This is a genomic window from Lentzea tibetensis (assembly GCF_007845675.1).
Taxonomy (GTDB): Bacteria; Actinomycetota; Actinomycetes; order Mycobacteriales; family Pseudonocardiaceae; genus Lentzea; species Lentzea tibetensis.
Genome location: NZ_VOBR01000006.1, coordinates 1 through 227,278 on the forward strand (window position 1 = coordinate 1; position 227,278 = coordinate 227,278).

The 227,278-nt window shown below is 69.8% G+C and carries 218 protein-coding genes and 2 pseudogenes (1 of these 220 cut by a window edge); 108 read left to right on the forward strand and 112 right to left on the reverse strand.

Annotation, left to right across the window (positions count from 1 at the left end):
- Positions 1-137: 137 nt before the first annotated feature.
- The 7 genes from FKR81_RS10490 (at position 138) to FKR81_RS10520 (ending at position 8,658) form a co-directional block, all read left to right on the forward strand.
- Complete coding sequence (locus FKR81_RS10490) at positions 138-491, forward strand: VOC family protein (RefSeq protein WP_146350806.1); 354 nt, start codon at positions 138-140, stop codon at positions 489-491.
- A 69-nt stretch (positions 492-560) separates the two neighbouring features.
- Positions 561-938, forward strand: a complete 378-nt coding sequence (locus FKR81_RS10495; RefSeq protein WP_146350807.1) for a DoxX family protein — start codon at positions 561-563, stop codon at positions 936-938.
- A gap of 49 nt (positions 939-987) precedes the next feature.
- On the forward strand, positions 988-3,909 hold the full coding sequence (locus FKR81_RS10500; protein WP_146350808.1) for an NACHT domain-containing protein: 2,922 nt from the start codon (positions 988-990) through the stop codon (positions 3,907-3,909).
- Positions 3,910-3,963: 54 nt separating this feature from the next.
- A complete protein-coding gene (locus tag FKR81_RS10505) occupies positions 3,964-4,365 on the forward strand; it encodes an SsgA family sporulation/cell division regulator (protein WP_146350809.1) in 402 nt (133 codons plus the stop codon).
- A 38-nt stretch (positions 4,366-4,403) separates the two neighbouring features.
- A complete protein-coding gene (locus tag FKR81_RS10510; RefSeq protein WP_146350810.1) occupies positions 4,404-5,915 on the forward strand; it encodes an alkaline phosphatase D family protein in 1,512 nt (503 codons plus the stop codon).
- Positions 5,912-7,030 carry a hypothetical protein gene (locus tag FKR81_RS10515; protein ID WP_235921441.1) on the forward strand — a complete coding sequence of 373 codons (1,119 nt, stop codon included), beginning with the start codon at positions 5,912-5,914 and terminating at the stop codon, positions 7,028-7,030. The genes FKR81_RS10510 and FKR81_RS10515 overlap by 4 nt, the downstream gene beginning before the upstream one ends.
- Positions 7,031-7,104: 74 nt before the next feature.
- Positions 7,105-8,658 carry a serine/threonine-protein kinase gene (locus FKR81_RS10520; protein ID WP_235921442.1) on the forward strand — a complete coding sequence of 518 codons (1,554 nt, stop codon included), beginning with the start codon at positions 7,105-7,107 and terminating at the stop codon, positions 8,656-8,658.
- On the opposite strand, the gene FKR81_RS10525 is transcribed toward FKR81_RS10520, so the two are convergent.
- The 3 genes from FKR81_RS10525 to FKR81_RS10535 form a co-directional block, all read right to left on the reverse strand.
- Entirely contained in the window at positions 8,655-10,211 is a 1,557-nt protein-coding gene (locus tag FKR81_RS10525) for a PHP domain-containing protein (protein ID WP_146350813.1), read from the reverse strand. The genes FKR81_RS10520 and FKR81_RS10525 overlap by 4 nt on opposite strands.
- 66 nt (positions 10,212-10,277) lie before the next feature.
- Positions 10,278-10,880 carry an SRPBCC family protein gene (locus FKR81_RS10530; protein WP_146350814.1) on the reverse strand — a complete coding sequence of 201 codons (603 nt, stop codon included), beginning with the start codon at positions 10,878-10,880 and terminating at the stop codon, positions 10,278-10,280.
- Positions 10,877-11,431, reverse strand: a complete 555-nt coding sequence (locus FKR81_RS10535) for an ArsR/SmtB family transcription factor (protein ID WP_235921443.1) — start codon at positions 11,429-11,431, stop codon at positions 10,877-10,879. The genes FKR81_RS10530 and FKR81_RS10535 overlap by 4 nt, the downstream gene beginning before the upstream one ends.
- Positions 11,432-11,534: 103 nt before the next feature.
- Here FKR81_RS10535 and FKR81_RS10540 point away from each other — a divergent pair, with 103 nt between their 5' ends.
- Positions 11,535-13,655: an RICIN domain-containing protein gene (locus FKR81_RS10540; protein WP_456319413.1), complete on the forward strand. Its 2,121-nt coding sequence runs from the start codon at positions 11,535-11,537 to the stop codon at positions 13,653-13,655.
- Positions 13,656-13,727: 72 nt separating this feature from the next.
- Here the strand turns inward: FKR81_RS10540 and FKR81_RS10545 are convergent, their stop codons facing one another.
- Positions 13,728-14,318 carry a TetR/AcrR family transcriptional regulator gene (locus FKR81_RS10545; RefSeq protein WP_235921444.1) on the reverse strand — a complete coding sequence of 197 codons (591 nt, stop codon included), beginning with the start codon at positions 14,316-14,318 and terminating at the stop codon, positions 13,728-13,730.
- 119 nt (positions 14,319-14,437) lie between these two features.
- Between FKR81_RS10545 and FKR81_RS10550 the strand changes: the two genes are divergently transcribed.
- Positions 14,438-15,079: a thiaminase II/PqqC family protein gene (locus FKR81_RS10550; RefSeq protein ID WP_146350816.1), complete on the forward strand. Its 642-nt coding sequence runs from the start codon at positions 14,438-14,440 to the stop codon at positions 15,077-15,079.
- An 89-nt stretch (positions 15,080-15,168) separates the two neighbouring features.
- Here FKR81_RS10550 and FKR81_RS10555 read toward each other — a convergent pair whose 3' ends face one another.
- Positions 15,169-15,573, reverse strand: a complete 405-nt coding sequence (locus FKR81_RS10555) for a MarR family winged helix-turn-helix transcriptional regulator (protein WP_146350817.1) — start codon at positions 15,571-15,573, stop codon at positions 15,169-15,171.
- 39 nt (positions 15,574-15,612) lie between these two features.
- Here FKR81_RS10555 and FKR81_RS10560 point away from each other — a divergent pair, with 39 nt between their 5' ends.
- On the forward strand, positions 15,613-16,449 hold the full coding sequence (locus FKR81_RS10560) for an SAM-dependent methyltransferase (RefSeq protein ID WP_146350818.1): 837 nt from the start codon (positions 15,613-15,615) through the stop codon (positions 16,447-16,449).
- A gap of 8 nt (positions 16,450-16,457) precedes the next feature.
- Here FKR81_RS10560 and FKR81_RS10565 read toward each other — a convergent pair whose 3' ends face one another.
- The 4 genes from FKR81_RS10565 to FKR81_RS10580 form a co-directional block, all read right to left on the reverse strand.
- Positions 16,458-16,820, reverse strand: a complete 363-nt coding sequence (locus tag FKR81_RS10565; RefSeq protein ID WP_146350819.1) for a hypothetical protein — start codon at positions 16,818-16,820, stop codon at positions 16,458-16,460.
- 81 nt (positions 16,821-16,901) lie between these two features.
- Entirely contained in the window at positions 16,902-17,981 is a 1,080-nt protein-coding gene (locus FKR81_RS10570; protein WP_146350820.1) for a cytochrome P450, read from the reverse strand.
- A 114-nt stretch (positions 17,982-18,095) separates the two neighbouring features.
- Positions 18,096-19,577: a chitinase gene (locus tag FKR81_RS10575; protein WP_146350821.1), complete on the reverse strand. Its 1,482-nt coding sequence runs from the start codon at positions 19,575-19,577 to the stop codon at positions 18,096-18,098.
- Between the two features lie 64 nt (positions 19,578-19,641).
- The gene (locus FKR81_RS10580; protein WP_146350822.1) at positions 19,642-19,920 is read right to left on the reverse strand and encodes a sigma factor; all 279 of its coding nucleotides are present in this window, start codon (positions 19,918-19,920) and stop codon (positions 19,642-19,644) included.
- Positions 19,921-20,120: 200 nt separating this feature from the next.
- On the opposite strand from FKR81_RS10580, the gene FKR81_RS10585 reads away from it, so the two are divergent.
- The 6 genes from FKR81_RS10585 to FKR81_RS10610 all read left to right on the forward strand — a co-directional run bounded on the left by FKR81_RS10585 (position 20,121) and on the right by FKR81_RS10610 (position 26,585).
- A complete protein-coding gene (locus tag FKR81_RS10585) occupies positions 20,121-20,897 on the forward strand; it encodes a VOC family protein (protein WP_146350823.1) in 777 nt (258 codons plus the stop codon).
- Between the two features lie 115 nt (positions 20,898-21,012).
- A complete protein-coding gene (locus FKR81_RS10590; protein WP_146350824.1) occupies positions 21,013-21,759 on the forward strand; it encodes a VOC family protein in 747 nt (248 codons plus the stop codon).
- Positions 21,760-21,805: 46 nt separating this feature from the next.
- Positions 21,806-24,295 (forward strand): ABC transporter permease, encoded by a 2,490-nt coding sequence (locus tag FKR81_RS10595; protein WP_146350825.1) that lies wholly within the window; start codon positions 21,806-21,808, stop codon positions 24,293-24,295.
- Entirely contained in the window at positions 24,288-24,929 is a 642-nt protein-coding gene (locus tag FKR81_RS10600) for an ABC transporter ATP-binding protein (RefSeq protein ID WP_146350826.1), read from the forward strand. The genes FKR81_RS10595 and FKR81_RS10600 overlap by 8 nt, the downstream gene beginning before the upstream one ends.
- Positions 24,926-25,564, forward strand: a complete 639-nt coding sequence (locus FKR81_RS10605) for an ABC transporter ATP-binding protein (protein WP_146350827.1) — start codon at positions 24,926-24,928, stop codon at positions 25,562-25,564. Before FKR81_RS10600 ends, FKR81_RS10605 begins: the two co-directional genes overlap by 4 nt.
- Before the next feature lie 19 nt (positions 25,565-25,583).
- A complete protein-coding gene (locus FKR81_RS10610) occupies positions 25,584-26,585 on the forward strand; it encodes a GDSL-type esterase/lipase family protein (RefSeq protein ID WP_146350828.1) in 1,002 nt (333 codons plus the stop codon).
- On the opposite strand, the gene FKR81_RS10615 is transcribed toward FKR81_RS10610, so the two are convergent.
- The 5 genes from FKR81_RS10615 to FKR81_RS10635 form a co-directional block, all read right to left on the reverse strand.
- Positions 26,552-27,085, reverse strand: a complete 534-nt coding sequence (locus tag FKR81_RS10615) for a GNAT family N-acetyltransferase (RefSeq protein ID WP_235921445.1) — start codon at positions 27,083-27,085, stop codon at positions 26,552-26,554. The two genes, FKR81_RS10610 and FKR81_RS10615, sit on opposite strands and share 34 nt — an antisense overlap.
- Positions 27,052-28,134: a carboxylesterase family protein gene (locus FKR81_RS10620; protein ID WP_146351176.1), complete on the reverse strand. Its 1,083-nt coding sequence runs from the start codon at positions 28,132-28,134 to the stop codon at positions 27,052-27,054. Before FKR81_RS10620 ends, FKR81_RS10615 begins: the two co-directional genes overlap by 34 nt.
- A complete protein-coding gene (locus tag FKR81_RS44945; protein WP_146350830.1) occupies positions 28,131-30,221 on the reverse strand; it encodes a hypothetical protein in 2,091 nt (696 codons plus the stop codon). The genes FKR81_RS10620 and FKR81_RS44945 overlap by 4 nt, the downstream gene beginning before the upstream one ends.
- A 232-nt stretch (positions 30,222-30,453) precedes the next feature.
- Positions 30,454-31,143 (reverse strand): hypothetical protein, encoded by a 690-nt coding sequence (locus FKR81_RS10630; RefSeq protein WP_146350831.1) that lies wholly within the window; start codon positions 31,141-31,143, stop codon positions 30,454-30,456.
- On the reverse strand, positions 31,140-31,559 hold the full coding sequence (locus FKR81_RS10635) for a YchJ family protein (RefSeq protein ID WP_146350832.1): 420 nt from the start codon (positions 31,557-31,559) through the stop codon (positions 31,140-31,142). The genes FKR81_RS10630 and FKR81_RS10635 overlap by 4 nt, the downstream gene beginning before the upstream one ends.
- Before the next feature lie 56 nt (positions 31,560-31,615).
- Between FKR81_RS10635 and FKR81_RS10640 the strand changes: the two genes are divergently transcribed.
- A complete protein-coding gene (locus tag FKR81_RS10640; RefSeq protein WP_146350833.1) occupies positions 31,616-32,170 on the forward strand; it encodes a DivIVA domain-containing protein in 555 nt (184 codons plus the stop codon).
- A 63-nt stretch (positions 32,171-32,233) separates the two neighbouring features.
- Here the strand turns inward: FKR81_RS10640 and FKR81_RS10645 are convergent, their stop codons facing one another.
- Entirely contained in the window at positions 32,234-32,845 is a 612-nt protein-coding gene (locus FKR81_RS10645; protein WP_235921447.1) for a TetR/AcrR family transcriptional regulator, read from the reverse strand.
- 124 nt (positions 32,846-32,969) lie between these two features.
- Here FKR81_RS10645 and FKR81_RS10650 point away from each other — a divergent pair, with 124 nt between their 5' ends.
- Entirely contained in the window at positions 32,970-33,923 is a 954-nt protein-coding gene (locus FKR81_RS10650) for an alpha/beta hydrolase family protein (RefSeq protein WP_146350835.1), read from the forward strand.
- Positions 33,924-33,927: 4 nt separating this feature from the next.
- Here FKR81_RS10650 and FKR81_RS45965 read toward each other — a convergent pair whose 3' ends face one another.
- From FKR81_RS45965 to FKR81_RS10670, 4 genes are all read right to left on the reverse strand, one after another.
- A complete protein-coding gene (locus tag FKR81_RS45965) occupies positions 33,928-37,695 on the reverse strand; it encodes a DNA gyrase subunit A (RefSeq protein WP_146350836.1) in 3,768 nt (1,255 codons plus the stop codon).
- An 18-nt stretch (positions 37,696-37,713) separates the two neighbouring features.
- Positions 37,714-39,765 carry a DNA gyrase/topoisomerase IV subunit B gene (locus tag FKR81_RS10660; protein ID WP_146350837.1) on the reverse strand — a complete coding sequence of 684 codons (2,052 nt, stop codon included), beginning with the start codon at positions 39,763-39,765 and terminating at the stop codon, positions 37,714-37,716.
- Between the two features lie 79 nt (positions 39,766-39,844).
- Positions 39,845-40,132: a hypothetical protein gene (locus FKR81_RS10665; RefSeq protein WP_146350838.1), complete on the reverse strand. Its 288-nt coding sequence runs from the start codon at positions 40,130-40,132 to the stop codon at positions 39,845-39,847.
- A gap of 15 nt (positions 40,133-40,147) precedes the next feature.
- Complete coding sequence (locus FKR81_RS10670; RefSeq protein WP_146350839.1) at positions 40,148-40,384, reverse strand: hypothetical protein; 237 nt, start codon at positions 40,382-40,384, stop codon at positions 40,148-40,150.
- A 588-nt stretch (positions 40,385-40,972) separates the two neighbouring features.
- On the opposite strand from FKR81_RS10670, the gene FKR81_RS10675 reads away from it, so the two are divergent.
- From FKR81_RS10675 to FKR81_RS10690, 4 genes are read left to right on the forward strand one after another with little or no spacing between them, the layout of a single operon-like run.
- On the forward strand, positions 40,973-42,142 hold the full coding sequence (locus FKR81_RS10675; RefSeq protein WP_222598219.1) for a pyridoxal phosphate-dependent aminotransferase: 1,170 nt from the start codon (positions 40,973-40,975) through the stop codon (positions 42,140-42,142).
- A gap of 17 nt (positions 42,143-42,159) precedes the next feature.
- Positions 42,160-43,767 (forward strand): DUF4331 domain-containing protein, encoded by a 1,608-nt coding sequence (locus tag FKR81_RS10680; RefSeq protein ID WP_146350840.1) that lies wholly within the window; start codon positions 42,160-42,162, stop codon positions 43,765-43,767.
- Positions 43,768-43,782: 15 nt separating this feature from the next.
- The gene (locus FKR81_RS10685) at positions 43,783-45,078 is read left to right on the forward strand and encodes a tetratricopeptide repeat protein (RefSeq protein ID WP_146350841.1); all 1,296 of its coding nucleotides are present in this window, start codon (positions 43,783-43,785) and stop codon (positions 45,076-45,078) included.
- Entirely contained in the window at positions 45,075-46,448 is a 1,374-nt protein-coding gene (locus tag FKR81_RS10690) for a nickel/cobalt transporter (RefSeq protein ID WP_235921448.1), read from the forward strand. The genes FKR81_RS10685 and FKR81_RS10690 overlap by 4 nt, the downstream gene beginning before the upstream one ends.
- A 25-nt stretch (positions 46,449-46,473) precedes the next feature.
- On the opposite strand, the gene FKR81_RS10695 is transcribed toward FKR81_RS10690, so the two are convergent.
- Positions 46,474-47,271, reverse strand: a complete 798-nt coding sequence (locus tag FKR81_RS10695) for an anti-sigma factor family protein (protein WP_146350842.1) — start codon at positions 47,269-47,271, stop codon at positions 46,474-46,476.
- A gap of 369 nt (positions 47,272-47,640) precedes the next feature.
- Here FKR81_RS10695 and FKR81_RS10700 point away from each other — a divergent pair, with 369 nt between their 5' ends.
- Entirely contained in the window at positions 47,641-49,827 is a 2,187-nt protein-coding gene (locus FKR81_RS10700; protein WP_146350843.1) for a hypothetical protein, read from the forward strand.
- On the opposite strand, the gene FKR81_RS10705 is transcribed toward FKR81_RS10700, so the two are convergent.
- The 5 genes from FKR81_RS10705 to FKR81_RS10725 are packed head-to-tail and all read right to left on the reverse strand — an operon-like array spanning position 49,802 to position 55,414.
- Positions 49,802-51,487: a cytochrome P450 gene (locus tag FKR81_RS10705; RefSeq protein ID WP_146350844.1), complete on the reverse strand. Its 1,686-nt coding sequence runs from the start codon at positions 51,485-51,487 to the stop codon at positions 49,802-49,804. The two genes, FKR81_RS10700 and FKR81_RS10705, sit on opposite strands and share 26 nt — an antisense overlap.
- 8 nt (positions 51,488-51,495) lie before the next feature.
- Positions 51,496-51,693, reverse strand: coding sequence for a hypothetical protein (locus FKR81_RS10710; RefSeq protein WP_222598220.1), 198 nt, complete (start codon positions 51,691-51,693; stop codon positions 51,496-51,498).
- A complete protein-coding gene (locus FKR81_RS10715; protein WP_146350846.1) occupies positions 51,690-53,042 on the reverse strand; it encodes a pyridoxal phosphate-dependent decarboxylase family protein in 1,353 nt (450 codons plus the stop codon). The genes FKR81_RS10710 and FKR81_RS10715 overlap by 4 nt, the downstream gene beginning before the upstream one ends.
- 10 nt (positions 53,043-53,052) lie before the next feature.
- Complete coding sequence (locus FKR81_RS10720) at positions 53,053-53,871, reverse strand: AraC family transcriptional regulator (protein WP_222598221.1); 819 nt, start codon at positions 53,869-53,871, stop codon at positions 53,053-53,055.
- A 16-nt stretch (positions 53,872-53,887) separates the two neighbouring features.
- Positions 53,888-55,414 (reverse strand): alpha/beta hydrolase, encoded by a 1,527-nt coding sequence (locus FKR81_RS10725; RefSeq protein ID WP_222598222.1) that lies wholly within the window; start codon positions 55,412-55,414, stop codon positions 53,888-53,890.
- 188 nt (positions 55,415-55,602) lie between these two features.
- Here FKR81_RS10725 and FKR81_RS10730 point away from each other — a divergent pair, with 188 nt between their 5' ends.
- The 4 genes from FKR81_RS10730 to FKR81_RS10745 all read left to right on the forward strand — a co-directional run bounded on the left by FKR81_RS10730 (position 55,603) and on the right by FKR81_RS10745 (position 59,050).
- Positions 55,603-56,847 carry a sensor histidine kinase gene (locus FKR81_RS10730; protein ID WP_146350847.1) on the forward strand — a complete coding sequence of 415 codons (1,245 nt, stop codon included), beginning with the start codon at positions 55,603-55,605 and terminating at the stop codon, positions 56,845-56,847.
- Positions 56,838-57,479: a response regulator gene (locus FKR81_RS10735; RefSeq protein WP_146350848.1), complete on the forward strand. Its 642-nt coding sequence runs from the start codon at positions 56,838-56,840 to the stop codon at positions 57,477-57,479. The genes FKR81_RS10730 and FKR81_RS10735 overlap by 10 nt, the downstream gene beginning before the upstream one ends.
- A 70-nt stretch (positions 57,480-57,549) precedes the next feature.
- A complete protein-coding gene (locus tag FKR81_RS10740) occupies positions 57,550-58,620 on the forward strand; it encodes a CE1758 family FMN-dependent luciferase-like monooxygenase (protein WP_146350849.1) in 1,071 nt (356 codons plus the stop codon).
- Positions 58,613-59,050: a MarR family winged helix-turn-helix transcriptional regulator gene (locus FKR81_RS10745; protein WP_146350850.1), complete on the forward strand. Its 438-nt coding sequence runs from the start codon at positions 58,613-58,615 to the stop codon at positions 59,048-59,050. Before FKR81_RS10740 ends, FKR81_RS10745 begins: the two co-directional genes overlap by 8 nt.
- Here FKR81_RS10745 and FKR81_RS10750 read toward each other — a convergent pair.
- Entirely contained in the window at positions 59,047-59,775 is a 729-nt protein-coding gene (locus tag FKR81_RS10750) for a hypothetical protein (protein ID WP_146350851.1), read from the reverse strand. The two genes, FKR81_RS10745 and FKR81_RS10750, sit on opposite strands and share 4 nt — an antisense overlap.
- An 87-nt stretch (positions 59,776-59,862) precedes the next feature.
- Here FKR81_RS10750 and FKR81_RS10755 point away from each other — a divergent pair, with 87 nt between their 5' ends.
- Positions 59,863-60,066 (forward strand): hypothetical protein, encoded by a 204-nt coding sequence (locus tag FKR81_RS10755; RefSeq protein WP_146350852.1) that lies wholly within the window; start codon positions 59,863-59,865, stop codon positions 60,064-60,066.
- A 113-nt stretch (positions 60,067-60,179) separates the two neighbouring features.
- Here FKR81_RS10755 and FKR81_RS10760 read toward each other — a convergent pair whose 3' ends face one another.
- The 3 genes from FKR81_RS10760 to FKR81_RS10770 form a co-directional block, all read right to left on the reverse strand.
- Positions 60,180-61,232: an MFS transporter gene (locus FKR81_RS10760; RefSeq protein ID WP_146350853.1), complete on the reverse strand. Its 1,053-nt coding sequence runs from the start codon at positions 61,230-61,232 to the stop codon at positions 60,180-60,182.
- Between the two features lie 139 nt (positions 61,233-61,371).
- Positions 61,372-62,730, reverse strand: a complete 1,359-nt coding sequence (locus FKR81_RS10765) for a cellulose binding domain-containing protein (RefSeq protein WP_146350854.1) — start codon at positions 62,728-62,730, stop codon at positions 61,372-61,374.
- A 370-nt stretch (positions 62,731-63,100) separates the two neighbouring features.
- On the reverse strand, positions 63,101-63,847 hold the full coding sequence (locus tag FKR81_RS10770; RefSeq protein WP_146350855.1) for an SGNH/GDSL hydrolase family protein: 747 nt from the start codon (positions 63,845-63,847) through the stop codon (positions 63,101-63,103).
- A 239-nt stretch (positions 63,848-64,086) separates the two neighbouring features.
- Here FKR81_RS10770 and FKR81_RS10775 point away from each other — a divergent pair, with 239 nt between their 5' ends.
- From FKR81_RS10775 to FKR81_RS10790, 4 genes are all read left to right on the forward strand, one after another.
- A complete protein-coding gene (locus FKR81_RS10775; protein WP_186762898.1) occupies positions 64,087-64,989 on the forward strand; it encodes a DUF4142 domain-containing protein in 903 nt (300 codons plus the stop codon).
- A gap of 85 nt (positions 64,990-65,074) precedes the next feature.
- Positions 65,075-66,580 carry a DUF1996 domain-containing protein gene (locus tag FKR81_RS10780; RefSeq protein ID WP_146350857.1) on the forward strand — a complete coding sequence of 502 codons (1,506 nt, stop codon included), beginning with the start codon at positions 65,075-65,077 and terminating at the stop codon, positions 66,578-66,580.
- Between the two features lie 195 nt (positions 66,581-66,775).
- A complete protein-coding gene (locus FKR81_RS10785) occupies positions 66,776-67,954 on the forward strand; it encodes an alginate lyase family protein (protein WP_146350858.1) in 1,179 nt (392 codons plus the stop codon).
- Between the two features lie 59 nt (positions 67,955-68,013).
- Entirely contained in the window at positions 68,014-68,619 is a 606-nt protein-coding gene (locus FKR81_RS10790; RefSeq protein WP_146350859.1) for an alpha-ketoglutarate-dependent dioxygenase AlkB, read from the forward strand.
- Here the strand turns inward: FKR81_RS10790 and FKR81_RS10795 are convergent.
- Positions 68,616-70,007, reverse strand: a complete 1,392-nt coding sequence (locus FKR81_RS10795; RefSeq protein ID WP_146350860.1) for a PP2C family protein-serine/threonine phosphatase — start codon at positions 70,005-70,007, stop codon at positions 68,616-68,618. The two genes, FKR81_RS10790 and FKR81_RS10795, sit on opposite strands and share 4 nt — an antisense overlap.
- A 95-nt stretch (positions 70,008-70,102) precedes the next feature.
- Between FKR81_RS10795 and FKR81_RS10800 the strand changes: the two genes are divergently transcribed.
- Positions 70,103-74,251: a hybrid sensor histidine kinase/response regulator gene (locus FKR81_RS10800; RefSeq protein WP_407936513.1), complete on the forward strand. Its 4,149-nt coding sequence runs from the start codon at positions 70,103-70,105 to the stop codon at positions 74,249-74,251.
- Here FKR81_RS10800 and FKR81_RS10805 read toward each other — a convergent pair.
- Positions 74,248-74,589, reverse strand: a complete 342-nt coding sequence (locus FKR81_RS10805; protein WP_146350861.1) for an STAS domain-containing protein — start codon at positions 74,587-74,589, stop codon at positions 74,248-74,250. The two genes, FKR81_RS10800 and FKR81_RS10805, sit on opposite strands and share 4 nt — an antisense overlap.
- Positions 74,590-74,749: 160 nt before the next feature.
- On the opposite strand from FKR81_RS10805, the gene FKR81_RS10810 reads away from it, so the two are divergent.
- Complete coding sequence (locus FKR81_RS10810) at positions 74,750-75,142, forward strand: ATP-binding protein (protein ID WP_146350862.1); 393 nt, start codon at positions 74,750-74,752, stop codon at positions 75,140-75,142.
- Between the two features lie 947 nt (positions 75,143-76,089).
- On the opposite strand, the gene FKR81_RS10815 is transcribed toward FKR81_RS10810, so the two are convergent.
- Positions 76,090-76,854, reverse strand: a complete 765-nt coding sequence (locus FKR81_RS10815; RefSeq protein ID WP_146350863.1) for an enoyl-CoA hydratase/isomerase family protein — start codon at positions 76,852-76,854, stop codon at positions 76,090-76,092.
- Between the two features lie 88 nt (positions 76,855-76,942).
- Here FKR81_RS10815 and FKR81_RS10820 point away from each other — a divergent pair, with 88 nt between their 5' ends.
- On the forward strand, positions 76,943-77,911 hold the full coding sequence (locus FKR81_RS10820) for a DUF2332 family protein (protein ID WP_186762899.1): 969 nt from the start codon (positions 76,943-76,945) through the stop codon (positions 77,909-77,911).
- On the opposite strand, the gene FKR81_RS10825 is transcribed toward FKR81_RS10820, so the two are convergent.
- The 3 genes from FKR81_RS10825 to FKR81_RS10835 form a co-directional block, all read right to left on the reverse strand.
- Positions 77,912-79,294, reverse strand: a complete 1,383-nt coding sequence (locus tag FKR81_RS10825) for a glycoside hydrolase family 28 protein (RefSeq protein ID WP_146350865.1) — start codon at positions 79,292-79,294, stop codon at positions 77,912-77,914.
- Between the two features lie 100 nt (positions 79,295-79,394).
- The gene (locus FKR81_RS10830; RefSeq protein WP_146350866.1) at positions 79,395-80,312 is read right to left on the reverse strand and encodes a hypothetical protein; all 918 of its coding nucleotides are present in this window, start codon (positions 80,310-80,312) and stop codon (positions 79,395-79,397) included.
- A gap of 56 nt (positions 80,313-80,368) precedes the next feature.
- Complete coding sequence (locus FKR81_RS10835; protein ID WP_235921450.1) at positions 80,369-81,130, reverse strand: alpha/beta fold hydrolase; 762 nt, start codon at positions 81,128-81,130, stop codon at positions 80,369-80,371.
- Between the two features lie 275 nt (positions 81,131-81,405).
- Between FKR81_RS10835 and FKR81_RS10840 the strand changes: the two genes are divergently transcribed.
- Together FKR81_RS10840 and FKR81_RS10845 are read left to right on the forward strand one after the other, a co-directional pair.
- On the forward strand, positions 81,406-82,797 hold the full coding sequence (locus FKR81_RS10840) for a WS/DGAT/MGAT family O-acyltransferase (protein WP_235921451.1): 1,392 nt from the start codon (positions 81,406-81,408) through the stop codon (positions 82,795-82,797).
- A 50-nt stretch (positions 82,798-82,847) separates the two neighbouring features.
- Positions 82,848-83,375 (forward strand): hypothetical protein, encoded by a 528-nt coding sequence (locus FKR81_RS10845; protein ID WP_146350869.1) that lies wholly within the window; start codon positions 82,848-82,850, stop codon positions 83,373-83,375.
- On the opposite strand, the gene FKR81_RS10850 is transcribed toward FKR81_RS10845, so the two are convergent.
- The 3 genes from FKR81_RS10850 to FKR81_RS10860 all read right to left on the reverse strand — a co-directional run bounded on the left by FKR81_RS10850 (position 83,285) and on the right by FKR81_RS10860 (position 88,227).
- Positions 83,285-84,199 carry an alpha/beta fold hydrolase gene (locus FKR81_RS10850; RefSeq protein WP_146350870.1) on the reverse strand — a complete coding sequence of 305 codons (915 nt, stop codon included), beginning with the start codon at positions 84,197-84,199 and terminating at the stop codon, positions 83,285-83,287. The genes FKR81_RS10845 and FKR81_RS10850 overlap by 91 nt on opposite strands.
- Positions 84,200-84,257: 58 nt before the next feature.
- Complete coding sequence (locus tag FKR81_RS10855) at positions 84,258-86,402, reverse strand: discoidin domain-containing protein (protein WP_235921452.1); 2,145 nt, start codon at positions 86,400-86,402, stop codon at positions 84,258-84,260.
- 976 nt (positions 86,403-87,378) lie between these two features.
- On the reverse strand, positions 87,379-88,227 hold the full coding sequence (locus tag FKR81_RS10860) for a patatin-like phospholipase family protein (RefSeq protein WP_235921453.1): 849 nt from the start codon (positions 88,225-88,227) through the stop codon (positions 87,379-87,381).
- Between the two features lie 95 nt (positions 88,228-88,322).
- Here FKR81_RS10860 and FKR81_RS45970 point away from each other — a divergent pair, with 95 nt between their 5' ends.
- The 9 genes from FKR81_RS45970 (at position 88,323) to FKR81_RS43475 (ending at position 95,082) form a co-directional block, all read left to right on the forward strand.
- Positions 88,323-88,400, forward strand: a complete 78-nt coding sequence (locus FKR81_RS45970) for a putative leader peptide (RefSeq protein ID WP_407936518.1) — start codon at positions 88,323-88,325, stop codon at positions 88,398-88,400.
- A gap of 48 nt (positions 88,401-88,448) precedes the next feature.
- Entirely contained in the window at positions 88,449-89,567 is a 1,119-nt protein-coding gene (locus tag FKR81_RS10865) for an ROK family transcriptional regulator (RefSeq protein ID WP_146350872.1), read from the forward strand.
- Positions 89,568-89,633: 66 nt separating this feature from the next.
- Positions 89,634-90,593, forward strand: a complete 960-nt coding sequence (locus tag FKR81_RS10870) for a TauD/TfdA dioxygenase family protein (protein ID WP_146350873.1) — start codon at positions 89,634-89,636, stop codon at positions 90,591-90,593.
- The gene (locus FKR81_RS10875) at positions 90,593-91,081 is read left to right on the forward strand and encodes a flavin reductase family protein (protein ID WP_146350874.1); all 489 of its coding nucleotides are present in this window, start codon (positions 90,593-90,595) and stop codon (positions 91,079-91,081) included. The genes FKR81_RS10870 and FKR81_RS10875 overlap by 1 nt, the downstream gene beginning before the upstream one ends.
- 8 nt (positions 91,082-91,089) lie before the next feature.
- Positions 91,090-92,109 (forward strand): ABC transporter substrate-binding protein, encoded by a 1,020-nt coding sequence (locus tag FKR81_RS10880; protein WP_146350875.1) that lies wholly within the window; start codon positions 91,090-91,092, stop codon positions 92,107-92,109.
- On the forward strand, positions 92,106-92,939 hold the full coding sequence (locus tag FKR81_RS10885; protein WP_146350876.1) for an ABC transporter permease: 834 nt from the start codon (positions 92,106-92,108) through the stop codon (positions 92,937-92,939). The genes FKR81_RS10880 and FKR81_RS10885 overlap by 4 nt, the downstream gene beginning before the upstream one ends.
- Positions 92,915-93,577 (forward strand): ABC transporter ATP-binding protein, encoded by a 663-nt coding sequence (locus tag FKR81_RS10890; protein ID WP_146350877.1) that lies wholly within the window; start codon positions 92,915-92,917, stop codon positions 93,575-93,577. The genes FKR81_RS10885 and FKR81_RS10890 overlap by 25 nt, the downstream gene beginning before the upstream one ends.
- The gene (locus FKR81_RS10895; RefSeq protein ID WP_146350878.1) at positions 93,574-94,896 is read left to right on the forward strand and encodes an LLM class flavin-dependent oxidoreductase; all 1,323 of its coding nucleotides are present in this window, start codon (positions 93,574-93,576) and stop codon (positions 94,894-94,896) included. The genes FKR81_RS10890 and FKR81_RS10895 overlap by 4 nt, the downstream gene beginning before the upstream one ends.
- A gap of 18 nt (positions 94,897-94,914) precedes the next feature.
- Positions 94,915-95,082: a hypothetical protein gene (locus FKR81_RS43475; RefSeq protein WP_186762900.1), complete on the forward strand. Its 168-nt coding sequence runs from the start codon at positions 94,915-94,917 to the stop codon at positions 95,080-95,082.
- Here the strand turns inward: FKR81_RS43475 and FKR81_RS10900 are convergent.
- Positions 95,079-95,879, reverse strand: a complete 801-nt coding sequence (locus tag FKR81_RS10900; protein ID WP_146350879.1) for an SDR family oxidoreductase — start codon at positions 95,877-95,879, stop codon at positions 95,079-95,081. The two genes, FKR81_RS43475 and FKR81_RS10900, sit on opposite strands and share 4 nt — an antisense overlap.
- 2 nt (positions 95,880-95,881) lie before the next feature.
- A complete protein-coding gene (locus FKR81_RS10905; RefSeq protein ID WP_146350880.1) occupies positions 95,882-98,992 on the reverse strand; it encodes an AfsR/SARP family transcriptional regulator in 3,111 nt (1,036 codons plus the stop codon).
- Positions 98,993-99,084: 92 nt separating this feature from the next.
- Between FKR81_RS10905 and FKR81_RS10910 the strand changes: the two genes are divergently transcribed.
- Positions 99,085-101,400: a Tex family protein gene (locus tag FKR81_RS10910; protein WP_146350881.1), complete on the forward strand. Its 2,316-nt coding sequence runs from the start codon at positions 99,085-99,087 to the stop codon at positions 101,398-101,400.
- Positions 101,401-101,462: 62 nt separating this feature from the next.
- Here the strand turns inward: FKR81_RS10910 and FKR81_RS10915 are convergent, their stop codons facing one another.
- Positions 101,463-102,650, reverse strand: a complete 1,188-nt coding sequence (locus FKR81_RS10915; protein WP_186762901.1) for an ABC transporter substrate-binding protein — start codon at positions 102,648-102,650, stop codon at positions 101,463-101,465.
- 259 nt (positions 102,651-102,909) lie between these two features.
- Here FKR81_RS10915 and FKR81_RS10920 point away from each other — a divergent pair, with 259 nt between their 5' ends.
- Positions 102,910-104,496 carry a phytoene desaturase family protein gene (locus tag FKR81_RS10920; protein ID WP_146350883.1) on the forward strand — a complete coding sequence of 529 codons (1,587 nt, stop codon included), beginning with the start codon at positions 102,910-102,912 and terminating at the stop codon, positions 104,494-104,496.
- Here FKR81_RS10920 and FKR81_RS10925 read toward each other — a convergent pair.
- The 4 genes from FKR81_RS10925 to FKR81_RS10940 form a co-directional block, all read right to left on the reverse strand.
- Positions 104,493-104,936 (reverse strand): SRPBCC family protein, encoded by a 444-nt coding sequence (locus FKR81_RS10925; protein WP_146350884.1) that lies wholly within the window; start codon positions 104,934-104,936, stop codon positions 104,493-104,495. The genes FKR81_RS10920 and FKR81_RS10925 overlap by 4 nt on opposite strands.
- 37 nt (positions 104,937-104,973) lie before the next feature.
- Positions 104,974-105,597 (reverse strand): DUF4041 domain-containing protein, encoded by a 624-nt coding sequence (locus FKR81_RS10930; protein ID WP_146350885.1) that lies wholly within the window; start codon positions 105,595-105,597, stop codon positions 104,974-104,976.
- Between the two features lie 108 nt (positions 105,598-105,705).
- The gene (locus tag FKR81_RS10935; protein ID WP_146350886.1) at positions 105,706-106,542 is read right to left on the reverse strand and encodes an LLM class flavin-dependent oxidoreductase; all 837 of its coding nucleotides are present in this window, start codon (positions 106,540-106,542) and stop codon (positions 105,706-105,708) included.
- Between the two features lie 41 nt (positions 106,543-106,583).
- Positions 106,584-107,057, reverse strand: coding sequence for a hypothetical protein (locus FKR81_RS10940; protein ID WP_146350887.1), 474 nt, complete (start codon positions 107,055-107,057; stop codon positions 106,584-106,586).
- A gap of 138 nt (positions 107,058-107,195) precedes the next feature.
- On the opposite strand from FKR81_RS10940, the gene FKR81_RS10945 reads away from it, so the two are divergent.
- Positions 107,196-107,744, forward strand: coding sequence for an NlpC/P60 family protein (locus tag FKR81_RS10945; protein WP_146350888.1), 549 nt, complete (start codon positions 107,196-107,198; stop codon positions 107,742-107,744).
- On the opposite strand, the gene FKR81_RS10950 is transcribed toward FKR81_RS10945, so the two are convergent.
- From FKR81_RS10950 to FKR81_RS10985, 8 genes are all read right to left on the reverse strand, one after another.
- Positions 107,737-110,568, reverse strand: a complete 2,832-nt coding sequence (locus FKR81_RS10950) for an AfsR/SARP family transcriptional regulator (RefSeq protein ID WP_186762902.1) — start codon at positions 110,566-110,568, stop codon at positions 107,737-107,739. The two genes, FKR81_RS10945 and FKR81_RS10950, sit on opposite strands and share 8 nt — an antisense overlap.
- 119 nt (positions 110,569-110,687) lie before the next feature.
- Entirely contained in the window at positions 110,688-111,197 is a 510-nt protein-coding gene (gene mug / locus FKR81_RS10955) for a G/U mismatch-specific DNA glycosylase (protein WP_222598223.1), read from the reverse strand.
- Complete coding sequence (locus tag FKR81_RS10960) at positions 111,185-112,408, reverse strand: SMI1/KNR4 family protein (protein ID WP_146350890.1); 1,224 nt, start codon at positions 112,406-112,408, stop codon at positions 111,185-111,187. Before FKR81_RS10960 ends, mug begins: the two co-directional genes overlap by 13 nt.
- A 23-nt stretch (positions 112,409-112,431) precedes the next feature.
- Entirely contained in the window at positions 112,432-113,463 is a 1,032-nt protein-coding gene (locus tag FKR81_RS10965) for an SMI1/KNR4 family protein (RefSeq protein WP_146350891.1), read from the reverse strand.
- A 9-nt stretch (positions 113,464-113,472) separates the two neighbouring features.
- Complete coding sequence (locus FKR81_RS10970; RefSeq protein ID WP_146350892.1) at positions 113,473-113,775, reverse strand: sunset domain-containing protein; 303 nt, start codon at positions 113,773-113,775, stop codon at positions 113,473-113,475.
- Between the two features lie 8 nt (positions 113,776-113,783).
- Positions 113,784-114,563 carry a hypothetical protein gene (locus FKR81_RS10975; protein WP_146350893.1) on the reverse strand — a complete coding sequence of 260 codons (780 nt, stop codon included), beginning with the start codon at positions 114,561-114,563 and terminating at the stop codon, positions 113,784-113,786.
- A gap of 42 nt (positions 114,564-114,605) precedes the next feature.
- Positions 114,606-116,375: a bifunctional metallophosphatase/5'-nucleotidase gene (locus tag FKR81_RS10980; protein ID WP_146350894.1), complete on the reverse strand. Its 1,770-nt coding sequence runs from the start codon at positions 116,373-116,375 to the stop codon at positions 114,606-114,608.
- A 165-nt stretch (positions 116,376-116,540) separates the two neighbouring features.
- Positions 116,541-117,041 carry a DUF4249 domain-containing protein gene (locus FKR81_RS10985; RefSeq protein ID WP_146350895.1) on the reverse strand — a complete coding sequence of 167 codons (501 nt, stop codon included), beginning with the start codon at positions 117,039-117,041 and terminating at the stop codon, positions 116,541-116,543.
- Positions 117,042-117,150: 109 nt separating this feature from the next.
- Here FKR81_RS10985 and FKR81_RS10990 point away from each other — a divergent pair, with 109 nt between their 5' ends.
- Positions 117,151-117,876: a response regulator transcription factor gene (locus FKR81_RS10990; protein ID WP_186762903.1), complete on the forward strand. Its 726-nt coding sequence runs from the start codon at positions 117,151-117,153 to the stop codon at positions 117,874-117,876.
- The gene (locus FKR81_RS10995) at positions 117,854-119,230 is read left to right on the forward strand and encodes a sensor histidine kinase (RefSeq protein WP_146350897.1); all 1,377 of its coding nucleotides are present in this window, start codon (positions 117,854-117,856) and stop codon (positions 119,228-119,230) included. The genes FKR81_RS10990 and FKR81_RS10995 overlap by 23 nt, the downstream gene beginning before the upstream one ends.
- Here FKR81_RS10995 and FKR81_RS11000 read toward each other — a convergent pair.
- Positions 119,220-120,623, reverse strand: coding sequence for an alpha/beta hydrolase (locus tag FKR81_RS11000; protein ID WP_186762904.1), 1,404 nt, complete (start codon positions 120,621-120,623; stop codon positions 119,220-119,222). The two genes, FKR81_RS10995 and FKR81_RS11000, sit on opposite strands and share 11 nt — an antisense overlap.
- Positions 120,624-120,916: 293 nt before the next feature.
- Here FKR81_RS11000 and FKR81_RS11005 point away from each other — a divergent pair, with 293 nt between their 5' ends.
- The 4 genes and pseudogenes from FKR81_RS11005 (at position 120,917) to FKR81_RS11020 (ending at position 126,197) form a co-directional block, all read left to right on the forward strand.
- On the forward strand, positions 120,917-122,650 hold the full coding sequence (locus tag FKR81_RS11005; protein ID WP_146350899.1) for a glycosyltransferase family 39 protein: 1,734 nt from the start codon (positions 120,917-120,919) through the stop codon (positions 122,648-122,650).
- A pseudogene (locus FKR81_RS11010) lies at positions 122,650-123,393 on the forward strand (dolichyl-phosphate beta-glucosyltransferase); the annotation flags it as partial. The gene FKR81_RS11005 and the pseudogene FKR81_RS11010, both read left to right, overlap by 1 nt.
- A gap of 8 nt (positions 123,394-123,401) precedes the next feature.
- Positions 123,402-125,189: an ArnT family glycosyltransferase gene (locus FKR81_RS11015; protein ID WP_407936514.1), complete on the forward strand. Its 1,788-nt coding sequence runs from the start codon at positions 123,402-123,404 to the stop codon at positions 125,187-125,189.
- A 30-nt stretch (positions 125,190-125,219) separates the two neighbouring features.
- The gene (locus tag FKR81_RS11020; protein ID WP_235921455.1) at positions 125,220-126,197 is read left to right on the forward strand and encodes a PQQ-dependent sugar dehydrogenase; all 978 of its coding nucleotides are present in this window, start codon (positions 125,220-125,222) and stop codon (positions 126,195-126,197) included.
- A gap of 730 nt (positions 126,198-126,927) precedes the next feature.
- Here FKR81_RS11020 and FKR81_RS11025 read toward each other — a convergent pair.
- The 5 genes from FKR81_RS11025 to aspS all read right to left on the reverse strand — a co-directional run bounded on the left by FKR81_RS11025 (position 126,928) and on the right by aspS (position 132,172).
- Positions 126,928-127,326 carry a hypothetical protein gene (locus FKR81_RS11025; protein ID WP_186762905.1) on the reverse strand — a complete coding sequence of 133 codons (399 nt, stop codon included), beginning with the start codon at positions 127,324-127,326 and terminating at the stop codon, positions 126,928-126,930.
- Positions 127,295-128,089: an SGNH/GDSL hydrolase family protein gene (locus tag FKR81_RS11030; protein ID WP_235921456.1), complete on the reverse strand. Its 795-nt coding sequence runs from the start codon at positions 128,087-128,089 to the stop codon at positions 127,295-127,297. Before FKR81_RS11030 ends, FKR81_RS11025 begins: the two co-directional genes overlap by 32 nt.
- Before the next feature lie 53 nt (positions 128,090-128,142).
- Positions 128,143-129,330, reverse strand: a complete 1,188-nt coding sequence (locus FKR81_RS11035) for a hypothetical protein (protein WP_146350904.1) — start codon at positions 129,328-129,330, stop codon at positions 128,143-128,145.
- A 128-nt stretch (positions 129,331-129,458) separates the two neighbouring features.
- Positions 129,459-130,403: a DUF389 domain-containing protein gene (locus FKR81_RS11040; protein ID WP_146350905.1), complete on the reverse strand. Its 945-nt coding sequence runs from the start codon at positions 130,401-130,403 to the stop codon at positions 129,459-129,461.
- Positions 130,403-132,172 (reverse strand): aspartate--tRNA ligase, encoded by a 1,770-nt coding sequence (gene aspS, locus FKR81_RS11045; protein ID WP_146350906.1) that lies wholly within the window; start codon positions 132,170-132,172, stop codon positions 130,403-130,405. The genes FKR81_RS11040 and aspS overlap by 1 nt, the downstream gene beginning before the upstream one ends.
- A 177-nt stretch (positions 132,173-132,349) precedes the next feature.
- On the opposite strand from aspS, the gene FKR81_RS11050 reads away from it, so the two are divergent.
- The 5 genes from FKR81_RS11050 (at position 132,350) to FKR81_RS11070 (ending at position 136,588) form a co-directional block, all read left to right on the forward strand.
- Entirely contained in the window at positions 132,350-133,471 is a 1,122-nt protein-coding gene (locus tag FKR81_RS11050) for a nucleoside 2-deoxyribosyltransferase domain-containing protein (protein ID WP_146350907.1), read from the forward strand.
- A complete protein-coding gene (locus tag FKR81_RS11055; protein ID WP_146350908.1) occupies positions 133,471-133,971 on the forward strand; it encodes a GNAT family N-acetyltransferase in 501 nt (166 codons plus the stop codon). Before FKR81_RS11050 ends, FKR81_RS11055 begins: the two co-directional genes overlap by 1 nt.
- 169 nt (positions 133,972-134,140) lie before the next feature.
- The gene (locus FKR81_RS11060; protein ID WP_146350909.1) at positions 134,141-134,812 is read left to right on the forward strand and encodes a response regulator transcription factor; all 672 of its coding nucleotides are present in this window, start codon (positions 134,141-134,143) and stop codon (positions 134,810-134,812) included.
- On the forward strand, positions 134,809-136,239 hold the full coding sequence (locus FKR81_RS11065) for a sensor histidine kinase (RefSeq protein ID WP_146350910.1): 1,431 nt from the start codon (positions 134,809-134,811) through the stop codon (positions 136,237-136,239). The genes FKR81_RS11060 and FKR81_RS11065 overlap by 4 nt, the downstream gene beginning before the upstream one ends.
- A 46-nt stretch (positions 136,240-136,285) precedes the next feature.
- Entirely contained in the window at positions 136,286-136,588 is a 303-nt protein-coding gene (locus tag FKR81_RS11070; RefSeq protein WP_146350911.1) for a hypothetical protein, read from the forward strand.
- On the opposite strand, the gene FKR81_RS11075 is transcribed toward FKR81_RS11070, so the two are convergent.
- From FKR81_RS11075 to FKR81_RS11090, 4 genes are all read right to left on the reverse strand, one after another.
- Positions 136,560-137,351, reverse strand: a complete 792-nt coding sequence (locus FKR81_RS11075; protein ID WP_146350912.1) for a class I SAM-dependent methyltransferase — start codon at positions 137,349-137,351, stop codon at positions 136,560-136,562. The genes FKR81_RS11070 and FKR81_RS11075 overlap by 29 nt on opposite strands.
- A gap of 60 nt (positions 137,352-137,411) precedes the next feature.
- Positions 137,412-138,581, reverse strand: coding sequence for a S8 family peptidase (locus FKR81_RS11080; protein WP_146350913.1), 1,170 nt, complete (start codon positions 138,579-138,581; stop codon positions 137,412-137,414).
- Between the two features lie 106 nt (positions 138,582-138,687).
- Positions 138,688-139,767 carry a S8 family peptidase gene (locus FKR81_RS11085; RefSeq protein ID WP_146350914.1) on the reverse strand — a complete coding sequence of 360 codons (1,080 nt, stop codon included), beginning with the start codon at positions 139,765-139,767 and terminating at the stop codon, positions 138,688-138,690.
- Positions 139,768-139,834: 67 nt separating this feature from the next.
- Positions 139,835-141,007, reverse strand: coding sequence for a S8 family peptidase (locus FKR81_RS11090; protein ID WP_146350915.1), 1,173 nt, complete (start codon positions 141,005-141,007; stop codon positions 139,835-139,837).
- Positions 141,008-141,188: 181 nt separating this feature from the next.
- Here FKR81_RS11090 and FKR81_RS11095 point away from each other — a divergent pair, with 181 nt between their 5' ends.
- On the forward strand, positions 141,189-142,049 hold the full coding sequence (locus FKR81_RS11095; protein ID WP_146350916.1) for a helix-turn-helix domain-containing protein: 861 nt from the start codon (positions 141,189-141,191) through the stop codon (positions 142,047-142,049).
- Between the two features lie 41 nt (positions 142,050-142,090).
- On the opposite strand, the gene trxA is transcribed toward FKR81_RS11095, so the two are convergent.
- Together trxA and FKR81_RS11105 are read right to left on the reverse strand one after the other, a co-directional pair.
- On the reverse strand, positions 142,091-142,417 hold the full coding sequence (gene trxA / locus FKR81_RS11100) for a thioredoxin (RefSeq protein WP_146350917.1): 327 nt from the start codon (positions 142,415-142,417) through the stop codon (positions 142,091-142,093).
- Positions 142,417-142,794, reverse strand: a complete 378-nt coding sequence (locus FKR81_RS11105) for a MerR family transcriptional regulator (RefSeq protein WP_146350918.1) — start codon at positions 142,792-142,794, stop codon at positions 142,417-142,419. The genes trxA and FKR81_RS11105 overlap by 1 nt, the downstream gene beginning before the upstream one ends.
- A 92-nt stretch (positions 142,795-142,886) precedes the next feature.
- Between FKR81_RS11105 and asnB the strand changes: the two genes are divergently transcribed.
- Entirely contained in the window at positions 142,887-144,812 is a 1,926-nt protein-coding gene (gene asnB / locus FKR81_RS11110) for an asparagine synthase (glutamine-hydrolyzing) (RefSeq protein WP_146350919.1), read from the forward strand.
- Here the strand turns inward: asnB and FKR81_RS11115 are convergent.
- Positions 144,802-145,191 (reverse strand): helix-turn-helix domain-containing protein, encoded by a 390-nt coding sequence (locus FKR81_RS11115; protein ID WP_146350920.1) that lies wholly within the window; start codon positions 145,189-145,191, stop codon positions 144,802-144,804. The genes asnB and FKR81_RS11115 overlap by 11 nt on opposite strands.
- A gap of 67 nt (positions 145,192-145,258) precedes the next feature.
- Between FKR81_RS11115 and FKR81_RS45620 the strand changes: the two genes are divergently transcribed.
- A complete protein-coding gene (locus FKR81_RS45620; RefSeq protein WP_268891549.1) occupies positions 145,259-145,387 on the forward strand; it encodes a hypothetical protein in 129 nt (42 codons plus the stop codon).
- Here FKR81_RS45620 and FKR81_RS11120 read toward each other — a convergent pair.
- The 7 genes and pseudogenes from FKR81_RS11120 to FKR81_RS11150 form a co-directional block, all read right to left on the reverse strand.
- Entirely contained in the window at positions 145,365-146,507 is a 1,143-nt protein-coding gene (locus FKR81_RS11120; protein ID WP_146350921.1) for an acyl-CoA dehydrogenase family protein, read from the reverse strand. The genes FKR81_RS45620 and FKR81_RS11120 overlap by 23 nt on opposite strands.
- A complete protein-coding gene (locus FKR81_RS11125; RefSeq protein WP_146350922.1) occupies positions 146,504-148,333 on the reverse strand; it encodes an acetyl/propionyl/methylcrotonyl-CoA carboxylase subunit alpha in 1,830 nt (609 codons plus the stop codon). Before FKR81_RS11125 ends, FKR81_RS11120 begins: the two co-directional genes overlap by 4 nt.
- A 4-nt stretch (positions 148,334-148,337) precedes the next feature.
- Positions 148,338-149,888, reverse strand: coding sequence for an acyl-CoA carboxylase subunit beta (locus FKR81_RS11130; RefSeq protein ID WP_146350923.1), 1,551 nt, complete (start codon positions 149,886-149,888; stop codon positions 148,338-148,340).
- A complete protein-coding gene (locus tag FKR81_RS11135; RefSeq protein WP_146350924.1) occupies positions 149,885-151,030 on the reverse strand; it encodes an acyl-CoA dehydrogenase family protein in 1,146 nt (381 codons plus the stop codon). Before FKR81_RS11135 ends, FKR81_RS11130 begins: the two co-directional genes overlap by 4 nt.
- A pseudogene (locus tag FKR81_RS11140) lies at positions 151,027-152,564 on the reverse strand (acyclic terpene utilization AtuA family protein). The gene FKR81_RS11135 and the pseudogene FKR81_RS11140 overlap by 4 nt, the downstream one beginning before the upstream one ends.
- Positions 152,561-153,295, reverse strand: coding sequence for a TIGR03084 family metal-binding protein (locus FKR81_RS11145; RefSeq protein WP_146350925.1), 735 nt, complete (start codon positions 153,293-153,295; stop codon positions 152,561-152,563). Before FKR81_RS11145 ends, FKR81_RS11140 begins: the two are co-directional and overlap by 4 nt.
- Positions 153,292-153,816: a TetR/AcrR family transcriptional regulator gene (locus tag FKR81_RS11150; RefSeq protein WP_235921486.1), complete on the reverse strand. Its 525-nt coding sequence runs from the start codon at positions 153,814-153,816 to the stop codon at positions 153,292-153,294. Before FKR81_RS11150 ends, FKR81_RS11145 begins: the two co-directional genes overlap by 4 nt.
- Positions 153,817-153,951: 135 nt before the next feature.
- On the opposite strand from FKR81_RS11150, the gene FKR81_RS11155 reads away from it, so the two are divergent.
- Both FKR81_RS11155 and FKR81_RS11160 read left to right on the forward strand, forming a co-directional pair.
- Positions 153,952-154,635, forward strand: a complete 684-nt coding sequence (locus tag FKR81_RS11155; protein ID WP_146350927.1) for a hypothetical protein — start codon at positions 153,952-153,954, stop codon at positions 154,633-154,635.
- On the forward strand, positions 154,635-155,114 hold the full coding sequence (locus tag FKR81_RS11160) for a DinB family protein (RefSeq protein WP_146350928.1): 480 nt from the start codon (positions 154,635-154,637) through the stop codon (positions 155,112-155,114). Before FKR81_RS11155 ends, FKR81_RS11160 begins: the two co-directional genes overlap by 1 nt.
- A gap of 28 nt (positions 155,115-155,142) precedes the next feature.
- On the opposite strand, the gene FKR81_RS11165 is transcribed toward FKR81_RS11160, so the two are convergent.
- The 5 genes from FKR81_RS11165 to FKR81_RS11185 are packed head-to-tail and all read right to left on the reverse strand — an operon-like array spanning position 155,143 to position 158,648.
- Positions 155,143-155,874, reverse strand: a complete 732-nt coding sequence (locus FKR81_RS11165) for a hypothetical protein (RefSeq protein WP_146350929.1) — start codon at positions 155,872-155,874, stop codon at positions 155,143-155,145.
- Positions 155,871-156,365, reverse strand: coding sequence for a YbaB/EbfC family nucleoid-associated protein (locus FKR81_RS11170; protein ID WP_146350930.1), 495 nt, complete (start codon positions 156,363-156,365; stop codon positions 155,871-155,873). The genes FKR81_RS11165 and FKR81_RS11170 overlap by 4 nt, the downstream gene beginning before the upstream one ends.
- A complete protein-coding gene (locus FKR81_RS11175; RefSeq protein ID WP_146350931.1) occupies positions 156,365-156,859 on the reverse strand; it encodes a hypothetical protein in 495 nt (164 codons plus the stop codon). Before FKR81_RS11175 ends, FKR81_RS11170 begins: the two co-directional genes overlap by 1 nt.
- Before the next feature lie 8 nt (positions 156,860-156,867).
- Positions 156,868-158,250 carry a putative T7SS-secreted protein gene (locus FKR81_RS11180; RefSeq protein ID WP_146350932.1) on the reverse strand — a complete coding sequence of 461 codons (1,383 nt, stop codon included), beginning with the start codon at positions 158,248-158,250 and terminating at the stop codon, positions 156,868-156,870.
- On the reverse strand, positions 158,250-158,648 hold the full coding sequence (locus FKR81_RS11185; RefSeq protein WP_146350933.1) for a WXG100 family type VII secretion target: 399 nt from the start codon (positions 158,646-158,648) through the stop codon (positions 158,250-158,252). The genes FKR81_RS11180 and FKR81_RS11185 overlap by 1 nt, the downstream gene beginning before the upstream one ends.
- Positions 158,649-158,739: 91 nt before the next feature.
- On the opposite strand from FKR81_RS11185, the gene FKR81_RS11190 reads away from it, so the two are divergent.
- Positions 158,740-159,081, forward strand: coding sequence for a nuclear transport factor 2 family protein (locus tag FKR81_RS11190; RefSeq protein WP_146350934.1), 342 nt, complete (start codon positions 158,740-158,742; stop codon positions 159,079-159,081).
- Positions 159,082-159,135: 54 nt separating this feature from the next.
- On the opposite strand, the gene FKR81_RS11195 is transcribed toward FKR81_RS11190, so the two are convergent.
- Positions 159,136-160,104 carry a trypsin-like serine peptidase gene (locus FKR81_RS11195; RefSeq protein WP_146350935.1) on the reverse strand — a complete coding sequence of 323 codons (969 nt, stop codon included), beginning with the start codon at positions 160,102-160,104 and terminating at the stop codon, positions 159,136-159,138.
- 208 nt (positions 160,105-160,312) lie between these two features.
- Complete coding sequence (locus FKR81_RS11200; protein ID WP_146350936.1) at positions 160,313-160,906, reverse strand: HAD family hydrolase; 594 nt, start codon at positions 160,904-160,906, stop codon at positions 160,313-160,315.
- Between the two features lie 35 nt (positions 160,907-160,941).
- On the opposite strand from FKR81_RS11200, the gene FKR81_RS11205 reads away from it, so the two are divergent.
- Positions 160,942-161,463, forward strand: coding sequence for a DUF4865 family protein (locus FKR81_RS11205; protein WP_146350937.1), 522 nt, complete (start codon positions 160,942-160,944; stop codon positions 161,461-161,463).
- Here the strand turns inward: FKR81_RS11205 and FKR81_RS11210 are convergent.
- The gene (locus tag FKR81_RS11210; protein ID WP_146350938.1) at positions 161,460-163,427 is read right to left on the reverse strand and encodes an intein-containing Rv2578c family radical SAM protein; all 1,968 of its coding nucleotides are present in this window, start codon (positions 163,425-163,427) and stop codon (positions 161,460-161,462) included. The genes FKR81_RS11205 and FKR81_RS11210 overlap by 4 nt on opposite strands.
- Before the next feature lie 45 nt (positions 163,428-163,472).
- Between FKR81_RS11210 and pnuC the strand changes: the two genes are divergently transcribed.
- The 3 genes from pnuC to FKR81_RS11225 are packed head-to-tail and all read left to right on the forward strand — an operon-like array spanning position 163,473 to position 166,558.
- Positions 163,473-164,114: a nicotinamide riboside transporter PnuC gene (pnuC, locus tag FKR81_RS11215; RefSeq protein ID WP_222598225.1), complete on the forward strand. Its 642-nt coding sequence runs from the start codon at positions 163,473-163,475 to the stop codon at positions 164,112-164,114.
- Positions 164,072-165,181 carry an AAA family ATPase gene (locus tag FKR81_RS11220; protein ID WP_222598226.1) on the forward strand — a complete coding sequence of 370 codons (1,110 nt, stop codon included), beginning with the start codon at positions 164,072-164,074 and terminating at the stop codon, positions 165,179-165,181. The genes pnuC and FKR81_RS11220 overlap by 43 nt, the downstream gene beginning before the upstream one ends.
- A gap of 15 nt (positions 165,182-165,196) precedes the next feature.
- Positions 165,197-166,558 carry a YibE/F family protein gene (locus FKR81_RS11225; RefSeq protein ID WP_186762906.1) on the forward strand — a complete coding sequence of 454 codons (1,362 nt, stop codon included), beginning with the start codon at positions 165,197-165,199 and terminating at the stop codon, positions 166,556-166,558.
- Here FKR81_RS11225 and FKR81_RS11230 read toward each other — a convergent pair.
- On the reverse strand, positions 166,479-166,832 hold the full coding sequence (locus FKR81_RS11230) for a DUF1304 domain-containing protein (RefSeq protein WP_146350940.1): 354 nt from the start codon (positions 166,830-166,832) through the stop codon (positions 166,479-166,481). The two genes, FKR81_RS11225 and FKR81_RS11230, sit on opposite strands and share 80 nt — an antisense overlap.
- A gap of 17 nt (positions 166,833-166,849) precedes the next feature.
- Here FKR81_RS11230 and FKR81_RS11235 point away from each other — a divergent pair, with 17 nt between their 5' ends.
- Positions 166,850-167,686 (forward strand): spermidine synthase, encoded by an 837-nt coding sequence (locus FKR81_RS11235; protein ID WP_146350941.1) that lies wholly within the window; start codon positions 166,850-166,852, stop codon positions 167,684-167,686.
- On the opposite strand, the gene FKR81_RS11240 is transcribed toward FKR81_RS11235, so the two are convergent.
- From FKR81_RS11240 to FKR81_RS11255, 4 genes are all read right to left on the reverse strand, one after another.
- Positions 167,666-167,932, reverse strand: a complete 267-nt coding sequence (locus FKR81_RS11240; protein WP_146350942.1) for a hypothetical protein — start codon at positions 167,930-167,932, stop codon at positions 167,666-167,668. The genes FKR81_RS11235 and FKR81_RS11240 overlap by 21 nt on opposite strands.
- 94 nt (positions 167,933-168,026) lie before the next feature.
- Positions 168,027-168,659, reverse strand: a complete 633-nt coding sequence (locus FKR81_RS11245; protein WP_146350943.1) for a hypothetical protein — start codon at positions 168,657-168,659, stop codon at positions 168,027-168,029.
- Positions 168,656-169,906: a histidine--tRNA ligase gene (gene hisS, locus FKR81_RS11250; RefSeq protein WP_146350944.1), complete on the reverse strand. Its 1,251-nt coding sequence runs from the start codon at positions 169,904-169,906 to the stop codon at positions 168,656-168,658. The genes FKR81_RS11245 and hisS overlap by 4 nt, the downstream gene beginning before the upstream one ends.
- Positions 169,907-169,911: 5 nt before the next feature.
- The gene (locus tag FKR81_RS11255) at positions 169,912-170,604 is read right to left on the reverse strand and encodes an MBL fold metallo-hydrolase (RefSeq protein WP_146350945.1); all 693 of its coding nucleotides are present in this window, start codon (positions 170,602-170,604) and stop codon (positions 169,912-169,914) included.
- A gap of 119 nt (positions 170,605-170,723) precedes the next feature.
- Between FKR81_RS11255 and FKR81_RS11260 the strand changes: the two genes are divergently transcribed.
- The 6 genes from FKR81_RS11260 (at position 170,724) to FKR81_RS11285 (ending at position 175,371) form a co-directional block, all read left to right on the forward strand.
- The gene (locus tag FKR81_RS11260; protein ID WP_146350946.1) at positions 170,724-171,584 is read left to right on the forward strand and encodes a peptidylprolyl isomerase; all 861 of its coding nucleotides are present in this window, start codon (positions 170,724-170,726) and stop codon (positions 171,582-171,584) included.
- 277 nt (positions 171,585-171,861) lie between these two features.
- Positions 171,862-172,098, forward strand: coding sequence for a hypothetical protein (locus FKR81_RS11265; RefSeq protein ID WP_146350947.1), 237 nt, complete (start codon positions 171,862-171,864; stop codon positions 172,096-172,098).
- A gap of 52 nt (positions 172,099-172,150) precedes the next feature.
- Positions 172,151-172,678 (forward strand): MauE/DoxX family redox-associated membrane protein, encoded by a 528-nt coding sequence (locus FKR81_RS11270; protein WP_146350948.1) that lies wholly within the window; start codon positions 172,151-172,153, stop codon positions 172,676-172,678.
- Between the two features lie 16 nt (positions 172,679-172,694).
- Complete coding sequence (locus tag FKR81_RS11275) at positions 172,695-173,225, forward strand: hypothetical protein (RefSeq protein WP_146350949.1); 531 nt, start codon at positions 172,695-172,697, stop codon at positions 173,223-173,225.
- Positions 173,225-175,024, forward strand: a complete 1,800-nt coding sequence (locus FKR81_RS11280; RefSeq protein WP_146350950.1) for an ABC transporter ATP-binding protein — start codon at positions 173,225-173,227, stop codon at positions 175,022-175,024. Before FKR81_RS11275 ends, FKR81_RS11280 begins: the two co-directional genes overlap by 1 nt.
- Complete coding sequence (locus FKR81_RS11285) at positions 175,021-175,371, forward strand: S24/S26 family peptidase (RefSeq protein WP_146350951.1); 351 nt, start codon at positions 175,021-175,023, stop codon at positions 175,369-175,371. Before FKR81_RS11280 ends, FKR81_RS11285 begins: the two co-directional genes overlap by 4 nt.
- Here FKR81_RS11285 and FKR81_RS11290 read toward each other — a convergent pair.
- Entirely contained in the window at positions 175,355-177,655 is a 2,301-nt protein-coding gene (locus tag FKR81_RS11290; protein WP_146350952.1) for a RelA/SpoT family protein, read from the reverse strand. The two genes, FKR81_RS11285 and FKR81_RS11290, sit on opposite strands and share 17 nt — an antisense overlap.
- A gap of 231 nt (positions 177,656-177,886) precedes the next feature.
- On the opposite strand from FKR81_RS11290, the gene FKR81_RS11295 reads away from it, so the two are divergent.
- Together FKR81_RS11295 and FKR81_RS43480 are read left to right on the forward strand one after the other, a co-directional pair.
- Positions 177,887-178,192, forward strand: a complete 306-nt coding sequence (locus tag FKR81_RS11295; protein ID WP_146350953.1) for a hypothetical protein — start codon at positions 177,887-177,889, stop codon at positions 178,190-178,192.
- 408 nt (positions 178,193-178,600) lie between these two features.
- On the forward strand, positions 178,601-178,852 hold the full coding sequence (locus FKR81_RS43480; protein WP_186762908.1) for a hypothetical protein: 252 nt from the start codon (positions 178,601-178,603) through the stop codon (positions 178,850-178,852).
- Here FKR81_RS43480 and FKR81_RS11305 read toward each other — a convergent pair.
- The 7 genes from FKR81_RS11305 to ruvC all read right to left on the reverse strand — a co-directional run bounded on the left by FKR81_RS11305 (position 178,841) and on the right by ruvC (position 185,028).
- The gene (locus FKR81_RS11305) at positions 178,841-179,359 is read right to left on the reverse strand and encodes an adenine phosphoribosyltransferase (protein ID WP_235921458.1); all 519 of its coding nucleotides are present in this window, start codon (positions 179,357-179,359) and stop codon (positions 178,841-178,843) included. The genes FKR81_RS43480 and FKR81_RS11305 overlap by 12 nt on opposite strands.
- Complete coding sequence (gene secF, locus FKR81_RS11310) at positions 179,356-180,516, reverse strand: protein translocase subunit SecF (protein WP_146350954.1); 1,161 nt, start codon at positions 180,514-180,516, stop codon at positions 179,356-179,358. The genes FKR81_RS11305 and secF overlap by 4 nt, the downstream gene beginning before the upstream one ends.
- Positions 180,517-180,521: 5 nt before the next feature.
- Positions 180,522-182,294, reverse strand: coding sequence for a protein translocase subunit SecD (secD, locus tag FKR81_RS11315; protein ID WP_146350955.1), 1,773 nt, complete (start codon positions 182,292-182,294; stop codon positions 180,522-180,524).
- Positions 182,295-182,422: 128 nt separating this feature from the next.
- Positions 182,423-182,788, reverse strand: coding sequence for a preprotein translocase subunit YajC (gene yajC / locus FKR81_RS11320; protein ID WP_235921459.1), 366 nt, complete (start codon positions 182,786-182,788; stop codon positions 182,423-182,425).
- Between the two features lie 73 nt (positions 182,789-182,861).
- A complete protein-coding gene (gene ruvB / locus FKR81_RS11325; RefSeq protein ID WP_146350956.1) occupies positions 182,862-183,875 on the reverse strand; it encodes a Holliday junction branch migration DNA helicase RuvB in 1,014 nt (337 codons plus the stop codon).
- Positions 183,872-184,456 carry a Holliday junction branch migration protein RuvA gene (ruvA, locus tag FKR81_RS11330; RefSeq protein ID WP_146350957.1) on the reverse strand — a complete coding sequence of 195 codons (585 nt, stop codon included), beginning with the start codon at positions 184,454-184,456 and terminating at the stop codon, positions 183,872-183,874. Before ruvA ends, ruvB begins: the two co-directional genes overlap by 4 nt.
- The gene (gene ruvC, locus FKR81_RS11335; protein ID WP_146350958.1) at positions 184,453-185,028 is read right to left on the reverse strand and encodes a crossover junction endodeoxyribonuclease RuvC; all 576 of its coding nucleotides are present in this window, start codon (positions 185,026-185,028) and stop codon (positions 184,453-184,455) included. The genes ruvA and ruvC overlap by 4 nt, the downstream gene beginning before the upstream one ends.
- A 141-nt stretch (positions 185,029-185,169) precedes the next feature.
- Here ruvC and FKR81_RS11340 point away from each other — a divergent pair, with 141 nt between their 5' ends.
- From FKR81_RS11340 to FKR81_RS11350, 3 genes are read left to right on the forward strand one after another with little or no spacing between them, the layout of a single operon-like run.
- Positions 185,170-186,678, forward strand: coding sequence for a GGDEF domain-containing protein (locus tag FKR81_RS11340; protein WP_146350959.1), 1,509 nt, complete (start codon positions 185,170-185,172; stop codon positions 186,676-186,678).
- Entirely contained in the window at positions 186,675-187,106 is a 432-nt protein-coding gene (locus FKR81_RS11345; RefSeq protein ID WP_146350960.1) for a cupin domain-containing protein, read from the forward strand. Before FKR81_RS11340 ends, FKR81_RS11345 begins: the two co-directional genes overlap by 4 nt.
- A gap of 14 nt (positions 187,107-187,120) precedes the next feature.
- Complete coding sequence (locus tag FKR81_RS11350; protein ID WP_146350961.1) at positions 187,121-187,930, forward strand: alpha/beta fold hydrolase; 810 nt, start codon at positions 187,121-187,123, stop codon at positions 187,928-187,930.
- On the opposite strand, the gene FKR81_RS11355 is transcribed toward FKR81_RS11350, so the two are convergent.
- Positions 187,923-188,570 carry an ABC transporter substrate-binding protein gene (locus tag FKR81_RS11355; RefSeq protein WP_186762909.1) on the reverse strand — a complete coding sequence of 216 codons (648 nt, stop codon included), beginning with the start codon at positions 188,568-188,570 and terminating at the stop codon, positions 187,923-187,925. The genes FKR81_RS11350 and FKR81_RS11355 overlap by 8 nt on opposite strands.
- Positions 188,571-188,725: 155 nt before the next feature.
- Complete coding sequence (locus FKR81_RS11360) at positions 188,726-189,634, reverse strand: SMP-30/gluconolactonase/LRE family protein (RefSeq protein ID WP_146350963.1); 909 nt, start codon at positions 189,632-189,634, stop codon at positions 188,726-188,728.
- Between the two features lie 88 nt (positions 189,635-189,722).
- Between FKR81_RS11360 and FKR81_RS11365 the strand changes: the two genes are divergently transcribed.
- Positions 189,723-190,160, forward strand: a complete 438-nt coding sequence (locus tag FKR81_RS11365; RefSeq protein WP_186762910.1) for a MarR family winged helix-turn-helix transcriptional regulator — start codon at positions 189,723-189,725, stop codon at positions 190,158-190,160.
- Positions 190,161-190,280: 120 nt separating this feature from the next.
- Positions 190,281-190,442, forward strand: a complete 162-nt coding sequence (locus FKR81_RS43485) for a hypothetical protein (protein ID WP_186762911.1) — start codon at positions 190,281-190,283, stop codon at positions 190,440-190,442.
- Here FKR81_RS43485 and FKR81_RS11370 read toward each other — a convergent pair.
- The gene (locus tag FKR81_RS11370; protein ID WP_146350964.1) at positions 190,423-191,094 is read right to left on the reverse strand and encodes an SDR family oxidoreductase; all 672 of its coding nucleotides are present in this window, start codon (positions 191,092-191,094) and stop codon (positions 190,423-190,425) included. The two genes, FKR81_RS43485 and FKR81_RS11370, sit on opposite strands and share 20 nt — an antisense overlap.
- Before the next feature lie 64 nt (positions 191,095-191,158).
- On the opposite strand from FKR81_RS11370, the gene FKR81_RS11375 reads away from it, so the two are divergent.
- Positions 191,159-192,190, forward strand: a complete 1,032-nt coding sequence (locus FKR81_RS11375) for a serine hydrolase (protein WP_186762912.1) — start codon at positions 191,159-191,161, stop codon at positions 192,188-192,190.
- Between the two features lie 98 nt (positions 192,191-192,288).
- Positions 192,289-193,317: a serine hydrolase gene (locus FKR81_RS11380; RefSeq protein WP_146350966.1), complete on the forward strand. Its 1,029-nt coding sequence runs from the start codon at positions 192,289-192,291 to the stop codon at positions 193,315-193,317.
- On the opposite strand, the gene FKR81_RS11385 is transcribed toward FKR81_RS11380, so the two are convergent.
- From FKR81_RS11385 to FKR81_RS11410, 6 genes are all read right to left on the reverse strand, one after another.
- On the reverse strand, positions 193,314-194,825 hold the full coding sequence (locus FKR81_RS11385; protein WP_146350967.1) for a tripartite tricarboxylate transporter permease: 1,512 nt from the start codon (positions 194,823-194,825) through the stop codon (positions 193,314-193,316). The genes FKR81_RS11380 and FKR81_RS11385 overlap by 4 nt on opposite strands.
- A 3-nt stretch (positions 194,826-194,828) precedes the next feature.
- Positions 194,829-195,245 (reverse strand): tripartite tricarboxylate transporter TctB family protein, encoded by a 417-nt coding sequence (locus FKR81_RS11390; protein WP_146350968.1) that lies wholly within the window; start codon positions 195,243-195,245, stop codon positions 194,829-194,831.
- Entirely contained in the window at positions 195,242-196,108 is an 867-nt protein-coding gene (locus FKR81_RS11395) for a tripartite tricarboxylate transporter substrate binding protein (RefSeq protein ID WP_186762913.1), read from the reverse strand. The genes FKR81_RS11390 and FKR81_RS11395 overlap by 4 nt, the downstream gene beginning before the upstream one ends.
- 251 nt (positions 196,109-196,359) lie before the next feature.
- Positions 196,360-197,178 (reverse strand): sugar phosphate isomerase/epimerase family protein, encoded by an 819-nt coding sequence (locus FKR81_RS11400; protein ID WP_146350970.1) that lies wholly within the window; start codon positions 197,176-197,178, stop codon positions 196,360-196,362.
- Positions 197,157-198,176, reverse strand: a complete 1,020-nt coding sequence (locus FKR81_RS11405; protein ID WP_146350971.1) for a dihydrodipicolinate synthase family protein — start codon at positions 198,174-198,176, stop codon at positions 197,157-197,159. The genes FKR81_RS11400 and FKR81_RS11405 overlap by 22 nt, the downstream gene beginning before the upstream one ends.
- A 170-nt stretch (positions 198,177-198,346) precedes the next feature.
- On the reverse strand, positions 198,347-199,489 hold the full coding sequence (locus tag FKR81_RS11410) for a Gfo/Idh/MocA family protein (RefSeq protein WP_146350972.1): 1,143 nt from the start codon (positions 199,487-199,489) through the stop codon (positions 198,347-198,349).
- Between the two features lie 125 nt (positions 199,490-199,614).
- Between FKR81_RS11410 and FKR81_RS11415 the strand changes: the two genes are divergently transcribed.
- The 3 genes from FKR81_RS11415 to FKR81_RS11425 all read left to right on the forward strand — a co-directional run bounded on the left by FKR81_RS11415 (position 199,615) and on the right by FKR81_RS11425 (position 203,095).
- Positions 199,615-200,631 carry a LacI family DNA-binding transcriptional regulator gene (locus tag FKR81_RS11415; RefSeq protein WP_146350973.1) on the forward strand — a complete coding sequence of 339 codons (1,017 nt, stop codon included), beginning with the start codon at positions 199,615-199,617 and terminating at the stop codon, positions 200,629-200,631.
- 107 nt (positions 200,632-200,738) lie between these two features.
- On the forward strand, positions 200,739-202,064 hold the full coding sequence (locus tag FKR81_RS11420; RefSeq protein WP_146350974.1) for a hemolysin family protein: 1,326 nt from the start codon (positions 200,739-200,741) through the stop codon (positions 202,062-202,064).
- The gene (locus FKR81_RS11425) at positions 202,061-203,095 is read left to right on the forward strand and encodes a hemolysin family protein (RefSeq protein WP_146350975.1); all 1,035 of its coding nucleotides are present in this window, start codon (positions 202,061-202,063) and stop codon (positions 203,093-203,095) included. The genes FKR81_RS11420 and FKR81_RS11425 overlap by 4 nt, the downstream gene beginning before the upstream one ends.
- Here FKR81_RS11425 and FKR81_RS11430 read toward each other — a convergent pair.
- Both FKR81_RS11430 and FKR81_RS11435 read right to left on the reverse strand, forming a co-directional pair.
- On the reverse strand, positions 203,092-203,526 hold the full coding sequence (locus FKR81_RS11430) for an SRPBCC family protein (protein WP_146350976.1): 435 nt from the start codon (positions 203,524-203,526) through the stop codon (positions 203,092-203,094). The genes FKR81_RS11425 and FKR81_RS11430 overlap by 4 nt on opposite strands.
- A complete protein-coding gene (locus tag FKR81_RS11435) occupies positions 203,523-203,843 on the reverse strand; it encodes an ArsR/SmtB family transcription factor (RefSeq protein WP_186762915.1) in 321 nt (106 codons plus the stop codon). The genes FKR81_RS11430 and FKR81_RS11435 overlap by 4 nt, the downstream gene beginning before the upstream one ends.
- Before the next feature lie 55 nt (positions 203,844-203,898).
- Here FKR81_RS11435 and FKR81_RS11440 point away from each other — a divergent pair, with 55 nt between their 5' ends.
- The 6 genes from FKR81_RS11440 (at position 203,899) to FKR81_RS11465 (ending at position 208,929) form a co-directional block, all read left to right on the forward strand.
- Positions 203,899-204,498, forward strand: a complete 600-nt coding sequence (locus FKR81_RS11440) for a dihydrofolate reductase family protein (RefSeq protein WP_146350978.1) — start codon at positions 203,899-203,901, stop codon at positions 204,496-204,498.
- Between the two features lie 14 nt (positions 204,499-204,512).
- On the forward strand, positions 204,513-205,964 hold the full coding sequence (locus tag FKR81_RS11445) for a pentapeptide repeat-containing protein (protein ID WP_146350979.1): 1,452 nt from the start codon (positions 204,513-204,515) through the stop codon (positions 205,962-205,964).
- A complete protein-coding gene (locus FKR81_RS11450; protein ID WP_146350980.1) occupies positions 205,961-206,788 on the forward strand; it encodes an alpha/beta fold hydrolase in 828 nt (275 codons plus the stop codon). Before FKR81_RS11445 ends, FKR81_RS11450 begins: the two co-directional genes overlap by 4 nt.
- 52 nt (positions 206,789-206,840) lie before the next feature.
- Positions 206,841-207,263, forward strand: coding sequence for a hypothetical protein (locus FKR81_RS11455; RefSeq protein WP_146350981.1), 423 nt, complete (start codon positions 206,841-206,843; stop codon positions 207,261-207,263).
- Positions 207,264-207,350: 87 nt separating this feature from the next.
- Entirely contained in the window at positions 207,351-207,704 is a 354-nt protein-coding gene (locus FKR81_RS11460; protein ID WP_146350982.1) for an SH3 domain-containing protein, read from the forward strand.
- 37 nt (positions 207,705-207,741) lie between these two features.
- Complete coding sequence (locus FKR81_RS11465) at positions 207,742-208,929, forward strand: MFS transporter (RefSeq protein WP_407936515.1); 1,188 nt, start codon at positions 207,742-207,744, stop codon at positions 208,927-208,929.
- On the opposite strand, the gene FKR81_RS11470 is transcribed toward FKR81_RS11465, so the two are convergent.
- A complete protein-coding gene (locus tag FKR81_RS11470; protein ID WP_146350984.1) occupies positions 208,926-209,570 on the reverse strand; it encodes an SDR family oxidoreductase in 645 nt (214 codons plus the stop codon). The genes FKR81_RS11465 and FKR81_RS11470 overlap by 4 nt on opposite strands.
- Complete coding sequence (locus FKR81_RS11475) at positions 209,567-210,292, reverse strand: acyl-CoA thioesterase (RefSeq protein ID WP_146350985.1); 726 nt, start codon at positions 210,290-210,292, stop codon at positions 209,567-209,569. Before FKR81_RS11475 ends, FKR81_RS11470 begins: the two co-directional genes overlap by 4 nt.
- An 80-nt stretch (positions 210,293-210,372) precedes the next feature.
- On the opposite strand from FKR81_RS11475, the gene FKR81_RS11480 reads away from it, so the two are divergent.
- Together FKR81_RS11480 and FKR81_RS43490 are read left to right on the forward strand one after the other, a co-directional pair.
- Positions 210,373-210,789 carry a winged helix-turn-helix transcriptional regulator gene (locus FKR81_RS11480; RefSeq protein WP_146350986.1) on the forward strand — a complete coding sequence of 139 codons (417 nt, stop codon included), beginning with the start codon at positions 210,373-210,375 and terminating at the stop codon, positions 210,787-210,789.
- A 4-nt stretch (positions 210,790-210,793) separates the two neighbouring features.
- Positions 210,794-212,809 (forward strand): hypothetical protein, encoded by a 2,016-nt coding sequence (locus FKR81_RS43490; protein ID WP_186762917.1) that lies wholly within the window; start codon positions 210,794-210,796, stop codon positions 212,807-212,809.
- Here FKR81_RS43490 and FKR81_RS11490 read toward each other — a convergent pair.
- Positions 212,787-213,440, reverse strand: coding sequence for a DUF899 domain-containing protein (locus tag FKR81_RS11490; RefSeq protein WP_146350987.1), 654 nt, complete (start codon positions 213,438-213,440; stop codon positions 212,787-212,789). The two genes, FKR81_RS43490 and FKR81_RS11490, sit on opposite strands and share 23 nt — an antisense overlap.
- Before the next feature lie 53 nt (positions 213,441-213,493).
- Between FKR81_RS11490 and FKR81_RS11495 the strand changes: the two genes are divergently transcribed.
- Positions 213,494-213,790 carry a winged helix-turn-helix transcriptional regulator gene (locus FKR81_RS11495; protein WP_146350988.1) on the forward strand — a complete coding sequence of 99 codons (297 nt, stop codon included), beginning with the start codon at positions 213,494-213,496 and terminating at the stop codon, positions 213,788-213,790.
- Here FKR81_RS11495 and FKR81_RS11500 read toward each other — a convergent pair.
- The gene (locus FKR81_RS11500; protein WP_146350989.1) at positions 213,782-215,128 is read right to left on the reverse strand and encodes a tetratricopeptide repeat protein; all 1,347 of its coding nucleotides are present in this window, start codon (positions 215,126-215,128) and stop codon (positions 213,782-213,784) included. The genes FKR81_RS11495 and FKR81_RS11500 overlap by 9 nt on opposite strands.
- A gap of 258 nt (positions 215,129-215,386) precedes the next feature.
- Between FKR81_RS11500 and FKR81_RS11505 the strand changes: the two genes are divergently transcribed.
- The 4 genes from FKR81_RS11505 to FKR81_RS11520 are packed head-to-tail and all read left to right on the forward strand — an operon-like array spanning position 215,387 to position 217,713.
- Entirely contained in the window at positions 215,387-215,773 is a 387-nt protein-coding gene (locus FKR81_RS11505; protein ID WP_146350990.1) for a glycine-rich domain-containing protein, read from the forward strand.
- A complete protein-coding gene (locus FKR81_RS11510; protein WP_146350991.1) occupies positions 215,773-216,546 on the forward strand; it encodes a protein kinase family protein in 774 nt (257 codons plus the stop codon). Before FKR81_RS11505 ends, FKR81_RS11510 begins: the two co-directional genes overlap by 1 nt.
- Positions 216,547-216,550: 4 nt before the next feature.
- Positions 216,551-216,793, forward strand: coding sequence for a hypothetical protein (locus tag FKR81_RS11515; RefSeq protein WP_146350992.1), 243 nt, complete (start codon positions 216,551-216,553; stop codon positions 216,791-216,793).
- A gap of 11 nt (positions 216,794-216,804) precedes the next feature.
- Positions 216,805-217,713, forward strand: a complete 909-nt coding sequence (locus FKR81_RS11520; RefSeq protein WP_146350993.1) for a 3-methyladenine DNA glycosylase — start codon at positions 216,805-216,807, stop codon at positions 217,711-217,713.
- Here the strand turns inward: FKR81_RS11520 and FKR81_RS11525 are convergent.
- Entirely contained in the window at positions 217,648-218,226 is a 579-nt protein-coding gene (locus FKR81_RS11525; protein ID WP_146350994.1) for a hypothetical protein, read from the reverse strand. The genes FKR81_RS11520 and FKR81_RS11525 overlap by 66 nt on opposite strands.
- A gap of 423 nt (positions 218,227-218,649) precedes the next feature.
- On the opposite strand from FKR81_RS11525, the gene FKR81_RS11530 reads away from it, so the two are divergent.
- From FKR81_RS11530 to FKR81_RS11550, 5 genes are all read left to right on the forward strand, one after another.
- Complete coding sequence (locus FKR81_RS11530) at positions 218,650-220,713, forward strand: cache domain-containing protein (protein WP_235921488.1); 2,064 nt, start codon at positions 218,650-218,652, stop codon at positions 220,711-220,713.
- 3 nt (positions 220,714-220,716) lie between these two features.
- Positions 220,717-221,925, forward strand: a complete 1,209-nt coding sequence (pgsB, locus tag FKR81_RS11535; protein WP_146350996.1) for a poly-gamma-glutamate synthase PgsB — start codon at positions 220,717-220,719, stop codon at positions 221,923-221,925.
- Positions 221,922-222,410 (forward strand): poly-gamma-glutamate biosynthesis protein PgsC/CapC, encoded by a 489-nt coding sequence (locus tag FKR81_RS11540; RefSeq protein WP_235921460.1) that lies wholly within the window; start codon positions 221,922-221,924, stop codon positions 222,408-222,410. Before pgsB ends, FKR81_RS11540 begins: the two co-directional genes overlap by 4 nt.
- Positions 222,407-223,468: an NlpC/P60 family protein gene (locus tag FKR81_RS11545; RefSeq protein WP_235921461.1), complete on the forward strand. Its 1,062-nt coding sequence runs from the start codon at positions 222,407-222,409 to the stop codon at positions 223,466-223,468. The genes FKR81_RS11540 and FKR81_RS11545 overlap by 4 nt, the downstream gene beginning before the upstream one ends.
- A 76-nt stretch (positions 223,469-223,544) precedes the next feature.
- A complete protein-coding gene (locus FKR81_RS11550; protein ID WP_146350997.1) occupies positions 223,545-225,311 on the forward strand; it encodes a substrate-binding domain-containing protein in 1,767 nt (588 codons plus the stop codon).
- Here FKR81_RS11550 and FKR81_RS11555 read toward each other — a convergent pair.
- Together FKR81_RS11555 and FKR81_RS11560 are read right to left on the reverse strand one after the other, a co-directional pair.
- Positions 225,308-226,141, reverse strand: coding sequence for an aldo/keto reductase (locus FKR81_RS11555; protein ID WP_146350998.1), 834 nt, complete (start codon positions 226,139-226,141; stop codon positions 225,308-225,310). The genes FKR81_RS11550 and FKR81_RS11555 overlap by 4 nt on opposite strands.
- Positions 226,132-227,112 (reverse strand): helix-turn-helix transcriptional regulator, encoded by a 981-nt coding sequence (locus FKR81_RS11560; RefSeq protein WP_146350999.1) that lies wholly within the window; start codon positions 227,110-227,112, stop codon positions 226,132-226,134. The genes FKR81_RS11555 and FKR81_RS11560 overlap by 10 nt, the downstream gene beginning before the upstream one ends.
- A 49-nt stretch (positions 227,113-227,161) precedes the next feature.
- Here FKR81_RS11560 and FKR81_RS11565 point away from each other — a divergent pair, with 49 nt between their 5' ends.
- Positions 227,162-227,278 carry the start of a DUF3224 domain-containing protein gene (locus FKR81_RS11565; RefSeq protein WP_146351000.1) on the forward strand. It continues 279 nt past the right edge of the window, so only the first 117 of its 396 coding nucleotides appear in the window; it begins with the start codon at positions 227,162-227,164; its stop codon lies beyond the right edge, outside the window.

The following is a 227,278-nucleotide window of genomic DNA, read 5'->3' on the forward strand; positions in this document are numbered from 1 at the left end:
ACTCTCCCGGCCCACCAGCAGGGGCACGATCTTTCGTCAGGACTCAGACGTCCAGGAGGAACGAGTGCTCACCTGCCAGCGGCTACCAGACCCGAGTCTGCCCGACGGGCGACTCACGACTCATTAGGAGTACGGACATGCCCGCACAGCTCAGCGCGATCGTGATCGACTGCGCCGACCCCGCCAAGCTCTCCGCGTTCTACCGCGAGGTGACCGGCTGGAAGGTCGGCTACGCGGACGACGACTTCGTCTACCTCGGCGAGGGCCCGGTGCAGCTGGCGTTCCAGCGCGTGCCCGGCTACGTCGGGCCGGGCTGGCCGGACGACGCCAAGCACGCTCACCTCGACCTCCAGGTGCCGGACGTCGAGAAGGCCGCCGGCGAGCTGGTCGCGCTCGGTGCGACCAGGCCGGACTTCCAGCCGGGCGACGGCAAGTGGGTCGTGCTCGCGGATCCCGAGGGCCACGTCTTCTGCCTGACCCCGGCCGAGTAGGGCGCTCCAGCCGCATTGGAGTCAGTGCCTCTACGGTCGGCTCACCTCTCCGAGTCACTTGGGGGCACGATGAACATCGTCCTGTGGATCATCGCCGGCCTGCTCGCCGCCGCGTTCGCGGTCTCCGGGGTGACGAAGCTGGTGCAGCCGAAGGAGAAGCTCGCGACGAACATGACGTGGGTCGAGGACTTCAGCGACAGCATGATCAAGGTCATCGGCGCGCTGGAGCTGCTCGCCGCCATCGGCCTGGTGCTGCCCGCCGTGGTCGGCATCGCACCGGTGCTGGTGCCGCTCGCCGCGCTCGGCCTGGTGCTGGTCATGGTCGGCGCGGCGATCACCCACGGTCGCCGCGGCGAGTACTCGGCGATCGCCATCAACGCGGTGTTCCTCGTGCTGGCGGCCGTGGTCGCGTGGGGTCGCTTCGGTCCGTACTCGTTCGCCGCCTAGGAACCGTTGCGGCGAACGGTATCTTTTGGGCTCAACCGAAGGTGAGCCCATGGACGTCGCCGTCACCCCAGCCATCGCCAAGACCGCTGGTGCCGCTGTCACGAAGGTGCTCGGAGGGTTCGTTCCCGGCGCGATCCGCGAGGCGCGCCGGAAACGAGCGGTCCGGCGGTCGGTCGAGGAGCTCGCGCAGCGGTCACGAGGTGAGCCGGTACTCGAAGGGTTGAGCCCGGTCGAGGTGAGCCGGCTCGTCAGGTACGCCCGATTACCCGACTTCGAACAGGTCGCCATCCAGTTGACCGGCCTCGTGCTGCAGGGCAGGCAGTCCGGTGAGGAGCTGACCGACCTGCGCGGCGGGCTCGCCCGGTCGCTGTGGTTGCACGGTGTCGCAACGGATTCCACCGCCGACGCCATCGCCCAGGCGCTGTTCGACGAGCTGTGGACGGCTGTCGTGCAGGCGGTCGGCGCTCTCGGACCGTCGACTCCGAACACCGCTCCCGGTGTGACGGCGGCCGTCAGCCTGCGTGCGGCCGCGGCGACCCGGAACTGCCGCCTGCTGGAACGGTTGCGGTCACTGGACGACGTCCACGCCTTCACCATCGCGATCCGGTCGCAGATCAGCAAGGTGGAAGGCATGGTGCGGCCGCCGCACGTGGAGTCCGGTCGCCGGGTTCCGCTGGCGCACCTGTACGTCGAGCCGCACCTCGTGAGGCACACCAACGACATGGCAGCCGAGTCGGCCGAGCACCTGCTCCCGACGGACGTGCTGGCCGGATACCTGCGGACGGTGATCCTCGGTGATCCGGGCGGTGGCAAGTCGACACTGGCGGCCAGGTTGGCCTGTCACGTCGCGGGCAGCCGTCACCGCGACGGCGACGCGAAAGTGCCGTTCCTGGTCGTGATGCGGGAGTTCGCGCAACGGTTCGAACGCGAGCAGCTCTCGATCGCGCGCTACCTGCACGTCATGGTCGGAGCCCGCTACCAGATCGAGCCGACCGACGACTGCGTCGAGTTCCTGCTCCTCAACGGGCGCGCCGTGGTGATCTTCGACGGCTTGGACGAGTTGCTCGACACCTCACTGCGACGCCGGGTCACCGAGGCCGTGGAGGCGTTCGCCCACGCCTGTCCGACCGCGACTCTGCTGGTGACCTCACGTCGAGTCGGATACGAGCAGGCACCGCTCGACCCAGCGCTCTTCACCGCGCTTCGGCTCATCGACTTCGACGACGACCAGGTCTCGGCGTACGCCACCAAGTGGTTCGGTCTCGACCGCGAGCTGTCGCCGGACGACCGCGTCCAGCTGACCCGGTCGTTCCTGGATGAAGGTCAGTACGTCGCCGATCTGCGGCGCAACCCGTTGATGCTGGCGCTGATGTGCGCGCTGTACCGGGGTGAGCGGTACATCCCCCGCAACCGGCTGGACGTGTACGAGCGGTGTGCGGTGTTGCTCTTCGAGCGCTGGGACCGGCAGCGGGGCATCCGGGTTCCGCTGCCGTTCGAACAACACGTCCGGCCAGCACTGTGGGCGCTCGCGTTGTGGATGTTCACCAACAACGACACCGCGACCGAACGGGAGCTGGTGACCGCGGTCCGGCGGTTCCTCCTGCAGAAGCGGTTCGAGGACCTGGACGAGGCGGACGCCGCCGCGAGGGCGTTCGTCGACTACTGCCGCGGCCGGGCGTGGGTGCTCACCGACGTGGGCACGACCGGCGACGGCGAACCGCTGTTCGCCTTCACCCACCGGACTTTCCTGGAGTTCTTCGCCGCGAACCAGCTGGCGCGCACCAACCCCAGCGCCGCAGCACTGTGGGAGGTGCTCGCACCGCGGATTCGAGCCGAGGAGTGGGATGTCGTCTCCCAGCTCGCGGTGCTGCTGCTGGATCGCAACGTCGACGGTGGAGCGGACGACTTCCTCGAGCTGCTGGTGCAGGGCAGCGAAACGGCGCCGCTGGACGCGGTAACACCCCTCCTCACCTTCGCCGCGCGGCTGTTCCAGTACTTCGTGCCGACACCACAGGTGCTGCGACGTGTCTTCGACGCGTGCTGGACCGCGGCGAGTTCTGTCGACGACGACGCCCCGTACGAATACAACCGTCCCGACAGGCGACTGAGCTCAACCGCCTGGTTGCTCGTCGCAACGGACGAGCTCCGTGCACCGATCGCATCGCTGATCCGGGCAGAAGCCTCAGCAGAAACCCGCATCGGCATCGGGCCACTTCTGACGGTGAGACTCGACCAGCTTGTGCTCCGCACGTTCGCCGCCAACCACTCACCGTCTCGGCAATGCCGGGAGTTCTGGCACCAGGAATCGGTCAGCAATCTCGCCCTCATCCGCTCCTACTTGCACAACGCGGCGAAAGACCACGTCTGGGCCGCTGTCGAAGCCACGTTCTCCGGTGACTGGACGATCACGGATCTGGTCGGTTTCCACGGCGCTCGCACGGTCTGCGAGGCTGGCCCCACGTGGCACAACTATCGTCGCGCGCCGATCCTCCAGCAGGAGATTCTCGCCAGTCACACGATTCCAGGGCTCACCGGCATGTGGATCGGCGAAGGCGCCGGAACCAGAGCCGGTGAGCTCGCGGCCGCTTTGCCGCGGTCCGCCACACCGTGGGCGCGGCTGTCCAGGGTGCCTTGGTGGGACATGGACGTAGAAGACCCGGTCAACAGCGTCGAGCCGGGCACCTCCGCATTCGAAGTCATGGTGATGGGCGCCTGCCTGCTGTGGGAGGCCAGGGCTCTCATGCGCGCGGTCTCGGAGGACGACGTGAGCCCCGGACCACTACCGAGCTGGCTGACCCTTCCTCCCGAACACCCGGTCCAGGTGGTTGCCAACCGAGCGGCCGGGAAGCGGTACCACGGCGTCGAGCCTCTCGAGCCGATCCCGGCGCACTGGCTCTCCGCACCTGTCCGTCACCTGGTCGAACGCTGGGCGTCCGGCGAAGTTGATCTCGTGATCAACGATCTTTCATGAAATTTCAAGACAAGAGCATCCTCGGCGCGGGTCGCGCGTCTTAGGTACATGGACATGACCAACGTGACCCGCGCCGGCGCCCAGCTGGTCTTCGCGTTCATCACCCCCCAGGGCCGCCCGGTGCCGGTCGACGTCGAGCTCGCCTACCGCGCGGACGACCCGCACGCGGTGGCCGTGACGTTCCGCATGGGCGAGCGGGAGACGACCTGGCTGATGAGCCGCGACGTCCTCGCGGACGGTCTGATCACGACGAGCGGCTCGGGTGACGTCCGGCTGCGTCCGCACAACAGCACGACCGCGGTGCTGGAGCTGTCGTCGGACAACGGGCACGCGGTGTTCCACGTCCGGTCGAGCGAGCTGCAGGAGTTCCTCAACTCGACCTACGACGTCGTGGCGCCCGGTCGCGAGTCCGACCACTTCGACTTCGACGCGGAGCTGCGTCAGCTACTCGGCTAGTTAGGCCCGTCTTTACCGGCGGGGTGTAGGCATCAGCCATGACCCCGTTACGGAGACGGACCTTCATACTCGGGACACTCACCAGCGCAGGCGTCACCGCTGTCATGTCCAGCAGCGCCAACGCCATCAGCTACCCGTTCACGCTCGGCGTCGCCTCCGGTGACCCGGCGCAGGACGGGTTCGTCATCTGGACCCGGCTCGCTCCCAGCCCGCTGAACGCCGACGGGCTCGGCGGGATGCCGAACACTCCCGTGAACGTCGAGTGGCAGGTCGCGACCGACCAGCACTTCACGCAGATCACGCGCTCCGGAACGGCCACCGCCGTGCAGGCGAGCGCGCACACCGTCCACGTCGAGGTCACCGGCCTGCTGCCGGGACGCGAGTACTGGTACCGGTTCCGCGCCTCGGGGCACATCTCGCAGACCGGCCGGGGGTTCACCGCTCCGGCGATCGGCTCGAGTCCCGCGCTCTCCATGCTCTTCACCAGCTGCTCGCACTTCGAGGCCGGGTACTTCACCGCGTACCGGCGGATGGCGGAGGAGCACCCGCACCTGATCCTGCACCTCGGCGACTACATCTACGAGGGCGCCGCCTCCACCACCGCCGTCCGCAAGCACGCGCCGGTCACCGAGATCAGCACGCTGGCGAACTACCGGGTGCGGCACGCGCAGTACAAGACGGACCCGGACCTGCAGGCCGCGCACGCCGTCGCGCCGTGGCTCGTCGTGTGGGACGACCACGAGGTGGAGAACAACTACGCCAACCTGGTCCGCAACGACCAGAACCCGGCCGGTGACTTCCGCAAGCGCCGCGAGGACGCCTACAAGGCCTACTTCGAGCACATGCCGCTGCGAGCGGCGCAGGCCCCGAACCGCGAGAACATGCTGTTGCACCGCAGGATCCGGTGGGGCGGCCTCGCCACGTTCCACATGCTGGACACCCGCCAGTACCGCGACGACCAGGCGTGCGGCGACGGCACGAAGGTCTGCCCGGCCGCGGACGACCCGCGTCGCACGCTCACCGGTGCGAGCCAGGAGACGTGGCTGCTGGACGGGATGCGGCAGAAGCTCGGCACCTGGGACCTCCTCGGTCAGCAGGTGTTCTTCGCGCAACGGCTGGCGGGCGCCGACGGTGCCAAGAGCATGGACGCGTGGGACGGTTACTCCGCCAACCGCGACCGGCTGCAGAAGGGCTGGGACGCGGCGGGGATCAAGAACACCGTGGTGCTCACCGGCGACGTGCACCGCAGCTGGGCGAGCAACCTGATGCTGAACTACCAGGCGCAGGACAAGATCGTCGGCACCGAGCTGGTCACCACCTCGGTCACGTCCAGCGGTGACGGCAACGCGGCCGAGACGTCGCCGCAACCGCTCAACCCGCACGTCAAGTTCTACAAGAACCTGCGCGGCTACGTCCGCACGAACATCACGCCCGCCCAGATGCGCGTGGACTTCCGCGCGGTGGACAAGGTCACGGTCAGGGACTACCCGGTGAAGACGGTGCAGAGCTACGTCGTCGAAGCGGGCAACCCCGGATTGCAGGCGCCGTGAAGACGCTCCTGATCGCAGCCCTGCTGGCTGCCCCGACGTGGACCACCGCCAACAGCGACTCGACCGGCGACCAGGACAACGCGGCCGTCTCCGCCACCCGCAACGGCTTCACGGTCGTCGTGTGGGAGGACGACCGCGACACCGCCACGCCGAACGACCCGGTGCACAGCGACGTCTGGATCCGGTTGTTCTCCGACGGTGTCTCCAGGTACGAGAAGAAGATCTCGGCGGGCGGCACCGGCAACTGGCGGCACGTCCAGCCGGACGTCGCGCTGCACGAGGACGGCACCGCGGTCGTCGTGTGGGCGGAGGACCCGGACGGCAACGGCTTCTACAACATCGCGGTCCGCTCCGTGTCCCCCGCGGGCGCGGTCACCGGCACCGGGACGGCCAACGCGAGCTCCGACGGCCAGCAGCTCAACCCGGCCGTCGCGGCCGACCCGGACACCGCCGGGTTCGCCGTCGTGTGGGAGGACAAGCAGGCCACCACCGACCCGACGGTCCGCGTCGCGGGCTTCTCGTCGCTCTCCGCGAAGACGTACGAGACCCAGGTGCACGCCGCCGGTGGCACGCACCAGGACCCGGACGTGGCGATGGGTGCGGCGGGCAACGCGATCGTCGTGTGGGAGGCGGACGGCGACGTCGGGCGCAAGATCCTCACCCCGTCGGGCGGGGTGAAGCTCGCGCAGGGCGTCGCCAACACGGTCACCGCGGGCGCGCAGCGCAAGCCTGCCGTGGCGGCCAACTTCAACGGCGACTTCGTGGTCGCCTGGGAAGGCGGGGCGCGGTCGTTCAGCGCCGCGGGCGTCGCGGGGTCCGCGGACGTGGCGATTCCGGGCGCTGATCCGCAGGCCGGGATCGACGACCAGCGCAACGCGGTCGTGTCGTGGACCCAGGCGACCGACGTCTACGCGCAGGGGTTGAACGTCGACGGCACGGTCACCGGCAGGCTGCCCCGGCAGCTCACGGTGCAGACCGCGGCCGGCCGTCAGGACGAGCCCGCGCTGGGCGTCGACCCGTGGGGCCAGATCACCGTGGCCTACACCGACGACCGCGACGGCAACGGGTTCGACCAGGTCTATCTCGGCACAGGCATGGTCAACACCGAATGGTGAGACCGGCCTGATCGGCTCCAGGGCCCGTCCGTCACACTATGGGTGATCACGGACGGGCGGGCCGGGGAGTCATTGTGAGCGACACGGAACGGCAGGTGGCCGGGCGGTACCGGCTGCGCGAACGGCTCGGTCGCGGCGCGATGGGCATCGTCTGGCACGGCTACGACGAACAGCTGCACCGCGTGGTCGCGATCAAGGAGCTGATCGTCCCGGACAACTCGGACGACGCCAAGGCGGACAAGGCGAAGAGCCGCGCCATGCGCGAGGCCCGCCTGGCCGCCCGGCTCGAGCACCCGCACGCCATCCGCGTGTACGACGTCGTCGAGGACGACGGCCAGCCGTGGCTCGTCATGGAGTACCTGCCGTCGCGCAGCCTCGCCGGGCTGATCACCGAGAACGGCGCGGTGCCGCCGAAGGACGTGGCGATGATCGGCGCGCAGATCGCGTCCGCGCTGGCCGCCGCGCACAAGCACGGCATCCTGCACCGCGACGTGAAGCCCGCCAACATCCTGGTCGGCGACCAGGACGTGAAGATCACCGACTTCGGCATCTCGCGCGCGGCGGACGACGTCACGGCCACCGCGACCGGCACGGTCGGCACGCCCGCGTACTTCTCGCCAGAGGTGGCGCGCGGCGAGGAGGCGGGCTTCCCGTCGGACGTGTTCTCGCTGGGTGCGACGCTCTACACGGCGGTCGAGGGCACGCCGCCGTTCGGCACGATGGACAACGCGCTCGCGATGCTGCACAAGGTCGCCACCGGCGAATACCGCACGCCGGAGAAGGCGGGTCCGCTCCTGCCCGTGCTCGAGCGCATGCTGCACCGCGACCCGGCCGAGCGGCCGACCATGGACGAGTCGGTCAAGCTGCTCGCCGCGGTCGCTCAAGAAGAGGACGACGAGACCGTCGTCGCGACGGCGGTGCTGCCGGAGCCCGAGGAACCCGAGCCGACCGAGGTGGTGGAGCCGGTCGAGGTGGCCGTGCCGCCGATCCCGGCACGTCCCGAGGTCGACCCCGCGCGCCCCGCCGCGTTCATCCCCACCGAGCCCGCCGAGGACGAGGGCAGGAAGAAGGCGGGCCCGCTGATCACCGCGGCCGTGCTGATCCTGCTGCTGATCGTCGCGCTCGGCGCGTACTTCCTCTGGCCGAAGAAGAACACCCCGCAGGACGCCAGCCCGAGCAACCCCGCGTCCGCGTCCAGCCAGGCACCGACGAGCGCGGGTGGGCAACCGCCCGCGTCGGCGCCGCAGACGCAGTCCCAGCCGCCGAGCTCACCGCCCGCGAGCGCTACGCAGCCACCCGCCTCGTCGGCGGTCACCCCGCCGCCCGCGGCGACGAACGCCGCGCAGGCGTTGACCGACTACTACAACCTGCTCCCCGGCGACCTGAACGCCGGGTGGGCCCGCCTGACCGACAACTTCAAGGCGGGCCGCGGCCTGGACTTCGGGCAGTACCAGTCGTTCTGGAACAGGTTCAGCGACGTCAACGCCGTGAACGTGACGCAGCAGGGTGACGCGGTCGTGTCGGCCACGATCAACTACACCAACAAGGACGGCAGCACGTTCTCCGAGCAGCACACCTACACCCTGGTGCAGGTCAACGGCTCCTGGATGGTCGACAACCAGAGCTAGACGACGTCGACGAACACCGGGTTGGCGTAGAACCACAGATCCGACCACGGGTCAGCGGCCGCGATCACGTCCACAACCGGGCCGCCGTCCGAGGTGAGCCGGTTGCCGTCGCTGCCCCGCACCCGCAGGTAGAACGACCGCTCGACGCCGCGGAACGTGTGCGACACCCGGCCACCGCGCATCTCGAACGTCTTCACGACGGACGTCTCGGGCGCGATGAAGGCGTCGCGGTTCGAGACGGGACCGGTGATCGGGCCGGCGATCAGGTCGACCTTCGCCAGCCGGGGCACGGCGCCGGAGAAGTTGGGGCCGGCCGCCCGCTGGACGTCGATGGTGACCTCGACATCACCGCCGCGCCGCACGAACGTCCGGCCGCCCAGCGTCACGCCGCGTGCGTCGACCGAGGAGCGCACGCGCAGGTTGAGACCGTCGATCAGCCTCCCGTGCACTGCGATCACCTTGCCCGCCTGCAACCCGCGCATCACGTCCACATAGGACTTGGACCGCGCGCCGACGACGGTGCTGCTGTACCAACCGGGGAAGAAGTCGCCGTACTCCTTGTGTGCGACACCGGAGTCGACGGCCGGGCCGCGCGTCCCGGTCCTGCCGTGGTCGCCGGGACCGGGCGTGAGCGTGTCGCCGTAGACCTGGTGCGAGTCGGACGTCGCGGTGACCCACCACGGCTTGCCCTCGGCGAGCATCGAGTCCCACAGGCCGCCGACGCGCGCGGTCATCCAGTCGAAGCCGCCGTACGTGCGGTACGGGTTCTCCGCAGCCGCTGGCGCGTAACCGGGAAAGCTGTCCGGACCGGGTGATCCGTCGTAGTAACCGCGGGCACCACCGCGACCGCCGGGGATGCCCGCCGCCTGGTGACCGGGCGCGCCCTCCATGCCGACGGCCACGTCCGGCGCCGCGTCGCGCCACCCGCGCAGCTCGTGCGGGCTGTCGACACCGCGCCGCGCCGGATGGTTCGCGAACATCAGCGCGATGTCGGTCTGCCCGGACCGCACCTGCGCGTCCAGGTACCGCAACGCGGCCAGCGCGTAGGGCTCGCCGTCCGGTGACGTCGCCCGCGCGATCAGCCCCTTGCCGCCGTCCGCGACCGGCGTCGAAAGCACTCCCCCGTCGTACGCCGCCTCGAACGCACGCAGGATGTCGACGCTGTTGCGACCGGGCGGGAGGAAGAGCGTCGCGTGCTCGGCGCCGGGGATGTTCCACTCGAGTCCCTGGTACACCAGCACGTCCCGGTGCGCCCTGCGGGTGCGTTCGACGTCCGGCGTGACGAGGTCGAGCGAGAGCTTCTGGTGCGCGACGCCGCCGTGGTCGGTGATCACCACCCAGTCCAGACCGTACTCGCGGGCCTTCGCGACCTGCTGCGCGACCGAGTACTGGCCGTCGCTGGAGTAGTGCGTGTGGATGTGGTGGTCGCCGGCGAACCAGCGGTCGCCGCCCGCCCACGGGTTGGTGGGACGGGCGTGCGCGACTCCCGTCCCCACCGTGGCGAGGCCCAGTCCGGTCAAGAAGCTGCGGCGTGCGACGTGATCGTGCGACATGTCCCGGAGTATGTCGGCGCGAGCCGAGACGCCATCATGAACTGATGATGAACTGTGGGAGCGTGATCATCCAGGCACGACGGTGAGCCCGTACTTGCCGGCCAGCGCTTCCAGCTCGGCGTCGGAGAAGCCGTAGATGGTGAGCACGGCCATCGACTGGTCCTTCTCCGCGTTGTACCCGGTGATCAGCAGACCGTCGCCCCACTCGGGCACGACGACGCCGTGCTGGTTCGCGGACTTGAAGAACGTCTCGCCGGGCACGGTGAACGGCACCAGCCCCTGCCCCATGTGGAACAGCGTGCGCCGCTTCTCGCCGGGGTGGCGCTCCAGCGCGAACTTCAGCTGGTGCAGGAAGGTCGTCCAGCCCTCGGTGATGTCGTCGTAGTAGGCGTCCCACTCAGGGGAGACGCCCCGCGGAGCGCGGGTCATCGTGAGCCGGGTGCCGTCGCCGTCCGGGGTGAGCTCGAACGTGCCGCCGCCACCGCCGTTCAGGGTGAGCGTGTGACCGTCCTCGGAGAAGTCCGAGAAGTAGATCACGTCGATCTCCTGCTCCAGGGTCGGATCCTCCCAGCCGTGCCAGTGCCGGATCTTCTCCTTGTTCCTCATGGCGTCCCACACGTCCTCGACGGGTGCGGCCACGGTGACCTCGATGCGGGGTGTCTCACTCATCGTGCTGCTCCTGGGTGACCGAAGGCGACCATCCGGTACGGCCGGCCCTTCTCGCTGTCGTACTTGGCGACGACCTGGCGCACGGCTTCCGCCAGCTCGTCGGTGAAGTCGTGGACGTCGCCGGGCGCGGCGAACCGCACCTCGGCCTCGACGGTGAACGTCAGCAGCCGCTTGCCCGCCTCGTCGGCCTTGACCTGCATGCGGCCCACGTCGCGGACGGTCTGCGCGGCCACGCCGACCAGGTGGTCGGCCGCGTACTGGTCGTGGATCTGGGTGAACTCGCCGCCCATGACGGTCGGGTCGACCACGAAACCGGGACGGGCGCGGAAGATCCGCTCCACGCAGCCGCGCCGCTGGCGTTCCTCGACGAGCTCGACCAGCCCGGCCGTCTCCAGCGCGCGCAGGTGGTAGTTGACCTTCTGCCTCGGCTCCCCCAGCACGGCGGCCAGCTGGGACGCCGACGCGGGCTCGCGCAGGTGCCCGAGCATCGCGCGCCGCAACGGCGACAACGCCGCGCGGAGCCGGTCCGGTTCGTCCAGGTACGTGACCACGCCACCAGACTCCATTTGACAAAAGAATTTGTCAATACCGGGTTCGTACCGGAAACCTCCCGCTCTATTGACCCCGCGTAGCCGGAAGTCCACCTTCGGTCCCGTGAGAGCACTCCTGGTGGTGGCAGTGATGACAGCGGCGTCGATCACTCCATTGTGGACAGCTGCCGCGGACGTCGTACCCGGACAGGCCTACTCGGTCGTCAACGCGGGTAGCGGCAAGTGCGTCGAGACGCGCGGCACGGCGAACGGCTCGGCGGTCGCGCAGCAGCCGTGCACCGGGCAGAGCTGGCGGTTCACGACCACCAGCGACGGGCACCTCCAGGTCGGCGACGGCCAGGTGTGGGACGTGACGGGCGTGTCCACAGCGGACGCGGCGAAGGTCCAGCTGTGGACCTACGGCGGTGGCCTGAACCAGCAGTGGCGCGCGGTCGAGGAGTCGAGCGGTGGGTACCACTTCGTGAACCGCAACAGCGGCAAGTGCCTCGACGTGCCCGGTGCCTCCACGGCGGACGGCGTGCAGCTGCAGCAGTACGCGTGCAACGGGACGCCCGCGCAGTCGTTCCGGTTGAACCCGGTCGACGCGAGCACGCCCGACCTCGGCCCGAACGTGATCGTGTTCGACCCGTCGATGCCCGCATCGTCGATCCAGGCGCGGCTCAACGACATCTTCCGCCAGCAGGAGACCAACCAGTTCGGCGCGAACCGGTACGCCGTGCTGTTCAAGCCGGGCACCTACGACGTCGACGTCAACGTCGGCTACTACACACAGGTCCTCGGACTCGGCGCGCGCCCGGACGACGTGACGATCAACGGTCAGGTGCACGTCGAGGCGGACTGGTTCGGAGGCAACGCGACCCACAACTTCTGGCGCGCGGCGGAGAACCTGGCGATCCGGCCGCCGGGCGGCACCAACACGTGGGCCGTCTCGCAGGCGGCGCCGATGCGCCGCACGCACGTCTACGGCACCATGCAGCTCGACGACAACGGCTGGTCCAGCGGCGGTTTCCTCGCCGACTCGGTGGTGTCCGGCCAGGTGCGTTCCGGCTCGCAGCAGCAGTGGTTGTCCCGCAACACCGAGTGGGGCAGCTGGACCGGCTCGAACTGGAACATGGTCTTCGTCGGCGCGCGCAACGCCCCGTCGACGTCGTTCCCCACCCCGCCCTACACGACCGTCGCGACAACCCCGCTGGTTCGGGAGAAGCCGTTCCTGCAGATCGGATCCGACGGCCAGTACAGCGTGTTCGTGCCCTCCTTGCGCGCCAACACGAGTGGCACGTCGTGGAGTTCGGGCGCGGCGGCTGGGTCGTCGATCCCGCTGAGCCAGTTCTACGTCGCGAAGCCGGGCACGTCCGCGGCGACGATCAACGCCCAGCTCGCCCAGGGCAAGCACCTGCTGCTCACGCCGGGCGTCCACCGCGTCTCCGAGCCGATCCGCGTCACCCGCCCCGACACGGTCGTGCTGGGCCTCGGTCTCGCCACGGTCATGCCCACCAACGGGAACATGGCGCTGGACGTGTCCGACGTCGACGGCGTGAAGGTCGCCGGCGTCCTGATCGACGCGGCGCCCACGAACTCGCCGCTGCTCATGCAGGTCGGCGCACCGGGCTCGTCCCAGCGGCACACCGCGAACCCGACGTCGCTGCACGACGTGTTCTTCCGCATCGGCGGCGCGGACGTCGGGCGGGCCACGACGTCGCTGGTGGTCAACAGCTCCGACGTGATCGGCGACCACATGTGGCTGTGGCGCGGCGACCACTCGCACGGGGTCGGCTGGGATCTCAACACCGCCGACACCGGGCTGGTCGTCAACGGCACGGCGGTGACGATGTACGGGTTGTTCGTCGAGCACTACCAGAAGTACCAGACCATCTGGAACGGCAACGGCGGGCGGACGTACTTCTACCAGAACGAGATGCCGTACGAGGTGCCCAACCAGCAGGCGTGGATGAACGGGTCCACGCGCGGGTACGCGGCCTACAAGGTCGCCAACTCCGTGACCTCGCACGAGGCGTGGGGGCTCGGGAGCTACTGCTTCTTCAACGCCAACCGCGGTGTGGTGGCCGATCGGGCGTTCGAGGTGCCCACCGCCGCCGGGGTCCGGTTCCACAGCATGGTCACCGTGTCGCTCGGCGGGGCCGGGACGATCGCCCGTGTCATCAACAACACGGGCGGTCCGTCCAACTCGGCCACCAACGTCGCGAACGTGGCGAACTACCCGTAGCGCAGCCGGGCGGTGGATGCACTCGCTGCCTCGTGCTCCGGTCGGCAAGACTGAAGCACGGGGCAGCTGCGTTCACTTCGTCCTGTCCCCCAACGCGATCCAGCTGCGGCACAACAGCTCGACGGCGTCCACGACGACCTCGTCGCGGACCTCGTCGGGCGTGATGGCGCGCTGGATCAGCAGTCCGTCCTCCAGTGCGTGCGCGATGAGCCCCAGGAACTCGATGTCCGCGGGCGGCTTCACGCCCGCGCGCCGGAACACCTCGGCGAGCCCTTGCGCGTGGGCGCTGCGCGAAAGCCGTTCGCGTTCGGCCAACTGGCGGCGCACCCGCCCGTCGCGCAACGAGTACAGCCACAGCTCGGTCCGCAGCGCGAGCCACTCGGTGACGTTGCGGGCGCGTGAGCGGTTCCACGCGCGCACCCGTTCCCACGACAGTCCTTTGACCTCGTTGTGCTCGCGCCTCGTCCGTTCTTGCAACAAAGCGACAACGAGTTCCGCTTTGTCCTCGAAGTTGGAGTAGAAAGCCCCTCGGCTGTACCCCGCGCGTTCCGCGATCTGCTCGACCGACGCTCCGTTGACACCTCGTTCGGCGAACAGCTCACCAGCAGCTTCCAACAGGCGCCCTCTTGTCTGGGCCTGCTTCTCCACCCGGCTCAACCGCACCGGGATACAGTACTGCACTCAGATACAGGTCTGTATGTGATTTTTCCGGTTGTCGATGATCCACCGAGGTGCGGAAGAATCGGCGGGGTTCTCGTTCCCGTTCGAGGAGTGCCCCACGCATGAACGCCCTGGAGCTCGTCACCCGGATCCGCACCGAGCTGCACCCCGGCGACCACGACAACTTCGTCGTGCAGCTGATCGAAGACGGTGAAGCGCCGCGCGGCGTGATCCAGACGTTCGCCGCCGAGGAGAACCACATCGTCAGCAGCGACTGGCGCACGTTCCTCGCGCTGGCGTCGAAGGCGACCGAGCCGAAGGCGCGCGGCTTCTTCACGCTGCTCGCGACCGGCGAGGAGCTGGTGCTGCCGATGCTCGAGCCGCTGGCGCTCGCGGCAGGCATGACCGCGAAGGACTTCCACAACTACGAGCCGTTCCCCGGCTGCGCGGCCTACCCCGCCTACCAGGCGTGGCTGGCGCTGAACGGCGAGCCGACCGACGTGATCCTCGCGCTGCTCGCGAACTTCACCGCGTGGGGCGGCTACTGCGCCCGCATGGCCAAGGGCCTGCGCGAGCACTACGGCTTCGGCGACGAGGCGTGCGCGTTCGTCGACTTCTTCGCGACACCCGCGCCGCAGCTCGAGGAACAGGCGCTCGCCGCGGTGCAGGCGGCACTCGACACGGGCTGGCAGCCCAAGCACGCGTGGCGCTACGGCAGGCTGCTCCAGGCCTACGAGCTCCAGTTCTGGTCGACGCTCGCCTAGCGGTTCCGCTGCCACGAGGGGAGCTTTCACGGCGGTCTGCGCCGGCAAAGCTCCCCTCATAGCGCGCCGCGCGTGTGTCGACGGTGCCGCTAGAGCAGCAGGTCGCCCAGCTCGTCGAGCAGTGCGAGCACGCGCCGGGCGTCGGCGGGGTTGGGGAACGCCGCCAGCACGGCCTCGTCCACCTGCCTGCGCGCCCGGCGGGCGATCGCGGCCATCGCCCGGTCGGTGATCTTCAGCAACGACCGGCGCCCGTCGGCGGGGTCGGGGCGCGACGTCAGCACGCCCCGCTCCGCCAGCCGTGCGACCGACGCGGACACGTGGCTCTGCACGAACCCGGTGCGCCGCGCGATCTCGCCGACCGCGCTGTCCGGGTGTCTGACCACGTCCTCGACGACGGCCAGCTCGCCCGCTGTCAGGTCACCCGCCGGCCCGGTCGCCTGCCGTGACAGCTCGATGAGCCGCCTGCCCAACCGGTGAAGTCGCCCGCCGTCCATCCTCGCACAATACATCGTTGCAGATGTATCGTTGGCGATGTGTTGACCGGGGTGAGCAAGACGGCGCTGGGCGTCGCCACCGTGCGGGCGCGCGAGAGCGAGCGTCCGGACAGGCTGTTCGACGACCCGCTGGCGCAGCGGTTCCTCGACGCCGCGCCGGGCGCGTTCCCCGCGCAGGGGCCCGCATCCGGGCTCGGCGCGATCTTCCACCACCACGCGGTGCTCCGCACGCGCTTCTTCGACGAGTACCTGCGCGCGACGAGCAACCCCCAGGTGGTGCTGCTCGCGGCCGGTCTGGACACCCGCGCGTTCCGCCTGGACTGGCGTGGGGTCACCCTGTACGAACTGGACCTGCCGGAGCTGCACGCGTTCAAGAACGCCGTGCTCGCAACCGAAACCCCGCGCTGCGACCGCAGACCCGTGCCGACCGACCTGCGCACGGACTGGGCGCGAGACCTCGAGGCAGCGGGGTTCGACCGCACCGCGCCGACGGCGTGGCTCGCCGAAGGCCTGCTCGTCTACCTGGACGCCACCGAGGCGACGAATCTCCTCTCCACTGTGCACGAACTGTCCGCCGCAGAAAGCACCATCGCGTTCGAACGCGGCATCGCCAGTGAGGACCTGCTGCGCACAACCCGGGACATGCCGCGGCTGCGCGAGTACACGGCGCTGTGGAAGGGCGGCACGGACACCCGGCAATGGCTCACCGAGCACGGCTGGACGACGCGTGCGCACGACGGCCGGGAGCTGGCCGAGCGGTGGGGACGCGCCGTTCCGGACGGCGCGGCGGGCGGGTTCGTGACGGCCACCAACGGCGAGGGCGCCGCCTCAGCGAGACGACGCCCTCCAGGTCCGAAAACCCCCAGTCCCCAGTAGTCAGAAGATCAGCAGTGCTTGAGTCCGGGGCCGGGGTCGACCCTGCTGTTCACGGCCGATGCGGGCACGTAGCCCGTGCGCCCGTTCACGTCACCCCTGGTCTGGTACCAGATGTTGTTGTTGCCGCTGTGCCACTGGCCCTGCCGGTAGCAGCTGAACCAGCTGCGCGGGCTCGCGTACAACGTGTCGACGATGGGCACGGGCCGGTCGTCGATGTCGAACGCAGCCTGCGCCCACACCGGGGTGGTGGCGTTGCCGCACCACATCAGGCCGTCGGGCCCACCTCCGCACTCCTCCGCATGAGCGGGCGACGCGAACACCACCGTTCCCAGCACAGCGAGCGCGGACGCGACCATTGCGGTCTTGCGCATGCTCGACTCCCTTCACGGTCGATTGATCATGACCATCAATCGATACCAGGCGGGACGCGGAGTGCGCAGCCGATTGAGCGACTACCAGGTGACGAGCAGCTCCTCCAGCCCACCGGCCAGGTTCTGCCTGATCCGCAGCTTGTCCTGCTCCAGCCGCAGGTCGGGGAACCGCCGCAGCAACTCGGGCAGCGCGATCCTCAGCTGCGTCCGCGCCAACGCGGCACCGACGCAGAAGTGCGCGCCGTGCCCGAACGACAGGTGCGGCGCGCCGTCGCGGGTCACGTCGAACCGCAGCGGGTCGGGGAAGTGCGCCGGGTCGAACGCCGCGGCCGGGCCACCGACGATCACCGTGCTGCCCGCAGGGACGACCACTCCCCCGACCGCGACGTCCTCCGACGCCAGGCGCGGCACGCCGTCGGCGTTGATCGGGAAGTACCGCATGATCTCCTCGACCGCGGTGGTGGCGACCTCATCCGACGCGCGCACCAGGTCCGCCTGGTCCGGTGCCTGCAGGAGCGCCACGATCCCGTAGCCCAGCTGGCTCGTCGTGGTCTCGTGGCCGGCGACGAACAACGAGATCGCGAGCCCGACCCGCACCTCGTCGGACGTCCCCAGCTCGCGAGCGAAGTAGGAGAAGATCGCCTCCCACGAAGCCTCGGCGACCTCCGGCGCGATGAGGAACGGCGGCGTGACGATGTCCGCCGACCAGCGGGCGAGTGAGACGAGGTCGTCCGTCCGCAGCCCGAGCAGGGCGCAGATCACCCTGGCGGGCAGGGGAAACGTGTACGCCGCGCACAGGTCGGCCGGGCCGCCGGACGACGCGATGTCGTCCAGCAGCTCGGAGACGATGCCGCGCACCGGCACGTCCGCGATCCTGGCGGGCGTGAACCGCGGCGCGATCAGCTTCCGCAGCTCAGGACCGGACGGTCCGCCCGGCCAGCCGGGGCTGCGGAACAGCAGCGGCCGCAGGTCCGGTGCGCCGGGAACCGGCGCCGCCCCGGTGCCGAGGAAGCGGCGGTCGGCGAGCACGGCCTTGCAGTCGGAGTAGCGCGTGACGAGCCACGCCTCGGGGCCGGCCTCGGTGAGCAGGACGCGGTGCGGCGGCGTGCCGACGACGTCGAGCATGTGGGGAGACGGGGCGATGCCGTCGCGGATGAACACCCACCCGACACGGAAGCGCTCTCACCTCAGGTCGTCAGAAGGCGAACATGTGGCCGAAAGTTTAGTTCGCGAGCGGCCGGGGTCACCGAGACGACCCCGGCCGCTCACAACCGGTCACCTTGGCAGGTACGCCCGGTGCTGCTTCGAGAACTCGAAGTTGTTGTACTTGTCCCAGTTGACCGACCACGTCATCAGCCCGCGCAGGTTCGGGTAGACCCCGCGCGGCTTGTAGGTGCCGCAGTTGCTGCCCTTCATGAGGCAGTCGAGCGACTTGTGCACCTCGGCGACGGACGTGAACCCGTTGCCCGCGTTGATCGACGCGGGCAGCCCGATCGCGACCTGGTCCTGGCGCAACGCCGGGAACATCATGGAGGTGTTGCCGCGCACCGGGAACCCGGCGAGCACCATGTCCGCCATGGACACGTGGAAGTCGTGCCCGCCCATGAAGTGGTACTGGTTGTCGAGGCCCATGATCGGGCCGGAGTTGTAGTGCTGGACGTGCAGCAACGTCAGGTCGTTGCGCAACGCGTGGATCACCGGCAGGTAGGCGCCCGCGCGGCTGTCCGCACCGCTCGATCCGCCGTAGTGCTGGTAGCCGATCTGCACGAAGAACGTCTCGGGCGCCATCGTCAGCACGAAGTTCGCGCCGTAGCGGGACTTCAGCGTCTTCAACGCGGAGATCAGGTTCGTGATCACCGGCGTGGTCGGGCTGCGGAAGTCCGTGTCACCGGCGTTCAGCGACAGCGAGTGGCCCTCGAAGTCGATGTCGAGACCGTTCAGGCCGTACCGGTCGATGATCGCGGACGCCGAGCGCACGAACGCGTCGCGCGCGGCGGTCGTCGACAGCTGCACCTGGCCGTTCGCGCCGCCGATCGAGATCAGCACCTTCTTGCCCTGCTGCTGCTTCGCGCGGATGCCCGCGATGAAGTCGGCCTCGGACTCGACGTTCGGGCATTCCGCCACCGGGCACTGGGTGAACCGCAGCTCACCCGAGGTCGCCGAGGTCGGCTCGGCGAACGACAGGTTGATGACGTCCCACTCGTCCGGGACGTCCTTCATGCGGATGTAGCCGGAGCCGTTCGCGAACGACGCGTGCAGGTAGCCCACGAGCACGCGCTTCGGCAGCGACCCTCCGGGTGGCGGGCCGGTCGAGGTGGTGGTCGTCGTCGTGGTGGTCGACGTGGTCGTGGTGGTCGACGTCGGCGGAGTGCCGCCACCGGCGCACGCGCCACCGTTGACCTTGCAGTTGACCGGGTCGGACGTACCGCTGGCGTTGTACCCGAACGACACGCTCGCACCCGGCTGGATCGTGCCGTTGTACTCGCGGTGGGTGAACGCGTAGTGGTGGCCGCTCTTGGTGTGCAGCGAGTCCCAGTAAGCGCCGACGGTGGTGTCGGCCGGGTAGTCGAACTCGACCTTCCAGCCGGTCACGACGGTGCTGGTCTCGTTCTTGATGGTGACGGTCGCGGTGTAGCCGGTGGACCAGGTCTGCTTGCTGAAGGTCGCCGTGACCGACGCGGCCTGCGCGGGCGCGAAGCTGATCAGCACGGCCCCCAGCACCAGCGAGACCACCGCGGCTATTCGAGCGAACAACATGAGGGTGTTCCTCCTCCACGCCTTCGGCGGCCGGCAGGGAATCACCCAGATTGGACTAGACCATCTATCGAGCCGTCAAGGCTCTGGCCCTCAACAGCGAGAAACCGGATGTTCGCGGGGCGGGTCGCGACTCCTTGACGACCGACAGCAGCCACGTGCGCTGGGCGAGCTTGCCTTCGGGCAGGCGGTCGGCGCCGCGCCACGCGCGCACCAGTGCGTCGTGCACCGCCTCCTCGGCCGCGCTCCGGTCACCGGTCAGCCGCAGGGCGTACGAGAGCAGTGCCGCTCCGTGCGTCTCCCACAGCGAGGTGACCAGTGCCTCGTCGCGAAGGGCGGTGCTCATCGCGTGGTGCCTCCAGCGTAGGGGGGTCGTAGGGGGCTCAGGTAAACCGTAAAGCTTGTTACCGGAAACCCGACAGCCCGTACGCGCCCAGTGACAGCTCGTCTGCGATGAGCGGATGAGTGGTCGTCCGTGTCACACCGGCGAAGAATGCGGCGATAGGACGTGAGCCCCCATCACATCCCCGTCTGCAAGGAGAACGAATGCTCTCCACCGACTTCGTACCCGGCTCACCCAACTGGATCGATCTGGGCAGCCCCGACGTCGACCGGACGGCTGCCTTCTACCGCGACGTGCTCGGCTGGACGCTCGTGTCACTCGGCCCCGAGGCAGGTGGCTACGGCTTCTTCCAGCTGCACGGCAGGACGGTCGCCGCGGTCGGGCCGCTCGACGCGGGCCAGACGTCCGCGTGGACGATCTACTTCAGCGTCCCCGACGCGGACGCCACGACCAAGGCCGTCGAACAGGCGGGCGGCGCGATCCGGCTCGAGCCGATGGACGTCTTCACCAACGGGCGGATGGCGCAGTTCACCGATCCCGGCGGCGCCGAGTTCGCGGTGTGGCAGCCCGGCGAGACGAAGGGCGTCGACGTGCTCAACGAGCCCGGCTCCGTCAGCTGGGTCGAGCTGCTCTCCGCCGATCCGAAGGCCGCCCAGGAGTTCTACGGCGCCGCGCTCGGCTGGACGGCCGTGGACATGCCGATGGCCGAGGGCAGCTACACCCTGTTCTCACCGGAGAGCGGTGGCGCGGACACGGAGTTCGCCGGCGTCGCGCCCACCCAGGAAGGGCACTCACCGCACTGGCTGCCGTACTTCGAGACCGAGGACGTCGACGCCGCGGTCGCGCGGGCGACGGAGGCGGGCGGGTCGGTCGTGATGCCCGCGACGGACTACCCGGACGTCGGGCGCATGGCGTGGCTGACGGACCCCTTCGGCGCCCGCTTCGCACTCATGAGGAGCGCCCAGCAACAAGCCCAATAGAGACGAGCAACCGGGAAAGTGTTGGCATGCGGCCATGTTCGCCTACCGAACGTGGCCGCAACCGCACACATCCGGTGGTGTCACGCGGATCGAGGTCCGCACCAAGATCAGTTGCATGCTGTCAACGAACTTCGTTCCCGGTTCGCCTGCGTGGCTCGATCTGAACGCCCCCGACCTCGACGAAGCCGCCGCCTTCTACGGCGCGGTCTTCGGCTGGACATGCACATTCATCGCCGAGACCGACAGCAAGTACGGGCTGCTCAAGCAGAACGGCAAGACGGTGGCGGCACTCGGGCGGTTCACGCAGAGCAAGACGACCGGGTGGTGCGTCTACTTCTCCACTCCGGACGCGCACGCGCAGAAACTCGCCGTCCACGACGCGGGCGGCGACATGGGCACGGTCATCGAGGTCTTCGACAACGGGTTCCTGTGCGTGGGCGAGGACGCCACCGAGATCGAGTTCGGCCTGTGGCAACCGGGTCAGCGGACGAAGGGGCTCGAGCTGGTGAACGCCACCGGGTCGCTGGTCTGGGTCGAGCTGCGCGCGGCGGGCCCGGCGAAGGCGCTGGACTTCTACCGCGCGGCGATGGGCTGGACCACGAAGGTGGCGGCGGACCGCACCGTGCGACTCATTCCTCCCGGCGCGAGCTACGGCGAGCCACTCGGCGGTGCCGGCCACGTGCGCCAGGGACACCCGCCGCACTGGTTGCCCTACTTCCAGGTCCACGACATCGACGCCACCGTGTCCGCGGTGCACGACAACGGCGGCACCTCGCTGCACCCGGCCACCGGCACCACCGCGTGGATGCGCGACCCGTTCGCCGGGTACTTCGGGCTCATGCGGAGTGCTCCGGCACAGTAGTGCTGAAACTCCCCCGCCAGGCGATCTGCGCGGATACCGTGCGAAGGTGCAGATCCCCTGGCGAGCCGCCCCCCGAGCCGCGCTGTCGAGTCCGCTGACGCTCGTGGTGAGCATCGCGACGACACTGCTGCTGAGCTTCGTGGTGGCCGCCGCCGTGCTGCACGGGTCGTCGGCCGGCAGTGCCGCGATGACCTACCAGGAAGGCAGGCTGTGCGAGCAGTCCGTGCACCCGGTGCTCGACGGCAACACCGGTTTCGACGCGGCACGCGGGGCCGCTGAGAAAGCCGTGCGGGAGGCGGGTGACCAGCCGGTGCTGGCCGGTTTCTACACCGGCGTCGGACGCCCGGACTTCGGCGGGCTCGCCACCTACGGGCGCTTCGGCTTCCGCGAGGGCGCGACCGACCACCTGACCGTGCTGCAAGGCGGGTCGAAGGACGGCGTCTGGGTGCCGGAGAGCATCGCGAAGGCCGCGAAGGTCGAGCTCGGCGACCGCGGCGAGAACGGCGCTCTCCCACCGGTCACCGCGATTTACGCCGACCTCAGCCATCCGGTCGACGAGTGGTGGTGCAGCGAGGCCAGGCAGGTCGTGCCCAACCCGATCGGCGGCGACGGTGAGAGCGCCTCGGTGATCTGGATGCCGTCGCTGGACTCCATGAAAGCGGTTCTCGCGGGCCACGAGCGGGTTGCGCTGACGGTGCGCTTCCCGCAGGCCGAGCTGCCGCGCACGATCGCCGAGGCGGACGCCTTGCGCGTCAAGGGAAACGCACTGCTCGCCCGGATCGGCGCGCCGGTGACCCGCAGCGACTACCTCAAGAAGCCGGTCGAGGTCGCGGGCATGGCGGGCGGCAACGTCGGGTCGGCGATCCTGCCGCTCACCGCGATCAGCCTGCTCATCGGGCTCGCCGGGGTCGGAACCGTGACGCTGCAGTGGGTGCAGCGCAGGCACGGCGAGCTGCGGATGCTCTGGTGCCGCGGCTCAGGACCGCTCGCGCTGGGTGGTCGCGCGGTGCTGGAGCTCGGCCTGCCCCTCGTGCTCGGCGGTGCGCTCGGCCTCGTCGCGGCCCGGCTGCTGCTGCCCGTGTACGCGCCGTCCACGGCGTTGGCGGCGGGTGCCGTGCTGGACGCCTCGATCTGGGTGCTCGGTGTCGCCGTCGCGAGCCTGCTGGTCGTCGTGGCGGTGGCGACCTGGAAGACGCACCGCACGTTCCAGGGCAGGCCGGTCGTGCTCCGCCGCCGCTGGGTGAGTGCGGTGCCGTGGGAGCTGCTGACCGCGGGACTGGCGGTGTTCTCCTGGAACCAGTTGGTCCGCAACGGACTCGGCACCTCCGAGAAGGGGTCCTCGCTGCCCACGATCGACACGGCCGCGCTGGCGTTCCCGTTGCTCGTCGTGCTGACGACCGCGCTGGTCGCGGCCCGCGTGCTGCGGCTGTCGCTGGGATGGTCGCACCACGCGAACATGTGGAGCAGGCCCGCCGCGCAGCTCGCGGTGCGCAGGCTCGCCGCGGCCGCGGGGCCGGTGACCGGCGTGCTGCTGGTCGGCGTGCTGGCCATCGGCACGATCGCGGTCGGCAGCAGCGTCGCGGCCGCGCAGAAGTCCTCGCTGGCCGAGAAGTCCGGCCGGTTCGTCGGCGCGAACAGCACGGTGCAGGTGAGCCAGGACCTCGCGCTCGGCCGGATCGCGATCCCGGAACCGTTGCGCGGCAACACCACCCTGGTCGGCGTGAGCGACAAGACGCTCGTCGTGGACCCGGCGACGTTCACCGACGGCGCCTACCTCGGCGACACCTCGCCGGACGAGGTGCGATCGGCGCTGAACGGCCTGAAGAAGACGGGCGACTTCGCCCCCGCGCTGCGGATCGGACGGTCCTCGACGACCGAGATCAGGGTTCCGGGGTTGCCGTTGCTGCGGCCGGGACCGCAGCTGCCGACGTTCCCGAAGCTCGGCACCCGCGGGTACGTGATCCAGCGCGACTCGGTGCCCGGACTGGAACAGGTCGGCTCGTGGCACCTGTGGTCCACGCTGCCGATGACCGAGCTGACCGCCGCGTTGCGCACGGCGGGCGTGCACTACACGAACGTGCAGGACCGGGCGACCGTCCTGGACGGACTGCCGTTCCTGATCGTGCAGTGGACGTTCGGCTTCGTCGCGGCGGTCGGCGCGGTGCTCGCGGTCGTCGCGGCGATCGCGCTGCTGCTCGCGATCGAGGTGCGGCGGCGGCAGAACGCCGTGTCCGGAGCGCTGTCCACGAGGATGGGGCTGCGCCCGGCGATGCTGTTGTCCAGTCACCTCATGGAGCTCGGCGCGCTGGCCGCGTTCGCCGTCGTCGTCGGCAGCACCGCGTCGGCGGTGTCGACAGGGTTCGCGGTGCCGGAGCTCGATCCGGCGCCGTGGCTCAACCCGGCCCCCGTCCTGCCGAACCTGGCACCGTTGCTGTTGACGACCGTCGCGGGCAGCATGCTCGTCGTGTTCGCGGCGGCCTGGCTCGCGCTGCGCAGCGCCCGCGTCGCGCGCATTGGAGAGCTGATCCGTGGCTGATCTCTTGCAGGCACAGGACGTGCACGTCACCTACCGGACGCCGGCGGGGTCGGTGACCGCGCTGGCCGACGTCTCCGTGAGCGTGCCCGATCAGGGCATGACCGTGCTCGCCGGGCCTTCGGGGTCGGGCAAGTCGACGCTGCTGCGAGTGCTGTCGCTGGTGGAGAAGCCGACGTCCGGCGAGGTGCTGCTGAACGGGTCACCGACCGTGCCGTTGTCGGCGGCGCGGCGCAGGGCGTTGCGGCGCAAGGACATCGCGCTGGTGTTCCAGAACCCCGCCGACAACCTGATCACGCATCTGACCGTCGCGGACAACCTGCGCGCGGCGGCGCAGGCGGCCGGTCGGCCGGAGGACGTCGAGGCCGTGCTGGAGCAGCTGGGCCTGCCGGGCACGGAGAACTGGCGGGTGCCCGCGTTGTCCGGTGGTCAGCAGCAACGGCTGGCATTCGGCTGCGCGCTGGCGCGCGGTGCGTCCGTGGTGCTGGCCGACGAGCCGACGTCGCAGCTCGACGCGGTGTCCGCGGACCTCGTGCTGCAGACCTTGGCCACGCTGCCGGTGCCGGTGGTCGTGGCGTCGCACGATCCGCGGCTGATCTCGTTGGCGGACAAGACCTTCTCGATGGTGGCGGCATGAGTCTCTCGGTGTCCGGCCTGTGCCGGACGTTCTCGCACTCGAGCGGTCCGGTCGAGGTGCTGCGCGGTGTCGACCTGTCGGTGGCCTCGGGCGAGCTGGTGACGTTGTCCGGGCCGTCGGGGTCGGGCAAGAGCGCGCTGATCACGCTGCTGTGCGGGTTCGACCAGCCGGACAGCGGCACCGTGCTGCTCGACGGCTCGCCGTTGACCGGCCCACCGGCGTGGTCGCGGTGCGCGGTGCTGCCGCAGTCGCTGGGGCTCGCGGGCGAGCTCACGCTGGCGGAGAACGCGGCACTGCCGCTGCGGCTCTCCGGGCGCGCCGACGAGGTGCACCTGGTGAAGGAGCTGCTGGTGGAGCTCGGGATCGACGAGCTGGCCGACCGGTACCCGGCGGAGGTGTCGTTCGGTCAGCAGCAGCGCGCGGCGCTGGCGCGGGCCGTGATCGCCGGTCCGTCGGTGCTGCTGGCCGACGAGCCGACCGCGCACCTGGACCAGCGCAGCGCCCCGGCCGCCGTGGCGGTGCTGCGCAGGGCCGCCGACCGCGGGGCCGCGGTGCTGATCGCGACGCACCACGACGACGTGCACGCGGCCGCCGACCGGACGCTCACCCTCCGCGACGGCCGGATCGCGCACTGACCTCGTACCATGGTCCGCGATGCGACGCGTTCTCACGGTACTGGTCGGGGTTCCCCTGCTCGCGATCCTGCTGATCGTGAGCGATCACCCGTTTCCGCCGCCCGCCGGGCCGGGTGGCAGCGCGGACACCGTGCTGGTGGGGCTGGGTGACAGCACGATGTCCGGCGAGGGCGCCGGTGACTACGAGCCGGGCACGAACGGCGAGAACAACAACTGGTGCCACCGCTCGCGCAACGCCTCGGTGCTGAAGACGGCCGCGGACACGGATCGCGCGGTGAACCTGGCGTGCTCGGGGGCGAACTCGGAGAAGCTGCGCGCGGATCAGATCCCCGCGCTGCGCCAGCTGGCCGCGCGATCGCGGGTGACCACGATCGTCGTCGCGATCGGCGCGAACGACGACCCGCGGTTCTCCGAGGTGCTGAACAAGTGCGTCGAGGCGTGGGTGCGGCGCGCGGACTGCGCGACGGCGTGGGCGCGCGAGTGGCAGACGCGCGTGCAGAGGATGGTGCCGAAGGTGCAGAACGCGCTGAACACCGTCCGCCAGACCATGCGCGACGCCGGCTACCTGGACTCGTCGTACACGCTGGTGGTCCAGTCGTACGCGGCGCCGGTCGGTCCGGGCCTGCCCGCTCGCCTGCAGAACCTCTCCGGCTGCCCGCTGCGCTCCAACGACGTGAAGTGGGTGCGCGACAACGCGGTGTACGACCTGTCACTCGGCCTGCGCACGGCGGCCGAGAAGACGCACGCGCGTTTCCTCGACCTGGCCCGCGCGGGCGAGCAGCACGAGGCGTGCGTCGGTGGCTCCGACGCGTCGTCGGAGTGGTTCAACCGCCTGGCCGTCGACTGGGACGGCATCCGCGACGACAACCGCAAGTCGCACGTGCTGCAGGAGTCGTTCCACCCCAATGCGCGCGGTCATGCCGAGATCGGCCGCTGCCTCACCGAGTTCCTGGCGACCTCGTCGGCCGCGGCGTCGTGCGTGCCCCGTCAGGACGGGACCTTGGGCCTCTCCACGGAGTGAGCCCACTCCTCGTCGAGCATCGCGAAGACCATCTCGTCGGTCCACTCGCCCTTGACGAGCTCGTTGCGCACGAAGTGCGCCTCACGCCGGAAGTTCAACCGCTCCAACAACTTCCGCGACGCGTCGTTGCGTCCGTCGATCCGCGCGACGAGTCGGCGATAGCCGCGTTCGGAGAAGCCGAACCGCACCAGCTCCCTGACCGCCTCCGTCGCGAACCCGTGGCCTTGGTGGGCCGGGTGCAACACGTAGCCGAACTCGGCGTTGCCGTGTTCACCCGGCCAGATACCGATGTCACCGATGAGCTCGCCGGTGTCCCTGCGGATGAGGACGAAGCTGTCCCGGTCACCCGTGGTCGCGCGGGCGATCCACTGCTCGGTCTCCTCGAGGCTGCGCGGATCCTCGTACAGGTAGGTCGTGACCTCGAGCAGGGACTGGTAGGAGTGGCACGCCTTCGCGTCGTCCGGGGTCAGGGCGCGGATGTCGAGCCGTTCAGTCTGCACACCTCGGACGGTACCCATCCCGGGTTCCCGGTTCGCGCGAATTTCACCCACGCGCGGCTGACGTCGCTGTCGGCGAACATGGACGGCAGATCGGCGCCGTGGCCGCCGGGAAACGTCGCCTGGTGGGCGTTGCCGTGGTTCTCGGCGAGCCTGCGGGTGGGTTCCCGGAACAGCGCTTCGTCCTCTTCGGACGTGTGGCACGCCAGGAGCGGGATGGTGCGGTCGAGCCGGCCCTCGTGCGGCTTCGTCTCGACGACCGGCTGGTAGAGGGGTTCGGCCAGCACGTCCTCGGTGATCGCGTCGCCGGTGCGCACGGCGGACTCGGGCGTGCTGGCGTCGATGCGCGCCGCGATCGCCTTCGCGGTCTCCTCGTCGAAGTAGCGGCCGGGCATGCTGTGCGCGATCGCCTTGTGGAACAGGCCTTTCGGGTGCTGGAGCAGGCAGGCCACGAGCTGGGCGCCCGCGGACTGGCCTGCGACCGTGACGTTGCCGGGGTCGCCGCCGAACTCGTGGACGCGGTGCCGGATCCAGCGCAACACGGCCTCGACGTCGAGGAGCGCGCGGTTGTGCGGGGCGCCCGGCACGTGGCCGAAGCCCTCGAAGCCGATGCGGAAGTTGCACGTGACGACGACCAGGCCCATGTCCGCCAGCGCGGTGCCGTCGTACTCGGGCTGCGCGGAGGAGCCGAACGTGTTCGCGCCGCCGTGCAGCCACAGCAGCACCGGCCGCCCGCCGGCGGGCAACGCGTCGCTGGTGGGCAACGCGTCGCGGGGGTCCCCGCCAAGGGGATCCCTTGATTTGATCATCCCAGGCGACACCGACAATTCCGGGCCACCAACCGACGGTTCCAGGGCAGTTGTCCACAGGTTGAGGGTGAGGACGTCGGTGTCCCCCGGCCGCCACACCGGCGCTCCGTCGAGTTCCGCCGACTGCGGCGAGATGGGCCCGAACGCACCACGGGCAACGCCGTCGAGCACCAGCTCGGGCGCGCGGAACCGCCGTTCACCGAAAGGCGGTTCCGCGTAGCGGATGCCGAGGTGCGCGGTCAGGCCTCCACCGCCGCGGTCCGCGGAATCGCGCGCAGCGCCGACCCCGCCCGCTCCAGCTGCGACAGCACGCTGGGCCGCATCGCGGCGATCTCCTGGTCGGCCTGCGGACCGGCCAGCTCCTGCAGCACGACCTGCATCGGCTGGTCGTCCTCCTGCTCGATCACGGCGAGCACGCGGAACGCCGTGCCGGGCGGGAAGATGACCCGCTCCTGCGTGGCGATCGCGACCCGGTCGGTCACCTCGACGCGCCGGCCGCTGACCGACCACACCAGGTACTCGGTGCGGCCGTCGACGCGCTGCGCCGGGTGCGCGCTGGTGTCGAGCAGGCCGTGCTCCACGAGCACGTCACCGGTGCGGTAGCGCTTCGGGCCCGTCGGGCCGGACGCACCCCAGCACACCGTGACGCCGTTGTGCAGCGGCAGCCGCGACAGCGCGGACACGATGCACGCCACGTACGGGCGCAGCCTGCCGAGCCGTCCGATGCGCAGCGTCTCGGTGACCATCTCCTCGTCCTGCGACAGGCACGACACGAGCGCGGTCAGGTCAGTGACCATCGCCTCGAACGCCTGCGGGTCCTCCTCGCCCTCCTCGCGCTGCGCGAGCAGCCGGCACACGGTCGCCGCGTGCGGGGCGTACCGCTCCCCCAGCGCGCGCCGGACGGCGTCGCGCTCGGTCTCCGTGCTGCGGTGGTCCGGCAGGACCATCTCGCGGTCGCTCGGGGTCTGCGGCGGCACCTCCCACGACGCCAGCGGCACCGGCGCGAGCGGGCCGTCGAGGCGGAAGCGCCACTCCGGCCACTCGATGACCTCCTCCTCAGGCTCGGACACCGCGGCATGCGCGGGAGCCGAGTGCTGAGGCAGGGGTGCCGGCTGCTCCTGGCGGGGCACCGGCGGAGGAGGCGGAGGAGCGGGCGCGAACACCGGCATCTCCGGCGCGCGAACCGTCGAGTCGCAGAACACGACCCGCAGCAGCTTGCGCACCTCGGGCTCCAGCCGTTCGACCAGAGCCGCACCGGACACGGCCACCGCGCCGGGCGTGGTCCGGCCGGGCGTGCCGACGGTCAGGCGCGCCCACTCCGGGTCGACGGGCTGCGAGCGGACCTCGGCCGCGTTGAACGGCTCGGCGGACTCGCGCACCCACAGACCGGACGGCACGACCTCCAGCACCACGCCGTCGCCGAGCCCGAACACACCGGGTGCGACCTCGTTCAGTCCCTGCACCGGCGGGCGGTAGCCGGAGACGACCGGCACCTCCTCGAACGGCGAGCAGCGCACCTCGGTGACGAACGGGCGCCACGTCTGCTGGCCGCGCGGGTCGACGGCCACGACCGCGGCACCGGGGCCGTTGCGCAGGTTGCCCACCGGCAGGCCGGTGTACATGAAGATCGACTCACCGAGCTGGTCCGCGACCAGCCTGCCGACCGCCGTGTCCGTGCCGTACGGGACGAGCCGCACCCGCGACCGCGCCGCGAACGGCAGCGCGGTCAGCAGACGGCACACCTCGTCGGTCGGGATGGGCGCCTGGCCCGGCCCGCCGACGACGACGGTCAGCACGTTGTCACGGCACGGCAGCGCGACGATCGGACGCGCGTCCGGCGCACCGGGGTCGAACGCGGGCTGCTGAGCGCGCAGCCACAGCCCGGCCGGGATCGGCTCCGAGATGCCCACCTCGCCCGTCGGCCACGGCGAGTTCGGGTCCATCGCCTCCCACTGCGGCACCGGGAAGCGCCTGCCGAACGGCATCGGCGACGCGCCGGGCAGGAACTTCAGCCAGCTGCCGTAGCCCTGCGTCCCCACGACGAACGCGGCACCCGGCACGGTCGTCAGCACGCCGTCCGGCGCGACGACCTCGGTCTGCAGCTGGTCGGCGAGCCACTGGCCGGGCGCGGTCGGCCGCATGCTGCCCGCGTGCGACACCGCCACCCGGACCGGTCCGCGACCGCCGAGCGCGGTGGCGACCGACGGCCAGAACGCGTTCTGGTCCGCGGACGGGAAGTCCACGACCACGACCGTCCGGCCCCGGTCGACGGGCATGGCTCTGGCCAGCGCGCTAGCCGCCTGGGACGGTCCCTCGGGAGGACCGATCACCAAAGTCGCACCCACGAAGTTCGCCGAGTACGTAGCCCTCACTGGCTGGGGCTCCGGCGGCTGCTGTTCGGCGGGTTGAGACTGCTGCTGCGCTGCTTGGCTGCCGTGGGCGGCACGTCGGCCCATCAAGCGCCCGATCACCTCCAGGCCATCCCGTCCACTCGCCCTTTCGGATCAGTCGAGTAACGGCCTGCGATGCTACCGAGCCGTCACCCGGTCGTGTTATTTGGCGTCATCCGATCGAGATCCACACCGCTTTCGCGACACCGCACACCTGGCCGTCCGAGTTTACGATCGCCGATGCTGACCAGGCCTTTCGCCCCTCGCGGCCGAGTGCCCACGCGAGCAGCAGGTGATCGGCGTCCAGCGCCACAGGGTGCTCCAACCGAGCTGTCAGCGTCCCCAGAACGTGTGCGGGTCCCCCGTCCGGAGCAACGGGCTGCGCGGAGGGACAGTCGAGCGCCGCCCAGACGACCTCCGGCGCGACGCGGCCGCCCTCGTGCGGCAGCAGCGGGCCCGGCCGCCACACGCCGGCCCACAGCACGTCGTCGACCTGCCCCAGCAGCGCGCCGACGGCCTCGCCGGGCGGGCGGTCCGGACCGCAGCCGAAGCACGTCGGGAACGGGTGCTCGGTGCGCGGCGGCACCGCGGCCGCGGCGGCTCGCGCCTCGTCCAGCGACGGGAGCTTCGGCAGCTCGAACTCCAGGTCAGCGGGCTCGGCCCTGGCCACGACGACGTCGCCTTCGCGCAGCTCGGCCGCGGCACCGTCGAAGTGCACGTGCAGCGGTGTCTCCAGCGGCGGCGGCACGCGCAGGCGCACGGACACCGCGTCCCCGGCGTCGACCTCCTGGGCGAGCAGACCGGCGACGTAGCCGCCGTTGCCGGAGCCCGGCGGACCGTTGAACCGTGCCGCGATCTTCACCGGTGCGTCCCCTCGAGGTAGACCCATTGACCGCCGTCGCGCACGAACCTGCTCACCTCGTGCACCACACCGTCCGTCGACTGTGCACGGAACTCCACCGTGCCCTCGTTCTGCAAGAGCCCACCGCCCGACGTGCCCAGAATTTCCAGCCCGGTCCACCGCTGACCTGGGTCGAGGTCGAGGTCCGACGGCCGCTTCGAAGGGTGCCACGTGCGCAGCAGGTAGGCCTCGTCCGCGACGGCGAACGCGCTGTAGCGCGACCGCATCAACTGCTCCGCGGTGGCGGCGGTGCGCTCGCCGGAATGCAGCGCTCCACAACAGTCCGCATAGGACTGATTGCTGCCGCAAGGACATTTCTCGTCTCGATTTCGCACAACGTCAATTGTCGCCCATCGCTTTTTCCCGAACCGATCCATCCACCAGTACGTACTCCCCACCAAGACGACACGTGGGAGGCAGAGGAGGCAGACCGGTGACCGTCGAGAGCAGGACAGAGCTCGTACCGCTGCGAACGTGGTTCGGGTTGCGATGGCGCGGGTACGACCGCACGGAAGTCGACGACTACGTCGCGGAGCTCGAAACCGACCTGCGGCTGGTGACGGCCGACCGGGACGCCGCCGAGGCGCGGGTGGAGGTGCTGGCCAACAGGCTCAAGGCGCTGCAGGAGGAGAACTCCGTGCTGCAGGAGGGACTCCACCGCATCTGCCTGACCCCGATCGACCCCAAGGGACTGCCCGAACGACTCGCCCGCATGGTCCAGCTGGCCGAGGAGGAACGCCGCGAGGTCGTGCGGGACGCGCAGATCAAGGCGCTGATGATCGTCGCGGAGGCCGAGGCGCGGCAGCACGACCTGGAAGACGAGGCCGCGGCCAAGCGCGAGGAGGCCAAGGAGGACTTCCGGCTCGCCATGTCGCTGCGCCGGGCCGAGGCTCTGCGCGCGCTGGCCGAACTGCGGGACATCGCCATGGACGAGGCCGCCCGGATTGTGGCCGAGGCCAAGCTGGAGGCGTCGGTCATCGTCAGCTGACGCGCATTTTCTCCGAAAGCCACCTTCACCACGTCGAGTGCGGTGAAGGTGGCTTTCAGCGTCTTACCGCTTTCCAGCGTCGACATCAGGTCGCCGCAGGCCCTGGAGGAGCAGTTCGACCAACCGGCGCGGGTCGTAGCGCGGGTCGCTGTCACGTCCGACGCAGAGGTTTCCGATACCGCGCATCAGTTCGTAGGCCTGCGTACAGGGCCGGATCTCGCCTGCCTCGACCGCGGCGTCGAGCAGCCGCGTGCAGACGGGCACCAAGCGGTCGAGGAAGTAGGTGTGCAGCGCTTCGAAGCCGCTGCTGTCCGACTGCAGCGCGTTGGCGAGGCCGTGTTTCGTGACCAGGAAGTCGACGAAGAGACCGACCCACTGGCGGAGTGCCGCGAACGGGGAGTCCGTGCCGGCGAGCAGGGCAGGACCGGCCTCGGCGCAGGCCTCGACCTGGTGGCGGTAGACGGCGACGACGAGATCCGCCCGTGTCGGGAAGTGGCGGTAGATCGTCCCCATCCCGACACCGGCCTTGGCCGCGATCTCACGGATCGGCGCGTCGACGCCGGAGGTGACGAACACCGCGGCGGCCGCGGCGAGCAGCGTCTGCTGGTTGCGCACGGCGTCGGCCCGCTTGCTCCTGACCGGCACCTCCCCCGACGACTGGCTCGGCGTGGACACCCGCGCTCTCCTTCCGGACGGCGTTGACAAAGCGGAACACTGCTCCGTATCGTTCCGGAACACCGCTCCGTTTAGAGCGTAACCGAAGCGCGACGCCCCGGCCCAGCAAAGGGAACCGCACATCATGACCGAATCGACTCACGACCCCCTCAGCCCGCCCACCCCTGTCCTCTCCGTGAGTCCGGTGGTGCTGCCGGCTCCGGGCCGCAGCGTGGACCTGCAGGTGCGGGTCTCCGCGCCCGTGACCGGGAGCGGGCTGCCGATCATCCTGCTCTCCCACGGACAGGGCTACTCGAACCACCTCTCCTCGCTGAACGGCTACGCCCCGCTCGTCAACTTCTGGGCGGCGCACGGCTTCGTCGTGATCCAGCCGACCCACCTGAGCTCGACGACGCTGAGCCTGAGTCCCGACGACCCCGAGGCTCCGCTCTACTGGCGCTCGCGAGCCCAGGACATGACGCGCATCCTCGACCGGCTCGACGACATCGAGGCCGCCGTCCCGCAGCTGCTCGGCCGCCTGGACCGGAGCAGGGTCGCCGTGGCCGGGCACTCGATGGGCGGGCACACCGCGAGCCTGCTGCTGGGCGCGCGACTCACCGATCCCCACGACGGAACAGTGGTGAACCTGGCCGAGCCCCGGATCAAGGCGGGCGTGCTGCTCGCTGCGCCCGGCAGAGGAGGCGACGCCGTCACCGACTTCGTGGCCGAGAACTACGCCTTCTTCGTGTCGACGGACTTCTCCGCGATGTCGACGCCCGCGCTCGTGGTCGCCGGCGACAAGGACACCTCCACCCACCTGACGGTGCGGGGCGCGGAATGGCACACCGACCCGTACTTCCTCTCCCCCGGACCCAAGACCCTGCTCACCCTGTTCGACGCGGAGCACGGGCTGGGCGGGGTCTCCGGGTACGACGTCGCCGAGACCACGGACGAGAACCCCGAGCGAGTCGCCGCGGTCCAGCGACTCACCTGGGCCTACCTCCGCACGGAGCTCTACCCCGGTGACTCCGCCTGGCCGTCAACGCGTGACGCGCTGACGGCCGGACCCCACCCGCTCGGACACGTCGAGTCCAAGTAGGCGGCTAGTTGCGTTCGATCAGGTGGCCCACCACGTCCGGACCCGGATGCGCGTGACCGGAACCGTCACGCCGGGGATCGACCTCGGGCAGCTCGACCGGCGTGCCGTTCTCCGACGCGCCGGCCGGGCGCGAGCCGATCCACGCCAGCACCAGGTGCGACTCGCCCTTGAGGAAGCGCTGCGAGCGGACACCGCCCGTGGCGCGTCCCTTGGCCGGGTACTCGGCGAACGGCGTGACCTTCACGCTCTGGCCGGACGAGGTGACGACCATCGGCGAGCCGTGTTCCTCGTCGTCCGTGCGGATCGCGGCGAAGAACACCGCGTGCGCGTCACCGGACAGGTTGATGCCCGCCATGCCGCCGCCCTTGAGGCCCTGCGGACGCACGAGCTTCGCGTCGTAGCGGAGCAGCGACGAGTCGGACGAGACGAACGCCATGGTCTCCGAGCCGTCGGTGAGCCAGGTGGCGCCGATGACCTCGTCGCCCTCCTTCAGGCTGATGACCTCGAACTCGTCGGAGCGCACCGGCCACTCGGGGGCGCACACCTTCACGACGCCCTGCCGCGTGCCCAGCGCCAGGCCCGGTGAGTCCGTGTCGGTCAGCGGCGCGATGCCGAGGACCTTCTCGCCCTTCTCCAGCGGCACCAGCTCGGACGCCGCCATGCCGCCGCGCAGCGACACCGTGCCGCTCTGCTCCGGCAGCACCGGCAGCGGCAGCACGTCGGTCTTGAAGCCGCGGCCGAGGTTCGTCACCAGCAGCACCTGGCCGCGGGCGGTCGAGTGCACGACCGCGGAGACCGCGTCGTGCTTCACCCGGCCCGCGCGGCGTTTGCCCTCGGAGACCTCCTCCGACTCCGCCGCGGTGCGGGCCACGAGCCCCGTCGCCGACAGGATCACCTGGCACGGATCGTCCGCGACCTCCAGCGGCCCGGCCGGCTTGGACGCCGCCAGCACCTCCTTGAGGTCGCCGTCGATGAGCGACGTGCGGCGCTCGCCGCCGAGCTCCTTCGCGACGGCCGCGAGCTCCGAGGACACCAGCTTCCGCAGCACCGACTCGTCGTCGAGGATCGCGGACAGCTCGGCGATCTCCTGGCGGAGCCTGTCCTGCTCCGCCTCCAGCTCGAGCTTGTCGTACTTGGTGAGGCGGCGCAGCGGCGTGTCGAGGATGTAGGTCGCCTGGATCTCGGACAGCTTGAACTGCTTCATCAGGCCGTCCTTGGCGGCCTGCGCGTTCTCGCTGCCGCGGATCAGCCTGATGACCTTGTCGATGTCCAGCAGCGCCAGCAGCAGGCCCTCGACCAGGTGCAGCCGGTCCTCGCGCTTGCGGCGGCGGAACTTCGTGCGCCGCGTGACGACCTCGTAGCGGTGCCTGAGGAAGACCTCGAGCAGCTCCTTGAGCCCCAGCGTCTGCGGCTGGCCGTCGACGAGCACCAGGTTGTTGATGCCGAACGACTGCTCCATCGGCGTCAGCCGGTACAGGTCGGCGAGCAGCGCCTGCGGGTTCACACCCACCTTGCACTCGATGACCAGCCGCGTGCCGTTCTCGCGGTCGGTGAGGTCCTTGACGTCCGCGATGCCGGTGAGCCGCTTGGACTTGTTGACCTCGTCGGTGATCTTCTCGATGATCCGCTCCGGCCCGACGCCGTACGGGATCTCGACGACGGTGATCGCCTGACGGCCTCGACTGCCCTCCAGCGGGCCGATCTCGACCTTGGCGCGCATGCGGACCACGCCGCGCCCGGTCTCGTACGCCTTGCGCACCTCGTCCAGGCCCAGCAGCTGGCCGCCGGTCGGCAGGTCCGGCCCCGGGATGAACTCCATCAGCTTGTCGAGGCTCGCGTCCGGGTGCGTGATCAGCCACCGCGCGGCCGCGACCACCTCGCCCAGGTTGTGCGGGATCATGTTCGTCGCCATGCCGACCGCGATGCCCGACGTGCCGTTGACCAGCAGGTTCGGGAACGCCGCCGGCAGCACCGTCGGTTCGAGCAACGAGCCGTCGTAGGTCGGGCGGAAGTCGACTGTGTCCTCGTTCAGCTCACCGGTGAGCTGCATCGCGGCGTGCGACATCCGGGCTTCGGTGTTGTGGTTGACGAACCCGCCGGCGAGGAACGAGTGGTCCTCCGTGACGACCCGCACCGAGTACACCTCGGCGGGTTCACCCGACTCGATCCCGGTCACCGCTTCGAAGCGGTAGCCCGAGTCCATGATGGGCAGGATCGTGGCAAGGATTTCAGGATCCTTGATTCGATCGATGATCCGCAACCGCTCGGTCTCCCACCGTTCGATCCGGTCGAAGTTGTGCTGCGTCAACCACTTGCGACCGCTTCCTCGGCGATCGAAGTCGAGAGAGTTGCGCACGAAATCGGCCACGAACGGAACAGCGTCCTGACTCAACCGGTGTGGACGCAGCGGCGAGCGGCTGAGCAGCTTCTTGAGCTTCGCCTGCTTCGTCTTGAGGAATCCGACCCGTTCGGCGAACGCGGTGACGTTGCGCAGACCCGACACCACGAGCCGGTGCTCGGTCGACCCGCTCGGCCGGACGTAACGCCGGTGCACAGCGATCACACCGAACTCCGCCAGCAGCTCCTGGATCTCACCGGCAAGCCGCTCGCTGTACGACGTGTACTGAATGGTGAACCCGTCAGGAGCGACACGACAGCCACCGTCACCCTCGAAGACCGCCATCAGGAACGCCCGCTTGACTCCCCAGCCGCCGTTCCACACGAACTCGGGCACGAACTTGTCACGAGCCTGGTGGCCTACGAACTCCGCCAACGGGCTGGCCCTGAACGCGTCCATGCCACCGGCGCATTCCTGGACGTCGATCTCCTGGATCCTCTTGCGATCGCGACGGGTCTCGCGCTCGGAGACATACCGACGACCACCCACGATCTGGTCGTACGCGTGGAGCACCTCACCGAAGAAGTGCTCGTCGGTGTTGTTGAATCCAGCTCGGGTCTCGCTGGCCCAGCCCTCGGACGCCCAAGCTCCACCCAGCACTCCGAGCATGTACTCGCGTGCTGTCGGGATGATCTGCGACCACGCATTGCGCGCGATGCAGACGACAGCACCAGGCTGGAGCTCGTCGAGCCGCCGCCACTGGAACAGCGGCACACCCATCGGGGCTTCCAGGCACAGCACGAGGTGGTTCTCACTGCCGCGCAAAGAGAAACCCGACTTGGTGGTCATGCGCAACGTGGGGTGCACGCCGGAGTTGAAGACTTTGTCAACCCGGACGGCCTTGCCGTCCTTGTCGAGGACCTCGAAGTCCGCGTCGGCCTCCGAATCAGCGGGCAGGTTCACCAGGTCGCCGATTCGTGCGCTGGACCCGTCAGCGAGCCGAACTCGGGTGTCACCCACCACGCAGTACCGCGAGGCGGCCGGACCGTCGTCTGGGCTACCGAAGTTACCGTGCCCATCGATCAACGGCTCGTTGAGCGAAAAGTCCTGTGCCATGCGGACAAGCGCGTCGTAGATCGCTGTGTCGCCGTGTGGATGGTACTTGCCCATCGCATCACCGACGACGCGCGAACACTTCACGTAAGGGCTGGTCGGCCTCTGCCCGTTCTCGTGCATCGAGTACAGGATGCGGCGGTGCACCGGCTTCAGGCCGTCCCGCGCGTCCGGCAGGGCGCGCGAGTGGATGACCGAGTAGGCGTACTCGAGGTACGAGTCCTCGATCTCGGTCTTCAGCGAGTTGTCCATGACCTGGGCGCCCGCGCGATCGAAGGCGGACGGGTCGACCTTGGTCGTCGTTCCCTTGCGGCGTGCCATTGCTCAGTGACTCTTTCTCTACAGGTCGATCGCGGACTGGTCGACGCGGGACGCGGACTCGACGAGCCAGTTGCGGCGCGGCTCGACCTTCTCGCCCATCAGCAGCTCCAGCGCTTCCTCGGCGGCTTCGGCGTCATCCATCGTGATGCGCCGGACCGACCTGGTCGCCGGGTTCATCGTGGTCTCCCACAGCTCGTCCGCGTCCATCTCGCCGAGGCCCTTGAACCGCGGCACGGGCTTGACGATCTGCTTGCCCGTCTTCTCCAGCTGGGCGACCTTCAGCTCCATCTCGCGCTGGGTGAAGGTGAAGATCGTCTCCGCGTTGCGGCCCTTGGTCATCACCTTGTGCAGCGGGGGCATCGCGGCGAACAGCCTGCCGTCCTCGATGACGGGGCGCATGTACTTCGCGAACAGCGTGATCAGCAGCGTGCGGATGTGCGAGCCGTCGACGTCCGCGTCCGCCATCAGGATCACCCGGCCGTAGCGCATCGTCGTCAGGTCGAACGTGCGGCCGGTGCCCGCGCCGAGCACCTGCACGATCGACGCGATCTCCGCGTTGCGCAACGTGTCCGCGAGGCTGGCCTTCTGCACGTTCAGGATCTTGCCGCGCAACGGGAGCAGCGCCTGGTACTCGGACACCCGAGCCATGCGCGCCGAACCCAACGCGCTGTCGCCCTCGACGAGGAACAGCTCTGACCTGGAGATACCCGTCGTGCGGCAGTCGACGAGCTTCGGCGGCATCGCGGCGCCCTCGAGTGCCGTCTTGCGGCGCGCGGCGTCCTTCTGCTGCTTCTGGGTCAGCCGGACGCGTGAAGCGTCGACGACCTTCTGCAGCACGGTCTTGGCCTCGACCTTGGTCTTGCGGTCCTCGGTCCACGCGCGGACGTGCTGGTCGACGACGCCCTGCAGCACCTTGGTGATGCCGGTGGTGGACAGCTCGTCCTTGGTCTGCGACGTGAACTGCGGCTCCGGGATGCGGACGTGCACGACGGCCGTCATGCCCTCCAGCACGTCGTCGAGCGTCGGTGGGTCTTCCTTCGGCTTCAGCAGGCCGCGGGTTTTGGAGATCGCGTCCTGCACGGCCTTCAGCACGGCGCGGTCGAAGCCGCGGCGGTGCGTGCCGCCGTGCGTGTTGCGGATGGTGTTGGTGAAGCACTCGACGGTGCGGTCGTAGCCGGTGCCCCAGCGCAGCGCCACCTCGACCTCGGCGTGACGCTCCACTTTGGACCGCATGACGCCGTTCTCGTCGGCCGCGTTCTCCTGGTACGTACCGGACCCGGTGATCAGCAGCGTGCCGGACACCGGGCGGTCGCCGGACGGGGCGAGGAAGTCCACCATGTCGGACAGGCCGTTCGGGTAGTGGAACACCTCCTCGTTGATCGCGTCGTCCAGCGCGGTCTTCAGCACGTACGTGACGCCGGGCACGAGGAACGCGGTGTTGCGCAGCTTCGCGCGCACGCCCTCGACGTCGAGCGCGGCGCCGTTCTCGAAGTAGCGGGCGTCGTACCAGTAGCGGATCGAGGTGCCGGACTTCTCGCCGCGCTTCATCTTGCCGGTCACCTGGAGACCGGACTGGCGGGTGAACTTCGCCTTCGGGCCGGGTGCGTCGAACACGCCGGGAAGCCCGTGCGCGAACGACATCTGGTACACCTTGCCGAGCTGCTTCACGGTGACGTCGAACCGGTGCGACAGCGCGTTTACCGCCGACGCGCCGACGCCGTGCAGGCCGCCGGACGTCTTGTAGCCGGAACCACCGAACTTGCCACCCGCGTGCAGCCGCGTCAGCACCAGCTCCACACCGGACAGACCGGACTTGGCGTGCACACCGGTCGGGATGCCGCGACCGTCGTCGTCGACCTGGACGCTGCCGTCCGCGTGCAGGGTGACGACGACTCGCGTGGCGTGACCGGCGATGCCCTCGTCGGTCGAGTTGTCCACGACCTCGGTGAAGAGGTGGTTGATTCCCCGGCTGTCGGTGGAGCCGATGTACATGCCGGGCCGCTTGCGGACCGCTTCCAGACCTTCGAGGTGCGTGAGGTCGTCGGCCCCGTACAGGGTCTCAGCAGTCACAGGGGTCCTTCTCCCAGGTGGTGGTGTGGATGCCGCCAGGGTATCCGGCAGCACCGACAGTTCCCGGCATTGAGGTGCATCACCTTAGGAATTGACCTGGTGTGCACTTCACAAACGCCGGGGCGGACGGGCCCGTGTGGTCCACTGTCCAGTCGTAGAGCGAGTGGAACGACTCTCCGTGACCGGCTGCTTCCCTGTTCAGGGCACGCGGGTCGGTCGACGGCCAGCGCCCGGTGGAGATGCGGTCCTCCAGCACGCGCAACGCGGTCAGCTCCTCGGCCGCGGTGTGCGTGCAGTGCCCCGCGCGGCCGACGAAGAGTTGACGAACGTCACGTGCGCGGCTGATGTTCGGGCCCAATCGTGTCACCGACCGGGTGCAGCGTCACCACCGGGCCCCACGACCGATCAACGTGCCGTGGGACGACAGCCACGAGACCGCTGACGCGTCCGCGGGCACGCGTGCGGCCGCACCCAGGCGGTCCAGGTCGGCGCCGAGGTCCAGGCCCGCCTCCCGGTAGGCCGCCAGCACCAGCGGACGCTCGGTGGCCAGCATCAGCTGACGCCGGTAGTCCACGCCGGTGTTCCAGCCGGGGTTGCACGGCGACCTGGCCCGCGACATCAACGGGACGCGGCTCGTGGGCCCGTGACCAGCCCGGCACGCTGCCCACCGCGCCCGCGAGCGCGAGCCGGGCCCTGCCGGAGGGCGTCTTCACCGCCTCCGCGACAGCCGCAACCGACCCGCACATCGACAGGGTCCCGTCGATCCGCCGCGGGTTTCGCGCGCCGATCACGGCCGAGGCGAGCGCCAGCAGCTCCGGCTTGGCGGCCGGCTGCGCCACCAGCGCGGGTTCGGCGGGTGTGCAGCCGTCCGGACAGGAACCGTGGCTGTACAAGAGAACGGTGCCGTTCCAGCGCGCCCGTGTCGCAGCGGAACTGCGCACCCTCGATCTGTCCGGTGTGGACGGTGACGGGGGCGGTGACCGGAACGGGCGCCTCCAGAGCCACCGCGAGCATCAGCTGAGTGATCATGGGAACCAGGCTCGCGGACCCCACACCTGGGCACATCCGACGTCAAGCGGCATCGGTGTGCGCAAGGTTGCGCAGCGAGACCGCTTCGAGACCTGGCCGCAACCCCGCCGTGAACCGACCTGATCGACCGCACGTATGCCCGAGTGAGTTCGGACCCCGACCAGGACGGAGTGATCGCGTGCGGCACGGTGTGGACACAGGTCTCTTCCAGCAGACCGCGCACAGCCCGTCCTACTTCGAGCTGACCAGGCACATGGGCGAGGGCACGCGAGAGCTGGTGGACTTCTGCATCCCGTGCAACCCGTACTTCCCCACGCCGGACATGTTCAACACGCTGGCGAAGAACCTGGAGTCCGTTCTCAAGTTCTACCCCAGCGACGCGACGAAGATCGCTAACCAGCTCTCGCACGTGCTGCGGCTCAACCCCGCCACGATCGCGATGTCGAACGGGTCGACCGAGCTGATCACGTGGATGGACCACCTCTGGATCCACGACAGCGTCGCCATCCCGATCCCCACCTTCGGGCGGTGGACCGACCAGCCGATGGAGAACTCCAAGCGGGTGGACATGTTCCTCCTGCAGGAGAGCGACAACTTCGAGCTGGACATCGACGCGTACATCAAGTTCATCCGCACTCGCGGGTCGCGCGTCGCGGTGCTGTGCAACCCGAACAACCCCGACGGCGGCTACCTGCCCCGCCGGGAGATCGTCCGCTTCATGGACGAGCTCGCCGACCTCGACCTGGTGGTGATCGACGAGTCGTTCATCGACTTCGTCGAGGTGGAGCGAAACCCATCCGTGGCGGCGGAGGCGTCGATCAGGCCGAACGTCGTGGTGCTCAAGAGCCTCGGCAAGAACTTCGGTCTGCACGGCATCCGCTTCGGTTACCTGGTCGCGAACCCCGGTCTCGCCGGGAAGATGCGCCGGACCCTGCCGAAGTGGAACCTCAACTCGCTCGCCGAATCCGTTGTCTTCATGCTCAAGGAGCACGCCGAGGAATACCACGAGAGCCTTCAGCTGTTGTCCCGTGACCGCTACCGGATGGGCATGGAGCTTTCCCGGCTGCCTGAGATGACGGTCTTCTCGTCGCAGGCGAACTTCCTGCTGGCCAAGCTCGCTCCCGGCATCGACGGTGGCGAACTGCGCGACTTCCTGGTGCAACGGCACCAGGTCCTCATCCGCGAATGCGGCAACAAACTAGGCATGAGCAGCCAGTTCGTCCGTCTGGTCGTCCGACCGGAACAGGACGTGGCCCGGCTCGTCGAGGGCATCCGGGACTTCAGCAAGTCCCGGTGGTCCGACCACACCGACCACCAGGTCCCCTCGCTGATCATGCACAGCGCCTGAAACTCGGAAGGAAAACCATGTCAACACCGCACGTACTGGCCGGTCGGCGCGGCCAGTTCGCGGCGACCGCGCTGGTGGCCGCCACACTGCTGAACGGAGTCCTGTTCGGCGGCGGCCCGTTCTCGGCGGTGGCGTCGAGCCACCGCGAGGCCCCGCTGATCGCCAACGACCCCGCGGTGGACAACACGGACCTCTACGCGTTCGTGAGCCCTGACCACCAGGACACCGTCACGATCGTCGCGAACTTCTCGCCGTTCCAGGAACCCAACGGCGGCCCCAACTTCTTCCCGTGGGCCACCGACGCGCAGTACGACGTCAACATCGACAACGACGGCGACGCGCGGCCGGACCTGACGTTCCGCTGGACGTTCGAGACCGATGACCGTCGCAAGAACAAGACGTTCTTGTACAACGACGGCCAGGTCACGTCGCTCGACGACGAGAATCTGCTGTTCAGGCAGAAGTACAAGCTCGAAGTCATCGACATGCGCAACAACAAGGCGAAGCTGGTCTACAACGGCAAGGTCGCGCCCTCCAACACCGGTGCGGCGTCCATGCCGGACTACAAGGCGTTGCGCGACCAGGCGATCACGCACCTGCAGGGCGGCGCGAAGGTCTACGCCGGCCCGGCCGAGGACGCGTTCTTCGCGGACCTGCGCGTCTTCGACCTGCTCTACGGCGGCAACCTGAGCGAGGTCGGCCAGGACACCCTGCGCGGCTACAACGTCAACACGCTGGCGATCCAGCTGCCCAAGCAGCTGCTCGCGCTGAACGGCAAGGCCGACAAGAACCCGAACATCGGCATCTGGAGCACCACGCAGCGCCGCTCGATCAAGCTGGAGCCGGGCAAGCAGAAGGCCGAAGGCAACTTCGTGCAGGTCTCCCGCCTGGGCAACCCGCTGGTCAACGAGGTCGTCGCACCCGCAGGTCTGAAGGACGCGTTCAACGGCCTCGAGCCGAAGGACGACGCGAACGTCAAGGAGCTCGTCGACCGGGTCACCGACCCGGAGCTGCCGAAGCTGATCGAGGCGATCTACAAGATCCCGGCGCCGAAGGGTCCGCGCAACGACCTGTCGGAGATCTTCCTGACCGGCGTGACGAAGAAGGTCGGCGCCGAGGTGCTGGACGTCGACCTGAACTCGCAGCTGAACAACCAGGACGTCGACGAGAAGAAGTTCCGGGCGTCGGAGATGCTGCGGCTCAACATGGGCGTGCCCGTGACGGCTCAGCCGAACCGGCTCGGCGTGATCGGCGGCGACCTGCAGGGCTTCCCCAACGGCCGCAGGCTCGGCGACGACGTGATCGACATCGCGGTCCAGGCCGTTGAGGGCGCCGCGGCGTCCGGCAAGATCGTCGACGCGCTCGCCACCGGTGACAAGGTCGACCAGAACGACGTGGCCTTCGAGGGCGCCTTCCCGTACGTGGCCCTGCCGCGCAACGGTGCGGTCAACGCGTCGGGCAACGCCTCGGACGTCCAGGTCGCGCCGGTCGGCATCTCCAGCGCGCTGGACAAGATGGCCATGCCGACCGCGGTCGCGACGGCCGTGCTGTTCGGTGCCGGCTTCTGGTTGTGGCGCAAGCGCCAGAGCCAGATCCGCAAGTACGGTTCGCACTCCGCCCAGTAACGCGTCCGGGAAAAAATGACACACCGAGTCAAGCTGGCCCTCGCGGCGATGCTCGTCATCGCCGCGGGGCTGGCGCTCCTGACCGGCCACCGCGACTCCGACTCTCCCCCAAGCGGAGTCGCGGTGGCCGTCAAGCAGGAGAACCAGATGCACCGCTCGGTCCACGCGCTGCAGGAACGCCTGCACCGGGTGCCGAACGACGAGAACGGCTGGGCGGAGCTGGGGGCCGTGTACGTGGAGCTCTCCCGCGTCACCGCCGATCCGTCCTACTACAACAAGGCACAGGGCGCGCTGCAGAAGTCCGCCTCCATCCGCCCCAACGGCATGGCGCTCATCGGACAGGGCCAGCTCGCCAACGCGCGGCACGACTTCGGCGCCGCCCGCGACTTCGCCAACCAGGCGTTGCAGGCACTGCCCAGCAACTCCGAGGCGCTCGGTGTCCTGGCGGACGCGCTGACGCAGCTCGGTGACGACGCGGGTGCCCAGCAGGCCGTGCAGCGGATGCTCGACGTGAAGCCCAACACCGCGTCGTTCGCCCGCGCCTCCTACCACTTCGAACTGCACGGTGACGTTCCCGCCGCCGAGGACGCCATGCGCCGCGCGCTCACCGCCGCCGCGAACCCGGACGACGTCGCCTTCTGCCGCTACCGGCTCGGCGAGCTCGCCTTCGACAACGGACGACTGGACGAGGCGAGCGATCACTACGACCAGGGCCTCGCGGCCAGGGAGGACGACATGGCGCTCACCCAGGGAAAGGCGAAGGTCGCGGCGGCACGAGGTGACGTGGACGGAGCGCTGGCGGGATACCAGCGGCTCGTCCAGCGCGCGCCGGTGCCGCAGTACGTCGTCGAGTACGCCGAGCTGCTGGAGTCCGCCGGTCGCAAGGACGAGGCCGAGCAGCAGTACACCGTGCTCTCCGAGCAGCAGCGGCTGATGGAGTCCGAGGGTGCCTCGGACGACCTCTCCGCGGCCATGGTCGCCGCGGACCGCGGTGACGGCATGCAGGCGTTGCGCCGCGCGGAGGCCGAGTGGGGCCGCAGGCAGGCCGTGTTCGTCGCGGACGCGATGGCGTGGGCGCTGCACCGCAACGGCCGGGACGCGGAAGCGCTGACGTTCGCGGACAAGGCGGCTTCGCTCGGGTGGCGCAACGCCACGTTCGCCTACCACCGCGGCATGATCCTCGCCGCCCTGGGGCGCAACGACGAGGCCGAGAAGTCGCTCGCCGAGGCGTTGCGGCTCAACCCGCACTTCTCGCCGCTGTACCAGCTCACCGCGGGCCGCAAGCTCGCCGAGCTGCGGGGGCAGCGTTGAGGATCCTCATCGCGAGCGCCTTGGTCCTGGTGGCGTTCTTCTTCCTCACCTCCAAGGCCGAGGCGCACCCGCTGGGGAACTTCAGCGTCAACCACTACCACGGTCTGCACCTGCACCCGGACCGGGTCGACGTGCTGTCCGTCGTGGACGTCGCGGAGATCCCCACGCTGCAGCAGAACCTGAAGTCCCGGTCCGCCGACGAGTGGTGCGGTTCCGTGGTCGGCGGCCTGCGCTCCACCGTGGACGGTTCCGCGCTGCGTTTCACCGTGCGGCGCGCCGAGAAGACCCAGCCGGTCGGCCAGGCCGACCTGCTGACGACCAGGCTGGTGTGCGAGCTGACCGCGCCCGCCGACATCACCAAGCCGGTGCGGCTGGACTTCGCCGACTCCGGTGACGCCGACCGGGTCGGCTGGCGTGAGATCACCGCCGTCGGCACGGACGTCGCGTTCACCGACCCGCCGGTCCCCACCACGAGCGTCACCAACGAGCTGCGCGACTACCCCGAGGACCTGCTCTCCTCACCGATGGACGTGCGGTCGGTGCAACTGCGGGCCGCACCCGGCGAGGGCAGCGCACCGCTGAAGGTGGAGTCCGGTGGCGTGACCACGCTGAACTCGGCCGCCGCGGCGCTGAACGGCATCGTCGGCTCGCGCGACCTCACGCCGTGGCTGGGTTTCCTGGCCGTGCTGCTGTCGCTGGTGCTCGGCGCGTCGCACGCGGCGTTGCCGGGACACGGCAAGACCTTGATCGCCGCCTACCTGGCCGGCCGCGAGGGCAGGCCGCGCGACGCGTTCGTCGTGGGTGCCTCGGTGACCGTGACTCACACCGGCGGTGTGCTGGTGCTGGGGCTGGTCATCAGTGCGTCCAGCTCGCTCGCCGGCGAGAACGTGCTGCGGTGGCTGGGAATCGCGAGTGGCCTGCTGATCACCGTCATCGGTGTTCTGCTGCTGCGGAGCGCTCTGCAGCGCACACCGTCCCTCGTCGGACATGGGCACGGGCACGGACACGGCCATGGGCACGGTCATGGACACGGCCACGGTCACGGTCATGGGCACGGGTACAGCCGGAGCAGCCTGATCGGGATGGGCGCCGCGAACGGGCTGGTGCCGTCACCGTCGGCGCTGGTGGTGCTGCTGGGAGCGGCGGCACTCGGCAGGACCTGGTTCGGTGTGCTGCTGGTGCTCGGCTACGGCCTGGGGATGGCGGCGACGCTCACCGCGGTCGGCCTGCTGCTCGTGAAGGTGCGGTCTCGCGTGGAACACCTGCTGGAGGGTCGCGTGAGCCGGCTGTTGTCGCGGTGGGCCCCGATCGGCACCGCGTCGATGGTCGTGGTGGTCGGTTTCTGGCTGATGGTGCAACCGCTCTGGTGAACGGCGGGTGACCCGCGCAGACGCCTCACGACGTCTGCGCGGTCACGAACCTCTTGCCGTCTTCGTTCTCGATCGACACGGCGGTGACGTCCGCGGGCGGGATCGACGCCGACCCGCTCCCGGTCCAGCCTTCGATCCTGGCCTTCTCGGTGCTGACCCAGCCCTTCACGACCTCGCGCCTGCCGTCCTTGCCGACGACGATGAGCTGGCAGCTCTGGCCCGCGGGCAGCCCCGCGACCTGCACCTGGATCTTCACCCAGCCCTGCATGTTCGTGACGTCCGCGACGAGGTCGACACCGGTCTTGGAGTCCTTGTTGACGAGCCGTCTGGTCGCACCGTCCTGGAGCACGTTGGACGGCGGCTGCGCCGTGGGCGTCTTCTCCGTGCCGGTCTGCCCCATCACGACCGCGCCCGCACCGAACGCCATCGCCGCCACCACGGCGGCGACAGCGATGTACGCGGACTTGCGGCTGCGCCGGTGCTGACCGGGCGCGGCGTCGTCCTCGACGACCTCCGACTGCGGACTGGCGCGCGGCGCGGGGATCTCCCCCCGCGTGGCGCCCTCGCTGCGGATCTGCCGCAGCGCACGCTGCAGCACGAGCTCGGACGGCATGGGCAGGGGCTGCGCCGGGCGCAGCTCCTCGACCAGCGCCTCACGAGGTATCCCGTCGAGCACGCTGCGCACGCGGCTGAAGTCAGCTACCTGCGCGCGGCACTGCCCGCACCAGCTGAGATGCTGTTCGACCCCACGTCTTTCGTGGGCGTCCAGCACGCCGAGCGCGTAGCAGCCCAACGTGACGGAATCGTGTGCGCCTGCTGTCATACGACCTCCCCGCGGCGAAACGGTGACACAAGGAAAACGTGCAGCTGGGAGGGGATGGTTCAGGTTGCGAACGAGTTCATTCCCAAAGCCGCTCTGTATGGCGTTGTGTGACCGTTCAGACCGTCTCGGTAGGCCGCCGGTGACCCCGATTTCACCCCATCGGCGGCCTCAAGTCGCGAAGTCGGTATGACCTGGAATGGCAATACCGCTGGTCGACGCACAGCATCCCGCGAAACCCACGCCGAGTGACCTGTCGATTGCGACAGGTGAGCTGTCGATAACGATAGGATCACTGTCCCAACCAGTGGACAGATCCGGTCACCAACTGCGCCGACTAACGTTCGAAGCCGGGGTACCGATCGGTTCGACGTGTCGTCCAAATACGGCCAGGAGCTGACCGCGCTCGAGCAGTCGCTCGTCGACCACGTCGAACGCGGCACTCCGCTCGACCTGCTCGGCGACCGCTCCGGTCCTCCTGGCGAAGCCGCGATGCGGTCCTGGGGCGACGACCGGACCATCCGGTCGTGGGTGATCCGCGACATCCTGCTCGGCCGCCTGGCGGCCGATCCCGACCCGCACGGCATCGACCTCCACGGCTGCCGCATCACCGGCCGGCTCGACCTGATGCACGTCCGCACCGAGGTCGCGGTGCGGTTCACGCACTGCCTGCTGCCCGAAGGCGTCGATGTTCGATACGCCCGGCTCGGCCCGGTCGGCCTGACCCACTGCCGGATCGAGCACCGGACGCTCACCGCGTTCAACGCACTGCAGCTCAGCGCACCGATGCTCGATCTCTCCGACACGACGATCGTCAACTCGAGCCCCGTCGCCGCTCTCCACCTGCTCGAGGCGCAGATCGGCGGCGTCCTGGAGCTCGACCGCTCGAAGCTCCGCAACGACAGCGGGCCCGCCATCTGCGCCGACGCGATCCAGGTCGGCGGCGCGTTGCTGATGCGCCAAGCCGTGGCCGTGGGCACCAGCGAACGCGGTGCGGTCTGCCTGTTCAACGCCAGAGTCGACGGTTCGGCGGAGCTCGACGGCACGGAACTGCGCAACAGCGCGGGCCCCGCCTTGTACGCCGAACTGGCGCACGTCCAGGGGCCGCTGTACCTGCGGCTCGGGTTCACCGCGACCGGATCGGGCACGGCGAGCGCGGTGAACCTGCGCAGCACCAGGCTGTGTGCGTTCGCCTGTTCCGGGGCGACGATGCGGAGCGCGTCCGGCCCCGCGCTCCTGCTGTCCGGAGCTCGGATCGACGGGCCGCTCGACTGCTCAGGAGCAACGTTCGACAGCGCGTCCGGACCGGGCCTCGTCGCGTCGCACGCGCGGATCGAAGGGTCGATGATCTGCAACAGGGGGTTCACGGCCACGGGCTCGGGCCGCTCGGGCGCGGTGTCCATCGTCGACGCGCGGATCGGCAACGCACTGGAATGCGACGGCGCCGTCCTCCGCAACAAGACGGGTCCCGCCCTGGACGCCGAGGGTGTCGACATCAAGGGTGTCCTCCTGCTGCGGAACGGGTTCACCGCCGAGGGCACCGGCGTCCGCGGTGCCGTCTCGATGATCGCGGCGAGCATCGGTGACACCACGGAGATCAGCGGGGCGAGGATCGTCAACGACCAGGGCCCCGCACTGGTCGCGAACCTGGTGAAGATCGGCGGGGTGCTGGTGCTGGACCGCGGGACCCGCATCGCGGGCACGGGACAGGAGGGCGCGCTGCAGCTCATCGACTCCCGCATCGAGGACGCCGTCGAGCTGCTCGACGCGGAGGTGCGCGACAACGGTGGCCCGGCGGTGCAGATGCGACAGGCCCGAGTCGGCCAGTCCATGACCTTCGGCGCCAGGTTCAGGGCCGTGGCGAGCAACACCCGCCTGACGGTCGGCCTGTCGCAGGTCCAGATCGGCACCACCCTGCACATCACCCCCGCCTGCGCGGAGCATCTGCGGAGTTCGGGCGCCTCCCTGGACGTGGACGGGCTGACCTACGTCGGCCTGCCCCGTGGCATCTCCTCGGCCGAGTGGCTGGAGATGCTGGGCAGCTCGACACCCTGGTACGCCGCTCAGCCCTACCAGCAACTCGCTGCCGCCGAACGCGCCGCAGGACACGACAGCGGGGTCAGACGCGTGTTGATGGCACAACGCAGGGACCAGATCGAGTCCGGCGCCTTGACCGGCAGGGGCGAGCGGTCGTGGGCCAAGGTCAGCGGCGTCACCCTCGGCTACGGCTACCAGCCGTGGCGCGCGCTGATCGCGCTCTTCCTGGTCCTGCTGATGTCCGCACTGGCCGCCGGGTTCATGGGCGGCTTGGGCGGCCTGCAGAAGGTCCGCACGCAGGCCAACGCGCCGGTCGAGTCCTGCCACCTGGTCGACCGGATCGGGTTCGGCCTCGACGCGGGTGCCCCGCTCATCACGAGCGGCACGCGCCCGAAGTGCGAGACGACGAGCGCCGCATGGGGTTCGGCGCTCACCATCAGCGGCTGGGTGCTGAAGGTGCTGGCGTGGGCGTTCGCGACGTTGTTCATCGCCGGCTTCACGGGCGCGGTGCGGAAAACGTGACCGGGAGTGCGTGCAGGCCGTAGATGGGCGCGTTGAAGCGGAACGACACGGACGAGAACGGCACCGCGATCCGCAACGAAGGCGCCCGCTCCACCAGCGCCTGCAACGCGACACGCATCTCCATCCGCGCCAGCGTCTGGCCGATGCACTGGTGCACGCCGTCGCCGAACGCCAGGTGCCCGCGGGCACGACGGCGGATGTCCAGCGAGTCCGGTGACGGGTACACCGAGGGATCGCGGTTGGCGGCGAAGAGGGACGCGACCACGCCATCACCGGGTGCCAAGGACTCCCCCGACACGACGGCGTCACCGGTCACCGCGCGCACCACGCCCTGGTGCACCGGGCTCAGGTACCGCAGCAGCTCCTCCACCGCCGAGTCCACAAGGGATGGATCGGCGACGAGCGCGTCCCACTCGCCGGACTCCTGCAGCGCCAGCACGGACAGCGCGATCGAGTTGGCCGTGGTCTCGTGCCCGCCCACCAGCAGCAGCACCGTCATGCCGACGACCTCGTCGACGGTCAGCTCCGCGGCGAGCCTGCTGATCAGGTCGTCACCGGGTGAACGAACCCGGCTGCGGACCAGCTCCTCGATGTAGGAGTGCAGCTCGTCCAGCGCCGCCTGGACGGCGTCGGCGGACAGCGTGCGGTCGTGGTGCGCCCGGCTGCGCGACGAGAAGAACGCCCGGTCCGACACGGGAACGCCGAGCAGCAGGCAGATCACGTCCGACGGGATCGGCAACGCGAAGTCCGCGACGAGGTCGGGGGACGCGCTGCCCAGGAGCGAGTCGAGGTGGGTGCGGGTGATGCGTTCGATCGACGGGCGCAGCTTCTCCATGCGGCGCACGGTGAACTCGCCGGTGAGCAGGCGGCGGTAGCGGGTGTGCTCGGGCGGGTCGGTCACCAGGAAACTGCCCGGCGCGGGCTTGCGGTCCACCACCGGACGCAGCTGCGGGTAGCCGGGACTGCTCGGGTCGGAGCTGAACCGGCCGTGGTCGCGCAGCACGGCGCGCACGTCGCCGTACGAGGTCAGCAGGGACGCGCGCTGGCCGTGCCGCAGGGACACCGTGGTCACCGGGCACCGCGAGCGCAACGACGCGGGCGGGTCGAAGCCGGGGACGCGGCTCATCGGGTACCCGCGACGCGACATCACCAGCACCGGCGCGCCGGACTCGTCGGCGTACTCCCCCACACCCACCCAGCCCGCCGACTCGTACAGGCGCCGCGCGGCGGAGTCCGGGTGCGTGCACAGCCACGCCAGGTCGTGGCCTTCGACGAACCGGGCGAGCAACCGCCGCCCCAGCCCCTGACCGCGCGCCGACGGATCGACCATCAGCTCGACGACCTGCCAGGACGGCGGGCCGAGCAACGAGTGGTCAGCCGGGGCGACGGCGTCGTAGACGCCGGCGTAGAAGGGGGTGTCCGGCACCTCGTCCGGCGACGGCCAGCCGTACACCACACCGGCCAGCCCGTCGCCTTGCGGCACCACGATCCCGCGGACGTCGGAACGGGCGGTGTGCGCGGCGAACTTGTCCGCGAACGCGGCGAAGTCCGCCTCGTCCTCGTGCCACGGCGGCTCGGCGAAGCAACGGCGGTAGAGCCGCTCCAGCGGTGCGGACCACGAAGCGAGCCCCGCCCCGTCGACGGTGATCGGTTCCCCCAAGGTTCAGCTCACTCCCCGCGCATCGAGCGGCGGATCTCCTCGAGCCGGTCGATGCCGGCCTTCTCGCGTTCCTCGAACTTGTCCTCCGGCGCGGCCTCGTCGGCGAGCTCGGTCGACGCCTCCGCGGTGGTGAACTTGTTCTCGATGCGGTCCCGCACGTAGTCGAATGTCGGCACACCGTCGGCGGTGTAGTCCGGTTCAGTCATGAAGCCCATTCTGCCCGCGCCGCGTCGTGGACGACCCGCAGCAGCTCGTCGACGTGTCGCGCGTGCTGGCGGTGGCTCAGCACGCACAGCCGCAGCGTGTGCGCGCCGTCGAGGCGGGTGCTCGACAGGAACACCCGGCGCGTGCCGTTGATCCGCTCCAGCATCCGCCCGGTGGCGCGTTCGCCGCGCGCCGAGCGGAACACGACCACGGTCAGGTCGGGTGACAGCGGCACGTCCAGCGCGGGGTCCGCCGACAGCGAGCGGTGCACGTGCGCGGCCAGGTCGAGCTTCTCGTCCAGCTCGTCGCGGAACGCGGCGACGCCGTGCAGGTGCAGCGGCAGCCAGAGCCGCATGCCGCGGAACTCCCTGGTGAGCTCCGGCCCGAGGTCGGCGTAGTCGGGCAGCCCGGTGCCGTGGTCGAGGTCCTGGAGGTAGTCGCCGTCCGCGACGTGCGCGGCCCGCAGCGCGGCCTCGTCGCGGACCAGCAGGACACCGGTGCCGTACGGCAGGAACAGGCTCTTGTGCGGGTCGAAGGTGATCGAGTCCGCGCGCGAGATGCCGTCCAGCAACGCCCTCCCGCGCGACGTCAGCTGAAAGGCGCCGCCGTACGCGCCGTCGACGTGGAACCAGACGCCGCAGCGCTCGGCCAGGTCGGCGATGTCCGCGAGCGGGTCGATCGTGCCCGTGCTGGTCGACCCGGCCGTGCCGACCACCATGAACGGCCGCAGCCCGGCAGCGCGGTCGGCCTCGATCATCGACGCCGCGGCGGAGGTGTCCATGCGCAGCGAGGAGTCGACAGGGACGACCCGCACCTGCGCCGCGGTGAGCCCGGCGATCCGCGCCGCCTTGGCCACGCAGTGGTGCGTGTGCGCGGTGACGTAGACCGTCCCGCCGGGCTGACGCGCGGCGCACAACGCGGACAGCGTCGCCATCGACGCGCCGGACGTGACGAGCCCACCGGAGCCCGCGGGCAGCCCGAAGAGGTCGCACATCCAGCGCAGCACGCTCTGCTCCATCGCCACCAGCGCGGGCGCCGTGCTCGCGACACCGGTGTAGCGGTTCACGACCTGCGCCAGCGTCTCGCCGAGCACCGAGCTGAACAGCCCACCGGCCGGGAAGTACGCGAAGTAGCCGGGCCCGGCCGTCTCCACGGCCTGCGCGGCGGCGGCCGCGAACCGGTCCAGCAGGTCGGTGAGCTCCCCCGGCGTCTCCGCGGGCGGCTCGAACACCGGGATGTCGCCCGAGGTGCTCGCGGGCGCGGTCTCCAGGCCCTCGATGAAGTCGTCGACGAACCCGTCGACGGCCTTCGTCCACTCGGCCCTGGTCGCCCGATCCGGCTGCAACGTCATGACCGGCAGGTTAGGAACGCCCGCCGCGCCGTTCTTGTACGTTCTTGCGCTGGTAGCGGCCCGGCGTGACGCCGACGAACCGGCGGAAGTGCCGCGACAGGTGCGCCTGGTCGGTGAACCCGACCTCGGCCGCGACCCGCGCGGCAGGCGTACCCGCGTCGAGCAACGCCCGCGCGGCGTGGATCCGCTGCTGCGTCAGGTAGGCGTGCGGCGGCAGCCCGAACCGGCCCCGGAACGCCCGCACCAGCCCGAACTGGCTGACACCGGCGAACTCCGCCAGCTCGCCGAGGCTCGGCGGGTCGGCCATCCGCTCGTGCAGGACGTCCCGCACCACCTCGGCCACGCGGTTCTCCACCGGCTCCGCCACCGGCATCCGTCCGCCGTACCCGCTCCACAGCACCGCGAGCGCGTGGCGCAGCGCGCTGCTCGACGCCAGCCGGTCACCGGACTCGGCGGCGACGTGCGCGGCCAGCACGGCCGACGCCGCGACCTCGTCGTACACCACGGACTCGGTGAACCACGGCGCGTTCGAACCGGCCACCTCCGCGACGACGCCGACGTCCGGGTACAGCACCCGGTAGGCCCAGCCGTCCGGTCCGCCTGGCTCACCGGTGTGCACGACACCGGGGTTGATCATCACGACGCCGCCCGCCGTGACGCGGCCGGTCTCGCTCCCGATGCGCAGGTCTTCCGCGCCCGCGCTCAGCACGCCGATCGCGAACACCTCGTGGCTGTGCGGCGCGAACCGGTGCCGCACGAACCGGGCGCGCATCAGGTCGACACCCGGCACCGCCGGATGCCCCCAGTAGTGCGCGCTGTCGGCTCCCACCACGCCAATGTACGAGCTACTCGGAGCAGGTCAGATCGGCTGCGGGCAGGTCACCCGTGTCGAGGTAGGCGTTCACGGCCGCGTCGACGCAGCTGGAGCCCCGGAACAAGTAGACGCCGTGGTCGCGGGCACCCGCCAAGGTGATCATGCGGGAGCCGCGGAGGTCTCGGTGCATGGCCTGGCCGAACTCGAGGAGCGCGCTGATGTCACCGGCGGCCTGGACGACCAGGGCCGGTACACCGTTGCGGATCCGGATCGGACGCTCCCGCGGAGGGTTCGGCCAGAACGCGCACGGCGTGATGTTGCTGCCCAGCGGGCCGAACAGAGGTGCCTCGGCGCGCCGTGTTTCGACGGTGCGCCAATACGTCTCGACGGTGCGCGACACCGGCGCGTCGCCGCACTGCACGGCGGTCGCCGCGCTGCGCAGCACGGAGTCCCGGCCGGTCAGTTGCCCCGCCAGCGAGGTCGCGAGCGCTTCCGTCGGCTCGGCGCTGCCGGTGTCGGCCGCCCGAACCAGCACCTGCACGGTGGCCGCCAGTTCGAGGGCGGACTCCTCGCTGTCGTCGATGAGCAGGTTGACGATGAGGCCGGGGATGACGGTGTCGTCCACGAGGTACGGACCCACCCGCAGCGGTGTGGCGGCGGCCAGGTAGACCCGATGCACCGTGCTCAGCACCTGCTCGGTCGTCGTCCCGAGGTGGAACAGGTCGTCGTGCCGCGCCGCCAGTGCGGCCCATTCCCGCAGCGCCGCCTCACGCCGCGCGGCCACCGCGGGGTGCGACAGGATCGTGACGCCGGGTTGGTCCGGGTCGATGGCGCTGTCGAGCACGATCCGCCCGGCCCGCTGCGGGAACCGCTGCACGTACTGCGCGCCGAGGTAGCTGCCCTGCGAGTAGCCGAGGAACGACAGCTTCGGCGCTCCGAGTGCGGCCCGGATGACGTCCATGTCGCGGGCGGCATTGGCCGCCGACGCGTACGGCAGCACGTCGGCGTTGGTGCGGGCGCAACGGCCGGCCAGGTCCTTCGACAGCGCGACCATCCGGTCGAAGCTGTCGCGGCCGGTACCGGCGGAGCGCGGCAGCCAGCTGGCGGGCCAGCCGCAGTCGATCGGCGTGCTGCGGCCGGAGAAGCGGATGTCCATGCCGATGATGTCGAACTTGGCGCCGGTCGCGCCCATGGCCTGCCTGGCCAGTGGCACGGCGGAGAGCACCGGGTTGGCCGGGCCGCCCAGGTTGAACATCAGCGGGCCCGCGTAGTGGGCCGTGTCGGTGGCTTTGCTGCGGGCGATCGCAACGGTGATGGTGCGCCCGCGCGGCCGGCTGTGGTCCAGCGGCACGCGGATGTCGGCGCACCGCACTCCGGCTTCGTCCAGCGCGCGGCCGTCGGCGTCGTCCGGGTCGCGCTGGCACGACTTCCACTCGACGCGCTGGTGGTGGAACTGCGCGAGGTCGGCGTCCTGCGTCGTGGCGCCCGACGCGCCGGGCGCCACGGTCGTGGTGGCCAGTACCGCGGCGAGCACCACCGTCCATCGTGGTCGTTTCAACGGATTCTCCTGACGGGACAGAGGTTCGAAGGAGGCGTTGACGTTGCCACCGCACGGCACAGCTGTCAGTGGGGCGGCCAGCCGGAGCGGCTTGGGGTTTTCCACACCCCGGCGGCGGGGTTCGCCCGATGGTCGGCCGGCACCTGGAATACCTACCGTGAGGACATGACCTCAGTGGGAGCGAAGCCGTGACGGCTGTGCTGCGGGCTCTGTCGTCGCCGCGGGCGTGGCAGGCCACCTTCCACGTGGTGGCTGGGATGTTCCTCGGCGCCACGACGGGCGCGGTGATCTGGGGCGCGGGGGTGCTGTGGTGGGCCGCGGTGCTGAGCCTCGTCGAAGGTCCTACCGGCTACTGGATGCTGCCCGTGTTGTACGTGGCGGTCGCCGTGCTGGGTCCGCTGGCGGTGCCGCCGTGCGTGCAGTTCTTCAGCGCGCTGCAACGGGAGCGGTTCCGGGTGCTGCACGGTGTCGAGATCGCCGCGCCGAAGCACGACTCCGGCACCGGTTGGCGCCGAGCCTTCCGGCCGTGGACCACCGGGTCCACCTGGCGGCAGTTCGCCTACCACCTGCTCGCTCCGGTGCTGGGCGGTCTGGGCGGTGTGGTCGTCGTGCTCTGCTGGGCGGCGCCGCTGCTCGTGCTCCTGTGGGCGGACGGGGTCACCGGGCCGTGGAACTTCCTGTGGTTCGGCGGCGCCGCGGTGTTGCTGCTCGCCGCGCCGTGGGTGGCGCGCGGCATCGCCTCGGCCGACACGGCCGCGGCCCGGCGCCTCCTCGGCCGCGACCACGCCGACGAACTCGCGGAGCGGGTCGAGTCGCTGGCGCGCAGCCGGGCCGACCTGGTGGCCGCCGCCGACACCGAACGGCGCCGGATCGAGCGGGACCTGCACGACGGTGTGCAGCAGCGTCTCGTCTCCCTGGCGTTGAACTTGGGCATGGCCCGCGCCGCCTTCACCGACCAGCCGCCGGAAGTTCTCGAGGTCATCGCCGCGGCCCACGACGAGGCCACCGTCGCGCTGGCCGAACTGCGCGACTTCGTGCGCGGCCTGCATCCCGCCGTGCTCGACGACCGGGGACTCGACGCGGCGCTCTCCGGCGTCGTCGCGCGGGCGCCGCTGCCGGTGCGGCTGCACGTCGACGTCGCGCGGCGCTGCTCACCGAGCATCGAGGCGATCGCGTACTTCGCTGTGTCCGAAGCGCTGACGAACGTCGCCAAGCACGCGCAGGCGAGCCGCGCCGAGGTCGTGGCGGAACGCGTCGGCGACCGGCTGATCGTCACGGTCACCGACGACGGCCGCGGCGGCGCGTCGGTCGACAGCACCGGCACCGGGCTGCGCGGACTGGCGCAGCGTGCGGCGGCGGTCGACGGCAGTCTGACCGTGGTGAGCCCGTTGGGCGGTCCCACCACCGTTACCGTGTACGTCCCATGCGAGTAGTGCTAGCCGAAGACTCCGTTCTGCTGCGGGCCGGTCTCACCAAGCTGCTCACCGACGGAGGCTTCGAGGTCGTCGCCGCGGTGCCCGACGCCGACCAGCTGCTGACCGCGGTCGACGCGCACCGCCCCGACGTCGTGGTGGTCGACGTGCGGATGCCACCGACGCACACCGACGAGGGCATCCGGGCCGCGCTCGTCATCCGGCGGCAGCACCCGAAGATCGCGGTGTGCGTGCTGTCGCAGTACGTGGAGGAGCGGTACGCCACCGACCTGCTCTCGGTCGGCACCAGCGGCGTCGGATACCTGCTGAAGGACCGGGTCGCGCAGGTGTCGGACTTCCTCGACGCGCTGCGCCGAGTGGCCGCCGGTGGCACGGCGCTGGACCCCGAGGTCGTGGCCCAACTGCTGGTGCGCCGCCGTGACGACCCCATGCGACGGCTCACACCGCGCGAGCAGGACGTGCTGCGGCTGATGGCGGAGGGCCGCTCCAACAACGGCATCACGGCGGTGCTGAAAGTGAGCAACAGCGCGGTCGAGAAGTACGTGAGCAACATCTTCACCAAACTCGACCTGCCGCCCACCGACGCGGACCACCGCCGGGTGCTGGCCGTGCTCAAGTACCTCGGCACGTAGCCGGGAACAAAGCCAGGGGCGTCGGGGTTGACCGTGGTGTTCATGCAAATGCATCGACATCGGAGCGAAAATGCAGATCGGTGTCTTCACCGTCGGGGACGTCACCCCGGACCCCACCAACGGCCGCGTGCCCACCGAGGCCGAGCGGATCAAGGCGATGATGACCATCGCCCAGCACGCCGAGGCGGTCGGCCTCGACGTCTTCGCGACCGGTGAGCACCACAACCCGCCCTTCGTGCCGTCGTCACCGACGACGATGCTCGGCTACCTCGCCGCGCGCACGGAGCGGCTGATCCTGTCCACGTCCACGACGCTGATCACCACCAACGACCCGGTGAAGATCGCCGAGGACTACGCGATGCTCCAGCACCTCGCGGACGGCCGGGTGGACCTGATGCTGGGCCGCGGCAACACCGCGCCCGTGTACCCGTGGTTCGGCAAGAACCTCGAGGACGCGCTGCCGCTGACCGTCGAGAACTACCGGCTGCTGAGGCAGTTGTGGGACAACGAGGTCGTGGACTGGGAGGGCCGGTTCCGCACGCCGCTGCACCGGTTCACGTCGACGCCGCGCCCGCTCGACGGCGTGCCGCCGTTCGTCTGGCACGGGTCGATCCGCAGCCCCGAGGTCGCCGAGATCGCGGCGCACTTCGGTGACGGCTTCTTCGCCAACAACATCTTCTGGCCGAAGGAGCACTTCATCCGGCTGATCAACCTGTACCGCGAGCGGTACGAGCACTACGGCCACGGCACGGCGGACCAGGCGATCGTCGGGCTCGGCGGGCACGTGTTCATGCGCCCTCGCTCGCAGGACGCGATCAGGGAGTTCCGCCCGTACTTCGACGTCGCGCCGGTGTACGGCAACGGGCCGTCGCTCGAGGAGTTCGCGGCGCGCACGCCGCTGACCGTGGGCAGCCCGCAGGAGGTCGTCGACAAGACCCTGACGTTCCAGGAGTTCTTCGGCGACTACCAGCGCCAGCTGTTCCTCGTCGACCACGCCGGCCTTCCGCTCAAGACGGTGCTGGAGCAGCTCGACATGCTCGGGGAGATCGCGCCCGAGATCCGCAAGGAGATGGACTCGCGGCGTCCCGCGCACGTGCCGAGCGACCCGCCGTCGCACGAGAGCCGCCGCAAGGATGGGTGACTCGCGCACCCAGCGCACGTCCGAGGCGTGGGAGGCGCTGCTGCGGGCCCAGGTGACCCTGCAGCGGCGCCTCGCCGCGGACGACGTGTGGGACCCGATCAGCATGCGCGAGTACGACGTGCTCTACACGCTGAGCAAGTGCCCTTCGCGTCGCGCGCGGCTGCACGAGCTGAACCGCGAGATCCTGCTGACGCAGCCGTCGTTGAGCCGCATGGTCGAACGCCTCGCCCAGGCGGGGCTCGTCGATCGCGAGCCGGACCCGCACGACAAGCGCGGCACCGTCGTCGTGCTCACCGACGCCGGGCTGGAGATGCAGCGCCACATCGGACGCAGGCACGCCGCCAGCATCCGGCGGATCGTCGCGCTGTCCGACGACGACCTGCTGGCGCTGCGTTCCCTGTGCGACAAGCTGAGGACGTCGCTCGACTAGCGCAGCTTCGTCGTCCCGGCCGGACCGTCCACATGGGACAGCTTCTTGGCGAAGCAGTCGTCGCGCCCGATCTGGTGCTGGTCGCACCACCCGTTGGCCGCGTCACCGGTCGGGTAGCGCAGCGGCATCACGGTGACCCAGAAGTTCGTCGAGTCGAACGTGCTGAACTCGCCCGACCACAGCAGGAGCGCACCGGGATAGCGGGCCTTCATCTGCTGGAAGTCGGACCACACCTCGGTGTGGCCGTACGTCACGCCGCGCACCACCAGCCCGATCCGCTTGGACGACAGCTGCGGCACCCACTGCCCCACCAGGGTTTCCACCGCCGCGCGGTCGGCCATCACCTGCCGGTCCAGGTTGAAGCGGGCCTGTTCCTCCGGTGCCAGAGCGGGTGCCGCCGTCGTCGGCCTGGTCGTCGGTCGCGGGGTCATGGGCACCGGAGCGACCGGGCTGGGCGGCAGCGCGGTGCCCGGCACGGGCCTGCCGACGACCCCGCCGCTGCTGACGCGGATCTCGCCGACAGCGGTGAAACCACCTTGCCGCACCGCGATGACACCGGCGACCACGAGCATCGTCGCGAGCACCAGCCCGCCGACCGCGAGCACCGGCCGCAGCACACCGGAACGGCGTTCCGGCACCGGCTGCCAGGCCACGGGCGCGCCGCAGTTCGCGCACCAGGTGGCACCCGGACCGAGCTGGACACGACACGCACCGCAGACATCCATGACAGGTTCGTCGGCGGACGGCGTTTTCTGTTACCGGAAACCCATAATCAGGGCCTATTCGTACACTTCCTGTCCTATCGTCTGCCGGTGTTCTCCTTGGCCGAGCCGCCTCTGTTCACCCGCCTGCGCAACGCCGGCACCGTTCTCGTCGCCGGCGCGCTCGACGTCGTCGAGTGGGGCGCTCCCCCGTATGCCGACGTGACGGCGCAAACGCTGCCCGAACTCGATCGCTTCCCCGAACGCGAGCTGGCGAAGTTCCGCCCGAGATCGGCACACCGGCCGAGGACATGACGAGCCTCGCCGCCGTCGCCGGGCCCAGGGCGGCTGGAGAACACGCACTCGGACTTCGCCGTCGAACGCGAGATCGCGAAGTATCGCGAGAACACCGAACGTCGTCCGCCGCACTAGCGCCGCAGGATCACCACCCCGATCACGACGACCAGGACACCGACGGCCAGCGCGCCGTCGAGCACCCACGCCGCGTAGGTCAGGAACGCGGCCAGCTCGGAGCCCAGCCCGGCGACGGACGTGACCGTCGCGCGGGCCGAGCCGGAGATCCGGTGCTGCAGCTCGGCCTCGACGTGCACGAGCACGAACCGGTACAGGCCGTAGAACAGGGCCAGCGCGAGGATGCCGTACGGGTGCGCGATGACCGCGGCGAACACCAGCAGCAGACCGGCCGCGAGGAGCAGCACCGGTCGTGGCGACCACCGTCCGGCCAGCGCGGCACCGGCGGCGCCGGCGAGCGGAACCCCGACCACGGCAACGGGAACCCACGTCGTCGGCACAGACCAGTCCTGCGCCAGCAGCGTGAAGTACTCCTCGAACGCGTCCAGCGAGTACACCAGCGCCACCGCGAGCAACGCCCAGCGCACAGGAGGCGAGGCCGCCGCTTCACGCAGACCGGAGCGCAGCGTGGCGAAGTAGCCGATGTCCACTTCGGACTCATCGGACGAGTGCGGCGCCTCGGGCAGCCACATCGCCAGCACCGCGGACGCCAGACAGGTTCCGACGGAGACCCAGCCCGCCAACGAGTAGCCGCCGAGCGAGAACAACACCGACGCCACCAGGGCCATGGGCACCTGCGCCACCAGCTCGACGGCGGTGACGCGGGCGTTCAGCCTGGCGTACTGGTCCTCCTCCCCCAGCGCCTGCAAACCGTCGTACAGCAGCGCTTCCAGCGAGCCGGACGACAGCGAACCGCCGATTCCCCACAGCACGAAGCCGATGGCGAATCCGGTGAAGCCGGGAAAGAGGACCCAGCACGCGTACCCCGCGGCCTGCATGACTCCGGCGGCGGCCAGTGCGCCGCGGCGGGAGAAGCGGTCGGCGATCGCGCCGGTCGGGACCTCGGTGAGCACGCCGACCGTGGACCAGATCGCGAACAACACCGAGATCTGCGCGTCCGACAGACCGGTGTCCGCGAACAGCAGCGCGTACAGGGCGTAGATCGGCACGATGTTCGCGCACCACGCCCACCCGGTGGCCAGCCGGGCGATTCTCGCGGCCTCAGGTGAGGATCAATGTCGCTTGCGCATGCCCGAAGAGTACGCCGCCGGGGCCACTGAATTAGTGGCCCCGGCGGCGCTCGTCAGGTCAGAAACCCGCGGTGATCTTCGTGAACGCGAGGTCGGCCTGCTGGATGCCCGAGCAGTTCGCCGCCACCTGGCCGTCGCAGCCACCGCGGTCGCGGTTGACCGACCAGAAGGCGAGCCTGCCGAGGCCGTTGCTCTTCGCCCAGGTGGTGATGTTCTGCCACGCCTGGGTCGACGTGAGCTCGCGCTGGTCGGACAGACCGTTCATGCCGGAGACGCCGACGTGCGCGTACGCGACCGCGTCGGACCAGCCGAAGGTGGCCTTCAGCTTGTCCTTCAGGCCGTTCGCCGCGTTCTTCGTGTCGTTCTCGATGTTCGAGGCGCCGAAGTCGAACGGCATGATCGTGTAGTTGTCGATGTTCGCGCCGAGCGCCTTGGACCGGTCGATCAGCCGCCCGCCGTAGTAGTTCGGGCCGGTGGTCGTGGTGCCGAACGTGACGATCGTCCTGATGCCGGGGTTGTTCTGCTTGACGATCTTCAGCGCACCCAGGATCCGGTCCTGCACGGCCTCGTTCTCGAACTCGTCGGAGTTCTCGATGTCGATGTCGATGTGCTTGAGGTTGTAGGCGCTGATGACCTGCTGGTAGGCACCGGCGAGCGCCTCGGCCGACGAGCAGTTCGGGCCGAGCTTGTTGCCGCTCCAGCCGCCGAACGAGATCTCGATGTCACCACCCGCGCCGCGGATGGCGTTGATCGTCTGCTCGTCGACGCCACCCTTCAGCGGACGGCTGCTGTCCCACGCGGGGCTGCAACCACCACCGGAGAGCATGAACGCCAGGGTGAACCTCTTGATGCCGGTCTGGGACATCACCGACGTCGCGCTCTGCGGGTTGCCCCAGCCCAGGTACAGGTAGGGCGCGCCCTTGCCGCCGCCAGGCAGCGGCGGGTTCGACGTGGTCGTTGTGGTGGTCGTCGTCGTGGTCGTCGTGCTGGTGGTCGTCGGTGGCTGGCCGGTGCCGTCACACGAGCCGCCGTTGACCTTGCAGCCGCTCGGCGCCGTGTAGCCGCCCGAGTAGACGACGTTGAAGCCGAAGCTCGCCGAGCCACCGACCCCGATGTTGCCGTTCCAGCTGTTCTTCACCGTCACGGTCTGACCACTGGTGGTGTAGTTGCCGTCCCACAGGGCCGAGATCCGGTGGTTGGCCGGGAGGGTGAACTCGACCGTCCACGAGGTGAGCGCGGAGGTACCACCGTTGCTGATCGTGTACTTGCCCTCGTAGCCCGAACCCCAGTCCGAGCCCTTCGAGAACGTCGCCTTCACGCCGGTGGCGCCGCTGGCAGGGGCGGCCACGACGAGTCCGGCGACCACTGCGGCGACCGCAGTCGCCGCGGCCGCGAAACGCCAACGAATTTTGGACATCGTGCTCCTCACGCGCAGGGAAACGCCAGGACACTGCTTGTGCGGGGCACGCTAACTGGTCTGGACCACCTGAGGGAAGACCGTAAACGGTTTCAGGATGTCCGCGCTCTCAGCGGATCGGTGAGTGGTCCGGATGGCTCAGGCCTCGGCGACCAGCTCCACCGCCCGGAAGTGCTCGGCGGCGGCACTGACCTTCCCGAGGAAGTCCGGCCCGTTGTCCGCGGCCTTGGACCAGCCGTCGATCTGCTCGCGACTCGTCGGAGTGGCGCCACGCCGCCTCGTACAGGCCGACCAGGTGGTCCCTGGTCTCCTCCGGCCGCGCCCACAGGTGCCCGGAGAAGTTCAGACCGATCAGGCCTGCTGAGACGCCCTACGCCAGTGGACGGAGCTCAGGCCGCCGGGGCTTGACCACGTCGCCGGAGGACTCGCCGCGCAGCCTGCGCACCACCCACGGCATCACGTGCTCACGCGCCCAGCGCACGTTCTCCGCGCGCCGCACGCGCGGGTCGGCCACGAGCGCGGGCGCGAGCCGGACCGTCTCCAGCGGATGGTCGACGCCGAGACCGTCGAGTACGGCGATGGCGACCTCGTTGTGCCCCAGCGCGTTGATGTGCAGCCGGTCGTCCGACCACAGTCGACGGTCACGCAGCTGGCGCATGGCCCACATGTCGACGAGCACGGCCTCGTGGTCCCGCGCGATCGCGCGCACGTGCTCGTTGTAGATGGCGACGCGGCCGCGCATCTTGCGGAACACCGGGTCGTCCACGCCGTCGACGCCGGTGAAGAGGATGACGCGCGCGCCGGCGGCGGTGAACCGAGCGACGGCGGCGCGGTAGCCGCGCATCAGCTCGTCGATGTCCACCCGAGGCCGCATCAGGTCGTTGCCGCCCGCGTAGAGGGAGACGAGGTCCGGCTTCATCCGCAGCGCGGGGTCCAGCTGCTCGCGCAGCACCTGGCCGAGCAGCCTGCCGCGCACGGCCAGGTTGGCGTAGTGCACGCCGGTCAGCTGCTCCGCGACCCGGTCCGCCCAGCCGCGCACGCCGTTCGGCCGGGTGGGGTCCTCGTCGCCGACGCCTTCGGTGAACGAGTCCCCCAACGCCACGAAACGCTTGCTCATGCTCACCACCTTAGAGTTGTGACCCAGGCCATCGACGGCCGAGGAGACTCATCGCCAGAGAATCAAAACCGATTGGCGAGTCAAACCGAACGCCCACGTAATGACCGTCGCACGGTCGTGCGACCCCATCTGCGCGAGACGAGGACCAGCCGTCCTGGTTGCCCGCCGCCAGATAACGGTTCGATAACGCCGGGGTCTCGAAGTGAGGCGCACCCCGAGTGCTCTCCGTAGTCCCGATCGTGCGACTCCCTACAGATGCGGCCAACCCGACCCGGCGACTCCTGGTCGTCGCGTTGGGCTGCCTGACGTCAGCTCTGCTCGCGGTGGGGAGTGCGGCTGCACAACCGCCGTCGAGCGAGGGTCAGCCGCCCCCGGCCACCTCCGTCTCCACTCCCCCGCCCGGAAGCGGCGGGAAGGGCGACGAGGTGGTCGAGACGCAGTGGGGTCCGCTCGGACCCGCGGACCGGGACTTCCTGTTCAAGGTGAAGCAGGCCGGACTGTGGGAGAACCCCGCCGCGGAGAAGGTGGCGGCGAAGTCCACCAACCCCAAGTTCGCGGATGCCAGCAAGACCATCGTGGACGGGCACAAGCTGCTCGACCGGGTCGTCGATCGCGCCGGGCTGCTGCTCGGGGTCGAGCTCCCCAAGGAAGCGACCTCCGAACAGCAGGGCTCGCTCGGCGAGATGGACGCCGCGGCCAACGGTGACGAGTTCGAGGTCCTGTTCGCGAACCGTCTGCGTGCCGGACTCGGCACGGTCTACCAGGACGCCGCGAACATGAGGATGAGCACCAAGAACGAGCTCGTCCGAATTCTGACCAACCAGGCCATGATCACGCTCCTCGAGCACATCAAGGCACTGGAGGCGACCGGCCGCGTCGACTTCAACGGCGGTCAGCCCGCTGGCAACAACTCGTCCGGGCAACAGGGCGACCAGCAGGCGGGCACCGACGACACGGCCGACGGCACGATCCCGAGCGTTCCGCCGGACAGCAAGTTCACCAGGACCGCTGGTCAGAACGGCGCGTTCGGCGGCAACAACGGAGTCTTCATCGGCGCATTGGTGGTGCTGGTGCTCTCACTGGCCAGTCTCCGCCTGATAACCCGGGCCAAGAAAACAAAGCGCAAATCCAGGGCTTACTAGTTCTCGGAAGTACCCGCAAACAAAACGGCTCTTCACCGCCGTCAGTCAACCATGCCGTTTTCACACTACCTCACGAGGTGGAAGTATGGCTTTTCACCGGAAGAAATCCACACTCTGGCTAACCGCCGCGTTCGTCGCGATGACCGCGGTAGCCGGTACAGCGGCCGCGGTCGTGGTCGGCTCCGAGTCCGGCCAAGCGCTGGCGGACGGGCCGGACAAGGGCCTCTTCGTGGACATCACGAAGGTGAAGGCGAACGTGAAGAAACCAAAGGCGCAACAGGGCGCCACCACCGGCACGTTCACCGTCGACTGCGGGCGCAACGAGAACGAGCACTTCAACCCCGACAACTTCATCGCGCAGCCCGGCGTCCGCAACGGCGCCCAGCACCTGCACGACTACGTCGGCAACCTCTCCACCAACGCGGACTCGAACAACAAGTCGTTGCAGAAGGCTGGAACCACCTGCAAGAACGGCGACAAGTCCGCGTACTTCTGGCCCGTGATCCGCGTTCTCGACGCTGAGCAAGAGGCGGCCGAGGAAGCGGAGAAGAAGAAGCAGCAGGACCAGCAGAAGGACCAGAAGAAGCAGAACGGCAAGAAGCAGCGCGAGCAGCAGCAGAACGCGGACAAGGCCGCGAAGGACGCCGCTCGCGTCGACTGCCCGGACGTCGCCTCCAAGCTCGAGGAAGGCGTGCCGGACAAGGCGCAGGCCGAGATCGACAAGGAGCTCCAGGCGATCGACAAGCAGGTCGAGGACGCCGAGAAGGCACTGGAGCAGGGCAAGGGCAAGAACAACCCCGACGAGGTGCTCGGACCGCTGAAGGACAAGCGCGCGGCCGCGCTCAACCGGATGAAGGTCGCCATCGAACGGCAGGGCGAGCAGGCGCCGGAGCTCGAAGCCCTCGCGCAGTGCAAGCTGAAGGACAAGGCCAAGAACGACGAGGGCGTCGACAACGGCGACGAGAACAGCGACAACGCGCAGGCCGAAGGCGTTGAAGACAAGGCGAAGCAGAAGAACGAGGCGGAACAGGGCGCGGACAACGAGCTCGAGGGCAACGAGGGCGAGATCCAGCGTCCCGAGGTCGCCGAGATCACCTTCCGCGGCTCGCCGGTCGGCAAGGTCACCGCGATGCCCAAGTTCCTCCGCGTCCTCTACGGCGACGCCAAGGTCGGCACCAACGGCCCGAAGAACGCCAAGGAGTCCTGGACCTGCACGGGGTTCGAGGACAAGGTGCTGATCAACAAGTACCCGATCTGCCCCAAGGGCTCGAAGGTCAAGCGCATCCACGACTTCGCGAGCTGCTGGGACGGCAAGAACACCGACTCGGCGAAGCACCGGGAGCACATCATCTACCCGGACGCCAACGGCAAGTGCAAGAAGGGCTTCAAGGCGGTGCCGCAGCTGCGGATCTCGCTCACCTACAACATCCCCCAGGATGTGCAGAAGGCCGGCCTGTACGCGGTCGACTCGTTCCCCGAGGAGGAGCACGACCCCTTCGGTGACCACGACGACTTCGCCAACGTGATGTCGCAGTCGATCATGAACCGCGTCGTCAACTGCATCAACACCGGGAAGAAGTGCAAGGAGTGATCCGCACGTAGTGGTGGTGTAGCACCGCCTTTCCGCTCGAGGCCGTTCCAGGTGACTGAACCTGGGGCGGCCTCGAGATGTTTGGGGCGCAACGGTTCGAGGCCCGGTTCACCTGCGTGAACATCGGACCGGAATGTTTGACGGTGTGGTCTGGACCACACACACTGAGGCTTCCCCTGCCTCCTGGAGAAGCCGATGAAGGTCCACCGCAGCGTCGCGGTAGTCGTCTCGCTACTCGCCTCCCTGACCGTCCCCGCCGCGACCGTCCCCTCCGCAACGGCCGCCCCCGCCGCGTTCACCCACCCCGGCGTCCTCGTGTCGCGTCCCCAGCTGGACTTCATGCGCGCCAAGGTGAACGCGGGCGCCCAGCCGTGGAAGTCCGCGTACGACGCCATGCGCGGCACCGCGTACGCGTCACTGACCCGCACCGCCAAACCTCGCGCGGTGGTGGAGTGCGGCCCGTACTCGAACCCCAACCTCGGGTGCACGGACGAACGCCAGGACGCGCTCGCCGCGTACACCCTGAGCCTGATCTGGTACGTGACAAGGGATGCGCGCTACGCGCAGAAGGCGATCCAGATCATGGACGCCTGGTCCGCGACGATCAGGGACCACACGAACTCCAACGCTCCACTCCAGACCGCGTGGGCCGGCAGCAGCTGGCCGCGCGCGGCGGAGATCATCAAGTACACCTACACGGGCTGGCCCAACGCGAACCGGTTCGCCACCATGCTGCGGACCGTCTACCTGCCGGAGATCCAGAACGGCCGGGCCAACACGAACGGCAACTGGGAACTCTCCATGATGGAGGCCCCACTGGGCATCGCCGTGTTCATCGAGGACAAAGCCGCGTACGACAAGGCGGTCGGCATCTTCCGGACGCGCATGCCCGCGTACGTGTACCTGACGACCGACGGGTCGTTGCCGAAGACGCCACCCGGCAGCGGGATCGACACGCGCGCCGAGATCATCTCGTACTGGCACGACCAGTCGACGTTCGTGGACGGGCTGAGCCAGGAGACGTGCCGCGACTTCGCGCACACCGGGTACGGGATCGCCGCCGCCGCGCACTTCGCCGAGACCGCCCGGCACCAGGGGCAGGACATCTGGGGCGAGATCAAGGACCGGATGCGGCACGCGCTCGGGCTGCACACCAAGTACGAGAACGGCGACCCCGTACCGTCGTGGCTGTGCGGCGGCAGCAAGTCGCGGGAGCTCGGGCCGACCACCGAGGTCGGCTACAACGCGCTGAGCACGCGGCTCGGGATCCCGATGGCCAACACGCAGAAGTACACCGAGCAGCACCGGCCGCAGGGCACCGACAACCTGTTCATCGCGTGGGAGACCCTGACGCACGCCCAGAACCCCAGCTAGCACAGAATCGCAGCCAGCACCCCTCGCATAGAACAGGTGTTCGAGTACACTGCGTGCCCATGCAGGGTTCACTGTTCGACTTGGCCGAGGCTCCGGCGCTCGGCCCGCTCGACGGGATCCGGCGCACCGAGCTCGCACACGGCGCCTGGGTCGACGTCCTGCCCGGCTGGTTGCGGGGTGCGGACGCGCTGTTCGACCGGCTCGCCGGGGACGTTCCCTGGCGGGCCGATCGCCGCACCATGTACGACCGGGTCGTGGACGTGCCGCGGCTGCTCTGCTTCTACGACGAGCACGACGAACTGCCCGACGAGGTGCTCGCAGAGGCCAGGAAGACCTTGAGCGACCACTACGGCGCGGAGCCGTTCGTCACGGCCGGGCTCTGCTACTACCGGGACGGCAGGGACAGCGTCGCGTGGCACGGTGACCGGATCGGGCGCGGCGCGATCGAGGACACGATGGTCGCGATCGTCAGCGTCGGCGCCGCGCGGCCACTCCTGCTGCGCCCCAACGGTGGCGGCGAGAGCCTCAGGTTCGCGGTGGGACACGGCGACCTGATCGTCATGGGCGGGTCGTGCCAGCGGACGTGGGAGCACGCGGTTCCCAAGACCGCCAAGGCCGTCGGGCCGCGGATCAGCATCCAGTTCCGGCCGCGCGACGTGCGTTAGCGGGCCTGGACGGTCAGCAGGGCCAGGTCGTCGTGGTCGCCTGGGCCCAGCCACTCCAGCACGGCCTCGCGGAAGCGGCGGGCCATCGCGTCCGCCGCCATGCCCGCGCACTCGTGCAGGAGCTTGCGCAGCCGGTCGTCGCCGAACAGCTCGCGGCGGTCGTTGTGCGCGCGGGCCTCGGTGAAGCCGTCGCTGTAGAGCACGAGGGTCTCCCCCGGCGCCAGGGTGACGCTCTCCGGGTGGAAGCGGACGTCGTTGAGGATGCCGACGATCGCGCCGGACGTCGGCACGTCCTCGACCCTGCCGTCGGCGCGCAGGACCAGCGGGACCGGGTGGCCGCCGGACGCCAGCGTCAGCCGCAGGCCGCCCGCGCCGAGCGGCACGAGCTCGCCGACGACCAGCGTCGTGAAGAGCTTGGATCCCGTGGCGCGCAACGAGGTGTTGAGCAGGTGCAGCAGGCGCACCGGGTTCGTCTCGACCAGTGACAGCGCCTGCAGCGACTGGCGCACTCGTCCACTGTGGACCGCGGCCTCGAGTCCGTGACCGCAGACGTCGCCCAGTGCGAACGTGGCCGTGCCGTCGGTGCGCGGGTGCACGTCGTAGAAGTCGCCGCCGACCTGGGCGCGGTGGTGCGCGGGCAGATAGACGCTGCCCATCGCCACGCCCCGCAGCTCGGGCAGCGGGCTCGGCAGCAGGCTGGAGCGCAGCACGTCGATCATGCGGCCCTGCTCGCTCAGCCGGGACGCGGACTCCAGCGCCACGGCCGCGTGCCTGCCGAAGAGCCGCACGCGTTCGACGTCCGCCGCCGTGAAGTCACCGCGGCGCACGACGACCAGTGCGCCGCCGACGCCGAGCGGGACCGCGATGGAGACACCGGGTTTCCAGCCGTCCGGCAGGCCCCAGCCGCCCTCGCCCAGTTCCGCGATCCGGGTGTGCGACGACGCGCCGACGAGGACGCCCGAGATCGCGGACGCGCGGCGCGGCGTCCGGGTGACGGTCACGTCGGCGGAGCCCGCGCGCCACCACTCGAGCCGGTCGCGCGAGCACGGCACGACGGCGACGCAGTGGTCGCCGAGGAGATCGGCTGCAAGTTGCACGATGGTTTTGAGCGTCGCGGCGCGCTCGGTCGACGAAGCGAGGCGCAGATGCGCCTGTTCGAGTGACGTGTCGGAGATGTACCAGGCGCTCCAGCCCTCGCCGATCTCGTGGTGGCGCGCCGTTTCGATGCCGGAGAAGTGCTCGCCGGGACCCAGACGGGGGAACTTCGTGGCAGCGGCCGAGTTCCGCACGCGGATCGTCCCAACAGGATCGACGACGAGAACGGCTTCCCGCAGGCCGTCAACTAGGCGCTGCCAGCCGTCCAGATCGATGCCCAGCGCGTGGCTCATGCGCGGGCCTCCTGCGGGTCTCAATGGATGGTGCGTGCCGCATCTCAACCTAACGTGGCAGGCTTGTCCACGACCACCGAGGCACGGAGGCTGGAGTGACGACGGCCCACGACGACACGGACGCGACCCTGGAAAGGGTCCTCGCCGCGATGAGAGACCTGCGCGACGGCAACTTCCGCCGCAGGCTCGTCGTGCCCGGCTCCGGCCTGCCCGCGGCGCTCGCGGACGTCTTCAACGAGATCGCCGACCGCAACCAGTGGCTCGCGGGCGAGCTGAGCCGCGTGCGGCAGTCCGTCGGGCAGCAGGGCCAGCTGACCGAGCGGGTCGTGCCCGCGGGCGGCGCGGGCGGCTGGGAGCTCGTCGCGGACTCGGTCAACGGGTTGATCGAGGACCTGATGCGGCCCACCGCCGAGCTGAGCCGCGTGCTGCAGGCGGTCGCCGAGGGCGACCTGACCCAGCGCATGTCCGGTCAGTCGCTGCGCGGCGAGTTCGCGGACCTCGGCACGACCGTGAACGGCCTGATCGACCAGCTGTCCCAGTTCACGTCCGAGGTCACCCGTGTCGCCCGCGAGGTCGGCACCGACGGCAAGCTCGGCGGCCAGGCCCAGGTCCCCGGCGTGTCGGGCACGTGGCGCGACCTCACCGACTCGGTGAACTCGATGGCGAACAACCTGACCACCCAGGTCCGCAACATCGCCGCGGTCGCGACGGCGGTGGCGCAGGGCGACCTGTCGCAGAAGATCACCGTGACCGTGTCCGGTGAGCTGCTGGAGCTCAAGAACACCCTGAACACGATGGTCGACCAGCTCTCGGCGTTCGCGTCCGAGGTGACGCGCGTGGCGCGCGAGGTCGGCACGGACGGCAAGCTCGGCGGCCAGGCGCAGGTGCCGGGCGTCGCGGGCACCTGGCGCGACCTGACGGACAACGTCAACTTCATGGCGGACAACCTCACCACCCAGGTCCGCAACATCGCGGCGGTGACCACGGCGGTCGCGCAGGGCGACCTGTCGCAGAAGATCACGGTCGACGCGCGCGGCGAGATCCTCGAGATGAAGACGACGCTGAACACGATGGTCGACCAGCTGTCCGCGTTCGCGGCCGAGGTCACCCGTGTCGCGCGCGAGGTGGGTACCGACGGCAAGCTCGGCGGCCAGGCCCAGGTGCCGGGCGTCGCGGGCACCTGGCGCGACCTCACCGACAACGTCAACTTCATGGCGGACAACCTCACCACCCAGGTCCGCAACATCGCCGCCGTCACCACCGCCGTCGCGCAGGGCGACCTGACCCAGAAGATCACCGTCGACGCGCGCGGCGAGATCCTCGAGATGAAGACCACGATCAACACGATGGTCGACCAGCTGTCGTCGTTCGCCGCGGAGGTCACCCGCGTCTCCCGCGAGGTCGGCACGGACGGGCGGCTGGGCGGTCAGGCGCAGGTGCCGGGCGTCGCCGGCACCTGGCGCGACCTCACCGACAACGTCAACTTCATGGCGGACAACCTGACCAGCCAGGTCCGCAACATCGCGCACGTCGCGACCGCGGTGGCCAAGGGCGACCTGACCCAGAAGATCACCGTCGACGCGCGCGGCGAGATCCTGGAGCTCAAGTCGACGCTGAACGCGATGGTCGACCAGCTGTCCGGCTTCGCGGACGAGGTCACCCGCGTGGCACGCGAGGTCGGCACGGACGGCCGCCTCGGCGGCCAGGCGCGCGTGCCGGGCGTCGCGGGCACCTGGAAGGACCTCACGGACAACGTCAACCTGATGGCCGACAACCTGTCGACCCAGGTGCGCGGCATCGCGGCCGTCGCGACGGCGGTGGCGGGCGGCGACCTCTCGAAGAAGATCACCGTCGAGGCGAAGGGCGAGGTCGCGGCGCTCGCCGAGACGCTGAACGGCATGGTCGACACGCTGCGCGCGTTCGGCGACGAGGTCACCCGTGTCGCCCGCGAGGTCGGCACCGAGGGCATCCTCGGTGGTCAGGCGCGGGTGCCGGGCGTGGCGGGCACGTGGAAGGACCTGACGGAGAACGTCAACTCCATGGCCGGCAACCTCACCAACCAGGTCCGCAACATCGCCCTCGTGACCACGGCGGTCGCGAAGGGCGACCTGTCGAAGAAGATCGACGTCGACGCGCGCGGCGAGATCCTCGAGATGAAGACCACGATCAACACGATGGTCGACCAGCTGTCGTCGTTCGCCGACGAGGTCACCCGTGTCGCCCGCGAGGTCGGCACCGAGGGCAAGCTGGGTGGTCAGGCCGAGGTCGACGGCGTGTCCGGCACCTGGCAGAAGCTCACGGACAACGTGAACCAGCTGGCGTCGAACCTGACCACGCAGGTCCGCGCGATCGCGGGCGTCGCGACGGCGGTGACCGCGGGCGACCTGACCAGGCAGATCACCGTCGACGCGTCCGGTGAGCTCGCGGAGCTCAAGGACAACGTCAACCAGATGATCGCGAACCTGAAGGAGACGACGCGGGCCAACCGCGAGCAGTACTGGCTGAAGACGAACCTGGCCAGGCTGTCCGGTCTCATGCAGGGCCACCGCGACCTGCGCGTGCTGGCGTCGCTGATCATGAGCGAGCTGACGCCGCTGGTGTCGGCGCACCACGGGGCGTTCTTCCAGATCCAGGAGGACGACGAGGGCACCGAGTCGCTGGAGCTGACCGCGACCTACGGGTACCGGCCGGACAGCGGGCGGGCGTCGCGGTTCAAGATCGGCGAGTCGCTGGTCGGCCAGTCGGCGCTGGAGAAGAAGACGATCCTGGTCACGAACGTGCCCGGCGGGTACCTGACGGTCGCGTCGGCGCTGGGTGAGCTGGCGCCGGTGAACCTGGTGATCCTGCCGGTGCTGTTCCAGGGCGAGACGCTCGGCGTGATCGAGCTGGCGTCGCTCAACGAGTTCTCCGACGTGCACCTGGACCTGCTGGACCAGCTGAAGGAGAACATCGGCGTCAACGTGAACACGATGCTCGCGAACTCGCGCACCGACCTGCTGCTGGTCGAGTCGCAGCGCCTCACCACCGAACTGCGGGCCGGCTCGGAGGAGCTGGAGGACCGCGCCCGGCAGCTGCAGACCGCGTCGAAGTACAAGTCCGAGTTCATGGCGAACATGTCGCACGAGCTGCGCACGCCGTTGAACAGCCTGCTCATCCTCGCGAAGCTGCTCGCGGACAACCTCGACGGCAACCTCAACTCCAAGCAGGTCGAGTACGCGCGCACGATCCACTCGTCCGGCAGCGACCTGCTGCAGCTGATCAACGACATCCTGGACCTGACCAAGGTCGAGGCCGGTCACATGCAGCTGCACGAGGACCCGGTGCGCCTGGACGAGCTGGTGCGCTACGTCGAGTCGCTGTGCCTGCCGCTGACCGCGGAGAAGAACCTGGAGTTCTCGGTGCGCGTCGAGCCGGACGTGCCCGCGACCCTGCACACCGACGAGCACCGCCTCCAGCAGATCCTGCGCAACCTGCTGTCCAACGCGGTGAAGTTCACCCATGACGGTGGCATTCGCCTGCACGTGCGGATGGACGACCCGTCGAGCGTGGCGTTCGACGTGCACGACACCGGCATCGGCATCCCGGCCGAGAAGCTGGCGGTCATCTTCGAGGCGTTCCAGCAGGCCGACGGCACCACGTCGCGCAAGTACGGCGGCACCGGCCTAGGCCTGTCGATCAGCCGTGAGCTGGCGCAGCTGCTGAACGGGTCGCTGCGGGTGCGCAGCGAGCCCGGCATCGGCAGCACGTTCACCCTGTGCCTGCCGCTGGGCAGCGTGCCGGACGTGACACCGCAGCTGCCGGAGCCCGCCCCGATCGTGACGCCGGCCCCGGTGCTGCCGTCGACGACCACCGGCCTGCGCTTCCACGGCGAGAAGGTGCTGGTCGTGGACGACGACCTGCGCAACGTGTTCGCGCTGACCAGCGTGCTCGAACTGCACGGGCTGCAGGCCATCTACGCCGACAACGGCATGACGGGCGTGCGCGCGCTGGAGCAGTACGACGACGTGACGCTAGTGCTGATGGACATCATGATGCCCGAGCTGGACGGCAACGCGACGATCTCCGCGATCCGCGCCATGGAGCGCTACTCGGACCTGCCTGTGATCGCCGTCACAGCGAAGGCCATGAAGGGCGACCGCGAGAAGTCACTTGCGTCCGGCGCGACCGACTACGTCACGAAGCCGGTCGACACCGAGCACCTGATCCAGCTCATCGCCTACTACCTGGGCGTGGGGGCGGACTAGCTCGACGCGGCTGCCTCGCAGGCCTCGCCGACCGTGCCGCGGACGTCCAGCACGTCCGCCACGTCGGCGAGCGTGAAAAGCCGCATGACAGGCGCCTGAGGTGCGGCGATGCGCAGCTCGCCACCCTTCTCGCCCAGCCTGCGGTGCCAGTCCAGCAGCAGCGCCAGCCCGGTCGAGTCCATGAACGTGACCTCGGCGAGGTCGAGCACGGCACGGTCGCCGGTGACGTCCTCGTCCAGCCGTGTGGCCAGCAGCGGAACGGTGTCGATGTCGAGCTCACCCGCGACAGCGATCACCCGCCAGCCGCTGAGGACCTCACTGCCGACCCGGAGCTCCATCGTCGCCGTTCCTTCCCGGCACGCCCGACACGTGCCGACCAAATCGTGCAGCACGCGGCCTCGGGGTGCGACCACCGGGGGGCTGAAACGCGGGGCCAGGTGTGTAGATGTGCGACGATGCGGGGTGTCACCAGGTCTATCGGGAGGCGCGGAGCCGGATGTGCTGAACGACCCACTGGCCGAGGTGCGGGCAACGCTGGCCGCCGAAGGTGGCTCCTGCGCGCGCGCCAGGCAGATGGTCCGCGAGGCCGCGTCCTCGTGGAACCTCCCCGACGACCTCGCCGACGACGCCCAGCTCGTCGTCACCGAGCTCGTGTCCAACGGCATAGACCACGCCGAGGGCCCTCTAGAGCTGACCGTGCGACGCGCCGGGTCGGGCATGTTCATCTCTGTTCGGGATCGGTCCAGCGCCCTGCCCCAGGTGCGGCCCGTCGACCCTTCGTCGGCACGGGGGCGGGGCATGCAGCTCGTGTCCGCGCTGAGCGTGGAGTGGGGTACCGAGCCGCAGCCGAGCGGCAAGGCCGTGTGGGCTCTGCTGGACGGGCGCGGCTGACCGCCCTTCGCTCCGCGAGCGCGCCCCTGGGGTACGGCAGCGTGCAGAACGTGCCGCGCGGCACAGTCCCCCTGCGACAGCGGGACGCTCACGCGGCGCGGGCCCGAGGGGCGCGAGAGCAGGCGAATTCTGCGGCACCGCGCACACCCCGCGCGCGCAACGACGCCAGCACCAGGCGCCCCACCGGCATGCACCCAGCGAGCACCAGCCCCGCCGCAGGAGCATGGCGGGCACGGCATGCGGCGATGCTCACGCGGGCGTCCCCGCTCGTGAGAACCCCCGAATCCATGCTCTCAGCCAGCACCGACAACTCCGTGCCCTCAGAAGCGGAGACGGGCACATCAAAACCGGCGCATGCGGGACGGCGTGGCGAAACCGGCGCGAGCCAAGAGAGCACCGACCAACCGCGCATATCAAGCGAGCACAGCGAACCAGCGGGCACCCAAGGAACGCGGCCGAACCAGCAGGCACAAGAGAGCGCGGCCAAACCCGCAGGTACCAAGGGGGCATCGACCAACCTGCAAGTACCAAGAGAGCTCAGCGAGAACCGGCGCGAGCCAAGAGAGCACCGACCCAACCGGCAGGCACCAAGGAGCCCCAGCGAACCGGCAGATACCAAGCGAGCACCGCCAAAACCAGCAGATACCAAGGGAGCCCGCCAAAACCGGCAGATACCAAAAGAAAGGAGCGCCCGCCGCACTGCCAACCCCCGCAGTGCCAACCGGGCGCGGCCCCCGAGCACAAACCGGCAGCCGAACGACCAGAACAAACTTTCCCGGAGGGCAGGGGGTGGGGAGGGTCTCGCTGATCAGGCGAAGCCTTGCCACATCGAAAATGCCCTGTCAAGGCAGCTTTTCCGCCTTGACAGGGCATTTTCGATGTGGCGACCTCTGGTGATCAGCGAGACCCTCCCCACCCCACCACCAGAAAGAAACCCAACCCACACCTCAAAAACGAGGCGCCCGCTTCTCCAAAAAGGCAGCAACACCTTCGACGTAGTCAGCGCTGTGCACAGCAGCGTCGTAGAGCGAGTGCACGGAGTCATCCTCGTGCTCCCCCTCGACGATCCGCCCGATGATCGCCTTGGCTCCACGCACGGACACCTGCGACCGAGCGGCGACAACCGACGCCAACTCCTTGACCCGCCCATCCAGCGAAGCAGCGGGATGCACCTCGTTGACCAACCCGATCCGCAGAGCAACATCGGCCGAGATCAACTCGCCCGAGAACAAGATCTGCTTGGCCCACGCGGGCCCCACGACGTCGACGAGCTGCTTGGTAGACGTAAAGTTGTAGATGATCCCCAGCTTGGCAGGCGTGATCCCGAACTGCGCATCGTCAGCGGCAACGCGCATGTCGCAGGCCAGCGCGATCTCGCACCCGCCACCGACGCAGAACCCGTGCACCGCGGCGATGGTCGGCTTGGACAGCGACACGATCGCGCGCTCTCCGGCGTGCACCGCCTCGCTGTAGCGCGCGGCCCCGGAGGCACCGCTGCGCAACGTGGAGAACTCGGCGATGTCGGCACCGGCGGAGAAGTGATCGCCGCCGCGGATCACGAGCACGCGCACGGCGTCGTCGGCCTCGACGGACGCCATGAGGCCCGGCAGCGCGGACCACATGTCGTAGCTCATGGCGTTGCGCTTCGCCGGACGGTTGATCGTCAACGTGGCCACCGCGCCCGCGGCCGTCAGATCGAGGAACTCGCTCACAGCCATCACGTTAACCAATCTCAATTGGGCCTAATGCCAGCGACCTACTTGTAAAGTCCTTTTACGAATTGCTGAAGGGAGCGAAGACGTGACCCGGTCCCGTAGTGGCGCGTCGACGCTGCGCACGTTCGCGGTGCGGTTGCGGAACAGTGCGCCCGTGTCCGCGCGGATCCTGTCCGAGCTCGCGGGTGAGATCGACCGCGGCGGGCCTGTCGCTGATCTCCTGTGCTCCCACCGGGCCGTGCACAGTCCGTTGTTCGGCATCCAGGCGCTCGCGGGTGTGCGGCTGCTCATGCTGAACGGCAAGGCGCCGGAGCTCACCGAGCGGTTCGCCACCGCGCACTCCGCGGCGATGGCCGGCGAGGGCGACAGCACGTCGCTGCTCGCGTGGCTCGCCGCGCGGCGGGCGATAGTCGAGAACGCGGGCGAGATCCTCGCCGCGCTGGATCGCACGGTGCAGCAGCACCAACCGAAGACAGCGGGGTTCCTGCTGCGCGGGCTCACGATGCTCGGCGCACCCCGCGTGCGGCTGTTCGAGCTGGGCGCGTGCGCGGGGCTCAACCTGATACTCGACCACTACCGCTGGTTCGGGCTCGGCTGGGAGTGGGGCGACGTCGACTCGCCGGTCCGGCTCGCGGCCGTCGGGCCGCGGCCGCACCAGATCGAGATCGTCGAGCGCGCGGGCTGCGACCTGCAGCCGCGCGACGCGGCTGACCCGCGGCACGCGATGATCCTGCGCAGCTTCATCCCGCCGGAGCACGACGCGCTGCGCTGGGACCTCGACGACGCGATCTCGCTCGCGTCGCGCCTCGGCATCAAGGTGCAGCAGTCCCCTGCCGGCCGGTGGCTGCGCGAGGTCCTCACCCCGCCGGAGGACCGGTCGACGCTGACCGTCGTGTGGCACAGCTCGTTCTGGAACTACCTCACCGACGACGAGCGCAACGAGATCGAGACGACGCTGACAGCCGCGGCCGGTTCGATGCCGCTGGCCCGAGTCTCGTTCGAACCAGTGGACTGGCGAACCAACCCGCGGCTGTCAGTGACGGTCTACGGCTAGCTAGACCGGCTTCCCGTTCACGGTCACGTTGGTGAACTTCAGGTTGTCCACGTTCTTGACGGTGTTGGACGTGCTGCCGACACCGGTGAACTTGCAGTTCGACAGCGCGAGACCCTTGACGTGCGAGTTCGACAGGCCGCTGACGTCGAGCACCTTGGAAGCCTTGGTGCAGGTGGAGTTCGACAGCGTGTACGGCCCGAACTTCGGCACGAAGTTGCCGGTCTGCCCGTTGTACGTGGAGATCAAGTACACGATGGCCCGCTCGAACACGCCGGAGACGCTGTCCAGGTTGATGTTCTCGGAGAACCCGCCGCGCTTGGTGTTCGACTTGACGTACAACGCGAACTTCGTGGCGCCGACGCAGTTGAGCTTGTAGCCGTAGACGTTGCGGATGCCGCCGGTCTGCTCGGACCCGCAGGTGATCGCGCCCCAGTTGCCGTTCATCCGGCAGTTCACGACGATCAGGTTCTGGCACGGCACGTTGACGCGCCGCCCGTCCTCGTCACGACCGGACTTGATCGCGACGTTGTCGTCGTGCGCGCCGAGGTCGGAGTTCGAGATGACGATGTGGTCGCACGACTCCGGGTCGCACGCGTCGGTGTTGGACGACGCGGTGCTGGGGTCGGTGTGCACGTCGTCGACCGTGACGTTCTTGCACAGCGTCGGGTGGATCTGCCAGAACTTCGGGTTCTTCAGCGTCACGCCCTGGATCAGCACGGTGTCGCAGTTGTACGGCTCGATGAACGTCGAGCGCATCGACGCGTTGCCCGGCACGACCCGCTGCTGCGGCGGCTTCGAGACCTGCTTCTCCAGCCACGCCCGGTCGCTGCCCTTGTTCCAGCTGCTGGTGGCGCCCGCGTCGAGCGTGCCCTTGCCGGTGAGCGCGATGTTGGTCTGCCCGAACGCGTAGACCATGGGCGAGCGGTTCATGCACTCGATGCCCTCGTACCTGGTGAGCACGACGGGGAACTTCGAGGCGTCGCCCGAGAACTTGAGCACGACACCGTCGTCGAGGTGGAAGTCGACGTTGCTCTTCAGGTGGATCGCGCCGGTGACGTACGTGCCCTTCGGCACGATCACGTGCCCGCCGCCCGCCTCGTTGCACGCGGCGATCGCCTTGCGGAACGCGTCGGTGTTGTCGGTCTTGTTGTCGCCCTTCGCCCCGTACGCCGTGGCGTCGAAGTTCTTGTCGGGGAACGAGGGCAGCTTGGTGTTCTTGACGATCTCGTTGGCCTCCGGCCACGGCAGCGTCGGGATCGCGGCGACATGAGCGGTGGTCTTAAGGAGGGGATCAGCGACTGCGACCTGCGCCAGCAGTGGTGAGGCCACCGCGGCCATCAAGGTTGACTTCATGAGTAGTCGCCGGTTGATCCTGCCGTCCATGGACGTCCTCTTCCGCAGTGAAGGAAACGTTGTGGCGGCGGCGTGTGACCCGTGTTACAGAAACGACTGTAAACGTTTACGCCGCCGCCGTCCAGACCGCTCAGCGATAGGCGTTGCGCACGTACGTCCGGCTGAAATCACCCTCGTTCGCGAAGTAGGTGCTGACCAGCAACGCCGGGTCGGACGCCATGAACCCCCGCAGCACGGCACCGTCGTTCTGGTCGTCCCAGCCCCACGCAGTGTTGGCCGCGTTGTCCTTGCCGTTGTCACCGCGGAACGTGCCGAGCGACGCGTACGTCTCGGCGTTGTTCCGCCGCGCCCACAGCCCGCCGGGCGCGAACGTGTCGATGAGCCGGTACCCGACCTGGCGGTCGTTGCCACCGGACGGCACCTCCCCCACGCCGGTCGGCGAGTACACGACGCCGTCACCACCGGGGAAGTTCTTGCCGTCCCACGCGTACAGCCCGTGCCCCTTGGCCTCCTGCCGCGTGGCGGGGTGCCCGTTGACGAGCAGGAGCGTGCCGTCGACGTTCTCCTGACCGCCGGTGAAGGACGACCCGGCGGGCACGTAGGAGTAGAAGTCGCTGTGCGCCACGGTGACCGCGGCCTCGAGCTTGCCGAACGCCGAGCCGTCCTTGCGCACGGTCAGCAGCAGGCCTTCCATGTCGTTCTCGTGCGTCCGCTGGCCGAACGGGTCCGGTGAGTCGTCCCAGTCGCGCGGGTGGAAGTAGCTGTAGACCAGGAACCAGTGCGTGCCGGTCTCGACCACCGAGTAGTAGGCGGCGCCGGTGAGCCTGGCGAGCGAGTCGTCCTGCGACTCCCAGTTGTTGAGCGCGTTCCAGTCACCGTCGAAGTCCACGGTGGACAGGTAGTCCGCGTCGTAGTCCGACGAGTCGGTGTCCTGGTGGTGCACCGGCGCCCAGTGCGCGGCCAGCTGGGCGTCGGTGGCGGCGTGCGCGGGACTCGCGAAGACGGCGGTGAGAGCGATTGCCAACAGCGAAGCTCTGATCGGTTTCACGCCTCCGGACGGTAGGTGCTACCGCCCGGAGACCACCACGACCTGCGGTTGACCGTTCACGCAACGTTCGGGTACAGCGCGGCAAGGCCGGGCGGCGGCGCGAACGGCCGCCAGTGACCCTCGGGCTGCGCGAGCCGGTCCGCCACGACCCACATCACGGTGGGGTTGTAGCCGTACCCGAGGTGGCTCGACGACACCTGGACGTTCTCGCGACGGTGTCCCGGTTCCTCCACGCACGACTCCCACGCCACGATGCCGTCGGTCTTGGAGTAGATCGACGTCGCGGGCACCGGGATCGGCGGGCGGGAGTGCTCCGGCGGAGGGAACTCGTCCTTCGGGATGTGCAAGCGCGAGAACAGCTCGAACGCGGGCAGCGCACGCGACTGCCGCGGGTCCGTCATGTTGTACGGGCTGCCGAGCGTGATCACCTGGCGCACCCGGTGCGGGTGGTCACGGGCCAGTTCGCGGGCGAAGATCCCGCCGAGCGACCAGCCGACCAGGCTGACCGGACCGCCGTAGGCGTCCGACACCCGCGTGATGAGGGCGTGGATGCCGTCGACGGCCTTGCGCGTCGGGCCGATGTTGCGGCCGAGCCCCCACTTGTGGGCCTCGTAGCCGAGACCGGTCAGGAAGCGCCGCAGCGTGATGGTGGTGGTGTCCGCCGCGCCGAGGCCGGGCAGGACGAGCACGGGATGGCCGTCACCACCGGGAGCACCCTTGAGCATCGACCGCGACGCCACGAACTGGGCGACGTCGACCGCGCAGCGGGTGGGCTCGGTGAGGTGCCAGAAGAGGCTCGGTGCCGTGCCTCTGACCAAGTGCAACCGCGTGGGAGGAGTTTCACGGAACTCTGAAGGAACGGCAGACATGAGAGCCTCCCCGCAACGTCGACAACCCCGAAGCCGGCGCCTGGGCCTCGTTGCCCAGATATGACCATGATGTTTCGCGGACGATCTTTTGGCCAGCACTTTCTCGTCTCGATTCGTGCGGTGAGCTGTAACACGTCGGCAACCTCACAGGTGTGCAGTGCCTCTCACCTGCATGGACGTCGATTCAGAAGCTAACTGTGCAGTAACATTTTTGTGTGGATCGCATGAGCTCTTTGGACGCAGGTTTCTACTTCATCGAGGACGAGAACGTGCCCATGCACGTCGGCTCGGTCCTGGTTTTCGACGGCCCGGCGCCGTCCTACGGCGACGTGATTCGCCTCTTCGTGTCCCGACTGGACCAGGTCCCGAGGTACCGGCAACGCGTCAAGGCGCTCCCGTTCCACGTTGGCCGTCCGGTGTGGGTGGACGACGACCACTTCCAGATCCTCTACCACGTGCGGCACACCGCGGTGCCGTCGCCGGGTGGTGAGGACCAGCTCCGCAACCTCGCGGGCCGCATCTTCGCCCAGAAGCTGGACAACAACAAGCCGCTCTGGGAGGCCTGGCTCGTCGAGGGCCTCGAGGGTGGTCGCTGGGCGATCATCTCCAAGGTGCACCACTGCATGATCGACGGCGTTGCCGGCACGGACATGCTGCAGCTGCTGCTGGACTTCAAGCAGGAGAGCACGCTGCCGGAGCCCAAGAACTGGAAGCCCGCGCCGACGCCGAGCACCCTCGACCTCGTGGTCGACGGCGTGCGCGACGCCGTGCTGACGCCCGTGCAGCACCTGTCCGCGCTGCCCGCGCTGGCCCGCAACCTGCGCAGCTTCAGCGAGATCCTGGACTTCGGCAAGTCCGTCCTCTCCAGCCTCCCCGGCACCGCGCGCAGGCTGATCACGCGCGCCGCGACGTCGCTGAACGGCCCGAACGGCCCGCACCGCCGCTGGGTCTGGGCGCGCGCGAACCTCGCCGAGATCAAGCAGGTCCGCAAGGTCACCGGCGGCACGGTGAACGACGTCATCCTGGCGGCGATCACGCGTGGTTTCCGCGACCTGCTGGAGAAGCGCGGTGAGCTGACCGACGACATGGTCGTGCGCACCATGGTCCCGGTGTCGATGCGCGCGTCGGACCAGCACGGCGAGCTGAACAACCGGGTCAGCGCGGTGCTGGTGAACCTGCCGGTCGGTGAGTCGGACGCCCGCGCCCGCCTGACCGAGATCCGCTCGCAGATGGACGACCTCAAGTCCAGCCGTCAGGCCGCCGGTGCGGACGTGCTGACCAACCTCAGCAACTTCGCCGCTCCGACGCTGATGGCGCTGGGTTCGCGCACCGCGATGCGCTTCCCGCAGAACATCATGCAGACGATCACGACGAACGTGCCCGGCCCGCGCGTGCCGCTGTTCATGCTGGGCAGGCCGATGGTCGAGATGTTCCCGTACGTCCCGACGGCGTCGACGGTCCGCATCACCGTGGGTATCTTCTCCTACATGGACAAGTTCACCTTCGGCATCAACGCCGACTTCGACGGTGTGCCGGACGTGCAGATCCTCGCCGACGGCATCCGCGCGGGCTTCGACGAGCTCGTCGCCATCGCGGCTGCGACCGAAGAGGCCTAAGAGGCTTGAGACACCCGTTGACGGTCCGGGTGGGCGAGCACGACGCCACCATGACCGTCGTTGGACTCGACGCGAGGCTGGGCGCGCTCGGTGTTGCGCTCGGCCAGCTCGACGACGTCCGCGTCGAGCTGGAGGACCTGGAGTGGTCGCAGTACCGCGCTACCCGCGCGGTACTGGTGTTCCGGGACGTGCACGTGAACCCGCCCGCCACGGTCGTCGCGTCGCCGATGGAGTTCGAGGTGGTGATCCCCGCCGAGGGGGTCCCGCAGCTGCAGCGGTGGAAGTGGTTGCCGCTGCACGTCTTCCTCGTCGACGACGCGCTGCACGTGCGCGTGCACCGGTGGTTACCGCCCAAGGTCTTCCCGATTCCCGAGCTGCCGCGGGGAATCAAGCTCACCTCGCTGCAGACGCGCACCAACAGCGCAGGTGACAGCGAGTTCGTGCTGGGCGGAGCCGCCCCCGTCGTCCGGGAGCGGCTCAGCGTCGCTCAGCTCGTGGACTTGTTGAGCCGGTTGGCTTCCAGCCAGTCCAGCAGCCGCTCGGACACGACGTCCGGGATCTCCATCTGGGGCACGTGACCGACGCCGGAGAACTCGTCGTAGCGCCAGTGCGGGTGCCTGCGCGCCGCGTACCGCGCCGAGGCGACGTTCACCAGGCGGTCCTGGTCACCGCTCATCAGGAACACCGGCATCCGCAGCTTCGCCATGGCGCCGAAGTACGGCCCGCGCCGTGACACGGCGAACACGGTCGAGCGCGCGGCCGCGAGGAACGCGTCGTTCAGGCCCGGCACCTTGGCGCGCTCGGTGAGCAGGTGCTCGGAGGCCAGCTTGAGCTCCTCGGGGATCGCCGACGGGTCGGCGCAGCACAGCTCCAGCACGCGCTCGATCTGCGCGCGCACCGGCGCCTGCTTGGTCTTCGCGAGGAACCGCTGCCCCAGTCCGGGCACGGAGTACATGAAGAACGAGGTCAGCATCGTCGGGTCCGGCCGGGTGCCGAGCACCATCGGCAGCGCTGGGTCGACCAGCACCAGTCCGCGCACGGTGTCCGGGTTCCTGGACGAGTGCAGGATGGACACCAGGCCGCCCATGGAGTTCCCGACGAGCACGACGGGCTCCGCCACGACCTCGTTCAGGAACCGCCCGAGCAGCCCCGCGTTGGCCGAGACGGACGTCTTGCGGCCTTCCGGGTGCGTCAGCCCGAAGCCGGCGAGGTCGACGGCGACGACGCGGGCGTGCTGAGCCAGCTTCGGCGCCAGCAGTGCCCAGTTGAGATGCGAACCGCCGAGCCCGTGCACCAGGACGATCTTCGGACCGTCTGCCGGTCCTCCGAAGTCGACCCAGTGCACGGGCCCGTCGATGTCCACGTACTGGCTGGTTCCGCCGAAGTTGGCCACGGTCGTCATCCAGCCAGTATCAGCGACCGACCTACTGAGAGGTAGCCACCGTTAGTGGCGCCACATTTCAGCCGACCTCGAGGTAGTCGAGGTTCGGCCCGCCGTTCGCCGAGGTCGCGACCGCTTTGATCGTGTTCTCCCCGGCGTTGAGGTTCACCGTCACCGTCACGCTCTGCCACGTCGTCCACGCGCCGGTGCCCGCGAACGCCACCTCGTCGGCGGCGAGACCGCCGTTGACGTTGATGTCCAGCGGCCGGTTCACCGCGGTGCCGTTGGCGAAGCGCAGGGTGAGCGTGGCCGGACCGGCCTGCGCCGCGGTCACCTTGAACTCCACGGCCCCGCCGACGGCGTTGTCGTAGTTCACGAAGCCGGTGCCGGAGAAGCCCGCGTGGTTGGACTCGACGACGCCCTGCGTGATGGTGCCGCTCTCAGCCTCGTACCGGCCGGGTTCCGGGTCCGGGTCCCCGCCGCCGCTGCCGGGGTAGGCGTTGCCGAGCCACGCCTCGTCGACCCGCAGCTGCGCCTTGCCCTGCGTCGAGGTCTTCTCGACCCGGATGTGCCGCGCGGTCGTGTTGGCGGGCAGGTCGATGACCTGCACGCCCCGGTGGTTCGGCAGCGAACCGGACTTCACGTTCGTCCAGCTCGACCCGTCGTTCGACGTGTACACGTTGTAGTTCTTGATGCGCGCCGACCCGGACGACGGGTGGGTCGTCGAGTCCTCGCGCTGGTTGAGCGCCACGTACGAGACCTTCTTGGCCGACCCGAGGTCGAACCGCAGCGACACGGTGCCGGCACCCGTCGCGTCCCAGTAGGTCTGGTAGTTGCCGTCCGCCGCGTGGGCCGCGGGGTGGTTGGCGCCTGCCGCGCTCGAGCTCATGGTGTACGACGACTGCGGGATGATGCCTTCCTTGCCCGCGGTCTCGACCTTGAACACCGTGTCGTACTGGTCCCAGTTGGACACTCCGCTGATCGTCAGCGTGCCCGCGCTCTGCGTCCAGTTGACGGCCGCGCCGGTGCGCAGGTTCGTCACCTTCGAGATCTTGTAGCCGTTGTCCCGCACCTTGAGCGTCGTGCCGGACGGCTTCGTGATCGCGTGGATGTAGTGCAGGTTCGGGTTCGCCTTGCTCACGGTCGTGATGCCGTGCGCGCCGTCGTTCCAGAAGCCTGGCTTGAGTCCACCGTTGTTGTAGCCGCCGCCGTGCACGCCGAGCAGCGACTCCTTGATCTGCCCGAGATAGCCTTCGGCGAAGTTGTTGAAGTTCTGCTGGTTCGAGGGGAACTTGCCGTTGACCATGGCGGTCTCCGCCATCAACGCCTTGACGTCAGACCCCGCGTTGGTGATCAACCGTCCGAGCGTGAGCTTGTAGTCGACCGACGTGTTCGACCCGCCGTACCACCAGGGCCCGCCACTGGGCAGCTTGAAGCACGCCTCGATCAACCGCGGCGCCGCCGTGTAGACCGCCTGCGGGTAGTCGTAGCTCGGCGTCATGCCGGTCTTCTGCTCGTTGCTGATCGTGTCCATGATCGGCGTGTCCTCGTTGTTGTTGCTGAGGACGTAGTGCGGGCGGTCCTTGCGGATCCGCTCGTACAGGCCGTTCTGCTCCCAGTACGCGTTGTCGTTGTCGATCCAGAACCCGGCGAGCTTCGGGTACCGCTGCATGACCTCGACGAAGTTGTCGTAGCTGAACTGCCCGAAGCCGTTGCGCTCCTGCAGGTTCACCGTCTTGCCCTTGTACTTCGAGTACCCGGCCGAGTCGAGCCACTCGTGCCCGCCCTCGTTGTGCCACTGCGGGTCGTCCGTCATGTAGTTGATGACGTACAGCCCCTCCTTCTCGGCGGCTTCGATCAGCTCACCGAGGAAGTCGCGCTTGGTGGCACAGGCGCCGGGAATCGAGCTCGGCCACGCCCGCGCGTACCCGAGACGACTGTGGAAGCTGGCGAGCACGAGGTACTGCGCGTGCAGCTTCTTGGCCTCGTCCACCCAGTACTTCGCGCTCCACCCACCACTGGTGACGGCGTTCTCCCACGCCGAGCAGCTGGTGTAGCCAGGCGAGGTGCGCATGCCCCAGTGCAGGAAGAGCCCCGCCGTGGACGCCCGCAGCCAGTCCTGGCGGGGGTGGAGGACTTCGGCGCTGGCCGGTGATGGGCTCAGGCCGACAACAAGTAGAGCGGCGGTCAACAACACGCCGATGCGACGCAACTTTGCACGCACGAGCCAGCCTCCTGAACGGACGCCTCCTGCGGCGGAAGAAGACGTGCTCGATATCACTCGGCCAGAGATGTACTCCACGGTTGTGAAACCTTCAAGAGGAGGTCCGATGTTTGAGCGTGTTTCATAAGTTACGTAATCGATAAAGGCTCCGAACGAGCCGATGTCTGTTGCAGAGCGTTGCCGATTTGGGCCCGAGTTCGACCCAACGGCATGGTCACGCTCCCACGACCGCCGTGGCGCCGAGCGGGTGCCGCGGGGTGCCCAGCAGGCAACACGCGCCCGCCGAGCACCCGCTCCGCGCCGCTCTTCTCGGCCTCGGGCCAGGCTCACGCAGGCGTCCCCGCACGCGAGAACCCCCCGAATCCATGCTCGCAGCCAGCACCGACAACCCCCGGCCCCGCCGACGCGCCAGCCCCGAAACCAGGGGGCGACAGCCTGCACTTTCTGCCGCGCGGCGCACACCCCGCGAGCGAAGCGAAGCCAGCACACCAGCGGCCCACCACGAAACCGGCAGGCGCCAAGGGAGCACAGCGAAAACCGGCGCGAACCAAGCGAGCGCCGCCCCAACCGGCAGGTGCCAAGAGAGCCCCAGCGAACCGGCAGATACCAAGCGAGCACCGCCGAAACCGGCAGATACCAAGAGAGCGCGGAGAAACCGGCAGATACCAAGAGAGCCCGACGAAACCGGCGCGAACCAAAAGAAAGGAGCGCCCGCCGCACTGCCAACCCCCGCAGTGCCAACCGGGCGCGGCCCCCGAGCACAAACCGGCGGCCGAACGATCAGGACAAACTTTCCCGGAGGGCAGGGGGTGGGGAGGGGCTCGCTGATCAGGCGCAGCCTTGCCACATCGAAAATGCCTTGTCAAGGCAGCTCTTCCGCCTTGACAAGGCGTTTTCGATGTGGCGACCTCTGGTGATCAGCGAGCCCTTCTCCACCCCACACCGCAAAGCCCCACACCGCAAAGAAGCCCAAACCCTAGTGGCTGGGATGCCCGTACAACCCAGCCCCCGCAATCTCCAACGTAGTCAAAAACGCGTTAGAAGCCTCATACGAAGTCAAGATCAGCTCCGCGGTGTGCGTGAAGTCCAACGGAGTCACGGGTTGCACAGGCGGCCCAGGCAGGTACAACACCGGCACATCACGCGATGCCAACTCAACTTCGAGCACGGCTTGGTTGCGCATCCCCAAAGTCGCCCAGAACAACAAGGTCTCGGCAAGCGTCTCCGGCACCGTAGGCAAGTGCCCGGGAAACGCACAGTCGAGCACCACCAACGACCGAGCCCCCATGGCCAACGCCTGCCGAATGGGCACGTTGGCGAGCACCCCACCGTCGTACAACACCTGATCACCGATCCGCACAGGCGGATAAACCCCGGGGATGGCCGAGGAAGCGAGGATCGCAGGCACCAACTCCCCAGAAGTGATGTTGACCGCCTCACCGGTGACGCAGTCAACAGACACAGCCCCGAACGGCAGCCGCAACGAGGAGAAGTCCGTTGCCCCGTCAAGCCCTTCGGCCAAAACAGCAGCAAGCCCGGTGTTGGGGAACAGGTAAGTCTTGTTGGTGCGCAACGACCTCAGCTGAGCGATCGGCCCACCGGGAAACACGCGCGGCCGCGTCATGCCCTCCCACATCACGGCGAGCCGGTCGGCAGCCTTGTCCGGGTCGAGCGACCCGTTGACCGAGCCGACCGACGTGCCGACCACGAGGTCAGGCCGGACGCCGTGCTCCGCGAGGGCGCGCAGCATCCCGACCTGACTGGAGCCGAGGCTGCCACCACCGCCGAGCACGAACCCGACGGGTCCGGGAAGAGTGATCGTCACGGGTGCATCGTAAAACGACAGAGCTGTCTCACCACGTGAACACGCTTGGCCAGCCACTGACCGGGTGTCAGCATCAAGGCGTGTCCCAGGCATCTGTGCTCAGCACGCGCCGCCACGTCGACCTCCGTCGGCAGGCGAGCGCGATCTGTGCGGTGCCCGTTCGTCTCGTCTGAAGAGTCTGAAAGCAGAACCAGACAACGCCCCGGCACTGGGGAGGGACCATGAGCCGCACCGCGTCCACCGTGTTGAGGTCCGTCCTCGACCACGGGCCCGTCGCCCGCAGCACCATCGCCCGGCTCACCGGGCTGAGCGCCGCGACGGTCACCAAGCAGTACGCCGAGCTCGCGCGACGCGGGCTCGTGCGAGAGGTCGACACGCGCATTCCGCGCGTCACGCTCGGGCGGCCGCACGTGCCGGTGGACATCGACGTCGACAGGCACGTCGTGTGCGGCGTGCACATCGCGTACGGGCACACGACGTTCGCGTTGATGAACCTGCGCGGCACGGTGCTGGCGCAGGAGCGCGAGCCGCATCGGACCACTGCACCCGAAGCTGTCCTGACCAGGATCGCGGACCGGGTTCCAGCATTCCTGAAGGAGAACGACCGGACGCCGGTCGGCATCGGGCTCGCGACCGGCGGGCGCATCGACCCGGACAGCGGCACGATCGTCGAGCACAGCCAGCTCGGGTGGCGGCACGTCGGTGCCAAGCGGTTCCTCGGGGAACGGCTCGGGCTGCCGGTGCACGTCGACTCGCACTCGCGGGCGCTGGCGCGGGCCGAGCAGCTGTTCGGTGACGAGCGGACGCGGGTCAGCGTCGTGCACCTCTTCGTGGGCAACGTGGTGGACGCCGCGATCGCCACGAACGGGACCGTCCACAGCGGACCCGGCGCGCGAGCGGGTGAGATCGCGCACCTCGCGCTGCAAGACGACAACACGCCTTGTCCCTGCGGGAGAACCGGCTGTCTGCAGGCCGCGGTCGCGGACCGGACCATCGCGGAACGGGCGGTGGCCGCCGGGATCATCGACGTGCCGGACGTGCGACGGCTGCTCGACAAGGCGAGACACGACCCCAGGGCGCGAGCCGTGTTCCGGCAGCGGGCGCGCAAGATCAGCCAGGCCGCGAAGCTGCTGCTCGACGTGATCAACCCCGAGGTGCTGGTCATCGTCGAGGCGGGCGCGATGCACCTGCCTGAATGTCTCGACGAAATCAGGGCGAGAACCGGGGACAGAATCGTCACGACCAGTTTCGGCAGCGACGTGCTCAGCGTCGCCGCCGGTTCGGTGATGCTGAACGAGGTCTACGGTCATCCTCTTTATTTTCTCAAGTCGCAAAATTGACACTCAGGCACCTCTGACAGAGGATTGACCTGCACATACACCCACAACAATTCTAAGGAATTGGCGATGACCGCTGTCCAGGAAAAGACCATCACCGTGCGCCCGATCGCAGGTCACATCGGCGCGAACATCTCTGACATCGACATTTCTCAGCCGCTCGACAAAGACACGATCCAGGCCCTGAAGAACGCCCTGCACGCGCACAAGGTGATTTTCTTCCGCGACCAGGAGCTGGACCACGCGGCCCAGATCGCGTTCGGCCGCCAGTTCGGCGAGCTGACCTACGCCCATCCCCACGACGACGCGCCGCCGAACGGGCACCCGGAGATCTTCACGATCGACCCGCGGCGGTACGAGGAGCGCTACGGCAAGGACTTCAAGGAGCAGACCCGCAAACGCCAGTACAGCTACTTCTCCGGCTGGCACACCGACGTCACGGCCGCGGTGAACCCGCCTGCCGCGTCGATCCTGCGCGCGGAGGTCGTCCCCGAGGTCGGCGGCGACACGACGTGGACGAACCTCGTCGCCGCCTACAACGGTCTCTCCGACCAGCTGAAGTCCTTTGTGGACACCCTGCGCGCCGAGCACAGGTACGGCGGCGCGAGCAAGGTCGACGAGGGCGCGTACGCCAAGCGCGTCAACGACAACCTGCTCGTCGCCGAGCACCCGGTCGTGCGCGTGCACCCGGTGACCGGCGAGAAGGGGCTCTTCGTCAACCCCGGCTTCACCAGCCACGTCGTCGGCGTGTCACCGCACGAGAGCAAAGCGATCCTCGACCTGCTCTACGGCGAGCTGACCCGGCCCGAGTACACCGTGCGGTTCCGCTGGGAGCCGGGCAGCGTCGCCTTCTGGGACAACCGCGCCACCGCGCACCTCGCGCCGCGCGACCTCGAACACCTCGACGTCCAGCGCACGCTGCACCGCGTCACGCTCATCGGCGACACCCCGGTCGGCCCGGACGGCAGGGAGTCCACGCTGCTGGCGGGCAGGCCCTTCACCGCGGACCACGCCGTGGTGGTGGACTGATGACGGCCATCATCCCCGCGCAACTGGCACCGGACGCCTTCCGCCGGGCGTTCCGGCGCCACCCCGCGGGCGTCGTCGTGATCACCGCGGACGCCGAGCACGGCCCGGTCGGGTTCACCGCCACCAGCCTCACGTCGCTGTCGCTGCGCCCGCCGCTGATCTCGTTCGGCGTCTCCACCGGCAGCTCCAGCTGGCCGCACATCAAGGACGCGGCGACGGTCGTCGTGAGCTTCCTGCAGGCGCAGCACGAACACGTCGCCCGGCGGTTCGCGACGAGCGGCATCGACCGGTTCGCCGAACGCGACTGGCACCGGCTGCCCGGCGGCGAGCCGGTCATCACCGGCACGAACTGGTTGCGCGCCGAGGTCGAGCGGTTCATCCCGATCGGCGACCACTCGATCGTCGTCGCGCAGGTGCTGCAGAGCGACCTGCACAACGACGGCCCTCCCCTGCTCTACCACGACGGCAGCTACCACTCGATCCCCTAGGAATCCCCATGTTGCGCAGACGAACGTTCCTGGCGGGGTTGGCGGCGCTCGGCGCCGCGGGCTGCTCCACCGGTGAGGCGGCACCGGCGCTGACCGGTGCCCTGCCCACCGCCGCACCGCCACCGGACACGAAGCTCACGATCTCCATCCGCTCCACGCTGATCCAGCTCGAGCAGTCGGGAGAACTGACCAAGCTGCCGTTCAAGGTGCCGGACTGGCCGAACATCCAGGCGGGCCCTGACGTCATCCAGGCGTTCCGGGCCAACTCGGTCGACCTCGCCACCAACGCGGGCATCCCGCCCATCCAGGCGAAGGCGAACCGGTTCGACGCGCGGATCGTCGCGGTCGGGCAACGGGAGAAGCCGCTCTACACGTTCGCCGGCGCACCCGGTCTCGCACTCAACGACCTGAAAGACCTGCGCGGCAAGAAGATCGCGTTCTCGCAGGGCCAGGCGCAGGGCGTCGTCGTCCTGCGCACGCTGAAGGAACTGGGGCTGAAGAACACCGACGTCGAGCTGGTCGGGTTGACCAGCAACCAGTTCCTCACCGCACTGCAGGCCCAGCAGGTCGACGTCGCGGTGCTCGCCGAACCGGTGCTCACCAAGTACCTCGGCCAGTACCCGGACGCGAAGTCGCTCGCCATGAACGCGGTCGACCTGCTCACGATCCTGTGGGCACCGGTGAGCGTGCTGAACGACCCGGCGAAGCTCGCCGCGGTCCGCGCCTTCATCCCGTTCTGGGCGCGCGGACAGGTGTGGGCCTACGAGAACCCGGACAAGTGGGTCGACGCCTACTACGTCAAGGACCAGAACGTCACCAAGGCCGACGGCGACCGGATCGTCAAGGCGACACCCGAGCTCGTCTTCCCCGCCAACTGGGACCGGGCGATCCGGTGGGAGCAGGAGACCGTCGACCTGCTCGCCGACGGCGGCTTCGTCCCGTCCTTCAAGGCGGACGAGCTGTTCGACCGCCGGTTCGAGCACATCGCGGCCGAAGCCGTCGACGCCGAGTATCGGAGCAGCACATGACACAGGTGCTCGAACGGCCCGTCGCACTGACCGCACCCCACGCGAGAACCAAGCGGAAGAGGCTCGGTCTGGGCAAACCCATCCCGTACGGACGCGCGCTGGGACCGTTGCTGCTCATCGTGGTCTGGAGCGCCGCGTCGGCGACCGGCGCGCTGGACCCGCGCATCCTGTCCGCGCCGTGGACGGTGCTGCAGACCGGCATCGAACTGACGCGGAGCGGAAAGCTGCCGGAGAGCGTGCTGATGTCGTTGCAACGCGCGGCATTGGGCTTCCTGTTCGGCGCCGTCGCCGGCACCGCGCTCGCCATCGCGGCCGGCCTCAGCCGCATCGGCGAGGCGCTGATCGACGGGACCGTGCAGGTCAAGCGCGCGATCCCGTCGCTCGGCCTGATCCCGCTGCTCATCCTGTGGCTCGGCATCGGCGAGCCGTTCAAGGTCGTGGTGATCGCGCTCGGCGTCGCGGTGATCATGTACCTGCAGACCTACACCGCGCTCACCGGCATCGACAGCAGGTACGTGGAGCTGGCGGAGGTCGTCGGGCTGAGCCGGGCGCAGTTCATCCGCAAGGTCGTGTTCCCCGGTGCGCTGCCGGGCTTCTTCCTCGGCCTGCGGCTCGGCGTCACCGGCTCGTGGCTGTTCCTGATCGTGCTGGAGCAGATCAACGCGACCAGCGGCATCGGTTACCTGATGTTCCAGGCGCAGAACTACGGCCAGACCGACGTGATCATCGTCGGGCTCGTCGTCTACGGGCTCTTCGGGTTCCTGTCCGACGCGGTGCTCCGGCTCGTCGAACGGAGGGCGCTGTCGTGGCGACGCACGCTGTCCGGGTGAGCGGGCTGGTCCGCTCGTTCGGTGACCGGAACGTGCTGGACGGTCTCGACCTCGCGATCGCACCCGGTGAGTTCGTGGCGATTCTGGGCCGCAGCGGGTCGGGCAAGAGCACGCTGCTCAAAGCCGTCGCGGGCCTCGACTACGACGTGACGGGCGACGGCGACATCGCCGTCGCCGGCGAGATCGCGGTCGCGTTCCAGGACTCGCGGCTGCTGCCGTGGCTGCGGGTGGTCGACAACGTCGAGCTGGGCGTCCGGCCCGGCCGCGGCACAGCGGCTCTCGCCGAGGTCGGACTCGAAGGCCGCGAAAGGGCTTGGCCCAGCGAGCTCTCCGGCGGCGAGCAGCAACGGGTGGCGCTGGCCCGTTGCCTCGTCAGGGAACCGCGCGTGCTGCTCGCCGACGAGCCGTTCGGCGCGCTGGACGCGTTGACCCGCATCAGGATGCACGACCTGCTGCGCGAGCTGTGCGCCAAGCACCAGCCCGCGGTGCTGCTCGTGACGCACGACGTGGACGAGGCGATCGAGCTCGCCGACCGCGTGGTGGTCCTGCACGAAGGCCGGATCGGCCTGGACGTCCCGGCGCACGACGCCGATCGCACACATCTGTTGAGAGCACTGGGAATCGGAGTCGCGGCATGACACTGCACCTCAACCTCTTCATCTTCGACACGGGGCACCACGAGGCGTCGTGGCGGCTGCCGCAGAGCGACCCGCTGGCGTACCTGGACATCGCCTACTACCAGCGAATCGCGCGGATCGCCGAGGACGCGAAGTTCGACTCGGTGTTCCTCGCCGACAGCCCGGTGCAGTTCGGCGACCCCGGCCGCAGGCCGTCCGGACGGCTCGAACCGACCGTGCTGCTCACCGCGCTGGCCGCCGTCACGTCCCGCATCGGCCTCATCGCCACCGCGTCGACCACCTACAACGAGCCGTTCAACCTGGCACGCCGGTTCTCCTCGCTCGACCACGTCAGCGGCGGCCGCGCGGGCTGGAACATCGTCACCACCGCGGGCGACGACGCGGCGCGGAACTTCGGCCTGGACAGCCAGCCCGCGCACGTCCACCGCTACGAGCGCGCCGCCGAGTTCGTCGAGGTGTCGAAGAAGCTGTGGGACTCGTGGGAGGACGACGCGGTCGTCGGCGACAAGGAACGCGGCGTGCACGCGGACAGCGGAAAGGTGCACGTGATCGACCACGTCGGCCCGCACTTCAGCGTGCGCGGCCCGTTGAACGCGCCGCGCTCGCCGCAGGGCCACCCGCTGCTCGTGCAGGCGGGGTCGTCCGAGGACGGCAAGGACTTCGCCGCCCGGCACGCCGAGGCGGTGTTCACCGCGCAGCAGACGCTGGAGGAGGCCGTCGCGTTCTACGCGGACGTGAAGCGGCGCGCGGTGGCGTTCGGCCGCGACCCCGACCAGGTCAAGATCCTGCCCGGACTGGTGCCGGTGATCGGGTCGACCGAGGCGGAAGCCCTTGCGGCGGAAGAGGAACTGGACCGGCTGATCATCCCCGAGTACGCCCGCGAGAACCTGGCCGAGCTGCTCAAGGTGCCCGCCGAGTCGCTCGCGCTCGACGAGGAGCTGCCCGCGGACCTGCCCGCCGAGGACGAGATCGAGGGCTCCAAGTCGCGGTACACGCTGATCGTCGAGCTGGGCAGACGCGAGCGGCTGACCGTGCGCGAGCTGATCGGGCGGCTCGGCGGCGGGCGCGGGCACAAGACGTTCGCGGGCACTCCGGAACAGGTCGCGGACACCATCGAGCGCTGGTACCGCTCGGGCGCGGCCGACGGGTTCAACATCATGCCCGCGGTGCTGCCGTCCGGGCTCGAGGTGTTCGCCGCCGAGGTGCTGCCGATCCTGCGGCAACGCGGGCTGTTCCGCACCGAGTACACCGGGTCCACGCTGCGCGAGCACTACGGGCTGCCCCGGCCCGCGAACCAGTTCTCACTCGTCGCGGTGTGAGGTGCGTAAGGTCGAGGTATGGGGCAACTGGGCGAGATGTTTCCCGGACGGAAACTGCGCAGCGAGGCAGGCGACTCGGGCACGGGTGAGGACTACGAGGAGACCGGTCCGCTCGACCTGACGACCGGGACGGTGCGGCTGGCCCCGCGGCCGAAGCCGCAGGAGCCCGCCGAGCCGAAGGATTAGATGCCGAACGCCCGCGCCAGGATGCTGTCCATGGCGCGGGTGGGCAGCACCTTGCGCAGCAGTTCCTGCACGCGCGCGTCGTTGCCGACGACGTAGCGGTCGCGCGGCCGCCGGTCGGTCAGCGCGCGCTCGACGGTCGCGGCCACGATGTCCACCGGAGCGGTGCCGCGCTGCATCTTGGGCGCGGCCTTCCGCAGCCCCGCGATGTGCCGCGCGTAGAGCTTGCGGTGCTCGGGTTTCAACGCGCCGACCGTGGAGTTGATCGTCGCGTCCATGTCGCGCCACAGGTCGGTGTCGATGGCGCCGGGCTCGACCAGCGACACCGGGATGTGCCACGGCCGCAGCTCGATGCGCATCGTGTCGGCCAACGCGGTCAACGCGAACTTCGAGGCGCTGTAGGCGCCGGTCATCGGCACGGCCAGCCTGCCGTTCGCCGACGAGATGAACACGACCCGGCCGCGGCGGGGACGCAGCAGCGGCAGCACGGCCTGGGTGACGGCGACCTGCGCGACGACGTTCACCTCGAGCTGGTGGCGCACGTCGTCGAGGTCGAGCACCTCGACCGGGCCGCCGACGAAGATGCCCGCGTTGTTCACGACGGCGTCCAGCGACGGCAGCGACGACAGCTCGGCGATGTGGTCGTCGTTGGTCAGGTCCAGCTTGACCGGCGTGATCCGCTCGCCCAGTGACCTGGGCGTGCGCATCCCGGCGTACACGTTCCACCCGGCGCCGGCGAGCCGCTGCGCGATCGCGAGGCCGATTCCGCGGCCGGCTCCGGTGATCAGGACCGATGGCATGGTCACACGCTACGCAGCGTCCCTGCGGGAACGGCGGAGGGGTTGCCGGTGACGTGCGCGAAGATCTTCCCGGCCTCGTCCGCGCGCCCGAGCAGGCCGAGCGCTTCGGCCTGGCCGAGCAGGTGGCCGGTGGCCGTCTGCACCTCCAGCGCCTCCTCGACCAGCATGCGCGCCTGACCGGGGTGAACCGAGGCCAGCGTGGTCAGCGCCCGTCCCCGCAGCACCCGCAGCGAACGCTCGTCGGCCAGCTCCAGCGCCGCGGTCGCGTGCCGCACGGCCGCGTCCGGCTCGGAGGAGGCGAGCACTCGCGCGAGGTCGATCAGCACGGAGGTCTCGTGGTAGCGCTTCTCCAGCGACCGAGCGAGGCGGAGCCCGCGTTCCAGCGCCGCGACGGCCTCGCCGGTCCGCCCGAAGTGGTGCAGCAGCTCCCCCTGCACGATCAACGCGCTCAGCACGTAGTGGCTGGTGGCCGTCTCCTCCGCCGCTTCGAGCAGCCGGGTCGTCGTCTCCAGCGCCTGCTCGGACCGGCACGTGTCGCGCTCCAGCATCGCCCGCGAGCGCAGGGTGTTGAGCCGCCACGTCTGCGACCCCGAGCCCTCGGCAAGGCCGGCCGCCTGGTCGAGGTAGGTGGTGGCGCAGGCGATGTCGCCGAGCTGGCAGGTCACGTCGCCGAGGCCGCTGAGCGCGGGCACCGCGCGCATCTCGTTGCCCGTCTGGGCGAACAGCTCCAGCGCCTGCTCGAAGTGCTGCCGCGCGGTCGCGAGGTGGCCGGTGAACGTGGCCGCGACACCCAGGCTGGTCAGCGTCAACGCCTTGCGCGGCACGTCGGTGACCAGGTGCAGCGCCTGGCTGAACAGCTCGGTGGCTCGCGCCGGCCGCCCGAACAGGGTGTGCGCGTTGCCGAGGTTGTGCAGGCAGTGGCACTCGCCCGCGAGGTTGCCCGCGACGCGGTAGAGGTCGCGCGCGGCCAGCCAGTGCTCGGTCTGCGGGGCGTCCTGCTCGATGCACGCGGTGGCGAGCGCGCTGTGCGCCGCGGCCCGTCCCTCCGGGTCCGACTCGGCCTCGGCGGCGATCAACGCGGCCTGCCCCGCGATCTGACAGTCCGCCGAGTTCCTGCGCAGCCAGAAGTAGCCGCGCCACGCGTCGGTGAGCTGCCAGGCGTACTCGCGCGGGCCTTCCTCGGCGCACTGGACGACGAGCGTCACCACGCTCTCCCGCTCACCGTCCAACCAGGACAGTGCATCCGCGCGTCCGGCGAACGGGCGCGCCGTGCCGGAGCGGTCGAGCCGGAACATGTCCGGTGCCAGCAACCTCATCGCCGCGTCGGTGGTGTGCAGGTAGAACTCGAGCAGCCGGTGCCGCGCCGCGGCGCGGTCCGGGTCGTGCGCCACCAGGTCCTGCGCGTAGAGCCGCAGCAGGTCGTGCATCCGGTACCGGTTCGGCGTGTGCGGCTCGATCAGGCTGGCCGCCTCCAGCGCGAGCACCGCGTCCCGCGCCGACGGCTCACCGAGCAGCGCGGCGGCCGCGTCGGGCGTGAAGTCCGTGCGGGGCAACAACCCCAGCCTGCGGAACAGCACTCGCGCGTCCGGCGGGAGCGCGCGGTACGACAGGTCGAACGCGGCGGTGACGGCCGCGCGCCGGTCACCGGGAACGGCCAGCTTCGCGAGCCGGTCCCCGCCGCTGAGCTCGGCCACGGCGTCGACGACGAGGTGGTGCGGCCTGGCGACGAGGTTCGCGAGCGCGATCCGCATCGCCAGCGGCAGGTACCCGCACAGCCAGGCCAGCTCGGCGACGGCGTCGGGCTCGGCGGCGGCCCTGCTCTCGCCGAGCACCCGCCCGATCAGCTCGTGCGCCTCGTCGGGCTCGAGCACGTCCAGCTCCACCTGGTGCGCGTCGTCGAGCGCGACGAGGCCGAGCAGCGAGTTGCGGCTGGTGATCACCACCGCGCACCGCGCCGATCCGGGCAGCAGCGGGCGGACCTGCGCCTCGGACGCCGCGTTGTCCAGCACGATCAGCATCCGCCGGTCCGCCAGCAACGACCGGTACAAGGCGGCCTGTTCGGCTTCCTCACGCGGGATCGCGGACGAGTCGATGCCCAGCGCGCGGAGGAACTGCGCCAGCGCGTCCGCGGGCGTGGTCGGCGGCGCGTCGTCGTGGCCGCGCAGGTTGACGTAGAGCTGGCCGTCCGGGAACAGGGGGCGAGCCCGGTGCGCCCAGTGCACGGCCAGCGCGGTCTTCCCCACCCCGGCGACACCGGCGATGGACGTGATCACGACCGTGCCCGCGCGGGCGCTGACCAGGTCGTCGAGCCGCGCGAGGTGCTCCTGCCGTCCGGTGAACCTGGCCAGGTCCGCGGGCAGCTGCGCGGGTGTGGTCGTCGGCTTCGGTTGCACCGCAACGGGTTCCTGGCTCAGCACCGACTGGTGCACCGAGCGCAGGCTCTCCCCCGGCTCGACGCCGAGGTCGTCGGCGAGCCTGGTGCGCATGCGCTGGTAGACCTCCAGCGCGTCGGCGCGCCGCCCGGAGCCGTGCAGCGCCTGCATCAGCAGCTCGGCGAGCCGTTCGCGGTACGGGTGCTCGCCGACCAGCGCGGTCAGCTCGGCGACCGCCTCGCGGTGCCTGCCGAGCCCCAGCTCCAGCGCGAGACAGCGTTCCCGCACCTCGGCGCGGCGCTCCTCCAGCCGTTCGACGTCCGCGCGCAGCGCCTGGCTCTCGATCCCGGCGAGCGCGGTTCCGCGCCACAGGCTCAGCGCCGCGCGCAGGTGCGCGACGGCGTCACCGAGCTCCACGGTGTGCGACTGCGCGACCAGTCTCTCGAAGGTGCGCTGGTCGAGGTCGGCCTCGCCGAGCACGAGCCGGTAGCCGGCGCTGTCCGTGACGATCACGTCCGGCCCGAGCACCGAACGCAGCTCGCCGACGCACTTCTGGATCTGATGCCTGCTGGTCGACGGCGGATCCTCGCCCCACACGACGTCCACGAGGTACGACGGGGTGGCCACGCGCTCGGCCGACAGCAGCAGCGCGGCCAGCACCTTCTGGTTGCGGACACCGCCGGGGTCGAGCCGGACCCCGCGGTCGGACACCTCGAGCGCCCCCAGAATCCGGAACTCCACCGTCCCACCGTAGTGCGGCAAGCGCTCCACAACACCGCCGCGCCCTGACCCGTTCCCGGCGGGCAGATCGGCGAGGGGCACAATGACCGGCTGTGACCACGCTCATCCACCAGAGGATCGCTGACGAGCTCGGTGTACGCGCGGGCCAGGTGAGCGCTGCCGTCGAGCTGCTCGACGGTGGCGCGACCGTCCCGTTCGTCGCCCGCTACCGCAAGGAGGCGACGGGCGCACTCGACGACGCGCAGCTGCGCACGCTCGAGGAGCGGCTCGGCTACCTGCGGGAGCTGGAAGAGCGCCGCGCCGCCGTGCTGGAGTCCATCCGCGGCCAGGGCAAGCTGACCGACGAGCTCGAAGCGCAGATCCACGCCGCCGACTCGAAGGCAAGACTCGAAGACATCTACCTGCCGTACAAGCCGAAGCGGCGCACCAAGGCGCAGATCGCCAAGGAGGCGGGCCTCGAACCGCTGGCCGACGCGCTGCTCGGCGACCCGAACCTGAACCCGCAGGAGACCGCCGCGGCCTACGTGGACGCGGAGAAGCAGGTCCCGGACGTGGCCGCCGCGCTGCAGGGCGCCCGCGCGATCCTCGTCGAGCGGTTCGGCGAGGACGGCGACCTGATCGGCGAGCTGCGCGAGCACATGTGGATGCGCGGGCGGGTCGTCTCGAAGGTCCGGGAGGGCAAGGAGACGGACGGGGCGAAGTTCTCGGACTACTTCGAGTTCTCCGAGCCGTTCAGCAAGCTGCCGTCGCACCGCATCCTGGCGCTGTTCCGCGGTGAGAAGGAAGAGGTGCTCGACCTCGTCCTGGAGCCGGAGGAGCCGGTCGAGGAGGGCCCGTCGTCGTTCGAGGTCCGCATCGCGGCCCGGTTCGGCGTCGACGACCAGGGCCGCGCTGGCGACCGGTGGCTCACCGACACGGTCCGCTGGGCCTGGCGCACGCGCATCCTCGTGCACCTCGGCATCGACCTGCGCGGCAGGCTGCGCCAGTTCGCCGAGGACGAGGCCGTCCGGGTGTTCGCGTCGAACCTGCGCGACCTGCTGCTCGCCGCACCGGCGGGCACGCGCGCCACGATGGGGCTCGACCCCGGCTTCCGCACCGGTGTGAAGGTCGCGATCGTCGACGCCACCGGCAAGGTCGTCGCGCACGACACGATCTACCCGCACGTTCCGGCGAACCGCTGGGACGAGTCGCTCGCCAAGCTGGCCGTGCTGGCCAAGCAGCACAACGTCGACCTCATCGCGATCGGCAACGGCACCGCGTCGCGCGAGACGGACAAGCTGGCCGCGGACCTGATCGCGCGGCAGCCGGACCTCAAGCTGACCAAGGTCGTCGTGTCCGAGGCGGGCGCATCGGTGTACTCGGCGTCGGCGTACGCGTCGTCCGAGCTGCCCGAGCTGGACGTGTCGATCCGCGGCGCGGTGTCGATCGCGCGGCGGCTGCAGGATCCGCTGGCCGAGCTGGTGAAGATCGACCCCAAGTCCATCGGCGTCGGGCAGTACCAGCACGACATCACCGAGTCGAAGCTGTCGCGCTCGCTGGACGCGGTGGTCGAGGACTGCGTGAACGCGGTCGGCGTCGACCTGAACACGGCGTCGGTCCCGCTGCTGACCCGCGTGTCCGGCATCAGCGCCGGTCTCGCGGAGAACATCGTGTTGCACCGCGACTCCAACGGCCCGTTCCGCACGCGCGACTCGCTGAAGAACGTGGCGCGGCTGGGCCCCAAGGCGTTCGAGCAGTGCGCGGGCTTCCTCCGCATCCGCGGCGGCGACGAGCCGCTCGACCAGTCGAGCGTGCACCCCGAGGCGTACCCGGTGGTGCGGCGCATGCAGGAGAACGCGGGTGCCGAGCTGATCGGCAACACCGCGGTGCTCACGAAGCTGCGCCCGGAGACGTTCGTGGACGACACGTTCGGTCTGCCGACCGTCACGGACATCCTGCGGGAGCTCGAGAAGCCGGGCCGCGACCCGCGTCCGGCGTTCAAGACCGCCACGTTCGCCGAAGGCGTCGAGAAGCTCTCCGACCTCAAGCCCGGCATGGTGCTGGAGGGCGTCGTCACGAACGTGGCCGCGTTCGGCGCGTTCGTCGACATCGGTGTGCACCAGGACGGTCTCGTGCACATCTCCGCGCTGTCCAACAACTACGTGAAGGACCCGCGCGACGTCGTGAAGTCCGGTGACGTGGTGCGGGTGAAGGTGCTCGAGGTCGACGTGGCGCGCAAGCGCATCGGCCTCACGCTGCGGCTGCAGGACGAGCCGGGCAAGCCCAAGCAGCAGCAGGGTGGCGGTGGCGGCCGGGACCGCGGCAACCGCCCGCAGCGCGACAACCGCGACAAGGGCCGCACCAGCCCACCGCCCGCGGCCGGCTCCATGGCCGACGCACTGCGCCGCGCGGGCTTCGGCAACAAGTAGCTGCAAACGCCGCCGGGGCACCTCCACCTGAGATCGGTGGACGTGCCCCGGCGGCGTTGTGCTTACTTGGCGCGGGTGCCCTTGGCCTTGACCAGTTCGGACTCGAAGAGGTCCTCGACCTGGGTGAGCGCTCCGGGCGCGTTGGCGTCCGGCCTGGTGATGTAGGACTGGGTGCTCGACGGGCGGCCGACCAGCGAGAAGTGCAGCGCACCGGTCAGGTTCTTCATGTCGAGACCGTTGGTGTCGTGGAACGCCCGCAGCACGCCGTCACGCGTGAGGTCGTTGGCCTTGCACGCCTTCTCCAGCACCGCCGTGTACGCCATGGCGACCGCGTAGCCGTGGACCGTGTAGATCGCGGACTTCTCGCCGGGGTACTTGGACTGGAACGCGGCGGCGACTTCCTTGGCACCGGCGGCGTTGCCGCTGAACGGCGCCACCGACGTCACCACGGACACCTGCTTCTGCACGGCGGCCGACACGGGCGTCTCGAGGATCGCCGGGTCGAAGCCGACGACGTTGACCATGAACGGGACGTCCCACTTCATGGCGGCCGCGACGCCGACGGCGACGGCGGTCTGCTGCGGCACCGTGCTGAGCACGACGGCCTTGGCACCGGCGGCCTTCAGCTCGCCGATCTGCCGGGTGAGGTCCGCGGTCGTCTCACCGATCTTCTGCTCGGCGATGTTCAACCCCCACTGCGAGGCGGCGAACTTGCTGCCCTCCAGCGCGTTCCCGCCGTAGCTGCCGTCGACGTAGACGTGCCCGACGGTGTCGCCTTCCTTGATGATGCCCTTGCGCTTGTAGTAGTCGAGACCGTTGATGACGTCGAGGTCGTAGGTCGTGCCCACGATCATCATCTGCGGGTTGCCGAGCAGCGACGCGGCCCACGAGGCGGGGGCGGTCAGCGTGCGCGTCTGCATCAGGTCCGGCTCGATCGCGGCGGTCATCGGAGCGCCCGCGAGCTCGATCAGGCCGAGCACCTCGGGCTCGATCTCGAAGTAGCCGTCGAGCGCCTTCTGGACGTCGAAACCGTGGTCCTTCAGCTTCAGCTCGACCTTGCGGCCGCAGACGCCGCCGCGGTCGTTGAGCTGGCTGAGGTACAGCTCGTAGCCCTTGATGCGCAGCAGCGCGGAGGACTTGAACGGACCTGTCATGTCGGTCAGCACGCCGAGCGAGATCGAGTCGTTGTCGACGCCAGGCCCTGTCTTGACAGCGACAGCGGCCTGCTCTTTCGCACCACAGGCGGCCATCGCCACCGTTAGTACTAGCGCAGCGGGCAGGGCAACACGACGGCGGAACGACATGCAGACTTCCTTGTCCAAAGCGGGCTACATACTAAGCGGTAGCTCAGTATCGTTGAGTAGTCATCAAACTCCTACACATGTGGTACGGAACACAGAATCCAATCGTTCACTGGACTACCGTATTAATTAACGATGTGATATTCGTACGGCCTCGAACGAAACGAGACACGGTCCGCCGCCCAGCTCTTTCTGGAATGGTGGTCACGTGAACGAAGAGGTTGACGCGGTAGTCATCGGCTCGGGTCCCAACGGTCTCGTCGCTGCAAACCTGCTGGCAGACGCGGGGTGGGACGTCCTCGTGCTCGAAGCGCAGGGCTCGCCGGGCGGCGCGGTCCGGACCGCGGAGATCACCGCACCGGGCTTCCGCAACGACCTCTACAGCGCGTTCTACCCGCTGGGACTCGGCTCGCCCGTCCTCAACGGCCTCGAGCTCGAACGTCACGGTCTGCGCTGGTGTCATGCACCCTCCGTGCTCGCGCACGTGTTCCCGGACGACCGGGTGGCGCTGCTGTCCCGCGAGGTCGACGTGACCGCCAAGTCGGTCGGCGCGTTCGCCCACTCCGACGCGGACGCCTGGTACGCGGAGTTCGAGGCGTGGCAACGGGTCCGCACGGCCGTCCTGAACTCGCTGTTACGCCCGTTCCCGCCTGTGCGCGCAGGCGCGTCGTTGCTCCGCGCGGTCGGCGTGGGCGACGCGCTGCGCCTCACCCGCCTGCTGACGCTGCCCGTCCGCCGTCTCGGCGAGGAGCGCTTCGCGGGCGAGGGCGCGCGGATCCTGTTGGCGGGCAACACGATGCACACCGATCTCGGCCCGGACCAGGCAGGCGGCGCCGGGTTCGGCTGGCTGCTCGCGATGCTCGGCCAGGAGGTCGGCAACCCGGTTCCCGAAGGCGGAGCGTCGGCGCTGACCGCGGCGCTGGTGTCGCGCCTGAACTCCGCAGGCGGCCGGGTCGTCTGCGACTCGCGCGTCTCGTCGGTGCTGCACGCCCGCGGTGTCGCCGTCGGCGTGCGGGTGGGCGACACGCTGGTCCGCGCACGCCGCGCCGTGATCGCCGACGTGCCCGCTCCCGTGCTGTACATGGATCTCGTGGGCGCGGCCGCGTTGCCGCAACGCCTGATCGACGACCTGTCCCGGTTCCAGTACGACAACGCGACGATCAAGGTGGACTGGGCGCTGTCGTCGCCGGTCCCGTGGACCAACTCCGAGGCCGGTTCCGCGGGCACCGTCCACCTCGGCGGCGACATGAACGGACTCGCCGCGGCCGCGAACGACGTTGCGTGCCAACGGATCCCGCGCAACCCGTTCCTGGTGATGGGCCAGATGACCACGTCCGACCCGACCCGCTCCCCCGCGGGCACCGAGTCAGCGTGGGCCTACACGCACGTGCCGCGCGGCGCGAAGTGGACCGACGACCGGTTGCGCCGCCGGGCCGACCGGGTCGAGCAGATCATCGAGGAACGCGCGCCGGGGTTCCGGTCGCTCATCGTCGGACGCAGCGTCGCCGGGCCCGACCAGCTCGAGGCAGGCAACGCCTCGCTCGTCGAAGGTTCGATCAACGCGGGCACCGCCGCCATCCACCAGCAGCTGGTGTTCCGGCCCGTGCCGGGACTGGGGCGCGCGGACACGCCGTTCGACCGGCTGTACCTGGCGAACGCCTCGGCCTGGCCCGGTGGTGGCGTGCACGGCGCCGCCGGTGCGAACGCGGCTCGGGCGGCGCTGGCGCGGCACGGGCGCGCGGGCGAGGTGTACCGGATGGTCGTGCAGGGCGCGCACCGCGCGATCTACTCCTAGCTATCCCCGCGTCCTCGAGCCAGGTCCGCGAGACGCTGCAGGGTCTCCCGGTTCCGCGGCACGAGCAGCAGGTCCTGCACCGCGTCCGGCACCAGCGAGCCAGGTCCGCTCAGCACCTGCTCGGCCATCCTGACCTCGGTCACCCCGGCTCCCTTGTCGGTGAGCCGGAACCGGATCCGGGCGGACCCGAGCGGCCACATCCGGGCGTCCAGCTCCATCTCCCGAGGCCGGGAGGCGGAGACGACCTCGGTGGTGTCGCTGACGACCAACGGCCACGGCCCCACGCTGTGGTGGATGCGTGCGCCGGGCTTCGGCCAGTCCGGATCGACGTCGCGGATGTGCGACGCGCCCACCACCCACCCCGCGTAGCTCCACCCGTCGGCGAGCACGGCGAAGACGCGCTCGATCGGCGCGTCGACCAGTTCCACGACTTCGGCCATGCCACCGGCTACCCCGGCGGCCCGGCCGAAAACGACCTCACGCGGCCTTGCGTCCCTTGGTGCGCCGCTCCTCCAGCTTCTTGCGCAGGTGGTCGACGGTGAGCTCCAGCTCGTAGACCCGCAACGCCGTGTACCGCGGCGACAGCCGCACCCCGAGCCGCTCCCCCAGCCGGTTCACGTCCTCGGCGGCGCGTTCGAGCCGCTTGCGGGCCACGCTCGCGGACGACGCGCGCACCATCACCAGGCAGATCTCGGCCTCGGTGTTGTAGGCGCGCAGCATGAGGACGCGCCAGTCGGCGAGCAGGCCGTCGCCCTGTTCGGAGCACGAGTTGAAGGTGCACTCGGTGCCGCCCTCGGTGGCGTTGCCGTCCTTGATCAGCTGCGTCATCTCGCTCTGCGCCAGCTCCAGGTGGGTCTGGTAGTCCGACGAGGACGAGAGCGGGTGGTGGTAGCGGAAGACGCCGGAGCGCTGGACGCCGACGTCGGCGCGGAGCGGGGCCAGCTCGGCACGGGCGTCGTCGATCTGGCGGCGGATGTGCAGCAGGGCGGCCCGTTCGCGGGCGACCTCGCCGCGTTCGCCGCCCATGCGCGAGAGCATGCTCTGCAGGCCCGTCGCGACCTGTTCGAGTTCCCTGATCCTCCGCTGCTTGCGCCCGAACATGCGGACCCCTCCCCGATGGTGCGACGTGGCTCTACCCGATCCATCGCACCGGCGGAGACGTGCTGTTATCCAGGCGGCGTGGACTTACACGAACGGGTGAAATGAGGTTTAACCAACGAGTGGCCTGACCTGTTCGGCCGCGAACCGCACGAACGCCTCCGGGTCGGGCTCGCTGGCCGTCGGCTGGAGCACGACGGTGTGCGCGCCCGCCTCGGCCAGGGCTTCGACGGCCGCCGCGACGGCGTGCGCGTCACCGGCCACGCCGTGGCCCTTGAACTCGGCGTCCAGGCGTTCCTGAGCACCTTCGCCGGTGGCGGTCAGCAGGTAGGCGACGATCTCGTGGTCGGGCGAACCGCCTCCCTCGGCGATCAGCTCCATCGCCGCGCGCAGCCCGTCCGGCGACGTCACGGAGTCGATGATCGTGCCGTCCGCGGCCTCACCGGTCAGCTTGATCGTCTTCGGGCCGACGCCGCCGGCGAGCACCGGGGCGGGCGAGGTCGGCGGCCAGTCGAGCGCGACCCCGTCGAGCTGGACGTACTTGCCGGACACGGTGACCCGCTCGCCGCGCAACAGCGCCCGCAGTGCGAACAGGTATTCGCGCAACAGCCGCAGCGGCGACTCGGCGCGGGCGCCCACCTGGCCCATCCAGTCCTGCACGCCGTGACCGACGCCGATGATCACCCGGTCCGGGAACAGGCGGTGCAGGGTCGCGGTCTCCATCGCGGCCAGCGCGACGTTGCGCAGCGGCACCGGCAGCAGGCCGACACCGACCTTCAGCCGGGACGACCACGCCAGGGCCGTCGCGGCGGTCGCGATGCCGCTTTCGAGGAAGCAGTCCTCCCACAGCCACAGCTGCTCGAGACCCGCGGAGTCGGCCGCCTCCACGACCGATCGCAGGCGTTCTGGTGGGAGCTGGGGCCGGAACACAGCGCCGAGTGCGGTCATGTGATCTTCCTACCCGGCCCCAGCTCACCGCGCTAGCTGCTCTAGCAACCGCCGCAGTTGTAGTAAGTCACGTCCCAGTGGTTCGACTCGCGGAAGTAGATGTTGCCCGAGCCGGACTTCCACTTGTTCCCGCCGATGGACGTGAACGTGCGGGTGATGTAGTTCGTCACGCACGTCGACAGCGAGTAGTCGACCTTGTAGCCGTTGCGGTGGCTGTAGGTGCCGGACGCGTGGCCGACCTCGGTGCCGCCGGTGACGTTCACCGCGCAACCGCTGGCGCGCTTGAACGTGATCGCACCCTGCACGGTGGTCAGGTTGATGTTGGTGAACGAGGTGCAGGTGCGGTTGTTCCAGTCACTGCAGTTGCCGCTGGACGACCAGGTGATGCCTGCGGCGCGGAACCGCGCGGCCGCGTCCGAGTGGGTCAGCTTCGTGGGCGCCGCATTCGCCACCGAAGAGCCCAGCACGAGCGCGGTGGCCACAAGGACCAGCGCAGACAGTGCGCGAGCGAACATGTCCTCTCCTTCACAACAGGGGACTCGAAAGCTAGGAACGCGCGGTAAAGGACCGCCTAAATCCGTCTTTGGCCGATCTTTGGCGTGCTCGGCGACAGTGCGTCCTGCCAGGAAAACCTTGATGAGCGGAGAGAAACGATGAGCATTCGCCGGGCCATCGCGGTAACGGCACTGTCACTCGGACTGCTGTCCGGTTTCGGCTCCACGGCGACCGCCGCGCCCGAGGGCGTGGAGGGCACCGACAGCACCATCCAGCAGGTCGAGGTCGCGGGTGCGTACGGCGGCGCGATCACGCGGGCCGAGGTCATCTCGCGTGCGAAGAACTGGTGGGACCGCAAGGTTCCGTACAGCCAGACCGCCTCTGCGTGGGACGTCAACCACGGCAAGCAGTACCGCACCGACTGCTCCGGTTTCGTCTCCATGGCGTGGAAGCTCACCAGCAGCCGCACCACGTCCACTTTGGACGAGGTGTCGACGAAGATCGCGTGGGCGAACCTCCAGCCGGGCGACATGATCCTGCGCAACGGTCACGTCAAGCTGTTCGAGAAGTGGACCAGCTCGGCCAAGACCGCCATGTGGATCTACGAAGAGGGCAGCACCTCGACGGACATGGACCACGAGACCGTGACCGTCGCGACGCTCAAGAGCGGTGGCTACGCGCCCTGGAAGTACAAGAACATCAGGTGACCGCGAGGCTCCAGCGCGTCGCCCACTGCGGCACCTCCCCCGACTCCCTGGTGCCCAGCTGAGCGAACAGCAGCGCAGCCTCGTCCCAGCAGCGGTCCGCGCCTGCCACATCCCCCCGGCAGGCGTGGACCGCACCGAGGTCTCGCAACGTCCGCGCGCGCCACAGCGACAGGCCGAGCGAGGTCCACTCGTCCAGCGCGGCGCACAGCATCACCCGCGCACCGGCGAAGTCGCCCGCCGCCAGCCGGAACTCGCCGACCGTGCGGCGCACCAGCGCGACGCCGAACCGGTCGCCCACCTCCCGGCAGCCGTCCAGCGCCACGTCCAGCAGCGGCTCGGCCCGGTCGAGCGAACCCTGGCGCAGCAACACCTTCGCCCACGCCTGCGCGGTGTAGCAGGCGAGCAGCTGGTCACCGGTCCCGGCCACCATCTCGTGCGCGCGTTCGCAGTGCGACGCCGCGTCGTCCAGCTCGCCGCGCGCCCGGTGCACGAGCCCTATCCCTCTCGCGGCCAGCGCTTCGCCGCGTCTGCTCCGCGATCTCCGGTACGCGTCCTCGGCCAGCAGCAGCGACTCGACGGAGTGCGTGTCCATGCCGAGTTCCCGTTGCACGGAGCCGATTCCGTACAGCGCGTGCGCCGCACCTTCGGTGTCGGCCAGTGAGGTCAACAGGTCACGGGCCCGGCACAGCGCGTCCAGCGCGCGGTCGTAGCGGCCGAGGTCGCGGCCGACCATCCCGGTGCCGTTCAGCGCGACGGCCTCGCCGCGCCGGTCGCCCAGCGCCACGAACAACGTCTGCGCCGCGTCGAACCACTCCTGCGCCTGCACGAGGTTGTCCCGCTTGTAGTGCATCTGGCCGAGGCTGCACCGCAGCACGGCCTCCAGCCTCAGGTCGCCCGTGCGGCGCACCGCGTCCAGTGCGGCTGTATGTGTTCGTTCCCATGCCTCGTAACGGTTGCGCAGCCCGAACCACGCGAACACCAGCGCCTCGGCGAGCTGCGACGCGAGCTCGGCGAGACCGAGCTCGGCCGCGCGTTCGACGGTCCTGGTGAGCAGCTGTTCCTCGCGCGCGAACCACGCGTCGCGGTCGGCGGGCGGCGCGGTCGGCACCAGCCCGACCGGATCCTGCATGCGCGGCACCGTGAGGAAGAGCTGCTCGGTCAGTCCGTCCACTGTGGACAAGGAGGCGAGCACGGCCCTGCGCACGAAGTCGAGGCGATCGGGCGCCGCGTCCTCGCGCTCGGCCAGCTCGCGGGCGTGCAACCGCACCAGCTCGTGCATCCGGTAGCGGGCGCTCCCGGTGACGTCGAGCAGCCGCGCGTCGACGAGCCGGTCGAGCACGTCCTCGTCGAGCAGCGGCACCCACAGGTGGCTCGGCAGCTCGGGCAGCCCGAGGAAGCCGACCATGCGGTAGGCGTGCCTGCTCTGCTCGTCGAGCGCGCCGTAGGTGAGCTCGAGGCTGCTGCGCACCGCGAGGTCGTCGGCGACCAGCTCGTCGAGCCTGCTCCGCTCGTCGGCGAGCCTGCGCGCCAGCTTCGACACCGGCCAGTGCGCGCGCCCGGCGAGGCGTGCGCCGGTGATCCGCACCGCCAGCGGCAGGTAGCCGCACAGCCGCGCGACCTCGGCCGCGGCGTCCGGTTCGGCGGACACCCGGTCGTCGCCGAGTATCCGCGCCAGCAACGTCACGGCCTCGGCGGACGGCAGCACGTCCAGCGGCAGCCTGCGCACGCCTTCGAGCCCGCACAGCCTGCTGCGGCTCGTGATCAGCGTGAGGCAGCCGGGGCTGCCGGGCAGCAGCGACCGCACCTGCGACACGCTCGTCACGCCGTCCAGCACGATCACCAGCCGCCGCGCGGAGATCTGCGCGCGCCACAGCGCCGCCCGTTCCTCGTGCGACTCGGGGATTCGCTCGCTCGGCACGTCCATGGCGCGCAGCAACGCGTCCAGCGCGCCGGACGGCGAGTGCAGGTCGACGAACAGCTGGCCGTCCGGGTAGCGGTCGGCGAGCAGGTGCGCGGCGTGCACGGCCAGCGCGGACTTCCCGACCCCCGCGGGGCCCTCGATCCACCAGACGGCACCACCCTCGCTGCCGAGCACCCGCTGCAGCTCCTGCGCGCGCCCGGTGAAGTCGCCCGCGTCGCGCGGCAGGTAGTTGCGCCGCGCGTCACCGGCGCCGTCGAGCACGACCCGGTACAGCTCCTGCAGGTCGGCGCCGGGCTCGACGCCCAGCTCGTCGACGAGCGTGCGCCGGGTGTCGCGGAAGACGCGCATCGCGTCGGCCCGTCGGCCGCTGCGCGCGAGCGCGGTCATCAGCTGGCCGCGCAGCCGTTCGGCCAGCGGGTACTCGACGACGAACGAGCTGAGCGGGTCCAGCACCTCCGCGTGCCTGCCGAGCGCCAGCTCGGCGTCCACCCAGCCCTCGATCGCGGCGAGCCGCTGCACGTCCAGCGTCTGCCCGTGCACCGGCGGCGCGCCACGCCACAGCTTGAGCGCCTGCCCGAGCCGGTCGCTGCGCACGGCCGGATCTCCGGACTCCCCCGCTTCGGCGACGAGCGCGCGGAACACGTGGAGGTCGACCCGCAACGGGTCGGCGGCGAGCACGTAGCCGGACGCACGGTGCTCGACCGGGAGCCCTGACCTGCGCAGACACGAGATGTGCACCTGGAGCGACTTGCGCGCCTGCGGCGGCGGGTCCTCACCCCAGATCAGATCGATCATCCGTTCCACCGGCACAACTCGCCCGCACTCGACCGCCAGCACCGCTAGTATCTGCGCGGGCTTCGGCGGCAAGGCCGGCTCGACCGGTCCCAGGATCCTGACCTCCACCGCGACCCCCTCCAGTGTTGAAGATTCACCAACTGTCACGCGGCGTCGTCAGATTCTGACCGCAATCCTGTGAACGTGGTTCCACTTCCTCATGAAGGCCACTCGAATGGCCGCAAATGTCAGAGCGACCGGCGCAGTCTCCCGAACTCCTCGGCGAGCGCGGGCAACTGCCAGTGGGCGTTCAACCCGCTCGGGTTCGGCAACACCCAAACACGCGCGGATGCCATCAGGTCGTCCTGCGGCCCCACCTGGGCTTTCTTTCTGGTGAACGCCGTGCGATAGGCCGTCACCCCGACGACCGCCACGACCTTCGGTGCGTACTTCGCGACCCGCTCGGTCAGGTCCACGCCGCCCGCGCGCAGCTCGTCGTTCGACAGCTCGTCGGCCTTCGCGGACGGCCTGGCGACGACGTTCGTGATGCCCAGGCCCAGGTCGAGCAACTCGTTCTGCTCGGACGGGTGGAGCTGGCGCGGGGTGAAGCCGCTCAGGTGCAGTGCGGGCCAGAAGCGGTTGCCGGGGCGGGCGAAGTGGTGGCCGGTCTGTGCGGACATCAAGCCGGGGTTGATGCCGCAGAACAGGACGTCCAGGCCGGGCGCGATGACGTCCGGGATGCCGGTCAGCTCGTCCACGCGGTCACGACCTGTTCGAGGTTGCGGAGCACGGTCGGGTCGGTCTCCACGCCGAGGCGCTGCCGCAGGAGGGGCAACAGAGCCCGGTCGCCGCGCCGGAACGCCGCCTGCACCGCGTGGATGCGCACGAAGTGGTCTTCGTCGTCCAGCGCGGTCGCGAGCAGGCCGGTCGCGTCGTCCTGAGCGTTGATCAACGCGTGCACGGCCGACCCGCGGATCTCCGCGTCCGGTCGGGTGGTGAGCGGGGCGAGGTCGGCGACGACCAGCTCGCCGAGGTCGCCGAGCGCGGTGACCGCGCGGCGCAGCACCGCGGGATCGTCGTCGCTGAGCAGTCGCCGGGCCAGTTCAGGCAGGTCGGCCGCGGAGAGGGCGCGCAACACCATGATCGCCTCGGCGCGGACGGACGCGTCGGGGTCGGACAGTGCGACGCGGGCCGGGTCCGCGCACGCCTCGACCGTTCTGCTGCGGGCCGCGCCCAGTGCGCACTCGCGCACCAGCGGGTCCGGGTCGGCGATCGCCGCCGCGAGCGCCTGCGCGCCCGCCGGGCCGACCTCCCGCAGCAGCCCGAGCGACGCCGCGGCCTGTGCCCGCCGGTCCGCCGACGGGTCGTGGGCGGCGATGGCGACCAGCTCGGCCTCGCCGCCGGGGAGCTTGCGGCCGAACCACGTCACCGTGCACCCGGCGAGCAGCTCGTCCAGCCAGCGCTCGTACCAGGACAGGAAGTCCGGGTCCTCGGCGACGACCGGGCGTCCCCACCCGTCGAGGTTGATGGTGACCAGCCTGCCGCGGCCGGGCCCGCTGACCACGAGCTGGGTGTAGTCGGAGCAGCCGTGGTGCACGACGGCGAGGCTGCCCTGACGCGGCTCGTCGAGGTCGTCGGACCACGAGTCCACCGGGTACGCGATGCCGGGGGCGAAGTGGCTCGGCGCGGCCAGGAAGCCGTCCGGGGACTCGTCCCAGTCGAACGACTCGCGCAGCGGCGCCACCCCGTACGAAGGGCCTGCGCCGCCGTCGCCCAGTTCGATGACGAACCGGCGGTACTCCGCGGGCAGGACGATCCCGTGCTCGGACTCGAACGCGGCGACGTCCGGCTCGGCGAGCGGCGGGTTCAGCCGGTAGGAGTGCTTCTGCGCGCCGAACGACTCGAGCAGCGCGGGATCAGCGGCCGCGCGGGCGAGCTTCTCGCGGATCCGCGAGATCTGGTTCTCCACCCGGCCAGCCTACGAAGCGCCCCTCATCCGTCGACCGCTGCCCGCAGTGCCCTGATCGCGGTGTTCCGGAGGTCGGGGTTCGGGTGGGTGGTGAGGGGTTCGAGGTCGCCTGCGGTCAGGCCGCCGAGCTCCTTGAGGGCGTAGATCGCCTGCCGGGCGACGGCCGGCTCCTCGTCCCCCAACCGCTCGCGGACGCGGTCGGCCAGGTCAGCGGGCTCGAGCCGGTGCAACGCCAGCAGCGCCTGAACGCGGACATCCGCCACCGGGTCGGTGAGAGCTTCGCGTGCCGGTGCCTCGCAGGCCGCGACCCTCTTGGCCCCGGCGGTCAGGAGCGCTGCGGCTCGGACCGCCGGGTCCTGGTCGCGGATGGACGCGGCGAGCACGTCGGCGCCTGCCTGCCCGATCGACGGCAGCGAGATCAGCGAGCGGGCGGCCCGTGCCCGCCGATCAGCGGACGGGTCGTGCGCGAGGACGTCGACGAGTACGGGCTCGTCGCCGGGGATCTTGTTGCCGAACAGGCTCACGCCCCAGCCCGCGAGCAGCTCGTCGAGCCAGCGTTCGTACCAGGACAGGAAGTCCGGGTCCTCGGCGAACACCGGCCTGGTCCAGCCTGCGAGGTTGACGTTCACCAGCCTGCCGCGGGCGGGTCCGGTGACGACCAGCTGCGTGATGTACTCGCAGTCGAGGTCGGCGACGGCCAGCGTGCCCTGACGCAGTTCGGGGTAGTCGTGCCAGTCGCGCGTGTGCGCGGTGCCCGGCGCCAACCCGCTCGGCGTGGCGAGGAACCCGTGCGGCAGGTCGTCCCAGTCGTGCGCCTCGTGCAGCGGCACCATCCTGAGACCGGGGCCCGCGCCGCCGTCACCCAGCTCCAGCACGAACCGCCGGTACGCCTCGGGCAGCGTCACCTCGCGCGACTCCTCGAACCACGCCACGTCCTCTTCGGACAGTGGCGGGTTGAGGCGGAACAGGTGCCTTCGGCCGCCGGACTCCAGCAGCGAAGGGACAGCGGCCGCGCGGGCGAGCTTCGAACGGATCCGTGAGATGTGGTTCTCCACCCGGCCAGACTACGAAGCGGCCTTCACCCGCGGGCGCCACATCGCGTAACCCGCCTCCTCGGCCTCCTCGGGGGTGCTGAAGAACGCGTCGCCCTTCATCCGCTTGTAGTACGGCGAGTCGGGCGTGTGGAAGATCATCGTGCGGGAGTTCGCCTTGATGTAGGGCGGTTCCGGCTCGGCGAAGATCTCGGTGATCCGCACCGGCTCCGGCGCGCGCTGCATCTTCGGGCGCAGCGACACCCACGTGAGCACCACTCCGGCGAGGAACGACCCGGCGCAGAACACGAACACCTGGGTGAACAGCAAGACCACTGTGGCTCCTAGCGAACGATGACGTCTACCTGGTTCGAGCTGCCCGCGGGATCGACGTCGACGGTCGTCTCGATCACGGCGGGAGACACGCCCTGCGCCACGAGGACGTCGCGCACCAGTGCGGCGCGGGTCTTCGCGAGGTCGGGCTGCGGCGCGTGTGCGACGAGGGTCACGGGGGTGCGCGGGGCGACGAGCAGCAGCCTGCCGACGCGTTCGGCGAGCGCCGGGTCCCAGCTGATGTCGTGGAACGGGATGCCCTCGCCGACCGTGCGCTTGACGGACTCGTTGAGCGCGCGGACGTTCAGGTCGCCGGTCGTGACCGGGTCGCCGATCCGGAAGTCCTCGTCGACGACGAGCGCGCCCGCGACGGACCGCAGCGCGTCGCTCAGCACACCGGCGCGCGCCGGGTCGGCGACCCGCGCGGTCGCGATGAGACGGCCGTCGTGGACGACGCCGGTGAAGTCCGAGACGCCGTTGTCCAGCACGGTGCCGACGAACACGCCGATGTCGGCGGGGCGGACGGGCAGCGGCGCGCCGCGCACGATCATGTCCGTGATCCGGTGCCGTGGCGCGCGGAAGCGGACGGCGTCCACGACGCGCTGACGCTCGTCGGTGGTGGCGGTGCCGGTGAGCACCACCTCGTCGCCTCTGATCACGAACACGACCTGGCCGTCCCGCCGCTCGACCGAGCGGGCGGGACGTTCACCGGACCGCAGTACGACTGCCGTGGCGGCGAGCAGGAGCGGCACGACGATGGCGCCGATCCAGATCCGGTGGGGTAACTGCACGCAGTTGGCCTACCGGATGGGCCTCGTCCAATTCCAGTCGCTTCACCCGTTCGTGGTGATTTGGACAGGAACTCCGTTCGCCACGAGCCGCCAGTCCTTCGTGTGGAACAGGGCGGGGTCGATCTCGCCCTTCTCCTTGACCCAGTCGATCAGCAGCTGCCTGATCTCCTGCTGCGCGTTGTGCAGCACGGGTGCTTTCGCGACGTGCGGGAAGTTGCCGCCGCCGGACTGCCGGTAGTTGTTCACGGCGACCGCGAACTCCTGCTCGGCGGTCACCGGAACGCCGCCGTAGCTGAGGTTCGCGATGCGCTGGCCCTGCGGTTTCGCGATGTCGATGTCGTAGGTGAGCGGCTTGTCCAGGCCGGCGGCGACGTCGTAGTTGTAGTCCGGCACGCCGTTGCCCAGCTGGTCCGGCGTGTACGGGCCGGGGCCGTCGACCTGCTTGAAGTACGTGGCGCTGCGTTCGAGGAAGTCCTTGAGCTGCGCGCCGGTCAGCTTCACGCCGAGCAGGTAGTTGTCGAAGATGTACAGCCCGGCGACGTCCCTGATCGTCACCTCACCGGCCGGGATGGCGGCAGCGCGGTTGAACGGCGCGCACAGCGACAGCACGGGCAGCTGCGTGGCCTTCTTGATCTCCTGCGCCTGCACGTGGTTGATGAAGTCGAGCGCGGCGGTGTCCTCGTAGCGCGCGGTGGCCGCGGACATGGCCGCCTTGCACGTGCCGACCTTGGCGTTGACGTACCCGACGACCTTGTCGTGACTGGGCCTCAGCAGCCGGACGATCCGCGGGTCCTCGGGCGCGGTGTTGGAGTTGAGCACCTGGCTCCGCTTGGCCTTGATCTGCCAGCCGCGCTCGTAGGCGAGGTCGAACTCCATGACGCTGAGCCGCTTGCCCCAGAACAGGGGCTCGGTGAGCAGCACCTGCTTGCCGGTCTGCTTGTTCGTGACGAACCGCTGCGCGATCTCGGCGTGCGCGTGACCGACGAGGATCGCGTCGATGCCGGGCACCTCCTCCGCGACGAGCGCCGAGCAGTTCTCCGGGAACGGGACCTGGTCACCGAGCGAGCTGGACAGGTCCGCGCCGGAGTGGGCGGCGACGACCACGACGTCGGCTCGGCGGCGCACCTCGGGCACCCAGATCCGGGCCTGTTCGAGCACGCCGGGGAAGGTCATCTGACCGGTGACGTTGGCCTTGTCCCAGATCGCGATGCCGGGGTTGGTGAGGCCGATGATGCCGACCCGCAGCGGCGGGCCGCCGGTGCGCCAGATCGTCTTGATCACGTACGGCCGGAACGCCGGCTTGCCGCGCGGGTCGAGCGCGTTGGCGGCGAGCAGCGGGAAGTCGAGCTGCCGCTCCCACGCGCGCAGCAGCGGGATGCCGTAGTTGAACTCGTGGTTGCCGAGCGCGGCGGCGGTGTAGCCGATGGCGTTCATGGCCCGCGCCATCGGGTGGATGCGGCTGCGGTTGATGGGCTCGACCTTGGCGAAGTAGTACGCCAGCGGGGTGCCCTGGATCGTGTCGCCCGCGTCCACGAGCAGCGTGCGGTGCCTGCCCCGCTGCTCGCGCAGCGCGTTCACCAGCGTCGAGACCTTCGCCAGGCCGATGTCGTTGTGCCCGGAGTCGTCGAACTCGCGGTTGGCGTAGTAGTCCCAGTTGAAGACGTTCCCGTGCAGGTCCGTCGTGCCGAGGACGGTCAGCGTGAACGGACGGCGCACGCCGTTCTCCTCGGCTCGGGCGGTCTGCTGGAAACCGGCGGCGGCCAGCACGCCCGCTGCTCCCGCCAGCACGGTTCGGCGACTTGTCTCAGACATGGCCCGACCCTAGCCAGTGACCGTTGACGGACAGCCCTGTTTGATCAACTCCGCAGATTGTCGGTGCTGGTCGGTAGGCTCGGATCGGGGGGCTCGCGGTCCCCCAAGGGGGCGCGAGGTCCCCCGGATCCGAGCCTACCGAGGCACTCTGACAATTCCTGTGCGCTACTTCGTGGGCGGGGTACCTCCGTTGGTGGGGCGCTGGCCCTGGCCCTGGGTGCGGGGCTCGGTGACGGCTTCGGCGGTCGTCTTGCCGTCCGCCTCGGTCGCGACGACGGTGACGGTGTCGCCCTTCTCGACGCCCTCGATCACGGTGTCGGAGTCGATGACGTAGGCCTTGGTGTAGCCGTCGGTGGACTTGACCTCCACCGACGAGTCGCTGATCGAGGTCACCTCACCGGTCTGGAACTCTCCGTGCGGGAAGTCGGCGAGCGGGCCGCCGCGCATCATCCCGCCGTCGCCGCCGGGAGGGCCGCCCATCTGGCCACCGGGGCCTCCGCCGGTCGCGGCCTGCGTGCCGGACGCCGCGTAGATCGCGACACCTCCGGCTGCGGTGATGCCGACGGCGATGGCCACGGCCGCGATGGTCTTCTTCGCGTTCCACTGGTTCTTCGGCTGGGGCTGCTCGGCTCCCCACTCGGGAGTGGCCTGCTGTTCGTCGCTCATGACCGTCAAGCTCCACCCGCCACCTGTGCCCAACCTGTGTGGTCGATGGGCGTGGACTGTGGGATCCGCTCACAGGTGGTACACAGGGTCCGCGTTCACGATGGGAGCCATGCGCGCGATGAAAGCGGAACTCCGCAGGCCGGACGGCCAGCCGGTCAGGGTGCTCGTCGTCGACGACGAGTCGACTCTCGCCGAGCTCATGTCCATGGCGCTGCGCATGGAGACCTGGGACGTGCGCACCGCGCTCGACGGGTACACCGCGGTCCGCACCGCGCGCGAGTTCCACCCGGACGCCGTCGTGCTGGACATCATGCTGCCCGACATCGACGGGCTCGAGGTGCTCAAGCGCATCCGCGCCGAGACGCCGAACGTGCCGGTGCTGTTCCTCACCGCGAAGGACGCCGTCGAGGACCGCATCGCCGGCCTCACCGCGGGCGGCGACGACTACGTCACCAAGCCGTTCAGCCTCGAGGAGGTCGTGCTGCGGCTGCGCGCGCTCATGCGCCGCACCGGCGTCACCGAGGCGAACGCGGGCGCCCGCCTCGTCGTCGGCGACCTCAGCCTCAACGAGGACACCCGCGAGGTGTACCGGGCTGGCGACTCGATCGACCTCACGGCCACCGAGTTCGAGCTGCTGCGCTACCTCATGCGCAACCCCAAGCGCGTGCTGAGCAAGGCGCAGATACTCGACCGGGTCTGGAGCTACGACTTCGGCGGGCAGGCGAACATCGTCGAGCTGTACATCTCGTACCTGCGCAAGAAGATCGACGTCGGCCGCACGCCGATGATCCACACGATGCGGGGCGCGGGCTATGTCCTCAAGCCGGCGGCCTAGAACGCTCAGAGCCAAGCTCGTCACGGGCCAGGCGCTGCTGCTCGCGTTGCTGCTCACCGCCATCGGACTCATCGCCGTGGTGGCGCTGCGCGAGTACCTGATGAGAGACCTCGACCGCCAGGTCAGCACCTACCTGGGGCCGCCGTCGATGAAACGGCTCGGCCCCGGCCTCGTCCGGATCGACAGCAACCCCGACGGCTCGGTCGACGCGGTGTACGCGACACCGCCACCCGACCGCGACATCCAGCGGCTGTCGGCCGACCAGATCGACGCGCTGAAAGCGGTGCTGACCGACACGTCCGGACACGCGCGAACGATCACGGTTCCCGGCCTCGGCGACTACCGCGTGGCCGCCGACCCGCACTCGATCGTCGGACTGCCCGTGAAGCGGGTCACCGACGTCCTGTGGCAGATGAGCCTGTTGATGGTCGCTCTCGCCATCGCCGGTGTCTGCGCCGCGATCCTCGTCGGCAGGCAGATCGTCCGCCGCATGCTCAGACCGCTCGACGACATGGCCGCGACCGCGACCCGCGTCGCCGAAATCCCTTTGCACGAGGGAGAAGTAGCGCTCGCCGAACGCGTCCAGGACACCGACCCGGACACCGAGGTCGGCAAGGTCGGCCTCGCGCTCAACCACATGCTCGGCCACGTCGACGACGCGCTGAAAGCCAGGCACGCCAGCGAAACGCGGGTCCGGCAGTTCGTCGCGGACGCGAGCCACGAGCTGCGCACCCCGCTGGCCGCCATCCGCGGCTACGCCGAGCTGACCCGGCGCACCGACGAGGAGCTGCCCGACACCGTCCGGCACGCCATGGGCCGCGTCGAGTCCGAGGCGAAGCGGATGACCTCGCTCGTCGAGGACCTGTTGCTGCTGGCCAGGATCGATGCGGGCCGCCCGCTGGAGAGCCGTCCGGTCGACCTGTCGCGGCTGGTGATCGACGTGGTCGGCGACGCCAGGATCGCGGGCCGCGACCACAACTGGAAGCTCGAGCTGCCGGAAGAACCCGTCACGGTCCGAGGCGACGTCCAGCGGCTGCACCAGGTGCTCGGCAACCTGCTGAGCAACGCGCGGACCCACACCCCGCCCGGCACGACGGTCGTCACCGGCGTGAACGTCCACAACGGACACGTCGAGCTGACCGTGACCGACGACGGGCCCGGCATTCCCGACAGCCTCGAGGTGTTCGAGCGGTTCGCACGGGGCGACAGCTCGCGCTCGAGGGCCGCCGGAAGCACCGGGCTCGGCCTGTCCATCGTGTCCGCGGTGGTGTCCGCGCACGGCGGATCCGTCGCGGTGGACAGCGAACCGGGACGCACCCGGTTCACCGTCCGCCTCGGCCGGACTAGCGCCTAGGCGCGATCGGCAGCCCCTCCGGCACCTCCGCCACCGCGGGCAGGAACGGGTTCGGGTTGGCCGGGCACACCGTGCCGACCGGCGGCAGCGCACCGTTCAGCAGGTATTTGTTGACGTAGTCCGACGCGCACGCGCTGCGGTTGTAGGCGGTGTGGCCCCAGCCCGCGTACGTGAGGAGCCTGCTGCCCTGGATCTGCCGCGTCACGGCCTGCGCGCCGCGGTAGTCCGTGACACCGTCGAAGTAGTTGCCCACCACCAGCACTGGGGCGTTCGTCCTGGTGTGCCAGGGGCCGGTGAAGCGGTCGGCGTTGACGGGCCAGTCGGAGCACGCCGCGTTGCCCCACCACCACGACGGGCCGAAGCGCGAGCCCGCCTCCGCGTACCTGCCGATCGCCTGGTACTCGGCCAGCCGGTCGGGGAACTGGGTGTCGGCGCACACGTTGCCGTTGTAGGCGTCGAAGAAGTTGTCGTAGTCCGCCTCGCGGGCGAGGCGCTGAGCCGTGGCGGCCGACGTCCGGTCGCCCTCGACGACGTCCGCGACCGAGTCGAGGAACGCGGCCAGCCCGTTCGCGCCCGCCCACGCCCGCTCCGGCGCGTACATGGCACCGACGGCACTGCCGATCAGGGCGTCGTAGGTGACGACCTCGCCACCACCGAGGTCGACCGGCTTCTGGCGCACCGACTTCGCGAGCGCTTCCCAGCGCTTCGGCGAACCCTGCGGCGTGTGGAAGGCGCACGCCGAACCGGCCGCGTCGCACAGCCGCAGGAACTCGTCGAACTCCTCCTGCGTCGCGATCCGGTCGGACTGGATCTGCCGGCCGCTCGACCACAGCTCCGGGTTCAGCACGCCGTCGATGACGAGCGCGCGGATGTTGTTCGGGAACAGGTTCGCGTACGTGGCGCCGAGGTAGGAGCCGTACGAGAAGCCGAGGTACGACAGCTTCTTGTCGCCGACCGCGCGGCGCAGCAGGTCCATGTCGCGCGCCACGTCGGCGGTGCTCATGTGCGCCGAGATCGCGCGTTCGTCGTCACGGCATTCCGGGCCGAGCGACCGGTACCGGTCGAAGTACGGCCGTTCCTGGGCCGCTTTGTACGGGAACGCCGGAACGCCCTCGAAGAACTGGTTGAGATCGTCCTCGGAGTCGAAGCAGTGAATGGGATCGGACGCGCCGATGCCCCTCGGGTCGAATCCGACGATGTCGAACCGGCCACCGAGCTGCGTGGACAGCCGGTTGCCCGAGCCGAGCGCGAACTGGACGCCCGAGCCACCGGGACCACCGGGGTTCAGGAACAGCGAACCGATCCGATTCGCCTTGTCCGTGGCGGGTTTGCGGGCCAGCGCGACGTTCGTGGTCGCACCGCGCGGCTTGTCGTAGTCCAGTGGAACGGCCACGGTCGCGCACTCGAAACCGGGGAACTGCGTTCCACACGATTTCCAGTCGATGACAGGAACAGCCGCTGAGGCCTCGGCGGCGGATACCGGAACGGCCATGGTCGGCACGAGAGCCATGGCAACAACGAGTCTGAGCAGTTTCGCTCGCATCGACGAACTCCCCATTGGTCGGCGTCCGTCATTAGTACTCCGGTGCCCGGCGCGGGTCGAGCGCCGAAAGTACTGTCCGCCGCACAGCTCACGCACAGCTCGGACACACCTGCCACCAAGGCCGGCCCAAGAGGCTCGTCGCCATGAGACGAGAACGCGTCGCACTGCTGGCGCTGCTGGCCGGGACGGCCGCGCTGTACCTGTGGCGACTCGGTGACTCCGGCTGGGCCAACGCCTACTACTCCGCCGCCGCGCAGGCGGGCGCGACCAGCTGGAAGGCCTGGTTCTTCGGGTCGAGCGACGCCGCGAACGCCATCACGGTCGACAAGACGCCCGCCTCGGTGTGGGTGATGGGGCTGTCCGCGCGGATCTTCGGCGTCAACGCGTGGAGCATCCTCGTCCCGCAGGCGCTGATGGGCGTGGCGAGCGTGTGGCTGCTCTACGCGACCGTGCGCCGCTGGTTCTCCCCCGCCGCCGCGCTGATCAGCGGCGCGGTGCTCGCGCTCACCCCGGTCGCGGTGCTGATGTTCCGGTTCAACAACCCGGACGCGCTGCTGGTGCTGCTGCTCGTCGCGGGCGCGTACTGCGTGACCCGCGCGATCGAGAACGCGAGCCCGTGGTGGCTCGCGCTCGCCGGTGCCGCGGTCGGGTTCGGCTTCCTGACCAAGATGCTGCAGGCGTTCCTGGTGCTGCCGGCGTTCGCGCTCGCGTACCTGATCGCCGCGCCCGCGTCGATCCCCAAACGGCTGCTCCACCTCGCGGGTGCGTTCGGCGCGATGGTCGTCGCGGGCGGCTGGTGGATCGTCGCGGTCGAGCTCACCCCGGACCGCCCGTACATCGGTGGCTCGCAGACCAACAGCGTGCTCGAGCTCGCCTTGGGCTACAACGGTTTGGGCAGGCTCACCGGGGACGAGGTCGGCAGCGTCGGCGGTGGCCGCGGCTGGGGAACGCCCGGCTGGAGCCGGTTGCTGAGCGCCGAGATGAGCAGTCAGATCGCGTGGCTGCTGCCGACCGCGGTCGTGCTGCTGATCGCCGGGCTCGTCATGGCGAAGGGACGCACCCGCACGGCGCTCGCGCTGTGGGGCGGCTGGCTCGTCGTCACCGGCGGCGTGTTCAGCTTCATGAACGGGATCATCCACTCCTACTACACCGTCGCGCTGGCGCCGGCGATCGCCGCGATCATCGGCATCACGGCGACGAAGCTGTGGGAACGCCGCGCGGAACCCGTTGCGGCGGCGGTTCTTTCGGGTGCGACGGCGTTGAGCGCGGTGCAGTGCTACCTGCTGCTCGCCACCTACGCGCCGACGATCGCGATCATCGCGATGGCGCTGGGCCTGCTGGCCGCGGTCGGGCTGGTGCTGTCGCTGCGGATCGCCGTCCCGGTCGCGCTGGGCGCCGCGCTGCTCGGTCCCGCCACCTACTCCGTCGCCACCGCCGCCACACCGCACGAGGGCGCGATCCCGTTCGCCGGACCGGCCAGCGGCCGCGGCATGCGCGGCGGCTTGGGCGGCGGTGGCGGCATGGGCGGCCTGCTCGGTGCGACGACGCCGAGCGACGAGGTCGTCGCACTGCTGCGCAGCGGCTCGTACCGCTGGGCGGCGGCGACCGTCGGTTCCAACAACGCGGCCGGGCTGCAGCTCGCCTCCGGGCTCCCCGTCATGGCGGTCGGCGGCTTCAACGGCACCGACCCCGCTCCCACGCTGGAGGAGTTCCAGGAACTCGTCCGAAGTGGACAGATCCACTACTTCGTCGGCGCGTCCATGGGCATGGGCGGGAACAGCGGCAGCGACGCGTCCCGCCAGATCGCCGACTGGGTCGCCGACACCTTCACCGCGACGACCGTCGACGGTGTCACCATCTACGAAATGAGTGCGTGATGGCCCCGACGCTCGACGTGGTGATCCCGGTCTACAACGAGCAGCGCGACCTCGAGAACAGCGTGCGCAGACTGCGCGCCGAACTGCCGATGACGTTCCCGCACCCGTTCCGCATCACCATCGCCGACAACGCGAGCACCGACGAGACGACCGGCATCGCCGATCGGCTGGCCGCCGAGCTGCCGGACGTGCGCTGCGTCCGGTTGGAGCGCAAGGGACGCGGTGGCGCGCTGAGCACCGTGTGGGGCGCGTCGGACGCGCACGTGCTGGCGTACATGGACGTCGACCTCTCCACCGACCTGCGCGCCGTGCAGCCGCTCGTCGCGCCGCTGCTGTCCGGGCACTCGGACCTGTCGATCGGCAGCAGGCTCGCCGTCGGCGCGCGCGTCACCCGCGGCATGAAGCGGGAGGTGATCTCCCGCTGCTACAACGTGCTGGTGCGCGGCTCGCTGAACGTCCGGTTCACCGACGCGCAGTGCGGCTTCAAGGCGATCCGCGCCGACGTGGCGCGCGGCCTGCTGCCGCACGTGCGGGACACCAACTGGTTCTTCGACACCGAGCTGCTCGTGCTCGCCGAACGCGCGGGCCTGCGGATACACGAGGTGCCGGTCGACTGGGTCGACGACCCGAACAGCAGCGTCGACATCGTCGCGACTGCCATGGAAGACCTGCGCGGCATCGCGCGGCTGAGGAAGACGCTGCGGCGCGGTCCGGTCGTGGAACTGCGCGGACAACTGGGAAGGATCGCGGCATGATGCTGGCGGAACGGGTCACGGCTCCCACCGAGGTGGTGACCAGACGGGGTAGCGACAACTTCCACCGCATCGCTTTGGCGGTTCTGCTGGTGGGCACGGCCGTGCTGTACCTGTGGAACCTCACGGCTTCCGGGTACGGCAACGAGTTCTACGCAGCGGCGACGCAGGCCGGTTCGCAGAGCTGGAAGGCGCTGCTGTTCGGGTCGCTCGACCCCGGCAACACGATCACCGTGGACAAGCCGCCCGCGTTCCTGTGGGTCAGCGGGTTGTTCGCGCGTGTCTTCGGGTTCTCCAGCTGGTCGGTGCTGGCGCCGCAGGCGATCGAGGGCGTGCTGGCCGTGTGGTTGTTGTACGCCACCGTGAAGCGCACGTCCGGTCCGTGGACCGGGTTGTTCGCCGGTGCCGCGCTCGCGCTGACTCCCGTTGCCACGCTGATGTTCCGGTTCAACCTGCCGGACGCGCTGCTGGTGCTGCTGATGGTCGCGGCCGCGTACTGCACGGTGCGCTCTCTTGAGAAGGCGAGCCCGTGGTGGCTGATGCTCGCGGGTGCGGCGATCGGGTTCGGCTTCCTGACCAAGATGATGCAGGCATTCCTGGTGCTGCCCGGTCTGGCGCTGGTCTACCTGTTCGCGGCGCCGACGGGGCTGATGAAGCGGTTCCTGCACCTGCTGGGTGCTGGGCTGGCGGTCGTCGTGTCGGCGGGCTGGTTCATCGCGCTGGTCGACCTGTGGCCGTCGGACAGCCGCCCGTACATCGGCGGGTCGACCGACAACAGCCTGTGGGAGCTGGCGATCGGCTACAACGGCCTCGGCCGGATCTTCGGCGGCGGCCGGGGTGGCGGCGGTGGTGGAGGCGGGAACGTCGGTTTCGGCGGCGAAACCGGCATCACGCGGTTGTTCGGCGCGAGCATGGGCGGGGAGATCTCGTGGCTGCTGCCCGCCGCGTTGATCGGCCTGGCACTGGGCCTGTGGTTCACCCGCAGGGCTCCGCGGACCGACCGCACGCGTGCGGCGCTGGTGCTGTGGGGCGGCTGGCTGCTGGTGAGCGGCGTCGTGTTCAGCTACATGGGCGGCATCATGCACCCGTACTACACGGTGGCTCTGGCACCCGCGATCGCGGCGCTCGTCGCGATCAGCGGCCGCGAGCTGTGGCGCGGCCGCGCGCACTTCCCCGCTCGCGTGGGACTGGCGCTGATGGTCGCGGTGACCGGCGTGTGGGGGTACATCCTGCTCGACCGCGTGCCGACCTGGTTGCCCGCGGTGCGCTGGATCCTGCTGGGATTGACGGCGCTCGCGGTGTTCGCGCTGCTGTTCGGCGTGAAGCGCGGCGCGCTGCTGGGTGTGGTGATGGCGGCGGTGCTCACCGGCACCGGCGGCTACGCGTTCGCCACGGCCGCGCAGGCGCACAGCGGTTCCATCCCGATGTCCGGACCGGTTCAGTCCGGCCAGCGCGGCGGACCCGGAGGTTTCGGCGGTCAGACGTCGTCCGAGCTGGCCGCGTTGCTCGCGCAGACCGACACCGAGTGGGCGGCCGCGACGACCGGTGCGCAGAGCGCGGCGAGCCTGCAGCTGTCGTCCGGACGGCCGGTGATCGCGATCGGCGGCTGGAACGGCAGCGACCCGGCGCCGACATTGGAACAGTTTCAGCGTTACGTTTCAGATGGGAAAGTGAGGTACTTCGTATCGGGTCGCGACAACGGCGACATAGCCGAATGGGTGGCTGCTAACTTCGAGGCGCAAACCATTGGCGGACAGACCGTCTACGACCTTGACTCGGGTTCCTGACCACCTGTTCGCTCGTGCCCCATGCGTCAGATGACAGCACTGCTCGCCGCGGTCGCGGTGGCGTTGAGCGCAACTCCCGCCACCGCGTCCGCGGCTTCCCCCGAACGCGAGATCGCGACGGGACTGACCCACCCGTGGGCCATCGGCTTCCTGCCCGACGGCTCCGCGCTGTTCACCGAACGGGACAGCGCGCGGATCATGTCCGTGCGCGGCGGCGTGGTCCGCGAGGTCCAGAAGATCACCGAGGCGAAGCCGAACGGCGTGCAGAGCGGACTGCTCGGCATCGCGGTGTCACCGAAGTACGCGGTGGACCGCACCGTCTTCATCTACTACTCCACCGAGACCGACAACCGCATCGCCCGCCTGAAGCTGGGCCAACCCCCGCAGCCGATCGTCACCGGAATCCCACTGGGCCAGCGCCGCGTCGGCGGCCGCCTGGCGTTCGGTCCCGACGGCCACCTGTACGCCACCACCGGCGACGCCATGCGCCCCGAACTCGCACAGGACCCGAACTCGTTGGGCGGCAAGGTGTTGCGGATGGACCGCAACGGCAAACCGGTGCGCGGCAAGTCACTCGTCTACTCACTCGGCCACCGCGACCCGCAGGGCATCACGTGGGACTCGGGCAAGCGCCTGTACGTGTCGGAGTCCGGCGAGAGCACGTGGGACGAGCTGAACCTCGTCGAGCAGGGCCGCAACCACGGGTGGCCGATCTGCGAGGGCAAGTGCGGCAAGCCGGGGTTCGTCGACCCGATCGTCCAGTGGCACACCGAGGAGGCCACTCCCAGCGACCTCGGGTACGCGCGTGGCCACCTCTACATGGCTGCCAACCTGGGCAAGCGGCTGTGGAAGATCCCTGTGCGGGACGGCAAGCCCGGGACTCCGGAGGCTCTGTTCGTCGGCACCTACGGCAAGTTGCGCGCGGTCGAGCCTGCGCGTGACGGGAGCATCTGGATCTCGTCTACCAACGGTGCGGGTACGGACAAGATCGTCAGCTTCACGCCGTAGTGGTTGTGGTCGTTGTTTGCGGGTCGTTGTTTGTGGGTTGTTTGTGGCGTGACCTGGGCACTAACCAGAAGTTATCGCGTGAACGGCCCGTTGACTCGCCCGGTTGCTCGCCAGCCGGAACGATGACGTGGTGTGATTCGTTGCGCCAGGAGGAAGCGCGCGGGAGGCAGCAGCGAGAACGCGGGTAGTCGGACGAGTCGGGCCATGAGTCCTCGGCTGATGTCCGGCCCCGCCTCATCGCAGACCCGCCTCGCCGCTGCCTCACCACCGCTACCGCATGTGCCGTCAACGCCTCACCGCCGCTGCACCGCCATCGCGGCCGCTGTGCGCCGCTGCACGGCCACCGCTGCGCCGCCACCGTTGTGCGCCGCTGCGCCGCCATCGCGGCCGCTGTGCCACTTCGCCGCTGCCACTGCGGCCGGAGTGGCACTTGGCCACCGGCACTGCAGCAGCTGTGCCGCTGCGTCCGCTGCCACCACCGCGGCAGACCCGCTACCGGCCCGTGCGGAACAGCTCCCACGGGACCCGTGCGGCAGGGCAGCTCCCACGGACCCAAGCGGGGCGGCTCACGGACCCAAGCGGGGCGGCTCCTGCGGGCCCCAAGCAGAGCGGCTCCCGCAGGCCTCAAGCCGAGCAGCGCACGGCCCCAAGCAGAGCGGCACACGCGCCCAAGCAGAGCGGCTCCCGCAGGCTTCAAGCGGAGCGGCGCGCGGCCACCGCAGAACGACCCTCACGGACCGCCGATGAGCCCCGCCGGCCGCCGATCCCGCAAATAGGCAGCCGGCGCAGGCTCGATCATCAACATGTTCCGCACCCAGGAAGACCGTTCGAACTCCACGATCGGCAACTCCCACACGCACCCGATGAACGGCTCGGCCAGCGGCGTGAACGCTTCCGGCGAGGAAGTGGGCGCGGATGCCGTGGCGCACTGGAGGATCGTCTCGTGGCACCACATGTAGGCGTTGAGCCACACGGCATCCTCACCGAAGTGCAGGATCGAGAACGCGGCCGCCGAACTGCCGGACGTCGGCGTGAACGAGGCGAGCGTCTTCTCCAGAGCCGTGTCCGCGGCGGCGCGGATCACGGGTGAGAGCTCCTCACCGTCCAGTGTCAGCTCGTAGCGCTTCACCTGCCACTGCGCCGCCACCGCCACCGGTAACGGGCGAACGTGCCTCTCCCGGAATGTCATGGCTCCACAGTAGAGGCGCCAGGTCGCTTCCACGACGCCACAGCCACGGGATTCCCTTGACCAGCAACCACGCCACGTGGTGCGCGATCGTCAACTCCCTGCCACCACTGCACTCCAGGCTCACTTGACCGACGTCGTGGCCTGATTCCACCAGTTTCGCGGCGAAAGCGCGTGCGAGCATGCGGTGGCCGAGTTCGGACGGGTGCAGCCGGTCGACCGCCCAGGTCGGCAACTCGTAGGCGCCCGGAAGCAGGTGCAGGTCGACGCACTTGGCGCCGTGCCGCGCGACCACGACGTCGATGATCTCGTTGAGCGCGGTGATGCGTTCGCCGAGCACGCGCCGCAACCGGCCGGGCAGCTTGAACACCCTGCCCTGGTCGTGGAATCGCACGGTCACCACGGACGTGCCCGCCGCGGACAGCGACCCGACGATCTGGTCCAGGTCGGAGTGCAGCTGCCGGGTGTCGAAGTCCGACCGCAGGGTGTCGTTCACACCCGCGATCACGACCGCGGCGGACGGCTGCAGGCGCAACGCCGACGGCAGCTGCGTGCGCCGCACGTCCGCGATTCTGGCTCCGGACAGCGCGAAATTGCGGTAATCGCCGCCGAACGCGGACGAGAGCAGGGGGCCGAACCCGCGCCAGCCGCCGGATACCGGATCACCGATGCCGACCGCCGTCGAATCTCCCAGCAACACCAACACGCGCCCCAGCATGGGGTTTCCCGGTGATCCCGGAATGGCCGGACGGGAACGGTTCAGCGAAATGCTGGGTAAAGCGGGAGTTCGAGCACCTCGGCTCCGTACCGGTCCACCAGTGCGCCGACGACGGTGTCCGCGTGCTCGGCTACCTGCTTCTCGCCCAGTGTGATCGCGTCCTGGCGCATCCGCACCCAGCGACCCGCCAGCACGACCCGGCGCGGTGGCGCGTCGCTCACGCGGTGGTCGTCGATCTTCGGCAGGCCGCGGAACGTCGCGAGCCACACCCACAGCAGCTGGGCTTCCAGCAGGCGCGGTAACAGCACCGCGTCGTCGTCGATCTCCGGCCACACCGAGCCGACCTCGGCCCGCCACGCCGCGACCATGGCCTCGGACATGCCGGGCGGCAGGCCGTAACCGCACCAGCAGGACGGGAACGGCACGCGCAGGCACGCGGCGTCGAACACGATGTCGCGGACGCAGCCGCCCTCGAAGTCGACGAACCGCACGCCGCGGCTGGTGACCAGCTGGTTGTCCGGGCACGCCGACGACGTGCTGAACGCGCGGCGCCGCGACAGCGTGAACGCCCGCGCCGCCTCGGCCGCGAACTCCAGTGCCTGCGGTGACGTCCCGACGCCGAGCTCGGACGCCAGCAGGTCCGGCAGGCCCGCGATGGCGGCGTGCACGTCGACCGCGACCGGGTCCTGGCAGCACTGGCTGCCCGCACGCCGCATCAGCGCGTCGAAATCAGCGTCGCGGCCCGCGGTGGTGGCGTGCAGACGGCCCATGGCGTGCGCCCACGACAGGAGGCCGCGTTCGGCGGCGCGGGCGTCGCCGCCGTGCAGCTTCTCGGACAACCGCGGCGCGCGGCCGAGGTCCTCCAGCACGACCAGGCGCGACTTGGCGTCCTGCGCGAAGAGTTCGGGGGTGGCGCGTTCCTCGGACGGCAGCGCGGTCAGCAGCTGGTGGCTGACGGCCTCGTGGGCCCACGGGTCGCGGTCGTGCGACGCGGGCGGGTAGCGCTTCACCACCAGCGTTCTGGGCAGCGAGAACGGGGACGACGCGACCTTCACCCGGATGACCACGGAACGCCCGGCTCCGCCGAGCTCCTCGGGATCGGCGAGTCGAACCTGGGCTCCGAGCCGCCTGCTCAACACCTGTTCTGCCGCGACAACCGCTTCGATGACCTGAGGAGATGCGGTGCCGTCGACGTCAGGGGAGCCAGCGGTGATCTCCACGACGCTCATCCCCTCCGACCCTACTCCCCTGCGCCCGGTCCCTTTTGCGTTCGAGCCCCGCCGACGCTAACGGGCCCAGGCGACGATCACGACCACTTGTTGATAACGGCTCGTTCCGTTTCCGAATTCGCACACGTTCACCCACTGGACAGTGGACGTGTTGTCACACCATCCGTTGCCCCACGCCTGCGGATCAACAGGACCAACGCGGCGGCGGCGACAATACCGATCAAGTTGATGAGCAACTGGAGCAGTGACTTGCCCGCTCTGTCCCATTCCCCGAGAACCGACGCCAAAGCCGCATATCCGGCCGCGGGCACGGTCGTCACCGAGATGAAGACGCCGACCAGCGCCGCGGACTTCGCGGACGTCAGCGACAGCACCCCCGCCGCACCCGCCAGCATCGCCACGATCAGCGAGTACGCGCTGAGGTCGTAGATGAAGTCCACCTGGTGCTGGTCGCCGAACACCGCGGCGCGGTCGAACAGTCCGGTGAACGCGCCGGCCAGCGCGAACACGGCGGTGACCGCCATCGCGACCGGGAACCCGATCCCGAGCGCCACGGCCGCGCGTTTCACCAGGTCCCAGCGCCGCGCGACGAGCCCGACGGCGATCGCGGCGAGCGGGCCGAACTCCGGTCCGACGACCATGGCGCCGACGATCGTGACCGGTGAGTCGGTCGCGATGCCGACCGCCGCGAGCAGGCAGGCGATCGTCAGGAACGCCTGGAAGGTCCAGCTCGGCTTCGACTCCTCGCCGGTGCGGGAGATCAGTTCCTCCCACACGATCGCGTCCGACCCGTCGCCGGGCGCGGCCTCTTCGGCGCGGTCGGCGTGGTCGGACAGCGACGTGTCGATCACTTCGAGGGTGACGCCGCCGTCGCGGTCGATGCCCAGCTCGCACAGCGCGGCCAGGATCTCGTCGGTGGCCTCCCTGGCGACGTCCGCTTCGACGAGATCGCCAGGGGGCTCGACGGCCGCGCCGCGCAGGAGCACCAGGTGGGTGGCTCCCGCGTGACGGCGCAGCACGTCGAGCGCCGCTTCGGTGCGCTCAGCCGGGCACACGGCCCGGAGGTGCAGCATTACTTCTGGTCGGGCTTCGCGTCGACGCCAGCTTCCTTGCGCTGCTGCGGGGTGATCGGCGCGGGTGCCGCGGTCAGCGGGTCGTAGCCGCCGCCGCTCTTCGGGAACGCGATGACCTCGCGGATCGAGTCCGCGCCCGCGAGCAGCATCGTGATGCGGTCCCAGCCGAACGCGATGCCGCCGTGCGGCGGAGCGCCGAACTTGAAGGCGTCGAGCAGGAAGCCGAACTTCTCCTGCGCCTCTTCTTCGGACAGGCCCATGATGGTGAAGACCCGCTGCTGCACGTCGGCGCGGTGGATACGGATCGAGCCGCCGCCGATCTCGTTGCCGTTGCAGACGATGTCGTAGGCGTAGGCCAGCGCGTTGCCGGGGTCCTCCTCGAAGCGGTCGATCCACTCCGGGGTGGGCGAGGTGAACGCGTGGTGCAGCGCGGTCCACTTGCCGCTGCCGACCGCGACGTCGTCACCGATCTTGTCGACGGCCTCGAACAGCGGCGCGTCGACGACCCACACGAACGACCAGGAGTTCTCGTCGATCAGGCCGACGCGCTGCGCGATCTCGTTGCGTGCGGCGCCGAGCAGCGCGCGGGCGCCGTCGCGCTCACCGGCGGCGAAGAAGATGCAGTCACCGGGGTTCGCGCCGACGGCCTTGGCGAGACCCTCGCGCTCGGCGTCGGTGAGGTTCTTGGCGACCGGGCCGCCCAGCGTGCCGTCCTCGGCGACCAGCACGTACGCGAGGCCCTTGGCGCCGCGCTGCTTGGCCCACTCCTGCCACGCGTCGAGCGTGCGCCGCGGCTGGTCCGCACCGCCCGGCATGACGACGGCGCCGACGTACTGCGCCTGGAACACGCGGAACGTCGTGTCCTTGAAGTACTCGGTCAGCTCGGTGAGCTCGAGGTCGAAGCGCAGGTCCGGCTTGTCCGAGCCGTACTTGGCCATCGACTCGGCGTAGCTGATCCGGCGGATCGGGCCCTCGATGTCGTACCCGATCGTGCCCTTCCACAGGGCCTTCAGGATCTTCTCGGACAGCGCGATGACGTCGTCCTGCTCGACGAAGCTCATCTCGATGTCGAGCTGGGTGAACTCGGGCTGCCGGTCGGCGCGGAAGTCCTCGTCCCGGTAGCAGCGCGCGATCTGGTAGTACCGCTCCATGCCGCCGACCATGAGCAGCTGCTTGAACAGCTGCGGCGACTGCGGCAGCGCGTACCAGGAACCCGGACGCAGCCGCGCGGGCACCAGGAAGTCGCGGGCGCCCTCGGGGGTGCTGCGGGTGAGCGTCGGCGTCTCGATCTCGACGAACTTGTCGGCGTGCAGCACCTCGCGGGCGAGGCGGTTGACCTCGCTGCGCATCCGGATGGCCTTGGCCGGGCCGCTGCGGCGCAGGTCGAGGTACCGGTGCTTGAGGCGGGCCTCCTCGCCGACCTCCAGGTGGTCGTCCACCTGGAACGGCAGCGGGGCCGCCTCGTTCAGCACCTCGAGCTCGGTCGCGTACACCTCGATCGCGCCGGTGGCGAGGTCGGTGTTCTCGCTGCCCTCGGGCCGCTTGGTGACGTCGCCGACGACCTTGACCACGAACTCCGAGCGCAGCCGGTGCGCCCGCTCGGCCATCTCGCCCTCGCGGAAGACCACCTGGGCGACACCGCTGGCGTCGCGCAGGTCGATGAAGATGACACCGCCGTGATCACGCCTGCGAGCGACCCACCCGGTCAGGGTGACGGACTGCCCGGCGTGCTCGGCCCGGAGTGACCCGGCCTCGTGCGTGCGCAACACGGTGGTGGCTCCTCTTAGTTCAAAGCGTGTGGTCGGTCAAGGCTAGCCAACGCCCCCCTTGGCATATTCACCAGGTTTCTCGACCACGACCCCGCGGTCGTTCAGACCTGACGCCGGTGATCCACATCACGGCAATGCACTGGCAGGGCGACTCGTCGCACTTCTACGGTCTTCACCGTGGCCAACATCGTGATCGTCCACGCGGGTGAGTCACCCCCGGAGACCTGGGACGCGAGCCTGTTCCTGGCAGGCCCGACCCCGCGCTCGGCCGACGTGCCGTCGTGGCGTCCCGCGGCGCTGCGGGAGCTCGTCTGGGAGGGACCCGGCACGCTGGCGGTGTTCGTCCCCGAGCCGCGCGACGGTTCCGTGTGGCCGGACTACACGTCGCAGATCACCTGGGAGCTGCACTGGGGCGACCGCTGCGACGTGGTGCTCTTCTGGATCCCGCGCGGACCCGGCATGCCCGCGCTGACGACCAACGACGAGTTCGGCAGGTGGAAGGACAGCGGCCGGGTCGTGCTCGGCACGCCACCCGCCGCCGAACACGTGCGCTACCAGCGCGAGTACGCGACGACGCACCGCATCTCGCTGTCGGACACCCTGCCGGACACCGTGGCCTCCGCACTGAGCCTGCTGACGCCCGGCGCGACCCGCGCCGGCGGCGAGCGGCACGTGCCGCTGCTGGTGTGGCGGACGCCGTCGTTCCAGTCCTGGCTCAGCCGGGTGCGCGAGGCCGGCGACGAGCTGCGGTCCGGCAGGCTGGAGTGGACGTGGCGGTCCGGCAGGTCCCTGTTCCTCTGGGCGTTCCACGCGCAGCTGTACGTGGCGTCCGAGGACCGCGTGAAGTCCAACGAGGTCGTGCTGTCGCGGCCGGACATCGCGTGCGTGGTCGCCTATCGCCGGGCGTCGGTCCCGCTGGACACCGAGGTGGTGCTGGTGCGCGAGTTCCGCTCGCCCGGCGGGTTCGTCCACGAACTGCCCGGCGGGTCGAATCCGGCCCCGATGCCGATGCTCGAGCTCGCCGCCGTGGAGCTCGCGGAGGAGACCGGCGTGCGGGTGCCGCTCGACCGGCTCCGCGCGCACCACCACCGGCCGCTCGCCGCCAGCTTCTCCGCACACCGGCAGCACGTGTTCTCCGTCGAGCTGACCGCCGACGAGATGGCGCGGCTGCGGCCCGCGGGCAACCACGACGAGTCCGAGCGCACCTACCCCGAGGTGCACCGGCTCGGTGACCTGCTGAAGAACGGCGCGACGGACTGGACCACCCTGGGTGCGCTCGCGGAGGTGGTGTTCTCGTGATGGAGCGGTTCACCCCGGACCAGGCCGAGGAGCTGGCCGACTTCCTGACCTCGTCGGACTGGCCGTTCCACAGCCGTGTCCCCGACCGGTCCACGGTCCTGCGGCAGGTCGCGGACGGCCACTGGGACGGTCCGTCCGCGCAGACGTTCTGGATCGAGCGTCGTGGCGTCGTGCGGCTGTTCGACCTCGACGACGGCTCGCCGTTGTTCGACCTGCGCATCGCCGCCGCCGAACGCGGTCGCGGGCTCGGTTCGCGGGCCGTCGGGTGGCTGACCGGGTACCTGTTCGAGACGCTGCCGGCCAACCGGGTCGAGGCGACCACCAGGGCGGACAACCACGCCATGCGCGCGGTGCTGGCGAAGCACCGCTACGTGCTCGAGGCCAGGTACCGGCAGACGTGGCCGGACCGCGCGGGAGTGCTGCACGACGGCGTCGGCTACGCGGTGCTGCGCCAGGACTGGGATTCGGGCTCCGTCACGCCGGTGAACTGGGAGTTTTGACGAGGTGGCGGAACGGTCCCCCTGACCGCGTGCCCGCCACCTCGTCCCCCCGGTCCGTGGATCCCCTTGTCCACGCCGCAGAGCTTGGCACCGCCAACCTGAAGTGACGCTGAACGATCCTGAACCGGATTTCAGGACTGGATCATGGCTGATGCGGCACCCTGCTCCCATGCGTGTGCTCGTGGTGGAGGACGACCGGCGCCTCGCCGACCTGCTCGTCCGCGGCCTGACCGCGGAGGGTTTCGCGGTCGACGTGGAGCGGAACGGCACGGACGGGCTCTGGCGGGCGCGTGAGCACCCGTACGACGTGATCGTCCTGGACATCATGCTGCCGGGCCTGAACGGCTACCGCGTGTGCAACGAGCTGCGCGAAGCTGGCGTGTGGACGCCGATCCTGATGCTCACCGCGAAGGACGGCGAGTTCGACGAGGCCGAGGGGCTCGACACCGGCGCGGACGACTACCTCACCAAGCCGTTCTCCTACGTCGTGCTGGTGGCACGGCTGCGCGCGCTGGCGAGGCGGTCGAGAACGGCGCAGCCCGTGTTGCTGCGGGCCGGTGACCTCGTGCTGGACCCGGTGAGCCGCGAGTGCCGCCGGGGCACCACGCCGATCGACCTGAAGGCGAAGGAGTTCGCCGTGCTCAACTACCTGCTGCGACACGCGAACGAGGTCGTGACGAAGTCCGAGATCATCGACGGCGTGTGGGACGCGGCGCAGGATCCGGACCCCAACCTCGTCGAGGTGTACATCAGCGCGTTGCGGCGCAAGATCGACGCGCCGTTCGACCGGCGGTCGATCACGACGGTGCGCGGCGTCGGCTACCGGCTGGTGGACCGATGAGGTCGTTGCAGGTCAAGGTGACCGTGCTGGCGACCGTCATCACGGCGTTGCTGCTCGGTGCGGCGACCGTGCTCGTCGCCTACTCGTTGCGCGACCAGATCGAGCGGCGCAGCACGGACGACTCGCGGATCTCGTACCTCTGCACGCCAGACGGGTGCACGGAGATCCGGTCCCTCGAGATGATGCTCATGCCGAAGCGTCAGGAGTTCGTCCGCTACTCGACGACGTTGGTGGCGCCCGAGCTGTCGTTGTGGCCGTTGAGCGACCCGGCGGCGACGCCCTACTTCGTACTGGGAACCGAGGAACCGAGCCGGCCTGACCCGCGCGGCGGCGTCGCGCGGGCGCAGGAGGAGCTGAACTTCTCGGTGCTGATGGTCGCCGGCATCGCGCTGTCGATCACCTCGCTGGTCGGCCTGATGGTGTTCGCGACGACCGGGCGGGTGCTGCGGCCGGTCGAGGCGATGCGCCAGGAGCTGGCCGAGATCAACGAGAACAACCTGACCCGCCGCGTGCCCGTGCCGGACATGGACAACGAGATCATGCGGCTGGCCGTGACGATCAACGAGACCATGGACCGGGTGCACCGCGCGATGGAGGACACCCGCCGGTTCGTCGCGGACGCGTCGCACGAGCTGCGCAGCCCGCTCGCCGCGCTGCGGGCCGAGCTGGAGATCGCGCTGTCGCACCCGAAGCTCGCGGACTGGCCCGCGGTCGTCAGCAACGCGCTGGACGACGCCGAACGCCTCCAGGAGCTGACGACCGACCTGCTGCTGCTCGCGCGCCTCGACGCGGAGGCCGCGCTGCGCGAGGAACCGGTGGACCTCACCGCCGTCGTGCAGCGGGAGGTGGTGCGGCGCAGGCTGACCGAGGTCGAGCTGGTGACGGACGTCGAGGCGCGCCCGGTGCTCGTCGCCGGCCGTCGCGCGCAGCTGTCCCGGCTGCTCGGCAACCTGCTCGACAACGCAGAGCGCCACGCGTCGTCCACGGTGACCGTCCGGCTGCGCGGCGGCCCCGAAGCGGTGCTGGAGGTGACCGACGACGGACCGGGAATCCCGTTGCCGGACAGGGAACGCGTCTTCGACCGGTTCACCCGGCTCGACGACGCGCGCACGCGTGACGCGGGCGGCGCGGGGCTCGGACTGGCGATCGCCCGCCGCATCGCGTCACGCCACCACGGCACCCTGGAGGCCACCGACGCCGCGGACTTCCACGGAATCCGTTTCGTGGCAACACTTCCCGCGGGCGAGCCGACGCAGGTGCCGACGGCGTCCACCGCCCCGCAGCGGACCGGGGACGACGTGTGGCAGTTCGTCAACGGCTCGTTCGTCGCCGTGCACGCGCACCTCCCCGAACCCCGTGAGCCGGTAGCCGAGAAAGGACTGGAGCTGGCGCTGATCTTCGGTGAGCACGAGCCGGTGCCCGTGTGACCGCGTTTCCCCTGTCGGCCGGAGCCACCGGCACTAGCCTGCGCACATGCGGATCTTCCTGACCGTCTTCGGCATCGTCGTGCTGGCGTTCAGCGCCTGCTTCGCGTCCGTGCTCGGCATCCTGGCGTTCACGCCGACGATGTCCTGCACGGGCCGCGACACCGGCGCGTGCGCGTACGGGCAGCTGCCGATGTGGCTGATGCTGATCGGCCCGTGGGTGATCGGGGTCGGAGCGAGCCTGGCGACCTGGGTCCGCACGCCGAACGGTCCGCGCCCCTACTGGCCGTGGATCGGCGTCGTCCTGATCATCGGTCTCTTCCTCACCGCGACGGGGATCGCCTCGTCGTAGCGAGCCGCACGCGGTAGGTCCACCACCACGGCTTGGCCGTGGCGAGCCTGCGTTCGGCGACCTCGCGCAGCGCGGCCAGGCCGATCTCCTCGTCGCTGTGCCCCGCGCGTTGCAACGCGACGACACCTCCCTGACTGCCCGCGATCTCCATCAACCGGGTCACGTCACCGGACTCCTCGTGGTGCAGGCAGATCTCGGCGACGTGGGCGAAGCTCGCGCGCAACCGGTCGACGTGCCCGACCTTCTCCGCGTACGCGGGACGCAGCCCCGCCGAGCCGTCCAGCGCGCGGTGCACCCGTTCGAACTCGCGGTACGCGGCGTCCACTTCGGCGTCGACTCCCGGCGGCCAGTCGCAGTCGTACGCCGCGAACACGCCGCCCGGCCGCAGCAACCGCTTGATCTCGGGGAAGACCGTCTCCGGGTCGAACCAGTGCAGTGCCTGGCTCGCCGTCACGACGTCCGCGCACGCGTCCGGCAGCCCGGTCGCCTCCGCCGTCCCGCCGACCAGCCGGACGTCCGTTCCCGCGAACCGCCGTTCCGCCACCGCGCGCATGTCGGCCGACGGCTCGACCGCGGTGATCGACGACGCGACTCCTTGCCACAGCGCGGAAGACGTCCCGGTACCGGCACCGAGGTCGACGACGTCCGGCGCGTCCACGCCGATCCACTGCCGGACCACGGCGACGATCTCGCGCGGTGGCCTCGGCCTGGCGCGGTCGTACAGCTCGGCGAAACCCGTGAACCTGGAAACGGCGTCAGTCATGAAAACCACCCTGACAGCACGGGTGCGCTGTCAGGGTGGTTTCAGCGATCTATCGCACTATCAGGCCGTCGGGGCCAGGTACAGCAGTCGGTTCGGGGAACCGGTGCCGGGGTTGGTGACCTTCGACGGGGTGGACTGCGCCACCAGGTAGGAAGCCACCTGCGCCGGGGTCGCCGTGCGGTTGGCCTGCAGGTAACGCGCGGCCGCGCCGGCCACGTGCGGGGTCGCCATCGACGTGCCGGAGATGGTGTTCGTGGCGCTGTCGCTGGTGTTCCACGCCGACGTGATGCCCGAGCCCGGCGCGAAGATGTCCAGCACCGCACCGAAGTTCGAGTAGGACGCGCGGGCGTCGGTGCGCTCGGTCGCGCCGACGGTGATCGCCTCGGTCACACGAGCGGGCGAGAAGGTGCTCGCGTTGGCGTTGCTGTTGCCCGCCGCGATCGCGAACGTGACGCCCTTGGCGATCGCGTTGCGGACCGCGGTGTCGATGGACGTGTTCACGCCACCGCCGAGCGACAGGTTGGCGACCGCGGGCTTGACGTGGTTGTTGGCCACCCAGTCGATGCCCGCGACGACACCCGCGAGAGTGCCGCTGCCCGCGTTGTTCAGCACGCGCACGCCGTAGACGGTCGCACCCTTGGCGACGCCGTACTGCGAGCCCGCGATGGTCCCCGCGACGTGCGTGCCGTGGCCGTTGCCGTCCTGCGCCACCGCGTCGTTGTCGACGAAGTCGTGACCGTTGCGCGCGCGGCCACCGAAGGTCGAGTGGCTGATGCGCACACCGGTGTCGACGACGTAGACGTTCACGCCGCTACCCGTCGAGGTGTAGCTGTACGAACTGTTGAGCGGCAGGTTCTTCTGGTCGATCCGGTCGAGGCCCCACGAGGGCGGGTTGGTCTGGGTCGCCTGGGTGTGCACGACCACGTCCTGCTCGACGTACTCGACCGAGGGGTCCGCGGCGAGCTTGCGGGCCTGCGACTCGGACACCTTGACGTTGAAACCGTTGATGCTGCTGAAGTTCCGCTCGATCCGAGCGCCGTGCTTCGCGGCGACCGCGCCTGCCGATGTACCGTCCTTCAGCTTCACGATGAAGCTGCCGGCCACCTTCTCCGCGTCCGACGAGCGGATCTCGCCCTCGGCGGCGGAAGCTCCGGGCGCGATGAGGACGGACACGGCGACGGTCGCCACGCCGACTCCGGCCAGGAACCGGGTCATTCGTGTGTCACGCATTGAGTTGATTCCGTTCGTTGCAGGGTTTGCAGGGGACGAACAGATCGGAGCGTAAGCAGAAGACCCGGTTCCCATCAAGGAATCCTATGGAATGGACGGTCTTGACTCAGCCGATTTCAATGGGAGGCCAGTAAAGAATACGGTTGACGGGTGGCGTGCCTGGAGTGGCCATGGTAGTGAGAGCGCTCTCTACCTGGGCCGGTGTGGCCTTGGGGTTGAACTGCAGGAACCTGACCGCGACTCCGGCCGCGTGCGGCGCGGCCATTGAGCCGCCACTCAGCACCCGGCTGTCCGTGTCATTCGTGATCCAGGCGGACGGAATGTTCACACCGGGCGCGTACAAGTCAACAGCCGGCCCGTAGTTCGAGAACGGAGCCTTCGTGTCGGTCTGCGTCAGCGCGCCGACGCAAATCACTTCCTTCACGCTGCACGGCGAGAAGTTGCCCGCGTCGGCGTTGCTGCCACCCGCGGCGCCGACGTAGGTGATGCCGGACTTGATGGAGTTCAGCACCGCGGCGTCCATCGCCGCGGACCTGGGTCCACCGAGCGACATGTTCGCCACGGCGGGCTTCACCGCGTTCTTGGTGACCCAGTCGATGCCCGCGATGACACCGGCGATCGTGCCACTGCCGGTCGCGCCCAGCACCCGCACGCCGTGCACCGCGGCGGTCTTGGCCACGCCGTACTTGGTGCCGACCGCGATGGCGGCGACGTGCGTGCCGTGCCCGTTGGGGTCCTCGGCGACCGGGTCGTTGTCGACGAAGTCCCAGCCGTCGCGCGCCCGTCCGCCGAAGTCCACGTGCGTCTTGCGGATGCCGGTGTCGATCACGTACACGTTCGTGCCGCGCCCGGTGCTGGTGTAGGCGTAGCGCTGGTCGAGCGGCAGCTTGCGCTGGTCGATGCGGTCCAGGCCCCACGGCGGGTTGTACTGGACGGCGGTCGCGTGCACGACGTGGTCGCGTTCCACAGTGGACACGTTCGGGTCAGCCGCGAGCTGACGCGCCCTCGTTGAAGTCATGCGCGCGCTGAACCCGTTGAGAACGTTCGTGTACACGTGGTCCTTGGCTCCGCTGAAGGACGACACGGCGCCCTCCTTCAGAACCACGACGTACCGGTCGGTGGCGGCGCCCGCGGGTGTGACCACGACCGCCGCGGCCAGTACGGCGACTGTCAGCAGGGATCTCATGATTTTCCTTTCACACAGGGGAAAAGCCCCGGCTCGTGCCCGAGCCGGGGCCGTCTTGCAGCGGAAATCAGGAGGTGGGTGCGAAGTGGAGCAGGCGGGTCGTCGTGCCCGCTCCGGGGTTGGTGACCTTGTTGGGCGTGGCCGCGGCGACGATCGCCGCCTCCACCTGTGCGGGCGTCTGGTTGAACCCGCCCTGCAGGTGGCGAGCGACGACACCGACGACGTGCGGCGTCGCCATCGAGGTGCCGGAGATGGTGTTCGTGGCCGTGTCACTGGTGTTCCACGCCGACGTGATGCCGGTGCCGGGCGCGAAGACGTCGACGATCGGGCCGAAGTTCGAGAACGACGAACGACGGTCGGTGATCTCGGTCGAGCCGACGGTGATGGCTTCCTTCACGCGGGCGGGTGAGGTGTTCGCCGCGTTGGTGTTGGCGTTGCCCGCCGCGACCGCGAACGTGACGCCCTTCAGGATGGCGCCGCGCACGGCCTGGTCGAGCGCGGTGTTCGCGCCGCCGCCGAGAGACATGTTGGCGACAGCCGGCTTGACGTGGTTCGTGCCCACCCAGTCGATGCCCGCGATGACGCCGGCCAGCGTGCCGCTGCCCTGGTTGTTCAGGACGCGGACCGCGTGGATGGTGACGTCCTTCGCCACACCGAACGTCGTGCCGCCGATGGTGCCGGCGACGTGCGTGCCGTGGCCGTGGCCGTCCTGCGCGACGTTGTCGTTGTCGACGAAGTCACGGCCGTTCTTGGCGCGGCCACCGAAGTCGCGGTGCGTGATCCGCACACCGGTGTCGAGCACGTAGGCGTTCACGTTCTTGCCGGAGGAGTTGTAGGTGTACTTCTTGTCCAGCGGCAGGAGGCGCTGGTCGATGCGGTCGATGCCCCAGGAGGGCGGGTTGACCTGGGTCGCCTGAAGTCGCATGACCTGGTCGACCTGGACGTACTCGACGGCCGGGTCCGCGGCGAGTCTGCGCGCCTGGCGCTCGCTCATCTTGACCGAGAAACCCTTGATGGTGCTCGAGTACACGTGCCCGACCTGTCCGCCGAACTTCGCGGCGAGACCGTTCGCGTTCGCGGAGAGCACGTCGTCACGCATCTTGACGATGTAGCTGCCCGGAACCACTTCCGCGCCGTCAGCGGCGCTGATGTTGCCTTCGGCCGCCTGTGCGGGCCCGGCGACCATGGTGAGTGCCGTCGCGATGACGGCGGAGCAGAGCAGGGATGCTGTCTTGCGCATTCGCCTAGTCCTTGCCTCGCAGGGTCGTGCAGGGATCCAATCGAGACTATTGGCGGCGTAATAGTTCTCCAGGCAACAAGATTTCCCAATTTTGATTCACGGGAAAACCGCCGATCGGCTGTACCGCGACGTCTTTTCAGCCGGTACGTTCACAACTCGGCGTGGGCGAAACGGAGGGGTGATGCTCACCATTTACCCGCCTCGCGAGGAGTTGGCCGATCTTCTCGTCAAGGGTCCGTTCGCCGAGGCCCTGCGCGCCGCGATCCAGGTCAGGGGCCTGAGCCTGGAACGCCTGCGGCACAAGCTCCGCACCCGCGGCGCGCCGATCAGCATCACCGCTCTCAGTTACTGGCAGTCCGGCCGCCGCAGGCCGGAACGCCCTGAATCGTTACGCGCACTCGCACAACTCGAGGAAGTTCTCGATCTCCCCGAGAACGCGCTCAGCAGACTGCTGGGCCCACCCCGCCCGCGCGGCCGAGTGCGCCCCCGCCAACCGGAACCGCGTGCCGCTTGGGACGACTCCGGCCTGACCTTGACCGGCCAGCACGACCGCGTCGAAACCGACCCGGACGGCAACGTCCGCGGCGTCCGCTCCCGTCAGCTGCTGCAGGCCTCGACGTCCGGCGTCGACCGCTGGGTCCTGTGCCACGACACGGGTTCCGCACTGGCGTCGGTGGCCGCCCTGCGCGGGTGCCGCGTGGGCAGGGTCGCCCGCGAACGAACCAACGGCGTTCTGGTCGCCGAGTTGTTGTTCGACCAATCACTCACCTCGGGCTCGTCGATCTCCATCGAGTACGAGCTGACCTATCCGGCCGGGACTCGTGAGCAGACCCACTTCCGCCGGTTCCCGCACCGCGTGCACGACTACGTGCTGGAGATCAAGTTCTCGCGTTCCCCTTCCCACTGCGAACAGTTCGCTTCCGGGGTTGGTGACGGGATGCTCGGCGGGGCTCGTCCCGTGATGGTCGACTCGTGGGGTTACGCGCACGCCGCGGCACTCGACTTCGGGCCCGGCGTGTTCGGCGTGCGCTGGGACTTCTAACGCTTTTCTTGTGACAAACAACGAAATCTGTTGTGGACTGACTAGCTCACCAGACGCAGCGCGGCGTCCAACTCCTCCAGCAGCCGCCCCTTGGGCCGCGCCCCCACGATCGCCTGCACCGGCTCCCCGTTCCGGAACAACATCAAGGTGGGCAGCGACATCACCTGGTAGGTCCGCATCACACCGGGGTTCTCGTCGGTGTTGACCTTGCGGATCACCAGCGAGTCGGCCCGCTCGACCTCGATCTCCTCCAGCACGGGCACGATCATGTGACAGGGCGGGCACCACTGGGCCCAGAAGTCGACCAGCACCGGCTTGTCCTGCTCCAGCACATCCGCAGCGAACGTCTCATCCGTGACTGCCAGCATCACTCAACCCCACAGGTTCCCGGGTGACGGGCGATAGCGCCCGCCAGCTTGGTCAACAACTCGCCCCGCACGACGGCGAGACGATCCAGCAGTGCGTCCACCTCGGCGAGTTTCCGCTGGTAGACCTCGATCGACGGCGCGCAGGAGTCGCCGGCGGGGTGTCCCGCCCGCAGGCACTCGACGAACGGGCGCGTGTCCTCCAGGGACAGCCCGATCGCCTGGAGCGACAGGATCTCCGACACCAGCCGCAGGTCGTCCTCCGAGTACTCCCGGTAGCCGTTCGACGACCGCCGGGCCCCGAGCAACCCCTGTGACTCGTAGAAGCGCAGTGCGCGTGTCGTCGTCCCGGCACGCTGGGCGAGCTCACCGATCCGCATGTCACCGACGTTAAACCTTGACCTCGACGTCAAGGCAACGGAAAAGCACGGGCATACTGGAACCGAACCCCCGACGAAAGGTGTTACTGCGCGTGTGCGGCCTGCTTGGACTGATCTGCGCCACCGAATCCGAGGCCGTCGCCGCGCGTGACGCCGTCGCGAACGCGCTGCGTTGCCAGCGGCACCGCGGGCCCGACGAGTCCGACACCTGGGCGGACGCCGAGGTCGTCTACGGGTTCAACCGGCTCGCGTTCATCGACGTCGAGCACTCGCACCAGCCGCTGGTCTGGGGGCCGCCCGAGGCGCCTGCCAGGTACACGCTGAACTTCAACGGCGAGATCTACAACTACCGCGAGATCCGCGAGCAGCTGACCCGGCAGTTCGGCACCCGGTTCAACACCGAGGGTGACGGCGAGGCGATCGTCGCCGCGTACCACCACCTCGGCGCGGCCGCGGTGCCGAAGCTGCGCGGCATGTTCGCGTTCCTGATCTGGGACTCGCAGGAGAAGGTCGTCTTCGGCGCGCGCGACCCGTTCGGGATCAAGCCGCTGTACTACGCGGCCGGTCTGGGCGGCGTGGCGTTCTCGAGTGAGAAGAAGAGCCTGCTCGAGCTGTCGCGGACGCTCGGTGTGCGCGAGGAACTGGACCGCAAGGCGCTGCAGCACTACCTGATCCTGCAGTACGTGCCGGAGCCCGAGTCGCTGCACGCGGGCATCCGCCGGGTCGAGTCGGGCACGTCGTTCCGGGTCGTGCCCGGTGGCGAGGTCGAGTTCACGCGGTACTTCCACCCGCAGTTCACCACGAAGCCCGCCGAGAACCCCGAAGAACTGTACGAGCGGATCGCGGACGTGCTGCGCGACTCCGTCTCCAAGCACATGATCTCCGACCCGGACGTGACGGTCGGCGCGTTCCTGTCCGGCGGCATCGACTCCACCGCGACCGCGACGCTGGCGAAGCAGCACAACCCGAACCTGATCGCGTTCACGAGCGGTTTCCAGCGCGACGGCTACTCGGAGGTCGACGTGGCCGCCGAGACGGCCGCGGCGATCGGTGTGCGGCACGTCGTCCGCAACGTGACGGCGGACGAGATGATGGAGGCGCTGCCCCTCATCACCTGGTACCTCGACGACCCGGTCGCGGACCCGGCGCTGGTGCCGCTGTGGTTCATCGCCCGCGAGGCGCGCAAGCACGTCAAGGCGGTGCTGTCCGGTGAGGGCGCGGACGAGCTGTTCGGCGGCTACACGATCTACGGCGAGGGCCTGTCGCTGGAGCCGTTCGAGAAGGTGCCCGGCGGCGTGCGCAAGCTGATGGGCAAGGTCTCCACCAAGATCCCGGAAGGCGTGCGGGGCAAGGACCTGCTGCGCCGCGGCGCGCTCACCATCGAGCAGCGCTACTACGGCAACGCCCGCAACTTCCGCGACGAGCAGCTCCGCGCGCTCATCAAGGACTACGACGAGTCCGTCGGCTTCATGGACGTCACCGCACCCTGGTACGAGGTCTCGCGCGACTGGGACCCGGTCGCGCGCATGCAGCACATCGACCTGTTCACGTGGCTGCGCGGCGACATCCTCACCAAGGCGGACAAGGTGACGATGGCGAACTCGCTGGAGCTGCGCGTCCCGTTCCTCGACCCCGAGGTCTTCAAGGTCGCCGCGTCCATCCCGGTCGAGCAGAAGCTCGCGCACGGCACCACGAAGTACGCACTGCGCCAGGCACTCGCGAAGATCATCCCCGGCCACGTGCTGAACCGCCCGAAGCTGGGCTTCCCGGTGCCGATCCGGGTGTGGCTGAAGGCCGAGATGTACGACTGGGCGCGCGGCATCATCGCCGACTCGCAGACCGACTCGCTGCTGGACAAGCGCGTCGTGCTCGACCTGCTCGAGGAGCACAGGGCGGACCGCTTCGACCGCAGCCGTCAGCTGTGGGCGGTGCTCGTGTTCATGCTGTGGCACGGCATCTTCGTGGAGAACCGGATCAAGGTCGACGTCCCGGAGCCGGTCTACCCCGTCAAGCTGTGACCGGTACTCCCACCACCACCGGGGCCGCCACCCAGTAGAGGACGACGAGCGCGAGCAGGCACGCCACCAGCACCTGGTGGTTCAGCTCGCGCTCGTCTCGTTCCACCTGCACGGGTACGGGCGCGGTGACCTCGTGCCACCGCCGCGTCCACGTCTCGACGTCGCCTCCGCACGCCCGCACGTAGGCCCGCGTGACCTCGAGCGTGGGCAGCTTCCGGCCGCCCGCAGCGTCCGACAGCGTGGTCGACGAGTAGTGCGCTCGCCGCGCCAGCTCGCGGTAGGTGGGGCTGCCCGCCTGCTGACGGAGAAGCCGCAGCTCGGCGGCGAACTCAGCGGCACCCGACCCGTCGAACTCCAGCGGTCGCTCTGATCTCGCCATGTCCGTGATTGTCCGGAGAACGTTGTCCGGCGTCCACCGGACAACGTTTCCGCACTACAAAGACCTCATGAAGAAGTTCATGACGAGAGCGGCAGCGCTGCTCGGCCTGATGGCCATGTCCACCGGGATGCCGGCACCGACCGCCGACGTGACAGCGGCACCGGCTCCGGTGATCAGTACGAACGCGGCAGCTTGAGCGTGTGCTGAGCGACGAAGTTCAGGATCATCTCGCGCGACACCGGCGCGATCCGCGAGATGCGTGAGGACGCCAGCAGCGAGGCGAGCCCGAACTCCGCCGACAGGCCGTTGCCGCCGTGCACCTGGATCGCCTGGTCCACCGCACCGGCAACGGCCTCACCGGCGGCGTACTTGGCCATGTTGGCGGCCTCGCCGGCTTCCTTGTCCAGTCCCGAGTCGTACAGGGCGGCGGCCTTCTGCGTCATCAGCCGCGCCAGCTCGGTCTCGATCGCCCGCTGCGCCAGCGGGTGCGCGAGGCCCTGGTGCGCGCCGATCGGCGCACCCCACACCGAACGCTCGCGCGCGTAGGCCGAGGCCTTGTCCAGCGCGCGCCGTGCGACACCGGTGGCCATGGACGCGGCCATGATCCGCTCGGGGTTGAGGCCGGCGAAGATCTGCTGCAGGCCGTGGTCCGGCGAGCCCACCACGGCGTCCGAGGGAAGCCGCACGTCGTCGAAGAACAGGGTGAACTGCTTCTCCGGTGACATCAGGTCCATCGGGATCTCCTGATAGGAGAACCCCGGAGAGTCGACCGGCACGATCACCAGCACCGGACCCGTCGACTGCACGGCCACCACCATCACGGCGTCGGCCTCGTCGACACCGGAGATGTAGTACTTGCCGCCGTTCAGGACCCACTCGTCGCCGTCGCGCCGGACGTTGGTCTTCAGCTTGTGCGCGTTGGAACCCGCATCGGGCTCGGTGATCGCGAACGCCATCTTCACCGAGCCGTCGGCGAAACCGGGTAGCCACTGGGACTTCTGCGACTCCGTGCCGAAACGCGAGAGAACGGTCGCGCAGATCGCGGGTGACACGACCATCATCAGCAACGGGCAGCCCGCCGCGGACAGCTCCTCGCACACCGCGGCGAGGTCACCGATTCCGCCGCCACCGCCACCGAACTCCTCAGGCACGGCGACGCCGAGGTAGCCGAGCTTCCCGGCCTCTTCCCACAGCTCGGTGGTCTTCTCGCCGGAGCGCGCCTTGGCCACGAAGTAGTCGTGGCCGTACCGCGAAGCGAGATCGGCGACGGCCTTGCGCAACGCGATGCGCTCGTCCGTCTCGACGAAGTTGGTCATGACTCCTCCACCACTACGAGCACGTCCCCTGCATTGACCTGTTGTCCCTGCGACACGAGAAGTTCGGCAACAACTCCGGCCGCCGGAGCGAGCACGCGGTGCTCCATCTTCATGGCTTCCAGCACCAGCAGCTCATCACCGACGGCCACGGTCTGGCCCGCCGCGACGGCCACCCGCACCACGTTGCCGGGCATCGGCGCCACCAGCGCACCGGGTGCGAGCACCGACTCCGGCGCCGGGAACCGAGGCACCTCGCGCAACGTCACGGAGCCGAGCGACGAGTCGACCTCGACGACATCTCCATAAACGGCAACGGAAAAGCGCGTCCGCACGCCGTCCAGATCCAAGGACACGACGTCCCGCGAAGCCTGAGCCGGGTCGTACTCCACCTCGACGACCTCGTCGCCGAACAGGTACCGCGCGGTGGGCTGCTGCGACCGCAGGTTGCGCCACCCCAACGGCAAGGCACCCACCCTGCGCTCGGCGGACTGCGCAAGAGCAGCCGCCAAGGCGAACGGGCGTGGATCGATCGGCGTACCCAGCGACCACTCGGAGAGAACTCCCGTGTGCGTCTCACCAGACAGAAAGCTGGGATGCCGCAGCACGTCGACCAGCAGTGAACGGTTGGTCACGAGGCCGTGGATGCGGGCGTCCGCCAGCGCACCGGCCAGCTTGCGGGCCGCCGCCGAGCGGGTGGGCGCCCACGAGATCACCTTCGCCAGCATGGGGTCGTAGTGCACGCTGACGAGCGAGCCGTCCTCGACGCCGCTGTCCACGCGCACGTCGTAGGGCACCTCGAACCGGTGCACCGTGCCGGACGACGGCCGCCAGTCGTGCGCCGGATCCTCGGCGTACAGCCGCGCCTCGATCGCGTGCCCGCGCGGCACGGGCTGTGCGGGCAGCGCTTCGGCCTCGGCGATGCGGAGCTGCCACTCGACGAGGTCGACGCCGTAGACGAGCTCGGTCACCGGGTGCTCGACCTGCAGCCGCGTGTTGACCTCCAGGAAGTGGAAGTCCCTGCCCTTCAACATGAACTCGACCGTGCCCGCGCCGACGTACCCGATCGACTCGGCGGCCGCGACCGCCGCTTCGAACAGCCGCGCGCGGATCTCGTCGTCGACGGCCGGTGACGGCGTCTCCTCGATGATCTTCTGGTGGCGGCGCTGGATCGAGCACTCGCGCTCCCCCAGCGTCCACACCGTGCCGTGCATGTCGGCGAGGATCTGCACCTCGACGTGCCGCGCCTGTTCCAGCAGCGGCTCGCAGAACACCGTGGAGTCACCGAAAGCGGACTCGGCCTCGCGCCGGGCACTCGCGATCTCGGACGCGAGTTCCGAACGCGAGCGCACGACGCGCATGCCGCGACCGCCACCGCCCGCCGACGCCTTGATCAGCACCGGGAACTCGGTGACCGTCTCGGGGTCGAGCTCGGGCAGCACCGGCACACCGGCGGCGGCCATGCGCTTCTTGGCGGCGACCTTCGAACCCATGGCCTCGATGGCGTCCGGCGCCGGGCCCACCCACAACAGCCCCGCAGCGCCAACGGAACGCGCGAAGTCCGCGTTCTCGGACAGGAAGCCGTAACCGGGATGCACGGCGTCGGCACCGGCCTGCCGAGCCGCGGCGATCAGCAGGTCGCCGCGCAGGTAGGTCTCGGTCGGCGAGGCGCCGGGCAACCGGACGGCCGCGTCCGCGAGCTTCGCGTGCGGGGCGTCGGCGTCCGGGTCGGAGAACACGGCCACCGTGCGGATGCCGAGGTCGCGGCACGTCCGGATGATCCGGCAGGCGATCTCGCCGCGGTTGGCGATCAGCAGCGTCTGAATCACGTCATCACATCCGGAAGATGCCGAAGCCGTCGGCACCCTTGACTGGTCCACTGTGGACGGCGGATAGGCAGATTCCCAGCACGGTCCGGGTGTCACGCGGGTCGATCACTCCGTCGTCGTAGAGCTTCCCGGACAGGAACTGCGCGAGCGACTGCTCTTCGATCTGCGCCTCGACCATCTTGCGCATGGCCGCGTCGTGCTCCTCGTTGTACTCCTGGCCCTTCGCGGCGGCGGCCTGCCGCCCGACGATCGAGAGCACACCCGCGAGCTGCGCAGGGCCCATCACCGCGGACTTCGCGTTGGGCCAGGTGAACAGGAAGCGCGGGTCGTACGCCCGGCCGCACATGCCGTAGTTGCCCGCGCCGTAGGACGCGCCCATCGTGACGGTCAGGTGCGGCACCCGGCTGTTCGACACCGCGTTGATCATCATCGAGCCGTGCTTGACGATGCCGCCCTGCTCGTACTGCGCGCCGACCATGTAGCCGGTGGTGTTCTGCAGGAACAGCAACGGGGTGTCGGAGGCGTTCGCGAGCTGGATGAACTGCGTGGCCTTCTGCGACTCCTCGCTGAACAGCACGCCGCGCGCGTTCGCGAGGATGCCGACCGGGTAGCCGTGCAGGTTCGCCCAGCCGGTCACCAGCGACGTCCCGTACGCGGGCTTGAACTCGTCGAAACGCGAGCCGTCCACGAGCCGCGCGATCACGTCACGCGGGTCGAACGGCACGCGCAGGTCGGTCGGCACCAGGTCCAACAGGTCGTCCGAGGAGAACAGCGGCTCCTCGACCGGACCCGGCAACGGTCCCTGCTTGCGCCAGTTCAGCCGCGCGACGACGCGGCGCGCGAGACGGATCGCGTCGACCTCGTCCTCCGCCACGAAGTCCGCGAGACCGCTCACCGCGCCGTGCATCGACGCGCCACCAAGAGATTCGTCGTCGGCTTCCTCGCCGGTCGCCATCTTCACCAGCGGCGGCCCGGCCAGGAACACCTTCGAGCGTTCCTTGATCATGATCACGTAGTCCGACATGCCCGGCACGTACGCGCCACCGGCGGTCGCGTTGCCGAACACCGTCGTCACCGTCGGGATGCCCGCCGCGGACAACCGCGTGAGGTCGCGGAACACCCGGCCGCCGGGGATGAAGATCTCGCTCTGCGACGGCAGGTCGGCGCCACCGGACTCGACCAGGCTCACCACCGGCAACCGGTTCTGCAACGCGATGTCGTTGGCGCGCAACGTCTTGCGCAGGCTGTACGGGTTCGAGGAACCGCCGCGCACGGTCGGGTCGTTCGCGACGATCACGCACTCGACGCCCTCGACGTAGCCGATGCCGGTGACGACGCTGCCGCCCACCGGGTAGTCGGTGCCCCACGCGGCGAGCGGCGACAGCTCGAGGAACGGGCTGTCCTGGTCGACCAGCAGCTCGATGCGCTCGCGGGCGAGCAGCTTGCCGCGCTTGTGGTGCCGTTCCACGTACTTCGGCCCGCCGCCGGCCAGCGCCTTGGCGTGATCGGCGTCCAGAGCCGCGATCTTCTCGAGCATCGCCTCACGGTTGCTCATCGCATGTATCCCAATCGTCGTGCCGCGTGCTCGGTCATCACTTCACTCGCCCCGCCGCCGATGCCGAGAATCCGCGCGTCCCGGTAGTGGCGTTCCACCTCGGAGTCGCGCATGTACCCGGCGCCGCCGTGCAGCTGCACCGCCGCGTCGACCACGAACGAACACGCGTCCACGGCGGCGTTCTTGGCGAAGCAGACCTCGGTGACGCAGTCGTCGCCGCGCAGCACGCGTGCCGCGACCTCGCGGGTGTAGGTGCGGGCGAGGTCGATGCGCTGCGCCATCTCGGTGAGCCTGTGGCTGACCACCTGCCGCGTGATCAGCGGTTCGCCGAACGTCTTGCGCATCCGCGTCCACTCGACGGTCAGGTCGAGGCAGCGCTGCGCGGTCGCGTACGCCTCGACGGCCATGGTGACCCGCTCGACCTGGAACTGCCGCAGGATCTGCACGAAACCGTCGTTCTTCGCACCGACCAGGTTCGCCACCGGCACCCGAGCGTCCACGAAGGACAGTTCTGCGGTGTCCGAGCAGTGCCAGCCCATCTTGTCCAGCTTGCGCCGCACGGTGAAGCCGGGCGTGCCCTTCTCCACCACCAGCAGGCTGAGACCCCGGTGCCCCTGGGACGCGGTGCGCACGGCCGTCGTCACGAAGTCCGCGCGGCAGCCGGAGGTGATGTAGGTCTTGGTGCCGTTGACGACGTAGTGATCGCCGTCCCTGACCGCGGACGTGCGGATCGACGCGACGTCCGACCCGCTGTCGGGTTCGGTGACCGCGAGGCTGCCGATCAGGTCACCGGCGATGGCGGGCTTCGCGAACCGCTCGATCAGGTCGACGTTGCCGGACTCGACGATGTGCGGGATCGCGATGCCGTGCGTGAACAGCGCGGCGATCACGCCGGACGAGCCGCCCGCCTGGATGATCTCCTCGGTGAGCACGACGCTGTCGATCAGGTCGCCCGCTCCGCCCGCGGACTCGGGGAACCCGATGCCGAGCAGGCCGATCGACGCCGCCTTCTTGTGCAGCTCACGGGGAATCTCGCCGTCGCGTTCCCACTGGCCCAGGTGCGGGACGATCTCGCGCTCGGTGAAGTCGCGGACGAGCGCCCGCAGTTCCTTGCGCTCGTCGTAGAGGTCACGGGTGATCACAGCAGCGCCTCCGGGATGTCGACGACCCTGGACCGCAACCACTCGCCGAGCGCCTTGGCCTGCGGGTCGAACCTGGTCGACGACGCGACGCCCTCACCGAGCAGGCCGTGCAGCACGAAGTTGAGCGCCCTCAGGTTCGGCAGCTCGTACCGGTCGACCTCACCGGCCTCGGGCAGCAGCTCCTTGAGCCGCTCGACGGTCAGGTACTCCCGCAGCCACGCGAAGGCCTCGTCGCTGCGCACCCACACGCCGAGGTTCGCGTCGCCGCCCTTGTCACCGGACCGGGCGCCGGCGATCGCACCGAGAGGGGCGTTCACAGCTGCACCGCCTTCCACTGCACGCTCTCGCGCGGCACGTACTCGGCCCGGTAGACGCCGAACGGCGTGCCGTCCGCGGGCGGCGCCGTCACGTGGAAACCGGGGTAGGACGCGAGCGCCAGCTCGATCGCCGCACGGGAGAACGCCTTGGCGCGCTTCGGGTCGGCGGTCTTGATCGTGACGTGCAGCAAAGCGCTTGCGGTCTCCTCGGTGGCCGCATTCGACTGGTCGGTGCGGGCGAGCGTCCAGGTCAGGCCGTCGGTGCCGATCGCGTCCTCGAGCTGGGTTCGCACCAGCGCCGCCTTGGCATCGACGTCGAGTCCACAGAGGACGAAGGTGGTGCCGTTGCGGAACCCGCCCAGCGTGTTGAGGCACACCTTGAGCGTGTCCGGCGGCGGGCTGCCCTTCGTACCGCTGATCCGGACGCCGCGCTCGTGCTCGTCGAGCCGGATGGTGTCGAAGTGGGTGACGACGTCCGGTCCGAGGTAGGCGGGCGCGCCGATCTCGTACAGCAGCTGGGCGGTGACCGTGTCGACGGTGACCGCGCCACCGGTGCCGTCGTGCTTGGTGATCACCGACGAGCCGTCCTCGTGCAGTTCGGCGATCGGGAAGCCGGGCCTGCGCGCGTCGATCTCGGTGAAGAACGAGTAGTTGCCGCCGGTGGCCTGGGTGCCGCATTCGAGCACGTGCCCGGCGACCGTCGCGCCGGCGAGCCGGTCCCAGTCGTCGAACCGCCAGCCGAAGTGCGCCGCGGCGGGTCCGACGACGAGCGAGGCGTCGGTGACGCGGCCGGTGACGACGACGTCCGCTCCCCCGCCCAGGCACTCCGCGATGCCCTGCGCGCCGAGGTAAGCGTTTGCGGTCAACGCTTCCGGGAACCGGTCGCTGACGTCGTCACCGCTGACGTACGCGATCTTGGCGTCGTGCCCGAGCTTCTGGACGGCCTCGGCGAGCCCGGCCGGGTTGAGCCCGCCCGCGTTGGCGACGATCTTCACGCCCTTCTCGAGCGCGAGACCGAGGCAGTCCTCCAGCTGACGCAGGAACGTCCGCGCGTAGCCGAGGTTGCTGTCTTTGAGCCGGTCGCGGCCGAGGATCAGCATGGTCAGCTCGGCGAGGTAGTCGCCGGTGAGCACGTCGAGCTCGCCGCCCTCCAGCATCTCGCGGACGGCCGACAGCCGGTCGCCGTAGAAGCCGGACGCGTTGCCGATCCGGATCATCGACCGGCTCCCGGAGGTCCCGCGAACGCTTGCGCGATCGGCAGCCACTCCTGCGCGACCGGGCCTTCCGCCACCAGCGCGAGGTCCTTGCGGTTGCGCCGCTGCGTCACGAGGAAGCAGAAGTCGAGTGCGGGCCCGCTGACCCGGTTCGCCGCTCCCTCCGGTCCCCACGTCCACTCCTCACCGTTCGGGCCGGTCAGCTCGACACGGACCTCCTCCGTCGGCGCGGCGAGACCGTTGAGCAGGAAGGCGAACCCCATCGTGCGCACACCGAGGTGCGCGACGTTCTTGATGCGGTCGGTGGGCTTGCGCTCGACACCGAGTGCGTCGGCGACGTCCTGCCCGTGCGCCCAGGTCTCCATGATCCGCGCGGTGGCCATCGACGCCGGGCTCATCGGCGGGCCGAACCACACGATCTTCCCCTGCGCCTGCGCGAGCGCTTCCTTCAGCTCGGTGCGCGCCTGGCGCCAGCTCTCGAGCAGCTTCGGGTCCCGCGTGCCCTCTTCGGCGGTGCGGTCGACCATGTCCGGCACGAGCGGTTGCGCCTGGAACGCCTCGGGGTCGGTGATCGCGAGCAGCGCGGCGCGGTCCGTCCACATGAGATGCGAGATCTGGTGCGCGATGGTCCAGCCGGGCGCCGGTGTCTCGATCGTCCAGTCCTGCTGCGGCGCGACGAGGTCGTCGAGCTCCTGGCTCTCGGCTTCGAGGTCGGCCAGCACTTGGGTGATCACAGTTGCTCCTCCAGCATCTTCGCCCAGTGGCGCACGACGTGCGCACGGCGTTTGCTGTCGTCGGTGAGCTGGTTGGCGAGCGCGAGCCCGCGCACGAGGTCGAGCGTGGCCTGGACCGCTTCGCGCACACCGGGTTTCGACTCGTCCGCGTCGAGCAGTTCGAGCGCCAGCACGTGCGTCTCGCGGCCCAGCTTGTGCTGCAGGTCGATGACCAGGTCCTTGAGCTCGGGGTCGGTGCGCGCGGCGACCCACAGTTCGAGCGCGGCGGTGAACAGGTCGCTGGCGTAGAAGTCCGCGATCATCTCGACGACCGCTCGGGTGCCGCTGACGTTGCCGGTGCGCTCCCTGAGCTGCTGCACGCTCTCCGCACCGACGTGCTCGACGGCGGCCGCGACCAGCTCGCCCCTGGTGCGGAAGTGGTGCAGCTGCGCGCCGCGCGACACACCGGCCCGCTCGGCGACGAGCGTGGTCGTCGTGCCCGACCAGCCGCGCTCGACCAGGCACTCGACGGTCGCCTCCATGAGCTTCCGCTTGGTCTCGCGGGTGCGATCGGCCTGCCGCTGACGGGTCTCCACGCCGACGAGTCTTCCGGCCAACAAACAAACAGTCAAGCCTGCTTGTAAGTGTCTTGTCGGTGGGTGACCTACCTTGATCTCATGGGATCTCTCCTCAGCACGCATCCAGTGGACAACCGGCGAAGACGCCTGGTCGGCAGGATCGCACTGGCCGTGTCGGTGCTGTGCTCGCTGCTGCTGGTCGCGATGGCCGTCGTCGACCTCCACGGGGCCGAGTACGCGCTGCTCCTCGCGGTGTTCCCGCTGATGTTCGCGGCGCCGAGCGCGGCCGTCCTGCTGCGGCAGGCCGCCCGAGGTGACGAGGTGTTCGAGCTCTACGAGGGCGGGCTGGCCCACACCGTCGGCGGCGTGCGGCGCAGCTGGACGTGGGACCAGGTGCGGGCGATCGACGTGTCCGAGCGCGGGCCGGGTTCGCTCACCGGCTCGGACGTCGACTGCGCCATCCGCTTCGACGACGGCGAGCTGGTGCGCTTCACCGGCCTCACCCAGGACTGCCGGGAGATCATCGGCGCGCTGGGTGTGCACCGCGCCGACGCGGCGAGCGAGCCCGCCCGTCAACCGAACCAGCGGCGGGCGGTCACCGTGCTGTCACTCATCACCCTGGCGTGCGCCGGCACCGCGACCTGGGCGATCACCAGCACCGCCGGCTCCACCGACGGCGAAGCCAACTTCGGGTTCGCGATGCTCGCCGTCGTGTGCGCGGTGACCGGGTTCTTCTCCGGACTGTTCCTGCTCATGACGGTGCGGCACGGCGGGAGACTCTGATGGACTCGTTCGACGTGCTGTTGGACGACGAGCGCACACAGCTCGACGCGTTCGTCGAGGAGTACCGGAGCGCCCTCGAGGTGACCCTCAACGGCCTCACCGAGGAGCAAGCCCGCCGTCGGCTCGTCTCGTCGGCGACGACGTTGCTCGGACTGCTCAAGCACGTCACGTGGATGCAGCGGGTGTGGTTCGAGGAGTGCGTCGGCGGCACGTCCCGTCGGGAGCTGGGCTTGGTGCAGAGCCCGGACGAGTCCTTCCGGCTCGCCGACGACGACACCGTCGCCTCGGTCACGGCGGCACACCGGGAGGCCTGCGCAACGGCCAGGGCGGCCGTCGCCGAGCTGCCGCTGGACGCCGTCGTGACCGGCCACCGGACCGGGCCGCGCACGCTGCGCTGGGTGTACCTGCAGGTCCTGCGCGAGCTGGCCCACCACTGCGGGCACGCCGACATCCTGCGCGAGCAGGTGCTTGCCGACTGAGTCGTGGGATCAGGTCTTGGTGGCCGCGCTAGCGGGCCCAGACCACCTCCGGCACCAGGTCGAGGATGTCGCAGCGCAGGTCGAGCGCCGGGATCAGCTCACGCGGGTCGCGGTGCTCACCGCAGGAGTCGCCCGCCACGTCGATGATGTCGCCGACCATCCACCACTCCTGGAACGCGCGCTGCTCGGCGACCAGGATCCGCTGCATGTGGGTGTGCAGGACGTCGTGCGCGAACCGCTGGTCGTCCGCGGTCACCTCGAAGCGGTGGTCGAACTCGGGGTCCCCGTAGCGCTGGTGGTCCCAGCCGAGCGCGCGGTTCACGGCGTTCTGCGGGCCGAGCACCTTCTTCACCACCAGACCGGGACGCGGCGCGGGCATGCGCACCCACACGTGCGTGCGCCAGTTCGCGTCGATCGCCGGCGCGGTGAAGTAGACGTGGAAGTCCGCGGCGAGGAACTGCCTGCCGCGGTGCGTGCCGGTGACGACGTTGCGGGCACCGGCGGCCTTCGGCTGCTGGAACACCGGAGACCGCACGCCGGCGAACGGGATCATCGGCAGCGCGTTGAACCACTCCGCGTAGGAGTCGTTGCGCTCCTCGTAGGTCCAGCCGCGCCTGGCCGACTCCTCCTGCAACAGGGCCATGAACTCCTGCTCGGAGGCCTCGTAGTCACGGCGCAGCCAGACAACCATCCACACCAGGGCCGCGCCGAGCAGCAGGCAGCCGCCGATCGCGATCGTCAGGCCGAGCGCAAGGCTCACCAGGCCGACCTGTTGTTCTTGAACACGCTGAACTCGCCCTCGTCGTCGTGCGCGGCGTGCCGCGGGCTGGGTGCCTGCGCCGACCTGGACGCCGGGGCCGGTCCGGGATCGCGCGGCCGCTCGTCGCCGAACATCGTGGTGTTCGAGTCCAGCACGCGGTCCAGCAGCTCGGTGTCCCCCAGCGCTCCGCGCACGATCTCCGCCTGCATCCGCGCGGCGTTGGCCCGCGCCTTGGCGATGGTGTGCAAAGCGGTGGCGGACAACGCCATCGGCGCGACGTCGCGAACCTCGTCGCTGAACGTGATCGACCTGACCGCGCCGTCCGCGGTGGCGACGACCGTGACGACGCCGTCCTCGGACGTCGCGCGGCCGTCGGCCTCGCGGATCTGGTCGGCCATGCGCTGGAACGACTCCGCGCGGTGGCGGTTGTCCGCGGCGACCGTGTCGATGGCCTCGATGCGACGCACCAGCGCGTCGGCGGCATCACTCATCACGCCTCCCCCTGTTCCGGCTTGATGGTCTTGAGGAACTTCTGGAAGTCGCCGATCACCTGCTCGAACTGCTCCGGCGTCGCGGTCAGCGCGATGTGCAGCACGGCGCGCCGGTGGGAGTCCAGCTGGTCGGCCATGCCGAGGAACACCTGGAGCTGCACGACGTCGACCTGCTTGCCGTGCAGGGTGATCCGGGTGCGCACGGCCTGGGTGAAACCGGGGTTCTCCGGTGTGCCGACCTCGTTGCGCCTGCCTACCTGCACCTGACCGGCGGCGCGCTCGAGCTTCTCGACGGCCTCGTCGGCGATCTGCGGCAGCGACGCGTCATCCGTGCGCACCTCGCCGGCGATCGTGATGTTCGCGGTGAATCCGTTGCCTGTCGAGGGGTGCAGCGCCACGAACGCCGCCTCGGGTGCACCGACCTCGTCCGGTGGCGCCGAGAGCCAGCCCTCGGGGAGCGAGAACTCGATCGGCACCGGAATCGTGGTTGCCATGTCTCTCCTCAGAACAGGAAGTCCGCGACGCCCTTGGCCGCGTTGCCGATGCCCTTGCCGACGCTGTCGGCAGCGTTGGCGACACCGCGCCCGACGTCCGCGGCGACCTCGCCCACGTCGTCCGCCACGCTCTCGATGGTGTCCACCACGGCACCGGGATCGACGCTGAACTCGAACCCGACCTTGCCACCGACACCGAGTGCGGCGCCAACGGAAGCGCCGACGTGGAACTTGCCGTCGTCGCCCATGCCGAACTGACCGCTCGCCTCGGCGCCGACACCGGCCCAGGCCTCGCCCTTCACACCGGCACCGAGTCCGGCGACCTCGGCGCTGACCTCACCCTCCGCCTTGGCACCGGCGAACGCCTCAGCGCTGCCCTGCGCGCCGAGCCAGCCGACCGTGGCCTCCGCCTCGGCCTTCGCGCCGACCATCGCGTCCGCGCTGCCGGCCACCCCGGCGTGCTCGCCGAACTTCAGCTCGCCCTCGGCGTGCCCCTTCGCGAGGTACGCCTCGGCGCTGGCGGCCGCGGTGATGCCGAGCGGCCCGATGCTGGCGCTGGCCTCGGCCTCGGCGCCGAGCACCGCGCCCTCGAGCTTGCCGCTGCCGGACACCCAGCCCGCGTCGAACTCGCCGCCCAGCTCACCCTTGAGCCACTCGACACCGGCCTTGCCCTCCCACGACTTCTCGGGGAGCTCGATGCCGAAGCTCTTCAGCGTGTCGCCGATCAGGTCGGTCAGCAGGCCGTCCGACTGGCTGCCCTTGCTCTTCTCGTAGCTGCGGCCGCCCTTGCCCTTCTGCCAGCCCGGCTTGTTCGGGTCGCGGTTCGTGCCCGCGCCCCACTCGCGTTCCTTGCCGGACTTCTTGAAGCCGCCCTCGCCGTCCGGCTCGAACCCGAGCTGCATCGCGACCGCGCCGCCGGCCGCCTCGACGATCTTGCGGGCGTTGTCGAGCACGGCCTGCGCGTTGCCCGCCGCGGCCGTGCCCGGATCCTGGAACGGCATCGTCGGCGTGACGCCCGAGGCGACCATCGAGTCGTAGTTCGCCTGCGCGGTGCGGCTCGCGGCCTCGGCCTGCAGGTACATCTCGATCGCCTTCTGGGCTTCCTTCTGGCCCCAGGTCAGCGCATCCGCGTAGTCCGCGAGCGCCTGCCCGCCGACGCCCGCCGTCTCGACGGCCGCCTCCCACTTGGGCGGCTCCTTCGAGAAGACGTCGCGGAACGCGTCGCTCGCGCCACCCAGCCAGCCCGTCGGGTCGACCTTGCCGAGGTCCATGCCGATCGGCCCGAGCTTCTTCATCGTCTCGACGAGCCCGCGCAGGTCGGCCGAGATGACGTCCGGCTCGCCGGGGATCAGGTCCTTGGGGTTCGTCGTCTGCCCCAGTTCCGCGCCCATCAGTACACCGGTCCGTTCGGCCCGCTCGGGAAGTCGCGCGGCGGCGACCAGTCCGGGTTGAGTCTCCTGGCGACGTCGGGGTTCATGATCCCGAGCGGTGGGCCCTGGTCGAGGCCCTGGCCCGCCTTGCCGAAATCGGCTGTGCTCGCGGTGTCCGTCTCGACGTACACCCTGGCGGCGTCGACGAGCCCGGTGCCGAACTCCTCGGCCTTGCCCTTCAGGAAGTCGACGTGTTTGCGCAGGTCGCGGATGAACTCGTCCCAGCTCGACGCCACGCCAGGGTGGCCGTAGTCCCCGCTCGGCCCGTTCCAGCCGCAGTCGGTCGCCTGGCCGACCGTGTCGCCGATCTTCTTCGCCGCAGCGCGCAGCTCCTCCGGAACCGCCCCGAATCCGGTCATGCGGCACACCCTCTCGAACATTCGGGCTAACCGCCACTCGACCGTTCAGGCTAGTTCCGTACGTTGTACCGTATGGTGTACGCTAGTGGGCATGGACGGTGTGGCTGAGTGGTTCGAACGCTGGGACGCTCTCGCGAAGACGGGCGACGTCGAGCAGATGGCCGACATGGCGATGTTCCCGATCAACGCGGTGACCGACGGCGCGGCGACGACGTGGGACCGGGAGCAGTTCCTCCGCGACATGGGCGCGCAGGTGGGCGGGGACCTGCAGATGGAGTCGGTGCGCACGCCGCACTTCGTCAACGAGAACCTGGTGTTCGTGATCACCGAGGGCACGATCAACGGAATGCCCGTGCGCTACGGCGACCTGCTGGTGCGGGTCAAGGGTGAGTGGAAATTCCAGACAATGGTTCAAGGCGGCTGGGGAGAATAGTCGCACGACGAAGTGCCGGTCGGTTTTCCGACCGGCACTTCGCACATTTACAGATCAAGGATTCTGGTTGGCGGCCTGGTTGAACACGTCACGCACGTGGTTGTCGTAATACGGCCCTGCGTTGTAACCGCTGCCGTCCGATGCGATGCCGTGCATGTCGCTGATGACGTAACCGAGCCCATTGGGCTGGTAGTCGCGCAGCCACGGCCCACCACTGGACCCGCCGCCGAAGTTGCAGCCCAGGCGTTGCAGCGCGGCACCCGGCCACTTGTCCGTGGTGCCCCAGCAGTACCACTGCACCTCGCCGCCGTCCCGGTTGCCGGGGTAGCCCGCGATGTGCACGAAGTTCGAGTAACCGGGGTTGACGATCAGCCCGTGGCCGCCCGCGGCGTCGACCACGCGCTGCCCGGAGGCGTTGTTGTAGGTGACGACGAACGCGAAGTCGCGCTCGCGGTCGGCGCGCTGCGTCCAGCCGGTGGACGACCAGAACCAGTAGGCGTAGAACCGGCCGCGCGGAACGCTGCCGCGCTGGTAGCCGGGCACGAAGTTCCAGTTCTGCATCCACGCGGTGCCGGAGCCGGGGTGCACGCAGTGGCCTGCGGTGACGACGACGCGCTTGGACCCGGAGTTGACCGCGGCACCGGAGCACTGCCAGTTGCCGCCGCGCGGGTCGGTGTAGAACACCTTGCCGGTGGTGTAGGAGAACCACGCGTCGTTGGTGCTCACGTCACCCTTGGCCGGGGACGCGGGTTGGGACGCGACCAGCTCTTTGCCGGCCTTGTCGATGGCTTCCTTTGTGATCTGGTCGGCGAAGGACGCGGTGGCGGGCTTGGCCTCGGCCATCCGCTCGGTCGTCCAGTACTCGTCGACCGCCTTCTGGACCTGCGCCTCGGACTTGCCGGGATTCGCGGCGGTGCCTGAGATCTGACTCTTGGGCGCCGCGGGTGCGGCGGTGGCCGGCGCGATGACGCTGGCGGTGAGGGCCAGACCGGAGACGACGGCCAACAAGGTTCTTCGGAACACGAACATGCACTCTCCCGTTGAAAATGAGCAGCACGAATCGATTCCACAAACGTGGCGGGAATGTTCTTGAAAACCCCTTTGCTTCAAACTCCCCGTTGAGCAGCCCACCGGGCGGGGTCGCCATTGTCAAGAGTGAAGACCGGAATGCGTCCGTCCGGCCGAGGTATACCTAGTGCGGTGACGACTAACCCTCACTGGTTTTGACGAATCAACCGAACAGATCGGCGAGTGCCTTGATCGTAATTGCCGGATCGGTCGCGTGCACCGTCGTCATGCCGAGCTGAGCCGCGGGCTCGAGGAACTTGGCCGAGTCGTCGGCGTAGACGCAGTCCTTCGGCGCGATGCCGAGGCGGCCCGCGGTCAGCCGGTAGATCTCGGGGTCCGGCTTGCGCAGCTTCTCCCGGTCGGACGCGACCAGCACGTCGACCTTCCGGTCGAGGTCGAAGCGCTCGTAGAGGTCGAACGGATCCGAGCCGACCGAGTTCGACAGCACCGCGACCTTCACGCCGCGCCGCCGCACCCGCGCCACGGCGTCCATCACCTCGCGCCGCAGCTCCAGGCCTCGGCACATGCGTTCGACCAGGTCGTCCGGGAAGATCCGCAGCGCGTCGCCGATCGTCTCGGCGAACTGCGCCTGGGTGATCGCGCCGCGTTCGAGGTCCGCGACCAGCGCCGCGTTGGCGACCATGGCGGAGCGCAACGCGGTCGGCTCCAGGCCTTCTTCGAGGCTGAACCGGCGGGCGGAATCGTCGAACGGGGTGCTGAGGACGCCGCCGAAGTCGATGATCAGAGCCTGAAGCATGTGATCACCTTCGCACGACACCAGGGGGAAGAGCCATGATCGCGATGCAGTACGAGATCACGTTGCCGTCCGACTACGACATGTCGATCATCCGGCACCGGGTCGCCACCAGGGGCCACCTGCTGGACGACTTCGCCGGGCTGCGGCTCAAGGCGTACCTGGTGCGGGAGAACGCGCCGGTCAACCAGTACGCGCCGTTCTACGTCTGGGACACGAGCGACGGCATGGCCGAGTTCCTGTACCGCGGCGGCGGCTTCCAGGGCATCCTCGCGAGCTTCGGGCGGCCGGTCGTGCAGCACTGGCCGGGCGTCGCGTTCCGCCGCGGCACCGCGTCCGAGGCGCGGTTCGCCACGCGGCGGCTCGTCCGGCTCGGCCCGGACGACGACCCGATCACGGCCGTCGCCGAGGCCACCGAAGAGTTCGAGCAGCGCGCCGACGGCGTGCACTCGACCGTGCTCGCCGTCGACCCGCGGAACTGGGAGATCGTGCACTTCACGCTGTGGGCGGAGAACACCGGCGAACCCGGCTGGGAGGTGCTGCACCTCTCCCAGCCTTAGAGCAAGGTCAGCTGCTCCTGGTTCACCCGCGGCGACGGCACCCCGGACGGCAGCGCGCCGTCGGGCCACACGCCGTCCGGATCACCGGGCACCGCCCGCGTCCGCGCCTTGGGCAGCAGATCGTGCTTGCGCAGCAACGGTTCCACGCGCAGCGAGAACCACTTGCGGTACCGGCTGTCCGCGTAGCTCCCCCGCCCGTACAGATCTCGGTACCCGGCGACCAGGTCCGGGTGCTCCTGCGCCAGCCACCGCGTGAACCACTCCCGCGCACCGGGCCGCAGGTGCAACGGCAACGCCGTCACCCCGGTGGCCCCGGCGGCGGCGATCTCACCGAACAGGTAGTCGAGCTGGTCGATGGAATCGGTCAGCCCCGGCAGCACGGGAGCCACGAACACCCCGCACGGCAACCCGGCGTCACGCACCTTGCGCACGAGCTCCAACCGGGCCTGCGGCGTGGGCGTGCCGGGTTCGAGCGTCTTGTGCAGGTCGCGGTCGAGCAGCGCCAGCGACACCCCGATCCCGACCGAAACGGACCGGGCCGCCTCCACCAGGAGCGGAATGTCCCGTGACAGCAACGTTCCCTTGGTGAGGATGGAGAACGGCGTGCCCGAGTCCGCCAGCGCCCTGATGATCGGAGGCATCAGGGCGTAGCGGCCCTCGGCCCGCTGGTACGGGTCCGTGTTCGTGCCCATCGCGACGTGCTCGTGCGTCCACTTCGGCGAACGCAGCTGCTTCCGCAGCACCTCGGCGGCGTTGATCTTCACCACGACCTGGCTGTCGAAGTCGTGGCCCGCGTCCATGTCCAGGTACGTGTGGGTGTTGCGGGCGAAGCAGTTGTGCGACACGACGCCGTTCGCGATGAAGTCACCGGTCCCGGTCGTGATGTCGTACAACGTCATCTCCTCGCCCAGGTCCTCCACGGACCGGACGCCGAGCGGCGCGGCGGACTTGATGGCCACGCCGTCGATGTCGCGCTTGCGCGTGATCGCCGGGTTCGTCGCGTGGAAGAAGCGCAGGTTCTCGCGCAGGCCGCCGCGCAGCCGGATGACGCGCATTCCCCTGCGGCGCTTGAGTTCCTCGACGGCGAAGTCGAAGTCGAAGTGCTTCAGGGCGAGGCACACCGCCTCGATGATGGTGGCGCTGCGGTTGGACATCCGCAGGATGCTGCGCGAGCACGTCCCGTTGAAGTCGAAGGCTCCCGCGAGGAAACCCTTGAGCCAGTCGTCGCTCGGGGCTATCTGCCACCGTGCGAGCTCGCGCACGTGGTTCAGAAATCCCACCCCCTCTTGCACCCCGAGGTCGTCGAGGTACTCCTGGACGCGGTCCATCGCTTCGACGTCCGCGAGGGGGATTCGGAACTCGTGCGCGTCGCCGACCATGCCGCGCAGGTAGCCGCGGCGGTACTCGTCGGTGACGCCGGGCTGCTCGGCGAACGCGCCGGTGCCCATCAGCTTGTTGCCCGTCGTCAGGTGCGGGCGGCGGCCGGAGCCGCAGGTGCCGCCGACGACGTGCTTCCAGCCCCGGTCGGTGAGGAACCGGTGGTCGCCGCTGCTGACCAGCCGCGTCCCGTCCTCGAGCGTCACGCGGTACGCCTGCTTGCGCGTCTCCCAGTGCGCTTCGACGCGCGTTCGAACGTAGCGGCGGTAGTTGCCGGTCAGCTCGGTGCCGTAGATCTCGTCGCCCACCCGGAGCTCGGAGATCGGCTTCGTGCGCCCGTCGGCCATCAGCACCGGCGTGTCGCCCGCCAGGCAGTAGGTGCAGGCGTGTGAGCAGCCGCGATACGGGTTCACCGTCCAGTCGAACGGCAGGCCTCCGTTCGGAACCTTGTTGAGCACGGACTTGGCGCGGACCTCGTGGAAGACCACGCCCGCGAACTCAGGAGTTCGTACGCTGCGCACCAGTCCCGGTAAACCCGGTAGGGCCAGCTGCGGCTCTGCCTCGACCTTCTGCCCATCCCATCGCACATGTTCGATTCGAACACATGTTCGAACGAGGGTCAAGGAGACCGCGTGTCACTCGTTGACGTGATTCTGGTGCCGTTCCACTCGACGGCCTTCACGGCGTTCGGCGCAGCGACCAGCTGGGGCGAGGTCGCCGGCTTCGTGACCGGCGCGCTGTGCGTGTGGCTCGTGGCCGTGCAGAACGCCTGGAACTGGCCCATCGGCATCCTCAACAACGTGGCGTTCCTGCTGTTGTTCTGGTCGAGCGGGCTGTTCGCGGACTCCGGGCTGCAGGTCGTCTACATCGCGCTCGCGCTGTACGGCTGGTGGGCGTGGCTGCGCGGCGGCGACGAGCACACGGCGCTGCCGGTCAGCCGGACGACGCCGCGCCAGTGGCAGGGCCTGCTCGTCGCGGGAGTGCTGGGAACGGCTTTGCTGTACTGGGTCCTGGTGTCCTACACCGAGTCGACCGTGCCGTTCTGGGACTCGATCACCACGGTGCTGTCGCTGCTCGCCACCTGGGGCCAGACCCGCAAGAAGGTCGAGTGCTGGTGGTTGTGGATCGCCGCGGACGTGATCTACGTGCCGCTGTACGGCTACAAGTCGCTGTGGCTGACCGCGATCCTCTACGTCGGCTTCATGGCGTTGTGCGTCATGGGGTTGCGCTCGTGGACGAAGTCGCTGCGCTCGGCCGAGGCGGTCCCCGCGTGAAAGAGTTCGACCACGCACTGGTGCTCGGCAAGTTCTACCCGCCGCACGCCGGGCACCACCACCTGATCTCCGCCGCGGCCGCGCGATCCGAACGCACGACCGTCACGGTGCTCGGGTCGAGCTGCGAGTCGCTCTCGATCTCCGACCGGGTGGCGTGGCTCCGGTCGGCGCACGCGGACACACCGGGCGTGGTCGTGCTGGGAGACCTCGACGACCACCCGATGGACTTCCACAGCGACACCGTGTGGGAGCTGCACGTCGGCGTCACCCGCGCGGTGCTGGGACGGCGCGCGATGCTCGACGGTGACGCGTCGAAGGCCGCGGTCGACGTGGTGTTCTCCAGCGAGGCGTACGGCGACGAGCTGGCCAAACGCCTCGACGCGCGGCACGTGCTCCTCGACATCGACCGCACGGCGTTCCCGGTCTCGGGGACGGCCGTGCGCGCTGACACGCGTGCCCACTGGCACCACCTCGCCCCCGCCACCCAGGCCGGGCTGGCGTGCCGCGTCGTGGTCGTCGGCGCGGAGAGCAGCGGCACGACGACGCTCTCACGCGCGCTGGCGGAGCACTTCGGCGCACCGTGGGTGCCGGAGTACGGGCGTGCGCACACCGAGGCCAAGCTCGTTGCGGCGCAAGCGTTCTCACCTGGCGCCACAGTGGACGATCTGGTGTGGACGGTGGGCGACTTCGAGGACGTCGCGGTCCGGCAGCAGGCCTGGATCGACGCGGCCGCCACGGCGCCGCTGGTCGTGTCGGACAACGACGCGTGGGCCGCCTCGATCTGGTGTCAGCGCTACCTCGGGACCGCCCACCCGCTGCCGCCGGGGACGCCGCCGCACCTGTACCTGCTGACCGACCACGACGGCGTGCCGTTCGTGCAGGACGGCTGGCGCGACGGCGAGCACCTGCGGCCGTGGATGACCGGTCTGTTCGCGTCCTCGCTCGACGAGCTGGGCGTGCCGTGGGTGCGGATGACCGGGTCTTTCGACGAACGGCTCGCGCGGGCGGTGGCCGTGTGCGAGGAGTTGCTGGACCGGCACTTCCGGTACGCGCCACCGAAGGGCTGACCCGGATGGGGGAAGATGGCGTCCGTGGGACACGGACACGGACATTCCGCGGCTGACCCCGCTTCGGCGCGGGTGCGCCGGTTGTTGCTGATCCTGCTGGTGCCGGTGGTGCTGGCGACGGTGGTCGGCGCGCTGCTGCTGTACCCGTTCGGCAAGGAGCAGAAGACCGGCGCCGACGTCGGGCTGACCCAGATCCCGGTGCGCGCGGTCGTCACGGCCATCGTCGACGGCGGGTGCGGTGAGAACTGCATCGCGGTGACGGTGAAGATGACCGACGGCGACGCGGCCGGGCAGAGCGTGCCGGTGGCGTTCCAGAAGCAGCTGGCCGCGCCGACGTTCACGGTCGGTGACGAGGTCGTCCTCTCGTACAGCGGGCAGCAGCCGCAGCTCGCCGAGTCCTACCGGCTCGTCGACTTCCAGCGCGGATGGCCGCTGGCGCTGCTCGCGGTGCTGTTCGCGCTGGCCGTGCTGCTGCTCGGCAGATGGCACGGCCTGGCCGCGCTGGGCGCGCTGGTGCTGAGCTTCGTGGTGCTGGTGCTGTTCGTGCTGCCCGCGATCATCGCCGGGGAGAGCCCGCTCACCGTGGCGGTCGTCGGCGCCGGGCTGATCATGTTCATCGTCCTGTACCTGACGCACGGGATATCCGCCCGCACGTCGACGGCCGTGCTCGGCACGCTCGTGTCGCTGGCCCTGATCGGCGTGCTCGGCGCGTTGTTCTCCTACTTCGCCCGGCTGACCGGCCTGGACGACGAGACCACCAGCCTGATCGCCCTGCTCGGCACCCCGATCGACACCCGAGGACTGCTGCTGGCCGGCGCGATCATCGGCGCGCTGGGTGTGCTCGACGACGTCACCGTCACGCAGACCTCCGCCGTGTGGGAGCTGCGGCGCGCCAACGCGTCGTTGTCGTGGCGCGAGCTGTTCACCGCCGGGTCGCGGATCGGGCGCGACCACATGTCGTCCGTGGTCAACACGCTCGTCATGGCCTACGCCGGTGCCGCGCTGCCGTTGCTGCTGGCGTTCTCGCTCTCCGGCCGGTCACTGGCCGAGATCCTCACCGCCGAGCAGGTCGCGCAGGAGATCGTGCGCACGCTCGTCGGCAGCATCGGGCTCGTCGCGGCGGTGCCGATCACCACCGCGCTCGCCGCGTTCGTCGCTTCACGCCAGGACGTTCCGGACGCGGAGCCTGTTGCTGTTGCTGTCGCCGAGCCCGTTGTCGAGCCGGAACCAGCTCCCAGTGCGTCAGGCCGGATCGAAGGCCACCTGTTCGACCCGGCGAAGGGTCCGTGGGAACGCCCTAAGAGGCCAGCAGCACCAGCAGGAGGGCGGCGGCGCCGGGCAGAACCTGGACGAACAGGATCTTCCGGCTCGCGGTGAGCGCGCCGTAGATGCCGGCGACGATCACGAAGACCAGGAACAGGATCGTGGCCGGGGTGTCGTCCCTGACCAGCCCGTAGACCAGGCCGGCCGCCAGGAAGCCGTTGTAGAGGCCCTGGTTGGCGGCGAGCGCCTTGGACTCCTTCGCGAACTGCGGCGTCAGGTCGAACGCCTTGTGACCGCGCGGGGTGTCCCAGAGGAACATCTCCAGCACCAGGATGTAGACGTGGATGAGCGCCACCAGGGCGACGAGGACGTTTGCCGCGATCTGCACGGTGCGACAATAGACCCGTGGGACGACAACGGCGCGAAGCCGAGACGATCAGCGAGCCGATCGACTCGGGTATCGCCGAGCTCGTGCCCGATCTGGGCGGCCGGCAGTCGTGGACGTTGCGCGTCAACGGAACCCCGCAGTCGCATGTGGACCTGGACGATCCGACGTACCTCGAGTTCGAGTACGTCCGGCGCCTCGGCCACGTCGTCGACCTGACCGCGCCACGCCGTGTTCTTCATCTCGGTGGTGGCGCTCTCACACTTGCCAGGTACGTCGCGGCCACGCTCCCACGGTCGACGCAGCAGGTCGCGGAGATCGACGCGGGCCTGATCGCCTTCCTGCGCCGCTCCCTGCCCGTGCCCCCAGGCGTGCGCATCAGCACCGGCGACGCGCGCGCCGTGCTGGCCCGCGCCCGGCCGGGCAGCTTCGACCTGGTGATCTCCGACGTGTTCGCCGGCGCCCGCACGCCCGCGCACCTGACGTCGATCGAGTACGTGACGCAGGCCAGCGCCGCCCTCGGCGACGACGGGATCTTCGCGGCCAACGTCGGCGACGGCGGGCCGTTGACCTTCGCGCGCGCCCAGGCCGCGACCGTCGCGGCTGTCTTCCCGCACGTGTGCGTGATGGCCGAGCCCGGTGTGTTCCGGGGACGGCGGTTCGGGAACTTCGTGATACTCGGGTCGCGGATCAGCCTGCCGCTGCCTCAGCTGATCCGGGCTACCGCCGGTGACCCGTTTCCCGGGCGGGTGGAGCACGGGACCGAGCTGAGCCGGTTCATCGGCGGGCTGCCGCCTACGACCGATGCGACCGCGACCAAGTCCCCTGCCCCGCCTTCAGGCCTCTGGGGCACCTGAGGACGACTCGCTGAGCCACGCCTCGCACCACTGGCCGAACACGACCCGGCCGCCGTCCCGCCCGGCCAGCGGCACGAGGTCGATTTCGTCGGCCCGGTAGTCCTGCCAGACGGCGGCGCGCTCCGGCCCGCTGACGACCAGCCAGTGCCGGTACGCGCAGCCCCTCGTGGGGCAAGACGGAGCGGTAGTCCTCGGGGAGCTCACGCCGAACTGCTGCTCGGCCTCGGCCAGCTCGGCGGCCGTCACGGCTGCTCGAGCTCGAACCGGTGGCCGAGTGCGCCGAACACCTCGTGCACCCCCGGAGCCAATGCCGTCACGCGGTCGCGCACGCCGTCCACCGTCAGTCCAGCGAGGTCACGAACTTCGACACGGCGTCCGGGTGGAGCTTCTGCGCCATCCGGCCCGTCGGAGCCAGCGACCCCAGCCGGTACAACGGCCGGTCCGCGGCCGCCATCCCCCGCGCCTCGGCCCGCAGCTGGGCCACGAGCAGCTCGGAGAACACCAGCCCAGGCGTGTCACCGCGGCTGGCGAGGACGTCCGCGAGCTTCCGCAGCTGGAAGATGCCCTGCTCACGGCCGCCGGTGCCGGCGTAGATGGCGAGCGCGATGTTGATCGCCTTGCCGCCGCCGCGCACGAACAGGCCGACGGTGCGGCTTCCGCGCATGTCGGTGACCAGCAGGTCGAGCTGGGTGGCGGTCTTCAGGTCCACCGACCGGGTGCCGAACGCGCGGACGTGCACCGTGGTGCCCTCCAGCCACACGTGGCGGCGGGCCTCGGACAGGGCGAGCAGCAGCAGCGGCAGCGCGATCACGCCCGCCGTGATGAGGCCCGCGACGCTGCCGCCGATCAGGCCGACCACGCCACCGAACGCGGCGGCGACCATCACTGCACCGATGGCCACCATGCGGGCGCGCTTGCGCACTGTGGAGGGGTCGAGCAGGTCGAGCGGCAGGCGTTCGGCGGGATCGCTCACAGCGCGTCCTGGACGGCCGTCACGACGTCTGCCAGCGGCACCGACGTCTGCGTGCCGGTCGCCAGCTCCTTCAGCCCGATCGTGCCCTCTGCCAGGTCGCGCTCGCCGAGCACCAGCGCGAACCGGGCGCCGGACTTGTCGGCCGCCTTCATGGCGCCCTTCATGCCCCGTCCGCCGTACGCGATGTCCACGCGCACACCGGCCGCGCGCAGCGCACCGGCGATGCCGACCATCCGCGCCTTCGCGGCGTCACCGAGAGGCACGCCGAAGACCTCGCAGCGCGCCAGGTCGCCGGGCACGATGCCCTCGGCCTGACAGGCGAGCAGCGTGCGGTCGACGCCGAGGCCGAAGCCGACACCGGACAGCTCCTGGCCGCCGAGCTCGGCCATCAGGCCGTCGTAGCGGCCACCGCCGCCGATGCCGGACTGCGAACCGAGGCCGTCGTGCACGAACTCGAACGTCGTCTTCGTGTAGTAGTCGAGGCCGCGGACCATGCGCGGGTTCTCGGTGAACTTCACACCGAGCTCGTTCAGGTACGCCTTCGCGGCCTCGTAGTGGTCGCGGCACTCCGCGCACAGGTGGTCCACCATCAGCGGTGCGTCGGCGACCAGTTCGCGCACCTCGGGACGCTTGTCGTCGAGCACGCGCAGCGGGTTGAGCTCCGCGCGCTGGCGGGTCGCCTCGTCGAGCGGCAGCGCGAAGAGGAACTTCTGCAGCCGGTCGCGGTAGGCGGGACGGCAGTTCGAGTCGCCCAGCGACGTCAGCTCGAGCCGGTAGCCGGTGAGCCCCAGCGCGCGGAAGCCCTCGTCCGCGACGGCGATGACCTCGGCGTCCAGTGCCGGGTCGTCGACGCCGATGGCCTCGATGCCGAGCTGCTGGAGCTGCCGGTAGCGGCCGGCCTGCGGGCGCTCGTAGCGGAAGAACGGGCCCGCGTAGAACAGCTTCACGGGCAGCTGGCCGCGGTCGAGGCCGTGCTCGATGACCGACCGCATGACGCCCGCGGTGCCCTCGGGGCGCAGCGTCACGGACCGGTCGCCGCGGTCGGCGAAGGTGTACATCTCCTTCGAGACGACGTCGGTCGACTCACCGACGCCGCGCTTGAACAGCGCGGTGTCCTCGAAGATCGGCAGCTCGATGTAGCCGTACCCGGCGCGCCGCGCGGAGGCCGCGAGGGTGTCGCGGACCGCGAGGAAGGACGCGGAGGTCGGCGGGAAGTACTCGGGAACGCCCTTGGGAGCGGAGAACACGGTTTCTACAGTCCTCGGTGAGGTGCGGCCGGGGCGCTGCCGAGCTGAACCAGGAAGGGGTTCGTCGCGCGCTCGCGGCCAATGGTCGTCGTCGGTCCGTGGCCGGGGAGCACCACCGTGTCGTCGGGCAGCGTCAGCACCTTGTCGCGCAGTGACGCCAGCATCCGGCGGTGGTCTCCGCCCGGCAGGTCGGTGCGTCCGATGGATCCGGCGAAGAGGGTGTCACCCGTGATGCACAGGCGGCCGCCCTCCTCAACCCCGGAGCGGAACATCACCGACCCGCCGGTATGGCCCGGCGAGTGGTCGACGCTCAGCTTCAGCCCGGCGAGGTCGAGGTCGACGCCGTCCTCCAGGAGCTCCACGGAACGCGGCTCGCGCATCTCGACGCCGCCGAAGAACGCGCGCGACTCCTGGCTCAGCCCGAGCAGGGGGTCGTTCAGCATCGCCTTGTCGTCCGGGTGGATCCAGGCGGGGATGTCGTTGCCGTCGCAGACCGGCGTCACGGAGAAGGTGTGATCGAAATGACCGTGCGTCAGCAGCACCGCCACCGGGGAGAGCCGGTGCTCGCGCATGGCCTCCCTGATCGGCTCCTCGGCGTCCTGACCGGGGTCGACGATGACGCACGGCTCGCCCGCACCAGCAGCCAGGACGTAGCAGTTGGCCTGCAGGGCGCCGGTCGGGAACCCGATCACGAGCACTGGAACTACCTCCCTGTTTCCCGTCAGCCTAGCCACCACACAAAGCTCATATGCGCAGGCCCTAGACTTCGCAGCCGACCACCCATGTGTACGACGCATCATCCCTGGGGAGGGAGCACGTGCCGAACAACGAGCAGCGCCGCGCGGCCGCCAAGCGCAAGCTGGAGCGCCAACTCGTCCGCCGAGTGGAACGGGCGAAGAAGCGGCGCACGGTCGCGATCATCGCCACGGGTCTTGCCGTGGTGCTCGTCGCTGGCGGCGTGTACTTCCTCGCCACCTACGACTTCAGCAGCGGTGACGCGGCGGCATCCGAGACGACGCCACCGGCGCCGATCACCATCCCGACCGAGATCAAGCCGCTGCCCAAGCGGCCCACCGCTCTCGCCGAGAAGGTGACCTGCGAGTACCGCAAGGAAGAGAACCCGGCGAAGCAGGTCAACCTGCCCGGCACGGCCGACGTGCCCGCGACCGGCACCGTCAACGCCACGCTGAAGCTGGGCCAGGGCGAGGTGCCGATCACGCTGGACCGCGCGCTGGCGCCGTGTGCCGCGAACAGCTTCGAGTCGCTCATCAAGCAGGGCTACTTCGACGGCTCGCCGTGCCACCGCATGTCGACCAAGGGCCTGCAGATGCTCCAGTGCGGTGACCCGACGGGCACCGGCACCGGCGGCCCCGGCTACAAGTTCGACAACGAGGTGTGGCCGGAGCTGACCTACGGCCGCAGCTACCTGGCGATGGCCAACTCGGGTCCGGACAAGACCGACCCGAACAAGGGCACGAACGGCAGCCAGTTCTTCATCGTCTTCGGCGAGGCGGGGCTCTCCCCCGACTACACCGTGTTCGGTCAGGTCGGCGAGGCCGGCCTGAAGATCATCGACGACATCGCACGCGCCGGCGACGACGGCTCGTTCGACCCGTCGCCCGGTGGCGGCAAGCCGAACAAGGAAGTCAAGATCGAGAAGGCTTCCGTCGTCCAGTAAGGACGCTCGACAACCAGAAGGGCCCGGTGCGGTGTGCGCACCGGGCCCTTCTGTCTTCCCCGTGGCACCAAGGTTGCCAGTCGCCGCTGACGTTTCGCTGTCGCCGACTGACATCTTGATCAGAACCCGTTCCCCCGCGCCCGCGGCTGCGCTAACTTGGCGCTACCTGGGGGAAACAGGGAGTACGTGCCAACGCTGTTTCGCTGTGAAGCGAAGCGGCGTTGTTCGACGTGCGCCCTGTCACGCCTCCAGTCCGAACACGACATGGGGAGGCGAAGTGACCAAGACGATTTCCAAGATCGGCGACAAGGTGCTCGGCCTGTTGCTGAACAAGTCCGACGCGGGTGCCTGCCGGGTGTGCCCCGGCCCGTGCGGCGAGGTGCCCGCGGAGCGCGTCTGCTACCAGGGCCGGGAGTACCAGCTCTACTGCCGCGGCATCTACACCTGCGACTGCGGCTGCGTGCCGGACCGCAGCCAGCCCTGTCGCGGCGTGCCGACCGGCCGCTCCTGCTGATCGGTGTGACGGCCGGGGCCTCGCGCCCCGGCCGTTCCCAAGGGGGAAGATCATGGACTACCTGCAGCTGTGCTGCCGTGCGCTGGTGGGCGTCGTGTTCACCCTGGCCGTCGCGGGAAAGCTGCGCGGACGGGCCGAGCTCGCCGCCTTCGTCGACTCGCTGGGCGGGTTCGGCTGGTTCGCACCCCGTGTCCGGCCGTGGGTGGCCGCCGCGGTGATCGCGGTCGAAGCGGTGACCGTCGTGCTGCTCGCGCTGCCCGGCACCGTGCGCGCCGGGTTCGTGCTGGCCGCCGCGATGCTGGCCGCGTTCTCCGGCGGCGTCGCGCTCGCGAAAGCCCGCGGCCGCGAGGTCCGGTGCCGCTGCTTCGGCTCGGACGGCGGGCTGATGGGGCGCCGGCACCAGATCCGCAACGGGCTGCTGTTCGCGGTGTCCCTGCTCGGGCTGCCCGGCACCGCCGCGACGCCCCGGCTCGACCTGCTCGCGCTCGCGGTCGGCGCCGGTGTGCTCGGCGCGATCCTGCTGGCGCACTGGGACGACATCGTGTTCGTGCTCCGACGCCCGGCCCATCACCACCACTGACCCACGGGGGATCGAAGTGCTCGCTGTTCTCACCGCCGCCGTCTCGGCGTGCGTCGTGCTGACCCTGGTCAACCTCGTAGTGCTGTTCGCGGTGGTCCGCCGCCTGCGCGAGCAGCCGCAGACCGAGGGACCGCAGATCATGGCCGTGCCGCGCAACACCGCGGTGCTCCCGTTCGAGACCACGACCGCGGACGGCGCGACGATCACCGAGAAGGACGTCTTCTCGGGTGTCGTCGCGTTCGTGACGCCCTCCTGCGGAGCCTGCAAGGATCTCGTGAACGCGTTGCGCGATCACGATCCCGAGCTCTTCTCACCGCTGCTGCTGGTCGTCATGGGGGAGCTGACCGACGAGATCCGCGACGTCGTCGCGGCGCTCGACGGTGCCGTCCAGGTCGTCGCAGGCCCGGCGACCACGGCGGTGAGCACGGCGTTCGGCGGGATCGAGAGCTTCCCCAGCGTCGTCCGCGTCGACGGCGGCGTGGTGGGCGCGAGCGGCGTGCGACTGGACGCCGTGCTGGCCATTCAGGTCCCGGTCGGGATGCTCTGATGCACGGGTCGGCTCTCGCCGCGATCCGGCTCACCTGGCGCGCAGCTCGCGCGGGCACGCTGGTGACCGTCGCGATCGCGGCGCTGAGCGGCGCGGCCGTGCCCGTGGCCGGCTGGCTCGCGAAGCTGCTGATCGACGAGGTGGCGCGCGGTGGAGACGTCGACAAGGCGGTCGCACTCGCCGTCGTCGCGACGCTGGCGGGCACCGTCGCGGGTGTCCTGACCTACGTCGGCTCGTACGTCACGGCACGCGTCCAGCGGTCGGTGAGCCTGCACGTCCAGGACGAGCTGTGCGCGACGACGAACAGCCTGATCGGCCTGCGCTACTTCGAGAACCCGGCGTTCCACGACCGGGTCAGGCTCGCCGCGCAGGCGGCGCACGGCGCTCCCGGCACCGTCACGGACTTCGGGCTCGAGGTCGTGCGCAAGGTGTTCACGATCGCCGGGTTCCTCGGCGCGATGCTGGCCATCTGGCCGTTCATGGCCCTGCTGCTGCTGATCGCCGCGATTCCGGCGTTCGTCGCGCAGCTGATGATCGCCCGGCGCAACGTGGAGATGATCGAGGCGATGACCTCGACGATGCGCAGGCAGAGCTACTACCAGATGCTGATCACCGAGGGCGACGCGGCGAAGGAGGTTCGCCTGTTCGGGCTCGGTGACCTGTTCCGCTCCCGGATGCGCAGCACGCTCGCCGAGACCACCGGCGCGGAGCTGGCCGTGCGGCGCAGGAGCACGATCACCGAAGCCGGTTTCGCGGTCCTCAACGCGGCCGTCGCGGCAGTCGGCACGGCTGTCGTGGTGGTAGGCGCGATTCGCGGCACCGTGACGCTCGGTGACGTGTCGCTGTTCATCGCGGCCGTGGCGAGCCTGCAGGGCGCGTTCACGTCGTTGATCATGCAGTTCGCGCGCGTGACCGAGGCGCTGCGACTCTTCCGGCACTACGTCGACCTCGTCGGGTCCACATCGGACATGGCCGACGGCACTCGGCCGGTTTCCGCGCTGCGCAAGGGGATTGAGCTGCGCGACGTGTGGTTCCGGTACGACGAGGACGGTCCGTGGGTGCTGCGCGGCGTGACGTGCACGATTCCGTTCGGCGCGACGGTCGGACTGGTCGGCGCGAACGGCGCGGGCAAGAGCACGCTCGTGAAGTTGTTGTGCCGCCTGTACGACCCGGACCGCGGCACGATCCACTGGGACGGCGTGGACATCCGCGAGCTGACCGTCGCGCAGCTGCGTGAGCGGATCGCCGCGGTGTTCCAGGACTACATGAGCTACGACCTGAGCGCGGCCGAGAACATCGGCATCGGCTCGCTGCCCGACCTGGACGACCGCGCCAAGATCCGTTCCTCGGCACAGCTCGTGGACATCGACGAGAAGATCTCCGGCCTCGCCAACGGGTACGACACGTTGATCAGCCGGATGTTCATCGACCCGTTCGGCGGCGGGGGCGGCGGCGTCAACTTCTCCGGCGGGCAGTGGCAGCGGCTCGCGATCGCGCGGTCGCTCATGCGGACCGACGCCGACCTGCTGATCATGGACGAGCCCAGCGCCGGTCTCGACGCGACCGCCGAGCACCGGCTCGGCACGACGCTGCGGGAACGCCGGGCCGGTCGCACCAGCCTGCTGATCTCGCACCGCCTCAACACGATGCGCGACGCCGACGTGATCGTCGTGCTGTCCGGCGGGCGGATCGCCGAGCAGGGCAGCCACGACGAGCTGATGGCGGCCGACGGCGAGTACTCCGGGCTGTTCCGGCTCCAGGCCGAGCACTACCAGGACGACCGGGTCGTCCTGCCGTGATCGGGTTCCTGCGCAGGCGGTTCATGCTCGTCACCGTGCGCGGCGACAGCATGATGCCGACGCTGCGGCCGGACCAGCGCGTGCTGGTGCGGCTCGGCAGGCCGTTCAGCGCCGACGACGTGGTCGTGTTCCGGACGGCCGCCGAGCACGTCTCGCTGATGATCAAACGCGTGGCCGCGGCACCGGGTGAGGCCGTCCCCGACGACATGAGGGACGTCGTCGGGGACGTCGTCGTCCCCGACGGGTTCGTGCTCGTGCGCGGCGACAACCCGCTGTCCGTCGACTCGCGGACCTTCGGCTACCTGCCCGCCGACGCGGTCGTCGGTCTGGTCAGGACGCCGAAGTGACCCGGTAGACGTCGTACACGCCCTCGACGCTGCGCACCGCCTTGAGCACGTGCCCGAGGTGCTTCGGGTCGCCCATCTCGAACGAGAACCGCGACACCGCGACCCGGTCGCGCGACGTGGTGACCGAGGCCGAGAGGATGTTGACCCGCTCGTCCGCCAGCACCTTCGTGACGTCGCTGAGCAGCCGGTGCCGGTCGAGCGCCTCGACCTGGATCGCGACCAGGAAGACGGACGACGCAGACGGCGCCCACTCGACGTCCAGCAGCCGCTCGGGCGAGCCCATCAGGTCGTCGGCGTTCGTGCAGTCCGTGCGGTGGACGCTGACGCCGCCGCCGCGGGTGACGAAGCCGAGGATGTCGTCGCCCGGCACCGGGGTGCAGCAGCGGGCGAGCTTGACCCACACGTCGCCCGCGTCCTTGACGATGACGCCCGCGTCGCCGGTCGCGCGCCGACGGGTGACCGTGGACGGGGTGGCGCGGTCCGCCAGCTCCTCCTCGGCGTGCTCGACGCCGCCGAGCTGGGCGACGAGGCGCTGCACGACGTGCCGCGCGGACGTGTGGCCCTCGCCGACCGCCGCGTACAGCGCGCTCATGTCCGGGTAGTGCAGTTCCTTGGACAGCGCGGCCATGGAGTCCGCGCTGACGAGGCGCTGGAGCGGCAGGCCGACGCGACGCACCTCCTTGGTGATCGCCTCCTTGCCCTGCTCGATCGCCTCTTCCTTGCGCTCCTTGGCGAACCACTGCTTGATCTTCGCCTTGGCGCGCGGTGACGCGACGAAGGACAGCCAGTCGCGGGACGGGCCCGCGCCCTCGGCCTTCGACGTGAAGATCTCGACGACCTCGCCGTTCTCGAGCTTGCGCTCCAGCGCGACCAGGCGGCCGTTGACGCGGGCACCGATGCAGCGGTGGCCGACCTCGGTGTGCACGGCGTAGGCGAAGTCGACCGGCGTGGAGCCCGTGGGCAGCGTCTGCACGTCGCCCTTGGGCGTGAACACGAAGATCTCGCGCGCGGCGAGGTCCCAGCGCAACGACTCCAGGAACTCACCGGGGTCCGCTGCCTCGCGCTGCCAGTCGAGGAGCTGCCGCATCCAGGCCATCTCGTCGATCTCGACGGACTTGCCGTTGTGCGTGCCCTTGGTCTCCTTGTACCGCCAGTGCGCGGCGATGCCGTACTCCGCGCGCTGGTGCATCTCGTGCGTGCGGATCTGCACCTCGAGCGGCTTGCCGTCCGGCCCGATCACGGTGGTGTGCAACGACTGGTACACGCCGAACCGCGGCTGCGCGATGTAGTCCTTGAACCGGCCGGGCATCGGCTGCCACAGCGCGTGCACGACACCCATCGCGGCGTAGCAGTCGCGCACCTCGTCGACCTGGATGCGCACGCCGACGAGGTCGTGGATGTCGTCGAAGTCGCGGCCCCTGACGATCATCTTCTGGTTGATCGAGTAGTAGTGCTTCGGCCGTCCCTCGACCTTGCCGACGATCCGCGCGGCCTCCAGCTGCGTGGACAGCTCGGTGATGACGGTGCCGAGGTACGTGTCGCGCGACGGGGCGCGGTTCGCGACGAGGCGGACGATCTCGTCGTACTTCTTCGGCTGCAGGATCGCGAACGCGAGGTCCTCCAGCTCCCACTTGACGGTCGCCATGCCGAGGCGGTGCGCCAGCGGCGCCAGCACCTCGAGGGTCTCGCGGGCCTTGCGCGCCTGCTTCTCCGGCGGCAGGAACCGCATGGTGCGCATGTTGTGCAGCCGGTCGGCGAGCTTGATGACCAGCACGCGCGGGTCCTTGGCCATCGCGATGACCATCTTGCGGATGGTCTCCGCCTCGGCTGCGGCGCCGAGCTTGACCTTGTCCAGCTTCGTGACGCCGTCCACGAGCCGCGCGACCTCGTCGCCGAAGTCCTCGCGCAGCTGGTTCAGCGAGTAGTCGGTGTCCTCCACGGTGTCGTGGAGCAGCGCCGCCACGAGCGTCGTGGTGTCCATGCCCAGCTCGGCCAGGATGGTCGCCACCGCGAGCGGGTGCGTGATGTAGGGGTCGCCGGACTTGCGGCGCTGGGGCCGGTGCTTCTCCTCGGCGACGTCGTACGCGCCCTGGAGCAGAGCGAGGTCCGCCTTCGGGTGCAGGTCGCGGTGCACGGCGGCGAGTGGTTCGAGAACCTGCTTCACGGGTGCCGCGCGCTGAGCTGTGATCCGGCGGGCGAGCCTCGCGCGGACACGCCGGGTAGCGGACGGTTGAGCTGCCCTGGCGGGGTCAACCGTCGTAGCGGGTTCGATGTCTTGACTCAACCCCACGCTCCTCGGGTCTACGGGTACCGAGGATAACCCGCTTGTCGTCGTGAAAGTTCGTCCGGGGCGATGAGCGGCGTGGCTCACACGTCGAACGCATGGCCGTGTTCCGCTGAGCCGATCAGGGCAACCGCTCACGAATGCACCACTCACGCAGTGTCAGTGGCCCGTCAGGCGGGCGTCGGCAGGGGTGAATACCCTTCGGGTTCACGATCTTTCCGGGGGATTTCCATGGCTTCGCCGACGCCCAGACTGTCCTACGTGCTCTGCCTCGCCTGGGCCGTGCCATCGATCTTCGTCACGCTCGGTGCGTTGTGGGTGACGGCCGGCGTGCCCGTCACGCTCAGGCTGGTGATGGGGCAGCTGTGGCTCGGGGTGATCCCGTGGCTGGTGTCGGCGTTCGTCACCTGGGACCACTTCAAGAACAAGCGGCCGCGTCACTGGCAGCTGGCGCTCGTCCCGCTGCCGTTCTTCCTCACGACGTTCTTCGTGGTGTCGCTGGCCGCCGGACTCATCGCGGCGGCGCTCACCAGGTAGGACCGGCCACGAGCTCTTAGGATTCGTACTCTCGATCACCACTGGGGGAACCGATGACCACCGATCCCGCTTCGCCCGCGCCGCAGCCCGAGCAGCAGACGCCCGAACATCAGACGCAGTACCCGGCCGCACAACCGGTCGGGTACACGCAGCCGGCGCCCGAGGCCGCCCAGTACCCGGAAGCTCAGTACCCGGAAGTGGCTCAGCACCCGCAGGCTCAGCCGTACCCGCAGTACCCGGCTCAGGCGTACGCGCAGCCCTATCCGGGTCAGCCGCAGCCGTACCCCGGCCAAGCCGTACCCAGGCCAGCCGTACGCGCCTCCAGGAGGACCGGGCTACCCGCCACCGGGCTACGCCTACGGCCAGCCGTACCCGCAGCCTCAGACGGGCAGGACGTCGTTCGGCATCGTGCTGGCCGCCGCACTCCCCTGGCCGGTCGGCATCCTGGTGCTGATGTTCGCCGCGCTGGGCGCACCGGACGACCCCGGAGCCGCGGGCAGGCTGGTGGGCTTCATGATGTTCCCGTGGCTGGGCGCTGCGTTCTTCACGTGGCTGATCTTCCGCCGCAAGCGGGTGAACTTCTTCGTCCTGCTCGCCGTGACGCTGCCGTTCTTCTTCCTGCTGTTCGGCTTCGCCGCGGCGGGAAGGCTAAACGGCTAGCAACGCGTTGACCTCGCGGCCGGCCAGCCTGGCGCGGCCGTCGAGCGCGGTGATCTCCAGAACCACGGACACGCCGGTCACGATGCCGCCCGCCCGCTCCACGAGCTGGCAGGCGGCCTCAGCCGTGCCACCGGTGGCGAGCACGTCGTCGACCACGACGACGTGCTGGCCGGGGTGGATCGCGTCGGCCGGGAGCTCCAGCGTGGCCTCGCCGTACTCCAACGCGTAGGAGACGCGGTCCGCGACCACGGGCAGCTTGCCCGGCTTGCGCAGCGGCACGACGCCGTAGCGCCAGCCGTATCCGAGTGCGGCACCGAGCAGGAAGCCGCGTGACTCGATCGCGGCGATCAGCTGGGTGGACTCGGCGAGCTTGTCCTGCAACGCGTCGACCACGGTGCGCAATGCGTCCGGATCCGCGAGAACCGGCGTGAGGTCCCGGAAGACGACCCCCGGCTGGGGGAAGTCCGGGACCTCACGCATCAGTCCCAGTGCTTTGTCCAGCTTCAACGCTGCTTCTTCCCCGAGGGGCGTCCGCGGCGGACATCGGCGGACTTCGCGGTGCGCGAGGGCACGCTGGCCGCAGCGGCCATCGCCTTCTCGCGGCGCAGGTCGGCGTCCAGCACCTCGTCGTCGGACGACTCGATCTCCGACTCCGACGCGGCGGCAGCCGACACGCCCTTGGCGCGGCGGGTCTCGACGCGCTTGGCCTGCGCCTTGTACTTCGGGTCGCGGTTCTTCAGGTCCACCAGCACCGGCGTCGCGATGAAGATCGACGACAGGGCGCCGACGAACATACCCGTGAGCTGCACCAGCGCGAGGTCCTGCAGCGTGCCGACGCCGAGCACGACCACGCCGACGATCAGCAGGCCGATGACCGGCAGCAGCGCGATCAGCGAGGTGTTGATCGACCGCATCAGGGTCTGGTTCAGCGCGAGGTTCGCGGCCTCCGCGTACGTGCGGCGGGTCAGGCCCAGCAGGCCTCGGGTGTTCTCCTTGACCTTGTCGAACACGACGACCGTGTCGTACAGGGAGAAGCCGAGGATGGTGAGCAGACCGATCACCGTCGCGGGCGTGACCTCGAAGCCGATGAGCGAGTACACGCCCGCCGTGATCACGACGTCGTGGAACACCGCGACGAGCGCGGCGATCGCCATGTGCAGCTCGAAGTACAGGGCCAGGAACAGCACGACCGCGATGAAGAAGACGATGAGCGCGATCACCGCCTGCTGGGTGATCTCACCGCCCCACGACGCGCTGACGGCGCTGTCGCTGATCGAGCCCTGACCGCCCTTGGGGTTGAGCTTGGTGGCCAGCTCCGTCTTCAGCTTCAGCACCTGCGCGGTGTCGAGCGCCGAGGAACGGATCTGGATGCTGGCCGAGTCGCCGGAGCCGACCTTCTGGACCGCGGCGGGCTCCTGGCCGAGCGCGGACTTGAAGGCGGCCTCGACCGAGCCGACCTCGATGGGCGCGCTGGTGGCCGACACCGCGGCCATCTGCACCTTGGTGCCGCCCTTGAAGTCGATGCCCAGGTTGAAGCCCTGGAAGACCATCGAGCCGATGCAGATCAGCAAGATGATCGCCGAGGTGGTGTACCAGCGCTTGCGCTTGCCGACGATGTCGAACGCGCCGTTGCCGACGTACAGGCGTGAGAGCAAGGATCCCATGATCGTCAGGCCTCCTTCACGGCGGTCTTGGCCGTAGTCGAGGCGCGGTGCGATGCGCCTTCACGCGCTGCGCCACCCAGGCCGGAGAACTTGGGGTTGGACAGGAACTTGGAGTGCGACGCCATCGCGACCAGCGGATGCGTCACGAGGAACACGACCACGAGGTCGAGGACCGTCGACATGCCCAGGGTGAACGCGAAGCCCTTCACCTGGCCGACCGCGATCACGTACAGCACGGCGGCGGCGATGAAGCTGACCGCGTCCGCGGACAGGATCGTGCGGCGGGAGCGGACCCACGCGCGCGGCACGGCCGAGCGGAACGTCCGGCCTTCACGCACCTCGTCTTTCAGTCGTTCGAAGAAGACGATGAACGAGTCGGCCGTGATACCGATCGCGACGATGAACCCGGCGATGCCCGCGAGGTCGAGCGTGAACCCGATCCAGCGTCCGAGCAGCACCAGCACCGCGTAGATGATCAGCGCCGAGAGACCCAGCGACAGGATCGTCAGGATGCCGAGCAGGCGGTAGTAGAACATGCAGTAGACGAACACCAGCGCCAGGCCGATGCCGCCCGCGATCAGGCCCGCCTTCAGGTACGTGAGACCCAGGGTCGGCGAGATCGTCTGCGCCTCGGAGGTGCCGAACGACAGCGGCAGCGAGCCGTACTTCAGCACGTTCGCCAGGTTGTCGGCTTCCTTGCGGGTGAACTTGCCGGAGATCTCGGTGTTGCCGCCGAGGATCGCGGACTGGATGTTCGGCGCGGAGACCACCTTGCCGTCGAGCACGACGGCGACCGGCTGGTTGACGTTGGCGGAGGTGAACTTGCCCCACTTCTCGCCGCCCTCGGACTTGAAGGACAGGTTCACGACGAAGCCGGCGCCCTGCTGGTTGTTCGTCGCGACCGCGTTGTCCACGTCCTGGCCGGTGAGCCGGGAGAACGTCGAGAAGTCGTCCTTCTTGACGGCCGGGTCGTCGGTGTCGACCGGAGCGAGGATGTACTTGAACTCGCCCTTCTGGTCACACGCGACGAGCGGGAGCTTCAGGTCGTCGTTGCCGATCAGCGGGTCCGGCTTCGTGCAGTCCAGCATGGCCGCGGCCTGCTGGAGGATGTTCTGGTCCACGCTCTGGCGCAGCGCACGCGCGGCCTGGATCTCCTCCGCGAGCTTCGGGTCGGTGCCCGGCGCGACGGACGGCGGAGTGGACGGCGCGGTCGAGGACGGCGGCGCGGTCGACGAGGACGGCGGCGGTGTGCTGCTCGACGGCTGGCCCTGGAGCGCCGGAGCGGGGCGGCCCTGCGGCGGCGCGCTCGACGACGGCGGGGCGACGCTCGACGACGGGTTGCCCGCCGACGGAGGCGTCGAGGGCTCCGGCTGCTGCGGCTGCGGCTGCACGCCCGCCGGGATCGGCTGGCTCAGCACCTTGCGGAACGCCAGGAAGGCGGTCTGGCCGAGGCTCTTCGCACCCTCGCTGTCCGCGCCGGGAACGGTGATGACGAGGTTCGTGCCGTCACGCACCACCTCGGCGCCCGAGACACCGAGACCGTTCACGCGGGTCTCGATGAGCCCGCGCGCTCGGGTCAGCGCTTCTTCACTCGGTTGCCCGCCGTCCGCGAGGCGCGCCGTCAGGGTGACGAGCGTGCCGCCCTGGAGGTCGATTCCGAGCTTGGGCTTGGCCGAACCGTTGCCGGTGAAGAACACCAGTGCATAAAGCGCGACCACGATGAGGACAAAACTCGCCAGATACTTCGCGGGGCGAATTTGCCCGGCCGGAGGTGCCACGATCCGTCCGTCTCCTAGTGCTGATGGTTGTCGAGCGCGAAGACTATCCCGCGCCGCGTGAGCTGCGCGTCACTACCTGGAGTTGGCGGTGTTCACATTTGCCAACTCCAGGTGGACGCGTCCCGACTCTACTTCTTGGCGTCGTGCTCGAGCGGCTCGGCGATCTGCGCGGTGGATTCGGGGGCGGTGGTCTCCTCGACCTCGTCTTCGGTCTCGTCGACCTCGTCGGTCTCGATCACCTTCTCGCGGATCGCGGCACGCAGCCACGTCGTGACCACTCCGTCCGCGATCTCGATGTCGATGGTGGTGTCGTCGCTGGCGTCCGCGATCGTGCCGTAGAGGCCCGACGTGGTCATGACGCGGTCACCCGCTTCGAGCGAGTTCTGCAGCTGCTGCTGCTCGGCCATCGCGCGCTTCTGCTTGCGGGCGCTGAGGAACAGCGGCACAGCGAGCAGCACCAGCAGCAACGGGAACATCAGGGACGAAAGGTTCATCATTCTCCGTTCAGGCGGACGCGAGGGATTTCCACGTCCGATATGTCTGGGTGCTGACGCCGATTCTGCCAGCTCACCAGAGCTGATCACCGGCGGGCGGCTCCAGCCCGAGGTGCAGCCACGCGGCCGGGGTCGCCACGCGCCCACGCGGCGTGCGGGCCAGCATGCCAGCACGCACCAGGTAAGGCTCACACACCTCCTCGACCGTGGTGGGTTCCTCCCCCACCGCGACCGCCAGCGTGGACACCCCGACCGGGCCTCCGCCGAACGACTTGACCAGCGCGGACAGCACCGCGCGGTCGAGCCGGTCGAGGCCGAGCTCGTCGACGTCGTAGACCTCGAGCGCCTGCCTCGCGATGTCCATCGTCACGCTGCCGTCGGCCCTGACCTCGGCGAAGTCGCGGACGCGGCGCAGCAGCCTGTTCGCGATGCGGGGCGTGCCGCGGGACCGTCCGGCGATCTCGGCGGCGCCGTCGTCGTGCAGGTCGACGCCCAGGATCTTGGCGCTCCTCTTCACGATCAGGTCGAGGTCGCGCGCCTCGTAGAACTCCATGTGGGCGGTGAAACCGAAACGATCTCGCAACGGACCCGTTAGCGAACCGGAGCGCGTGGTGGCGCCGACGAGGGTGAACGGCGCGATGTCGAGCGGGATGCTCGTCGCGCCCGGCCCCTTGCCGACGACGACGTCGACCCGGAAGTCCTCCATCGCGAGGTACAGCATCTCCTCGGCCGGGCGGGCCATCCGGTGGATCTCGTCGATGAACAGGACGTCGCCCTCGACCAGGTTCGACAGCATCGCCGCCAGGTCACCCGCGCGTTCCAGCGCGGGACCGGACGTGATCCGGATGGCGCTGCCCAGCTCGGTCGCGATGATCATCGCGAGGCTGGTCTTCCCGAGCCCGGGAGGGCCGCTGAGCAACACGTGGTCCGGTGGCGAACCCCTGCGCAGGGCACCGTGCAGCACCAGTTCCAGCTGCTCGCGGACGCGGTGCTGCCCGACGAACTCGTGCAGGTCGCGCGGGCGCAGCGTGGTCTCGACGTCGCGCTCGGCCGGCACGGCGTACGGGGAGAGCTCCTCGTCGCTCACTTGCGCCCCAGCGTGGCGAGCGCACGCCTGAGCACGGCGCTGGTCGACTGCTCGGGGTTGTCCGCGAGCACGGAGTCGACCGTGGACTCGGCGGACTTGGCCGGGAAGCCCAGCCCGAGCAGCGCCTCGACGACGTGCTCGCGCACCACGCCGTTCGCGACCGGCGAGTGGGCGGCCGGGAGCGCGCCGACCTTGTCGCGCAGCTCGATGATCAGGCGTTCGGCGCCCTTCTTGCCGATGCCGGGCACCTGGGTGAGCACGGTGATGTTGCCCTCGGCCAGCGCGTGGCGCAGCTTGTCCGGTTCGAGCACGGCCAGCGTCGCCAGCGCGAGCCGCGGCCCGATGCCGCTGACGGTCTGGAGCAGCCCGAACAGCTCGCGCGCCTCGACGTCTCCGAAGCCGAACAGGGTGAGCGAGTCCTCGCGGACGACCAGTGTCGTCGCCAGGTGCGCCTCTTCTCCCCTGCGCAGCGAGGCGAGCGTGCTGGGCGTGGCCTGCACGGCGAACCCGACCCCGCCGACCTCGACGACCGCGTGGTCGAGCCCGACCGACTGCACCTGACCGCGCAGTGACGAGATCACCGGCCACCTCCCTGCTTCGCTGCTGCCTCGGCGATTCTCGCGCGATGCGTCCTGGCCAGTTCGTCCGCCCTGCGCTGCGCCTCTTCGAGCCGGTTGCGCATCGGCGCGCGCCAGTGGTGGCAGATCGCGAGCGCCAGCGCGTCCGCCGCGTCCGCCGGCTTCGGCGCTGTCTTGAGGCCGAGCAGCTTCGTGACCATGGCGGTGACCTGGGCCTTGTCCGCGCGGCCCGATCCGGTGACCGCGGCCTTGACCTCGCTCGGCGTGTGGAAGACGACCGGCAGGTCCCGCCTCGCCGCCGCCAGCGCGACCACGCCGCTCGCCTGCGCGGTGCCCATCGCGGTGCGCACGTTGTGCTGGCTGAACACCCGCTCGATCGCGACGACGTCCGGCCGGTGCCGCTCGAGCCAGCGTTCGACCTCGTCGGAGAGCAGGAGCAGCCGGACGGCGAGGTCCGCGTCGACCGGGGTGCGCACCACGTCCACCGCGACGCACCGCACCGTCCGGCCGGGACCTCCGTCGACGACGCCGAACCCGCACCGGGTCAGACCGGGGTCAACCCCGAACACACGCACCAGCCCACTCCTTCACGAACACTCGTTCGAACCTTAGAGCCTCCCCTCTCCCCCACCTCCCCCGACACGCCTCGGACTGGCTCGACCGCGAGAGCGGTACCTCCGTTCGCCGTAGTGAGACGGCCTTACTAAGGTGGCGCGGTGACCTTGAGGCGGTTCACCGTCGTGGCCGCTGCAGTCGGCGCGGTGCTCGTGGCGACAGTCGTTCTGGTCGTGTCCGGTGTGCTGGGACGCGACGCCTCGGTCGCCGTCGACAAGATCGAGCAGCTGGTCTTCGCGGTGGCCGCGCTCGCCTGCTACGCCAGGACGGCCAAGCCGCGCTGGCGCCGGTGGATGGTCGCCGCGATGGCGAGCCTGACGGTCGGACTGTCGGCGTGGATCTGGGGTCAGCAGGTCCTGAGCGTGCAGCTGCCGTCGTCCACGCTGGCACCACTGGGTTTCCTGCTCGTCCCCGTGCTGACGCTGGCCGCCGTGATCGTGCTCGCGCACTCGGGCGGCCGGGACGACCGCCCGCACGACCGGCGCAGCAGGCTGGTCGTCGTGATCGACGGGCTGGTGATCGTCGGGTCGCTGTTCGTGCTGACGTGGGTGTCGGCGCTGGAGTCGATGGTCCGCGCGTGGGCGACGTCCGGTCCCGGCTTCGTCACCGTGGTCGCGCACCCCGCGCTGTACCTGGTGACGATCGTGTCGCTGGTCGTCTCGTCGTGGACGCACCGCAGCATCCGGCAGCTGCCGATGCTGTTCATCACGCTGGCCGGCATCGGGCAGTCGGCGTCGGGCTGGGTGTTCGCGTACCTGATCAGCCAGGGCGCCGACGTGATCCCACCGGTCGCGGACATCGGCTTCATGGCGTGCCCGGCGATGTTCTTCCTCAGCTCGATCGCGCCGGTCCACCACGTGCGGCACACCGACGGCCGCCTGCACACCGGCGACATGCTGTACCTGCTGGTGCCGTACGTGCCGCTGATGATCACCGGGCTGTTCATCTTCGTCGGCACGGCCACCGGTGTGCGGCTGAACCCGGTGGAGATCTACGCCGGGCTCGCGGTGGTGCTGCTGGTGATCGTCCGGCAGCTGGTGACGCTGATGGAGAACGTCCGGCTCGTCGACGAGCTGCGGATCAGCCGCGAGCAGCTGCGCCACGAGGCGCTGCACGACCCGCTCACCGGTGTCGCGAACCGCGTGCTGTTCCGCGAACGCCTCACGAACGCGCTGGGCGTGCGCGACCGCGACCGGCCGCTGGTGCTGCTGTTCATCGACGTCGACGGGTTCAAGGCGGTGAACGACTCGTACGGCCACGCGGAGGGCGACGCGGTGCTGCGCAACGTCGCCAAGCGGCTCACGCACTGCCTGCGGGCCCAGGACACGGTGGCGCGGCTCGGCGGCGACGAGTTCGGCGTGCTGGTGGACGGCGCCGATCCGGACGAGCTGGGCGGCCGGGTGCTCGAGGCGCTGCGGAGCCCGCACCAGGTGCACGGGCGCAGGCACGAGGTGCACGCCAGCATCGGCGCCGCGCAGCAGGCCACCTACGATCCCGGCTGCACGGCCGACGACATGCTCGGCAGCGCGGACGCCGCGATGTACACGGCGAAGCGGCTGGGCAAGGGGATGGTCGTCGTCCACGGATCACCGCTTCAGGAGCTGACGTGACGCCAGAGGAGATCATCACCTCGCTCGGACTCGAGGAGCTCCCGGTCGAGGGGGGCTATTTCGGACAGTCCTACCGAGACGCGGAAGTCTCGGCGATCTACTACTTGTTGCGGACGCCGGACTACTCCGGGATGCACGTGCTGAAGCACCTGGAGATCTACGCGTTCCACGCGGGCTCACCACTGCGGATGCTGTTGCTGCACCCGGACGGCTCGGTGGAGACGCCCGTGCTCGGCCCGGAGAACCCGCAGGTCGTCGTCCCCGCGGGGGTGTGGCAGGGCAGCAGGCCGAGCGGTGACTGGTCGTTCGTCGGCACCGTCGTCGTGCCGCCGTACACCGACGACATCGTCGAGTTCGGGCACGCGGACGACCTTTCCGAGCGTTATCCCACACATGCCAACGAGATCAGGACCCTCTGCCGCTTCTAGGCTAGGTTCGGATCATGCCGATCGTGGAGCTGAACGGGATCAGGCTGAGCTACCAGGTCGAGGGGGACGACGGAGAACTCGTCCTCCTGATCATGGGCACCGGTAGCCCAGGCCGGGTGTGGCGGATGCATCAGGTTCCCGCGCTGCGCAAGGCCGGGTACCGCGTCGCGACGGTCGACAACCGCGGCATCCCGCCGACGGACGAGTGCGCGGACGGTTTCACCATCGACGACGTGGTGGCGGACGCGGCCGCGCTGATCGAGCACCTCGGCGGACCGGCGCACGTCGTCGGCACGTCGCTCGGTTCCCGGATCACGCAGGAGCTCGCCCACACGCGCCCGGATCTGGTGCGCAGCGCGGTCATGCTGGCCGCGCACGCGCGCCGGGACCCGCTCCAGCAGGCGTGGAACCTCGGCGAGCGCGCGTTGCACGACCACGGGATCGTGCTGCCGGACAAGTACTACGCGGCCGTCACCGCGCTGCGGAACCTGTCGCCGCGCACGCTCGAAGACCCGGTCGCGACCCGCGACTGGCTCGACCTGTTCGAGATGGGCGGCTCGAAGATCGGCTCGGGCGTGCGGGCGCAGCTGAACCTCGGCGACGTCCCGTCGGACCTGGCGAACTACCGCAAGATCACCGCGCCGTGCCTCGTCGTCGGGTACGCGGACGACCAGGTGCTGCCGACGTACCTGCAGCGCGAGGTGGCGAACGCGATCCCCGGCGCGCGGTACGCGGAGATCACGGACTGCGGCCACTTCGGCTACCTGGAGCGTCCCGACGAGGTCAACCGGGTGATCCTGGACTTCCTCGCGTCGGTCAGCTGATCTTCCGCAGCGTCGGCTTCAGCTGCTCCAGCACCCACTCGACACCGGCGACGTTGGGCTGCCGCAACAACTGGATCACCGCGGGCTCCGCTTCGAGGTTGACGTCGGCCCCGCCGGCATCGGCCGCGCGGCGCAGTCCGAGCGAGTCGAGGAACGGCAGCGCGTCGGCGTGGAAGTAGGACTTGCCGGACAGCTTCGGCAGGTCCTTGCGGAACCCCTCCAGCTCGGTGCGCGCGGTGTCGATGAGCTTGCGCGCTCCGGCCGGGTTGCCGACCGCGGTGCCGATCAGCTCGGCGTCTTCGTCCATTGTGGACTTCTCGGTGGGTCGCGCGACCGTAGGTGCGATCTTGCTCAGTTCGCCGTACCGGGCGGCGTCGAGCTCGACGCCCACCGCGAGGATGAGATCCGGCTGGTACGACGCGATCTTCGCCGGGTCGATCTTCGCCTCGTCGAGCCCCAGCACCTCCTGGCTGAGCTGCGCGTCGACGTACGGGAGGTTGGCGCTGTCCGGGAACCGCGCCGCGCCCGCGATCGGCGCGTCGAGCCGGTTCGCGACGGCGACGTCGGTCCAGCCGAGCGCGACGACCCGCTCCGGCTTCTTCGGGACCGTCACCTCACCGAACGCGTGCTTCACCGTCACCGGGAAGACGGCGGGCGGTGCGGATGACGTGGGCGGCGGGCTGGCAGGCGTTGCCGAACAGGCGCTGACCAGCACTGCTGCGATGACGATCGGCCTCAGGGACACGGGCCAGCCTAGCGGTGGCCTGGACTCATGGTCCAGACCACCGCTAGCGCTCAGAGCCTGTCGAGACGGAAGTCGTCCACCGGGGTGCCGGCGAGCAACTTGTCCAGGTACCCCGTGACGACGTACGCGCCGTGCGGCGTCACGGTCACCGTGGTCGGCGACGTCGTCGGCCACGCCTTCTCCCGCACCACGTGCGCTTGCCCGCCCGCGATCCGCAGCACGGTGACCGCGTTGCGACCCTGCGACGCCAGCGAGTTCGTCACGACCAGCAGCGCGCCGTCCGGCCGGAACGCGATGCCGTCCGCACCCACCAGCGGCTGCTCCAGCGCGATCTCGTCGACCTCGTCACGAGTGACGCGGAAGAGCTTGCCGTTGGCGTAGTGCCCGACGACCAGGTAGCCGCTCGGGTGCCACGCGATGCCGTTGTTGCCGAACTGCCCCAGCCGGGCGTCCCGCGCGTACACCTCGGCCCGCCCGTCGACGCCCACCCGGTAGATCGCGTCCGACACCGGGTCGGTGACGTACGCGTTGCCCGCCCGGTCGACCGTCACGTCGTTCGCGCGGTGCGGACCCGCCCCGATCGCGAGATCGACCACGTGCAACGGCCTGCCGTCCCGCAGGTCGAAGATCGCGAGCCCCGACCGCACCTCCTCGCTCAGCATGTTCGCGTACGTCACCAGCACCCGGCCGCGCCGTGCGTCGACCTTCAGCCCCAGCGTCGACACCTGGTGCGGCAGCGGCACCTTCGCCAGCGTGCCGACCTCACCGGACGGCCGCACCACCGACACGGTGCCGTGCACGGCCGAGCCGACCAGGAACGCGTGCCTCGACTGGTCCCACGCCACACCCTCCGGGTGCAGCTGCGGCGCCTTCCCCTCGATCACCCTCGGCACCGCCGTTGCCGTGCCCGTCCCCACCAGCACGAACGCGAGCACGACGAGCAAAACCCTGCGCAGCATTCGAATCCCCTCAGTAGATGAACAGGTCTGAGCCTAATCAGAACTCTGATAACTATCAAGGCACTTACACTGTTCGTACGATGAGCGCATGCGGATCCCCATGAGCGAGCGCCTCGGCGGCGACATCAAGCGCGTCGAGCAGGACCTCATGGCGGCGAAAGCGGCGGCCGTGAAGCCCTGCGGCCTGACCGTGCCCCAGTACGCGGCACTGCTGGCGCTGACGGAGAACCCCGGCATGCCCGCGGCGTCGCTCGCGCGGCTGTGCCTGGTGACGCCGCAGACGATGACGACGATCCTGCAGAACCTCGTCGCGATGGGTCTGGTCGAGCGCACCCCGCACCCGTGGCACGGCAACGTGCTGGAGACGCGGGTGACCGAGGCGGGCCTGGCCGCGTTCGACCGGGCGGACGAGCAGGCGGCTCAGGTCGAGAAGCGCCTCGCCGCCGAGTTCAGCGACGAGGAGCGGCGCATCTTGCGCGCACTCCTCGCCCGCTGCTCCAAGTCCCTTACCGAGCAGCGCCCGTAGGCCGCGAGCCGAGGCGGATCACGTCGACGACGAACGCCTCGGCACCACGCGAGCACAGCGCGGGCTGCTTGGACCGCAGGTGGCCAAGGCGGATCAACAGCCCACCTCACCCGCCAACGAGTGGCAGCGCACGCCGCGCACCGCTCCCCCACCTGCGCGAAGACACTCGGCGCGCAAGCGGTCGAGAAGCGCCTCGCCGCCGAGTTCAGCGACGAGGAGCGGCGCATCTTGCGCGCACTCCTCGCCCACTGCTCCAAGTCCCTTACCGAGCAGCGCCCGTAGGCCGCACCAGGATCTCGTTCACGTCGACCGACGGCGGCTGCGACACCGCGTACAACACGGCCCGAGCCACGTCGGCGGCGTCGAGCTTCGGGTCGTTGGCCCGCGAGGCGGGGATGCCGCCGGTGTCGACCAGGCCCGGCTGCAGCAGCGTGACTCGAACGCCTGTACCAACGCATTCCGCGCGAATGGCCTCAGCCAGACCGGTCACCGCCCACTTCGTCGCGGAGTACAGGTTGCCCGGCCGCACGCCCCTGCCCGCGGCGGAACCGGTCAGCACCAGGTGCCCGCGACTGCGCATCAGCGCGGGCATCGCGGCCCGCGCGGTGAACGCCGGGCCGCACACGTTGGTGAGCACCATGTCCGTCCACTCAGGAGGCGGCGCGCCGGCGTCCGACACGAAAGACGTGTCCACGGACGTGCCCGCGTTGGCGAACACGACGTTGACGCTGCCCCACTCACCCTCCACACGGGACACGAGAGACGACACGTCATCCCATGATGCGACGTCGCACGGTATGTCCCACGTGGAGTCGGTGACCTTCTCCACGCACGACCGCGAGGCGCGCACCACCCGGTAGCCCGAGGCGAGGGCCAGCGCGGAAACAGCCGCCCCGATACCCCGCGAAGCACCGGTCACCACGAAGACATCCATGATCAACACCTTAGTTTCAGTACGCGTCAGCGGTGTGTCAGCGTCACCTGATTGGATGAGGCGCATGAACATCAACCGCAGGTTCGCGCTCGGCCTCGGGACCGTGGCCGCCGCGACCGCCGTGCTGGGCTCCGGCAGTGCCTCCGCGCAGACGGAGGACGAGCCCGAGATCGAGCGCTTCCCCACGACCGCCGAACGGTCGCGCAAGAAGGTGGCCCAGGTCTACAAGCGGCAGGTCCGCAAGGCCAAGGGCACCTGGTCTTCCTACATCACCGTCGCCGACCCGAACGGCGCCTGCCGCGCCGCGGTCGAGGAGAACGCCGACCAGGTCGTCGAGGCCTACAGCGTCAACAAGATCGCCGTCGCGGTCGCGGTGCTGGACAAGGTCGACCGGGGCCTGATCAAGCTCACCGACCGGGTCGAGGTCACCCAGGCGATCGTCATCCAGGACACCGACGGCATCTTCGGCCTGGACGGCGCCTACCCCAGCTCCGTCACGGTCGGCCACGCGCTCGCCGCGCTGCTGACCGTCTCGGACAACACGGCCGTCCGGCTCAGCGGACTGGTCTGCCCGGCCCTGGAGCTCAACGAGATCCTGCGTTCCAAGGGTTTCGTGCACACCCAGGTCGTGCCGGTCGCGAACCCGAACCGCTTCTTCCTCGGCACCACGACGCCGCGCGAGATGCACACGATGCTGCAGAAGCTGGTCGAGGGCTCGCTGCTCTCCCCCGCGTCCACGCAGTACGTGCTGAACATCCTCCGCTCGCTCACCAGCTTCACCGACGGCGCGCGGCTCAACCTGTCGTCCAACGAGCGGCTGCGCGTCGCCACGAAGGCCGGCTGGTTCGACGACGGCCGCAACGAGGCCGGTGTCATGTTCAGCGAGGACGGCAGGCCGATCCTGATCTACTCGCTGTTCGCGTCGGGCACGTTCGCGGGTGACAAGGCGGCGAACGACGAGAACTTCAGCTTCACGCACCCGGCCGTCGGCGCGCGCGCCGAGCTGGGCCGCACCATGTACGACGCGGTTCTCAAGATCACGACGACCAAGCCGAAGCACAACCCGACCGTCTACCGGATGGTCAACGGCGGCTGACAGATCCCGGTGCGTCAGGGCCTGCCCTGACGCACCGGGCCCGACAGGTGTGCGCGGAGTAACTGAACTGCCGCGGCTCGTACACCGTGTAACCGGGCATGAAAATCAACCGCAGATCAGCTCTCCGGCTCGGCACCGTCGCGGCCTCGGCCGCCGTACTGGGCGCCGGAACCGCCGCACTGGCGCAGGAGTCGCCGGCGGGGAGCTCCTCAGGCGCTGCGGAGCAGTCGCGCAGGAAGATCGCGCAGTCCTACGGCAGGCAGGTCAAACAGGCCAGGGGCACCTGGTCGTCGCTCATCACGGTCGCTGAACCGACAGGCTTACCCATGGCCGCCGTCGAGGACAACGCCGACCGCGTCGTCGAGGCCTACAGCGTGAACAAGATCGCCGTCGCGATCGCCGTGCTCGACAAGGTCGACCGCGGCCTGATCAGGCTCGACCAGCGGGTCGACGTCGTCGAGAGCATCGTCGCGAAGGACACCGACGGCGTCTTCGGCCTGGACGGCGCGTACCCGAGCCAGGTCACCATCGGACACGTGCTGTCGACCATGCTGACCGTCTCGGACAACACCTCCGTCCGGCTCTGCGGCCTGGTCTGCCCGGCGCAGGAGCTCAACGAGATCCTGCGCGCCAAGGGATTCCCCATGACCCAGGTCGTGCCGCTCGCCGACAAGCCCAACCGCTTCTTCCTCGGCACCACCACACCGCGCGAAACGCACGCACTGCTCCGGCAGCTCGTCGACGGCACCCTGCTGTCCGCGAACTCCACCCGCTACCTGCTGAACATCCTGCGCTCGCTGTCGGCGTTCACCGACGGCGTGCGGCTGAACCTGTCGTCCACCGAGCGGCTGCGCGTCGCGACGAAGGCGGGCTGGTTCGCGGACGGCCGCAACGAGGCGGGCATCATCTTCTGCTCGGCGGACCGCCCGGTGCTGATCTACTCGATGTTCGCGTCGGGCACGTTCGCCGGTGACAAGGCTGCGAACGACGAGAACTTCGGCTTCACGCACCCCGCCGTCGGCGCACGCGCCGCACTCGGACGCACCATGTACGACGCGGCGGTCAACATCAGCACGACGCAGCAGCAGTACCCGCCGCTCGCCTACCGCATGGCCAACGGCGGCTAGCTGGCGTCGTCACGGCCACCTCGACCGACCTCGTGCCGATCGAGGTGGCCGTGCCGCCGGACCCGCAGGAGCGGCACGGCCACCACGGCGATCACGAACAGCGCCAGCAGGGTCGCGGAGATCGGCCGGGTCACGAAACCCAGCAGGGAGCCGTCGAACAGGCGCATCGACCGCCGGAACGCGGACTCCAGCAGCTCGCCGAGCACGAACGCCAGCACGAACGGGCCGGGTTCGAAGCCGAGCTTCTTCATCCCGTAGCCGAGCAGCCCCAGCACCGCGACCAGCACCATGTCGAACACGTTGTTGCGCAGGCTGTAGACGCCGATCATGGTGATCAGCACGGTCAGCGGGGCCAGGATCGACTGCCGCACCTTCAGCAGCCGCACGAAGAGCCCGATGAGCGGGACGCTGAACAGCAGCAGGAACAGGTTCCCCACGTACATCGAGTTGATCACGCCCCAGAACACGTCCGGGTGCTGGTCGATCAGCGCGGGCCCCGGCGGCACGCCCTGAAGCATCAGCGCGCCGTACAGCACGGCCATCGTCGCGTTGGCCGGGAGTCCCAGCACCAGCAACGGGATGAACGACGACGTGGCCGCCGCGTTGTTCGCGGTCTCCGGCCCGGCGACGCCCTCGATGGCGCCCCGGCCGAACCGCGACGGGTCCGCCGCGAACCGCTTCTCCACCGCGTACGCGACCAGTGACGACATCGTCGCGCCACCGCCGGGCAGCACGCCGAGCAGGAAGCCGACCACCGACCCGCGCAGGATCGCGAGCCGCGACCGCAGCCAGTCCAGCCGCGACGGCCACGCGCGCCCGAACGCGGGCACGTCGGCGGACGCGCTCTGCCGGTGCTCGAGGTTGTAGAGGATCTCCCCCACCCCGAACAGTCCCATCGCGACGATCACGAAGTCGATGCCGTCCGCGAGCTGGTCGCTGCCGAACACGAACCTCGGCTCGCCCACCATCGGGTCCGACCCGACCGTCGCGAGCAACAACCCGGCGGCAGCGGCGGCGACGCCTTTGACGAGCGTCCCGTTGCCCAGTGACGCCACCAGGAAGATGCCGATCAGCGCCAGCACCGTGTACTCGGCGGGCCCGAACTTCAACGCGAAGTCGGCCACGAACGGCGCGACGGCCGACAGCAGCACGATCGACGCGGTGCCGCCGATGAACGACCCGATCGCCGCGATCCCCAGTGCGGGCCCGGCTCTGCCCTGCCGCGCCATCTCGTGCCCGTCGAGCACGGTCACCACGGTCGACGCCTCGCCGGGCAGGCGCAGCAGCACAGACGTGATGGTGCCGCCGTACTGCGCGCCGTAGAAGATGCCCGCCAGCAGGATGATCGCCGGCGCGGGCTCGAGGTCGTAGGTGATCGGCAGCAGGATCGCGATCGTCGCCGCGGGCCCGAGTCCGGGCAGGACGCCGACGAGCATGCCGAGCGTGACGCCGAGCAGGCACCACAGCAGGTTCTGCGGCTCGAACACCACCGCGAAGCCGGACCACACGGCTCAGGCCCCGATCAGGTGCGGCAACGGCACACCGAGCACCGAGATGAACAACCCGTACGCACACGCGGTCGCCACCACCGAGACCACCGCCGTCACCCGCCAGCCCTCCGCGCCGAGCAACCGCAGCCACAGCGCGAGCAGCACGACCGTCGGGATCTCGAAGCCCACGTGCTCGATCACCGCCGCGTACCCGGCGAGGCTCGCGGCCGCCAGCAGCACCGCGACCACCTGGCGCGTGAACGGCTCGGTGTCGTCCGGCCGCCGGATCGCGATGACCACGCCGGTCACCACGAGCACCACCGACACGATCGCGGGCCACAGCCCCGGTCCGGGGTCGGTCAGCGAGCCGAACCCCAGGCCCCAGCCGAGCACCAGCGCGGCCAGGCCCAGTGCGGCGACGACGATCCCGGCGATCATTTGCCCAGTCGCAGGCCGAACTTCTCCACCTGAGCCGCGTACTGCGCGCGAGCGTCCTTGATGTGCTGCCGGGCCTCGTCCTCGGACACCTCCCAGCGCTCGACGAAGTTGTCCTTCAGGAACTTGTCGTAGTCCGCGTCCTTGCGCGCCGCGGTGAAGCTGTCGGCCAGCTTCTTCGCGACGGCGTCCGGGATCCCCGGCGGCGCGACGACGAAGCGGCGCTGGTCGACGACGACGTCGTGGCCCTTCTCCTTGACCGTCGGCACGTCCGGCAGGTAGCTGCTGCGCTTCTCGTTGAACGTCGCGAGCGGCCGCAGCTTGCCGGCCTTGACGTGCTGCATGACCTCGGACGGCGCCGCGGCCAGCGCGTCGACCTGCGCGCCGAGCAGCGCGGTCACCGCGGGCGCGCCGCCGTCGAACGGCACGTCCGTCGCGTTCGTGCCCGCGGACTTGAACAGCAACGCCTGCGAGAGCTGCGCACCCGTGCCCACGCCGGTCGTGGCGTACTTGACCGACGGCGCCTTGAGCAGGTCCTCCAGCGACGCGTGCGGCGAGCTCGCGTTGACGACCAGCACGTAGTCCTCGGTCGTGAGCGTGCCGACGATCTTCAGCTTGTCCAGGTCGATCGCGGTCTGGTCCTTGGTGGCGAGCGGCGTGATCGCGAACAGCGACTTCACCAGCAGCGCGATGTTGTAGCCGTCCGGAGCGGACGCCAGCACCTCCTTGCCGCCGACCGCGCCGTTCGCACCGGGCTTGTTCGCCACCGGGACGGACTGCCCGAGCGGCTTCTCGACGGCCCGCGCGACAGCTCTTCCGACGAGATCGGTGCTCCCGCCGGGCGGGAACGGTACGGTGAACTGCACAGCTCGGGCGGGGTACTCCGTTCCCGAGTCGTTCCTGCCGCCTTTGACGCCGCCGCACCCCGCTAGAAGGACGAGAAGGAAAGCAGTCAGGATTCGGACAGATGGATGAATCGGAACCTGAAGGTCGGCTGAAGAGTGCAACCGAACAGCCCTCCGTCTCGTCTAATACATACCAACGCCGGGGTCGATCGTCGCCGCCGTCGACGATCGGCTTCGGCGCTGCCCGACTGAGTCGCTCCGTCGAGTGACCGTCACAGCGCAGGCTCCACAACGGAGTGGAACCTGCGCACCACTTCCGCGATCACCTCGTCGGGATCCGCCGCCCACAGCTCGGCGTTGAAGACCTCCACCTCAACATCGCCCCGGTAGCCCGCCTTCGCGACGTGCCTGGTCATCCGGTCGAGGTCGATGGGTCCCGAACCCGGCAGGGTCCTGCCGAGCAGCACGTCCTCCGGCAGCGGTGAGAGCCAGTCGCAGACCTGGTAGGACGCGATGCGGCTGCCCGCGCGGCGGATCTGCTCGTCCAGCTCGGGGTCCCACCACACGTGCACCGCGTCGACGACGACGCCCGTGTCGTAGCGCTCCGCCCAGTCCAGTGCCTGTCTCAACGTCGAGAGCACGCCGCGGTCCGCGCAGAAGATCGGGTGCATCGGCTCCAGCGCGAGCGTCACGCCCGCCTGCTTCGCGTACGGCACGAGCTGCTCGATGCCGTCCGCGACGCGCTGCCGCGCACCGACCAGGTCCCGGTCCGGCACGCCGCCGACCACCATGACCAGGCAGTCCGTGCCCAGCGCGACGCACTCGTCGATCGCGCGCCTGTTCTCGTCCAGTGCAGCGGCGACGTCCGGCCCGGTGAGGAACCCGCCGCGGCACAGCGAGGACACCCGCAGTCCCGCGTCGCGCACCACCTTCGCCGACCGCTCGAGCCCGAACTCCCGCACCGGCTCGCGCCACAGCCCGATCGACTCGATGCCGTGCCGCGCGCACCCGTCGACGGCCGTCTGGACGGTCGCGTGCTTGATCGTCGCCTGGTTCAGCGACAGGCGGTTCACCGGGACTGGGCCAGCCACTCGCTCCACCGCCTGTTCGCGAGTTCGGGGTCGACGACGCCTGCCAGCTCGGCCAGCCGCTTCGCCTCGGCGAGGTGCTCGACGCTGCGCGCGGTCTGCAGCCCGTCCAGCAACAGGAAGTGGTCCTGGTGCCCGGCCAGCCACGCCAGGAAGACCACGCCGGTCTTGTAGTAGTAGGTCGGCGCGCTGAAGAGGTGCCGCGACAACGGGACCGTCGGGTCGATGATCTTGCGGAACCCTGCCGTGTCACCGGAGTCCAACGCGCGCAACGCTTTCGCCGCGACCGGCGCGATCGGGTCGAAGATGCCGAGCAGCGCGTCGCTGTACCCGTGCTCGTCGCCCGCGATCAGCTCCGGGTAGTTGAAGTCGTCGCCGGTGTAGCAGCGGACGCCGTCCGGCAGCGCGCGCCGCAGCCCGATCTCGTGGTCGGCGTCGAGCAGCGACACCTTCACGCCGTCGACCTTCGCGCTGTGCTCGCGGATGATCTGCAGGAAGTTGTTCGTCGCGTCGGTGACGTCCCGCGCGCCCCAGTAGCCCTCCAGCGCGGGGTCGAACGCGGTGCCGAGCCAGTGCAGGATCACCGGTTCGCTCACCTGGTCCAGCAGCGCGCCGTACACCTTCGCGTAGGCCTCCGGGCCGCGCGCCGCCGCCGCGAGCTGCCTGCTGCACATCAGCACCGGCTGCGCGCCCGCGGTGACCACGACGTCCAGCTGCTCGACGTACGCCTCCTGCACGTCGTCGATCGTCACCTCGCCGCGCAGGTGGTCGGTCGCGACGCCGGCGCAGATCCGGCCGGTCGCCTCGGCCGCGCTGCGCTTGATCAGCTCGGCGGCCGTCGGCCACTCCAGGCCCATGCCGCGCTGCGCCGTGTCCATCGCCTCGGCGACGCCGAGCCCGAGGTCCCACAGGTGGTGCCGGAACCTCAGCGTCGCGTCCCAGTCGACGGTCCGCTCGTCCGCGGTGACCACGTGCGCGGCCGCGAACACTTCCCTAGACATCGGGCACCCCGCAGACACCGGACACCACGCCGGGCGCGCTCTCGCAGACGGCCCCCGCCCGAGGGGGAACCCCCTGTTTTCCAGTCTTCCACGCGACACCGACAGTTCCGGCGCCCGCGAGCGGTGAACGGCCCGTTGATCGCACCGTTCCGCCGAGGGCTGAACCCCGCCTACACACCGGGCACCTCGACGCGGCGTCCCTCGGCCGACGACTGGAGCCCGCACGCGGCGAGCTGCACACCCCGTGCGCCCGCGAGGAAGTCGTACGGGAAGGGCGCGCCCGCGTAGACGTGCCGCAGGAACTCCTCCCACTGCGCCTTGAAACCGTTGTCGAACTCCTCGTTGTCCGGCACCACCTGCCACTGCTCGCGGAACGCGTGCGTGGCGGGCAGGTCCGGGTTCCACACCGGCTTCGGCGTGACGGCGCGGGGCTGCACGACGCATTCGCGCAGCCCCGCGACCGCACTCCCCTCGGTACCGTCCACCTGGAACTCGACCAGCTCGTCGCGGTGCACGCGCACGCACCACGAGGAGTTGACCTGGGCGATGACGCCGCCCGGCAGTTCGAAGATCGCGTACGCCGCGTCGTCCGCGGTCGCGTCGTAGGGCTGGTCCTGCTCGTCCCACCGCTGCGGGATGTGCGTGACGGCGCGGGCCGTCACCGCCTCCACCCGGCCGAAGAGCGACTCGAGCAGGTAGCTCCAGTGGCAGAACATGTCCATGACGATGCCGCCGCCGTCCTGGGCGCGGTAGTTCCACGACGGGCGTTGCGCGGCCTGCCAGTCGCCCTCGAAGACCCAGTAGCCGAACTCGCCGCGCACGCTCAGCACCCGGCCGAAGAACCCTCCGTCGATCAACCGGCGGAGCTTGCGGATGCCGGGCAGGTACAGCTTGTCCGCGACCACACCGTGCTTCACGCCGGCCGCGTCCGCGAGCCGCGCCAGCTCGACCGCCTCGTCGACGGTCTCCGAGACGGGCTTCTCGGTGTAGATGTGCTTACCTGCGGCGATGGCCTTGGAGATCGCTTCCACGTGCCGCGAGGTGACCTGCGAGTCGAAGTAGACATCGATGTCGGGGTCGCCCAGCGCCGCGTCCAGGTCGGTGGTCCAGCGCGGGAGGTCGTGCCGGTCGGCGATCTCCTTGAGCTTCGCCGCGTTGCGGCCGACGAGGAGCGGCTCGACCTTCAGCAGGGTGTCGTCGGGGAGCCGGAGTCCTTGCTCGCGCAACGGAAGCAGCGATCGCACCAGGTGCTGGCGGTACCCCATCCGGCCGGTGACACCGTTGACGGCGACACCGATGGTCCGCACGGCCATTGCGATCCTCCCCAACTGGTTGAACGCTGGAAAGCGCTTTCCCGCCACGCTACGGGTGGTTCTTCACGGCCGTCAACCGCTTGGCGAGCTACCCTTCCCCCGCACCAACTGAGATGGAGGTGGTCGTGTCCGCCCGACAGGTGACGCTCGCCGAGGTGGCCAGGCAGGCGGGCGTGTCGCTGGCGACCGCGTCCCGCGTGCTCAACGGCAGCACCAGGCAGGTGAGCGACGAGCTGCGCGACCGCGTGCTGGCGACCGCGGAGGGGCTCGGCTACGTCGTGAACGCCTCGGCGCAGGCGCTCGCGCGGAACACCAGCTCGCTCGTCGGGCTCGTGGTGCACGACATCACGGACCCGTACTTCTCCTCGATCGCCGCGGGCGTGACCCGCGTGGCCGAGGAGGCCGGGCTCGTCGTGGTGCTGGGCACGACCGGCCGGGCGCCGGACCGCGAGGCCGAGCTGGTGTCGACGCTGCGGGCGCACCGGGCGCGCGCCGTCGTCCTCGCCGGTAGCCGCACCGCCGACCGCAAGGCGCAGGCGAGGCTCGCCGGCGAGATCGACGCGTTCACCGCGCAGGGCGGGCGGATCGCGTGCGTCTCCCAGGCGAAGCTCGCCACGGACACCGTCGTCCCCGGCAACCGGGCGGGCGGCCGCGCGCTGGCGCGTGCGCTCGCCGAGCTCGGGCACAAGAAGTTCGCCGTGCTCGCCGGACCGGCGGACCTGGTCGTGACCCGCGACCGGCTGGCCGGCTTCAAGGCGGGGCTCGCGGACGCCGGACTGGCCGCGCCGACCGTCATCGAGGGCGCGTTCACCAGGGACGGCGGCTACGAGGCCGCGCTGGAGCTGCTCGCCAAGAAGACCAAGGCGACCTGCGTGTTCGCCGTGAACGACGTGATGGCGATGGGCGCGATGGCCGCGCTGCGGGAACGCGGCGTGCGGGTGCCGGACGACATCTCGATCGCCGGCTTCGACGACATCCCCACGCTGCGTGACACGGTGCCCGCGCTGAGCACCGTCCGGCTGCCGCTGGAGGAGATGGGCGCCCAGGCCGCGCGGCTCGTGCTCGACGAGGGGAGTGACGTTCCCCGCACCGTACGGGTGGCAGGAGAAGTGGTGCTGAGGGAGAGCACGGCGGCCAACTAGAATGGCTGTCGTCCTGCATCTGATTTCTTGAGGAGTTGAGCCGTCCCCGTGGGTACTGGCCCCGGCTGGCATACCAATCCGGTCCCCCTCTCCACTGGAGCTGGCCGGTGACCGGAGTAACCCTGAGCGTTCTCGGCCTGTTGGCGGTGGTGGCACTGACCGCGGGCACGTTCATCGCGGTGGCCGCGGAGTTCTCGCTGACCGCACTCGAACGCAGCACGGTCGAGAAGCACCTCGCCGAAGTCGGCGACAGCAAGGCGAAGACGATCGACAAGGCGCATCGGTCGCTGTCGTTCCAGCTCTCCGGCGCACAGCTCGCCATCACGCTGACCACCCTGATCACCGGTTACATCGCGGAGCCCGCGATCGCGGAGCTCATCCGGCCCGGCCTGACCGCGCTCGGCGTGCCCGCGTCGTTCGCGGGCGGCCTGTCGCTGGTGATCGCGCTGGCGCTCGCCACGACGTTGTCGATGATCTTCGGTGAGCTCGTGCCGAAGAACCTCGCCATCGCGAAGCCGCTGGAGACCGCACGCGCTGTCGCGGGCATCCAGGCCGGGTTCTCGTCGGTGTTCCGCTGGCTGATCACCGGCATGAACGGCGCGGCGAACTGGCTGGTCCGGCGCTTCGGCGTCGAGCCGGTCGAGGAGCTGGCGTCGGCCCGTTCCCCCGAGGAGCTGGGCGCGCTGGTCCGCACGTCGGCCCAGCACGGCACCCTCGACCAGAGCACCGCGGCGCTGCTGGACCGCTCGCTGCGGTTCGGCGATCGCACGGCCGGAGAGCTGATGACCCCGCGTGTGCAGGTGGAGGCGCTGAAGGCCGACGCGACCGTGCTCGACCTGGTCGACAAGGCCAGGGAGACCGGGTTCTCCCGCTTCCCCGTGCACAACGGCGACCTCGACGAGGTGCGCGGCATGGTGCACGTGAAGCAGGCGTTCGGCGTGCCCGCCGCGTTGCGCGGCACGACGCCGCTGTCGGCGTTGACCCGCCCGGTGCAGACCGTGCCGGAGACGCTGGAGGGCGACGCGCTGCTCGATCGGCTGCGCGCGTCCGGCCTGCAGACCGCGCTCGTCGTCGACGAGTACGGCGGCACCGCGGGCATGGTGACGCTGGAGGACGTGGTCGAGGAGATCGTCGGCGACGTCCGCGACGAGCACGACCGCGGCGAGGCGGCGCCCGTCCGCTCGCTGGGCAAGGACAGCTGGATGGTGTCCGGCCTGCTGCGCGACGACGAGGTGCTGGAGGCCACCGGGTTCGACATGCCGTCCGGTGACTACGAGACGCTCGCCGGCCTGGTGCTGGCGCGGCTCGGCCGGATCCCGGACGTCGGTGACGAGATCCGGGTGGACGGCTGGCGGGTGACCGTGATGCGGATGGATCGGCACCGCGTCGCCGAGCTCCGCGTCGCGCGCGTCGAAGCGGCGGTGGCCCAGTGAACTTCCTGATCGTGGTTTTGTTGTTGGCGGGCAACGCCTTCTTCGTCGGCGCCGAGTTCGCGGTGATCACCGCACGACGCGACCGGCTGGAGGCGCTGGCCTCGCGCGGCAGTTCACGCGCGCGCACCGCGATCAAGGCGTCGCAGGAGCTGCCGCTGCTGATCGCGGGTGCCCAGCTGGGCATCACGCTGTGCTCACTGGGTCTCGGCGCGATCGCCGAGCCCGCGCTGGCTTCGTTGCTGGAAGCCCCCCTGGGCGCGCTGGGCCTGCCTTCCGCACTGGTGCACGGCATCGCGTTCGCCGTCGCGCTGGTGCTGGTGGTCGCGGCGCACACGATCCTCGGCGAGATGGTGCCGAAGAACCTGGCGATCGCCGGTCCCGAGCGGGCCGCGCTGTGGCTGGTTCCGGTGCACTACGGGTTCAGCCGGATGATCGCGCCGGTGCTGGCGCTGTTCACGCACGCGGGCACGTGGGTGCTGCGGCGGTTCGGCGTGGAGCCGGTGGACGAGCTGGAGTCGGCGTACACGCCCGACGAGCTGGCGCTCCTCATCGGACAGTCGCGTTCGGAGGGCCTGCTCGAGGACTCGGAGCACCGCCGCCTGGCGCAGACCCTGTCGTCGGCCGAGCGGATCGTCGCGGACGTGCTGGTCCCGCTGGACCGGCTCACCACGGTGTCCGCGTCCCCGACCGTCGGCGAGCTGGAGACCGTGGTCGCGTCGACCGGGTTCTCCCGCTTCCCGGTGCGCTCGGACGGCAGGCTGGCCGGGTACCTGCACGTGAAGGACGTGCTGGATCTGCTGGGTTCGTCGGCGGACACCCCGGTGCCGCGCACGCGCATCCGCGGCCTGCCCGAGGTCCCGGTGGACGCCCGGTTGGACGAGGCACTGGCGGCGTTGCGCCGCGCGCAGTCCCACCTGGCGCGCGCCGTCGACGCCGATGGTGAGCTGCGCGGTGTCGTGGCGCTGGAGGACCTGGTCGAGGAGTACGTGGGCACCGTCCGCGACGGCACCCACGTGCGCCGCTTCGACTAGAACTGCCGGCCGAGCTGGTCGAACAGGGTGTTCGTGCCCTGCTCGCGCCACTCGACCCGGTCGAGGTCGTCGAAGAAGGCACCCTGCTCGGTGTAGGTGAGCCGGGTGCCTTCTCCGTCCGGCTCGATCTCCACGGTCGCGACGCTCACGCTGGTGCGCGTCTCGTCCTGGTACATCTGGTAGGTCGTCACGATCCGCTCGTTGGGCACGATGTCCTGGTAGACGGCCTCGTAGCGGTGCAACGTGTCCTCGGCCTTGCCGCTGACGTGCTCGCGGCCGCCGATCCGGAAGTCCAGCTCGTGGTCGGACGTCTCGTGCGGCCCGGCGAACCACTTCGCCTTCTTCTCGGGGTCGCTCCAGGCGTTCCACACCTTCTCCGGCGACGCCGGGTAGGTGCGCTCGATCGTGAACGTCGCGTGCTTGACGGTCATCGTTCCTCCTCCAGGAAGTCCCCGAGCCGGTCGAGCTTGCGCTCCCAGCTCGTACGCCTCTCGGTGATCCACTGCTCGGCCGTGCGCAACGCGACCGGCTCGATCTGGCACGTCCGCGTCCGCCCCTGCTTCGACGTGCTGACGAGACCGCTCTTCTCGAGCACCTGCAGGTGCTGCACGACCGCCGGGAGCGACATGGCGAGCGGCTTCGCCAGCTCGCTCACGCTGGCGGGCCCCCGGCACAACCTCTCGACCATGCTCCGGCGGCTCGGATCGCTCAGCGCCTGGAACATCAGGTCGAGCTGATGGTTAAGCATATACTTAACCATCGCATCGCTGTCGTTTTTCGGCAACCCCGTTCGACGTACAGGTATGACACACGTTTACACGAGCGCGTCCATGTCACTCGACGGCTACATCGCAGGCCCTGGCGACTCCGGGTTCGACCACCTCTTCCAGTGGTACGGCAACGGCGACGTCGAGATCCCGACGACCGACCCGGAGATGACGTTCAAGCTCACGCCGCAGTCCGCGGCCTACTTCAGCGCGAGCACCAGGTCGACCGGCGCCCTCGTGGTGGGCCGCCACCTGTTCGACTTCACGTCCGGCTGGGGCGGCGAGCACACGCTGGGCGTGCACACGTTCGTCGTGACGCACTCCGTGCCTTCCGGGTGGGAGCACTCGGAGAACTTCACGTTCGTGACCGACGGCATCGAGTCCGCGATCGCACAGGCCAAGAAGCACGCCGGCCCGGACCGGGTGGTCGGCGTGAACGGCGGCACGATCGCGCGGCAGTGCCTGGAGGCGGGGCTGCTGGACGAGATCTGCGTCGACCTCGTGCCCGTGCTGCTGGGTGCCGGGACGCCGTTCTTCTCGGAGCTGCGGAAGGTTCCGGTGACGTTGGAAGGGCCGACGACCGTGATCGAGGGCAAGGCCGTCACGCACCTGCGGTACAAGGTGGTGCATCCGTGAGGTAGAACGGTGCGGTGTCGATCGAGCCGGACCTGACGTGCATCATCGCGGACTGCGCGGCCATCCGCCTGGACCAGTTCGATCGATGTCTGGCTCATCTGGGCGAGACAGACCTGAACGAGTTCCTCAGGAAGCTCGAATCCAGGTCATACCTTGAGCTGCGAGGCACCACGATCAGCTCCGACCTGTTGAACAGGATGCTCGAAGCCGTGTCTCGCTCCGCCGGGCAGTGGAACTTCGACGAGTGCACATTTCCGGAGCCGGTCGAGCTCAACGACGTCACGTTCACCGAACTGGATCTCACCAACGCGGTCTTCCACGCGGACGTCAGGTTCAGCAGGTCAACTTTCCACGGCGACCTGTCAATACTCGCCACGGAGTTGCACGGACACGTCCGCGCGGACGAAGCCACCTTCACCGTCGGCTGCACGCTGGATTTCCACCTGCCCGGAAGCATGATGGAGCTCAGCTACTCGAACTTCTCGGCGAGCAGCCACATCACGGTGAAAGGCGCCAGGTTCGCCAACCTGGAGAGCACGGTTTTCCAGCAGCGGGCCCAGATCAGAGCCGAGGTCGGCGCGCTGGCACTGGACGGCGCGCGCTTCGAAGACGGAGCGACGATCGTGAACCGGGGCAACACGAGAACCAGCCTGCACAAGGTGCACTTCGCTTCCCCGAGCACGCTGTCCGGCGGTCGCGTCAGCACTCTCGCGGAAACGGACGTCTCCAATCTGACGCTCGCCGAGGTCGACCTCGGGAACTGCCTCTTCGCCGCAGCGCACCACCTGGACGAACTGCGCCTGGAGGGGCACAACCCGTTCAGCCGCCCACCCTCAGGCGTGCACTCCGGGTGGGCCTGGCCGCCGGTCTGGTGGTGGACCTCCCGGCGGGTCGTCGCCGAGGAACGCATCTGGCGCAGGAAGCAGCGCAAGTCAGCGGGCTGGGAGGATCACCGGGCCGACGCGGTCACGCCGGAGCGCGTGTCCGCGCTCTACCGGTCACTGCGCAAAGCCTTCGAGGACAACAAGAACGAGCCGGGCGCGGGCGACTTCTACTACGGCGAGATGGAGATGCGGCGACACGCGCCGTCGACCAGCCGGGCCGAGAAGGTGATTCTCGGGCTGTACTGGGCCATCTCCGGATACGGGCAACGCGCCAGCCGCGCACTGGCCGCGGTGACCCTGCTGGTCGCCGTGCTCACCACGTCGCTGATCGGCTGGGGTGTGCCGGAGAACGCCCCGACGCCGGCCCCCGGCACCGTGCAGGTCGTGCAACTGCCGAAGGACCGGTGGACCGGAGATCGGCTGAACAAGTCGCTGCGACTCGCGCTCGGCTCGGTCGTCTTCCGCGACGCCGACCAGAAGCTGACCGACGCCGGCGCGTGGACGGTCATGGCTGGGCGGGCGATCGGCCCGGTGCTGCTGGCACTGGCCGCGCTGGCGATCCGCGCGAGGGTCAAACGATGACCTACTCGGAGAGCGTGATCCCGGTGTCCGGCGACATGTCGTTGTTCGTGGCGCAGACCTCCGGACACCGGCCGCTCCTCGTGATCCACGGCGGCCCGGACTGGGACCACAGCTACCTCCGCTCCCCCGTGGACCGGCTCGCGATGCGCGTGGTGCTGCCGGACCTGCGCGGCTGCGGACGTTCGGCGAAGGCCGCGGAGTACACGCCGGACCTGGCGGTCGGAGACCTGCTGGGCCTGCTGGACGCGTTGAACATCGAGCAGGCGGACTTGCTGGGCTTCTCGTACGGCGGCATGCTCGGCCAGCGGCTCACGCTCGCGGCGCCTGATCGCGTCCGGTCGCTGATCGTGGCGTCGAGCAGCATCCTGCCCGTCCTCACCAACGCGTTCGAGGGCTGGACCGAGCGGGATGCGTTGCGAGCGGCCGAATCCGCGGTCTGGGAGTCCTCCCTGGAGGGCCCGGAACTGACCCGGACAGCGGCTTTCGCCGGTGCACCGGCCAACGTGTGGCAGGCGTTGCCCACGTACCTGCGGCTGCTGCACGAGGTGCGCTTCTCCGCCGAGTGGATCGGCCCGTGGCGTGCGGGCACGTTGCCGCCCGCACGGCCCGAAAACGCGCTGGAACGCCTGGCAGCGCTGGACATCCCGATCCTGCTGCTGCACGGCCGATACGACATGATCTTCCCCGCGTCACTGGTCTCGCAGGTTTCGTTCGCGCGCAAGGTGATCCTCGACGACGCGGGGCACATGGCGCACGTCGACCAGCCGCGCGCCTGGATCGCCGCCGTCGAAGAGTTCCTGAGCTGCGGATTTACCGCCGCCTAACCACGCGGACCGAGTGTTTCCCCAACAAGAACCAGGGCTGGGGAGAACCACCATGCTGAAGACACTGGCCGCCGTCGCCGCCGTGGCGGCCGCACTGCTGAGCACCGGCACCGCGAGCGCGGCCGAGGTGCCGCCGGGGTGCGCGAGCGCCAAGCAGATCGGCACCACCGGGTACGTGCAGTACCAGGGCAAGACGATCGCCTCGGTGAAGCAGTTCGCCGGCTGCGGCAAGAACTGGCCGTACACCTGGGTGTGGGACTCGTACGCGAGCGGCCGGAACTACCGCGTGTCCAACTGGATCGCGGAGATCAAGGGCGACGAGGAGATCCCGCACGGCGGCGCGCAGGGCGTGCGCAACAAGCAGGAGGTGTGGGGCGCGCCCGCGAACACGATCAAGAGTTGCACGCGCGCGGTCACGTCGGTCACCACGACCGGCGACAACTACGTCTCCGCCTGGACCGACCTCCGCTGCTGACGCGTCCGGTGCAACCTCGGGAACCAGGCGGTCGTCTTCTCTCAGTGATCGACATCTGGGGAACACCAGACCTCCGAGGAGACCCACATGCAGTTCACCAAGGCCGCGGCCGGTTCCGCACTGGCCGCGGCCGCCCTGGTCGGCAGCGCGACGACCGCCGTCGCGGCACCCGCCGAGCTCTACCACGTGACGGCGTGGCACGACGTCAACATCCGTTCCTGCGAGGCGCGGTCGTGCCCGGTCGTCGGGCACATCGAGGCGGGTGAGCGGCACATCGCGTACTGCTGGACGGACGGGGAGACGATCAGCGACTTCGGGATCACCAACAACATCTGGCTCATGGTGAGCAGGCAGGACGGCGGGCGCTGGCTGGCCAGCGCCGTGTACTTCCAGGGTGACCGGTACGCGAACCTGCCCGCGGACGCGCACTGCGACTACTGAGGGGCACCGGCGGCGGGCACGCGCCCGCCGCCGGGCTGTGGCGGGAACGCCGGAGCGCGCTCACGCTGTACCGGTGACCAGATCCGGCGAGCGGCTGTTCGGGGCGCGGTTCGTGCTGCTCACGGTGGGCGATCTCGGCTACTTCACCGCGACGGGCGTCGCGATCTACGCCCTGCCGCTGTACGTGACCGGCCCGCTGCGTTCCGACGAGGCCGCCGCCGGGCTGGCGTTCGGCTCGTTCGCCGTCTCCGCGCTGGTGCTGCGGCCGTTCGCGGGACGCCTGACCGACTCGCTCGGCAGGCGGCCGATGCTCGTCGGTGGCGCGCTGCTCTGCGTGCTGGGCCTGGTGCTCACCGCGTTCGCCAACACGCTGGTGCCGGTGATCCTGCTGAGGTTGCTGCTCGGCGTGGCCGAGGCCGCGTTCGTCGTGGCCGGGTTCGCCGCACTCGCCGACCTCGCCCCGCCCGCGCGCCTCGGCGAGGCGCTGAGCTACAACTCGCTCGGCCTCTACCTCGGGCTCGCGCTCGGGCCACCGCTCGGCGAACTCCTGGTGGAGCAAGGGAGTTACACCGTCGCCTGGCTGGGAGCGGCGGCACTGGCGGTGGCGGCGACCGCGGCGGTGGCGTGCATCGGCGAGACCCGCGCGCCCGAGCGCTCGGCGACGTCCCACGCGTTGATCCACCGCAGGGCGATCGCGCCCGGCATCGGCTTCTGCACCTCACTCGCCGCGATCGGCGGGTTCCTGACGTTCGCCGCGCTGCACGCCGGAACAACGGGACTGCAGAACACCAGCCTCCCGCTGTTCCTCTACGGAGCAACCGTCGTGGTGTGCCGGATCGCGTTCGCCAGGGTGCCGGACAAGCTGCCGTCGCTGCCGCTGGGCGCCGCGGCGCTGGCGGCCATCGCCGCCGGGCTGGCCGTGGTGGCCTCGTGGACGACACCGGTGGGCATGCTCGCCGGGACTGCCCTGATGGCGGTGGGAGTCACGTTCAGCACGCCCGCGTTCTTCGGCGCCATCTTCGCCACCGCGCGCCCCGAGGAACGGGGCGCGGCGGCGGGCACGGCGAGTGCGTTCATCGACCTCGGACTCGGCGGCGGGCCCATCCTGCTCGGGCTGGTCGCCCGCGCCGCGGGCATACCGTGGGCCTTCGGCGCCGCAGCAGGCCTCGCGCTCGCCGGGTGCGCGTGGACGTTGTTCGTCCACAAAGGACTTTCGAGGTCCTAGTCGACGAGACCGGCCTTCGCGGCGCGACTGATGTCGTCGGCCAGCACCTCCTCGCGGTCGTGCTCGAGTGCATCGATGACCTGCGACACCACCGACTCGGGGGTGATCTTCGGCGCGGTGACCTCGGCAACCATGTCCGTGTCGATGAACCCCGCGTGCACCGCGACGACGAGCGTGCCCTGCTCGTTCAACGCCAGCCGGGTCGACTTGGTGAGCGACCACGCCGCCGCCTTGGACGCCGCGTAGCCCCGTGACCGCGGCCAGCCGAGGAACGACAGCACGGACAGCACGTTGACGATGGCGCCACCGCCGTTGCGGCCCAGCACCGGCCCGAACGCGTCGGTCAGCATCAGCGGGCCGAAGTAGTTCGTCTCCATCTCGGCCCGCGGGTCGTCCGCCCGCAGGATGCCCGCGTTGTTGATCAGCAACGTGGTGTCGCCCGCCAGGTCGACCGCGGCCTCGACGGACGCGCGATCGGTGACGTCGAGCTGGATCGGCTTCACCAGCGGATCGGTGATGGACAACGGATCCCGCGCGGCGGCGTAGACCGTCGCACCCCGAGCAGCCAGCTGCCGCGCGAACTCCCGGCCCAGACCGCGGTTGGCACCCGTCACGAGCGCGACCGCACCTTCGATCTTCACAGTTCTCCTCCTAGTACCCGCCGGGACTGGCGGGCGAGAGCGAGCAGCCGTCCGTCGGCTGCCCACACGGTTCCGTCCTCGACGGCCCAGCCGCCCGCGGCGTGGTCGGTGCGGATGCGCACCAGCGCCCAGCCGTCGACGGGCTCAGGATGTCCGAAGTGGACGGTCAGTTCGGCGGACGGGACCGGCAGCGGACGCGTCCAGATCGCGAACAGCGCGGGCGGCAGCGCGTCGACGAGCACCACGGCGGACTCGGCGTCGAGCGGGCGGCCGTCCAGGAAACGCATCCAGGCCACCAGTTCCGCCCGCGGGCCGCCCGCCAGCGGCAGGTCGCGCGTGGCGGGCCGGATCTCCAGGTGTTGCGCGAACGCGGCGAGCTCGCGCGGCGGCGTGAACCGGTCGCAGTCGTGCGGCGGCGGAACGCGCGGCGCGGGCGTTCCCGCGTACTCCGGCCCGCGCTGCGCAACGCCGAACGCGGCCGTCCCGAACAGCGCGACCTGACCGCCCTGGTGACCGGTGAACGACGCGACGGTCGCGCTGCGCCCCTCGCGGTCGACGCGCGTCTCGAACGTCAGCGGCCGGTCGTCGACGGCCTCCAGGTAGTGCACGTTCAGCAGTCGCGCCTGCCTGTCGGCGGGACGCACCGCGGCCAGCGCGGACGCGGCGAGCAGCCCGCCGTGCGCGCCGCCGAACCCCCACCAGGTCCGATCGATGACCAGCATGCCCACTCCCCTGAGTTGGAAATCCCAACCCACTATCACCAGCTGGGTTGGATAAGTCAACTAACTGCTATCGTGGTCACATGGCACGCACCTGCTCCATCGCGAACGCACTGGAGGTCATCGGCGAGCGCTGGACCCTGCTGGCCCTGCGCGAGGTGTTCTTCGGCGTCCGCCGCTTCGATCAAATCGCGAAGAACACTGGCGCGAGCCGCGACATCCTGGCCGCGCGGCTGCGCAAGCTCGTCGACGAGGGCGTGCTGACCAGGGAGCAGTACGAGGAGCACCCGCCGCGGTTCGAGTACGTGCTGACGCCGTCCGGCCAGGACCTGCACCAGGTCCTGCTGATGCTGATGGACTGGGGCGACCGGCACGTCACGCAGGGCCCGCCGCCGATCGTGTGGGAGCACTCGTGCGGCGCGGTCGTGCGGCCGGAAGCCGTGTGCGCGCACTGCCGCGAGACCATCAGGCCGGAGGACATGGCCCGCCAGCTACCGTGATCGCGTGCAGCGTCCCTCGGTGGTCACCATCGTCCTGCTGGCCGCCGCGCTGGCGCTCGCGGGCAACATGGCGACCAACACCGTGCAGGTGTCCTCCGGCTGGTGGCCGTACGCGATCTGGGGCGTCGTCGCGCTGCTGGTGATCGCGACGATCGCGGTCGAGGTGAACCGCGCCCGCGACGCGCTGGACGTGACGCGGGTGTCGAGGCTGACCGACCCGATCAAGCTCGGCGTGCACCCGGCGGCGTCCGTCTCCTCGTCCCGCGTCCCGCCGTTCATCGCGCGCGATCGCCTGCCGGACCTGGAGAACGCGCTGCGCACCGGCGGTTTCGTGCTCGTCGTCGGCGACTCGACGGCGGGCAAGACGCGACTGGCGTACGAGGCGATGCGTCGCGTGCTGCCGCGCCACCTGTTCATCCGCCCGCGCACCCCGGACGCGCTGCCCGCGGCCCTGGCTCTCGCGAAACGCAAGCGCCGCAGCGTGCTCTGGCTCGACGACCTGGAGCGCTACCTCGGGTTCCACGGCCTGGCCGAGCTCCCCCGCTGCGTCGTGCTCGCCACCATGCGCACCCACGAACGCGACGACCTCAGCCACCGCCACGACCCGGCCCGGTCGGCGGGCGAACGCCAGTCCGCGCGCGTCGGCCGTGACGTGCTGAACCTGGTCACGGTCGAGATCCGCCTGGACCGCATGTGGTCGCAGGACGAGCTGGCCCTCGCCGGCGCGTCCGACGACTCCCGCATCACGCAGGCGCTGGCGAGCGCGGACAAGCACGGCATCGCCGAGTCGATGGCCGCGGGCCCGCAGCTGCTGCGCGAGTGGCAGGACGCGCGTGACGTCCGGGGCGCGGCGATCGTCGCGGCCGCGGTGGACGTGCGGCTGGCCGGCTACCACCGCCCGCTGCCGCTGGACTTCCTGCGCTCGCTGCACACGTCGTACCTGGACGCGGCGGATCGTCCGGGGTCCTGGGAAGCCGCTCTTCAGTGGGCCGCGCAGCCGCTGCACGGCACCAGCAGCCTGCTGGAGCCTTCCGGCGACGGCTTCCTGGCGTTCGACTACCTGGTCGACGCGACCGCGCAGTCACCCGCGATCCCCACCGCCACCTGGGAAGCGCTGATCGAGCACGCCGCACCGGCCGACCTCGTGGAGATCGCCTGGCAGGCGTCCTACAGCGGGCAGCTCGACCAGGTGGAGCGCGTCTTCGACCTGGTGCTCGACGCCGGGCTCGTCATGGGCGCGATGGAGGTCGCCACGTGTCTCGGCGACGCGGGACGCACCGAACGCGCCGTCACGATGCTCGAACAGCTCGTCGACCGGGCCGAAGGCGTCGTCTCGGCGGAGGAGCTGCTGGTCCTGCGCGGCAACCTGGTGTGGGAGATGGGCCAGAAGGTCGACGGCGAAGGCGATCCCGTCCGGGCGCTCGCACTCGCCGGGCAGGTCGCCGACGACTGCGCGGCCCTGCTCGGCGCCGAGCACCCCGACACCCTCGCCGCCCGGCTCACGCTGGCCAGACAGCTGGGCGGAGCAGGTCAGCCCGGCGAGGCCCTGCTGCTCGCCACCGGCGTGGGCATCACGGCGGCGGCACTGCACGGGGCCGACCACTGGGTCACCCGGCGCTCGCGCTTCGAGGTCGCGAGCTGGACCTGGACCGTGCACGGAGCCGCGACCGCGGCGCCGCTGTTCCTCGCGCTGGCGCAACAGTTGGGATCACTGCCCGCGGTCCGCGTGTCGGAGTTCGTCGACGTCCTGTGGAACCTCGGCGGCACCCTGCTGGAAGCGGGCGACGCGGCGGAAGCGGTCAGCGTGCTCGCCGACGCCGCCGACCAGGCCGCGCTGGCGTTCGGCAACCAGCACGAGCGGACGCTCCGCGTGCGCCTCTCCCACCTGGAAGCCGTTGCGGCGACAGGTGATCCCGGCGAGCTCGCGGCGTCACTGGCGGCCGACTGCGTGGCCGCACTCGGCCCGGACCATCCGACCACAGTGGACGCTCTGCGCCTCAGTACTCGTCACGGAGCTTGACCCGGCTCCACGTGGGCTCCTGCGGCCAGCCCTCCGGCGAGTCCTCCCACTCCTCCTGCCTGCCGTACGGCGTGAGGTCGAGCAGGTTGAAGTCCGTCCGCAGCCGATCCACTCCGCGCCCGCTCGTGAAGTAGGTGCGGAACACCTCATCGCCGTCGCGCAGCAGCACGCTCAGCCCGAACCCCCGCAACCCCATGTCGTCGTTGAAGTCGCTGCCGTACGACGAGTACCAGGGGTGCGTCCACCCGAACCGCTGCCGCGTCTTCTCGATCTCCTCCTGCGGTGCCCGGCACATCAGGATCAGGCGCGTGTCGCGGGCGTTGAGGTGCGTCTGGTCGGAGGCGAGGTTGTCCGTGAACCCCGCGCAACCGCCACAGGTCCAGTCCTGGCCCGGTTCGAGCATGAAGTGGTAGATCACCAGCTGCGGCTTGCCGTCGAACAGGTCCAGCAGTGTGCTTTCCGAACCATCGGGGGCAGTGAACCGATAGTCCTTCCCCAGCCGCACCATCGGCAACCTGCGCCGCTGGGCCGCCAACGCGTCGAGCGCCCGCGTCATCTCCTTCTCCTTGACCAGCAACGCGTCCCGCTCCACCTGCCACTCCTCGGCACTGACCACCCGCGGCCTGCGCATGTTCGCCCCTCCATAGAGTTCCTCTACGAAACTAACCGTAGGCATCACGCAAGGTGCTGACCGAACGCCTGAAGTGGCTGGTGGCCCAGGAGGTGCTGGAGCGGCGGGAGTACTCGACGCGCCCGGTGCGGTACGAGTACGTGCTCACCGAGCGCGGCATGGAGCTCGTCGACCTGCTGATGGTCATGGGGTGGGGTGACCGCTGGCTGGCGGGCTCCGAGGGGCCGCCCGTGTACTACCGGCACCACGCGTGCGGCGAGATCAGCCACGTCGAGCTGCACTGCTCGGTGTGCGACAAGCCGATGAACGGCACGAACATCGACGTCCTGCCAGGTCCGGGCTCAGCCTAGGAAGTCGGCGATCCGCTCGTCGAGGTCCGCGTGTCGCTTGTCCGCCCTGCGCCGCAACGCCTTGACCCGCTCGACGATCCGCGACGACGACAACCCGCCGATCGCGGTCAGCGCCTCGCCGGTGACCTGGTCGGCCTTCTCGTAGTCGCGCAGTTCGAGGTACGCGGCGGCGATGTGGATCTGTGTCTTGGCGCGTGCCGTGACCCGGTGCTCGGGCAGTTCGGAGAGGGCCCGTTCGAGCATCGCGACGCCCTGCTGCGGGCGTCCCGTGTCGCGCAGGCACTGGCCGATGTCCGACATCAGGTCGGACTCGCCGTAGAAGCTGAGCCAGTCCGGCTCGGTGCCGTCGCGATCGAAGGACCGCTGCGCGTTCTCCAGTGCCTTCGTCGTGCCCTTGGCGTCACCGAGCAGCGCGAGCCCGCGGGCTTCGATCGCGTGCAGGTACGCACCCAGCGCGGGCGTCGCGTCCCCGTTGGCGACCTGCAGCGCCGACCGGGCGAGAGCTGTCGCTTGATGCGCCTCGCCGGGAGATACGTCGATGGTCACCCGGCTCATCTCCGCGAGCGCGTTCGCGGCGTAGAGACGGTCGCCCGCGTGCGAAGCCAGGTTGAGAGCCTGAGCGTAGTAACGCTGCCCGAGAGCGTGTCGGCCGCTGTCCACAGTGGTCAGACCGGCCATCCACGTCGCCTGCGCGACAGCGGAGAAGAGATCCCGGCGCACGCGGTCCGAGCACGTACCGTGCAACGCGGCTCGTGCCTGGTGGTGAACGAAGTGGATCAGTTGCTGCCGGACGGTACCTCCGCCGTGTCTGCGGTGCAGCGTCTCGAAGTGGCGAACAGTCGCGAGCAAGACCTCGACATCAGAGTTGCCGATCCGCGTGCCCTCCGCCCAGGCCGTGGCGGGTGTGGTGAGCGCCAGCCAGGCGGGCTGGGCGAAGGCCGCGGCGGTGAAGGCGGTTCCCATGAGGAAGTTTCGCCTGTTCATGTCGCGCCCGGAGAGTTCCACCACGGTGGCGATCGTGCCACCTATGGTCGGCGAACAGGCGAAGCCGTCGAACGTGTCGCCCACCGGGCTCCGGTCGGCGAACCCGCAGTCGGTGACGTTCACCTGGTAGCCGAGCCGGACCGTCAGCACGCTCGCCGCGATTCTCGGCACCGGCCAGCGGGGCTGGGCACCCTGCAGCATCCGTTTGACCGAGGTCGTGGTCGTGCCGAGATGCAGCCCTTCCTTCTCGGCCATCGCGACGATCGCCCGCGCCAGCGCGCAGTTGCTGAGGCCTGCCTCAGCCAGCAGCCGACGGAGCGCGGCGTTCTCCACGACCTCGAAGGTAGCGGTCATTAGCTCCCAAACCGCTCGGATCCAGAAGTGGGACGGAAGTGGGACCCCTGCAACCGATTCGCCTCTGACCAGCCCCGTTGTGCGACTGCCGCCAGATTTCACGGACACCTTCACTGGTTCGCATGGCACCACAGCCCGACGAGAACCAGCGCCGGATCAGAGAGGCCCGCGAGAAGTGCGTGAGCTGGCTGACCAGCCGGTGCGCGCCGGGCTGCACCAACTGCGTCAACTGGGACCGCCCGTCCGAAGGAGACCGACGTGACTGTTCAGCACACCCACCGGCTCGACGGCCACTCACTCGTGCCGACCGCTCTGTTCGACCGCCTGGTCGCCCGGATCACGGCTGACCACGGCTTCGACCCCACCCTGTCCGCACGAATCGTCGACCAGGCGCCGGTGTTCCTCAAGGCGTGCGCCGACAACCGCGGCACGCCGCTGTCGCCGAGCTGGCTGGTCGACATCGGGTGGCACGCCTTCCTGCTGCACACCCGCGAGTACGCCGAGTTCTGCCAGCGGGTCGCGGGACGGTTCATCCACCACGTGCCGACCGACGAGCCGGGCGGCACGACCACCGGTCACACCATCGAGGCAATCAGGGCATCGGGCTTCACCGTCGACGAAACCCTGTGGGAGAACAGCTGCTGATGACGAAGCACATGCTCTGGGAAGACCTGCCCGACCAGGTGCGGGACGCGGTCGCGGCGCACACCGGCCTCGTCACCACGGCCACCCCGGTGACGGGCGGCGTCAACTCGGCCCTCACCGTCGCTCTCGACACGGAGCAGGGCAGGTTCTTCTGCAAGGCAGTCGCAGCCGACAGCCGCATGGCGTGGATGCACCGCAACGAACTGACGGTGCATCCCGTCCTCCCGGGCATCGCCCCGGCCCTGCACTGGAACGTTGAGCAGGACGGCTGGCTTCTCCTCGGCTTCGAGCACGTCAGCGGCCGCCACCCCGACCTCTCCCCCGGCTCACCAGACATCGCTCCCACCATCGACGCGCTCCACGACCTCCACACGAAGCTCACCCCTTGCCCGAAGATCAGAGTCGCGAGCTTCGCCGACCACTGGCGGCAGCTGGACGTGGACCCGAAAGCACTCGAAATGACCGAAGGCGACACGCTGCTGCACACCGACCCGCACCCGCTGAACTTCTTGATCGACACCAGGGTCCGGGTGATCGACTGGGCGTGGGCGCGCAGAGGCGCATCGTGGGTGGACGACGCGTTCTTCGCCACCCGGCTGATGATCGCCGGCCACACCCCTGAACAGGCGGAACGCCACACGAACCGAGTCCCGGACGAGTTCGTGAGGGCACTGAGCCAGGTGTGGGCACAGCTCGCCGAGAAGGACCCGAAACCACACCGCCGCCGACTCGCGGACGTTGCGAAGCGGTGGGCCCAGCACCGGGTAGCGTGACGCCATGGGCGAGGACGAAGAGTACGACGAGGTCGAAGACGAGTTCGAGGACGAGGAAGACGACGACGACCTCTTCTCCGTCACCCCCGAAGCCCGCACGGTGTGCCACCTGTGCGGTGGCGCGGGCTTCATCGCCAGCCCCACGCTCGCCATCATCGGCGGCGCCGCGCGCACGGTCGACAACGGCCGCGAGTGCCCGCACTGCGCGGGCAGCCGCACGTTCAACGGCCTCATCCCGCCCCTGTAACCTGGGCGGACGTGGAGGTCCTCACCCGAGCCGAGTGGCACGAGCGCCGTGACGCGCATGTAGACCGCGTCCGCAGGTGGACGGGTCCGCACCAGGAACGCAAGCTCCGCAAGGAGAAGCACCCGGTCCTCGACTTCCTGTTCACGTACTACTCGCACCGGCCGGTCCGCCTGGAGCGCTGGCACCCCGGCCCCGGCGTGATCCTCGAGGACGCGACCGAGTACGCGGACATCCCGCACTACAAGGTCACCGCACAGGGCGTCACCCTCGACGAGGACAGCTTCCGCGAGGCGCGCGGTAAGACGATGACCTTCGTCGAAGCACTCCTGAAAGCCACGCTCAGCCGACCGGCCCGGCTCAACTGCTTCGGGCTGCACGAGTGGGCCATGGTGTACCGCCAGACCCCGGAACAGGTCCGCCACAACGCGTGGCCGCTCAGACTCCAAGAGAACACCGACGAGGTCGTCGAGAACGCCAAGATCCAGTGCGGGCACTTCGACGCGTTCCGGTTCTTCACCGAGGACGCGCGGCCGCGCAACGCCCTTCAGCCGACGCGCGAAGGTCAGACCGAGAACGAGCAGCCCGGTTGCCTCCACGCGAACATGGACATCTTCAAGTGGGCCTACAAGCTCGAGCCCGCTACGCCGTCCGAGCTGGTCGCGGACTGCTTCGAGCTCGCGGGGGACGTGCGTGAGCTGGACATGCGCGCCAGTCCGTACGACCTGGCCGGCCTCGGCTACCCGCCGATCAAGATCGAGGATCCGCAGGGGCGCGCCGAGTACGTCCGGCAGCAGGCCGAGTTCGCGAAACGGGCCGAGCCGCTCAGAAGGCAGCTCATCGAGCTCTGCGAAGAACTACAGGCCGGCGGCCAGCGCGGTGACGACCTCGTCCTGACGGTCCTCCCGCACGGAACGCGATAGCTCGACGTGTGCGAACGGGCTGCCCGCCTCCGCGCAGGCGCGGCCCTGGACGTTGCGGGTGCCCTCGAGCTTGCCGCACTCCGACTGCCAGCCGCGGCAGACCTCGAACGAGCTGAGCGACTCGGCAAGAGAACGCACGAAAGGCCCGGTGGCCGCGCTGCCGGGCGACACCACGACGTCGGCGTCCGGCAGGCTGCCGTCGTGGAAGCCGTGGATCTGCAGCTGCGGCACGTCCTGCTCGGCCAGCCGGACGGCCATGGCGTGGAAGACGGTGTCCGGCTCGTGTGCGACGTCGGCCACGCGGCGGTGGGTGCCGGAGACCAGCAGCATCGCGCCGGGCACCTTGCGCCACAGCGCGAGGCCGATGCGTTCGGTGTCCAGGTCGGTGGTCGGGTGCGGCACCTCGATCGCCACGCGCAGCGACGTGGACGTGTCGGCCAGGTAGAGCCCGTCGCCGCGGGACGACCGCGCCAGCGCGTACTTGCGGCCGGAGACGGGGTCGGTGCCGTTCACGGTGGTGAAACCCGCAGGTGAGGAACCCTCTAAAAGCTCCTGAGCTGTCCGCTTCGGGGCCGATGGGCGCCGAAACGAGACGTCCGGTGACAGGGCTGTGGTGAATTCCGCAATGACGTCGGCGAGATCGGGCTCAGCGATCACCGGAGCCTCTGACCTGCCCGAACACGCCACCAGCAGGGAACCTGCGAGCAGCGTCCCGATCACTCGCACCCGCAGACCGACTCGCACGCTTTGGACGATAACCACCCATATGGCACCCTTGCCCGCGTTCGGGTGAACCTCGCACACGTGATGCCCCGCACTCATTGGGCCAAACGTGTCACGCGAGCACGCTTTCGGGCGATACGCACTCGAATCGGACTGACCTGGGGGGGTCCTGGGAAAATGGCGAGCAGACGAAGACCTGACCGACCGCGGTTGGTGGAGCAGATCCCGGAGAGCGGGTTTCCCTCCGGGGTGAAGACCCCGTCCGCGGTGCTGCTGGTGATGTTGCTCGCGCTCGCAGGCCTGTGCGCGTTCCTGGTGCGCACCAACGACAACGGTGCCGTACCTGGCGCGTTCGTGCAGTCGCAGGAACGCCTCGTCGACGGGCTGTCCCGCTCGGTCGCGGCGACCGCGGCGCAAGGCGTGAACGACCTGCGCACCGCCGCCGCGGCGAAGACGGTGAACACCGAGGCGCTGCTCGGCAGCCATCCGCAGTGGCGCGGTGTCGCACTCCTCGACGGCGCGACGACGGTGTCCGCGCACGGTGAGCCGGTGCCCGCCGACGCGGTCTCCGCCAAGACCGACGCGTCGGTGACGCCGGTGCCCGGTCCCGAGCTGCGCATGGTCGTCGCCGTGAAGCTCCCGGACGACAGCGGCCGCGTGCTCGTCGCGACCATGGCCGCCGGTGTGCCGTTCGCGCCGCTGGACGCCGGCCTGCGGCAGGGCCTCGTGCTGCTCGACCGCGAGGGTCACGTCGTGGGCACGCGCGGCACCGCGCCCACCAAGGAAACCGCCAGCGAGAAGCTGCTCGGCGACGCGGCCCGTGCCGACCAGGTCGGCAGTGCGGTCGTCGAGAACGGCGACAAGCACGCCACCGTCGTCGCGCACGCGCCCGTCACGTCCGAGAGCCTCAACGGCGCGCTCGGGCTGTCCGTCGCGGCCGTGTCCGAGGTGCCGCTGACCACCCCGGTGTCGCGCTGGCCGGGCCTGCTGCCCGCCGCGGCGCTCGCGCTCATCGCGCTGATCGGCTTCGCGCTGATCAGGAAGGTGCTGGTCGGGCCGGTGCTGCGGCTGCGCGAGGACGCGCTGGCCATCGCGGGCGGCGACCTCGACCACCGCGTCCGCACGACGCGCTGCGCCGAGGCCAACCGGATCGCGCTCGCCGTCCGGCAGTGCCAGAGCGCGTTGCGCCGCAAGCACTCCCGCAAGTCGCCACGCGCCCGCCGCTACTCGGCCGCGCTGGCCGTCGTCATCGCCGCCACGGGTGTGCTCGCGTGGTCGGCGGCCGTCGCGGTCACGTCCGGACGCGGCGCCGTGCTCGTCCCGAACACCGTGGTCGCGGGCAGCCACAGCCTCCTCGGCGGCACCGCGGAAGCCGTGCGGCGCAGCATCAACGACGGCCTCGCCGACGTGCGCGCGTTCGCCAAGCTCAACGGCGCGCAGGACACCGAGTCGATGAGGGCCGCCGTCGAGCAGCTGGCAGGGCAGAGCCGCTACCGCAACGTGTCGGTCGTCGACCAGGCGGGCGCGCCGCTGGTCTCGTCGGGCCGGGATCCGTTGCGCGCCAAGGAGACCAAGCCGTCCGGCGAGGGCATCCGCCTGCAGGACGCGACCAGTCCGGTGCCGGTGCTGTTCGCGCACGCGCCGCTGGGCGACGGCACGCGGCTGGTGGTCGCCGAGTACGACGTCGAGCACCTGTCGAACCTGCTCCGCCGCGCGCCGGGCGAGGTGCGGCTGGTCGACGCCGAGCTGCGGACCATCGCGTCAACGCACGGGTTCTCCGCGTTCGAACCGCTGCGCGCGGAAGCGTTGCGCACCAGCGCGATCGACGCGCTCGCCGGTGCGCCGACGACGCACGTGCGGGACGTGTCCGGCAGCCGCTCGGTGATCGCGGCCCGCGGGCTCGACAACGACCTGCACTGGGCCGTCGTGTCCGAGCAGCCCGCGAGCGAACTGGACCTGGCGGGCAACGTCGAGCAACGCGGTGCGCTGCTCGTCGCACTGCTGGGTGCGATCCTCGCGCTGACCCTGTTCGGCTGGCACCACCTGGTGCTGGTGCGGCCGCTGCGCAGGCTGGCGGACACCGCCGACCGGCTGCGCGAGGGCGACACCGGCGAGACGATCTTCCCGCAGCGCCAGGACCAGGTCGGCACGATCGCGTGCTGCCTGGAGATCTGCCGGCAGGCGCTGGTGGACGGGGTCGGACGGCTGGGCGTGGTGCGCAGGCCGCGCGGCGCGGCGACCGACGTCACCGAGCTGATGAAGCCCGTGCGGGTCTGAGCCGTGGTCTTCCTGTTCTGCGTGTTCGCCATCGCCTGCTCGGCCGTGCTGTTCGCGGGCGTGGTCGAGCAGCGGCGGCACTTCGCCCACCTGGAGACGATCCCGACGAGGGTGCTGGTCAACGGCATCCGCGGGAAGAGCTCGATCACCCGGCTGTGCGCGGGCGCGCTGCGCGGCGGCGGGCTCGTGACGGTCGCGAAGACGACCGGCACCGCGGCGCGGTTCATCCACCCGGACGGCAGCGAGGAGCCGGTCTACCGCAAGTTCGGCATCGCGAACGTCGTGGAGCAGATCGGCATCGTGCGCCGCGCCGCCGCGTACCACCCGGACGCGCTGGTGATCGAGTGCATGGCGGTGATGCCGGACCTGCAGGAGATCAACCAGACCAAGCTGATCCGGTCCACCATCGGCGTGCTGTGCAACGTCCGCGAGGACCACCTCGCCGAGATGGGACCGACGCTCGACGACGTCGCGCGCTCGCTGAGCCGCTCCATGCCGGTCGGCGGCGTGTGCGTGACCGCGGAGCGCGACCGGCTGGACATCCTGCGGGACCAGGCGAAGCGACGCGCGTGCGAGCTGATCGTCGTCGACCCGGAGTCGGTGTCCGACCGGGAGATGGCCGGGTTCAGCTGGATCACGTTCAAGGAGAACGTGGCCATCGCGCTGAAGGTCGCCGAGCTGCTCGGCGTGAACCGGACGCTCGCGCTCGCCGGCATGTGGTCGGCGCCGCCGGATCCCGGCGTGCTGAGCGTGCGGCACCACCGGTACGGCCGGAAACGGCTGCGGCTGGCGAACGTGTTCGCCGCCAACGACCCGGAGTCGACGCTGATGAACATCGAGCAGCTGCTCGGCCAGGGCGCCATCGCGCGCCCGCTGCACGTGGTGATCAACTGCCGTCCCGACCGGGTGGAGCGCAACGGGCAGATGGGCGCGCTGGTCGAGCACATCGCGCCGGACCGGGTCGTGCTGATCGGCGAACCGACCCGCAGCGCGCGCAACGCCGTGCACCCGGACTGGCAGGACACCGTCACGGACCTCGGTGGCCGCCGCGACTCCAGCGAGCTCGTCAAAGCGTTGTTCGCAGGCGTCCCGGACGGCGGTGAGGCGTCGGTCGTGACCGTCGGCAACATCCACGGCCAGGGCGAGCTGCTGCTGGAGGCGTTGCACCCGCTGACCTTCGACCCGCAGACCGAACCGAGGAGCCCCCGTTGAACGCCACCGGCCAACTGATGCTGCCGGGGGTCATGACCCTCGCACTCGCCATCGGGCTGGTGTTCTCACTGGTCTGCTACCTGACGACGAACCTGTCGCCGGGCGGGATGATCACGCCGGGCTGGCTGGCGCTGACGCTGGTCACGAAGGCGGAGTTCGTCGCGATCATCGTGCTGATGACGGCGCTCACCTACGGCGCGACGCGGCTGCTGCAACGGTTCGTCATCCTCTACGGCAAGCGGCTGTTCGCGGCGGTGGTGCTGACCGCGGTGCTGTTGCAGAGCGGGCTGTTCCTGCTCGTCCTGCACGACGCGCCGACGTTGTTCATCCACCAGACGCTCGGCTTCGTCGTGCCCGGCCTGATCGCCTACCAGCTGGTGCGCCAGCCGCCGCTGGCGACGGTCCTCGCGACCGGCGCGGTGAGCCTGGTGAGCTACGGCGTCGTGATGAGCGGCGTGCTGATCGGGCTGGTGCCTGCCCTGTGAAGCTGCGCGTGTCGACCAACACCACCGGCAAGCCGTGGCCGCGCTGGGTGCGGATGACGGTGCTGCTCGGCGTGATCTGCGTGTCCGGGGCGGGCGCGGTGTACGTGGCGATGCAGGAGCCGGTCGCCGACCAGCTGCCGAAGGCGCTGCCGCTGGAGAAGGTCACGGCGTCCGCGCCCGCGGGCGCGTCGTTCCGGTTCGACCGGTTGGACGGCCCGCCGCGCACCGTGGTGCGCGACGCGAACGGCGCGGTCGTGGCGACCATGACGGACGGCGCGCGCACGGTGGCGCTGACCGGGCCCGCCAGGTCGTTCAAGGAGCCCGCGTTCACCACGGCGGCGGTCAACACGACGGTGTGGGTGCGGCTGCTCGACCAGCCGTGGGAGGCGGGCGCGGAGAAGGCGCAGTGGTTCCGGCCGTGGCTGGACAAGGTGCTCACCGACCAGAGCCCGGACGTGCTCGCCGTCGCGATGGAGTACCTCAACGGCGCGCCGGCCGAGAAGGACGCGAAGGCCGTGCGGTTCCGCGGTGACGCGCAGTTCGGGCCGGTCGCGGCCGGTGGCGCGGGCAGGCTGGAGCAGTCCGACTTCCTCGACTACCTGGGCCTGACCTGGACGTTCCCGGACGCCGGCGCACGCAAGCCCAAGCCGGCGCACCTGGGCGCGCTCGACTGCTCGGGCTTCGTGCGGATGGTCTACGGGTACCGGCTCGGCTACCCGCTCCTCGGCACGAACGAGGCCGGACAGGGGCTGCCGCGCAGGGCGTTCGCGATCGCCGAGTCCGGGCCGGGCGCGCTGGTGGTACCGAACCGTCGTCAGCGCACCACCGAGTACGGCGTGCTCCAGCCGGGTGACCTGGTGTTCTTCGAGGTCGAGCAGGGTGAGGACCAACTCGACCACGCGGGCATCTACCTCGGGCTGGATTCGGACGGCCATCACCGGTTCGTGTCGAGCCGCGAACGGGCGAATGGTCCGACGTTCGGCGACCTCGGTGGCACGTCGTTGCTGGATGACGGCGGTATGTATTCGAGGGGATTCCGGGCTGCCCGGCGTATTTGATTTCACGGTCACCCCACCGATTCACCTGTTAGCGTGACGATCGGTCGTCGGGGGTCACCGGAGAAAAGGGAAGTCGATGTCTCGACACCGCGCGCTGCGGGCGAGGGTCCGGCGCGGAGTCGCCAAGTGGCCGGTCGCCATCGTGGCACTCGTCGCCCTGCTCGGTCTCGGCTACCTGGGCTGGACCTGGGTCGGCGGGGTGCTCGAGGACAGGGCCGCGGCGCAGGCGAAGAACTGCAGCGAGGGCGAGGCCCTGCTGCGGATCGCGGCGACCCCGACCATCGCGGACTCCGTCGTCGAGGTCGCGAAGGCGTGGAGCGCCCAGCGGCCCGTCGTCTACGACCACTGCATCGTCGTCGAGGTGAAGTCCGTCGAGCCGCAGGTCGTGCAGGACAGCCTCACCACCACCTGGGACGAGGCCAAGCTCGGCGGACGCCCGCACGCGTGGCTGCCCGACTCCTCGCTCTGGGCGAACCGGCTGGCCGCGCAGAACCGCGCGCTGCTCGGCGCCGAACCCAAGTCCATCGCCACCAGCCCGGTCCTGCTCGCGGTGCCCGAGGCGGGCGCGCAGGCGTTGATGACCGGCAACAGCTTCCGGTGGACCGACCTGCCCGACGTCACGAACTGGGCCAAGTACGGCCAGGCCGCGTGGGGCCGGTTCAGCGTCGCGATGCCCGACCCGGCGACGAACACGGCGACCGCGATGGCGATCCAGTCCGCGCTGGCCGGGGCGAGCCCGACCGGCAAGGGCCCGGTGACCGTCGAGATGCTCGCGATGGCGCCGGTGAAGTCCACGATGAGCAAGCTCGCCGCCGCGCAGGGCGAGACGACGGGCAGCACGTTCGACCTGCTGGCGAAGCTCAGCGAGAAGCCCGAGGTCAACAGCGCCGGGTTCAGCGGCGTGCCGGTGTTCGAGGTCGACCTCTACCGGCACAACCTGGGCAAGGCGAAGAACACCGCGCCCGCGAAGCCCGTGGTCGGTGTCGCCGCGGGCGGGCCGACGCCGGTGGCGGACTTCCCGTACGTGCCGCTCGCCGGTGAGGGCGTCGGCGAGGCGGAAGCCCGTGCGGCGCAGGCGTTCCGCGAGTTCCTGATGGAACCGGACCAGCAGAAGATCCTGGCGCGCGGTGGTTTGCGGGTCGAGTCGTCGAAGGAGCACCCGAACCCCTCCCCCGGCGTGCGCTGGGCCGTGACGACCGAGAACCTGGTGCCCGCGGACGAGAACACCACGCAGCAGATCTCCGCGGCGTGGGCGACGGCCGACAACGGCGGCCAGGTCGTGACGCTGCTCGTCGACGTGTCCGCGTCGATGAAGGAGCCCGGTGGGGACGGGAAGAGCCGCCTCGACTGGCTCAAGACCGCGTTGAAGGGCCAGGTCGACCGGTCCGTCTCAGGATCGCTGGGGCTGTGGGAGTTCTCCCGCAACGTCGACGGTGACAAGCCGTACAAGCAGGTCGTCGCCACCGGACCCGTTGGGCAGCAACGGGATGCGCTCGTCGCGGGGATCGACGGGTTGCAGCCCGTCAACGCCACGCACCTCTACAGCAGCCTCGCCGCGGTCTACGGCTCGGCGCAGCAGGGCTTCCAGACCGGCAAGCCGAACCGGATCGTCGTGATCACCGACGGGCGCAACGACGGTGGCATCGACCTGGCGGCGTTGAAGGACAAGCTCAAGGAGCTCAAGAAGAACGACGTGGTGGTCTCGTTCATCGCCGTCGGGTCCGAACCGGACCGTCAGGCGCTGACGGACATCGCCAAGTCGACCGGGGGAACCCTTTCCGTCGTGGAGGACGGAAAGGGCATCGACCCGGCGCTGGGACAGTTGCTGTCCGAGCAGACTTAGGCGCTGTTGAACTTGTCCGGATCCGGGCCCGTTCGGGTCCCGTTGTTGAGTTCATTGATGACGGCCATGTCGTCCAGGGCGAGCTCGAAGTCGAAGACGTCGATGTTCTCCTTGACGCGGTACGGCGTGACCGACTTGGGGATCACGACGTTGCCGATCTGGATGTGCCACCGCAGCACGATCTGAGCGGGCGTCTTGGCGTACTTGTCCGCCAGGCCGCGGATCGCCTCGTCGTGCAGCAGTTCGCCGCCGCGCGCGAGCGGGGACCACGCCTCGGTCGCGATGCGGTGGGTGACGTGCACCTTGCGCATGTCTTCCTGCGCCAGCAACGGGTGCAGCTCGATCTGGTTGACGGCGGGCGTGATCGACGTTTCGTCGAACAGCCGCTGCAGGTGCTCGGTGTGGAAGTTGGACACGCCGATGGCGCGCACGCGGCCGTCGGCGTAGAGCTTCTCCAGCGCCTTCCACGACTCGACGTAGAGATCGCGCCGCGGGGTCGGCCAGTGGATCAGGTAGAGGTCGAGCACGTCGAGGCGCAGCTTGCTCATGCTGGCGTCGAACGCGCGCAGGGTCGAGTCGTAGCCCTGGTCGGAGTTCCACAGCTTCGTGGTGACGAACAGTTCCGAACGGGGGATGCCGCTGGCGGCCAGTGCGTCGCCGACGCCGGCCTCGTTGCGGTAGGCGGCCGCGGTGTCGATGCTCCGGTAGCCGGCTTCCAGCGCGGTGCGCACGGCGCCCGCGACCTGGTCCTCCGGCACCTGGAAGACGCCGAAGCCGAGTTGGGGGATGCGTACTCCGTTGTTGAGCCCGATCAGAGGAACTACTCCCATGGAGGCAGCTTTCCACCTTCGTACACGGAGTGCATCGCCGAGATCGTCTGAATCATCTGCTCGCGCAGCTCCACAGGGGACACCACCTCGACCTCGGCGCCGAGTCCCAGCAGGTCACCATAGGCGTGCCGGAGCGACTCGGTCGGGAAGTCGAACTCCTCCCCCGGCGCGGGTTCCAGTGATCGGATGAACCGCGCCTGGAAGCCGGTCAGCCGGTACTGGGACCGGTCCAGCCCGGCCTTCGTCATCCGCACGCGCACGCGCGTGCCGTACAGGGTCCGCTCGAACCGGTCCGACCACGCCGTCCAGAACTCGGCCAGGTCGAAGTCCTCCGGGCGTTCGAACGCGTCCCCTTCGGCGAGCTCCAGCACCCGTGAGACGCGGTAGGTCCGCGGCTCGGGAGCACCGGCCACGAGGTACCAGACGCCCGCCTTCACCACAAGCCCGAGCGGCTCGACGGTCCGTTCGACGACCAGCGCCTGACCGCCCCACCGCTGGTAGCGCAGGTGCAGGCGGCGCTGGTTCCACACCGACTCGGCGATCACCGCCAGGTGCGGCGACTGCTCCTGCCCACGGAACCACGACGGCGTGTCGAGGTGGAAGCGCTCGCGGATGCGCGACGCCCGCGACCGCAGCTCGGGCGGCAGCGCGGCCATCAGCTTGAGCTGCGCGGCCGCGACGACCGTGCCGAGGCCCAGTTCGGCGGCGGGGCCGGGCAGTCCGGCCAGGAACAGCGACTCGGCCTCCTCGGTGGTCAGCCCGGTGAGCCGGGTGCGGTAGCCGTCCAGCAGCTGGTAGCCGCCCGCGGGCCCGCGATCGGCGTACACGGGCACCCCGGCGGCCGACAACGCCTCGACGTCGCGGTACACCGTGCGCACCGAGACCTCGAGCTCGTCGGCCAGCACCTGCGCGGTCATCCGGCCGCGCGACTGGAGCAGCAGCAGCACCGACAACAACCTGCTGGCTTTCACCGGACAAACCTGACACAAGTTGTCAGGTACTGCCAGCAGAGTGGGCGTCATGAAGGCAACCGGAAGCATCGAAGTGCAGAGCTGGGACGAGAAGACCTGGGACGGCAGGCCGTACACCGAGGTCACCGGCCCGAAGATGACCGAGGCGCTGGTGACGTTCGGCTAC

Bases quoted from the DNA above. Each gene is read 5' to 3' on its own strand.
- FKR81_RS10490 (WP_146350806.1), top strand. From the start codon at position 138: ATGCCCGCACAGCTCAGCGCGATCGTGATCGACTGCGCCGACCCCGCC.
- FKR81_RS10495 (WP_146350807.1), top strand. From the start codon at position 561: ATGAACATCGTCCTGTGGATCATCGCCGGCCTGCTCGCCGCCGCGTTC.
- FKR81_RS10500 (WP_146350808.1), top strand. From the start codon at position 988: ATGGACGTCGCCGTCACCCCAGCCATCGCCAAGACCGCTGGTGCCGCT.
- FKR81_RS10505 (WP_146350809.1), top strand. From the start codon at position 3,964: ATGACCAACGTGACCCGCGCCGGCGCCCAGCTGGTCTTCGCGTTCATC.
- FKR81_RS10510 (WP_146350810.1), top strand. From the start codon at position 4,404: ATGACCCCGTTACGGAGACGGACCTTCATACTCGGGACACTCACCAGC.
- FKR81_RS10525 (WP_146350813.1), bottom strand. From the start codon at position 10,211: ATGTCGCACGATCACGTCGCACGCCGCAGCTTCTTGACCGGACTGGGC.
- FKR81_RS10530 (WP_146350814.1), bottom strand. From the start codon at position 10,880: ATGAGTGAGACACCCCGCATCGAGGTCACCGTGGCCGCACCCGTCGAG.
- FKR81_RS10550 (WP_146350816.1), top strand. From the start codon at position 14,438: ATGAACGCCCTGGAGCTCGTCACCCGGATCCGCACCGAGCTGCACCCC.
- FKR81_RS10555 (WP_146350817.1), bottom strand. From the start codon at position 15,573: ATGGACGGCGGGCGACTTCACCGGTTGGGCAGGCGGCTCATCGAGCTG.
- FKR81_RS10565 (WP_146350819.1), bottom strand. From the start codon at position 16,820: ATGCGCAAGACCGCAATGGTCGCGTCCGCGCTCGCTGTGCTGGGAACG.
- FKR81_RS10575 (WP_146350821.1), bottom strand. From the start codon at position 19,577: ATGTTGTTCGCTCGAATAGCCGCGGTGGTCTCGCTGGTGCTGGGGGCC.
- FKR81_RS10580 (WP_146350822.1), bottom strand. From the start codon at position 19,920: ATGAGCACCGCCCTTCGCGACGAGGCACTGGTCACCTCGCTGTGGGAG.
- FKR81_RS10585 (WP_146350823.1), top strand. From the start codon at position 20,121: ATGCTCTCCACCGACTTCGTACCCGGCTCACCCAACTGGATCGATCTG.
- FKR81_RS10590 (WP_146350824.1), top strand. From the start codon at position 21,013: ATGCTGTCAACGAACTTCGTTCCCGGTTCGCCTGCGTGGCTCGATCTG.
- FKR81_RS10605 (WP_146350827.1), top strand. From the start codon at position 24,926: ATGAGTCTCTCGGTGTCCGGCCTGTGCCGGACGTTCTCGCACTCGAGC.
- FKR81_RS10610 (WP_146350828.1), top strand. From the start codon at position 25,584: ATGCGACGCGTTCTCACGGTACTGGTCGGGGTTCCCCTGCTCGCGATC.
- FKR81_RS10635 (WP_146350832.1), bottom strand. From the start codon at position 31,559: ATGGATCGGTTCGGGAAAAAGCGATGGGCGACAATTGACGTTGTGCGA.
- FKR81_RS10650 (WP_146350835.1), top strand. From the start codon at position 32,970: ATGACCGAATCGACTCACGACCCCCTCAGCCCGCCCACCCCTGTCCTC.
- FKR81_RS45965 (WP_146350836.1), bottom strand. From the start codon at position 37,695: ATGGCACGCCGCAAGGGAACGACGACCAAGGTCGACCCGTCCGCCTTC.
- FKR81_RS10670 (WP_146350839.1), bottom strand. From the start codon at position 40,384: ATGTCGCGGGCCAGGTCGCCGTGCAACCCCGGCTGGAACACCGGCGTG.
- FKR81_RS10680 (WP_146350840.1), top strand. From the start codon at position 42,160: ATGTCAACACCGCACGTACTGGCCGGTCGGCGCGGCCAGTTCGCGGCG.
- FKR81_RS10685 (WP_146350841.1), top strand. From the start codon at position 43,783: ATGACACACCGAGTCAAGCTGGCCCTCGCGGCGATGCTCGTCATCGCC.
- FKR81_RS10695 (WP_146350842.1), bottom strand. From the start codon at position 47,271: ATGACAGCAGGCGCACACGATTCCGTCACGTTGGGCTGCTACGCGCTC.
- FKR81_RS10710 (WP_222598220.1), bottom strand. From the start codon at position 51,693: ATGACTGAACCGGACTACACCGCCGACGGTGTGCCGACATTCGACTAC.
- FKR81_RS10715 (WP_146350846.1), bottom strand. From the start codon at position 53,042: ATGACGTTGCAGCCGGATCGGGCGACCAGGGCCGAGTGGACGAAGGCC.
- FKR81_RS10735 (WP_146350848.1), top strand. From the start codon at position 56,838: ATGCGAGTAGTGCTAGCCGAAGACTCCGTTCTGCTGCGGGCCGGTCTC.
- FKR81_RS10740 (WP_146350849.1), top strand. From the start codon at position 57,550: ATGCAGATCGGTGTCTTCACCGTCGGGGACGTCACCCCGGACCCCACC.
- FKR81_RS10745 (WP_146350850.1), top strand. From the start codon at position 58,613: ATGGGTGACTCGCGCACCCAGCGCACGTCCGAGGCGTGGGAGGCGCTG.
- FKR81_RS10750 (WP_146350851.1), bottom strand. From the start codon at position 59,775: ATGGATGTCTGCGGTGCGTGTCGTGTCCAGCTCGGTCCGGGTGCCACC.
- FKR81_RS10765 (WP_146350854.1), bottom strand. From the start codon at position 62,730: ATGTCCAAAATTCGTTGGCGTTTCGCGGCCGCGGCGACTGCGGTCGCC.
- FKR81_RS10770 (WP_146350855.1), bottom strand. From the start codon at position 63,847: ATGAGCAAGCGTTTCGTGGCGTTGGGGGACTCGTTCACCGAAGGCGTC.
- FKR81_RS10780 (WP_146350857.1), top strand. From the start codon at position 65,075: ATGGCTTTTCACCGGAAGAAATCCACACTCTGGCTAACCGCCGCGTTC.
- FKR81_RS10785 (WP_146350858.1), top strand. From the start codon at position 66,776: ATGAAGGTCCACCGCAGCGTCGCGGTAGTCGTCTCGCTACTCGCCTCC.
- FKR81_RS10790 (WP_146350859.1), top strand. From the start codon at position 68,014: ATGCAGGGTTCACTGTTCGACTTGGCCGAGGCTCCGGCGCTCGGCCCG.
- FKR81_RS10795 (WP_146350860.1), bottom strand. From the start codon at position 70,007: ATGAGCCACGCGCTGGGCATCGATCTGGACGGCTGGCAGCGCCTAGTT.
- FKR81_RS10805 (WP_146350861.1), bottom strand. From the start codon at position 74,589: ATGGAGCTCCGGGTCGGCAGTGAGGTCCTCAGCGGCTGGCGGGTGATC.
- FKR81_RS10825 (WP_146350865.1), bottom strand. From the start codon at position 79,294: ATGGACGGCAGGATCAACCGGCGACTACTCATGAAGTCAACCTTGATG.
- FKR81_RS10840 (WP_235921451.1), top strand. From the start codon at position 81,406: ATGAGCTCTTTGGACGCAGGTTTCTACTTCATCGAGGACGAGAACGTG.
- FKR81_RS10845 (WP_146350869.1), top strand. From the start codon at position 82,848: ATGACCGTCGTTGGACTCGACGCGAGGCTGGGCGCGCTCGGTGTTGCG.
- FKR81_RS10850 (WP_146350870.1), bottom strand. From the start codon at position 84,199: ATGACGACCGTGGCCAACTTCGGCGGAACCAGCCAGTACGTGGACATC.
- FKR81_RS10865 (WP_146350872.1), top strand. From the start codon at position 88,449: ATGAGCCGCACCGCGTCCACCGTGTTGAGGTCCGTCCTCGACCACGGG.
- FKR81_RS10870 (WP_146350873.1), top strand. From the start codon at position 89,634: ATGACCGCTGTCCAGGAAAAGACCATCACCGTGCGCCCGATCGCAGGT.
- FKR81_RS10875 (WP_146350874.1), top strand. From the start codon at position 90,593: ATGACGGCCATCATCCCCGCGCAACTGGCACCGGACGCCTTCCGCCGG.
- FKR81_RS10880 (WP_146350875.1), top strand. From the start codon at position 91,090: ATGTTGCGCAGACGAACGTTCCTGGCGGGGTTGGCGGCGCTCGGCGCC.
- FKR81_RS10885 (WP_146350876.1), top strand. From the start codon at position 92,106: ATGACACAGGTGCTCGAACGGCCCGTCGCACTGACCGCACCCCACGCG.
- FKR81_RS10895 (WP_146350878.1), top strand. From the start codon at position 93,574: ATGACACTGCACCTCAACCTCTTCATCTTCGACACGGGGCACCACGAG.
- FKR81_RS43475 (WP_186762900.1), top strand. From the start codon at position 94,915: ATGGGGCAACTGGGCGAGATGTTTCCCGGACGGAAACTGCGCAGCGAG.
- FKR81_RS10900 (WP_146350879.1), bottom strand. From the start codon at position 95,879: ATGCCATCGGTCCTGATCACCGGAGCCGGCCGCGGAATCGGCCTCGCG.
- FKR81_RS10915 (WP_186762901.1), bottom strand. From the start codon at position 102,650: ATGGCCGCCTGTGGTGCGAAAGAGCAGGCCGCTGTCGCTGTCAAGACA.
- FKR81_RS10925 (WP_146350884.1), bottom strand. From the start codon at position 104,936: ATGGCCGAAGTCGTGGAACTGGTCGACGCGCCGATCGAGCGCGTCTTC.
- FKR81_RS10930 (WP_146350885.1), bottom strand. From the start codon at position 105,597: ATGTTCGGGCGCAAGCAGCGGAGGATCAGGGAACTCGAACAGGTCGCG.
- FKR81_RS10935 (WP_146350886.1), bottom strand. From the start codon at position 106,542: ATGACCGCACTCGGCGCTGTGTTCCGGCCCCAGCTCCCACCAGAACGC.
- FKR81_RS10940 (WP_146350887.1), bottom strand. From the start codon at position 107,057: ATGTTCGCTCGCGCACTGTCTGCGCTGGTCCTTGTGGCCACCGCGCTC.
- FKR81_RS10945 (WP_146350888.1), top strand. From the start codon at position 107,196: ATGAGCATTCGCCGGGCCATCGCGGTAACGGCACTGTCACTCGGACTG.
- FKR81_RS10980 (WP_146350894.1), bottom strand. From the start codon at position 116,375: ATGTCTGAGACAAGTCGCCGAACCGTGCTGGCGGGAGCAGCGGGCGTG.
- FKR81_RS10985 (WP_146350895.1), bottom strand. From the start codon at position 117,041: ATGAGCGACGAACAGCAGGCCACTCCCGAGTGGGGAGCCGAGCAGCCC.
- FKR81_RS10990 (WP_186762903.1), top strand. From the start codon at position 117,151: ATGCGCGCGATGAAAGCGGAACTCCGCAGGCCGGACGGCCAGCCGGTC.
- FKR81_RS10995 (WP_146350897.1), top strand. From the start codon at position 117,854: ATGTCCTCAAGCCGGCGGCCTAGAACGCTCAGAGCCAAGCTCGTCACG.
- FKR81_RS11005 (WP_146350899.1), top strand. From the start codon at position 120,917: ATGAGACGAGAACGCGTCGCACTGCTGGCGCTGCTGGCCGGGACGGCC.
- FKR81_RS11015 (WP_407936514.1), top strand. From the start codon at position 123,402: ATGATGCTGGCGGAACGGGTCACGGCTCCCACCGAGGTGGTGACCAGA.
- FKR81_RS11020 (WP_235921455.1), top strand. From the start codon at position 125,220: ATGACAGCACTGCTCGCCGCGGTCGCGGTGGCGTTGAGCGCAACTCCC.
- FKR81_RS11035 (WP_146350904.1), bottom strand. From the start codon at position 129,330: ATGAGCGTCGTGGAGATCACCGCTGGCTCCCCTGACGTCGACGGCACC.
- FKR81_RS11040 (WP_146350905.1), bottom strand. From the start codon at position 130,403: ATGCTGCACCTCCGGGCCGTGTGCCCGGCTGAGCGCACCGAAGCGGCG.
- FKR81_RS11055 (WP_146350908.1), top strand. From the start codon at position 133,471: ATGGAGCGGTTCACCCCGGACCAGGCCGAGGAGCTGGCCGACTTCCTG.
- FKR81_RS11060 (WP_146350909.1), top strand. From the start codon at position 134,141: ATGCGTGTGCTCGTGGTGGAGGACGACCGGCGCCTCGCCGACCTGCTC.
- FKR81_RS11065 (WP_146350910.1), top strand. From the start codon at position 134,809: ATGAGGTCGTTGCAGGTCAAGGTGACCGTGCTGGCGACCGTCATCACG.
- FKR81_RS11070 (WP_146350911.1), top strand. From the start codon at position 136,286: ATGCGGATCTTCCTGACCGTCTTCGGCATCGTCGTGCTGGCGTTCAGC.
- FKR81_RS11075 (WP_146350912.1), bottom strand. From the start codon at position 137,351: ATGACTGACGCCGTTTCCAGGTTCACGGGTTTCGCCGAGCTGTACGAC.
- FKR81_RS11080 (WP_146350913.1), bottom strand. From the start codon at position 138,581: ATGCGTGACACACGAATGACCCGGTTCCTGGCCGGAGTCGGCGTGGCG.
- FKR81_RS11085 (WP_146350914.1), bottom strand. From the start codon at position 139,767: ATGAGATCCCTGCTGACAGTCGCCGTACTGGCCGCGGCGGTCGTGGTC.
- FKR81_RS11090 (WP_146350915.1), bottom strand. From the start codon at position 141,007: ATGCGCAAGACAGCATCCCTGCTCTGCTCCGCCGTCATCGCGACGGCA.
- FKR81_RS11095 (WP_146350916.1), top strand. From the start codon at position 141,189: ATGCTCACCATTTACCCGCCTCGCGAGGAGTTGGCCGATCTTCTCGTC.
- trxA (WP_146350917.1), bottom strand. From the start codon at position 142,417: ATGCTGGCAGTCACGGATGAGACGTTCGCTGCGGATGTGCTGGAGCAG.
- FKR81_RS11105 (WP_146350918.1), bottom strand. From the start codon at position 142,794: ATGCGGATCGGTGAGCTCGCCCAGCGTGCCGGGACGACGACACGCGCA.
- FKR81_RS11115 (WP_146350920.1), bottom strand. From the start codon at position 145,191: ATGGCGAGATCAGAGCGACCGCTGGAGTTCGACGGGTCGGGTGCCGCT.
- FKR81_RS45620 (WP_268891549.1), top strand. From the start codon at position 145,259: ATGAAGAAGTTCATGACGAGAGCGGCAGCGCTGCTCGGCCTGATGGCC.
- FKR81_RS11120 (WP_146350921.1), bottom strand. From the start codon at position 146,507: ATGACCAACTTCGTCGAGACGGACGAGCGCATCGCGTTGCGCAAGGCC.
- FKR81_RS11130 (WP_146350923.1), bottom strand. From the start codon at position 149,888: ATGAGCAACCGTGAGGCGATGCTCGAGAAGATCGCGGCTCTGGACGCC.
- FKR81_RS11150 (WP_235921486.1), bottom strand. From the start codon at position 153,816: ATGGAGGCGACCGTCGAGTGCCTGGTCGAGCGCGGCTGGTCGGGCACG.
- FKR81_RS11155 (WP_146350927.1), top strand. From the start codon at position 153,952: ATGGGATCTCTCCTCAGCACGCATCCAGTGGACAACCGGCGAAGACGC.
- FKR81_RS11160 (WP_146350928.1), top strand. From the start codon at position 154,635: ATGGACTCGTTCGACGTGCTGTTGGACGACGAGCGCACACAGCTCGAC.
- FKR81_RS11170 (WP_146350930.1), bottom strand. From the start codon at position 156,365: ATGAGTGATGCCGCCGACGCGCTGGTGCGTCGCATCGAGGCCATCGAC.
- FKR81_RS11175 (WP_146350931.1), bottom strand. From the start codon at position 156,859: ATGGCAACCACGATTCCGGTGCCGATCGAGTTCTCGCTCCCCGAGGGC.
- FKR81_RS11180 (WP_146350932.1), bottom strand. From the start codon at position 158,250: ATGGGCGCGGAACTGGGGCAGACGACGAACCCCAAGGACCTGATCCCC.
- FKR81_RS11185 (WP_146350933.1), bottom strand. From the start codon at position 158,648: ATGACCGGATTCGGGGCGGTTCCGGAGGAGCTGCGCGCTGCGGCGAAG.
- FKR81_RS11190 (WP_146350934.1), top strand. From the start codon at position 158,740: ATGGACGGTGTGGCTGAGTGGTTCGAACGCTGGGACGCTCTCGCGAAG.
- FKR81_RS11200 (WP_146350936.1), bottom strand. From the start codon at position 160,906: ATGCTTCAGGCTCTGATCATCGACTTCGGCGGCGTCCTCAGCACCCCG.
- FKR81_RS11205 (WP_146350937.1), top strand. From the start codon at position 160,942: ATGATCGCGATGCAGTACGAGATCACGTTGCCGTCCGACTACGACATG.
- FKR81_RS11225 (WP_186762906.1), top strand. From the start codon at position 165,197: ATGGCGTCCGTGGGACACGGACACGGACATTCCGCGGCTGACCCCGCT.
- FKR81_RS11270 (WP_146350948.1), top strand. From the start codon at position 172,151: ATGGACTACCTGCAGCTGTGCTGCCGTGCGCTGGTGGGCGTCGTGTTC.
- FKR81_RS11280 (WP_146350950.1), top strand. From the start codon at position 173,225: ATGCACGGGTCGGCTCTCGCCGCGATCCGGCTCACCTGGCGCGCAGCT.
- FKR81_RS11295 (WP_146350953.1), top strand. From the start codon at position 177,887: ATGGCTTCGCCGACGCCCAGACTGTCCTACGTGCTCTGCCTCGCCTGG.
- secF (WP_146350954.1), bottom strand. From the start codon at position 180,516: ATGGGATCCTTGCTCTCACGCCTGTACGTCGGCAACGGCGCGTTCGAC.
- yajC (WP_235921459.1), bottom strand. From the start codon at position 182,788: ATGAACCTTTCGTCCCTGATGTTCCCGTTGCTGCTGGTGCTGCTCGCT.
- FKR81_RS11350 (WP_146350961.1), top strand. From the start codon at position 187,121: ATGCCGATCGTGGAGCTGAACGGGATCAGGCTGAGCTACCAGGTCGAG.
- FKR81_RS11360 (WP_146350963.1), bottom strand. From the start codon at position 189,634: ATGCTGCGCAGGGTTTTGCTCGTCGTGCTCGCGTTCGTGCTGGTGGGG.
- FKR81_RS11365 (WP_186762910.1), top strand. From the start codon at position 189,723: ATGCGGATCCCCATGAGCGAGCGCCTCGGCGGCGACATCAAGCGCGTC.
- FKR81_RS11370 (WP_146350964.1), bottom strand. From the start codon at position 191,094: ATGGATGTCTTCGTGGTGACCGGTGCTTCGCGGGGTATCGGGGCGGCT.
- FKR81_RS11375 (WP_186762912.1), top strand. From the start codon at position 191,159: ATGAACATCAACCGCAGGTTCGCGCTCGGCCTCGGGACCGTGGCCGCC.
- FKR81_RS11380 (WP_146350966.1), top strand. From the start codon at position 192,289: ATGAAAATCAACCGCAGATCAGCTCTCCGGCTCGGCACCGTCGCGGCC.
- FKR81_RS11390 (WP_146350968.1), bottom strand. From the start codon at position 195,245: ATGATCGCCGGGATCGTCGTCGCCGCACTGGGCCTGGCCGCGCTGGTG.
- FKR81_RS11405 (WP_146350971.1), bottom strand. From the start codon at position 198,176: ATGTCTAGGGAAGTGTTCGCGGCCGCGCACGTGGTCACCGCGGACGAG.
- FKR81_RS11410 (WP_146350972.1), bottom strand. From the start codon at position 199,489: ATGGCCGTGCGGACCATCGGTGTCGCCGTCAACGGTGTCACCGGCCGG.
- FKR81_RS11430 (WP_146350976.1), bottom strand. From the start codon at position 203,526: ATGACCGTCAAGCACGCGACGTTCACGATCGAGCGCACCTACCCGGCG.
- FKR81_RS11435 (WP_186762915.1), bottom strand. From the start codon at position 203,843: ATGCTTAACCATCAGCTCGACCTGATGTTCCAGGCGCTGAGCGATCCG.
- FKR81_RS11440 (WP_146350978.1), top strand. From the start codon at position 203,899: ATGACACACGTTTACACGAGCGCGTCCATGTCACTCGACGGCTACATC.
- FKR81_RS11450 (WP_146350980.1), top strand. From the start codon at position 205,961: ATGACCTACTCGGAGAGCGTGATCCCGGTGTCCGGCGACATGTCGTTG.
- FKR81_RS11455 (WP_146350981.1), top strand. From the start codon at position 206,841: ATGCTGAAGACACTGGCCGCCGTCGCCGCCGTGGCGGCCGCACTGCTG.
- FKR81_RS11460 (WP_146350982.1), top strand. From the start codon at position 207,351: ATGCAGTTCACCAAGGCCGCGGCCGGTTCCGCACTGGCCGCGGCCGCC.
- FKR81_RS11475 (WP_146350985.1), bottom strand. From the start codon at position 210,292: ATGCTGGTCATCGATCGGACCTGGTGGGGGTTCGGCGGCGCGCACGGC.
- FKR81_RS11480 (WP_146350986.1), top strand. From the start codon at position 210,373: ATGGCACGCACCTGCTCCATCGCGAACGCACTGGAGGTCATCGGCGAG.
- FKR81_RS11490 (WP_146350987.1), bottom strand. From the start codon at position 213,440: ATGCGCAGGCCGCGGGTGGTCAGTGCCGAGGAGTGGCAGGTGGAGCGG.
- FKR81_RS11500 (WP_146350989.1), bottom strand. From the start codon at position 215,128: ATGACCGCTACCTTCGAGGTCGTGGAGAACGCCGCGCTCCGTCGGCTG.
- FKR81_RS11510 (WP_146350991.1), top strand. From the start codon at position 215,773: ATGACGAAGCACATGCTCTGGGAAGACCTGCCCGACCAGGTGCGGGAC.
- FKR81_RS11515 (WP_146350992.1), top strand. From the start codon at position 216,551: ATGGGCGAGGACGAAGAGTACGACGAGGTCGAAGACGAGTTCGAGGAC.
- FKR81_RS11550 (WP_146350997.1), top strand. From the start codon at position 223,545: ATGTCTCGACACCGCGCGCTGCGGGCGAGGGTCCGGCGCGGAGTCGCC.
- FKR81_RS11555 (WP_146350998.1), bottom strand. From the start codon at position 226,141: ATGGGAGTAGTTCCTCTGATCGGGCTCAACAACGGAGTACGCATCCCC.